The following is a 218,076-nucleotide window of genomic DNA, read 5'->3' as shown; positions in this document are numbered from 1 at the left end:
TCACAATAAAACTTTCTGGAGGCACTTACGGTACAATGTCATGTCCGGGAAGAGACTTTAAGAAAGTTTATACCATTAAAGTTGAGGAATAGTATCAGGATTGGAATAAATTATATGAAAAAAATACGATATCACTTAATGTTAATCATTGGATTTTTTGTGACTTCTGTTCTTACTGGTTGTTTTTGTGATAGAGTAGAAGTTCGACCAAAAACATTACCCAATGCCACATTTGGTACCCCCTATTTTGCTAAAATTCAAGTTTTTGGTGGCCACGCTAATCGTCATGACTTTTACTATGATATCCAACCAGAAAAATCAGGCCTTGAATTATCTCCTAGAGGTTTAGGAACAGAACACGTTTCCTACAATAATATTGAAGTAAAAGGAACCCCTAAAATTGCAGGAACAATCACAATAGAACTTTTTGGAGGCACTTACGGAACAAATACATGTCTGTGAAAACCCTATAATAAAGTTTATACCATTAAAGTTGAGGAATAGTATCAGGATTGGTCTAGATTTTATGAAAAAAATACGATATCACTTAATGTTAATCATTGGACTTTTTTTAACTACTGTTCTTACCGGTTGTTTGTGTTATAAACCAGAAGTTCGACCAAAAACATTACCCAATGCCACATTGGGTAATCCCTATTACGCTAAAATTGAAATTTTTGGTGGCGTGGCTATAGATCGTCACTTTTCCTATCATATTAAACCAGAAAAATCAGGTCTTGAATTATCTCCTACTGATTTTGGAACAGAATATGTTTCCTATAATGATCTTGAAGTAAAAGGAACCCCTAAAGTTGCAGGAACAATCACAATAGAACTTTTTGGAGGCACTTACGGAACAAATACATGTCCGGGAAAACGCTATGATAGAGTTTATACCATTAAAGTTGAAGAATAGTTTAAGAATTGGTCTAGATTTTATGAAAAAATTACAACATCACTTAATGTTAATCATTGGACTTCTTTTAACTACTGTTCTTACCGGTTGTTTTTGTACACAAAAAGTTGAAGTCCTACCGAAGTCATTACCCAATGCCAAATTGGGTGCCCCCTATTATGCTGAAATTGATATTAACATTCGTGTTATTAAACGCCATTTTTACTATCAAATTGAACCAGAAAACTCTGGACTGGAATTATCTCCGACTGATTTTGGAACACATGTTTCCTTTAATGATCTTAAAGTAAAGGGAACCCCTAAAGTTGCAGGAGCAATCACAATAAAACTCTCAGGAGCTACTTACGGTACAATGTCGTGTCCGGGAAGAGACTTTAAGAAAGTTTATACCATTAAAGTTGAAGAATAGTATCAGGATTGGAATAAATTTTATGAAAAAATTACAACATCACTTAATGTTAATCATTGGATTTTTTCTGACTACTGTTCTTACTGGTTGTTTGTGTTATAAACCAGAAGTTCGACCGAAGTCGTTACCCAATGCCACATTGGGTAATCCCTATTTTGCTAAAATTAAAGTTTTTGGTGGCGTGGCTAATAGCGATCACTTTGCCTATGTTATCCAACCAGAAAAATCAGGCCTTGAATTATCTCCTAGAGGTTTAGGAACAGAATATGTTTCCTATAATAATTTTGAAGTAAAAGGAACCCCTAAAGTTGCAGGAACAATCACAATAGAACTTTCTGGAACTACTTACGGAACAAATACATGTCCAGGAAAACACTATGATAGAGTTTATACCATTAAAGTTGAAGAATAGTATTAGGATTGGTCTAGATTTTATGAAAAAATTACGACATCACTTAATGTTAATCATTGGACTTTTTTTAACTACTGTTCTTACCGGTTGTTTTTGTATGGAAAAAATGGAAGTTCGACCGGAATCTTTACCCAATGCCACATTGGGTACGCCCTATTATGCCGAAATTAAAATTTTAGGTGGCGTCGTTATAGATGAATTTTTTACCTATCATATCAAACCAGAGAACTCTGGACTTGAATTAACATATTCTCATGTTGAGCCATATGGTTCTTATAATAATATAAAAGTAATGGGAACACCTAGAATTAAAGAAACAATTACCATAGAACTCTTTGGAGACACTTACGGTACAATGTGTCCGGGAGTTGAATTTGATAAAACTTATACCATTAAAGTTGAAGAATAGTATCAGGATTGGTCTAGATTTTATGAAAAAATTACGATATCACTTAATGTTAATCATTGGACTTTTTTTAACTACTGTTCTTACCGGTTGTTTTTGTACACAAAAAGTTGAAGTCCTACCGAAGTCGTCGTTACCCAATGCCATATTAGGTACTCCCTATTATGCTGAAATTGAAGTTTATAATGGTCGTGTTATTAATGACTCTTTTCACTATCTTATTACACCTGAAAACTCAGGACTAGAAATATCTCCGACTGATTTTGGTACACATGTTTCCTTTAATGATCTTAAAGTAAAGGGAACACCTAAAGTTGCAGGAAAAATAACAATAAAATTTGCTGGATTAACTTACGGTACGATGTGTCCGGGAAGTAAATTTATTAAAACTTATACCATTAAAGTTGAAGAATAGTATCAGGATTGGTCTAGATTATATGAAAAAATTGCGATTCGCTTATTGATAAGCAAAACAAGCAATGGCGAGTTTATCAATTAGTAAAGAATTAAGCTAAAAATATTAACTCACTAACTTTTAGAATAAAGATATAAGCTTAATCTTAAGGATGAAAATTAAATGACAATATACAACATATCAACATATATTAAGACTAAAACTGATCCTAAATATATTGTTTATGAAATGGAATTATATAAAATTGATGATAAAGATAATAAAGTTTATGCTTTAGAATCAACAGGAAAACAAAATTTACAAGCTGATAAGAGGACATTGGTTCACTCCTCATTAGATATTTCTGACCCTGAAAATACATCTTATATCTTAGAACTCAATCTTTTTCATAAAATAGGTAACGATGAATATGAAGTGTTACCAGAACCTATGACAGCAATTATACCTCTAAAAGGATTTTTAACACCTGATAAAAAATGGGGGCCATCAAGGGAATTTGAATACAATGAAACAACTGAAAAAACCCAAAATGGCCATGTATTCATATACAGTGTAAAGGTGAGCTTTAAATCAAGAGCTTTTGAAGTTAAAGAACACCCTGCTGGCGATCCACATGATCCTTTTACGAAAGAAAAAATTGAAGAGGGTTTGGCATTTCGATTAGCAAAATTGGATTATCCAAATCAAGATCGATCTATGCTATGTGGTCCGGCTGCGTTTTTTTATTGTTTATTGATCGATAGACCAGATCTGTATAAACAGATGGTGAAAGAACTTTGGGAATCAGGTAAAACTAAAATTGGCACATTAAAACTAGAACCTAGTTATGATTGTCGTCATCCGACAAACTTTTTTAAAAATGAACCACCAGGATATTTACCAAAAGTTCCAGCTATTGATTGGATAACTCTAGCAAGTTTAAGAGATACAGAAAATAGTTTTTTTGATTATGATTCTCCTAATGATAACATTCCGGGTATTACGACAGCCGGGGATCTTAAAACGTGGTTTAAAAAAGCTGGCGCCGAAATTATTTACGAAATCAATACAAAGATAATAAATCATATAACAGGTCCTAAATTAACGTTAAAAGATTTATGCCGCTTAAATTCTTATGTTCGTGAAGATACGCACGTAGTCATGTTGATAACATCACGAATGTTTAATGACTTGATAAATATTCCAACTAAAAACCATTGGATTGTTTTGGCAGATAAATTAAAGTTAATAAATGGTTATGAGGTAACTGAACAAACTTTACTCACTGAGCTAGTAGAGCTTACATGTTTTTCATGGGGTAAAGTAAAGAATCATTTACTAGATAATACAACTTTAGCTGATGTTATGAGATACTCTTATGCAGCTTTTGTGATAAGTAAAATACCATAAAACGGAAAATTAAATGGCATTGAAACAAATAGGGAAGTGTTAAAAAAAACACTTATTAACAACCAATTCAATTAAACTAAATAAATTATATGAAAAAAATACGATATCACTTAATGTTAATCATTGGATTTTCTTTGACTACTGTTCTTAGCGGTTGTTTTTGTATGGAAAAAATGGAAGTTCGACCGAAGTCGTTACCCAATGCCATATTAGGTACTCCCTATTATGCTAAAATTGAAGTGTTCGGTGGCTACACTGATCAGGATAACTTTTACTATGATATCCAACCAGAAAAATCAGGACTTGAATTATCTCCTAGAGGTTTAGGAACAAAATATGTTACCTATAATCATCTTGAAGTAAAAGGAACACCTAAAGTTACAGGGACAATCACAATAAAACTTTATGGAGGTACTTACGGTACAATGTCGTGTCCGGGAAGAGACTTTAAGAAAGTTTATACCATTAAAGTTGAAGAATAGTATCAGAATTGGTTTAGATTTTATGAAAAAATTACGACATCACTTAATGTTAATCATTGGATTTTTTCTGACTACGTTCCTTACTGGTTGTTTTTGTACACAAAAAGTTGAAGTCCTACCGAAGTCATTACCCAATGCTACATTGGGTACGCCCTATTATGCCGAAATTAAAATTTTAGATGGCATCGTTATGGATGATTTCTTTTCTTATCATATCAAACCAGCAAGATCAGGACTTGAATTATCATCTTCTTATTTTACACCTAATAGTTCTTATAATTACCTAAAAGTAGAAGGAATACCTAAAGTTACAGGAACAATCACCATAAAATTCTCTGGATTAACTTACGGTACAATGTGTCCGGGAGTTGAATTTGATAAAACTTATACCATTAAAGTTGAAGAATAGTATTAGAATTGGTTTAGATTTTATGAAAAAACTACGATATCACTTAATGTTAATCATTGGATTTTTTTTGACTTCTGTTCTTACCGGTTGTTTTTGTGATAGAGTAGAAGTTCGACCAAAAACATTACCCAACGCCTCATTGGGAAATCCCTATTTTGCTAAAATTCAAGTTTTTGGTGGCGTGGCTATAGATCGTCACTTTTTCTTTCATATTAAACCAGAAAAATCAGGCCTTGAATTATCTCCTAGAGGTTTAGGAACAGAACACGTTTCCTACAATAATATTGAAGTAAAAGGAACCCCTAAAGTTGCAGGAACAATCACAATAGAACTTTCTGGAGTTACTTACGGTGACTTGTTATGTCCAGGAACAGACTATAAGAAAGTTTATACCATTAAAGTTGAAGAATAGTATCAGGATTGGTCTAGATTTTATGAAAAATCTACAACATCATTTAATGTTAATCATTGGGCTTTGTTGACTACTGTTCTTACCGTTTTTGTATTGAAAAAATGGACGTTCGACCAGAGTCGTTACCCAATGCCCTTTTAAAAATTAAACAAGTCCAAAATCTCAGTTATCGTTATTTATCAGGTTTGTAAAATTGTGAGATATATTTTTAAAGAAATTACTTTAGAATTTAAAATATACCGATATATCTAAAATAATAAATACAATACGTTCATTACACATTGAAATATATGGACATTATCAGATTGATAGTATTAAACATTCGATCGTTCAAAATCCTATTCACCATCGAAAAGTAAAGTTGAAATATCATAACGATTCGTAGTTTTTGAAGTATAATGAATTTAAAAATCTCTACGGTTAAATTTTCTTGTATTGATAATTAGCGTAATATCCTATTGAGATATAAAAACGCCATTCAAATAAAAAATAATTTTTATAAAATATCCATTTTCTGTAAAAATTAGTCTGATTTAAAATACAAAACAAACTATAAAAAGAACGTAATAGTAATAACGATAAACATCTATCCGTTATAAACTGGAGTTAGTTTTTTTAAACAATTTAAAAGATAAGTGATATACCCACTTAGTATTATTTTGATACAGATAATTACACAGATAAAAGTAGATTAATCAATGCATTATTTGATATTAAATTAACTTAATCTAGTATCCTACCCTTTTATCCTTTAAAATAATTTAAGCAAAACTGATGAGGTATTCCCTATGCGTTGGAGAGACCAAAGAGAGAGTGATAATATTGAAGATCGCCGCTCACAATATGGAAGCGATTCAGGAATAAGGATCCCAATAAGTGGTAAAGGTCGAGTTGTTTTATTTATCGTAGTTTTGGTTGCGGGTTATTATGGTGTTGATTTGACCGGCTTGCTTAATCCTAACCTAATTGACTCCAATAGCTCATCACTAAGCTCAAATCAATATTCCATTAATGATGAAGATGCTGCTAAGTTTACATCGGTTATTTTAGCGAGTACTGAAGATTACTGGCAACAAGAGTTTAATCTTTTAGGTAGAACCTATACTCCTCCCAAATTAGTCTTATATACGGGTTCAACAAGAACATCGTGTGGTGTTGGCCAGACTTTTATGGGGCCATTTTATTGCAGTGTTGATAAAACTGTCTATTTGGATATTTCATTCTATCAAGAGATGAAACAACAACTTGGTGGTGGTGGTGACTTTGCCCAAGGTTATGTCATAGCACATGAAATTGGTCATCATGTACAAAATTTGCTGGGTGTGTTCAATAAAATAGAACAATTAAAGCAAGGCCAATCTGAAGTGTTCGCCAATCAATTATCGGTTAAATTAGAGCTACAAGCCGACTGCTTTGCCGGTATGTGGGGGCATGCAATGCAACAAAAAAATATTTTAGACGTTGGCGATATTGAGCAAGCGTTAAAGACCGCTGAAGCGATTGGTGATGATCGCTTACAACGTCAAAGTAATGGTTACGTTGTGCCAGATAGTTTTACACATGGTAGTTCTAAGCAACGTTATACTTGGTTTAAACGAGGATTTGATAGCGGTGATATCAATCAATGTAATACTTTTGCTGAATAAGGAAATAGAATGATGTTTAATAAATTAGTAAATCGCGTTTTGTTAGTCAATGATGATGGTATTGATGCATCTGGCATTAAAATTTTAAAGGATGTAGCACACAAAATTGCTCATGAAGTTTGGGTAGTAGCGCCAGCAATCGACCAAAGTGGTGTATCATGTTCGGTCAGCTTAAAAGCGCCTTTTCGAGTTGCAAAACGTGATGAACGAGAATACGCGGTTTATGGAACTCCCGCAGATTGCTCATTATTTGCTATAAAGCATCTAATGGCAGATAAGTTGCCTGATCTCGTGCTATCGGGCATTAATAATGGCTCAAATGTTGGATTTGAAACGGTTTTATCTGGTACAGTTGGCGCAGCTATGATGGCAACAGCTTTAGGAATACCATCAATTGCCTTAAGCCAATGCTCTACCGAAGATAACCAACCAACAATATGGGATTGTTCAGCTTATCATGCAGAATCAGTGATCAGAAAACTACTATCATTATCTACTCCTAAAAATATCTGTTTTAATGTTAATTTTCCTGCTTGTGATGCTCATCAGATTAAAGGATTAAAAATCACTAAACAAGGTGATTGTGATGTCAGTCGTTTTGTAGTAGCCCCAACTAAAGATCCTGAAGGTCATGATTACTTTTGGTTTAGAGCCCAGCGTAATCAGCAGGTGTTTGATGAAAATAAAGAGTTGGATGCGGCTAATGGTAATTTCATTGCCATTACACCTATTGGTTATGAAAGAACAAATTATGCTTTTTATGAAACGTTATTAAAAGAATTTGATTGTTAATCACTGATTATGACTTCGTCTTCCAATTCGTTGGAAGACGAACAAATAAAAGATAATGGATGGCTTACTTAATGTGACCGTTTCTTTCCATCTTTAACCAGTGCACAAAACAGCAATGAAACAGCAACCATCACAAGCGCAATCCAGTAGATAGCTTCATGCCCATATTCATCAGAAACAAACCCTTGCAAAATACCTGCCAGAATAACGCTAAAAATAATCCCGTTATTAAATAGTGTCGAAGCTACGCCCATTCTAGTTGGTAACAAATCCTGAAAGTAGATAATACCAATATTAGCCACAATTCCGATAAATAATGCATTAAATATCTGAAGTGCTAACAAAGCAAATTTACTGGTAAAGAAAATCATGCCAATATAAAAAAATAAGCCACAAATAATGGCAATAAAAAATAGATTTCGCTTGCCCAAATAAGGCACTAAAAATCCAGCAATGAGCATCACAGGGATTTCAATACCCGCTGCTAACCCCATTAAAATGCCGGGTAAAGAGTCGGGAAGATGTAAAACTAAGTCAACATAAAGGGGCATGTCAATAATGTACATCATGTTAGCTGTCCACATAAATACTGTAGATAATAATAAACAAACGACATTTCTGTTTTTCCAAAGTGGTATATTAGCCGCTTGTAATTCAGCTGCACTGCTGAGTTGTGAAGTAGGATTTTTTTCGACTGATGGTAAGAATATTGCAACAAATAACATTGCAATTATAAACATGGACATTGCGGTTAGATACATTACAGTAAAGCCAAAGCTTAAAGCTAAACCGAATGAAATTGGCGGACCAAATACCCATGCCAACGATAACTGAGCACGAATTAATGAGTTAAAAGCAACCACATTACGTCCTGATTTGACCGCATATTCACGCGCTAAAGCAAAAACTTGCGGCATGCCGGCCGATGATAATGCGGCAAATAAAACCCCCAGCGTAATCAGTATAAAATAGTTGCGCGTAAACGCAAACGTAACACTATTGGCAACCCCCATTAAACAGCAAAATATTACGATATAACGTCTATCCCCTTTTTTGTCCGAATATTTTGCTAATAGAAAACTGCCCACAATGCTGGCTAAAGCATTTATCGAAAAGAAAAGACCGACTAAATGGGAATTTACATTAACTTCAAAGGTTAAGAAACGGCTTAAGGTAGGTGACTGTAACGCCCCGGCAATACCGATAATAAAGGTCGTAATAAGAAAAGCTAAAAAGACAATGCTCTGTTTTTGGCGAAAAGATGAAGCTTTGGACATAAACTTTCTCTATCATTTTATTTTGTACAATTATAAACATAAAAAAGCGAGGGATACAGTAGAAGAAAGAAATAAAAAATGGTTATTTTTAGATTTGTTTCGTCACTTGTCATGTACTCAAAATTTTTGATCTAACGATCAAATAAATTAAAAAAAGATATCTTTTTATTTTTTTGAGCGTACAATCAAAATCATCCACGAAGCGAGGTAACGTTATGTTATATAATAACAAATCCACACAATCCCACCATGAAAATCACGCTCATTGTCATAGCGATTGTCAAAATATTGCTCATAATCATACACATGACACCCATCATTCCCATGATGCAAATCACAATCATTCTGGGGACCATTGCTGTGAGGGGCATGATCATGGATCAACGCAAAAAAATGAGATAGAAGATCCTCCCGAAGATCCCGAGCGGAAAAGCCAAGACATCAAATTGACTTGGAAAATTAAGGGAATGGACTGCGCTCATTGCGCAAGTAAAATCGAAAATGGTGTTAAAACACTGCCAAACATTAATCAAACCAAAATTATTTTCTCTACAGAAAAGTTGATCGTTTTTGTTCCTAAGCATGACGATGCAGTAATAAAAATGATTGAAGACAAAGTTGTAGAATTAGGGTATACCCCAATTTTTGAAAGCACCCCTAATCACGCACATCATCACGAGCATTCACATAGTTTTGATAAAAAAGCATTCATACCGTTAGCGGTGTTAGGTTCATTAATTTTGATAAGTTACCTTATTTTATTAGTGAATCATACAGCAGGTGAATATGCCTTTATCTTTACTGCAATTGTCGGATTGATTCCGATTTTGAAAGAGGCTTTAGTATTAACGCGAAGTGGTACACCATTTGCCATTGAATCATTGATGAGTATTTCAGCTATAGGTGCCCTATTCATCGGAGCGGCCGAAGAAGCTACTATGGTACTCTTTTTATTTATGATTGGTGAGATGTTAGAAGGCGTTGCGACCACTAAAGCCAAAAAAGGAATTTCATCCCTTGTACAACTAATGCCTGAAGAAACGGTGGTTATTATTGACGGCAAAAGGAAAACGGTTGCCAGTCATACTTTAAAACCTGACGATATAATCGAAATTTCATCTGGTGGGCGATTACCTGCTGATGTTATTTTGGTAAGTGAACAAGCTAACATTGATGAAAGCGCCTTAACTGGGGAATCAATTCCGGTCAATTATCTATCTGGCGATAAAATTTTAGCCGGATCGCTGGTTGTGGATAATACCATTCAACTAAAAGTTATCTCGCAATCAGGACAAAATGCCGTAGATCGCATTTTACAATTAATTGAAAATGCTGAAGATCGTAAAGCACCCATTGAGCGATTTATTGATAAATTTAGCCGTTACTACACTCCAGCGATCGCCCTGTTTGCGCTATTGGTCATTGTTATTCCTCCGTTATTATTTAATGAGGATTGGTACACTTGGGTTTATCGTGGATTAACTCTATTATTAATTGGTTGCCCTTGTGCGTTGGTAATATCAACACCGGCCGTTATCACATCGGCCCTATCCAATGCCGCTAAGCAAGGCGTATTAATAAAAGGGGGGGCAGCTTTAGAGCATATTGGTTCGATTAAAATGGTGGCATTTGATAAGACCGGCACCTTAACCGAAGGCAAGCCACAAGTCACCGATGTCATCGCACAATCTGTTACCCAACAACAGCTACTGACTCTTGCAGCAGCCATTGAAAGCGGTTCACATCACCCTTTAGCGAAAGCAATTGTTGATTATGCAACTAAGCAACAGATTGAAGTCAACGAAGCAAGTAATCGTAAAGCTAATGCGGGCGTGGGTATTCAAGGCGATATCAATAATGAAACCTATTATATTGTTGCGCCAAGTAAAGTTACTACGGTATCGATACCCTTAAATGATGAAAATGCACAAAAAATCCATCAACTGGAAAGCGCCGGTAAAACCGTCGTGGTACTAGTGACACAACAAAAATTAGTCGGAATGATTGCCTTGCAAGATGTATTACGTTCTGATTCTATTACGGCAATAAAAGCGCTTAATAAGTTGGGTCTTAAAACCTTAATGCTTACGGGTGATAATCAACGTGCAGCAAAAGCCATTGCAAGTCAATTAGGAATTGATTATCGTGCTGAGTTATTACCAGCAGATAAACTAGTCGAAATTGAAAAAATTCGTAACACAACTTCAATTGCCATGGTTGGGGATGGTATTAACGATTCACCGGCAATGAAAGCGGCGACAGTTGGTATTGCTATGGGCAGTGGTACCGATGTAGCGCTAGAGGCAGCCGATGCCGCATTAACCAAAAATAGCTTGCTAAGTTTACCTACTTTAATTCGTTTAACTCGTTTTGCTAACCGTAATATTAAGCAAAATATCACCATTGCATTAGGGATCAAATTGGTGTTTTTGTTAACAAGTTTATTCGGTTATACCGGATTATGGTTAGCGGTATTAGCGGATTCAGGAACAACAGCTATCGTAACAGCCAATGCGTTAAGAGTGCTTGGTTTTAAAAGTAAAAAAGACAAAATTTAATTACTGATTTAAAAACTATTCCATTAAATAGATGGAATAGTTTTTTATGGGTTACTCATCACCACGCAATGAGATTTCACCACCAATATGTGCATTGAGTTTGCCATCTTGCTCTAGCATTAAAGCGCCTTGCTCATTGATGCCTTTAGCAATCCCTCGGATAATATTATCACCAATAAACAGTTTTACTGGACGATTAGCGAAGTTATCTAATCGATTCCAATCACTAATAAAAGGCGCTAAGCCCTGTTTTTCAAATTCAGATAATTTAATGTTTAAATTTTTGACAATACGCGCGACTAACAAATTACGATCGACCTTACCTAAATTTGCCCATTTTTGGTTAACAATATTAGGATCTGGATTAGTCATCATTAAGTTGACACCAATACCAATAATGGCATGCGCACAATCACCCGTTTTACCCGCTAACTCAATCAATATTCCCGCTAATTTTTGATCATTAAGATAAAGATCATTAGGCCATTTTACTTTAATATCTTGACCCGATAACTCCCTTAAAGTATCTGCTATTACAATTCCGACAACTAAGCTCATTCCCATAGCGGCAGCCACGCCCTGCTCTAATTGCCAATACATAGAAAAATAGAGATTAGAGCCAAACGGTGAAAACCATTTTCGTCCACGACGACCGCGCGCTTTTGATTGAAATTCTGCTACACAACAATCACCCGAGTGGAGTTGGCCAATTTTATCGAGTAAATATTGGTTAGTTGAATCAATAATGGGTAAAATTTCACAACGACTATCCGCTTGATAATAGTGATCAATTTTACTCTTATTTAATAAATCAATCGGGGCAGTTAAACAATAACCTTTACCTTGAACCGATGTAAAATCCAGCCCCCATTCGCGCAGTACTTTCATGTATTTATTGATTCCAGCACGAGTTATTCCAAAACTCGCTGCAAGTTCTTCACCTGAATGAAACTCACCGTCCGCTAAGATTTCAATTAATTTGAGTGGATTTTGGTGGCTGCGCATCGATTCCTCTTTTTTTAACTAATAAGGCAATAAAATAAAGTGAGATTATAGCAAAACTTACAAATAAATAAGTATTATTCGTTTTATCCATAACAAAAGCAATCACTGCCGGAGCAACAAGACTACCTAACGTATTAGTTAATAGCATGGCTTGATTCATCGCCACAATATCTTGCTTTCTAACGCATGAACATGCCCATGCCATAGAGATTGGATAAATGGTATAAATTGTTGCGCCTAATAAGATAATTGCTAATGTATCAAACCAATTAAATATCAACATTACACAAGCCAATAACATAAGTGTTGATTCAAACAATAATACAATTTGTCGACCAAATTTATCGGCACACCAATTAGCGGGCATTTGTGCTATTACACCAGATAAAATAAGCAAAATCATCCAATTGGCAACTTGAATGTCGTTATAACCTAAATGAGAATAATAAGCAGGTAATAACGAATACAGCGATCCGATTAACATGCCAGCAATCACACAACCAATTAAACCAATGCGTGACGGTTTATTGACAATCATGGGAATGATATTGAAACTGCTTTTTTTACGTTTAGGCAATTTATAATGAGTTAACAATATAAATAATATCGCAAGTCCCATTAGTAAAGCGGTCACTAGACCAAAATACAATACATTTTGCGGAAAATACTGTAATAACGCTTGTCCTAACACCGTGCCTAAATAATAAGTAGTTAGATACACCGCCAGCATTTTTCCACGAGTACGCACTGTACCTGTTACTAAAATACAACTTTCAATAACAACCCAAGTCACTGCGCAAGCAATACCAATAAAGAACCGCCATATTACCCAGCTATAAAAATCCATTGAAAAACTCAACCCAATGGTAGCAATAGCAAAAATAATACAACTGTAAGTATAAGTATAACGAGCATTAAATTTACTGATGAACCAATTCGCAAAAATGGTACCAATCAAGTTACCAGTAAAGTAACTTGAGCCAACTAAACCAATTTGCCCTAGTGAAAATTCATTACGCACCAACCATAGCGGTACTTGGGTATTAAGTGCCGATAATGCAATTGTCACAAATAATAAGCTTGTTAATAAAATAGGAAATGAGTATGAATGTTTCATCGTCTTTTACAATATCATTGTTTAATTATAAATTGTTGGTTGCAACCTAAATGACTGACAACCTAAATTTATAACCGTTGTTATTTAAAGAAAGTTGTCTACATCAATTTCAGCTATTTTGCCAATAAAACGGATTTCAGGTGAAAGATTAACTGAAAATTTTCGTAATACGGCATTTCGAACATAACGAGCTAATTCAACCACATCTTGCGCGGTTGCGTTATTTTTATTGACTAATACAAGTGCTTGATTTTGATGAACTGCAGCGCCACCCAATTGATAGCCTTTTAGACCACATTGATCGATAAGCCAACCTGCAGCAAGTTTGACTTGATTATTTACTTGTGGATATATTGGCATAGTTGGGTAAATTTCAAGTAGCTTATCGGCAACTTTTTTATCAACAACTGGATTTTTAAAAAAACTACCGCCGTTACCCAGCACCTTTGGGTCAGGCAACTTACTAAGCCGAATTTCACAAACTTTATCGAAGATCATCTTAGGGGTAATACTTTTTGGATCAAAGTTACGCAATTCACCATAGGTTAATACAGGTTGCCACTGTTTAGGTAATTTGATACCGACATAAATGACCGCATAACCATCAGCATATTGCTTTTTAAAAATACTTTCCCGATAGCCATACTGACCATCTGTCACCTTAATGATGTTTCCTGTAGCAAGTTCCAATAATTCCACATAATCCGCCACTTTTTGAAACTCGACTCCATAAGCGCCAATATTTTGGATTGGTGCAGAACCCACACAACCTGGAATTAATGCTAAATTTTCAAGTCCTGCGATATTGTGTTCAATAGTGCGTGATACAAGTTGATGCCAAATTTCGCCTGCCCCTACTTTTAAATGCCATGCTTGTTCCGTTTCGGTGATGGTAATGCCTTTAATTCGATTCACAATCACAATGCCTTCAAAGTCACAAGTAAAAAGCGTATTACTGCCTTCACCAAGAATCATAATGGGCAGATTCTGGTGATTATCTTGCCAAACCTGCATTAATTGTTCGACCGTTGTTACGGTCACAACTTTTTGAGCATAAACTTCAAGATTAAAAGTATTTGGGATTCTTTGTTTCATCAACTACAACCTTATCTGGGTGGAAATAGACCGCCAATATTAAATTACTTTCAGTGTTTTATTTGATTTTATTGAGATGTCTATCACATATGGCAACATATATTATCACATTGGTTAATCTTATATTATTAATTATTTACTCACTCATTATTACAAGATTCTTGGAACTCAAAATATGTACATTTATTAACATTTTAATTACAAAAATGTGATAATGATCGAATTTGGAGGATCAATTAATCAAATAAACCGTTAAAGTAATGCTTAAATCTTTTTTGTTTTTTTAGATCATGTATTATAGATATATGAGCGATGTTTTTTTAAAATTACAGTTAAACAGATTACTGTTAACAGATACATTTAGTGCAAATAATAGACGTTATCATCAAGATATCATATCAAAGGTGTAATTACTTAAATGAGTATTATAAAATAGACAGCTAAGTATGAAAGTAAGTATGAAAGATTGTTCAAGTGGCTGTTCTTCCTTAACCCGTACCCATATAAGCGAAAAGTAAAATGCGAGTACGAAGATAACTTGTAGCAAGATCCGTTTTTGATAAGTTCGAGGAAATTATGAAAAGAGTTTTTATTATAATCCTAGATTCATTCGGGATTGGTAGTGCCAAAGATGCAGCAAAGTTTGGGGATGAAGGTTCCGACACATTAGGTCATATTGCTGAACAATGCGCATTAGGCAATGCAGAACAAGGACGCAGTGGTACACTTAAATTACCTAATTTGGGTAAATTGGGATTAATTGAAGCAGCATACGAATCAACAGGCCATTACCCTAAAGGTATGCAAACCGAAGGCGAAATTATTGGTGCTTACGGTTATGCTAGCGAAATTTCATCTGGTAAAGATACGCCATCTGGCCATTGGGAAATTGCTGGAGTTCCAGTACTGTTTGACTGGGGTTACTTCACCAATACAACCAATAGCTTTCCTCAAGATCTATTAGATAAAATCGTTACCCGCGCAAAACTTCCTGGTTATCTTGGTAATTGCCACTCATCAGGTACCGTTATTCTTGATGAACTTGGCGCTGAACATATGGCGACAGGAAAACCTATTTTCTATACATCCGCTGATTCAGTTTTCCAAATTGCTTGTCATGAAGAAACTTTTGGTTTAGACAAACTTTACGAAGTGTGCGAAATCGCACGCGATGAACTTAATAAAGGTGATTACAACATTGGGCGTGTTATTGCCAGACCTTTTGTTGGTAAAAAAGCAGGTGAATTTGTGCGAACAGGTAATCGTCATGATCTAGCGGTTGAACCACCTGCACCAACTGTGATTAAAAAACTGGTTGACGAAAAACAAGGTAATGTTGTTTCGATTGGTAAAATCGCCGATATTTACGCCCACGTTGGTATCACCAAAAAGATTAAAGCAACCGGCATTGAAGCATTATTTAATGCATCGTTAGAAGAAATTAAACAAGCTAAAGATAACACCATTGTATTTACCAATTTTGTTGATTTTGATTCCTCTTATGGACACAGACGTGATGTAGCTGGTTATGCTGCTGCATTAGAATATTTTGATAGTCGCTTACCTGAAATGTTAGCGCTCATTGAACCAGGCGATCTGTTAATTATCAGTGCAGATCATGGTTGCGATCCAACTTGGACCGGTACTGATCATACGCGCGAACATATTCCTGTTTTGGTGTATGGTGATAGTGTACCAGTAGGCTCATTAGGTCATCGTGAAACCTTTGCCGATATTGGACAAAGTGTCGCTGATTATTTTGATTTATCACCAATGGAATATGGTAAATCTTTTATTAGTAAGTAAGCAAATGAAGTTAATGTAATACTTTTTTGAATTGAAGATCAGGAGAATTAGATGTCTACCCCACATATTAACGCTGTTGATAATGCTTTTGCAGAAACAGTTTTGATGCCAGGCGATCCGCTACGCGCAAAATTTATTGCTGAAACATTTTTAGAAGATGCACAAGAAGTAACAAATGTAAGAGCCATGTTAGGATTTACTGGTTATTACAAAGGGAAAAAAGTTTCAATCATGGGGCATGGCATGGGTATTCCATCTTGTTCTATCTATGCAACCGAACTGGTTAAGTTCTACGGTGTTAAAAATATCATTCGCATTGGTTCTTGTGGTGCCATTAGCCCTAATGTAAACCTTGGTGATGTGATAGTAGGCATGGGTGCTTGCACCGATTCAAAAGTCAATCGTTTACGTTTTAAAGATAGTGATTTCGCTGCAATTGCCGATTTTGATTTAACCTGTAATGCTGTTAATGCTGCTAAAAATTTAGGTGTAAACGTTAAAGTAGGTAACCTATTTTCAGCTGATCTTTTCTATAGTGTCGATCCTGAAATGTTCGATATTATGGAAAAATACAACATTCTAGGCGTAGAGATGGAAGCTGCAGGTATTTATGGTGTAGCGGCAGAATATGGTGCTAAAGCATTAGCAATCTGTACGGTTTCTGATCATATCCGTAAAGGTGATGCTATGTCACCAGAACAACGTCAGATTGGTTTTAAAGAGATGATAACTGTTGCGTTAGAATCTGTACTATTAAATCAATAATTGAAAATGGCAGATCAACTGCCATTTTTTTTAACTAAATATTGATAGCTTGAGCACTATAAAATTGATAATAGTGCTTGTTTATATATAAATTTATTCATTAGTAATTGTTAGGCGGAAGATTATCAAATATGTCATTTAATAAGGAATCAAAATGAATATTAAGTTTAAACTTAAAATTATATTTTTCTTACAGTTTTTCATCTGGGGGAGTTGGCTGATCACCTTAGGTTCTTACATGATGGAGACATTACATTTTAATGGTGTAACCGTAGGTTCAGTTTATGGCACGATGGGGATAGCTTCTTTATTTATGCCTGGCTTACTTGGAGTTGTCGCAGATAGATGGATTCCAGCTAATCGTTTATTTATGCTTTGTCATTTAATTGGTGCCATCACGTTATTTATTGCAGCATCAATCACATCACCTTTTTTAATGGTAGTGATAATTTTGATTCATTGCCTTGCGTTTATGCCAACCATCGCAATTTCTAACTCAATTTCCTATTCTTGTTTAGAAGCACAAAATCTTGATGTTATTTCGCAATTTCCGAAAATAAGAATTTTTGGAACTATCGGCTTTATTGTAGCTATGTGGTTAGTGAGTTTCTTAGAATATGGATTAAGTAATATGCAACTTTATATTGCGGCGGCTGGTTCAGTTTTACTTAGCTTATATTCATTAACACTACCATTAATTAACATCACTAAAGACAGCTCAAATAGAAAGTCTTTAGCAAGCTCTTTAGGTTTAGATGCATTCGTATTATTTAAAGATCCAAGAATTGCGATCTTTTTTATCTTTGCCGTATTCCTTGGCGGTATTTTACAAATTACCAATACTTTTGGTAATCCATTCTTACTTTCGTTTAAAAGCATTCCAGAATATACCGAAAGCTTAGTAGTAAAATATCCTTCGGTGTTATTGTCTATTTCGCAAATGTCTGAAGTGGTATTTATTCTGTTTGTTCCATTTTTTATGAAACGACTTGGCATCAAATATGTCATGTTAATCAGTATGCTTGCTTGGGTAGCTCGTTTTGGTTTATTTGCTTATGGTGATCCATCTCCAACTGGCTTTATATTACTGCTTTTATCAATGATAGTTTATGGGTGTGCATTTGATTTTTATAACATTTCTGGCTCAATGTATGTTGAAAAATCAGTCTCACCAAGCATCCGTAATAGTGCGCAAGGTCTATTTATGATCATGACTAATGGTATCGGGGCATATTTAGGTTCGACAATCAGTGGCTTTGTTGTTGATTATTACACAACGGATGGTCTTACTGAGTGGCGTACAGTTTGGCTAATTTTTGCTGGTTACTCTTTATTGTTGGCTATTGTGTTTATGATTATTTTTAAAAACGATGACTTAAATAAAACAACTACAGCCAATAATAATTAATCATTTATGGTGTTTTAAATAAAACTTTCCATAATCAAAATACTGGCAACAACCTTGGTTGTTGCCTTCTTCAAAAATATTTAATGAGTTAAAATAACTTTGATTGCATATTACTGCATAAAAACTAATTAAGTCACACAAAATGTATGGTAATAAGATGTCTGTTCAAGGTAAAATAGCAAAGATTATGATGAGCAAAGCTAAGGTTACTATACTAAGCTTTCCAATAAGTGTTTTTCATATCATTATTATTTGTACTCAATTGGCAAAATAAACTAGATTAAATATTAAATGAATACACATACCGTACCAAAAGTCATTTTACATGAGCATATTGAAGGTAGTATTACGCCTTTTATGGCTCAACAGTTAGCCAATAAAAATAATATCGTTTTCCCTGAATCATTATGTTATAAAGCGGGTCAATACGATGCAAACGAGTATAAAAATGGTCGTTATTGCTATGATGAAACTGACTTTGTTCAATTCATTCAAACTTATGACACTGTTTCCAATTTTGTAAAAACACCCGAAGATTATTATCTAATTACTTACGATTTTCTCATTAGAAACGCCAAGCAAGGATTAATCTATTGCGAGCTTTTCTTATCCCCTTTTCATATCTGTACTACCGAAATTGATGGCGAAATTACTTGGAACAAAGAAAGATTCCAACAAACACTTAACCAAATGGACAACGCCATTATTGCTGTACAAAAAGATTATAAGATTACGGTAAGGTATCATGTAATCGGTGTTAGGCATCTAGGCGCTAAAATTGTTTATGATACATTACGTTTTATTAAAGAAAATCCTCACCAATTTATCACTGGATTTAATATTGCTGGAAACGAACGTTTTGGTCATTTTGATGATTTTAAAGATGCACATGAGTTAGCAACTCAGCTTAAACTAAAAAAATCCTATCATGCTGGTGAAATTGAGTCTGCTGAAAGTATTATTCAAGCGCTTAAACACGGCGCACAAAGAATTGGTCATGGTATCCGTGCTATTGAGAATCATAACCTAATTCAGGAGTTGATTAATAAAAAAGTTACTTTAGAAATCGCATTGACCAGTAATCGGATACTCGTTAATGAACTTCATGGGGATATTCGAAATCACCCTGTACGTCAGCTTTATGATTATGGTGTACGCATCACATTAAATACCGATGATGCTGGAATTTTTGGTACAGATATTGAAAAAGAGTACCACCTTGCCTCATCCATTTTTGGTTTTTCAAGATTAGAATTATTGGATATTACATTATGTGGTATTGATGCCGCCTTTGTTGAAGATTCAGTAAAAGAACAATTAACAAATTATGTTTTGTCATTGTTTACCTTAGATGACAAACAAACACTACAAAAAGCAGTCAATGATGCAAGATATCATCCTGCAATTATAGAACGATTTATTAAATACCAAAAGTCACTACCAATAACAAGTTAGTGGATAACAAAGTCAGAAAAATAGGAGATTTATATGAAAAAAAACAAATTAACTTTATCCCTTTTAACCCTATTGATTTCTGGCTCCCTTCAAGCCGCAACCGTTGATTTAAGAATAATTGAAACCACTGACTTACATGGCAACATGATGAACTTTGATTACTTCAAAGATCAGCCTGTTGATACTTTTGGATTAGTCAAAACGGCAAATCTAATTCATCAAACAAGAAGCGAAGTAAAAAACAGCGTACTTGTTGACAATGGAGATTTGATTCAAGGTAGCCCTATGGCTGATTATGCCTTGAACAAAGGTTTAAAAGATGGTGATATTCATCCTGTTTATAAAGCGATGAACACACTTAATTATGTTGTTGGCAATATTGGTAATCACGAATTTAATTTTGGTTTAGATTATTTACAAAAGAGTCTTTCAGGGGCTAAATTCCCTTATGTGAATGCCAACGTTTATGATGCCAAAACTGGCAAACCCTACTTTCAACAATATATTATTATTGATACCCCTGTTGTCGATAGAGATGGTAACCAACAAATCATTAAAATTGGCTATATCGGATTTGTGCCGCCACAAATTATGCAATGGGACAAGCTTAATCTAAATGGAAAAGTAGTAGTAAAAGATATTACTGAAACTGCAAAAAAATTAGTCCCTGAAATGAAAAAACAAGGTGCTAATGTTATTATTGCTATTCCACACTCTGGAGTATCTGCTGAACCATATAAAGCGTTAGCGGAAAATTCCGTCTACTATTTAAGTCAAGTTGAGGGTATTAATGCCATTATGTTTGGTCATTCACATGGCGTTTTCCCGAGTGATGATTATAAATCCTTACCTAATACCGATATCAAAACAGGTAACATCAATCATGTCCCTGCCGTTATGCCTGGTCAATGGGGTAGTCACTTAGGTGTAGTTGATTTAGTACTTGAGGGTGATAACTCTACTTGGAAAGTGACATCAGGGAAATCAGAAGCTCGACCTATTTACGATTTAAAAAATAAAAAATCATTAGTACAAGCCGATCAACAGATTGTCGAAATTTTAAAGCAAGATCATCAAGGTACCCGTGAATTTGTAGGTAAACCGATTGGTAAAGTTTCTAGCGATATCAACAGCTATCTAGCGCTCGTTGAAGATACATCCGCACTACAAATTATTAGTGATGCACAAATTGACTATGTAAAACAGTTTATTCAAGGCGATCCAGATTTGGATGGATTACCAATTTTATCAGCGATTGCACCATTTAAAGTGGGTGGAAGAAAGAACGATCCAAGCGCATATGTTGATGTTAAAAAAGGTGACTTATCATTTAGAAATGCTGCCGATATCTACCTTTATCCAAATATTTTAAGTGCAGTTAAAATTACCGGTAAAGATGTTAAACAATGGCTAGAATGTGCAGCCGGTATATATAATCAAATCGATGTTAATTCGACTCAACCACAATATCTAATTAATTGGGATAAGTTTAGAACTTATAATTTTGATACTATTGATGGCGTAAGTTATCAAATTGATGTCACTGCACCGCCACGTTATGATGGCAACTGCAAGTTAATCAATCCAACATCGGAAAGAATAAAAAATCTAACTTATCAACAACAGCCTATTGATCCTAATCAAGTATTTTTAATTGCGACCAATAATTATCGTGCCTACACCGGTACATTCCCTGGTACAGGTGAAAATAATGTTAAATTCAACTCACCAGATGATTTAAGGGTTATTTTGTCTGCTTATATTACCAATACCACAAAAAAAGCGGGTATGGTTAATGTCACGGTAGATAATAATTGGCGAATTGCACCAATTGTTAGCGATAAAAAACTGGATATTCGCTTTGAATCTTCACCAACGGATGAAGCAAAAGCTTATATAGAGAAACATTCACTTTATCCAATTAATTTTATTGAAAAAGATGAATTAGGCTTCGGTGTTTATCGACTTGATTTACAATCATCGGTTAACGCAAAAGCTAAAAATCAAAAATAGTACTATTAAGACCTGAAGGATTATCGATATGAAAATTGAAAAGTTAATCGAACTTGCTAAAACTGCTCGCTCAAGAGCCTATGTGCCTTATTCTAAATTCCAAGTTGGCGCCGTGCTCATTACTGAAGACGATGAAGCAATTTTAGGCTGTAATGTCGAAAATGCTTCTTACGGATTAGCCAACTGCGCTGAACGCACAGCCATTTTTAAGGCAGTGTCAGAAGGCAAACGCAAGTTTAAGAAATTAGTGGTAATTGGTGATACCGATGGCCCTATTTCACCTTGTGGTGCTTGTAGGCAAGTTATCAGCGAATTTTGTGCTAAAGATATGCCCGTAATTTTAACCAATCTTCAAGGGAAAATCCAAGAAACAACCGTAGGTGAATTATTACCTTGGTCTTTTTCGCCGAGTGATCTTGATTAGTTAAAATCAATTGCAAGTAAAATGGATAAAAATAGATAAAAAAAGCACATTACTGTAGTTAAAAATTTTTGACTATATTTTCAAACATAATCGGTACAGACGTTTATGTGAATTTTATATAATCAAATAGATATACCAATTTGATTAATTGTTTTAAGTGAGAGATATAATGAGATTTGTAGATATTATTGAAAAAAAACGTGATGGTAATGCATTAACCACAGAAGAAATTCAATTTTTTATTACTAACTACACCAATGGCACCATTCCTGATTATCAAGTGAGTGCGTTATTAATGGCGATTTACTATCAAGGTATGACATCAAAAGAGTGTGCAGATTTAACCAGTGCTATGATGTATTCAGGTGATACAGTTGATCTATCCTCAATCAATGGCATTAAAGTTGATAAACATTCAACCGGTGGCGTAGGTGATACAACAACTTTAGTACTTGCACCATTAGTTGCCGCATTAGATGTTCCTGTTGCAAAAATGTCTGGACGTGGTCTTGGCCATACTGGTGGCACAAATGACAAATTCGAATCGATCCCTGGATTTAAAATTGAATTAGGCAAGCAAGACTTTATTAATCAGGTAAATGAAAAAGGCGTTGCGGTAATTGGACAATCAGGCAACTTAACACCAGCCGATAAAAAATTGTATTCACTACGAGATGTAACGGCTACCGTTAATTCTATCCCTTTGATTGCAAGCTCAATTATGAGTAAAAAATTAGCTGCAGGTGCAGATGCGATTGTCTTAGACGTTAAAACTGGAGACGGCGCCTTAATGAAAAACATGGCTGATTCAGAAAAATTAGCTCATGAAATGGTGAATATTGGTAATCAAATTGGTCGTAGAACCATGGCGATTATTTCAGACATGTCACAACCACTTGGTTTTGCAATTGGTAATGCCCTTGAAGTTAAAGAAGCCATTGACACTTTAAAAGGTCATGGTCCGGCTGACTTAACTGAATTAGTGTTAACACTTGGCAGTCAAATGGTGGTATTAGCCAATAAAGCCAAAACACTAGATGAAGCTCGTGAAAAACTACAAGAAGTCATCAAAAATGGCAAAGCTATTGAAAAATTCAAAACATTAATTGAAGCTCAAGGTGGAGATAGTTCGGTCGTTGATAATCCAGAAAAATTAGCAAGCGCACCTTACCAAATTGCCTTACCAGCACTTAAATCAGGTTATGTTTCAAGAATTATTGCTGACCAAATTGGTATTGCAGCAATGCAACTTGGCGCAGGTCGTGCAACCAAAGAAGATGTTATCGATCCATCTGTTGGAATTATGTTACACAAAAAAGTAGGTGATAAAGTTGCCGAAGGTGAAGCATTACTAACTATTCATGCTAATACTGATAAAATTGATGCGATTAAACAAAAACTCTACGACAACATTACCATTAGTGATAATGCGATAGAACCGCAATTAATTTATAAAGTGATTACGGAATAACTATTACACCTAAGGATTTAGGAGGCACCATGCATCATCCACAATTATTTAAAAAACTAACGCTTATTGCCGTTTTGGGGTTATTTTCGGTTAATGCTTTAGCTGATGTAACCAAGAAACAATCAACCGATCCAACTTGGCAAAAAGATAAATCTTACCGATTTACAATTTTACATACCAACGATCACCATGGTCGTTTTTGGCAAAATGATATCGGTGAATATGGACTTGCAGCCCAAAAGACGGTTGTTGATGAGATCCGTAAAGAAGTTATCGCAAAAGGCGGTAAATTATTGTTATTATCGGGTGGTGATATAAATACTGGTGTCCCTGAATCTGATGTACTGCAAGCAAAACCCGATTTTATTGGTATGAACGAAGTGGGTTACGATGCTATGGCGGTGGGCAATCATGAATTTGACCATCCGCTAAGGATCATTCGTGAACAACAAAAATGGGCTAAGTTCCCATTTTTATCGGCGAATACTTACTTCAAAAACAGTGATAATCGGGTTTTTGATGCTTATAAAATGTTTAACTTAAATGGTATCAAAGTAGCGGTATTTGGATTGACTACTGATGATACGATCTTTTTGGCTTCACCTAAAAATACCGACGGTATTGAATTTCGTAAGACCTTACCTGAAGCACAAAAAATCATTACTCAAATCAAAAAAACCGAACACCCTGACATGATCATTGCTGTTACTCATATGGGACATTATGAAAATGGTGAGCACGGTTCAATGGCACCTGGCGATGTTGAATTAGCTCGAGGGTTGCCAAACGGTGAATTAGATATGATTGTGGGAGGACACTCACAAAACCCAGTTTGTATGGCTAGCCCAAACAAACGTATTACCGAATATGTACCAGGTACACCTTGTGCGCCAGATCAACAAAATGGCACTTGGATTGTTCAAGCCCATGAATGGGGTAAATACGTTGGTCGTGCCGATTTTGTCTTTTTAAATGGCAAAATTACGCTACAAAATTATCAATTAATTCCAATCAATCTGAAAAAAGAAGTGGATAATGGTAATGGCACTAAGCGTCTTGAATATTATACGAAAGAGATACAACCACACCAAAATTTGTTAGAAACCTTAAGACCTTATCAGGAGCAAGGTAAACAGCAATTACTCGCTAAAACGGGTGAATTAATTGGCCGTTTAGAAGGTGATCGTAGCGTAGTGAGATATCAACAAAGTAATATGGGACAGCTACTACTCAGTGCGTTCATTGAAAAAACGAATGCTGATATTGGTATTATGGCTGGTGGTATGATTCGTGATTCACTTATTGATGGTCATATCACTTATCGCGATATTTTAAAAGTTGAGCCTTTTGGTAATACTGTAGTCTATTTTGATTTAACCGGCCGTGAGTTAATGGAATATCTTAAAGTTGCATTAAGTAAAAAACAGGGTTCAGGCGGTTATACTCATTTAAAAAATATCACGTTAACGAGAACTGGCGATACGATTAGTGACGTTAAAATTAAGAATGAACCCATTGATTTGCAAAAATCTTATCGCATTACGACCCTTGACTTTTTAGCTGCGGGCGGTGATGGCTACCCAATTACCAATACTTTACCAACTTATGTTGATACGGGTTATCGAGATGCCGATGCAGTAAAACAGTATTTTGAAGCGCATTCACCAATCAAGGCGACAGATTTTGAACCGTCGAATTTTATTTTAGAAAAATAATTTTACGGTTTTATACCCGATTTTTAGGAAATAAACAGCACTGATGATATTGATTTTCAGTGCTTATAACTAAGTAATTAGTCATAAAGATTTAATTTTTGCTCTCAGCATATAGGTAATATAGAGGTATTTATGAACATGACCGAATTTCAACAAAACTGTTATAAAATTGTGACCGATCCTAATTTGTCACCAAAACAAAAATCTAATTTACTCGCCTTAGCAGCAGAAAATAATTTACCTTATGTTGATTTGGATAGTGATACTAAGCAAGCTTTAGATGAGCGTGTGATTTGTGACATGTACGAAGGTCATGCACCTTACAAACCTCGTTATGTATTACCTGATTATGCAAAATTTCTTAAACAGGGATCTGAGTATTTAGAACTTGAACCAGCAAAAACATTTGATGATGCATTAAACATGCTTACTATTGCTTATCACCATGTTCCATCGGTAACAAGTATGCCTGTTTATTTAGGCTGTCTAGATCAAATCTTATTGCCTTATGTTGGTAATCTTAGTGAAGAAGATCTTTATCAACGTTTAAGACATTTCTGGATAATACTCGATCGCAATTTACCTGATGCGTTTATGCATGCGAATATTGGTCCGACTGACAATGTTATCTGCCGTATTATTTTACGCGTCGACAGAGAACTTAAACAGGTCGCCCCTAACTTAACGTTTATCTATGATGAGAAAATTACTCCAGAATCATTGCTATCGGTTGCAATAGAAAATATCTGTGAAACAGCTAAGCCACACATCGCTAATAATGAGATGATCAAAAAAGATTTTGATGATAAAGGTTATGGTGTGGTTAGTTGCTACAACTCATTACCAGTTGCAGGTGGTGGCAGTACTTTATCTCGAATTAATTTAAAAGAGGTTGCATTACGCAGTAAAAATATTGACGATTTTCTACAAAATACTCTACCTCACTATTGTCAGCTACAACTCAATTTGATTAAAGCTAGATCTGCATTTCTTTTCGAAAAATCTAACTTTTTCACTCATAGTTTTTTAGTGAAAGAAGGCATTATAGACGCTGATCGATTCGCTCCAATGTTTGGTATCTATGCAATGGCTGAAGCGGTCAATATTTTGCAAGAAAAATCAAACCTTGCTGGACGTTATGGTAAGGATGAAGATGCCAACGACCTTGCCTCAACGATTTCACAACAACTTGCGGCGTTTGTCGATAGCCATGAAATCAAATACGCATGGCGAGGCAAAGCTATGTTACATGCTCAATCAGGTATTAGCACTGATAGAGGAGCAACACCAGGATTACGCATTCCGTATGGCCATGAACCTGATCCCGTTACGCATATTATGGCACTGTTTAAACATCATCATTACTATACATCGGGTATCAGCGATATTTTAACGATTGATGAGACCATTAAAAGTAATCCATCAGCCCTACTGCAAATATGTAAAGCTGCGTTTCAATTTGGTTTCAGAGAATTTACCGCCAACATCAGTGGTAATGATTTGGTGCGTGTAACAGGTTATATGGTTAGACTTTCAGATATTGCCAAATATAAACAAGAAGGCTCTCGTATTAACACGACATTCTTAGGTAGTGAAGCAGCCGAAGATACCGTAAATAATAGCTATCTATGCCGTACTCCGCGAGTCATCAGTCATGAACAAGTCATGGGCAATCGTTAATAAACTATTACCATTTTCTTGTGTTGACGGACCGGGTAACCGATTAGTCATATTTTTACAAGGTTGTAATTTTAAATGCTTAAATTGCCACAATCCTTATACCATATCATTATGTAAGGAGTGTGGTGACTGTGTAACCACCTGCCCACATCAAGCATTATCTTTTATTAATTATAAGGTCATCTGGCAAACTTCGGCTTGCCAGCAATGTGATACTTGTATTAATACTTGTGGTTATCATTCTACCCCTATGACCTATAAATATAGCCTTGAAGATATTTTAAATATGATACGTAAATATCTCCCCTTTTTAAATGGGATAACGGTCAGTGGTGGCGAAGCAACCATGCAGTTACCATTTATCGAAGAATTATTTAAAACCATAAAACAAACGAATGATCTAAAACATCTAACTTGTTTTATCGATAGTAATGGGTATTTAGCACAAACAGGCTGGCAAAAAGTAGCCGATACGATGGACGGGGCAATGATTGACCTTAAAGCTTGGAATAATCAAGTACATAAAAAATTAACAGGTCGAGATAATCTGCGTGTAAAAAACACGATAACCTACCTTGCGAAAATTAAAAAATTATATGAAGTTCGATTCTTAGTTATACCAGAGCATACCGATCTTCAAGATAATGCCAAGCATCTTGCGCAATTTTTAACAGAAATCAGTCCCAATATCAAAGTTAGAATTAATGCTTTTCATAATCATGGTGTTCATGGTATTGCCAAAACTTGGAAATCTGCCACTAAACAGCAAGTGGAAACTTTTGCAGATCAATTAAAACACTATGGTCTGAAAGATATTATGTTACCAAGTGTTTATTTATGACGTTTGAATCTTACTATAATTTAAGCATGACTAAATTTTATATTTTTTATGAACATTGCTTAATTAATTGATGATTATTATCATTTTTCATGAAATTAACCTACTTTTAATATTATTGTTTTCTTTCCAATATATTCATATGATTTACTTTTACTAAAATTTCAGTATTTATGTTAGTTGTCTTTTTCATTTCAGATGATGATGAAGATAATGCTACCCGTTTTTATGATGTTATCTAGGTTGATGCTAAAGTAAAAAATAAAACAGATTGTCTACAAGGTATTGTTGTTATGCCCTGCATGTTGGCAACACAAAACAACGTTTTGGTTGGGGTAAAAAAACATGTAGTTCAATGATCAATTAAGTCATTTTCGCACCTACCTATCAAACCAATGAAACTGTATTTAAATACGCGTTTGTTTTTATGATAATTGGCTTATTAGTAATCGTCACTTTAATCATATTTTACCAACAAAAGGTTAAACTTATTAATATCTCAATACAGAATGCTCGCAGTTTTTTTGGCATTGACAAGATAAACTTACCGAAAGATTGCAATATTTATTGCTCCTTCAGGCAAGTCATCATTTTAATTAATACCTAATATTTAATACACATAGTATAGGCACTGTCTGGTTCTACAATGACATTACCCTCAGCCACTCCGACACTGTAAGCATGGACAAATCCATTAGGATCAACCTTAGGGGACATCTCTTTGGTGAAATAAAAATCATAATTAAATAATTTTTGGTAATCGGTGAGGCCAGCCATCATATCGCGCAAGTCACCATTTATCGGTGCATAATAGAAGATTTTACCCCATTCTCCCATTAAGCTATTGCCAATAATTCGCTTAAAACCATTTCCTGCTAAATACCAATTTTCATTAACATTATTATCATAAGAAAGCGGAGAATTGCTCAGTTCGGCTCGGGTTGGTAAGCGGTCACCACTGTTTTGGCATAAACTTTGCGCACCAGAGAGAGAGACGAAACTAAGATTACCAGTATGCACATAAAACCAATGAAGGATCGAGAATTGATAGAAGAATGTTGCATTTGTTTGAGTGTTGGTGACTTGAATCACAAAATCATCACCACTATTAGGAGCGTTATTAGTAAAAATAAATTCACTTTTTGAGTCTGGAACCGAACTGCGTGGTACATTTTTTAGTGATGAATTTGGATTTTTCAAAAGTTTATAATTATATTGTGATATCGATTTTAAAGGTACAACTCTAAATCGAGCTGATGGAAATGCCGTTGTAGGAAAGTATTTTCCGTTGCTATCAGTTGCAGTCGCGTTAAATCCTTTATGGGGAACAAATTGATTTGTATCATATGGATCAGGTCGATTTATCCAGTCAGCTCCCCAAGAAGCATTTTGACCGCCTTCTGGCCAACCATTTGTCATAATAAGTCCTAATACACCAGGCTGGATGTAACATACACCATCGTTGGTAGTAACTGGAAATGTTTTAGACACTTGTCTTGATTCGGAATCGGTTGGTATTCCGTATTGAGTTCTAGCATAAAATTGAACAGTTACAGTAACCGACGAATCACCTTTATAAGAACTACCTGTACATAAATTATCCCCTAATGGGTTGGTTGAATTCGAAGAGATAACATTATTATTCTGATCTTTCCACTCAGAAGTGATACTTTGAATAATGAAACTATTTGATGATTCTAAATAATCTCCATCAGGATCACTAATATCTGCATTGGTTAATTGCGATAGATCAACATCAAATGAATAATTACTTGGTGAGGTATTAAAAGCAAGCGAAAGTTTTTTATTCGAATCGGGGGCTATAACTATGGGGTCAATATTTTTCAAATTTAACTTCACTTGAATACCATTTAAAATTTTAGTATCCGCTGTATCAAGTATTGATGGTGGAGTACCCTGTATGTAATTGACAGTAGTAACTGTCAAATAGGCAAAACAGGCATGCCCATAACTGAGTAAGACAGCAAACATTAAAATATTTAGCATTAAGTGAGCTAAACTAACTTTTTTATAAAAACCAAGATTTTTATTCATTGCTACTCCGCTTTTCATAAACTACTCCACCTATCCGAATTAGATTATCGTCAATAGAATCAAGTTAGCGAACAAACATGCTTACAAAAGGTATATGACAAAAAGGAGAACATGCTCCTTTATATGTATCATTGATACCTAATATTTTAAAATCGAGAATGTGACAAAATATAAAAATTTATTATATAGAACTGATTACTTTAACTAATTGTAATTTTTGACTATTTATTTAAATTTAATTTTTTATCCTAAGATTTCCATTACAAGAGAATCCTACTGAATAAAACTAAATAAAACTTTAAAAAAATACGTTATGAAATTTTTGGAATTAAATATCTTTTTACTTTAGTTTCTAACAAAGTTCATCACTAAATGTTTATTAAAACAATTAATAAAAAAATATTAGAACCAAAAAAATACTAAGAAGAGAAAATAAGAAAAAATAAAACTAAAATTGTTAGAGTTAATTTTAATCATTTAATTTTATAAAAGCAAATATTTCAGCAATAGATTCATTCAATAAAAAATTACATTAATAATCAATAACTGATTTTACGTCATTTTAAAAGAATCATTCTAATCTAATTTTAAGCTCTTATTTTGAACAAGACAGGCCGATATCAATAAATTTCCCATCATAAATATATGATATTAATGCTGGGAAATTGCTAATTATTTCCCTTTTTTAAAGGCCGCGGCGAAAGCGTTACCCATTGCGCTATTGTTTAATGTCGATCTATTATTATTTTTAGAATGGTTAGCAGGTTTACTATTAATTGATTTATGTCCTTCCTGTTTTGGTGTAGCAGGATCATCAAGTCGCATTGATAAAGCAATACGTTTACGCGCAATATCAACTTCGACGACTTTAACTTTGACAATATCGCCGGCTTTTACAACCGTTCTTGGATCTTCAACAAATTTATCCGACAATGCTGATATATGGACTAACCCATCTTGGTGTACTCCAATATCGACAAAAGCGCCAAAGTTAGTTACATTGGTAACTGCACCTTCCATAATCATGCCGATTTTCAAATCTACCATCGTTTCGATATTATCAGCAAATTGCGCCGTTTTAAATTCAGGTCTTGGATCTCGACCCGGTTTATCCAATTCTTTGATAATGTCTGTCACGGTTGGAACACCAAAGTGATCATCGATATAATCGATAGCTTTAAGTGATTTCAAATAGCTTGAATCACCTAAAATCTCTTTTAATGTTTTGTGATTTTTATCCAAAATTCGCTCAACTACTGGATAGGCTTCAGGGTGAACCGCTGAGGCGTCAAGTGGATTTTTACCATCCATAATACGTAAAAAACCAGCACATTGTTCGAACGCTTTAGGACCTAAACGGCTAACTTTTAATAACTGTTTGCGATCGATAAATTGACCGTTCTCATTACGCCAATCAACAATATTTTGGGCGATCACTTTATTCAGTCCAGCAATGCGCGCAAGTAACATCATTGATGCAGTATTCAAATTAACGCCAACGGCATTTACACCATCCTCGACAACAGCATCAAGCTTTTTAGCTAATTGAGTTTGACTCACATCGTGTTGATATTGTCCCACACCTATTGATTTTGGATCGATTTTTACCAGTTCAGCTAATGGATCTTGTAAACGACGAGCAATGGATACCGCACCACGAATTGAGACATCTAGATCAGGAAACTCTTGGGCAGCAAGTTCTGATGCGGAATAAACCGATGCACCGGCTTCGCTGACAATGACTTTTTGCCCTTTTACTTCTGGATACTTTTTCTGAACATCAAGATAAAAACGTTCAGTTTCACGAGATGCCGTACCATTACCAATGGCAACTAATTCCACTTGATATTTGATGCAAAGTGCAGCCACCACCATTGCTGCTTTATCAGCTTGTCCTGTATGCGGGTAAATCGTTTCAGTTGCAACAAGTTTACCGGTCGCATCCACAACGGCAATTTTTACACCTGTTCGCAAACCGGGATCCATCCCCATAGTGACTTTCATACCCGCAGGTGCAGCCATTAACATATCGTGCAAATTTGCCGCAAATACATTAATTGCTTCTTCTTCTGCGCGTTCGCGCAAAGTAGTCATAAGTTCGGTTTCCATGTGCATTAAAATTTTAATACGCCATGTCCAATTGATCACGGCTTTACGCCATTTATCAGCTGGCTGATCATTAAATCGAACCCCAAGATGTTCAGTAATGATCTGCTCGCAATAACTCTCTTTTGGTGTTTCTTCAAATTGAGGATCAGCATTTAAAGATAGTTGTAAAAAACCTTCATTGCGTCCTCGAAACATCGCTAATGCACGGTGAGAGGGTACTTTGGAAATAAGTTCACTTTGTGCAAAATAATCACGAAATTTTGCCCCCTCTTCTTCTTTACCAGTAACAACTTGCGAAACCAAGTGCGCATTATTCCAAAGATAATGACGCACTTTAGCCAATAAAGTCGCATCTTCTGCAAATCGTTCCATTAAAATATATCGAGCACCATCTAATGCGGATTTAGTATCAGCAATACCTTTATCTACATTAAGATATTGTTCAGCTTCATTCTCAGGGTTTAGCATTGGATTTTGCCATAAATTATCAGCTAATGGTTCTAATCCAGCTTCGATCGCAATTTGACCACGAGTGCGTCGTTTTGGTTTATAAGGCAAATAGAGATCTTCAAGTTCAGTTTTGCTTAAGGTTTGCTTAATACTTTGGCTAAGTTCTGGCGTCAATTTTCCTTGTTCTTCAATTGACTTTAAAATGGTCTGTTTGCGATCTTCAAGCTCGCGTAAATAACTCAAACGATTGTCTAATGTACGTAACTGGGTATCATCAAGCCCACCTGTTACCTCTTTACGATAACGGGCAATGAAAGGAACGGTACTGCCCTCATCCAATAACTGTATGGCAGCTAAAACTTGTTCTGGTTTTACAGTAAGTTCACCAGCTATAATATGGCTAATTTGATTATTTATCATGGTATCTCAGTATATCTTATATCGATTAACGGAATTTAATTTAATCATGCAAAAAGCTAATTATATAACAAGAGAAGGCTATTTGGCACTTGATCGTGAACTGAAATATTTATGGAGGGAAGAAAGACCTCGTGTTACTCAAGCAGTATCAGATGCCGCAGCTCTAGGTGATCGCAGTGAAAATGCAGAATACATTTATGGTAAACGCCGATTGCGAGAAATCGATAGGCGTGTTCGTTTTTTAACAAAAAGGTTAGAGATATTAACCATTGTTGATCCTGACCCAAGACAGGAAGGCAAAGTGTTTTTTGGCGCTTGGGTCAAATTAGAAGATGAAACGGGCGAATCACATATTTACCGTATCGTCGGTGCTGATGAATTTGATCCTAAAAAGAATTGGATCTCAATCAATAGCCCTGTTGCCCGAGCATTAATTGGCCATAAAATTGATGATGAAATATCGGTCGTTACACCAAACGGCAAAACCTTTTTTTATATTTTAGAGATCAGTTATTCTGAATTAACTTAATATTAAATAAATAGGATTATAAAAAAGGAAGAAACTAAAAAATCATTTATTTTTAAAAAGTAACACCTTTAAGTAATATCGATTTAAGGTTAAAAACTCTAGGAAATAATGACTAATGTAAAGATAATTTTTTACAGAAATAATTAAATGATCCTAATCCAATAATCAATAAAATATATACTATAAGATATTGTTAGCTATAAATTATGGCTTATAAAGGTTACAATTAAAATAATTTTTATTATGTAATATTAAAATTATGATTTCTGTCAATCAGTTATATATATATCCAATTAAATCGCTTTCAGGTATATCACTCCAAACAGCCAATACCGTCGATGGTGGTTTTGAGCACGATCGAATCATGATGATTAGTGAACCTGATGGTACATTCATAACCGCCAGACAATTTCCGCAATTGTTAAAGCTTCAGGCATCTATAATGGGTAATGATGTTTCTGTTTCATTACCTTCGTCAGAAATAATTTGTTTTAATTTGGATGAATTTTCAGAAAATAATGAACCAACTGAAGTTTGGGGTAATCATTTCACTTCGCAAATTGCACCAATTAGAGTTAATCAATTTTTTAGTCACTTTATTCAAAAGGATGTGCAGTTACGCTGGGTTGGTCATAATCTAACAAGACGAACCAAACGCTATCCACAAATACCCGTGAGTTTTGCTGACGGTTACCCCTATTTGTTATTAAATAAGTCTTCATTTACTTATTTGCAGCAACAGTGCCCTGCTAAGCTCGATATTCAACAATTCCGAGGTAACATTATTGTTGATGGTGCATTACCTTTTGCCGAAGATGGTTGGAAAACAATTAAAATTGGTGAAGTCATCTTTGATATCGTAAAACCTTGTACTCGTTGTGTATTAACAACGTTCAATGTCAACACAACCGAACCATTACCTAATAATGAACCTTTAAAAACATTGGGTTATTTTAGATCTGATTTGGAGGGAAATATCAATTTTGGCATGAATATGATTGCTCGAAATCATGGAACCGTATCGGTTGGAGATAAAATTGAGATACTTGAACGACAACCTGCCAATAGTTATGTTAAAAACTTTCCTAAAGTAGAAACAAACAACTATCAATCTTGCAGTATCTCTTTTGAAAATACAAAATTTGAAGGTAATAATCAACAAACACTGTTAGAACAACTTGAACAGCATCATATTTCACTTCCCTATTCTTGTCGAGCCGGTGTATGCGGTCGTTGCTCTGTGTTATTAAAGAAAGGGCAAGTAAAACCATTAACGCAATCTGGAATTAAGCGCAATAACACTATTTTAGCGTGTAGTTGTATTCCTATGAGTGATATCATCATTAAACTATTAAAATAATTATCCAAAAATCAAATGTTTAAATAATAAATTCAAAAAATTAATGAATGTAAGTATTAAAATCATCCTATAAAGATAAGGTGACACTGAATGTTTAAAAAGTTTTTTATTTATCGTAAACCTTTTACTATTGATGCATAGGACTAGCAGCTAAAAGAAGTCAGAAAATCAGGGTTCAGCTCATCTTTAATGGATTTATATTACTTTCATATGAATAATAAAATATATTGGCTAACAGAGAAACGGCAAAGCAACAAGTGAATCATCACTGCAAAAACTACCTTTTTAGGGCAACGCTAATCATTAATCAAATTACGATTAAAAAGTATAGGATATAATATTCAATATTAATTAAAATCTGAATTACAACTGTTAATCAAAAGAAGAATGGATTAAATAGGAATGAGTAGAGAATAACTACTCACTTTGAATTAAGTTTGAAAATTAGGAAATTGCCTTTAATTCTAATTCTTTATCATCTAAAACCATTGAATTATCTGGTTGGGTAAATTGTTGCGCTAAAGCCAGTCTATCATTCATTACCTTAATCGCCTCTGAAAAATAGAAAGTTTTATTCATAGAGAAAAAAGTTGGTTGAGCAATAATACACAATGATGCATGTACACCAACTTCAACAACCATCATACAAACTTCAAATCCATCTTCTTGCATATGAACTTTAACGATATCAGCCACTTTTGGTATATATTCAATGGGTTGTTGAGAAAAATACCAACTTTTTGGCATTTGCGGCTTTAAAAAATTAGCGGCAACAATGGCGTTAATTGATAATTGAATCTTTTGTGATTCTGTCAAATTTAATGAATGACAACTATTGTGAAACTGATAATAAGATGCAGCATCACTAACAGAAAAAGCAAATTCACTAAAAACATCAGGAATTAGCATTTTACTTGGATAACAAGATCGGAACAACATATCAGATGAAACTTCCAGCATTAAACTATCGTATTCACGATCAAAATACCAACGCCAACCATCAGTTGGTCGAAAAGCCATCTTCATTGATATATTACCCCTCAATATAAGCAAATGCTGAAAGATAACATAATTTAAATAAGAAATAAATAAGAAATTAAAATAAAAAAATTTTAATTACCTAATTTTTAAAAACTTTATGATCATATTTGATCAATTAAAATGATCTAAATATGATCTTGTCACTATTTTTAGATCTTATTGAATTCAATGCTTTTTTTTACTTACACGTAGGCATGACCTGAAACTTTTTTACAAAATTAAAATATAAAAAAGGTGCCATTTGGCACCTTGTGTTTTAATCAGAATTAAACTGTATCAGTACTTAACTGGCTACATTAATACGTTTCATATCTGTCATGTAGCTACATAATTTGCGATATAATTTTTCGATCAGTTAATCCTAGATCGTTTCTTACAATTCTATAAAGATAAAATATCGATTTTTTCAACTTGATTTTTTTACTGAAACATAGTCATGACCTGAAACTTTTTTACAAAATTAAAATATAAAAAGGTGCCATTTGGCACCTTGTGTTTTAATCAGAATTAAACTGTATCAGTACTTAACTGGCTACATTAATACGTTTCATATCGGTCATGTAACTACGTAATTTGCGACCTACTTTTTCGATCAGTTAATCCTAGATCGTTTATTACAATTCTATGAAAGCGAAATATCGATTGTTTCAATCTGATTTTTTTACTGAAACGTAGGCATGACCTGAAACTTTTTTACAAAATTAAAATATAAAAAGGTGCCATTTGGCACCTTGTGTTTTAATCAGAATTAAACTGTATCAGTACTTAACTGGCTACATTAATACGTTTCATATCTGTCATATAGCTACGTAATTTGCGACCTATTTTTTCAATTGGATGATTACGGATTTCTTCATTTACATCACGTAATTGCGCATTATCAACACTACCTTCAGGAATTGCTTTGCCAAGATCACCTGCTTGTAACATTGGCATAAATTTTTCTCTTAATAGTGGTACAGCTGCATTAGCAAATAGATAATTACCATATTCAGCCGTGTCAGAAATCACCACATTCATTTCATATAAACGTTTACGAGCAATAGTGTTAGCAATAAGTGGTAATTCGTGTAATGATTCATAGTAAGCTGATTCAGGTAAGATTCCTGATTCAAGCATGGTTTCAAAGGCAAGTTCAACACCCGCTTTAACCATCGCTACCATCACCACACCTTGATCAAAGTATGCTTGTTCGTCAATTTTGCCTTGATATTCTGCAGCTTTTTCAAATGCTGTTTCACCTGTTTCTTTACGCCATTTTAATAAGTTAGCATCATCATTTGCCCAGTCTTTCATCATCGTTGAAGAAAATTCACCTGAAATGATGTCATCCATATGTTTACGATAAAGATCAGTCATGATCACTTTTAATTCTTTCGCTAAAGCATTAGCGCGTAATTTAGCTGGGTTTGATAAACGATCCATCATTAAAGTTATACCACCTTGTTTTAATGCTTCGGTGATAGTTTCCCAACCAAATTGTAATAATTTACAGGCATATGCAGGATCTACACCATCAGCAACAAGTTTATCAAAACAAAGTAGTGAACCTGTTTGTAACATACCGCAAAGAATAGTTTGTTCGCCCATTAGATCGGATTTAACTTCGGCAACAAATGATGATTGTAAAACACCCGCACGATGTCCGCCCGTTGCAGCTGCCCATGCTTTAGCAATTGCTAGACCTTCACCTTTTGGATCATTTTCTGGGTGAACAGCAATCAGTGTCGGAACACCAAAACCACGTTTATATTCTTCACGCACTTCGGTACCCGGACATTTTGGTGCGACCATCACAACAGTAATATCAGAACGGATCTTTTCGCCCACTTCAACAATGTTAAACCCATGAGAATAACCCAATGCCGCACCTTGTTTCATTAGTGGTTGTACAGCTTTAACAACCGCTGAGTGTTGTTTGTCTGGGGTTAAGTTAATGACAAGATCCGCAGTAGGGATAAGCTCTTCATATGTACCAACTTTAAAACCATTTTCAGTTGCTTTTTTCCATGATGCACGTTTTTCAGCAATAGCCTCTTTACGGAGTGCGTAAGAGATATCCAATCCTGAATCACGCATATTAAGACCTTGATTAAGACCTTGCGCACCACAACCTACAATCACAATTTTTTTACCTTTTAAAAAATTCGCTTCTGAAGCAAATTCATCACGAGCCATAAAACGGCATTGACCTAATTGTTCTAATTTTTCACGTAAATTTAAGGTATTAAAATAATTTGACATCATTCTCTCCATGAGTTCAATTGTTTATTTTCGAATCATGAAACATGATATAGTAGTTTTTTTGTTGCGAAAATTGATATATTTACAATATTATATTGCATAAATTGCAACATGCTTGCTAAGTTAAACACTTTCTTTTACTCTAAGCCACTTTCAATTCATCTATGAATCATTATGGATCCACGTTACCAGCAAGCAAATAAAGAAGCTAAACTATCACTGTTGTTGACCATTATCTACCTAATTGGGTGGATTATTTGTGCTTATTTTGTCGGGGATAACATTGGCTTTTTAGGGTTTCCTTTGTGGTTTGAGCTATCTTGCATAATGGTCCCATTAGGTTTTATTTTACTGTGTTGGATCATTGTAAAATTTCAATTCAAAAACATCTCATTAGAGCAAACTAAGTGATTAAAAAATGCATTTAGATATTATTTTACCTCTGGTTATTTATCTTATTTTTGTGTTTGCATTATCAATTTATGCTTATGCAAAACGTAAAAAAGTTAATCAATTTACCGATTATTTTATTGGTAATCGAACCATGGGCGGTTTTTTACTCGCTATGACCTTAGCGGCCACTTATATTAGTGCAAGTTCGTTTATCGGTGGCCCGGGTGCGGCTTATAAATATGGACTGGGTTGGGTATTGTTGTCGATGATTCAAGTGCCTACCGTGTTACTTTCTTTAGGGATTTTGGGTAAAAAATTTGCTATTTTGGCACGTAAATATAATGCGATAACGTTAAGTGATATGCTTTATGCTCACTATAAAAGCAAAATTATCGTTTGGTTTGCCAGTATTGCATTAGTGATTGCTTTTGTTGGCGCTATGACAGTTCAGTTTGTTGGTGGCGCTCGTTTGTTGGAATCGTCAGTTGGCATTCCATATGACATTGGATTACTGATTTTTGGCGTTGGCACCGTTATCTATACCGCATTTGGAGGCTTTCGAGCAAGCATTTTAAACGATGCTTTTCAAGGTTTAGTAATGATTATTGGTGCAATTTTGCTATTAACTGCTATTATTTATGCAGGTGGCGGAATATCAGCGATTATTCATCGTTTAAATGAAATTAATCCAGCACTTTTAACACCACAAGGTCCAGATAATTTTATGGACTTTCCTTTTATGACTTCTTTTTGGATATTAGTCTGTTTTGGGGTGGTTGGGTTACCACATACTGCTGTGCGTTGTATGGCATATAAAGATAGTAAAGCCGTGCATCAAGGCATCATTATTGGTACGATTGTCGTTACCATTATTATGTTAACTATGCACCTATCTGGCGCACTTGGACGAGCTATTATTGATGATTTAACGATACCAGATCAAATCGTTCCAACACTCATTATTAATGTTATGCCGCCATTAGCTGCTGGTATCTTTTTAGCTGCACCATTGGCTGCAATTATGTCTACAATTAATGCTCAATTATTACAGGTTTCATCTGTATTAATAAAAGATCTGTTTTTAAGTATAAAACCCGATACCAATTATAGTGATAAGATATTAACCCGCGCGTCGATCATCATTACCATTATTTTTGGTGGTTTGCTTATTTTAGCGGCTTGGAATCCTCCTGATATGATTATCTGGTTAAATTTACTTGCTTTTGGTGGACTTGAAGCTGTATTTTTATGGCCATTGGTATTAGGTCTATATTGGAAAAATGCCAATGCAACGGGAGCATTATGCTCAATGTTTGCTGGGGCTATTAGCTATACTCTATTAGCTGCTTATAATATTAAAATTTACTCTTTCCATCCAATTGTTCCTTCACTGATTATTGGATTATTTGTTTTTATAATTGCCAACATGTTTGGCAACTCGGGAAAAAATTATGCCTTGGATTCAACTCAGAATTAATACAACTAGCGAATTTGCAGAAGAAATTAGCGAACAATTAGAACAATCTGGTGCGGTATCAGTTACATTTCAAGATACCTATGATACCCCTGTTTTTGAGCCCTTACCTGGCGAAACAAAGCTTTGGGGCAATACGGATGTTGTGGGCCTTTATGATGCTCAAACCAATACAGATGAGTTAAAAGCAATATTAAATCTTGAGCAATATTCTTATAAAATTGAACAATTGGAAGATAAAGATTGGGAACGAGAATGGATGGATAACTTTCATCCTATGCAGTTTGGTCAGCGACTTTGGATTTGCCCAAGTTGGCGTGATGTTCCTGATCCCAATGCGGTTAATGTCATGTTAGATCCAGGTTTAGCATTCGGTACTGGCACGCATCCGACTACTGCCTTATGCTTAACTTGGCTCGAAAGCTTAGATCTGAAAAATAAATTAGTTATTGATTATGGTTGTGGTTCTGGCATATTGGCTATTGCAGCATTAAAATTAGGCGCAAAACGCGTTATTGGTATTGATATCGATCCTCAAGCAATTCAAGCTAGTAATGACAATGCACAACGTAATGGTGTCAATGACAAGTTAGAACTTTATTTAGCTAAAGATATTCCTGATAATTTACAAGCAGATGTAGTTATTGCAAATATCCTAGCTGGTCCTTTAAAAGAGCTTGAGCCACAAATAAATAAACTTGTGAAATCCCACGGTGAACTGGGCTTATCTGGTATTTTGGCTACCCAATCATCAAGTGTTTGTAGTGCTTATCAAACACATTTTGATTTAGATCCTGTCGTTGAACAAGACGAATGGTGCCGTATCACTGGTAAAAAAAAGTAAAAAATTAACATTACCCCCTTTTAAGTTTGAGAAAAAATGCGTAATATAGCCGCCCTTAATTTGCTAAAAATTGGTGAAATTAAATTAAAAAATAATTTAATTGCTGCACCAATGGCTGGAATCAGCGATAAACCATTTCGTAAATTATGTTATCGATATGGTGCAGGAATGACAGTCTCAGAAATGTTTTTAGCAAATTCAGATGTTTGGCATACTGATAAATCTGCATTGAGAATGATCTCAAATGATGATGTTGGTATTCGGGCTGTGCAAATTGTTGGGTCTGATCCTGATGAGATGGCAAAAGCTGCGGAATTTAATGTCAAACATGGCGCTCAATTGATTGATATCAATATGGGTTGTCCAGCTAAAAAAGTTAATAAAAAGTTAGCTGGCTCTGCATTAATGCAGTATCCAGAACTAATAAAAAAAATTTTGCAAAGAGTTGTCGGTGCAGTTGATGTACCGGTAACATTGAAAACGCGGACTGGATGGAATAAAGATAATAGAAATTGCATAGAGATAGCACAAATAGCTCAAGATTGTGGCATAAAGGCTATTACTATTCATGGACGTACCCGTGCTTGCTTATTCAATGGTGTAGCGGAATATGAGTCAATAAAGGCAGTAAAGGAAAAGGTTACGATTCCGGTTATTGCTAATGGTGATATTCGTACACCTGAACAAGCAAAAGAAGTTTTTCAATATACGCAAGCTGATGCTATAATGATCGGCCGAGCGGCACAGGGTCGGCCTTGGATATTTGAAGAAATTGCATTCTATCTATCACATGGACAGTTAAAAAAAAGTAAAAGTATTGATGAAGTAGAGCAAGTGGTTTTATCGCACCTTGATGAACTTTATCGGCTTTACGGAGAATATAAAGGATTGAGGATTGCCAGAAAGCATGTAAATTGGTATACCAAGGATTATGCTGATAGCGATCAATTCAGGCGCTTATTTAGTGTACTTAGCAATACAAGTGAGCAAGTTAAAACACTAATAGCATTTTTTAGTCAAATTAGAAACAACCAAAAGAGTTAAGAATACTATGTCAGAACAACGCGTTACAGCTGCAGCACTTAAATTTACAACTGTAAATTCGCAGGACCAAATAACACAAAAGCCATTGCGAGATTCAGTTAAACAAGCTTTAAAAAACTATTTATCTCAATTAAATGGTGAAGATCCGACTGATCTATATGAATTAGTGTTAGCTGAAGTTGAACACCCATTCCTTGATATGGTTATGCAATATACACGCGGTAATCAAACTCGCGCAGCAAACATGCTTGGTATCAACCGTGGTACGCTTCGCAAAAAATTAAAACAATATGGAATGAGTTAATTATTCTATTTGATAAATTTACGACATTTTGAAAGCGCCTATTTATTAGGCGTTTTTTATAACAATAAAATAATTAAAAGTGAGTCACAACGTTTTTTGTTTTACTAAGCGGATAAGCGTTTTATCAATATTGGCGTTAATGACCGTTTATGTAATGGCTCTTTAGGATTATGAAATCGATTTATTAACATCTCAACGGCTAATTGACCCAGTTCTTTTTTGGGTTGATGAATAGTAGTTAAAGGTGGTGTCATATATTGTGCGATTTCAATATTATCATAACCAACAATTGCAATATCTTTTCCTGCTTCAAGTCCATTTTGGTAAAGTGCTTGATAAACACCTATAGCCATAGCATCATTAGAACAAAATACAGCTTGTGGAGGTTTAGCCAAACTTAATAAATATTGCATCGCAACAATACCTGATGCAAATCGAAAATCACCTTGCACTTCATAACCATTATGAATGATTAAATTAGCTTCATGCATTGCTTTACGATAGCCTTGCAGGCGCGATTGTGCTTGAGTATTATTTAAAGGGCCTGTAATACAAGCAATATCCTTGTAATTTTTCTCAATTAAATATTGAGTCGCTATAGTTGCACCATAAAAAGAATTATCCTGAATAATATCACACATACCCATTAATGGTGTCCAATCCATCATGACGATGGGCAGTTTGGGATAACGTGTAAAGATCTGTTGTGGGCTTGAATGGCTTTCAGTGCACATGATTAATAAGCCATCAACACGTTTTTGTAATAAATGCTCAATGTTATCAAGCATCCGTTTATGATCACCCTCTGTACTACATAAAATCAAGTTATAACCCAACTCATAACAACTTCGTTCAACGCCTTGAACCACTTCTGAAAAAAAAGGATTATTACTCGTTGTAACTAACATACCTATAGTATAGGTTTTATTACTCTTTAAACTACGGGCTATTGCACAAGGTGTATAATTTAGCTGTTTAATCGCTAATTCAACTTTTTCGCGTACAGCAGGGCTAACATAACGATCGTTATTAATCACATGAGAAACAGTAGATGTAGAAACTTGCGCAAGATTTGCAACATCTTTCATCGTAGCCAATGGTTAGATCTCTTTTTACTGATTATATAATTGAATAAAATTGTCAACCTCTATACGCGTTGGTACTGATGTTTGTGCTCCAGCTTTAGTTACTGACAGAGCCCCTGCAGCATGTGCATATTTGATAGCTTGGCTAAGCGATTTACCTTCTAATAATGCTGTGACTAACATGCCATTAAAAGTATCTCCAGCTCCAATAGTATCAATGGCTTTTACTTTAAAACCATCGATAAGTTCCCCTTTGCCTGAATCACTTACCCACGCACCTTTACTACCTAACGTAATTATGACAATTTTTATTCCTTTATTATGCAAAATAGCCGATGCAGTTTGGGCATCTTGTTCAGTGACAATTTTTATACCGGTTAAATGTTCAGCTTCGGTTTCATTTGGGGTAATAATATCAATATGATTAAGCAAATCATCGGATAACTTCTGCGCAGGTGCAGGATTTAAAATCACTTGAGTATTATGTCGTTTGGCTAATTTAGCTGCTTGTTCTATGGTTGCTAAAGGTGTTTCAAGCTGCATTAAAATCGCATCTGCCTGTATAATATCATTTTCAAATTCACGTAAATAATCAGGTGTAACTGCAGCATTGGCACCTGCATAAATGGCAATTTGATTCTCGCCTTGAGCATTAACTAAAATGAGTGCAACACCTGTATTTTCGTTTTTGATTGTTGCAACTGAACGGGTATCAATACGATCATTTTTTAATTGCTGATCTATTTTTTTCCCTAATTCATCATCACCAACTGCAGCAATGAATTGTATATTGGCACCTAAACGACCTGCAGCTACAGCTTGGTTGGCACCTTTACCTCCAAATGAAATTTGGTAATCTCTGCCTGCTAATGTTTCACCTGGTTTTGGAAATTCATTAACATTTAAAATATGATCGACATTAACACTACCCAGTACAATTAGTTTTTTACCACTCATGTAATTCGCTCCAAATTTTACCGCGATAGGACGCAATAATGCGTCCTTAACTCTTTATTTAGTAATTAATTTTAATTCTACAGGAACTTTTTGTTCAACTTTCTCACCTTTTATCACTTTATCAGCGATCTCAATACCCATTGAACCTATTTTTTCTGGTTGTTGTGCAACTGTTGCTGCCATTTTACCTCGTTCTACGGATTTAACTCCATCTTGTGTGCCATCAAATCCAACCACTAAAATATCATTACGCCCAGCAATTTGAATTGCACGTACCGCACCTAATGCCATTTCATCATTTTCGGCAAATACAGCTTGTAAGGTTGGGTAAGCAGTAAGTAAATTTTGCATGACATTCATACCTTTGGCACGATCAAAGTCAGCAGGTTGCGCAGTTAAAATAATTAATTTATTCACTTGTGCGGATTGAACAAATCCCTCACCACGTTCACGTGATGCGGATGTACCAACAATGCCTTGTAGTTGAATTATTTTTGCATCAGCACCTAGTTTTTCAAAAATAAAATCTCCTGCCATTTTACCTCCAGCAACATTATCGGATGCAATATGGCTAATAACCTCACCTTTTCCGGCTGCTCTATCAAGAGTGATTACTGGGATTCCTGCTTTATTGGCAGCCAAAACGGCATTGCCGACCGCATCTGAATCAGTTGGATTAATTAAAATGACTTTAGCGCCTTTTACGATAGTATCTTCAACATTCGCTAACTCTTTTGCTGGATTATTTTGCGAATCGAGTACCACTAAGTCATAACCTAATTCATTAGCCTTTTGTACCGCTCCTTCTTTTAGTGTTACAAAAAAAGGATTATTCAGTGTTGAAACAACTAAGGCAAGATTGTCTTTCGCTGAAGCTTGAAAACTAACGGTTAGACTTAAAGTTACAATTGTAACTGCAGTAATAATTTTTTTAAATTTCATAACCCTCTCCCAAAATAAGAAACTATTTATTGGTTTTTTTATCAACTAACACAGCTAATAAAATCACCACACCTTTTACGATCATTTGATAATAAGCATCCACACCTAACATATTGAGACCATTATTTAAAAAACCTAATATTAATGCACCAATTAATGTACCTATAATTTTACCTTTACCACCAGACATGCTCGTGCCACCAAGAACAACTGCAGCAATCGCATCCATTTCATAACCAGTACCAGCAGTAGGCTGTGCCGATGATAGTCTTGCAACTTCAATGGTACTAGCTAATGCGCAAAGTAACCCACTAAGTGCATAAACCGTAATTTTGACTCGATCAACATTAATCCCTGAGAGTTTTGTGGCAGCTTCATTACCACCTAAAGCATAAATATAACGACCTAAACGGGTATATTTTAATAAGTACCATGCAACAATAAATACCATCGCCATAATGATAATTGGCACAGGAATCGCAAAAACCCGACCAAAAGCAAACCACTCGAAAAGTTCTGAATTATCATTCATACCCGTCGATATTGGGCTACCTTTTGTATAAACCTGTGTTACTCCACGTAAAATGAGCATCATAACCAGCGTAGCAATAAATGCTTGTATTTTACCTTTTGCAATGATCAGACCTGAAAAAGCACCTAATAACGATCCTAATGCTAAGGATAAGGCTATCGCAATAAAGGGGGAGATATCTGAACCAACTAAAGAAGCCGTGATAGCACCAGCTAAAGCAAAGGTAGAACCTACTGTAAGATCAATACCGGAGGTTAAAATTACTAAAGTCATACCTACCGCAATGATCGCGTTAATGGATGTTTGCTGTAAAATATTGAAAAAGTTATTTAAAGTAAAAAAGTTATCACTTAAGCATGAAACAATTGCAATTAAAATAAGTAATGTTACTAATGATTTTTGCTCAATTAAAAAATTCTTGAACGTTTTATTTTGCAACATCGACTCTCTCCTGTAATTTTCCAACGGCAGCAGCCATAAGTTTTTCCTGTGTCACGTCACCAATTGAAAATTCGCCAGTCACAGTTCCGTCATAAATAACTAAAATTCTATCGCTCATACCTAATATCTCAGGCATATCAGATGAAACTAAGATAACGCTCAAACCCTGCTGTTTAAATTGATTAATCAGATGGTATATCTCTTTTTTAGCACCTACATCGACTCCTCGCGTTGGTTCATCTAAAATTAAGATACTTGGTCGAGTCATTAATCCTTTAGCAATAGCGACTTTTTGTTGATTACCACCTGATAAGAGCCCAATAATTTGGTTAATTGAGGGTGTTTTGATGTTAAATAAGCTAACAAAATCCTCAACGGCTTGTTGCTCATTTTTAAGTTGTAATTTACCAAAGTGATTAGCAAAATAATTTAAGGCATTGAGTGACATATTGTCCTTAACGGACATACCTAAAATCAGTCCATCTCTTTTCCTGTCTTCAGAAATATAGACAATGCCGTATTTTAAACCATCTAACGGCGAATTCACTTTTATTGTTTTTCCTTTAAGTATAATAGAGCCAGACTTCGCTGGATTGGCACCATAAATCATTTTCATTAATTCAGTTCGCCCTGCCCCCATTAAGCCTGAAATCCCAAGTATTTCGCCTTCGTGAAGTTTGAAGCTGATATTGTTCACTCCTGCACCAGTTAAATTTTTAACTTGCAGTGTTACCTCTCCATGTTCTTTATTGATACGAGGATATTGTTCTTCAAGTTTTCGTCCAACCATCATTTCAATAAGGGAATTTTCATCAAGTTGCTCAACTTTCTTTTCGCCAATAAATTGTCCATCTCGCAAAACAGTAACGTCATCACAGATTTCAAAAATTTCTTTTAATCGATGAGAAATATAAACAATTCCACAATTTTGCTGTTTTAGTTTGTGAATAACTTCAAATAATGATGCCGTTTCTGTTTCGGTAAGCGCATCGGTAGGTTCATCCATTATGATAACTTTGGAATTGAAGCTAAGTACTTTAGCGATTTCAACCATCTGCTGTTCACCTATCGATAACTCACTAATAAGCTTACGACTATCATAAGTTAAATGTAGTTCAGATAATAATTTGTCAGCTTGGTCATATGTTTTTTTCCAATCTATACAGCCAAATTTATTAGTAAACTCTCGACCTAAAAATATATTTTCGGCAATAGTAAGTTGTGGTATTAAATTTAACTCTTGATGAATGATGCCAATACCTGCTTCTTGTGATGATTTTGGTCCTTTAAAATTTACTTTATTACCTAAGTAAATAATTTCACCCTCATCTTTTGAGTAAATTCCAGTTAACACTTTCATTAGGGTAGATTTTCCGGCGCCATTTTCACCAATCAATGCCATTACTTGACCAGCTCGAACATTTAAATTTGCGCCTGTTAAGGCTTTTACACCGGGAAAAGATTTATGAATATTAATAAGCTGTAATAAATTATTGTGCATAAATTCCTCATCGCTTAATTAAAACAAACCTTTTTGAAACAACATTTAAAAAATGACACCTGATTGCAAAATAATATTTGCAAATGGTGTGCACTCACCCGTTCTGATAACGGCTTTGCAATGATGCGTTTGTTTTTTTAGCATTTCGTGAGGAAAATAAATAATTTCTATTTTATTGTTCTGAATTTGTTCAATCTGGCTGATTCTTTCTATAATTTCTGCCAAAATTTGAGGATTTTTTTCTTGGATTTCTGTAGCAAGTATTACTTTTTCTATTTGCATCTCTTGTGAAATTAATTCGAAAACTTGCATAAATGATGGGATACCATAAGTAAGTGCCAAATCAATTCGTAAGGTCGTATTAGGTATAGGTAAGCCCGCATCCCCGATTGCAATTTGATCAGTGTGCCCCATTTTAGATAGTACTTGGTAAATATCAGAATTAAATAGTTGGCCTTTGCGCATAACAAATCCCTTTTAAAGATAGTTAACAAGAAATATCGAAACGTTTCGATACATAATCTTGTAACGAATAAGAGTTTCTTGCAATGTTTAAAATTCAAACTTGTGATCTCGATCAATATTCATACACGGCATGAAATTCATTTAATGAATCAAACCTGCAATAATTTAAGTTAATGGTTTGATTTTTCTGTTAAATAAAATCATTCTAAATGATGTGTTCAATGAAACAATGCGTTGTAACATTTTCAAAATTTTGACTTAACTATTGGTATAACTTATACACATATTGATAATGAATTTTTAGTTAAAGTTTGCTAAAATACACCGATTTTAAATTATTTATCTGGAGAATTTTATGGCAGGTCATAGTAAATGGGCCAATACCAAACACCGCAAAGCAGCACAAGATGCAAAACGCGGTAAAATCTTTACCAAAATTATTCGCGAACTTGTAACTGCAGCTAAACTTGGTGGTGGCGATCCAGCGTCTAATCCTCGTCTACGTGCTGCTATGGACAAAGCATTATCGAACAACATGACTCGAGATACCATGAATAGAGCTATTGCTCGTGGTGTGGGCGGTGAAGATGATACAAATATGGAAACAATCATCTATGAAGGTTATGGACCAGCAGGTACTGCGGTAATGGTTGAATGCTTAAGTGATAACCGTAACCGTACTGTTTCTGAAGTTCGTCATGCTTTTACAAAAACTGGCGGTAATTTAGGTACTGATGGTTCAGTCTCATATTTATTCACGAAAAAAGGCGTTATTTCATACCCAGCAGGTACTGATGAAGATCAAGTAATGGACGCGGCGCTTGAAGCTGGAGCTGATGATGTCGTAACCTATGACGATGGTGCAATTGATGTGTTTACGACACCTGAATCATTTGGTGAAGTTAAAGATGCTCTTGATGCAGCAGGTTTAGTATCAGAAGCAGCAGAAGTATCTATGATCCCAGCAACTAAAGTTGATCTTGATATTGAATCTGCACCTAAATTACTTCGTCTTATTGATATGCTTGAAGATTGTGATGATGTTCAAGAAGTTTATCATAATGGTGAAGTTTCTGACGAGGTTGCAGCAACGCTCTAATGGCCATTATTCTTGGCATCGATCCAGGCTCTCGTTTGACAGGTTACGGAGTAATTCGTCAAACGGGACGACAACTTACTTACCTTGGCAGCGGATGTATTCGTACTGCAGTTGATGATCTTCCTACCCGTTTAAAACGCATATATGCAGGTGTGAGTGAAATTATTTTACAATTCCAACCTGATATGTTTGCTATTGAACAAGTATTTATGGCACGAAATGCCGATTCTGCATTAAAATTAGGTCAAGCAAGAGGTTCAGCAATTGTGGCAGCGGTAAACAATGACCTACCTGTTTTTGAATATGCGGCGCGTTTAGTCAAACAAAGTGTAGTTGGGACTGGTGCTGCCGACAAAAAACAAGTGCAGCATATGGTTAAATTATTACTTAAGTTACCTGCAAGTCCTCAAGCCGATGCTGCAGACGCATTAGCTATAGCCATTACCCATGCTCATATGAGTCAACTATTAATCAAATCGCATAAATAAATCAGTTCTTATATCCTTTCAACGCAAATCACTTTTGGCATAGCAAATAAATAACCATTCTCAAGCTTAATCATTCCTTAAAGGATATTAAACTGAATCATTAATTAAATAATCAATGATAACTTGCATAAAAAAAGCACCAATACTATTGGTGCTTTTAACTTATCTTATATTAATAATTCGTTAACTTTGATTAACTATTTTTGGTATTACTATCATAGTTAGATGGTAAAACGACTTTGTTCTTATGTTTAGTAAACAGTTTGGTTACAAACAAGAAGAATAATGGAACATAGAATATCGCTAAAAATGTTGCCGTTATCATTCCACCGATTACCCCTGTACCTACTGCATTTTGGCTAGCAGATCCAGCACCAGTATTTAGTGCTAATGGTAATACACCTAAAATAAACGCAAATGATGTCATTAGAATTGGACGTAAACGTAAACGACAAGCCTCTAACGTTGCATCAATCAATGACTTACCTTCTCTTTCGAGTGCATCTTTAGCAAATTCCACTATCAAAATAGCATTCTTAGCAGATAATCCCATCGTAGTTAATAGACCTACGATAAAATAAATATCATTATCAAGGCCCCTAAACATGGTCGCATATACGGTACCAATAATACCTAATGGGATAACAAATAGGATTGAAATCGGTACTGTCCAGCTTTCATATAAAGCAGCTAATGATAAGAATACAACAATAAGTGAAATAATATAGAGTGTTGTAGTTTGAGAACCTGTTTGACGTTCTTGATATGAAATATCAGTCCAGTCAAACGAGAAACCTTTCGGTAACTGGTTAGATAATTCTTCCATTACTGCCATAGCTTGACCAGAACTCAAGCCAGGCGCTGCCGCACCACTAATTCCCATTGCAGCTACACCATCGTACCGAACAAGCGATGGAGAACCATAACTTTTTGTTGTGGTTGCAAAAGCATCATAAGGTACCATTTCACCTTTTTGGTTTTTTACATGCCAAAAACTGAAATCATCAGGTAGCATTCGATAAGCCGCATCAGATTGTAAATAAACCTTTTTAACGCGGTTATTGTAAACAAAATCATCAATATAAGCAGAACCTAATGCAGTTGAAAGTACTGTATTAACACTACTCACAGCCACGCCAAGAGCTTGAGCAGTTTCAAAATCCACATTAATTTTATATTGTGGAACATCTAACATACTACCTGGGCGAACTTGCTGTAATTGAGGCTCACGTGCAGCTAGGCTCAATAGTTGGAAAAATGCGCCCATCAAAGCATCATGACCAAGACCAGCCGAATCTTTTAACATATAAGAGAAACCATTGGCCATACCTAGTGATGGTACTGCTGGAACATTGGTGATAATGACACGGCCATCAGTAATCGTTGAAGCAAATCCCCAACCACTGCCAACTAAGGCATCAACTGTTTGATCTGGGCGTTTTCGCTCATCCCAATCTTTTAATCGAATAAAGCCAAGCCCCATGTTCTGTCCACGCCCAACCAGACTAAAACCAGCAACGGTGAAAATTTCTCTCACTGAATCGGCTTTTTGCGTCATATAGAAGTCAGAAGTTTTATTAAGCACGCCCATTGTTTGTTCTAATGTAGACCCTGGTGGTAATTCAACCAGAACAATCAATACTCCTTGATCTTCATTTGGTAAGAAACCAGTTGGTAAACGGTTAAATCCAAATACTAAACCTACAACAATTAAGACATAGCAAATAAATGAAATAACTGGATAACGAATAAATTTAATTACACCTTTCTCATAAACATGCAAACTTTTATTATATATATTATTAAATTTATCAAAAAACCATTTAGTTCCAGCTGAACACCAACTAAATGGCGCTATGGTTACGAGTTTTTCACCAAAAGTTGTTTTCTTAACTTTAGATTTCGATGGTGCTTTTAAAATTTGCGCGCAAAGTGCAGGCGTTAATACAATTGCCATCACAACTGATAGAGACATAGAAGTTACAATTGTAATAGAGAATTGGCGATAAATTCCCCCTGCTGCACCACCATAAAATGCCATTGGTACAAATACAGCTGAAAGTACTACGGCTATGCCAACTAATGCAGAAGTAATTTGTTCCATTGATTTAACGGTTGCATCATAAGGGGATAGACCTTCATCATGCATAATACGTTCAACGTTTTCGATAACTACGATGGCATCATCGACCAGAAGACCGATGGCAAGAACCATAGCAAACATGGATAACGTATTGATAGTAAATCCACAAATATATAAAACTGCAAAAGTACCTAACAATACGACAGGTACAGTAATAGTTGGAATAAGTGTAGAACGAAGATTTTGTAAGAATACGTACATTACGATAACAACCAAAATAATTGCTTCGATTAATGTATGAATTACGTTATTAATAGATAATCTAACAAAAGGAGTTGTATCATAAGGATACGCAAATTTAATGTCTTCCGGAAAAATTTGAGACAATTCCTGGATCTTTTCATCAACTTGTGCTGAAGTATCTAATTGATTAGCGCCTGTCGCCAAATAAATACCTAATCCAGCGGAAGGTTTACCATCATAACGAGAAAGAAAGTTATAGTCAGCAGCACCAATCTCAACCTTTGCCACATCTTTTAATAAAACATTTGACCCATCAGTATTAACACGGACTAAAATATTTTGAAATTGCTCAGGTGTTTTTAAACGTGATTGAGCAGTAATTGTCGCATTAAGTTCTTGCCCTTCCGTTGCTGGTAAAGCACCAAGTTGTCCAGCAGTAACCTGCGCATTTTGCGCTTGAATAGCAGCGGTAATTTCTTCAATAGATAAATTAAAATAGTTCAGTTTGTTTGGATCTAACCAAACACGCATTGCATATTCAGAACCAAATAACTGAGTATCCCCTACCCCTTGCACACGGCGAATAGGATCTTGTACTGTAGAATAAATAAAGTCAGCAATATCTGCTTGAGTTTTTTGAGGGTCAGTGGAGTAGAAACCAATAACTTTTAAGAAGTTAGTATTATTTTTAGCAACTGACACGCCATTTTTTTGAACGCTTTCTGGTAAACGTGATTTAATACTTTCTACTTTATTTAAAACTTGTACCTGTGCAAAATCAGGACTTGTTCCAGGAGCAAAAGTCAAAGTAGTTTGAACCACACCTTGAGCACTACTGGTTGATTTCATATAAATTAAATTATCCAAACCAGTTAAGTTTTGTTCAATTAATTGCGTAACAGTGTTTTCAATAGTTTGCGCATCAGCACCTGGATAAACTGCAGAAACAGTAACAGCAGGTGGGGCAATATCAGGATACTGTTCAACAGCTAGTAGCTTAATACATAAAGCACCGCCCAGCATCATCATGATAGCAATTACCCATGCAAAAACAGGTCTATCAATAAAAAACTTAGCCATAATTAAATCTACCCCTGTTTTATTTTATATTGTTATTGATGATGTTATCTAACTGTTCTTGAGAAAGAGTAGTAGGCTCACCAACAACTTCTGCTTGCATAGTCACACCTGATTCAACGGCAGTCAAATTAAGTAGACCTGTGGTGATAACTTGTTCACCAATATCGATACCGCTAGTCACTACCCAATAACCACTGATTCCTGTATAAACTTTAATATCTTGACGATATTCAACCGTATTATCTGGTTTTAAAATTTTAGCGGTATATTGACCTTTTTGGTTACTTGTAACACCTTGTTGAGGTACTAACACTGCATTTTTTATAGTTCCTAATGTCAATTGAGGTTTAACAAACATACCTGGTAAAATTTTGCTTTCACTGTTAGCAAATTGAGATCGTAGTGTTACGGTTCCGGTTGTTTCATTAACAGTCATATCTGAAAATTTAACATTACCTGGAAGTGCATATTTTGAACCATCATTAAAATAGAGTTCCACATTATTCCCTTTGGCTGGCTCATAAATAATGTTTTCATCTTGTAGATATTTATTATAACGTGTCGCTGCTTCTGTCATATCAACATAAATAGGATCAAGTTGTTGCACTAATGCAAGTGGTGTTGGTTGTCCAGCTGACACTAAAGCCCCTTCAGTCACACTTGATTTACCAATGTAGCCATCAATTGGTGAGTATACTTTAGTATAATCTAAATTAACTTTAGCAGCATGTTCTGCCGCTTGAGCAACCAATACGCTTGCATCAGCTTGTTTAGCATCCGCAGCCGCTTTATCATATTCTTGTTGGCTTATAGATTTTGTATTTAATAGGCCCGCATAACGTTTTAAAGTAAGTTGTGCAATATTAGCATTAGCTTTTGCACTTGCTACACTAGCAACAGCACTATCATAATTAGCTTGATAAATGGCAGGATCGATTTGATAGAGTGATTGCCCTGCTTTAACATCTGAACTTTCTTCAAATTCTCGATTCAAAACAATTCCACTAACTTGTGGTCTTATTTCTGCTATTTGTGATGCAACAACTCGCCCTGGTAGATTTATTTTCAGTGTGTAATTTAAAGGCTCCACTTTAAACACGGTTACCTTAGGCAATTGGCCATTACCATTTTGTGACTGATTATTATCACAACTTGTTAATAACAATAGACTAGTTAATGCCATTGGCAGAGTAAGTAACAGCTTATTAAATCTCATATAAGATAACCTCGGTAACTTAATAATTATTTAGATAACAATGAATTAATTATATTCAAAAGTAACGAGCGATTTTACAAAAAAAATACACAAAATGTAAGTATCTTTACAGGTTAATAGCACAGAGTTCTAAAAACAACAAAACTGGAATATGATCAGAAAAAAATTATATTATTAAATATGATTCTTTTTTTAAAAAAGTATTATAGGCTAATTGATTTTTTGTGCTATAAAAAAGCTAAAATAAAATGCTATACTAATATTATTATGTATAGGAAGTATCGTTCAAGTGGTTTCAATTTACATTTGTTGTACTCCGTCATCATTTTATTCAATTTTTCAATGTTGAATGATTTGACTCTATATTCAATTTAATTCTGAGATGGTTATTATGGATAATTTACGTATTGTTCTAATTGTTGTTGCATCCTTAGTCATTATAGCTCTATTGATTCATGGTTTTTGGATCAATAAAAGGGAACTTTATTCTTTTGGTTCAGAAAAACGGAAAAAAAATCAGACAAATGCCCAACAACTTGAAAATAACTTCATTGATGTAATTGAAGATGATGTAATTTTGATCACTAAAAATAAAAAAAATATTGAAAACCAAGATAATACACCTAAAGAGCCAGTTGAGGAAGTTCCTCCTCAGCAAGAAGAGCTATTTGTAAATAATGATGAAGAACAAATTAATGATGAAACTATCGGTGAATCGAAACCAATTATTAAAATAAAGAACGATTCTTTCGACGATAAAAAATTACAAACAAAAAAACAACCACAGCAAACTACTCAAAATAACGAAGAGAAAACCGATAATAATCCGCAGGCACCAGCAAAAGATAGTAAAACTCAGAAAAGTAGTTTAAATAAATTCGACGAAGACAAAACAGAAATTATTATATTAAATATAAAAGGAATTAATGGTAATTTATTACAAGGAGATGTACTTTTAGCAAGTATTATGCAATCAGGTTTCCAGTTTGGTGATATGAGAATATTTCATCGCCATGTTGATCCCGCAGGTAATGGGCCTGTGCTGTTCAGTTTAGCCAATATGGTCACTCCTGGATACTTAGATCCTGAAACAATGCATGAATTTACCACTCCTGGTGTCTCTATTTTCATGGTTGCGCCTACCGAAGGCAACAACCAACAAAATTTCAAATTAATGCTACAAACAGCACAACGTATAGCCGATGATGTTAATGGTGTGGTTTTAGATGATGAACATCGTATGCTAACACCACAAAAAATTGATAGTTATAAAAATCGTATTAAAAAAGCCTGTAACGAAATTTAATCGCAAAAAATTTCAACAATTCTTTAATAAAATGCCACCAATCCTATTTGGTGGCTAGAAACAAAAATTTATATAATGCAGCTATGAATTGATTTAATAACTGTATACTTCATTAATTAAGCAATTTTGATGATTTTCCTATAAGCTACGTTTTAATTTAAGAGCCCATTATCATGCCACTATCAACTAAAACAGAACATTCAGCTATTCAATCAGATTCGATTGAAGATATCATAGAACAATTGACTTCACTGCGAAATTTAATCAGACATCATGAGTATTGCTATTACGTACTTGATGCTCCAGAGATCCCTGACTCTGAATATGATAAATTAATAAAACAACTGCAAAAGATAGAGCAACAGTTTCCAAATCTAATTACAACTGACTCTCCAACCCAACGAGTTGGCGGTGCGCCTTTAGCCCAATTTGCTTCAATCAAACATGAATTACCTATGCTTTCACTTGATAATGTTTTTGATGAGTCGAGTTTTATTGCCTTTAATAAGAGAATTAAAGATCGTCTTCATCTTAATGAAAACGATGAAGTTGAATATTGCTGTGAACTAAAACTTGATGGTTTGGCTGTGAGTATATTGTATGAAAACGGGAAGTTCTCAAAAGCGGCTACACGTGGCGACGGCACAACTGGAGAAGACATCACTGCAAATGTAAGGACAATTAAAACCATTCCTTTAGTATTAATTGGTGAAAATATCCCTGCCCGTTTAGAAGTACGGGGCGAAGTATTTATGACTCATAAAGGTTTTGCCAAACTTAATGCTGATGCAGAAAAACGAAACGAAAAAATATTTGCCAACCCCCGTAATGCCGCTGCTGGTTCATTAAGACAATTAGATCCTAAAATTACTGCTAAAAGACCGTTATCATTTTACTGCTATGGCGTTGGTATTATTGAAGGTAGTTTTCTACCTGATACTCACTATGATCGTTTAATGCAATTTAAAGCATGGGGATTACCTGTTAGTGATAAAGTAGAAAAACGACAAGGAGCCCAAGCTGCTTTAGACTATTTTAAACAAATCGGTGAACAGCGTATGTCATTAGATTTTGATATTGATGGTGTTGTCATTAAAGTTAATAGTATTGCACTACAAAATGAACTTGGCTTTGTTGCACGTGCTCCGCGCTGGGCAACAGCATTTAAATTTCCGGCTCAAGAAGAAGTAACACAATTAAATAAAGTGGATTTTCAAGTTGGGCGCACTGGAGCAATTACACCCGTAGCAAGACTTAAGCCTGTTTCTGTTGCTGGAGTTATTGTCAGTAACGCTACACTACATAATAGTGACGAAATAGCCCGATTAGGTATACGGGAAGGTGATTATGTAACTGTACGTCGAGCGGGTGATGTCATCCCTAAAATTGTTGCAGTCTTATTAGATCGAAGACCTACTGATACAAAAGAAATTGTTTTTCCCTCTCATTGCCCTATTTGCGGTTCATTAATTGTTCGAGATGAAGGACAAGCGATTTCACGCTGTGCAGGAGGATTAATTTGCCCAGCACAGCGCAAAGAGGCCTTAAAACATTTTGTTTCTCGACGGGCAATGAATGTAGATGGGATGGGTGATAAAATTATTGAACAATTAGTCGATAAAGATTATGTTAAAACTCCAGCAGATCTCTATAAACTTAATCTGCCTACCCTGTGTTCATTAGATAAAATTGGCGAAAAATCTGCCAATAACTTATTAAATGCGTTAAATGCTTCTAAAAATACCACATTAAGCCGATTTATATTTGCGCTTGGTATCCCTAATGTTGGTGAAGTCACTGCGGAAAACTTAGTTAACCAACTTGGGAGTTTATCGGCAATCGAAAACGCCTCTCTTGAACAACTACAAACAGTAAATGATATTGGTGTGGTTATTGCTGAAAGTATCATTGATTTCTTTCAAGAACCTCATAACCGAAATGTGATTGAGCAATTAACCAATGAAGAAATAAATATTCATTGGCAAGATATTACGCCTCAAGCTCAGACAACGATTGTTGATTCCCCATTTTCAGGTAAAACAATCGTATTAACGGGTACGCTATCGGTTTTAACAAGAGACGAAGCAAAGAATAAATTAAAACAACTTGGGGCTAAAGTGACAGGCAGTGTATCTAAAAATACCGATCTTGTCATAGCCGGAGAAGCAGCCGGCTCTAAGTTAGATAAGGCCCAAGAACTCGGAATTAAAGTCATTGATGAGCAAGAAATGTTAAATTTACTTGCCGAGTAAACATAAAAAATATTGGTTATCGAGGTTGAATTGATTAAAATAACGAATACCAAATAAGGAGAAAGTTATGCCATTACTAGATAGTTTTAAAGTTGATCACACCAAAATGAAAGCTCCCTTTGTTCGAGTTGCCAAAACTATGGCAACGCCAAAAGGCGATAACATAACAGTGTTTGATTTGCGTTTTACCATTCCCAATAAAGAACTATTACCTGAAAGAGGGATCCATACCTTAGAGCATTTATTTGCTGGATTTATGCGTGATCACCTCAATAGTAAACAAGTCGAAATTATTGATATTTCGCCAATGGGATGCCGTACTGGCTTTTACATGAGTCTTATAGGTAAACCAGATGAATCGTTAGTTGTTGATGCGTGGTTAAAATCCATGCAAGATGTTTTAGGAGTTAAATCGCAGAATCAAATTCCTGAACTTAATGAGTACCAATGTGGTACCTATAAAATGCATTCATTAGATGAAGCTAAAGCCATTGCAGAAAAAGTTATACAATCAGGTATCGGTATCTGCCGTAATGAAGAAATCGCTTTAACCGACGAACAGCTTGCTAACATTAATCACTAGGAGATTTTTATGCCAAATGTTGTTATTGACTTTTTAGAAGGTCGTACAGTAGAACAAAAAAGGGAAATGGCAAAACGTGTAACAGCAGCAATCGCTGAAACGCTTAATTGTAAACCAGAAGCTGTACAAATCATTATGCACGAAATATCAAAAGATCAGATCGCCAATGGTGGTGTACTTCGCTGTGATAACGAATAATCATAAAGGTAAAAATAGATCTTTATTTCTAAAATATAAAAAAACCTCGAAAAAAATATTTTTTGAGGTTTAGTTAAATTAAATCGATTCTTTTCAGTGTTATTGGCTAATGATTACAATTGCAATTACCATGATGTAAATGCAATAAATGTCCCATTTTATTCACTTTTGTTTCTAAATAATGTTCATTATTTGGATTTTCTCCAACTTCTAATGGCACTCTTTGTAAAATTTTAATGCCTGACTGTTCAAGGACTTTTATTTTTTCAGGATTATTCGTCAATAAACGAATTTGTGATACATCAAGTAAAGTTAATATATCAGCACACAAAGTAAAATCACGTTCATCAGCCGCGAAACCCAATTGTTCATTGGCTTCAACAGTATCAAAGCCTTTATCTTGTAGCGCATAAGCTCTGATTTTATTTAGTAAGCCAATATTACGGCCCTCTTGACGATGATAAATTAAAATTCCGCGACCTTCTTTAGCTATTTGTTTTAAAGCTGCTTCTAACTGAAAGCCACAGTCACAACGCAAACTGAACAAAGCATCCCCAGTTAAACACTCTGAATGAATTCTAGTCAGAACTGGAGCATCGCCAGATATATCGCCAAATACTAAAGCTGCATGATCTTTCCCTGTTGCAATTTCTTCAAATCCAACAATAGTAAAACATCCCCATGGTGTTGGTAATTTTGCTTGTGCAACATGTTTTAATTGCATTATCATCTCCGTTTAAATAAAACATAAATAGACTTTTAAAAAAAGCTATCTTCCATGCTAAACTATTTAGCAATTAGTGTTAAATTGAGTCTATAAATGGGGTTTGTAATAAAAAAAACAATGGCACCTTTAGCCATTATGTTAGTAGTACCATTAGTTATTATAGCCATAAATTGGCATTGGCAACCAGAATCATTAAATAATACATCAAAATATTTTTTCTTTATAACAGAAACTGCAAGTTTTCCTTGGGCGATTATTACATCAACCATTTTTTTTATGGTATTTTGTTATTTATTACCCAACAAAACCAAAACAAAGATTATTGCATTATGGTTTTGTCTAGTTTGTGCAATATTAGGTGGGCAAATAGTCAAAACCATTATAAAATCTCAAACAGCAGAATCAAGACCTTATGTACTTTGGATGGCAAAAGAATTTCATCTTAGCGACAAACAATTTTATTTATTACCTAAATCAGAAAAACAAAAAATTATTTCTGAAAAGTTAAGTAATTCAACTACCATTCCGAAATGGTTAGGTAAGCATTGGCAAAGTGAAACAGGCTATTCGCTACCCTCTGGACATACTTTATTTTCGGCGACATGGGCATTTCTTGCAATAACATTATTAGGATTTAGACGTCACTATATTATTGTTAACGCAATTATTGTATGGGCATTATTAATTGAAATTAGTCGATTAGCATTAGGTATGCATAGCCCGATTGATTTATTATTGGGTATTACACTTGCTTGGATCATTTCATTAATATGCTATTTTTATTCACGAAAATGGCATATAGTAGATAGATAATTTTTCAACTGATATTTTGTAAAAATGTTTAAGGTTATATAGACGTTTAAGTAAAATTAAAAAAATATAAAGGTCATTATTATGAAATTTGTTATATCAATTATATTGATAACTGCTATTTTCACTATATCTATAGCATTAGGTGCATTTAACGGTGAAGTTGTGTCTTTCAATTATTTGTTTGCTAAAACAGAACTCCGATTATCAGTTCTTTTAGCTATATTTTTTGGTTCTGGCTTTATTGTAGGTACAATATTAACAGGGATTCTTGTCATAATTTCTAAGCTACAACATTCATCCACTAAACGAAAATTGAATAAATTACAAAAAAAGTATGATGATAACCTAACAGATCATCAAAAATTAAGTTTAACTAAAATCAATCAAGAATAAATATTATGTTTGAACTGTTATTTCTGTTGTTACCTATTGCTGCCGCTTACGGCTGGTATATGGGCGACAGAAATGCAAAACAAAAATATATCAATCAATCTAATCGATTGTCACGTGAATATGTAGATGGTCTTAATTTTCTCTTGTCTAACCAAAAAGATAAAGCGGTTGATCTTTTCTTAGATATGCTTAAAGAAGACGAAGGTACGCTTGAAGCTCATCTAACATTAGGTAACTTATTTCGCTCTCGAGGTGAAATCGATAGAGCCATACGAATTCATCAAGCATTAATGGAAAGTTCCTCGTTGACATTTGAACAACGTCTTTTAGCCATCCAGCAATTAGGTCGTGATTATATGGGGGCTGGACTCTATGACCGTGCAGAAGAGATGTTTTTGCAACTCATTGATGAAGAAGATTTTCAACAAAATGCCCTACAACAACTTATCATTATTTATCAATCCACCAGTGAATGGATTAACGCAATTAATGCTGCAACTAAACTGGTCAAACTTGGCAACGAAAAATACAAAATATACATTGCTCAATTTTATTGTGAGTTAGCATCCCTCGCAATTGCCAATGATGATCTCGATAAAGCATATAGCTTATTACAAAAATCAGCAGCAGCGGATCCAAATTGCGCCCGCACATCATTAATGTTAGGTCGAATATTGATAGTGCAAAACAGAACAGAAGAAGCCATTGAATCACTTAAACAGATATTACAGCAAGATAAAGCATTCATTGGTGAAGCATTACCTTTATTAAATGAATGCTATAACAAATTGAATAAGCAAGAAGAATTTAAACAGTTTTTACAATTGTGTGTCGATAAAGACACAGGTAATGTGGCTGAACTAATGTTAGCTGACATTATTGAAAAACAAAATGGGCTTGATTCAGCCCAATACTATATGTACCGAGAATTATTAAAGCATCCTAATTTAAAAGGATTTTACCGATTAATGGATTATCACGTAGCCGATGCCGAGCAAGGGAAAGCCAAAAAAAGCCTTTTATTATTACGTAATATGGTTGGTGAACAAATAAAAGCTGTCCCGAATTATCGATGCCAAAAATGTGGTTTTACTGTTAATACTATCTATTGGCTTTGCCCTGCTTGTCGTTCCTGGTCAACCATAAAACCCGTCCGTGATTTTGAACAACATTCCTAAAAATAAAAAGAGATTATTATGTTTTTAATTGATTCTCACTGTCATTTAGATAGTTTAGATTTAAAAAGTAAAACTATCGAAGATATTTTACAACAAGCTATAAATAATGATGTTAAACATTGCTTAAGCGTGGCAACAACATTGTCAGGCTATGAAGCGATGAAGCATCTACTTATGCCTTTTAAAAAACAATGTTCCTTTTCATGTGGAATTCATCCTCTTAATTTAGATGATGAAAAATATGATGCAGATCGCTTTCAACACTTAGCTCAAGAGGATAATGTTGTCGCTTTAGGTGAAACAGGTCTTGATTACTATTATCAACAAGATAATTTAGAACAACAACAAGAAAATTTTAAAGAACATATTCGGTTAGGACGAAAACTAAGTAAACCTGTAATTGTTCATACTCGTAATGCAAAAGAAGATACTTTAAGAATATTAAAAGATGAACATGTCCATTCTGGTGTATTACACTGTTTCACAGAAGATATTGCTACAGCTAAACAGCTATTGGATATCGGTTTCTACATCTCTTTTTCAGGTATCATTACCTTTAAAAATGCCGAAGCGTTACGGGAAGTAGCAAAATATGTACCGCTCGATCGTATTTTAGTCGAAACGGATTCGCCTTATCTTGCTCCTGTCCCATATCGAGGAAAAGAAAACCAACCCGCATACGTGCGAAAAGTTGCCACTTATCTATCGGCATTAAAAGGTGTTACTTTAGAAGTGATAGCGAAACATACAACCGACAATTTTTGTCAATTATTCAACTTACAAGGGGTGTTAAATGAATAATAAATTAAATATAGATTGGGATGACTTCTTAACAAATTATTGGCAAAAAAAGCCAGTGATATTACGCAAAGCTTTTAGTCATTTTATTGATCCAATCACCCCTGATGAACTTGCCGGGTTGGCAATGGAAGAAGAGATTGAAAGCCGAATTGTTACCAATAAAAATGGCAATTGGGATGCTAAATTTGGTCCTTTTGATGATTTTAGTAACTTAGGCGAGGAGCACTGGAGTTTATTAGTTCAAGCGGTTGATCACTGGCACGAACAAGCTGCAACTTTAGTCGAACCATTTAAATGTATCCCACAATGGCAATTTGAAGATCTAATGATTTCTTATGCTACACAAGGTGCAGGTGTAGGTCCACATATCGATAATTACGATGTTTTTATTATTCAAGGTATGGGGCGTCGACGTTGGCAAGTTGGTGATCGTAATCCTAATTATAAACAATTCAGTGCCCATAAAGCGTTACTACATGTTGAAGATTATCAACCGATTATTGATGAAGAGATTACTTCTGGTGATATTTTATATATTCCAATTGGTTTTCCGCATAATGGTGTATCAATCGGTGAATCACTAAGTTATTCTGTTGGTTTTAGAACGCAAACATCACAAGAAATGCTTAGTGGCTTTGCAGATTATGTTATTGATAATTTACCAAATGGGATTTTTTACCAAGATCCAAATTTAAAATTACCTAAAGATCCCTACCGTATACAACCTTATGAATTAACCAAATTACAAGATCAAATCATTGATTTGATAAAAACACCCGATCTTTTTAACGATTGGTTTGGTAAACATATCACTTTACCGATGCACGAGCTTAATATTGTCCCTGTTGAACCTCCTTATGAATATGAAGAATTTAAAACAATCCTACAAACAGGAGCAGAATTATTCCGTGTACCAAGTATCCGAATTCTTAAAGTTGGCAATTTTGGTTATATTCATGGTGAAAAAATAGATTTACCTATGTCTGTTATCGATATACTTTGTCAAAACGAAATACTCAGTTATGAACATTTACAAAATGAAGAAACACAACAAGTATTACTTAATTTTGTTAATAAAGGCTATTGGTATTTTATTGATGAACAATAATATTATTTATCCGCCGATAATGAAATCGGTGGATAAAATAACCTTTTTAAGCTTTAGACTTGGCTTTTTTTAAGTTTTAAGTATATACTTTGCCCCGCTTTAGATTACCCCCCGTTTAATGGCAAATTAAACATCACAAAATGCTAACTTTTAGCAAAAAATCTATTTTCAATTACTAGAGGTATACATGAAAACTGAATCAAACTCAGTCAAGCAGGTTGAAAGTGAAAAAGCAACACCATACCAAAAGAAAACGCTTTTTGCATCGACTGTCGGTTATGCATTAGATGGCATGGATATGATGATTTTAGGTGTCTGTTTTAGCCTAATTTCGGTTTCTTTTAATTTATCCAAAACCGATCTAGGGACATTAACTTCTGTAACCTTACTTGGTGCTGTATTGGGAGGCATTTTATTTGGTGTTTTAGCGGATAAATATGGTCGAGTACGCGTGTTTTCATGGACTATATTAATCTTTTCTTTATTCACCGGTTTATGTGCAATATCCCCCAATTATGAAAGTTTTTTAATTTTCCGTTTTTTAAGTGGTTTAGGTCTTGGGGGTGAGTTTGGCATTGGTATGACACTCGTATCAGAAAGTTGGCCAAAGCACAAGCGCTCACGAGCAACATCGATTGTTGCGTTAGGTTTTCAAGCTGGTATTATCCTTTCTACTTTAACAGTCAATTTCGTTGGACAAGCTTATGGTTGGCGATGGGCTTTTGCCGTCGGGGTATTACCTGCACTATTTGTTGCTTGGACTCGAAAAGGTCTAGAAGAGCCAGAAATTTGGCAAAATTTAAAAGATCAGAATAAAAATGAAATTGCGGTTGGTAAATTGTTTAAAACACCAAAAACCACTGCAACTACTATTGGTTTAACAATTGCATGTGCGGTGCAAAATTTTGGGTTTTATGGTTTGATGGTTTGGATGCCAAGTATGATTGCTTCTGAACTAAAATTACCATTTAAAGATACTCTGTATTGGACTATCTCAACCACAATTGGTATGTCATTAGGTATTTTAATTTTTGGTTGGCTTTGCGATAAATTTGGTCGCCGCCCTTCATATATTATATTCCTTTTAATTTCAGCAATATCTATTTGGTTCTATTTCCAACAAACTGATATGATAATATTAATCATATTTGGTTCAGCAATTGGCTTTTTTGTTAATGGTATGATGGGTGGATACGGTGCCCTACTTGCCGAACATTATCCTACCGATGCCCGTTCAAGCGCTGAAAATATTATTTTTAATGTAGGACGAGGAATTGCGGGTATATCACAAGTTCTAATTGCTTATTTCGCAACGGTGTATTCAATTAGCTACGCATTAGCTCTATTATCCGCTACGTATCTATTATCAGCCGCAGCTTTTGTATTTCTCATACCAGAAACCAAAGGTAAAGCTTTAGAATAAAAGAGTAAAACTAAACAGGGCTATTGCCCTGTTAATATAATAGAATATTGATAACTATTTAAATTAATAAATAGCAACTTTAGTTAGTATTACATGAAGCAGGTGTCAATTTTACGCTAAATAATTTTTCATCATCAATATAATAATTGTGAACAGCGCCATTTGGAAAAGCATCCCGAAACTCTTTAACTTGCTGATTGTCGGTACAATAAACTTTCTTCAAATTTTCAGACGTCATTTTTTCTGTTTCAGAAATTTGTAATTGGTCTTTAGATGCCTTAATAACATATCGATAATTAATAGAATTATCATCTTTAAAAATATCGACTAAACTGGTTACGGAATCAACTTGATAAGGAAGAGATTTTTTCGCATCACTAATAATTATTTCTTGTGTTTTAGTTAGCTTTTCTACTTCATCTTTTTTTGCTTGCTCACTGTTATCACAACCAAACAATCCTAGACTTATTAAAACTAATGTTGTTATTTTTATAACTTTCATATTTATTCCTCAATTATTCATATTTTCAATATTATCAGATACTTTCTTAAGTATGTTTATGTATATAAAATATTGCTCTCTGTTAATCTCATTTAAAATTACAATCTAATAACAACATATTTATAATTTATAAAACAGGTTAACTTTTATAAATAAACCTAAGCAGCCAAAAATTGTTTTACATTAAAAACATCACAATTAAAAAGCATCCTAACTTTTAAAAAAGTGTGGCTTATTGTACAAAATAGCGGCTAAAACTCAATAATTATTAGCTATATGCTTAAAATAAAAATTAAATTTCTTGTCTACCTTTTTTAAATGCAAATTTAAACAAACTCAGGCGTATAACACATTGACAAAACACAAAATTATTTACGTAATTATTCATTCCTTTTTAAACAAAATGATGCAATTTTTGTTTACAATTGAAATAAAAGGGCTCTAATGGCCCTTTTATTAACAATAATTGATAAGTACAAAATTATTTAGCATCACAATCACTAGGTTTTAAATCAAGTGTTAAAACTTTTTCTCCATTTAGATAATAATTATGGCTTGCACCATTTGGAAAAACTAATTTTATGGCATTGATAGTCGCATCTTTACTGCAATAAAGGGTATGCAAACCATTTGAAATATTTTTTTGATTGCTTTCAGCTTGAAATGCGTCTTTAGTTATATTTTTTACATCATATTTATAACTAATAATATCGTTTCCTTTTGTTACATCGACTAATGTTGAATTTTGATCAACATCCAAAGGTAATTTTAAACTTAAACCTTTGATTATTGCATCTTGAGCAAGACTATAATTACCATCTTTTAAATTATTGAGGGCATCTTGAGTTGCAGATTTGGTTTGTTCATATAGTTCTGCTACTTTATCGCTAACCTTTGAACTCGTTTGCGCAACTTGTTCTTTGATATTATTAACTGTTGGTTTTGAATTATCACAATTTACTAAAAAAAGCCCCATCATTGCCAAAGTAATTACTTTAAATGTTCTCATTGTTCTGCCCTTATTGGTTATAAGTTCCGTATAGTTACTATTATGGTTTTGTATAATAGTGGTTAATTTAAAAGGAAATTAATTACTTAAACATGCAGTAAAAAGGCTCTTACAAGCCCTTTTACTGTAAAAAATATTAATTAATATGCATACCACCCGTTACACCATATGTTTCAGCTGTGGTATAACTTGACTCTTCAGAAGCTAAATGTACATATACACCGGCAAGTTCAACAGGTTGTCCTGCACGTTGTAATGGTGTTTGTTTACCAAATTCAGGGATAACGTCACTCGGTTGACCGCCACAGATTTGTAATGGCGTCCAAACTGGTCCTGGCGCTACACAGTTAACACGAATACCTTTGCTGCTTAACTGATTAGCTAAGCCACGGGTAAAGGCAATAATTGCTGTTTTAGTTGCCGCATAATCTAATAAATTGCCGCTTGGTTGATAAGCTTGAACAGAGGAAGTAGTAATAATCGTTGACCCTGGTTTTAAAAACCCTAAAGCCGCTTTAGTAACCCAGAAAAGTGAAAATACATTTATTTCGAATGTTTTTTTAATTTGTTCTGTGGTCAGTTCCATTATATCTTCCACAGCCGTTTGCTTACCAGCAACTAGGGTTAAATTATCTAATCCCCCCAACTTTTGATGTGCTTGTTCAACTAATTGTTTACAAAATGCCTCATCACTTAAATCACCAGGAATTAATACCGCTTTACGACCAACAGCTTCTATAACCTTAGCCACATCTTCAGCATCTTTTTGTTCATAAGGAAGATAATTTATTGCCACATCAGCGCCTTCTTTTGCATAAGCAATAGCCGCAGCTCGTCCAATACCTGAATCACCACCTGTTACTAACATTTTGCGACCTTCTAAACGACCATGACCTTGATAGGTTTTTTCACCACAATCAGGAATCGGATCCATTTCACACTGTAGAGCAGGTGCTGCTTGTTTTTGTTTTGGAAATTTATCATGATGGTATTTTGTAAGAGGATTACAAATTTGTTTACTCATTATATTCTCCTAAGTTAACTATGTATTTGTACACAAATTCAATATAACTTAAATAAAATCAATTAGTAATCACAAAATCCTATTGTTAAGCCTATTTTAAATCTTTAAAATAACCAATTAATTCAATAAATTATATTTAATAACTATAAAATTTGAATATTTGTTCCTTAAAGCTAAATCATGTTGCTTAATGTTATCCTCTGTCTATTTAAGTTAATGAATAAAAAGAGGCAGAATATTATTAAAGGTGGCATTCCTTGATTGGCTTGGCGGGGTCACTGAAAGTAGTATTACCAAAGCCATGAGTGTTGCATAATCTTGCACCTCTCTCAGTTTAGCAAATTAATTTTAACTAAGCTAGTTATTACAAATTTTGCATTTGTAATTCGATTTATTGATAAATTTATATAAAGAAGATTAAATTTAATTATAGTAATTAAAACAGCTTTAACAATGATTAGCCAAACCATCATTAATATCTATTTTTTTTATTTAAACATAATTAGATGTTTGTTTTCCAAAACTATAATTAAACAATGATAAAATATCATTTATCATTCAATGTGTCGTATTAACCTACCAAAATCACATTTTTATATTGAAACGTTTTATACTGAAATGTATAGTTAACCTGAAACTTTTTTACAATCTATTTCTAACACGTTATAAAAGCGAAAAAAATAGTTGCACTTTTTTTTAAAACGAGTATTTTGTTTAAAATAATTTTTAAAATGACGAAAAAGTTTATTAACACATATTATGAAATTTTCACTTAAAAACGTCCTTATCAACATTATTGTCAGCGTGGTCATTATTCCAACGCGGGGGCGTTTTTGAATAAAAATATGTTTATACATAAAATCAAAAACCCCGCTCCAAACAGCGGGGTTTTTTTATGAACAACGATTGGGCAAAAAAGAACAAGTGAGGAATAAATGTTAGGAACACAGTGGATAGTAAAAACCTTAAAAGAAAAAGGCGTTACCACCGTTTTTGGATATCCGGGTGGACAAATTATGCCTCTTTACGATGCTTTGTATGATGGAGGTATTGAACATGTATTATGTCGTCATGAACAAGGCGCAGCCATGGCAGCAATTGGTTATGCTCGTTCAACTGGCAAAACGGGGGTTTGTATTGCGACATCAGGCCCTGGTGCGACTAATATCATTACTGGACTTGCTGATGCATTAATTGATTCTGTACCTATTGTTGCCATAACGGGGCAAGTTCCAACTAATCTAATTGGTACGGATGCTTTTCAAGAAGTAGATGTTCTAGGATTATCCTTAGCTTGCACCAAACATAGTTATTTAATAAATGATGCTAAACAATTGCCCAATACATTAGAAGAGGCATTTAATTTAGCCAACTCAGGCAGGCCGGGACCAATTTTAATTGATGTTCCGAAAGATATACAGCTTGCCAATTTAGATTATCAACAATATTTAGCACCATCTTTAATAGAAAACAGTCCTGATAAAACACAATTATATACCATTCCTCCAGAAACAATAAAACTCGCTAAACAAATGATCGCTCAAGCCCGAAAACCGATGCTTTATATTGGGGGTGGTGTTGGACTTTCAGGCGCTATATCAGAATTGAAAGATTTTATGACATTGACTCAAATCCCAACTGTTTCAACATTAAAAGGATTGGGAGTTGCTGATATTAATAATCCTTATTATTTAGGTTTAATTGGTATGCATGGCGCTAAAGCAGCCAATTTAGCCGTACAAGAGTGCGATTTACTTATCGCCTTAGGTGTACGGTTTGATGACAGAGTTACAGGTAATCTTAATGAATTTGCCCGTCATGCAAAAGTGATCCATGTCGATATTGATCAAGCCGAAATCAACAAATTACGGCAAACACACTTAGGATTACAAGGTGATATTAAGCAGGTTTTACCATTGCTTAATCAAACTGTATCAATCGAAGCATGGCATAAAAAAGTGGATGAATTGAAAGCACAGCATCCTACACGTTATGATCATCCTGGTGAAGCCATTTATGCACCAGCATTATTAAAAACCATTTCCGAACGTAAGTCAGCCAATACGATAATCACTACAGATGTTGGTCAACATCAAATGTGGACCGCCCAACATATGCGTTTTAATCATCCACAAAATTTCATTACCTCAAGTGGATTGGGCACGATGGGATTTGGTTTACCAGCAGCGATTGGCGCACAAATGGCTCGCCTTAATGATTGTGTAATATGTGTATCGGGTGATGGATCATTTATGATGAACGTCCAAGAACTAACCACTATAAAACGAAAAAAATTACCGATAAAAATAGTATTAATTGATAACCAACGTTTAGGCATGGTTCGTCAATGGCAAGAGCTCTTTTTTAACGAAAGATATAGTGAAACTAATTTATCAGATAATCCTGATTTTTTAATGTTAGCAAAAGCATTTGAGATTCCGGGTGAAATAATTACAAAAAAATCTGAAATTAATTCTGCACTTGACAATATGTTTAATTCATCTGGTGCATATTTATTGCATGTGCGCATTGATGAATTAGAAAATGTATGGCCACTAGTACCACCAGGCGCAGCTAACGAAAACATGCTCGATAAAAGTTGCAAGGAGTAAATGATGAATCAACAAATACAACATCAATTGACCATAAAGGCTAACGACACGTTAGGTTCATTGGAGCGTATTTTACGTGTTGTTCGTCATCGCGGTGGACATATTGAATCTATGCAAATGCAAACCATTGAAAATAATTTACTGATTTTGACACTCAGATTAACTATTGAAAGAGATCTTTCAATGTTACAAAACCAAGTAGCTAAATTAGAAGATGTTATTTCAATAGAATAAAAAACTTTACAGATAATTTATCGGTAAAACAAAAAGTTAAATTAAAATATGTCAATATTTTAGATATTAAACAAACAAGAAAGTATTGTATAATGTTTGATGTTTAATTGATAAAAGCATAAAGCAAGATACATGCTAAACAAAAGTAAAATTTAAGAGGAAAACAAAAAATGAGTACTACAGCAAAATCTGATTATATTTGGTTTAATGGCGAATTGGTTCCATGGGCAGATGCTAAAGTGCACGTAATGTCACATGCACTACATTATGGTACATCGGTATTTGAAGGTGTTCGTTGCTATAATACACATAAAGGACCTGCTATATTTCGTCATAAAGAACATGCTCAAAGATTATTAAACTCAGCCAAAATTTATCGTTTTCCTGTTCCATATTCGCTTGAAGAAATTATGGAAGCAACACGCCAAACTATCAAAAAGAATAATTTAGAAAGTGCTTATATTCGTCCATTAGTATTTATCGGCGATGTTGGTATGGGTGTTATTCCTCCAGCAGGTTATAAAACGGATGTCATGATTGCAGCATTCCCATGGGGAGCTTACCTTGGTGAAGATGCCTTAGAACAAGGTATTGATGCAATGGTATCTTCATGGCATCGTTTTGCACCAAATACTATTCCAGCAGCAGCAAAAGCCGGTGGTAACTACTTATCATCATTACTCATCGGATCAGAAGCTCGCGCTAATGGCTTCCAAGAAGGGATTGCATTAGACGTAAATGGTCAGCTTTCTGAAGGTTCAGGTGAAAATCTATTTATTGTTAAAGATGGTATATTATTTACACCGTTATTATCTTCATCAGCACTACCGGGGATCACTCGTGATGCTATCATCACCCTTGCACGCGATTTAGGTATTGAAGTACGTGAACAAACACTATCCCGTGAATCACTCTATTTAGCTGATGAAGTCTTTATGACAGGTACTGCCGCTGAAATTACTCCTGTTCGTAGTGTTGATCGTATCGAAATCGGTATTGGTCGCTGTGGTCCAATTACTAAAAAGCTCCAGCAAACATTCTTTGGTCTATTTAATGGTCAAACTGAAGATAAATATGGCTGGTTAGATCTAGTTAAATAAGGGATATCAGTTAGAGATCCTCCAGTTAACACGGCGGATTTTTTTTCGAGAATGTGATTCACTTTATAGCATCATGTAAAGCAAGATATCGTTTTAAATGGTAACTTGAATAATAAAAAGTTGGGAGCAAGAAATGCCTAAATATCGTTCAGCAACATCCGTAGAAGGTCGGAATATGGCTGGAGCCCGTGCATTATGGCGTGCAACGGGCGTTAAAAATGAAGATTTTGGAAAACCTATAATTGCAGTCGTAAACTCATTTACGCAATTTGTACCGGGACATGTACACCTTAAAGATATTGGGCAGCTTGTCGCCAAACAAATTGAGGCATCGGGTGGTATCGCTAAAGAATTCAATACTATTGCAGTAGATGATGGTATCGCCATGGGGCATGGTGGTATGCTTTACTCACTTCCATCACGAGAATTGATTGCTGATTCTGTTGAATATATGGTAAATGCACATTGCGCTGATGCCATGATCTGCATCTCAAATTGCGATAAAATAACCCCAGGTATGTTAATGGCGTCACTTCGCCTCAATATTCCAACAGTATTTGTATCGGGCGGTCCAATGGAAGCAGGTAAAACAAAATTATCTGACCAAATTATCAAACTCGATCTTGTTGATGCTATGATCCAAAGTGCTAACCCAAATGTTAGTGATGCCGACAGTGAAGCCATTGAGCAATCTGCCTGCCCAACGTGTGGATCTTGCTCAGGTATGTTTACTGCGAACTCCATGAACTGTTTAACAGAGGCCTTAGGTTTATCACTACCAGGGAATGGATCACTTGTTGCCACGCACAAACAGCGAGAACAATTATTTCTTAAAGCAGCTAAACGTATTGTAGAAATTACTAAACGTTATTATGAACAAGATGATGCGTCTTATCTACCGCGATCTATTGCAACCAAAGCCGCTTATGAAAATGCTATGTCATTAGATATTGCCATGGGTGGATCAACTAATACAGTATTGCATTTACTCGCCACTGCTCAAGAAGGTGAAATTGACTTCACCATGTCAGATATTGATAGACTCTCACGCAAAGTACCACATTTATGTAAAGTAGCTCCAAGTACTGCCAAATATCATATGGAAGATGTCCATCGGGCTGGTGGTGTGGTATCAATTATGTCTGAACTTGATAAGGCTGGATTGCTTAGACGCGATGTTCACAATGTACTTGGACTGACTCTGGAAGAAACGTTTGCACAATATGATATTACCCAAACTAATGATGAAACTGTGAAAAAAATGTATCGCAGCGGGCCAGCAGGGATCCGTACAACTAAAGCTTTTTCACAGGATTGTTATTGGGATACGCTTGATGACGATCGTGAAAATGGTTGTATTCGTGACAAAGCCCACGCTTATAGTCAAGATGGTGGGTTAGCTACGCTTTATGGTAATGTTGCTCAAGATGGTGCAATTGTCAAAACCGCCAGTGTTGCTGCTGAAAACTTAGTTTTTCGAGGACCGGCCAAAGTATTTGAAAGTCAAGAAGATGCTGTCGATGCAATCTTAGGTGGTAAAGTGATTGCTGGTGATGTTGTAGTGATTATTTATGAAGGTCCTAAAGGAGGACCGGGTATGCAAGAAATGCTTTATCCAACCAGCTATTTAAAATCAATGGGTCTTGGCAAAGCTTGTGCACTTATTACAGATGGTCGATTTTCAGGTGGATCATCTGGTTTATCGATCGGACATATCTCACCAGAAGCGGCTAATGGTGGTTTGATAGGATTAGTACGTGATGGTGATATTATTGATATTGATATTCCTAACCGTAAATTAGTTTTAGATGTACCTGATGATGAACTTGAAAGACGACGTGTAGCAGAAATTGCTCGTGGTGATAAAGCTTATACACCACATAATCGCAACCGCTATGTGTCATACGCACTGAAAGCTTACGCGAGTTTAGCAACTAGCGCAGATAAAGGTGCTGTTCGTGATAAAAGCAAACTAGGTGGCTAACTGTGAAACAAGAAGATAAAAAACTTACTGGCGCTGATTATTTAAAAGCAACACTTTGCAGCGCTGTTTACGATGTGGCAGATGTCACACCACTTGAAAAGATGGAAAAAATCTCATCAAGAATAGGAAACCAAATCTTTGTTAAACGTGAAGATCGGCAATTAGTCCATAGTTTTAAAATCCGTGGAGCTCAAGCAATGATTGCCAGTCTTAACGAAGATGAACGTAAATGCGGCGTGATTGCCGCATCGGCTGGAAATCATGCACAAGGCGTTGCTTTTTCGGCAACAAAATTAGGCATAAATTCGCTTATTGTCATGCCGTTAACTACAGCAGACATCAAAGTTGAGGCAGTCAAAGAATTTGGTGGTGAAGTACTTTTATATGGTGCTAATTTCGATGAAGCCAAAGCAAAAGCAATGGAATTAGCCAAAGAACAAAATCGAATTTTTATTCCTCCGTTTGATCACCCATTGGTCATCGCTGGCCAAGGCAGCATTGCCATGGAATTACTTCAACAAAATGCCAAACTCGACCGTATTTTTGTGCCTGTCGGGGGGGGAGGACTTGCTGCAGGCATTGCAGTATTAATTAAACAAATTATGCCGACAATCAAAGTTATTGCGGTCGAACCTTCTGATGCAGCCTGTTTGAAAGCTGCACTTGATGCAGGTAAACCCGTTGATTTAAGTCGAGTTGGGCTATTTGCTGAAGGTGTTGCCGTTAAACGTATTGGAGATGAGACATTTAGACTCTGCCAACAATACATTGATGATATTGTTACCGTTGATAGCGATGAAATTTGTGCTGCAGTAAAAGATTTATTTGATGACGTCCGCGCCATTGCTGAACCATCAGGTGCGGTTGCACTGGCAGGATTAAAAAAATATGTTAATCAACATAATATTCGTGGTGAAAATCTAGCACATATTTTGTCTGGTGCAAATTTAAACTTTCACAATCTGCGTTACATTTCAGAACGTTGTGAACTTGGTGAAAAACGCGAAGTGTTATTGTCGGTGACTATTCCTGAAAAGAAAGGTAGCTTTTTAAATTTCTGTAAATTATTAGGTGGACGCTCAGTAACGGAATTTAACTATCGTTATCATGACGATAAATCAGCCTGCATTTTTGTCAGCGTCAGAATCTCGAAAAGTAATGAAAAAGAAGACATACTACAAGAATTAACGGCTGCGGGATATCCTGTTGTAGATTTATCTGAAGACGAAATGGCAAAACTTCATGTTCGCTATATGATTGGTGGTAAACCGTGTAAAACGATTCAAGAACAAGTTTATAGCTTTGAATTTCCTGAATCACAAGGTGCATTACTTAAGTTTCTACAAACATTAGGAACAAATTGGAATATTTCCATGTTCCATTACCGTAGCCATGGCACAGATTACGGAAGAGTACTTTGTGCTTTTGAAATTGATGAAACAGATAGCAATAAATTTGCTCAACATTTAACTGAGCTTGGTTATGGTTTCCATAATGAAACACAAAATTCATCAATTAAACTTTTTCTTACCAACTCGCTTTAAAATAATGATGACCACCCTTTTTACTCTGGGTGGTCTAATGGGGATCAATTTTTAGTTCTGTTATATACGTTTCGCTTAAATGTAAAAGATGTTACTATTTATGCTATCTAACCTATTAATAATATAACAAAAAAATAGACTAAAACGTTATGTTAACCTCAAACTTTTTTACAAAAAAGTGATTAACATAGCAAATAAATTTATAAAGGCATGCATATGATTAGACTAGCAACAATAGGTAGCAACTGGATCACAGAAAAATTCATTGATGCCGCATTACAAACTCAACAGTATCAACTTGCAGCTATTTATTCACGAGATATAGATAAAGCTCGCCAGTTTGCACAAAAATATAATATTGATGTTATTTATGATGATTTAATACAATTAGCTAACGATACTAACATTGACGTAGTCTATATTGCTAGCCCGAACTCACTACACTTTGCACAAGCAAAGTTAATGTTAGAAAACAATAAAGATGTTATTTGCGAGAAACCTTTAACTTCAAACTTAGTGCAAACTCAAAGATTATTAGATATTGCGAAACAGAATCAACAAATCATTTTCGAAGCACTAAAAACCTATTACTTACCTAATTTTGAATTAATTCGAAACTATCTACCTAAATTAGGAAAAATACACAAAGCTTTATTAAATTATTGTCAATATTCATCACGGTACCCTAGTTATTTAGACGGTGAAAATCCTAACACGTTTAATCCTCAATTCTCAAACGGCTCAATCATGGATATTGGTGTTTACCCCCTTAATTTTGCAATAGGCTTATGGGAAAGACCGAGTTCAATATATGCCAGTGGCACACAACTTGATTCCGGAGTTGATGCTCATGGTACGGTTTTATTAAATTATGATGACTTTGATATTATTATTTGGCACTCTAAAGTCACTAATTCATCTATTCATAGCGAAATACAAGGTGAAGATGGCACTTTAATCATTAAGCACTTATCTGTTTGTGAACAAGTATTCTATCAACCAAGACAAGGAGAATTACAAGAAATAACCCTTACACAAAATAATAACGAAATGTATTATGAAGCGCTAGAGTTTGCTAATCTCTATCAACAAAGACAAATAAATCATAAAGGGCTAAAATATTCTTTGATTTCATCACAATTATTGACTGAAATAAGAAAGCAAATCCATGTAAAATTTCCAGCTGATAATGAATAAAATTTAAAGACAGCTTATAACATTAAATAGGTTTGGTTTACCGTTCATGCTTTGCTTCTATCAGGTCGTTTAAATGTAATTGATATTTACAACTATGCTAACTGAACACACTGAGTATAGACGAATATTCTTGGACTGTTTAAATTTTCTTAGCAAAAATTATCTATTTTAAATTATCATTTAATTAGTTTTCTTAATATTTATGATTAAACAGATCGCTAGGAAATTTTCAATGAAATGGTGAATATGGCTCATATTGCAGCACCAATTTTTATCAGAAAATATAAACCTTTGTAAGCAAATAATCTAATATATTACTCAATATGTACATCAATTCCTTATTTTTGCTGAATGTTAACAAATCGAAATAATTCAATATTATTGAAAAGATGTTCAGTTATATTTTCAAGTACCTATTTTAATATCAATAAAAATGATTATTTGTGGCATATTTTAAAAAATAATGCCACAAATAAATAATATTAAGCCTATACTCTAATTGAGTAATGGTAAAAAAATATTAGTTTAAATTAATATGCTCAATATAACCTTTAACAATTTCAACACTGTTTGCAAATAACTGTTTTTCCTTTTCAATAAAATTGAGTTCAATAATTTTCTTGATACCATGTTGGTCAAGTATGGCTGGTACACCAATAGCAACATTTTTGTAGCCATATTCACCGTCTAAAATACAACTAAGTGCTAAAGCTCGGTGACTATTGGTAAATATATGTTGGCAAATTTCGGTGATAGTACTAGCAATCCCATATTCAGTGCAATGTTTTCGTTCCATGATTTCAAAACCCATTTTTCGGGCTTGAGTACCGATTTGAGTAAAATCAATTTTATTTTTTTCTAATTGATTTAAATTGATACCATAAATCGAGGAATGTGACCAAACAGGGAATTGAGAGTCACCATGTTCACCAACAATAAAAGCATCAATACTTTGTGGACCAATATCCATTTTTTCACCCAATAATCGACGTAATCTTACCGTGTCAAGCCACACACCTGTACCAATCACACGGTGACGAGGTAATCCAGATAATTTCCAAACTTGATAAGTGATGGCATCACAAGGATTTGTCGCGACTAAAAAAATACCTTTAAATCCATTCTTCATCATATTAGGTATAATACTGGCGATAATTTTGGATGTTCCGTCTAACTCTTCTTTTCGGCTTTTTTGGGCTAGTCCTGATGTAACGGTGATAATAACAATGTCGATATCTGCACAATCAGTTGATTCGCGCAAGCTAACTTTAATCATATTTTGTCGATAGGCTGCTGCATCTAATAAATCTTGCGCATGTCCATATGCTAATTCTTTATTAAGATCAACGAGTGCGATTTCTTCACAAATACCTCGATTAACAAATGTATAAGCGGTTGTTGAACCAACATTACCAACGCCGATAATCATCACTTTTCGTAATTTCATGCTGCCCCCAATTAATTTCGGTGTATTCAAACATAAAGTTAATTAACTTTGTTCAATATTTATTCATCGTATACCTACTGTATGACAATTTCCAGCTATTAATGATTTATGATTTTTATAAAATCAATGTACATAAAATGATTAAATGGTAAATTTTTTGCTAGCTGCCTATATAGCGTAAGTTAATTGATTTAAAAAATTTCCAGAGAAATCTTAATTATGCTGATTTAAGTAATTAAGTGAATTTAACCTAAAATATCATGATTACCAATTTAATATTAATAAGCGTTTATCATGTTTTTTTATTTGTTAAAATTGGAATTTTAATGGTTTGCAATAGTTTACCGTCATCATTTACGGTAAACATTAATATTAGTAATTTTAATGTATTCTTTTTAGATAATAATACTTTAAAAAAAGGTTGGGATTGTATCTATTTGTGAAAAAAAGATATTCTTAATATTCAATATTATTAATTAATTATTCTAGTATATTCACGTTTTTTATTAATAAATATAGGAATATTAATATTCCTATATTTCAAAACAGCTATATAATCTTTCAGCTTTCAGTTAGATGACTGATAAAATTATTGGCCTTATTAATCATATTGTTTCTTTTTTTCATTGCTTTTATCGTTATTCAGTATGATTTTTTTATTTCTTCAAGCAATTTAAAATCAGTTTTTAGGTGTTTTACGACTATATCTTAACCGGGCTTTACCATCTGACATAAAATAAGTACCATATCGAACCAATCCGCCCTCTTTAAAATAGCAAGTCATTTCATATGCTAATACCATGTTATCATTATTTTTTTCATCAATATTGATGTTAATGGCCTGTAGCCTTGGTTCATAGGTTAATAACGTTTGCTCAATTGCCCGCATTAAAACATAAGCAGAGGAAGGCAATGCTTGAAAAACTGTCGACATATCTGGTAATCCATAATCAGGCATATGCATAATTGCACCTGCCCGACTATTTAAAATACGCTCAATGTTATCCATTACACTAATAACGGTTTGTTCATTTTCAGACACATCTTCAATGGCTATGCCTGATTCAAAATAACCATATAATATGTCGTATAAAGATGCACTCATTAATCTTAATCCACTAGTTTAATGATGTATTTACTTGCTTCTATTTTACGTGCTTTAGTTATGTGTAAATCAGAGCGTTTTAATACTAATCGCCAATTGTCCGCTTTTAAATCAGGATCATTATAAAGAGCAACTACCGCTACAAAATTTGCTCTATTGTCAAAAGGTACTTCGATTGAAACAGAAGTATCAGGTTTTAACACAATTTCTTTAGTATCAAGTAAAGTTTCTTTCAACTCATCACTATCTTGATCAACCAGATTTTGATAAGACGCAGATTTAAAAGCAGTATCTTTAGTTAATTGATAAATTCTAATAACAACAGGAGATGATTTCCCTTCGTCATCAAGATTTAATTCAGCTCTAGCTGTTATATCTAAGTGTAATGTTTTAATATCCCACGAAAAAATACTGTTTCCAATACTAGTTGCACCTTTCGTTACGCTTTGCGCTATACCACATCCACTTAAACAGATAGTTAATAGACAAATAATAAATAAATTAATTCGTTTCATATTTATTCCTTTTTTATGCTGTATAATCAATTCCACAATAATGACCTAAATTTACAGCTACCTTATCTTGAATATAATCGCCATTTTCTGTCACTTTGGTTAATGATGCAGTTTGTCCTAATCGACAATTTTTTGATATTAGTTGGCTACGCGGCAAAAAATTTCGCTTAATATAAAGTGTAATTTTGGCATCAACTTGATAACCTAAATATGCACGCATCAGTGCCATAAGATCCTTATATAACTGCCCATCAGGGAGTAAATCCATAATCTGATCTTCATGTTGAGGAGTTATGGCTATATGTATTGTTTGATTACATTCTCTTAAGCGAGATCCTAAGACTGCACTACCATTTAAACCTATTTTGTTTGTTTTTCCACCCACTTGAGCTGGACTTTCAATAGCGTGCCAAGTAGGATAGAATTCTGTTATTTCAACTTTAGCGTCACTAACTATTACTCTTGTTAAACCAGCAATACCCTCAGCTGTTCGTGTTTTTTGTGTAACTAGACCTAACAGTGCCAAAAATCGTGAAGCTGGAGAACCGATTTGTTCGCTAGTTCCTTTTATTATAAGACCTGTTAGTCCAAGCAAGCACTGAGATATAGAATCTTTACCACCACTTATAAAACAAGCAGGGTAATGATATTTCAACCAAATTCGGTAAAATTGTGTTATAAATCGATGGTTGAATATATCTAAAAAATCGGTCATCGCATGATAGTTTTCTTCACGGCGGATAATATTGTGCAATAACCCAAAAGGTAATACTGCATCAACACCATACAAACCGAAAAAGCGAGTTCTTACCGTTGTTGGTCGATTTAAATACGGTGATCTTTCAATATACTGTAACTCACTAGCAGGAAACGACATATCAATTGATGGTGCAAAACGTAAAGGATCACCAGTTGGCGTTTCTGCTCTTCCTAGTATAGGTTCCTCTTTAGCATAGAGTTGCTCAAGTAACTGACAAAAACGATAAAAATTTATTTTTGGTAGTACTTTTTCAAGCTCCTGCATTAAAGGGCTACTTTCGATATTTTGCTCTGATTCCATACTATTTTATTTCCAACAGGTAGAAGGTTAATGACTAATTGAGTAAATAAATTAACGTCAGCATATAGAGCAAAAAATTGATGTAATAACTCACCAAAAAGCATCACATCACCTTCGCCAGTAAACTGGAAACTATTTATAGTTACTTCGATCTCTATCCCCCTTTGTAACATTCCTTTTTCAATCCGTTTTATCATTCTATGAGATACATCGACGATGCCTTCTAAGCGTCGACGATTAAGCTCATTTTCAGTCCAATCATATAAAGCAAGCGTTCCCCTTAATACTTCTGCATTAATTAATGACAAATAATTTGGTGCTAAATGCGATAATACTCGCCAATGAAAGCGATCCTCGGTTGGCGGATAACAAGGCAACGTTGGTGAGCATAAATTTCTAACACTTAAAATACTATTTTGTGAACTACTCAGTGATTGTATCCGTGCATTACTTAACGTTTTCCGAGGCAACATACCATTGGTACCAGTAACGCGTAATGATAACGTTTCGGTTTCAAGAGATTGACCTTTATCCCAAATTTTACCGCCTAAAACTAACCAAGTTTCATGTAATCCAGAAGCACCTTTTCGAACATGAGTATGATAATACCTTTCAGGTGCATCATGACGTAACATACCCCCCCTATGCTTAAAGCTAGTAAAAGGAACATAACTATAACGACCATTACGAGTTATAGCTTCAACACTCTCAACTGAGTAAACTTCGATGTGTCCATCTTGACGTAATAATGGCCTAAGCAGATATTCACTTTCTAGTTGATTAACTACAATAGGATCTGCTTCCATATCAAATAAATTTATAACTGGCACACAATGTAATCGAATGTTGTCCTTATTAAAAGGCATATCACTTGGCCAAGTTTGATTTAGGATAATTTCAATATCGATATATTCACAACCTTCAGGAACATTACGAATATTAAGTCCATGGAGATCAACAAACATAAATTTTTCACGAAACGCAAAGTATTCTAATAATAACTGATAGCCTGCAAAAGCATTATCTGGTTTTAACCATAAGCGATCTTCTTCACTAAAGCCAACCGGTGTTATTTTTCCTTGAAAACCGACTATTTCATTAGGTTGATTAGAATAGCGTAACTGTATTGCTGAAACTTGATGAGTTAACGCATGATGCAAAGTTGAAGCAATTGGTGCATCTGCATTTAAATAGAATCTTAATTTAGATAAATCAACTTGTTCAAAATCAATTAGTTCACCAAAACCTAAACGAATGTTAATAATACTTCGTCCATCTTGATGTACTCCTAATTTTACTTGATTGATTTTAACAGGTTGCAAAATTACCGGTTGAGTTGTTCGAAAAGGACACCTTGTTCCTTTTGGTCCAAGCGGTTCTGTTTGAACTTGTAAACCTTTGGGGATAACTTCCAAACGTGACAATGTGGAGTAATTGGGTGTAAGCTCAATAATCGATAATGAAGGTATTAATCGTAAATAATGAGGCCATAACAAACTCACAAGACTCTCAGTTAATTCTGGTAAATCATCATCAATTTTTTGACGTAGTCTTCCTGTCAAAAAAGCAAAACCCTCAAATAATCTTTCAACATATGGATCACGATCTCCTACACGATCTAAATTTAGTTGACCTGCTCTATCAGGATGAATTTTGGCAAATTCTTTCCCTGCTTCCCGCAAGTAACGCATTTCTGACTCATAATAGCGTAAAATCAAATCATCCATTTTTTATCTCTTTAGTTTTATATTTTTTCAACGTCACTCTTTTATTAAAAGTTTAAATCACACTTAGTGCCCTAGCTGGATTGAGCTGCATAAGTTCATGCTGCAAATTCTCTATTTGTTCCCCAAAATTTTTATTATTATCTTTCTGTAGATTTTTTTGTTTAATTAATTTGAGTAAAAATCTTTTAATATCAAATAATAGTTCAGGTTCCCATTGTAACAAAGTAATTGATTGCTGTTGATTGTTTAATCCAGTTAGTAATGTTAATGCAATATCTTGTTTTCCTAATTGTTCCGCAACTCTTGCTTGGGTATATTGTAATAAATATTGTTGTTTAGGTGAACGCAATGATGGCAAACTTTGTATCCATTGAAATGCATGTTCTAGGCTTTCTGCATGAGCTAATTCTAAAGCTTGTTTTTCAATCTCACCCCAATCATTTTCACCCGATACAGCAATAGGTTGAATACTATCACCTTCACCTAAATTATGTATACGAGCATCACTGGCGATCCAGCTTAATGTTTCATCATCAGCAAAAGGCATACCATTGTCAAAATAGAGGTTTTCAATTCCATTTAAGCGCTCTAACATTAAACCTATATCTGTTAAATAAATATCAGCCCAAGACTGATAAGGCTCTCCCATGTTTTTCAAGGCTAAAACGGAAGCACGTTGCAGATCTAACCAAAAATGATTTGCATTTTCCATGAAAGCACTTTCAACACGTTCGAAAAGTGTTGACCATTGTTTTTGGAGAATCAAACGATTAATATTTTGTTTAAGTTCCGCCCTTGGTGCTGGTAATCTTGTTTTACCCTTAGAATCAACAGGTGGTAAATCTACAATCATATCCCAGCGGATTACTCGCAAAAAACGCCCTGCAGCAAGATAACCTTCAGGTTTTTCTCGTAAAAATGCTGCCATCTTTCGTGCTTGGTCAAGTAAATCTCGTTGAGAACTAATTTTTATTTCAACGTTACTTTGTTGTACTTCTGAAGCAGGTACAGGATTAGCCGTCGCTTGAGGCGGTTGTTCTTCGTTTGTGGTTTTAACTGGTTGTTTTGCTATATTACCAAAAAAATGAACCAACGCCGATAAATCAGGCGCTGTTGTTGACTGATTAGGCGTTTCAGAATTAAATAATTTTTGACAACTACTATCTATCTGACTTAACGCAGCGATAATACGACTTAAAGATTCATCACTTATAGGTTGTAGTTGTGTCAATTGATCTATAAAACGCGCATTAGTAAGCCATTCTATAGCATTTTTGCGTATATTAGGTCTTGACGGATAAATCAATGGTCCAAATGTATCAAGCAATCCAGCCAATATTTCAAGACCATCAGCAAATCCTTCTACACCATCTTGATATAATCGTGCTAAACAATAATATGTAGCCACACGAATATCTTTACTACTTCGTTTTAGTAAGCTTTCACTCTCAACAATAACAAATGAATAATCTATTCCAGATATTTTTGCAATTTGCTCTTTAATATCTTGAAAAGTATCATGATAAGTCAAATCTTCCCCAGTTGGTTTATCTGGATTGATTGGCTGTAACCAATCAATCCAAGTTTGATTTAACTTTTGTATCAGTTTGCTCTGATCATCTGTACCTGTAAAACGGTTTAATAATTGACTAAACATAACATTAATCCAGTATCCGATATTAATTTAACATTATTCAAATACGTTTTGTGGTAAAGTAAAATTGCGTAATTTCAATAACGTTAGTGGTCCACCACCTAGTTGTGTCCTTAAAACATATCTAAGTTTATTACCATCTTTAGCTTCCCAAACTAATTCATATCGACTGGAATCCAGCGGTTTAATTGATGCTGATTCAAGTAATCTGATCCATGCCCAATCACCATTATGGTACTCATATAGCCTTAAACCTGAATTATTACTACTCCAACTGAGCTGTGAATATGGTGCATATCCATCTCCTGGCCAATTAAAACGTTGCCAAGTAGGTACTTGATTGAAATATTCAAGTTTCTGCTTATTAATTATTAACTCTGTTTTAGCGGTACTTGCTCCTGTACGAGGCATTAGATCGAATGATAAGGATACATCGCCTGTTTCAAGTACTTCTGCAGAAAGTTGATTAAATAAGTTTAGTGCTTCAAGAAATTTAGGTGAAAAATTAAGTCCTTGGGCATTAACATTATTTACAACCCACATACCACCTTTTTTATCTAATACTCCATTTAATTCACTAGTGATAAATTTATCTATAATGCCAGTATCAGCTCGAATAAAACGAGCTAATTCAGGTAAAGAAGCTTCATTTTCACTGTTTTTAAATGGATAGCGGCCAGCAAAGGATTTTTTCCACTGACTGACAACATAGTTTTGCCAAATATCATTAAAACTTTCTGCTGCTGGTGTTAATACTACTTGCCATGATTGTTCTAATGGTTTTTTGAATAAACTATAACTAAATCCTGACCACTCTTTTCCTAAATTCGCAGCAATTAAATTACCATAATCTCGGGTTTCAGTTAAATCAACCGAAGTACCTTTAAATACACTTTTAGCTAATTCTTGCATCATAGTTTGTGGTTCGGCACTATTAGTTATATTTTGCAATTTCAATCGCACTTGAGTAATACGCGACAAATAAGTCTCTAAAGATAGTCCATTGGTATTATCATTTCTTAACAAACTAACAATAGGTGCGAATGTTTCTGTTAAAGGACCCGTTGTTTCATTGTTCCTTTTAGTCATTCCTGTTGGTGATTTATTGCTATTAATAAGCTCTTTAGCTGAACGTAAAATATTACTGGATAAACCATCTTCATTATAAGCTACCTCTGATTGGTACTTAATTGTATTTACTAATGCGACTAAAGGAGATTGTCTAGTATCAGCAAGTATTGTTAGCTGTTCAATAACATCTGTTACATTGTCAGATTGACGCCATTCTATACCATTTAAAAAGTTCAACCATGCAGCACCATATTCACTAAAATATAGTTCAGTAAGTTGTTTTCTTAATGATTCCGACGAAATCGATTTAGGTAATGAATTACCTCCATCATTTAAAACCCAATCAATTTGTTCTTGGCGGAGTTTAGAGACTTCATTTATTTCCTGCTTAATGGTGTTTTCCCAAGCTTTTCGTGTATAAATACCAGATAGATCATCCTTACTAAAAAATAGTAAATGATTATCAAACCCATCAAGCAATTGATTCAAACTTTGATCTGCATAATTCTGGCTAGCTCGTTGGATCATCTCTTTATAAATTGAGTTAACTGCATTTTGTGCACCAATTTTATTAATTAATATTTGGCGGGCATTTTTTACTAATGATGCATCTTCTTTTTGTGCCCACTCAGGATGAATATTTAATGATTGTCCCCAAAAACGAACCAGATCAGGCATTAATCTTTGCCAATTACCATCGCTAACGTCTTTTGGTGCACTCCATCTTTTAGTTGCAAATTGACTTAGATAATCCCCATCACTTTTATTAGGACGACTCATCATCAAGTATACTTTCAATACATCATATGCCGATTGTACTAATTCGTCTCGGTGAGGATCATCTGGCGGTAATTGCGTTAATAACTCTAAATAATCCGTCATTATATCTTTAAATGGCACAACAATATTACGTAAGTTTGTTGTGTAATAGCTAGACCACAATTTTTTTAATAATTTATCATCATGATTTAAACCAAAACGATAAGATAACGGTGCTCCATTTTGTTGACGAAACAATAATTGTTCTAATCTTTGTTGTAACTGATATTGAATTTGTAATCTTGAAGTATAATCTTTAGTAGCAGAATCATCTGCATTTTTGGCAAGTTTAATACTATCTTCAATTAATGATTCATTTCGGAAATAAGATGTGAGCATAGCACATCCTGTCATGACCATAGATATAAATAAAACATAACAAGAAATTTCTCCCCAGTTTAATCCAAGTCTTCGCCCTACGTTTGATTTCGCATCATCAATGATTGACTGCCAAGTTGGTGTCATAAAAAAATGATTTAAATCGTAAAATTCTTGTTCTTCCGTTGGCTTCGAAGACTGATGAGGCATAAAAAATAGTCCTCGAAGATTTGGAGCATAACGGAGTGAGATCAATGAGCTCAAATATCGCTTAATTTTATCAATATCGTTTTTGACCAGATTTTGGCTTAACTGAAGCAAATAGGAGTAATGAGAGTTTTCTTTTACCTGTTGTATACCTCGTTGACAACATCCTGTTGCCAATTGTTTTAGCGATAATTCCGCAGAGTCAATGATGTTATTTTTAGCGGAAGAAAAGGTTATCCCAACGCTTTGTTCAATTCTTCCTTCTTGTGACCATTCACTTGTTTGTCCTGATACTAAATAAAGCGGAGCAGACCATCTTAAAATTTTATCGCGGGATCTTAGTTGTAATATAGTTTTTTCAACTAAAACTTGTTGTTGTCGAGTATTATCAAGATAATTTTTTGATACAGCCCAAATGATTGCATCTAACGGTTTATGATAAAACGGTAAATAACGTGAGAAATGTTTCTTTAATGTTTTCATCCAAGGAATATTTACTTCACTTGAAACATCTCCGCCATAAATCATTAATGTTTGACCACTTAACTGCCATTTTGCTTGTTGTAAATTAGGGAATAATGTTTCTACATCAGTTGATGTCCCAATAACCAAACATTTTCGAACTTTATAACGCCAAAACAGACCGTAACGGGATTTGCACTGATTGTTTATTTCTGAAAATTCAGGAAATGTAATAACTTTTTTTACGGGTTTCTTTTCAATAGGATTCAAAGATTCACGCTTAGCTTTATCTTTAGCCCATATTTTACGATTATTAGTAATAATAACAGGCGTTAACAATAAGCCTAGCAATAAAAGCATTGCTTGTAACCATATTGAAAATTTCTGTCCTGTTGTTACATAACCTAAACCCGCTCCCCAGAAAAAAAGTCCAGCAGCTAGAATTAGTGCTCCTAATAATATAATGAAAATTAATCCAATCAGTTTCCATTTATTTTTCATTTACGACTCCCGACGTACTACCCGTCAAAATTGAAAGTAACCACTTATTATGACTATATGCAGTCATAAGATTATTTTGGTTAGTGAGCATAACCATTTCATATCCCATAGCCAACGATAGCCAAAAACTTAACACAGTATGATTACCAATAAGACTGTCTAATTTAACTAGATTGGTTAGAGAAATTTCTTGATCTGCTAATAGTGTTGTAATTTCTGTCTGTTGTTTATGATCAACATTAGCAAACCAAAGTTGCTTTACTTGTTTTATTGCATGTTGCATATCTATCATTTGGTTAATAGCATTATCAAGTTCAGTCGCTATCATGGGTCTCAAGATTTCAACTTTCTTACTATTTATTCCCAAATCTTGATAATGTTGTTTGCTTGTTCCTAAAAAAGCACACAAAAACGCCGAGTCTGATGAAATGGTATTATTGATAATCACAAGTTGAAGACTTGCTTGTGAGTCATCTATCATTTCTTGTAGTATTTCAGCATTAACGTTATCTGATATATGCTGTGTTAAATTATATTTCCATGGCAGTTGTGCTGTTTGATAAGCATTATTAATATCTTCTTCTAAAAGAACATTTGATTCAAATGATGTGTAAATATTGATATTAATTATTTCTTTTTCTGGTAACTCATGTAGCAATTTACGTAGAGATAAAAAAACTTCCTCAAGATATATTTTAATATTAAACTCATCATCAAATTCTAACGATTTATTGACTTCCGTTGGTAAGTTTTCAATATTACTCAAGATGTCTTGTACAGTTAAGTGATTAGGTAAAATATAATAACTATCAAGAATCACTAAAGATTTCATAGCCCAATTTTGCCAATTTTCTTCAATGTTTTTCTGTTCTAACTGCCAAATTTCATATTCTTCTTGAGCTAAACCATATAAATATAATCGTATACTGACAGCAATCCCAGTAATTATTGTTGGAATAATTGTCGCAAACAACCAAAATATCCACTGTGAACCATAGTTTTCATTCGGCCAGATTAAAATAAGCAAAATAGTTGTGATAAAACTCAGAACTATAAAAAATAGATACCATCTACTGCGATGTAATTTTAACGGTGGTTTTAATGGATTAACTACCCTAGGTTTAGGCCAAGACATAATATTAGTCAATCTCCGATGTACTTAGTGTTGAAATCACTTTACAACCGCATTCACATATACATTGATCTACGACAACTGGTTTACCATCAGAAAAACAAGTCTTTGAAGCTTCAATAATTTTATTTACGCCATGCCCTTTCTTAGGACAGCTAACCAGATCACCTAATAGAGCTGCAGGTTTTCCTTCTACAATCATTGTTGAAGAAACAGAAATAACCGCCCCACCATGAGTTGTAGGATCACCCAATCGAACCACGTTTTTTCCCATTATTTATCCCTTACTTAAATTCTCAAATAAGAATGCTCGTTATACGATGTTTTTAAATTCACAATTTTTTCAGTATTAAAATTAATCGTATTGCATACGATTTTTGGTATTGACAGTAATTTAAGATCTGTCATCAATACTTGTACTGTAATTACTATGATTAATAAGAAATATTATTTTTGTCTATTTTAATTTTGCTTAAAACTGACCAATAAGTTTTAGACAAATTGGCCAGTTTATATCATTTAAAAAACATCATGTTATTAATCAATTTTATCTGATTTTTTTTGTTGTTTTTCCTTAGTTTTAATAGGTTTTGTTTTATTTTTTACAGATTTACTCTTTGTACTTTCTGAATTTTGTTTTATTGATCCATCAATTAATTCAAGAACAATGCCTTCCGTTTCGCTAAAATCTAATAATAATGTTGAAGCTTTCCCATTACTATTGTTCTTTCTTTGTAATAATAAATTTGAGATTGCAGGCAAAATTTGTTGATTCAAAATACTATCAATATTACGAGCCCCTGTATCAGGTAACAAACAAGCAGAAGCAAGTTGATCGTATAATTGATCACTAACTTTAAAGCCAATTTTGTAATGTTTTTGTATTCGTGAAGCAACTTTATCCAATTTCATTTTGACTATCTGGTTCAATGCTTTATCCGATAACGGTGTATAAATAACCGTTTGGAAACGAGCCAGTAGTGCTGGTTGGAAATGTTCTCGAATAATTGGTCGTAATAACTCATGTTGAGTAGCCGTATCAGCATCTGGCATCTGTTCAAATAGAGCCATTAATTCATCATTACCTAAATTAGATGTCATGAGTATTAAGGTATTACGAAAATCGATTTCACGACCCTCTCCGTCTCGCATAAATCCACGATCAAAAACTTGATAGAATAAATTAAGTACATCACGATGGGCTTTTTCAATCTCATCTAATAACACTACACTGTAAGGTCGTTTTCTAACTGCTTCGGTTAACACACCACCTTGGCCATATCCAACATAGCCTGGAGGAGAACCTTTGAGTTGAGATACTGTATGAGGTTCTTGATATTCAGACATATTAATAGTTACAAGTGATTGTTCACCACCAAATAATGTGTCTGCAAGTGCTAATGCCGTTTCCGTTTTACCCACGCCAGACGGACCAACTAATAAAAATACCCCCATAGGTGCATCTTCTGAAGTCAGTCCTGTTTTAGTGGCTCGAATACGTTTTGCTAATTCAAATAAAGCGTTATCCTGACCAACAATTCGTTTTCGTAAATCATCTTCAAGAGCCATGAGATGACTTTGTTCATCTTTTAATAAGCTTTCTAAAGGAACGCCTGTCCAATCAGCAATAACAGAAGAAACGACTCTACTATCAACATCAAGCGATAATAACGGTCTGTTTCCTTGCAGTTTATTTAACTTTTCTTGTGTTTCGGTTAATTGTTTTGATAATTTTGGTTCTGGCGTAGTCGTTAATTGTTTTCTCAGTTCAATAAGTTCTGAGATGATTTTCTTTTCTTCTTCAAACTGAGTTTGCTCGATGATTAATTGTTTTTGTAAATCATCTAATATCTTATTAATTTCAGTTATGCGTTCGGATGAATTGTTTTCACTTAATAATAAATCGTCTTCAATCGCTACTTTTTCGATTGTTAATGATGCGATTTTTGCTTCAAGTTCAATGATCGATTCAGGTATAGTATCAAGGCTCATTCTCACTCTAGCGGAAGCAGTATCTAAAAGATCAACAGCTTTATCAGGGAGTTGACGACCACTAATATAACGGCGAGATAATGTTACAGCTGTTTTTACTGCTTCATCTAAAATGTGAACACCATGATGAATCGCATATCGTGATTTTAATCCACGCAACATAAGACAGGCTTTTTCATCATCAGGTTCATCCGCTTTAACCATTTGAAAACGACGCTCAAGTGCAGCATCTTTTTCAAAATACTGCTTGTATTCTGACCATGTTGTTGCCGCAATGGTTCTTAATTCCCCTCGAGCTAATGCTGGTTTTAATAAATTTGCCGCATCTGCACCGCCTGCTGAATTTCCAGCACCAATAATGGTATGAGCTTCGTCAATAAACAGGAGAATTGGAGTTTGTGATTGCTGTACAGCATCGATAACATTTTTAAGTCTCTGTTCAAATTCACCTTTTACACCGGCGCCCGCTTGCAATAAGCCTAAATCAAGGGCTAATATGCTCACATCTTTAAGATTATTTGGTATATTGCCTTCTGCTATTCGTAAGGCTAATCCTTCAACTAAAGCAGTTTTACCTACACCTGGCTCCCCCACTAAAATTGGATTATTTTTTCGGCGACGGGATAAAATATCGACCATCTGCCTAATTTCTTTATCACGACCTAATACAGGATCGATTTTACCTGCTTTGGCTTTTTCTGTAACATCTTCAGTAAAGCGACTTAATACAGCTTGATGATGTTTTTGCTGAAGAGCTTTATTATCTTCTTTTTCACTTTCAGCTTGCGTTATTTGAGAATGATCACCTAAATTTTGCAGGTCGTTTTGTAAACCATCATTTGAATCATTAAAAGGACTTTCATCAGATAGTTCATCTAATTTTGGACGGAGTTTCTTTAAAGAAACAGGCGTTAAGCTAAGAAGTTGCCATGCATCTTGAGCCTTTAAGCATTGTGGCATTTCTTGTAAAACCTGTAGTATATGAAGAGATCGAATTGTTTCTTCATGATCTTCTAATGAAGCTTTTAACCATGCTGCTTGCAATACAGCAATAAGTGATGATGATAAACTAGGTTTATTATTAATGGTATGCGGTAATGCATCAAGGAAACTTAGTAGTCCTTGCCAAATTTTATCCATATCAAGTTGATAATGCCTTGCTATGATTGTAATATCACCAGATCCTTGCTCTAATAGTTTTAACAACCAATGTTCAAGTGTGATTTCAGTATGAGCGCGGGTTTGACATAACTCTGCGGCTGATTCAAGTGATTTTGCACAGTAAGGGTTCAGTCGTCTTAATAAAACAGATGGATCGGCAATCATTACTATTCCTTTTTATTATATATTGATCTCTAATCTTTATTTCCAAAGATGCTGACCCTTAAGTCAGGAAAGGGTCAGCAAATATTAAATTACGCTCGACTTTCTACCCAGCTATCTGAGTGAATGATGTTGCCATCTTTATAAGTCCAAGTAATTTTTTCATAACGAAGTTCAACACGCTCTAAATGATTGTATTGTTCTTTTGTTGGGTCTTTGATATTGTGCATTTCTGGTTTAACAGATACAACTTTTACACCATCCATTAACGTATTAAAATACTCAATTTCTTGACCAGCATCGTTAATTTTGTACCATTTGATCTCAACTGATTTTAAGTTTTGACCTGTGGTAACTGCTTTGTAAAGATAAGGTGATGAAGCATCGACTTCTTTAACAAACTCAAGTGCTTTATGAACACGTGTGCCAGTTAATTTACCAGTATTACCATCTGTTGGGATGTACACTTTGTGATCAAACTCAACAACTTCTACACTACCTTCACGGCCAAACACGGTTACAGATCCCTTAATTTCCGCGCCGCCGTCATCTTTTAAGAACATATATGCTGGAACAGCCATTGTTTTACTCCTTTTTTGTTTTAGTTAAATCCCTTAGTTTTCTTGTGTCAAAAAACAATTTGACATTTGAGGAACTAAGCTTATTTCCACACGTCGATTTTTGGCACGATTCTCTGCAGTATCGTTATCAACCAACGGTTTTTTTGAGCCATACCCTTGTATGGCAAAACAGGTTTCAGGCATATCACTTGTTTTCATGAACCAATTTCTAACTGAAATAGCACGATCTAAAGACAATTGTATATTTTTGTCCTCACTACCTGTGGAATCAGTATGTCCGCCAATTAAGATGAGCCATCCTGTTTCCTGATTACTTTTTATTTGTTTTTGCATTTCAACTAAAGCATTGATCAGTATTTTGGTCGAATCTGGTTTCAAATTTGATTGACCTGTTTCAAATAATGATAAGCTATCTAAACGTATTACCACTGGTATTACCACTTGAGGTGGTTCTATCACTTCTGGTGGTTTCGCAACGTATTTACTAATGGCAATATTTAACGGTTCTATGAGTTGTTGCCCATGGTATAACCCTACACCTAAGCGTACAGGTTCACCTTGTGAAAAATACTTATTCAACATTATTCTATCGTTTTTCAAAATTTCTAATGCTTTAAGTTTCTCATCATAATTATCCATAGCAATGGAATGATAAAAATCAATATCGCTTTCAACTTGCTTAGCAAGTTTTATATTATTTTTAAATGATGCTCCTAAACATCCCATAGTAAATAAGGACGTTATAACAAGTAATCCACAGATCATTGAGCTAATAGGTGAAAACGGATATGCAATAGGCATAAACTTTACTAAATCATCTGGAGGACTAACGTTTTCTTGTATTTTTCGAGTATTAGGGAGTCTCATAGTTGTAAGACTTTCCCACTTATTTTGTATTATATTATTAGTAGTAGCCTCTTGATTAACAGGATAAATAGCTGCAGCAGCTGGCATACATTTTGCTATAGGTTGTTTAGGATCCACTAATGTTGATAAAACAACCTGTTCAATCCAATCTTTAGTTTCATTTAAAAAAGCTTGAAGACTTAAACGACGTTCTCTTTCTTTAGGTGAAATTTTAATATCATTCACCCAATTATTTAATGGAGATAAATAACGATCAAGCAAGTTTAATTTTTGATTTTTAAGTTGAAACCATTGAACAGGAATAGATTCAAATTCATCATAAATTAAATCATTAAATCCAATATGTACCGATATGTAAACAGGTAACGAATATTTAGCAATTTTGCTTGTATCAACCCAAGATTGACGAAAAGCTTGCAATTTTGCAATAAAAATCCCTTGTTTATCTTCGATTTCTGGTGTCAAAGCTAAAAAAATACCTACCCTGCCAATCATATCAGGCCATTTAGCTATTAACGAATCATAGACTATTGGCAAGTGTGAATATTCATCAACATAGATCCAAACGGCTTCAGAAGAAACTAAAATATTCGATTGGGCTAAAGATAAATCATCAGGGAAAAAATCTTTTGCACCACTGCCTGTCACTAATAAAATAGGTAGACGATAACGCTGTTTTGCAGGTAGCAAATCAAGTTTCTCAGTTAAAAAAGCAATATTAGTCGTCGATGAAGCAAGTACTTTTCGATAGTGCTTCATACGCCATAATATGCCTGTGGTTATCACTACCACTAAAACTGATCCTATAATTTGCCATCCCATTGTTATTGGCAAAAAGACAAATAACAATAATAGGCTTAAGGTAGCTGCATAAATAATCTGAATACGCTTAGGATAATCGCTCATAAGACCTCTTTTTAACCAATAAGCGAGTCAATTAAATTATCAAGTTGATTATTCAAGATAAAGTATAGTGCAATCACGCAAATAAAAGACAATGCTGTTAAAGATAAAAGTAGAGTCTTTCGTCCCCAAAAACGATGATCCTGAGCTTGTTCAATAATAGGATGATTTTGTTCTGGTTCTGATTCACGCAATGCTTCTCGAAGTGCTAATATAAGATGCTCCCTTTCCATTTGAGCTTTTCCTAAATAACATCCTTGAAAACCTAGCCCTAATACTCTATCAAAACAACTTAGAACAATTTCTTCTTTTTTATCATCTTTTAAACGACTGCGAATTTTTTCAAATAAGTCATAACCTGCATTATTGGTATTAAAATAGATGACTTGGAGCGGTTCACCAAGCCATTCATCATAGCCTTGATCGCTAGGATTATCTTTTTGATAAAGCAAAACTGTTTCATCTAATAAGGCACATAATGCATAACTAATATCATCTATAACATCTTGTTTATATTGTGCATTGTATAAAGCATCACGAACATTCTTGATCTGTTCTTTACAATGTTCATATAGTTTATGTCCTGAAGGAATTTTTGCTTTTGCCTTTAGTTCTACAACTACTAATATTGAGTCACGCAATAATTCATCGATAATAATTTTTTTTGGTTCTGTATTCATTACCTTAACCCTATGATCGCAGTACTGCGAAAAGTTCTAATGAAATATCTGGCATTGCCCTTGGAACATAAAATTCACAGCATCTGGCAAGCAACATATTTTTTGCTGCACTATGAGACAAATCCAGAGCAAAATATTGATTCTCTAAACGTAATGGTATTGCTGCTGGTACATGATTTAATGCTTTGATCGGTATACCTGAAAGTGCTGAATGTATAATTTGTCTAACATCATCTGGCGCCCCTGCTTTACACAGTATTGGAAATTGTGAAAGTAATTGATGGCCAGGCATACTAGAACGAACTGAAAGATAAAAATCTGCATCCTCAACAAGCCGTGAATCATTCAAACGACCTGTCCATAAAGTATCTTGATCATGAACTAAATCAATTTTAATAACGCGTGAAGGTAAGCTTTCTTCTAATAAATTACGCACTAACTCAAAAAGCGGAGGGAAAACCTCATTAAGTTTATCATGCTGATAAGCAGGAATATCATTAACACTATTTACTAATGAAAAAGTCAACAAAGAACCTGTAAACGCAGTTAAAGTTTGATAAAGACGTTCAGGATGAATTGTTGGATTATCACGTAAAAATTTAAGCTGAGGTTCAAATGAACTCAATGCATTAAGGAGCCAAAATAGAGAAACATCCGCAGTTGCAAATTCAGCAATTTGTTGATTACGCTCATGGCGCATACCAAGTAAATGCTGGCGTTTTGCTTGTATCTGGATACATAAAAGATCTAGCTCTTTCAGTAATGATCCGCTTTGTGTCAAAAGATTCAATATTGGCGGAATGTATTGAAGATCTAAAATAAATCGACCATTAAGATCACGTTTTAGACGAGCAACTGGACAGGTTATATAATCACTATTATCTTCAAAATCAAATAAAAAGGTCAACGCATATCGTTCAACAGCAATTGTTTCAGAGTTTTGACCAAAAAGATCAGGTACTTCAACCCACTCTTTTCGATAACGAAGTGGTCTTTCTAGACGTTGATTATCTTGTAGACAATTTCCACCATTAGCATTTAATAATGGAATTCCGATTAAAACAGTGACTTCATTGAGTTCAACTGGAATATCATTGTTCAACATTCTTGCTTCTGGTAAATTATCAGCAATATCAGTATCAACAACTACACCATCATTAAACCGAATGCTGATCGATTCTGCTTTAAGGCGATCTATTGAAAGCGATTGTGTATCAATATTTATTTTTTCAACTCCCCACGGATTAGCTACTAACATAGCCATTAAGTTTTGTGATGAGTATTGCCGCCATAATTCTTGTTGTTGGAATTGCTGAGGCGTCAAAAAGACGCCCTCATTCCATAAAGGACGAAAAATTTTCATTTACCCTGAGACTCCAGTTTTTTCCTATAAAATCGATATTAATTTTTAGCTTTTGGCATTTGTGAAACCATTGATAAATTAATATCCATCCCTTCTATCTGGAAGTGAGGAACTAAGAATGTCTTAACACGGAAAAAGCCAGGATTATCTTCAATGTCTTCAACAATTACTTTTGCTTCACGTAATGGGTGTGATGCTTGAACTTCATCACTTGGATCGGTCATTTCTGTAACAAGATTACTAATCCATCTGTTGAGTTCAAGTTCAAGTACTCGGCGATCTTTAGTTGCACCAATATTTTCACGTTGAATAACTTTAAGATAATGAGCTATACGTGATAATAAGAAAATATACGGTAAACGAGAATTAATTCGACTATTTGCAGTTGCTTCTTTAGTATCGTAAAGGGTTGGTTTCTGTGTTGAATTAGCAGAAAAGAAACATGCATAATCTCTATTTTTATAGAAAGATAATGGTATAAAACCTAAATTAGCAAATTCAAACTCACGAGTTTCTGGAATAAGAACTTCAGTTGGAATTTTAACTTGATTACCAGTTCCTAAATCATAAAGATGAATTGGTAGATCTTCAACTAAGCCACCAGCTTGTGGACCGCGAATTTGAACACACCAGCCATTACGGACAAAGCTTTGTGCCATATTTGCAGCAAAAGCATAAGATGCATTAGCCCAAAGGTAACGATCATGATCAAGACCTTTAACATCTTCAACATAGTTAAAACTACGAACAGGAACAGTATCAGGTCCATATGGTAAACGTGCTAATACACGAGGTAAAGTTAACCCAACATAACGTGAGTCATCCGTTTCACGGAAACTATTCCATTTTGTATATTCTGCACGATCAAAGTAGTTTCCAATATCTTTGATTGCCGCAACTTCTTCCATTGTCTCTTTACCGAAAAATTTTGGTCCAGCAGAGCCAACAAATGGCATATGCGCTGAGGCAGCAACCTTAGAAATATTACGTAATAAAGCGATATCTTGTGAACTACGATCAAATTCATAATTTGAAATGGTCACACCAATTGGTTCACCACCTGGTGTATCATATTCCTGAATATAAGTGTGTCTGTAAAAACCTGATTGGGAAATTTCCGGTGCATCTTCAAAATCTTGACGAAGATCTTCTTTAGATATATCTAGCAATTCAATTTTTACATTTTGACGGAAATCGGTACGATCAACTAAAAATTTTAGACCTCGCCACGTTGATTCAATTTCTTGAAAGGTTTTATCATGCATCACAACATCAAGTTGGCGACTTATTTTTTGGTCTATTTGGCTGATATGATAATCAAGTAAATGCTTATCTAACTTTTCGATTTTTTGAGAGGAACCTTGTATTAACTGAAGCAGTATATTAACAGCCATTGTAACACGTTCATCTTGAGAAGTTTCAAACAAAACCTCATTGTCTTCATATTTATCAATATCACTTACTTTTTTAATTGTATTTAAATTTATTTTATCAAATAAAGATTGGTAAACACTTCCTGTTTCTTGTGTAACTGTCTCTACAGTAGCTTTATTCTCTTGCTTTTGTTCCATTGTTGTTCTCTCGTAATACTTATCTTTAAGACACTAAATTGTCATTAATTTTTTGAACTAATTCTTATAAAAAACTATTTCGTACTTTCAGATACAATTGCTTCTAATTCAGCTCGTAGCTCATCAGACAATTGTTCATCCTTAACGATTTTTTCAAGTTCATAACGAAATGTTGCGTTATCGAGCAGATTAGATTTTAAATCTCTTAGTAAATTGCGCATTGCAAGCAAAGAGCGTAACTGAGGGATTTTCTTAGCGACTTGTTCTGGAGAGAAATCATTCATTGATTCAAAAGAGAGATCGACATTGACATCACTACCATCATCAGCAAGCGTATTAGGAACGGTAATTGTTGCTTCAGGTTTAAAGTCTTTTAATACTGCATCAAAATTATTCTTGTTGATAGAAACTTTTTCTTTTTCTGAAAGAGTACGTTTATCTTTACCACGACCATAATCACCAACAGATAAAATTTTTAACGGTAATTCAACTTTCTTTTTAGCCCCACCGGTATGAAGATCTAGTTGAATATTAACACGCGCAGCAGGTACTTCATTTTGATAACTATTAGACATTTTAATTCCTTAATTTCCCTATTTTTTATAAATCTTAGAGGCGAGATCAATTATTGATTCGTTTCTGCCTGGAATTTACACTAATTAAAATCAATTTACAAGCTTCATTAATAATTTTATTTAATTTTTTTTTTTAAAAAAAGTTCTTATATCCATTAAATAAAATTAGAAATTAAGGAACTTACTGTAAATATTAAGTTTTTTTTTAATAAATTCTAAGAAAATTTATTTATAAATAAATAATTTTCACATGAAAAAAATTCAATCAAACATTCAATCAATAATGGCACATCTTAAAAAATGACCATTTTATGTAATAACCTAATAATTTGTATACATTTTTTGATAAATATAAATTTTGCGACAATAAGTATAAAAATTAGAAAAGTTTATTAGTAATATTGCTTTCAATTTTCAAATTTATTTATTTGGACTAATGAGAACATTTTTCAATTTAACTACTACTTTTAACAAAAGTAATTTTATTTTTTCTGAATGGTTAATATTTATCCAATAATTTGTTAAGGTTGGCGATACTGTACTTTTAACTATCTTATATATTATAAATAATAAATGCAGTCATTATTTTCTTAATAAATGAGGTTACATGTATTGTCATATAATTAAGTAGTTATTAAATATAAATGTTTTTATATTGGTTAATAGTTAATATTTTCACGTATGCTTTTCTATAATATCTATCATTCATATAGATGGAACAATCTACTTTTAATTCAAATTTTATATACAATAAGTTATCTTTAAAAATTAAATCGTTCAATTTTACAAATTTTAGAAAAAAAGTTTGACTTTTATCTATTAGGTGATAATAATTCTCATTAGCATTTAAATTAATGAAATTTTAATAACAAATTAAACGTCCAAAGAATTATCAGTAAAACGGATTTTACTTTTTTAAATCATCAAAACTCTCACTGATTTTCTATAATTTGCTTCAATTTGATTATATATTAAACAAAAGGAGTCGCTAATGAAGTTTAATTATTTTAAACGGCGCAAAACCCTACTATCAGTAATACTATCATCTTTGCTCGTTCTTACAGGTATGTCCGAGTCATCAGCAGCAGAAAAAAAATTTAAAGTTGTTACCACATTTACCGTTATTCAAGATATTGCCCAAAACGTTGCGGGAGATGCTGCAACTGTTGAATCAATTACTAAAGTAGGCGCCGAAATACACGAATATGATCCGACCCCTCAAGATATTACTAAAGCGCTTTCAGCCGATCTAGTTTTATGGAATGGACTTAATTTGGAACTTTGGTTTAAACGTTTTTTTGAAGATATTAAAGATGTTCCATCAGTTATAGTGACAGAAGGCATCGAACCGATGCCAATCCAAGAAGGTAGTTATAAAGGGAATCCAAATCCTCATGCATGGATGTCACCGACACTTGCTTTAACTTATATTGAGAACATTCGTGCAGCCTTTGTTAAGTATGATCCTAAAAATGCCACTATCTATAATAAAAATGCGCAGGATTATGTTGCTAAAATCAAAGCTCTTGATGCCCCACTGCGTGAGCGTTTGGCTAAAATTCCAGAAGCACAACGTTGGTTAGTGACAAGTGAGGGTGCATTCAGCTATCTAGCTCGCGATTATAATTTAAAAGAAGCCTACTTATGGCCAATCAATGCTGAACAACAAGGTACACCAAAGCAGGTTAAAAATCTTATTGATTTAGTCAGAGCGAATAAAATTCCTGTTGTTTTTAGTGAAAGTACAATTTCTGATAAACCTGCAAAGCAAGTTAGCAAAGAAACGGGCGCTAAATACGGTGGTGTGCTTTATGTTGATTCGCTTTCAACAAAAGACGGTCCTGTTCCAACCTATATCGATCTTTTAAAAATCACGGTTGAAACCATAGCTAAAGGATTTGAGAAATAATGACACAAATATGCTTAAATGTTAATGATATCACGGTAACATACAATAATGGTCATACTGCAATTCATGATGCTAGTTTTCGCCTTAATGGCGGTACGATTTGTGCACTTGTTGGAGTGAATGGTAGTGGAAAATCCACTTTGTTTAAAAGTATTATGGGCATGATTCGTCCAACCCGTGGGCAAGTAACATTTAATGATATTTCAGTTGCTCAAGCATTAAAGCAAAACATCATAGCTTATGTTCCACAAACGGAAGAGGTTGATTGGGATTTTCCTGTTTTAGTATCAGACGTCGTTATGATGGGACGTTATGGTCATATGTCGTTTTTTCGTATCCCAAGTAAAGAAGATAAAAAACAAGTTGATATTGCACTTGAACGCGTAAATATGCTGGATTTTAAGCACCGCCAAATAGGTGAGTTATCGGGAGGGCAAAAAAAGCGTGTTTTTTTAGCTAGAGCTTTAGCGCAGCAAGGTAAAGTATTGTTACTAGATGAACCCTTTACAGGAGTTGATGTAAAAACTGAAAATGCCATTATTGATTTATTAAAAGCTCTGCGAAAAGAAAATCATCTTATTTTAGTTTCTACCCATAATTTAGGTAGTGTGCCAGAATTTTGTGACCAAGTCGTATTAATTAATCAAACAGTTTTAGCTTTTGGGCCTACCAAAACTACCTTTACCCCTCAAAATTTGATGACGACTTTTGGTGGTGCATTGCGCTATCTGAGTTTGTCTGGCGAAAAATTACATCAAGACGAAGATCCCCGTAAAGTATCGATCTTAACTGACGATGAACGTGCGGCGATTTTTTATGGTGAAGGTAAAGATGATTCCCCACACCAAGATTTGTTGGTTGATGCCCAGTCAGATCAACCAAAAGGATGACAATAATGGAATTCTTACTTGAGCCATTTACCTATGATTTTATGCTGAAAGCTATTTGGGTGAGTAGCATTGTTGGCGCTGCTTGTGCTTTTTTATCAGCCTTTCTAATGTTGAAAGGTTGGTCATTAATGGGGGATGCATTGTCACATTCGGTTGTCCCAGGCGTAGCGGGGGCTTATGCGCTTGGTTTACCTTATTCGGTCGGAGCTTTTTTTACGGGATTACTTGCAGCGTTATCTATAACTATCATTCGTGCCATTACACGCTTAAAAGAAGATGCCATTATCGGTTTTATTTTCTCAACTTTTTTTGCAATTGGATTATTAATTATTTCGCTAAATCCCACCTCTGTTAATGCGCAAACTATTATTTTTGGGAATATTTTAGGCATTGATGATAGTGATATGTGGCAGGTACAAATCATTATTTTGATTTCTTTGGTTTTGTTACTCCTTTTTTGGAAAGATCTGTTAGTTGTATTTTTTGATGAAATCCACGCACGATCAATTGGTCTAAAGCCTTTGCATTTAAAAATTCTTTTTTTCACTATTTTGAGTGCTTGTACTGTCGCCGCCCTACAAACAGTTGGTGCTATTTTGGTTATTGCTATGGTCGTCACTCCCGGAGCAACCGCTTATTTGCTAACGAATCGATTTTCAAGGCTGTTAATTATTTCCGTGGTAATTGGCGCATCAACCAGTGCGATTGGTGCTTGGTTTAGTTACTTTTTGAATGGTGAAACTGGTGGCGTTATTGTTTCGCTGCAAACATTGATTTTTATTGTGGTCTTTTTGTTTGCACCAAAACAAGGTTTAATCTCAAACCGTTTACGAATAAGACAAAGCCGATTAAATAACGGGGCAAATATATGACAGATTTATTGGAATATCTTTATTATCCTTTTACTCTGCCTCTTATGCAACGTGCCATTATTGCGGCACTAGCCACGGGTATTGTTTGTGCTCTCCTATCATGCTTTTTAGTGTTAAAAGGCTGGTCATTAATGGGAGATGCCATATCACATGCAGTATTACCGGGCATTGTACTTGCGTATTTAGCAGGGATTCCGATTATCATAGGTGCATTTGCCTCAGGATTATTGTGCTCGGTTGCCACGGGTTATATTAAAGAAAATAGCCGAATAAAAGAAGATACAGTAATGGGAATTGTGTTTTCGGGAATGTTTGCGTTTGGTTTAGTACTGTTTTCAAAAGTAGATACATCACAACATTTAAATCATATCCTATTTGGTAGCGTGCTAGGCACGAGTTATGCTGAGTTAGAACAGATTATGTTAATTGCAGGGATAGTATCAGCAATAGTAATCGTCAAGCGTCGTGATTTACTGTTATATTGTTTCGATCCGGTTCAAGCCAAAGTGGTAGGTTTACCGGTAAAATTATTACATTATGGATTACTTTGTGTTTTAGCTTTAACTATCGTCAGCTCTTTAAAAACAGCTGGCGTGATTTTGGTTATTGCAATGCTGATAGCACCGGGCATTATTGCATTTTCGTTAACTAAACGTTTTGAAAGGATGCTATTGATAGCAGTAATTGTTTCGATATTTTCAACTGTTATTGGAACACTAATTAGCTTCTATTTAGATGCATCGACCAGTGCATGTATTGTAATTTTGCAAGCCATTATCTTTTTAGGCGTGCAGATTTACCAATTTATAGTAAGGCAAAGTGTTAGGAATTAATGAGAAATGTTAGGTATAAGCGTGAGTATAAATTTACCCACGCTTATTGTGGTGATTGGCTATAATTATTCATCATCCATATATTTGCTGGAATCGGCATAATTATCAAATCGAGAAAAGTGACCTTGGAACTTTAACCGAACTTTACCGATTGGACCGTTTCTTTGTTTACCTAATATAATTTCAGCAATCCCTTTATGTTCAGATGCCTCATTATAAACTTCATCACGATAAATAAACATAATGACGTCAGCATCTTGTTCAATAGAGCCCGATTCACGTAAATCTGAATTCACTGGACGTTTATCCGCTCGTTGTTCTAAACTACGGTTTAGCTGTGATAGAGCTACTACCGGAATTTGTAACTCTTTTGCTAACGCTTTTAATGAACGTGAAATTTCGGCAATTTCGAGAGTTCGGTTTTCAGAAATATTTGGCACACGCATCAACTGTAAGTAATCAACCATGATCATACTTAAACCTTTATGTTCACGATAAATACGTCTAGCCCGTGATCGCAGTTCCATTGGCGTTAAACCTGCAGAATCATCAATATAAATATTTTTCTTTTCAAGTAATAATCCCATCGTACTGGAAATTCTTGCCCAATCATCGTCTTGCAATTGTCCTGTTCGAATGCGTGTTTGATCAACACGCGATAACGAGGCAAGCATACGCATCATAATTTGCTCTGATGGCATCTCTAAACTAAATATTAGTACGGGTTTTTCTTGCGTCATTGCTGCGTTTTCACATAAATTCATTGCAAATGTGGTTTTACCCATTGATGGTCTTGCAGCAATAATAATTAAATCTGAACGTTGTAAACCAGCCGTTTTTTTATCTAAATCAATATAACCCGTTGAAACGCCCGTCACCCCGTCATGTGGACGTTGGAACAGTTCTTCAATTTTAGCAACCGTTGCTTCAAGCACTTCAGTGATACTTTTTGGACCTTCGCCCTGTTTGGTTCGACTTTCAGCAATTTGAAAGATTTTACTTTCTGCTAAATCTAATATTTCGTTACTATCTCGACCTTCTGTGGCATAACAGTTATCAGCGATTTCATTTGAAGCGCTAATTAATTCACGCAAAATTGCCTGCTGTCGAATAATCTCACTATAAGCAACCACATTAATCGCACTTGGCGTGTTTTTAGAAAGCTCAGCTAAGTATGCAAATCCCCCCACATCCGTTAATAGATCTTTGCTCTCTAAACTTTCCGATAAAGTGATTAAATCAATCGGTGTACCTTTGCTAATCAGCGAATGCATTTCTGAAAAAATCAGCTGATGATGGCGCGAATAAAAATCACGATCCAAAATCATTTCAGCAACCGTATCCCAACGTTGATTATCAAGCATCAAACTACCAAGTACAGCTTGTTCTGCCTCAATTGAATGCGGAGGCATCTTGATATTATGTAGATTTGATTTTTTCGACTCTTGATTTCTAGAATCTCTGCTTAAGCTTGTTTCATCTGTATTCATTACGTTCATCTTTTTTTAAACTAATTTATCGTTAAGCTTATTCACTTACGCTAAAAATAATGGCCCTAATGCAAGATTAGGTATTTGATACTCATCTGGATAATCCACTTGAACTAAATATAATCCTTCAGGTTTAGCGGTTGCTGCCGCTTGAGTCCTGTCTTTTATTTGTAGAAGTTCATTAATCCATATTGGCGGTTTATTGCCTACGCCAACTTCAAGTAAACTACCTACTATATTGCGAACCATATGGTGAACAAATGCATTAGCTTTAATATCAACAATGATATATTCGCCCTGCCTTGTTACTTCAATATGATGAATATTACGCCAAGGTGTTCGTGATTGACATTGTGCCGCTCTAAATGATGAAAAATCATTTTCACCTAATAGATACTGTGCGGCTTGATGCATCAATGCCTCATTCAAAGGCAAATAATAGTGTGAAACACCTTTGGCCAAAATTGCTGGACGATAACGGTTATTATAAATGACATAACGGTAACGCCGAGCTGTTGCACTAAACCGAGCATGAAAGCTATCATCGACCACTTGCGACCAACGCACGGCAATATTTATCGGTAAATGTGCATTGACCCCCATTGTCCAAGCAGTTTCAGATCGTATAGCTTGGGTTTCAAAATGCACAACTTGTCCTGTTGCGTGCACGCCCGCATCGGTTCGACCTGCACAAAATAGGTTTATTGGCTCATTAGCGACAGTCGATAATGCTGATTCTAATCTTGCTTGGATAGAATCAACTGATTGCTGACGTTGCCAACCAAAATAGCCACTACCATCATATTCAATACCTAAAGCGATTTTAGAGGTAGTCATTAATTAGGATCTCAAGCGTCTCTATCAACATTAATGCACCTAAATAGCGAACATTGTCAGCTACTGACCAAAATTGAATTTGTTCATAATGCCCATAACTATGCCGTAAATTAGACAATTTTATTGTCAATTGAGATTCTGATTCGGCACTGACTTCCGTAACGGGTGTTGGTAAGTTACCTTCTTGTACCTCAACACCATATTCACCAAATCGCGCCATATCTAATTCAATCGGTAAGCTACTCGATACATTTATTGCTTGTGCAAGCCCATAAAATACTGGCACCACAACAGATTCAATCGAAACTGGTAAATCATAATTATTAAGAACTTTGCGAATTTGATTAATCTGTGATTTCTCACCTAAAGTCGCATCATCACGTTCATGTGATATTGGTAATAAATTAAAAGCCAATTGTTTATCAAACAGTTCATTATCAACTGGCATACCATTAAGTAGACGTGCACTTTGTCCTGCTAGTTCATCAACACCTGGCTTACCGTAGAGCGATGCAGGAATGAAACTGGTTGCATGTAAATTGGTTAATAATTCAGTATCTGTTAACGATGCCACACAACGCAATAACTGACATACCGTCGCACTTGCCACTGCAACAATATTATCATTACGGTATTCAGTTAACACATTGTTGTTAACTTTAGGTACAATTAATGGAATATGATCTTGAGTAGCAAAATAACCACTAGCATCAATAACAACGCAACCAGAATCGGTCGCTACTTGCGCATATTTTTCACTCGTTTTTGCACCAGCAACAAAAAAGGCAAAATGGCACTGACTCCAGTCCATTTGTGCACTATCAATAACCGTTAAGTTTTTACCCGCAAAGCGCACAATTTCGCCAGCACTATTATCACTTCCAACTAAATAAAGATTTTCAATCTGAAAATTATGTTTTTGCGCACTATCAGTTTGTGCTTCGTCTGTTTGAACACAATGTTCTTGTAACAATTCAACTAGCGCAGAACCTACTTGTCCTGTCGCACCAACAATCGCAATATTCCATGCAGACATATTTAATAACCCAAATAAAAAAGTTTAGTAGTAATTATATCACTATATCTTAAATATAGCGGAAAAAGATACTTCGCAATGATATTGGCATTTGTTCTTTTTACCATTATTCATATAAAAGGAGTTGATTAGACTAGGTTTTAAAAAAAACTTAATGTCAGTTTTTAATAATTTTTTTATAACTCTAACAAATTTTTTGGAACATTGATCGACAAAAATAATCTTTCTCAGTTACTAATTGAATAAACATCGTAAAATTAAAACGATTATAAAACGAATTTAGAAACATCTACCATGGCAAAAAAAACATTATCAACCATTGCTAAACAAGCCAATTTATCCATTGCTTCCGTGTCGAGAGTTTTAAAAAAACCACATTTAACCTCACCCATGACACAATCTAAAGTTTATCAAGCTATTGAGGAGCTCAACATTGATATTCATAATAATTTTAAACCACATAATGATCATAATAGCAGTAATAAAATATTAGTGTTGGACAATCAATTTATCACAAGAACATTAATCAACTACGGTTTAGAGCAAACGTTAACTCAAACTGGTTTTGCAATTTTTTACTTTCGCTTTCCCTATCAAACAAAAAAAGACATCCATTATTTAATCAAATACATTAGTCAAAATTCCTTTGCTGGTATTTTAGTTATTAATGATGCGCCTTATTTGCAGGAACTTGAGCATTTTAAGAAAGCTTTACCGCCTATTGTGTTAGTTAATCACTTTTCTTTAAACTTTATATGTGTTCATTTTGATCATTTAGTGATTGGACATCAAATAACCCAATATTTGCTCAATAATTCTCACTCAAAAATTGCAGTGCTATTTAATGATAACAATAAAATCAGTTCAACACTTTTTTTACAAGGCTACAAACAAGCTTTATTAAGAGCAAATATTACCATTAACAAAGACTATCTTATCGAAGATTGCTTTACCTATGAACATGGCAGAGCGGCGATTAAACAATTAATAAATAGTAACCATCCCCCTACCGCTATTATCTGTTGTGATAATGTTAATCTAAATTATTTAGATGAAAGATTTCAAAACCATCCATCTTTTTCAACAAATTATAGTGTTATCTTAGGCGCATTACATCAAGCAAAAGAGAGTGAAATTCAGCTACCTCAACCGATTACAATAACTTATCTTAGCCACTCAACAGATAGGCAATACAATGAATTAGATAAGCTAAGTCGTGTTAATAAACCCATGTATAAAATGGGTCAAGAAGCCGCAACCTTGCTTTGCCAATATATAAGAAATGAATTAGCTACAACTAAACGCTACCATATTATTGAAACAGAGACATTTTTTTATTAAAAATAGTAAATTATACTGTGTTAATTTAACTCAATTTAGCCAATTCATTCACTTAAACATGATTAAATATTATGAAGTTGATATTAATCGTTTTGGTGATAATTTATTAAACAGTTGTATTCCTGCTCCAATAAATTGTTCATCTTGATAGATTCTTACCAATGTTTCAACTGCTTTACTAGTATCAAGTTCAATCGTTCGACCCAATAAAATATCATCACCTTGAGCATGTGTCAGTATTACTTTAGGACAATCTTGTAATGGACTATCGACGGGCATTAAGAGTTGATCTTTATCGTTCATCTCTTCTAATGTTTCTAACGTGACCATATTTTCAATAGGATAGTTGGATACTTGCAAACGTCTTAAATAAATAACGTGTGCGCCACAACCAAGTCGTTCACCCAGATCATCAACAATTGTGCGGATATAAGTTCCTTTAGAACAATGTATCTCTAACGTCAATTCGTTTTTTTCAACATCAAATTGAATAAATTCATTTTTATAAACAGTGATAGGTCTAGCTTCGCGATCAATTATAATACCTTGACGAGCATACTCATAAAGTGGCTTACCTTGATATTTTAACGCTGAAAACATTGTTGGTACTTGTAAAATATCACCACGAAAATGTGTTAAAGCTTCATTGATTTGCGATTCAGTTATATCAACTGGTTTGGTGCTAACTATTTGACCATCAGCATCAGAAGTATCAGTTCGTTCACCAAGTTTAGCAATGACACGATAGCACTTATCAGAATCTAACAAATATTGAGAAAATTTGGTCGCTTCACCAAAGCAAATTGGTAACATACCCGTTGCTAATGGATCAAGCGCTCCGGTATGCCCTGCTTTTTTCGCATTAAACAATCGTTTTACTTTTTGCAGCGCGTCGTTTGACGTCAAGCCTTGTGGTTTATCTAGCAATAAAACGCCGTGAAGATCACGGCGCGTTTTTTTTATATTCATCATCTTTTTATACTGAAACGTATAGTTAACCTGAAACTTTTTTACAAAAAATTAGAAGTTATTTGTAAAATTAATCTTTATGACGCTCGTTATCTTGCTTAATAACATTCGTTACTAAATTAGACATATGCATACCTTTTACCAGAGATTCATCATAAAAGAATTTAATCTCAGGAATAATACGTAAGCTCATGGCTTTACCAATTAAAGTACGAATGTAGCCTTTCGCATCGTTAAGCACTTTTAAACCTTGCTCGATAACTTGCGGGTCTTCATCATTTAAAAAAGTTACAAAAACTTTAGCATATGAAAGATCACGTGAAATATCTACGCCAGAAACCGTTACCATACCTAAACGAGGATCTTTGATTTCTCGTTGCAAGATGATTGCAATTTCTTTTTGTAATTCATGTCCGACTCGAGATGAACGATTAAATGCTTTTGCCATATCTATTTTCCTTTAAATATAAATAAGCAAGGCTTAAACCTTGCTTATAAAAGACAGCGTAATGACTAAATCGTACGTTTGATTTCGATAGTTTCAAACACTTCAATAGTATCGCCAACGCGAACATCATTATAGTTACGTACGCCAATACCACATTCCATACCATTACGAACTTCGTTGACATCATCTTTAAAGCGACGTAATGATTCAAGTTCGCCTTCATAGATAACCACGTTATCACGTAATACACGGATTGGATTATGACGTTTCACTACACCTTCCGTTACCATACAGCCAGCAATCGCACCAAATTTTGGTGATTTAAAGACATCACGTACTTCGGCAAGACCAATGATCTCTTGTTTGTACTCAGGTGCAAGCATACCGCTCATTGCTTGTTTAACTTCATCAATAAGATCATAAATTACTGAATAGTAGCGTAGATCTAAGTTTTCGGTTTCAACAACTTTACGCGCAGAGGCATCAGCACGTACGTTAAAGCCTAAAATAATTGCATTAGATGCTGCCGCAAGAGAAGCGTCAGTTTCAGTAATACCACCTACACCTGAACCAATAATTTTAACTTTAACTTCATCGGTTGATAGTTTAAGTAATGAATCGGAAATTGCTTCAACGGAACCTTGAACATCTGCTTTTAACACGATATTGAGTTCAGACACATCACCTTCGGTCATGTTGGTGAACATGTTTTCAAGTTTCGCTTTTTGTTGACGAGCTAATTTCACATCTCGGAACTTACCTTGTCGATAAAGCGCAACTTCACGAGCTTTCTTCTCATCACGTACAACAGTTGCTTCATCACCCGCTGATGGCACACCAGATAGACCAAGAATCTCAACTGGGATAGATGGACCCGCTTCTGTAACTTCTTTACCTAATTCATTGCGCATTGCACGAATTCGACCATACTCAAATCCACAAAGTACAATATCGCCTTTACGTAGAGTACCTGATTGAACGAGTACGGTAGCAACAGAACCACGACCTTTATCAAGGAATGATTCAATAACAACACCACTTGCCATTCCAGTTTCGTAAGCAGTTAATTCAAGTACTTCAGCTTGTAATAAGATCGCTTCAAGTAGTTGGTCGATACCCGTACCTGCTTTAGCTGAAACATGAACAAACTGAGTATCACCGCCCCAATCTTCTGACATAACGCCATATTGAGCCAATTCGCCTTTTACACGCTCAGGATCGGCTTCTGGTTTATCAATTTTATTTACAGCAACAACAATTGGCACATTCGCAGCTTTAGCATGCTGAATAGCTTCAATTGTTTGTGGCATTACACCATCATCAGCAGCAACAACAAGTACCACGATATCGGTCGCTTTCGCACCACGAGCACGCATTGAAGTAAATGCCGCATGGCCCGGAGTATCTAAGAAAGTTATCTCACCATTTGCAGTTTTAACATGATAAGCACCGATATGCTGAGTGATACCACCCGCTTCACCTGATGCTACTTTCGCTTTACGAATATAATCAAGTAACGATGTTTTACCATGGTCAACGTGTCCCATAATGGTTACAACAGGTGCACGTGCAACTTTTTCTGCACCAGTATCACGATCGCTCATAAGTGATTCTTCAAGCTCGTTTTCACGACGAAGTACCACTTTATGTCCCATTTCTTCAGCAACAAGCTGTGCTGTTTCTTGATCGATTACTTGGTTGATGGTTGCCATTGCGCCCATTTTCATCATGGTTTTAATGACTTCTGAGCCTTTAACAGCCATTTTATTGGCTAATTCAGCAACAGTAATTGTTTCACCAATCACAACATCACGGTTAACCGCTTGTACTGGTTTATTAAAGCTTTGTTGCAATGCGCTTTTACCTTTCTTTTTATGACCACTTCGGGTAACAGCTCGCGCTTCTTCACGTTCAGCTTTACCTTCAGAAAGTTTGCTACCTTTTTTCTGCTTAGTTTGTTTACCGTTGCGGCCACGCCCACGAGCGCTTTCTACTTCACGATCGGTATCGTCCTCAGCCGCTCTTGCATATTTAGAAGTGGTAACATGATAATCATCATCATCTGAATTGTCAGTCTCATCCGTATCACTGTATTGTTCTGCTAATTTACGTGCTTCTTCAGCCATACGTTTAGCGTCTTCTTCAAGTTTACGACGATTTTCTTCTTCTGCTTTTCGTTTAATTTCGTTAGCTTCGGCTTCTAAACGAGCCTTCTCTTCTTGTGCTTTTTTCACTTTAGGATCCACAGGGTGCGCTTGTTCTGTTTTAGCTACTTGCTTAGCTTTTTCTTCTTCAGCCTGAGCTTGTGCTTGAGCCTGAATTTCAGCTTGTTTTTTTGCTTCTTCTTCACGTTTCTTAGCTTCTTCTGCAGCTGCTAATCTCTCTTTTTCTTCCGCTTCTTGGCGGGCTTTCAATTCAGCTTCTTGCTTAATTTTTTCGGCTTCAAGACGAGCTTTCTCTTGTTCTGCTAGAAGTTCAGCCGGATCGCGCTTGACAAAAGTTCGTTTTTTACGAACTTCTACTTTAATTTCTTTGCTTTTACCGCCAGCACTTGACACATTTAAAGTTGAATGTGTTTTACGTTGCAACGTTAATTTGGTCGGACCTTGCTGAGGATTTAAATGCGCAAGCAAAGCTTCTTTTTCCTTTTGTGTAACAGTATCAGATGCTGTTTTTTTAATACCTGCATCGGCAAACTGTTGCAAAAGTGTTTGCACTGGAGTATTTATTTCCTGAGCCAGTGTTTCGATTGATACTTTGGTCATGTATAACTTTCCCTCAATTATTCATTTGCAAACCAACAAATATTACGTGCAGCCATAATAAAATCGCCAGCTTGTTTGCTTGTTAAACCTTCAATGTCGGCTAGATCGTCAGTACCTTGTTCAGCTAAATCTTCCAAAGTAGTTACGTCATGTTGTGCTAATTGATAGGCCAATTCTTGTGTCATACCTGCCAAATCTAATAAATCTTGAGCAGGTCTTTTGTCACCACTCGTCGCTAATGCCATTGTGGTTAATGCATCCTTTGCTCGACTTCTTAATGCTTCAACAAGTTCTTCATTGAGTTCTTCAATTTCAAGTAATTCATCAACAGGTACATAAGCAAGTTCTTCCAATGAAGTAAAGCCTTCTTCAACTAATAGTTGTGCAAGATCTTCTTCAATATCTAAATGCTTCATGAAATTACTAATTGAAGCAAAAGATTCTGCATGATGTTTTTCTTGTAAATCTTCGGTACTCATAACATTTAATGTCCAGCCCGTAAGCTGTGATGCTAAACGAATATTTTGCCCATTTCGACCAATTGCCTGTGGCAACGTATCGGCATTAACGGCGACATCCATAGTATGTTTATCTTCATCAACAACGATTGACACCACATCTGCAGGCGCCATAGCGTTAATTACGTATTGTGCTGGGTTATCATCCCATAAAACAATATCGATTCGCTCACCACCAAATTCATTTGATACCGCTTGAACACGTGCACCACGCATACCAACACAAGCACCAACTGGATCAATACGACGGTCATTGCTGCTAACTGCAATTTTGGCACGCGATCCTGGATCACGAGCAACACCTTTAATATCAATCATCTCTTCACCAATTTCTGGCACTTCGATACGGAATAATTCTTCCATCATCTCAGGGTTAGAACGACTGATACAAAGTTGTGCTGGTTTGTTATCTTGTTCAACAAGGTATAAAATACCACGAACACGGTCACCAATACGAAAGTTTTCACGTGGTAACATGTCATGACGTAACATCATTGCATCGGCATTATTACCTAAATCAAGAATTACACTATCACGGTTAGTTTTCTTGACAATACCCGTTACGATTTCACCAATGCGATTTCTGAACATGTCAATTACCATGGCTCGCTCAGCTTCACGTACTTTTTGTACAATAACTTGTTTCGCTGTTTGGGTAGTAATACGGTCAAATGCTACTGATTCAATCTGTTCTTGAACATAATCACCGAGTTGTACTGATGGATCTTCGTATTGTGCTGCTTCTAATGTTATTTCTTTCGTTGGTTGAGAGACATCGCTCACAACATGCCAACGACGGAATGTGTCATAATCGCCTGTTTTATGGTCGATTTTTACAATAACGTCAATATCCACATTCTGTTTCTTTTTAGTGGCTGTTGCTAATGCTGTTTCTAGCGCTTCAAAAATTTTGTCGCGCGTTAGTGCTTTTTCATTTGATACTGCTTCAACAACAGCTAAAATTTCTTTATTCATCCTTTACACCCGTACTCTATTTAAGGTTAAAATTAGGTACTATGTTTGCTTTCTGTATATTACTAAAAGCAAACACTTCATCATTATCTTCCACCGTTAATGTAATCATGTCATTATCAATGGATTTTATCCTACCTTTCCACTTGCGACGATTTGCAACAGGAATGCGTAAACTAATAGTGACTTCTTCACCAATAAAGCGTTGATAATGTTCAAGCGTAAACAGAGGTCTATCCATACCTGGAGATGAAACTTCAAGGTTATAGGCGTCTTTGATAGGGTCTTCAACATCAAGTACTGCGCTAATTTGTCGGCTAACATCAGCACAATCATCAACAGTTATACCATTTTCATTATCAATATAGACTCGAAGTACAGGATAACGACCACGAATGTATTCAACGCCAACTAACTCAAAACCAAGTGCATTTACTGGTTCTTGAATGATATCAGTTAATTGCTGTTCTATATTAGCCAAACAAACCTCCACTGCAGAAAATAAAAAAGGGCATAAAGCCCAACATTCTTTTTAAACTTACGCTTAAAATCACAACACGAAAAAAAACCTCGACATGCGAGGCTACATTTAAAAAACCAATTATAATGAAGCCACTTGAGTTGAACTTTCATGCAATAAAAAGGATTGATTGATTTATGAATGAAAATTTAAGTGGTTGCGGGGGCTGGATTTGAACCAACGACCTTCGGGTTATGAGCCCGACGAGCTACCAAGCTGCTCCACCCCGCGATAGATGACTGAGAATTATACTTCTTTTTGGATAAAATGCAACTTAAAATCACGCTAGTTTTATCAATTATGCTTAAAGTTTTTAAAAATAACACACTAGAACTTTGCTTGTGCATTCAGATAAATTAAGCATAATTGGTTACCTAATATTGGTATAAAAATCCATATTTCAAGTTTATTATACCAATGATAGTTCTTTAAATAAGATTACTTGCTTGTCGCCTGTTTCATCGTTTTAACAAAGCTCGCTAATTCACTCAGCATTTTATCTGTGTTATCCAGATTATGCTCAATAATTTTAACTGTAGCCGAACCCGCAATAGCCCCAGCAGCACCCGATTTAATGGCTTCACTGACTTGGAACGGTTCAGAAATACCAAATCCTTGAATCGCTGGCGGAGCACCATATTTATGCAATTTATCAAGTAAATGGGTTAAAGGCTTATTAGCACGATTTTCAGTACCTGTTACACCTGCACGCGAGACCAAATAAGTATAGCCTTTACCTTGTTTAGCAATATTCTTTATCACTTCATCATCTGCATTAGGCGGACAAATAAATATTGGGTCAATTCCATGTTTTTCAGCAGAATCGGTAAATTCTGGTGCATATTCCACAGGTAAATCAGCAATTAATACTGAATCGACGCCCGCTTTGGCACATTTAGCATAGAAGTTATCAATACCATTTTTGAACACCAAATTAGCATAAATTAGCAAACCTATTGGGATATCAGCATTTTGCTTTCTTATTTTACTTAAAATTTCAAATGATTTTTCAACACTAATACCACCTTTAAAAGCACGAATATTAGCATTTTGAATGGTTGGACCATCGGCCATTGGATCTGAAAATGGGATACCTAATTCTAAGGCGTCAGCACCTGCATCAATCAAGGTTTGGATAATTTCTAGCGAAAGATCAGGTGTTGGATCGCCAACCGGTACAAAAGGAACAAATGCACCACGTTTTTCCGCTGCTAAAGTTGCAAACAGTTTTTGATAACGGCTCATTGTATTTCTCCTTTTGCTTTTAAAACATCATAAACAGTAAATATATCTTTATCACCACGACCAGATAAGTTAACAATTAATAGTTGTTCTTTGTCTGGGTTTTCTTTAATCATTTTCATCGCGTAGGCTAATGCATGTGATGATTCAAGTGCGGGGATAATTCCTTCATGACGGGATAACTCTTTAAACGCATCAAGTGCTTCATCATCAGTAATAGAAACGTATTGCGCTCGACCAATGCTATCTAAATAAGCATGTTGTGGACCCACTGCTGGAAAATCAAGCCCTGCCGAAATTGAATAAGACTCTTCAATTTGCCCTTCGTCAGTCTGCATCATTGGGGTTTTCATTCCAAAATAGATGCCTAGTTTACCATGTTTTAATGAAGCCCCATGCTCGCCACTTTCAATACCATGTCCGCCGGGCTCAACACCAATTAATTTAACGGATTTATCATCAATAAAATTAGCAAACATACCAATTGCGTTAGATCCTCCACCAACACAAGCAATGACAGCATCAGGCAGACGGCCTTCACGCTCTAAAATTTGCTGTTTAGCTTCACGGCTGATCATTTGTTGAAATTCACGCACAATAGTTGGGAAAGGATGGGGACCCGCTGCTGTACCAAGCATATAGTGAGCGTGTTCATAGCTACCAGACCAATCGCGTAGCGCTTCATTACAAGCATCTTTCAACGTTGCTGAACCTGTTTCAACCGGGATCACTGTTGCGCCCATGAGCCGCATTCTAAAGACATTAGGTGCTTGACGTTGAACATCTTTAGCGCCCATATAAATTCGGCATTTTAAGCCTAATAGAGCACACGCTAAAGCGGAAGCAACACCATGCTGCCCCGCTCCAGTTTCAGCAATAATTTCGGTTTTACCCATGCGTTTAGCCAGTAAAGCTTGACCTAATACTTGATTGGTCTTGTGTGCTCCACCATGCACTAAATCTTCTCGTTTTAAATAAAGCTTAGTTTTAGTTCCCGCCGTTAGATTTTTACATAATGTCAGCGCGGTTGGTCGACCAGCATAATTAACTAATAGATCATTAAACTCTTTTTGGAAATCTGGATCATGTATCGCTGATAAAAAAGCTTGCTCAAGTTGTTCTAGTACAGGCATTAATATTTGGGGGACATATTGCCCACCAAATTCACCAAAATAAGGATTTAATTTAGACATAACCATTCCTTTTTATAATTAAAAATTAAATTTGTTCAAATACTGCGTTGATTTTCTGTTTATCTTTGATACCAGGTGCCTGTTCAACCCCTGAATTGAGATCAACCCCGAGTACACTGGTTGCAATAGCTAACTTAATATTTTCTGGATTGATGCCTCCAGCTAAAATCACATTACTTAACTCATGATTATCAAGTAATGACCAATCAAAACTTTTACCCGTTCCCCCCGCACCATTATCAAAGACATAACGTGAAACTAATGGATTGTGATGCTCAGGTATTGTGTCATCAATACTTAATGCTTTCCAAATTTGGCAGGTTAAAGGTAACTTTTCGCGTAAAGCTTGTATGTAGTTAGCATCTTCTTTACCATGCAATTGCACTGCATAAAGAGATAACTGCTCAGCAATTTGACATACTTCATCAATGTCTTGGTTTTTAAAAACGCCCACCCAATTAAGAGGTGCCGCCGACATCACACTACGGGCTTTATTGGGTTGAATATACCGCGGTGAACTGCTGACAAAAATCAACCCGCCATATACTGCTCCAGCTTGGTAAACATTGACCGCATCTTCGGCACGAGTTAACCCACAGACTTTATTTTCGCCCAACACGACTTTGCGAATGGCTAAATCTAAATTAGGCTCTGACATCAACGCGCTGCCAATTAAAAAGCCTTTAGCATACTGGCGCAGATCCTTTACTTGATTATGGGTATAAATTCCTGACTCGCTAATCACAATACGATCATCAGGGATCGTTTTCGATAAATCTTTAACTCGGTTTAAATCAACGGTTAGATCGCGCAAATTACGATTATTAATACCTATGACTTTCGCCCCTAATTTAATTGCCCGTTCTACTTCACTTTCAGTACTCGCTTCGGTTAAAACGCCCATATTAAGTCGATGAGCAACCTCACTTAACTGTTGATACTCATCATCTGTCACGACTGATAGCATTAATAAAATGGCATCAGCTTGGTAATAACGAGCCAAATAGATCTGATATTCATCAATAATAAAATCTTTACAAAGTACCGGTTGTGTCACTTCATTACGTACAATTGTCAAAAATTCAAAGCGACCTTGAAAATATTTTTCATCGGTCAAAACCGAAATAGCCGATGCATAATTTTTATAAATTTTAGCAATATTGGCGGGATCAAAATCCTCACGAATTAATCCTTTAGATGGCGAAGCCTTTTTACACTCTAAAATAAATGCAGTTTTAGCTTGATTTAAAGCTTGATAAAAATCACGATCACTGGGTTTCACCTCCGATTTAAAAATTGCAAGGGGCGTAGCTGCTTGCTGCTGAGATAACCAAATCTGCTTATCATGAATGATCTTTTTTAATACTGTTGCCATTTCAACATTTTTGGTTAATGCTGCAATTACCATATTCTTCTCCATCTATTATCTTGCTGCTAACTTTTGCAATAACTCGTAAGATTTACCGCTATGCATCATATCGATCGCGCGTTTAGCATTCTGTTTAAGGTCAGCTTGACCAAACAAACTCATCAACATCGCCACATTGACAGCAATTGCTGCTTCATGAGCAGGTTTACCATGACCTTGTAAAATCGCAATTAACATATCACGATTCATCTCTGGTGTACCGCCCTCAATATCTTTTAGCGTATAGGTTGGTAAACCAAAATCTTCTGGCGTTAAAGTAAAATAACGAATTTCGCCGTTTTTAACTTCCCCTACTTGAGTAGCGCCATGAATCGCTACCTCGTCCATACCCGCCCCATGTACCACATAAGCATGAGTATAGTTAAGCATTTTTAATGTTTCTGCAATAGGTTGGATTAAATCAGGATGATAAACCCCTAATAAAATACGTTTAGGACGAGATGGATTAATCAATGGCCCTAATACATTAAAAATAGTACGGGTTTTTAACTGTTGTCGTACTGGTGCTGCATGACGGAACCCAGAATGATACTGCTGGGCAAACAAGAAGCAAACACCTAGTTCATCTAAAGCTTTACGTGATGCTTCGGCTGGCATATTTAATTTAATGCCTAAAGCAGATAACACATCAGAAGATCCCGATTTGCTCGACACACCGCGATTACCATGTTTTGCCACTTTATAACCCAATGCAGCGGCTACAAAGGCACTGGCGGTTGAAATATTAATACTGTTCGTACCATCCCCACCCGTACCGACTATATCGGTAAAATCATAATCAGGTATATCAAAACTATCGGCATTTTCAAGCAAAGCCTGCGCTGCACCCGCAATTTCATCTGGTTTTTCGCCACGCACTTTCATACTGATGATAGCCGTTGCTAATACCGTTGGTTCAATTTTACCTTGAATGATGAGGTTGAAAAGTATTTTGCTCTCTGCCTGCGTAATTGTTTGGCCTAAATACAATTTATTTAATATTGGTTGAATATTGTATTCTTGTTTATCAACAATTGCTTTTTGCTGATTAGGTTCAGCTATTTTTTGTGGTGGATTAAGTGCCCAAGCTATGGTTTGCTCTAACAGTTTTACACCTTGAATGGTTAAAATGGATTCCGGATGAAACTGAAAACCACAAACTCGATCTTCATCATTGCGTACAGCCATTACAATATTGTTGCAAAGTGCATTGATCGTGAGCGTTTTGGGAATATTCTCACCTTTTAAAGAGTGATAACGCGCAACGGGCAATGGATTAGGCAACCCTGCAAACATCGCTTGCTCATCATGCTCAATAAGCGATGCCTTACCATGTAAAATATCACCCGCTGGCACAATACTGCCACCATAGGATTCAACAATAGCTTGATGCCCAAGGCAAATACCAATGATCGGTAATTTACCTTTTAACCGTTTTAACAGTTCAGGCATAGAGCCCGCTTCGCTTGGTGTGCCAGGACCAGGAGATAACATCAAAATAGGATTTTGCATTTGTGATAATTTTTCAATAATCACATCGGCAGGAATCGTATTACGATAGACAGTCACACAATGTTTGCTATTACGTAATTGATCAACCAAGTTATAAGTAAATGAATCAATATTATCAATAAATAAGATATTAGCCATTAGAATACACCCTCTACATTATGTGCTGCCATAATTGCCCTAACTACTGCGCGAGCTTTATTACGTGACTCATCTGATTCGGACTGAGGATCCGAATCCAACACCACACCCCCACCCGCTTGCACCGTGGCTATGCCATCTTCAACATAAGCACTGCGAATCACAATACAGGTATCAAGATCACCATTTGCGGTAAAATAACCTACTGCTCCGCCATAACTACCCCGTTTCACTTTTTCGGATTCGGCAATTAATTGCATTGCACGCACTTTTGGTGCGCCAGTTAGTGTACCCATATTCATCGTGGCTTTATAAGCATGTAATGCATCTAAATCTTGACGTAACTGCCCCACAACCCGCGAAACCAGATGCATCACAAACGAGTAACGATCGACTTTCAACAACTCTTTGGTATAACGTGTACCCGGCTCACAAATACGGGCTAAATCATTGCGGGCTAAATCAACCAGCATTAGGTGCTCGGCCAACTCTTTCTTATCGGTTCGCATCTCAAGTTCTAAACGACTGTCTAAATCATAGTCAATATCGCCATTCGCGGTCAGACCTCGTGGGCGCGTTCCCGCAATAGGGTAAATTTCAACTTGATTGGTAGCCTTAGTATATTTAAGTGCACTTTCAGGAGAAGCACCAAATAACACAAAATCTTTATCTTGCATATAAAACATATAAGGACTTGGATTATTGGTTTTTAGTACTTGATAAGCTGATAACGGTTTTGGACAAGGCAATGTAAAACGTCTTGATGGTACTGCTTGAAAAATCTCGCCTTGCTGAATGGCATCTTGCATTTTTTTTACGATGGTATTGAAATCATCATCGCTCTTATTGCAACTTACATCAATTTTGGCAAGCGATTGGCTATCAATTGGTTTCATCGGTTTGCTTAACGTTGTTTGTAGTTCATCTAATCTTTGTGTTAATCGTTCAATTTCTTTAGTGTCAGACGTAAATGCTGACGCTTTTAAAATGGATAGATGATCTTTATGATTTATTTCTAATAGTGTTTCAGCTAAATAAAAACAGAAGTCTTGGCAACGCTGTTCAGAAGATAAAATTGGTAGATTTTCAAATCCCGCGACCAAATCATAACAAAATAATCCGCCAACAAAAACAGCATCTGGACTGGAATTTTCTGGTACATTAACGACTGTTAATAAGGTTCTTAATGCATCAAATACCGACAAAGATTTCAAACGTGAATCCTCATCTTGCAGATGATCAATATCAGGAAAAACTAATGTTAATATTTGCGCATTAGCGAACGTTTTAACCACTTTATCGTCAACGGCTTGTTGCAACAAAGGTAATAGTTTTTCACCATTGGTTGTTAACGCTTCAATAGTGACTTTGGTATTCAGCGCTGAAATGCGCAAAGCACTATCAACAATCATCACACTTTTAATGCCTTGCTTATTATCAATTTCAGCCGATTCAAGCAGCAATGTCGCAGGTCGGCTGTCACACAATTGATAAAACACCTGAGTCGGATCTTGATAATAACCGATGGTTTTGGTTATTTGAGTTAATGTTGGCTTATTCATTGTTGACTCTCTATGTTTAAATTTTTATTCAGACGAATTCTTTTAATATCCTGAAACTAAAAAACCCGCACTAAGCGGGTTTTGCGAAAAAGACCATCCATCATCACATTACCCGCAAAATGAACCACACCACCAACCAAAGTAAGTGAATGCACGAGTAATAAGATGTAACGATTGTATTTTCATGATGTTATCGGTATAAAATAAATATTGTACTATTAAACTAGTTCAATGATGCAATGTCAAGTGAATATTTTATGTTCGATGAATAAAAATTAATTTTTATAAGATAAAAAAGCGCGTTGATTAATCCGCGCTTTTTATTGTTAACGTAATGGCATTTCCGATTGAACTACTTTAATCGGCTTGCTTCTGGTTCTAGATTGAGAGGTTCTTACATGGTTTGTGATCCACAATTTATGGTGAGGTTGACATTGAGGACCTAAATAGATCTTTTCAAGATAATCTTCTATTTTGCCATAATTAACAAATAGACTATTTGCATAAGCATAATCTTTCGGTGCTTGTATTAACTCATCAGCAATATTGGTAATATAAAACATCCGACATTCATCTTCATCCTCAAAGGCGGCATGCTTGACTAAGCATGAGATAGGCATCAATGCTAAAGCAATCAATTGATCCAAATTAGTTATTTTTTCGATTATCTCTTTTTGCTTAGGTTCTTCAGGATTTTTCAAAGAATGAATAATTTCTTCAATTTGTTGTAATTTTTCTCTAACTGTATTTATTTTTGCTTCTTCATTTAGCGAGTCTAAATAATTATTCCACTTAGCATCAATATTTTCAGCAGAATCACTTTGATGTTCTAAATAAAAGGAGTACTTGTTACGTTTAGCAATACTAATGTAACCATTTTTTGGATCAAAGTAGAGACAACGGAATAAAGGCAAAGAACCAACAGAAGATGTAATATTTTTTTCCGCAACAGTTTCAGAATTTTTTTGGTCTAAATTTTCTTTTAAATCATTCCTCTTGTTATCGCTCTTTTGATTCAAATTTTCATTTGAATTATTTAATCCCATAGTTGTAACTACGCTTTTAACTGAATCATTTATTGCTAAACCAAAGTCTGCATTATTGAAAAAATAATTAATACTCGCAGGATTAATACTTCTATTAATATCATCACCAAAAAACTTTTTATCGAAAACCAAACTGACACTTGAACCGACAATATTGTTTTCATTACCATAAAGCCTGAACTGATTTAATGAATTATGATTAAATGAAAAACTTGCTAAAAAAGTTTTGATTTCATTATCTTTTTCAGTCTTAACATCTAACCAATCAGTTAAAACTTGGTTTTCTGTCGGATCATTCATAAAATCAACCACATTTAAACGAAAATCACTTGTTTTATTTTTTTGTTTATCTTTTAAAAGATTAAATAACACTTCTGGTTTGGTATAATGAGCCACTTGTCGTTCAAATGTTAGTCCATTAATATTTTTAGATTCATTTAAATTAAACGTTACAAGTAATTCCTCTTGTATCTCAATCGTTAATTTTCTAATATCACAAATTTTGACAACCAAATTATTTCGTTGTTCCTCTTCAAATATTGATGAATTTTTATTGCTAATCACGGATAACATCACTTGAGCAATAATATAACTTTGAAATGAATTATCAGAATAAGCCACATTTTGATAATATTCTTCTGATGATTTTAATTTATTTTGCATTTTGTTAAAAAAAACATTATCACCTAATTTACATTGTGCTAAAGCATATGCCTTTGGACTATCTTCCTTTTCAACTTTTAAATAATAGCGTTCAGACTTTTTAATATCGTTTTTTTCTTCTCGGTAAATATTACCTAACTTCAATTGTGCAAAAGCATATAAGTTTGAACTATCTTCCTTTTTAACTTTTAAATAATAGCGCTCAGACTTTTCAATATCGTTTTTTTCTTCTCGGTATATATCACCTAAAATCAATTGTGCAACAGCATATAATTCTGGATTATCTTGCTTTTCAATATTTAAATAATAGTGTTCAGCCTTCTTAATATTGTATTTTTTGTAGATATTACCTAAACTAAATTGTGCAACAGCATATAATTCAGGATTATCTTGCTTTTCAATATTTAAATAATAGTGTTCAGACTTTTCAATACCGTTTTTTTCTTTTCGGTAAATATCACCTAAAATCAATCGTGCAACAGCATATAATTCTGGATTATCTTGCTTTTCAATATTTAAATAATAGTGTTCAGCATTCTTAATATTGTATTTTTTGTAGATATTACCTAAACTAAATTGTGCAATAGCATATGCCTTTGGATTATCTTGCTTTTCAACATTCAAAAAACACCGTTCTGCCTGTTCAATATCATGTTTTTCATTTGTGTAAATTACACCTAAATTCAATTGTGCTTGAGCATATACCTTTGGATTATCTTGCTTTTCAACATTTAAATAACAGTGTTCCGCCTTTTCTTTATTGTTTTTATCATATTGATAGATATAGCCTAAGCAAAATTGTGCCTTAGCGTATATCTCTGGATTATCTTGCTTTTTAATATTTAAAAAATGTTTTATTGCTTGTTGCCAATCTTTTTTATATTTGTAATAAATTTCACCCAATACTAACTGAGCCTGTGCATATTTTTTCTTACTATCTTGCCGAGTAATTTTTTTGAGTTGCTCAATTCGTTGTTGGATTTTTAATTCTGTTTTTTGTTGTTTCATTCCAATTCCTTTTTTATTATTTTTATATTCAATTAATAGTATTTTAGGTATTACACTGTTAATAATATTAGGTATACTTTTTAGTCATTTGATTTTATCAACAATTAAATAAAATACGAAAATATTTTGTTAATGGATTTTATTTTAAACAATGTTGTTATAAATATGTTTATGTTTATAAGAAGAATCAATGCAAGAAGCTATTTTAATTTCATATAGTTATGTAAATTAATAATTTGTCAAAGTACCTTATAGCGATTAAAATGATTTACACTTTTAAATTATCCCCAAAAACTAGAGAATTTAACTTATGCCTATATTTTATCTTCTTATTGCAGTGATTGTTTTACTTGCTGTAGTAACTGTTTTTAAAGCCATTACCATTGTGCCGCAAGGATACCAATATACTATTGAGCGTTTTGGTAAATATACTCACACTCTTGAACCGGGTTTAAATATTATTATTCCTTTTATGGATGGTGTAGGTCGTAAAATCAATATGATGGAACAAGTGCTTGATATTCCATCTCAAGAAGTCATTTCTAAAGATAATGCTAATGTGCAAATTGATGCAGTTTGCTTTATTCAAGTACAAGATGCTGCAAGAGCCGCTTATCAAGTCAATCAACTTGAACGTGCTGTGATTAATCTTATGATGACTAACATTCGTACCGTACTTGGTAGTATGGAGCTTGATGAGATGTTATCACAACGTGATCACATTAACTCAAAATTACTGAGTATTGTTGATGATGCAACCAGTCCTTGGGGCATTAAAATTACCCGTATTGAAATCCGCGATGTGCGCCCACCGGCAGAATTGATTGCAGCCATGAATGCACAAATGAAAGCTGAGCGTAATAAGCGTGCTGAAATCCTAGAAGCAGAAGGGATACGCCAAGCCGCTATTTTACGTTCCGAGGGTGAAAAACAGTCTGAAATTTTAAAAGCCGAGGGTGAAAAACAGGCCGCATTTTTACAAGCTGAGGCTCGTGAACGTGCCGCAGAAGCGGAAGCAAAAGCAACACAAATGGTTTCGGATGCGATTGCCGCTGGTAATATTAATGCAATTAACTATTTTGTTGCCCAAAAATATACTGAGGCATTACAACAGATCGGCGCTTCAGATAACAGTAAAGTGGTAATGATGCCGCTTGACGCTTCATCTCTTATGGGAAGCATTGGCGGTATTGCCGAATTAATTAAAAATTCTAAATAATCGGTATTAAATTAAGTTTAAGTAACACAAATTTCCTAGCTGATAACCAATTAGCTAAGAGATAATTGAAAAATATATTTCAATCAATAAATGAAAGGTAAAACCAATGTCTGATTTTTTAATGGTTATTTATGATTCTCCTCACTGGGTATTTATTGCTTTAGGCGGTCTGTTGCTGATTGCTGAACTATTAGGAACGGGCGGATATGCACTCTGGAGTGGAATTGCCGCCATTGCTGTTGGTTTAATCGCTTGGATTTTACCTTTATCTTGGCCTGTTTTATGGATCCTTTTTTCTATTTTCACTCTTACTTCAGCTTATATTTGGTGGGTTGTATTAAAAAAACGAGATCACAATCAATCACGAAAAAATCAGATCAATCAACCTCAACAGGAGTTAATTGGCATTAAAACGGTTGTTACCGATGCGATTATTAATGGTTCAGGGCGAGTTAAAATTAAAGATGGGACTTGGTCAGCAAGATGTGATAAAGATCTCGATGTTGGTCAATCAGTTGAGGTTATTTCAATTAATGGTTTAACTTTGCATGTAAAACCATTAAATCATGAGTGATACTGTATTGGTTGAATTAATCAGAAACAATTTAATTACAAGACGCGTCATTGACGCGTTTTTTTATGGTCATAATCGCAAAATACTCAATAATTAAAACGAGTATTTGTTCGGTAAAATTCTCTTAATTCATACATTCGAAACTAAATATTATTATGTTATTTTGATAATTAAATCCCGATGCCCTAGACAAGAATATCCTCATTAATTGCCTAAGATGAAGCCTAGTGTTTTAAATTATTAGACTAAAAATGATATTTTTTATAACGAATAATTTAAAACTGATATATAAATTTATCTTTGGGTTTGGGTCACTAAAAAATTGGTATTGGTATTGGTATTTTAAGTAGTCGATTCCGTTAAAAGTTGTTCTAATATTTCATAAACAAGTAATACCCGTTTAGGGGTAATTGTTTGATTTGGCCTGTAAAGATAAAATGACCATATTTCATTTTCGTAATTATCGAACACAACGACCAGCTCTCCTGAGTCAAGATAATGCTGGCAATCTTGGCGAGCTATCGGCGCAAAAATTCGACCTGCTAATGTAGCTTGCAGTAAGCTCTTTAAATCGGTAGTAACGACACAAGGATTGACCAGAGGTATTGGCAAATCACCTATAATCCAATCCCATGCTTTACCAGTACTTGAATTAAAAATATTCCCTACAGGAAATTTTTGTGCCAATTCAAATATATCTTTTGGCAAACCTGTTTGGGTGATAAGTTTAGGTGATACAACAATCGGCTCTTGCATAACATAGATTTTTTTAGCAATCCAATGTTCGTTGGGCGTTTTACTAATGCGAATACCGATATCGATTTGGTCGTCTACAGCTTTAAGAATTTCAAAATCCGTCCGCCATTCGATATTAATCTGTGGATATGGAGCCAGTGCGGTCAATAATTGGTATAGAATTCGGTCGAAATATGGATACGGTGGTAAAGTGATTCGAACTGTACCACGCAATTCATCTTTTGCATTTTTGGGCAAACCAAATAACTGCTCTTCTTCCTGCAAAAAATGCACCGCTTTAGGTATAAACGTCTCGCCAAAATCAGTCAACGTAATGCTTCGGGTATTTCGCTTAAATAGTGGTTCGCCCAAATCATTTTCTAATTCGGCAATCATTCGGGTGATCACCTGTGGTGAAACAGAAAATTGCGCAGCGGTTTTTTTAAAACTCAATACTTCTGCCGCTACTACAAAATATTTCAACGCATCTAAACGATTCAATTCATGATCTCATTTTTTGGAATTGTGTTTTCTTATTTTAGTCATTTTAAGAGATCATTCAGTAGATTACAATGTAATCGATAGCTTTATAAAAAAGGTGAATTGCTAATAAAACAACCTCATTTTAAATAATGGATAAGGATTCAATTATGAACACATTAATTTCTCGACGTAATTTTTTAAAATTGTCTGCCACTGTCGGAGTAGGTATGGTGTCTGCTCATACTGCCTCAATTATCCCAACCGCCCAAATGAAATATCATTACACAGGCGGTAATGTAAAAACAAAAGCCTACGCCGCTTTTGATGAATCGGGAGAACTGCGTCCATGGGAGTTTGAACGTCGCCCTGTAGGAGATAATGATATATTAATTGAAATCAAATACGCCAGCATTTGTCATTCAGATATTCATCAAGAAAAAGGCGACTGGGGCAAAATGACCTATCCGCAAGTACCGGGTCATGAGATCGTGGGCATTGTTGTTGCCGTAGGGAAAAATGTGACCAAATTTAAAATAGGTGATCGTGCAGGTGTGGGCTGCATGGTTGATTCTTGTTTAGAATGTGAAAGCTGTAAAAATGGTTTAGAACAACATTGTGACAATGATCAAACGCTATTCACCTATGGCAATCCAGACAACCGTGAGCCAACCTCAATTACTCAAGGCGGTTATTCCAGTCACATTGTAGTACGCGATCATTTTGCGGTACATATTCCTGAAAACATTAAACTACAAGAAGCCGCACCATTATTGTGTGCTGGCATAACAACATATTCGCCATTGATGAAATACAAAATTAATAAGGGTGATAAAGTCGGCGTTGTCGGCATTGGAGGTTTAGGACATTTAGCCGTGAAAATTGCTATTGCCAAAGGGGCCAAAGTCTATGCCTTTACTACTACGGCTGAAAAAGAACAAGATATCCGTAAGCTTGGTGTAGAAGAAGTGATTTTAGTCGATGATCTTAGTAAATTACAACCTTATAAAGGCAAATTAGATTACATGATTGCCACCGTGCCAGAACAGTTTGATGCAGCACAATACGCGGCAACTGTGAAACCATTTGGTTATTTTACCGTGGTCGGAATGGGGAAAAATTTTATGCTTGATATCAGCAATATTGTAATGTCACAGTCGCGAGTGAATTTTAATGCTTCATTGATTGGTGGTATTGCTGAAACTCAAGATCTTTTGGAGTTCTGTTCTCAAACAGGAGTGCGCCCACAAATTCAAATGATCAGCGCTAATCAAATTAATCAAGCATGGAAAGATGTGGTAGCGAAAAAAGCACGCTTCCGTTATGTAATTGATGCCGCCACCATTTAGATTAAATTAGCAAATTAAAGGTAATACGTATCATCAAACATCATTAAACCCAAAAGTCGTATTAAATTAACGGTTTTTGGTTTTAGGATACAAAGAGATGGCTTTCCGATAGTATAAAGCTTCACGAAAAAAGCAGGAAAAGTTCACATCATTGGCAAGATTTTTGATGTTGCTTTTATCCGGATGAGTTAATAATCACTAAACCAAAAATTGAAGAAATCTTTCTAAAAAATAGAGCATTATCCATTACATGCAAGATAGGATTAGGCAACGAGCAAAAGCGTCAACATGGAAATCTTTCCAAGAAAATCATATTAGGGAAAAGTAAATAGCAATCTATTTTTGAATCGGTAAATTTATTTATAAAAAATGCTCATCAATCGATATTGATTGATGAGCATAAAATGAAAATTGATTATTTATCACTGTCATCAGGATGCCTGATTAATAGAACATCCTAATGATGATTAACTAATGTGACATAGACGTTTTTACACCACCTTCAGGAATAGGGACATAAGCGGTTTCTTTATCGGTTCTATGTTTGTTATTACGAACTTTTAAAGCTGTCTTAATACCAAAGAAGATAATGCTATAAACAACAACCAAGAATAGAATGCTTAAGCCTGCATTAGTATAATTGTTGATTACAATATGGTGCATGTTATCAATTTGCTGTTGCGTTAATGAACCGCCCTCAGCGATACGACGTTTATACTCGCTTGCTAAATAGAAGAATCCTTCTAATTGCGGATCATTACTGAATAATTTCAATGCTAATGCCCATGTTGTACAAATTAATAACCATATTGCTGGAATAACTGTTACCCAGACATATTTGGCTCGTTTCATCTTAATTAATACAACGGTTGCAAGCACAAGCGCCACTGCTGCTAACATTTGGTTAGAGATACCAAATAATGGCCATAGGCTCTTAACACCACCTAATGGATCGACAACGCCTTGATAGAGTAAATAACCCCATAGACCAACACAACCTAATGTGCCGATAAAGCCTGCTACAAGTGAATCTGTTTTTTTCAAGAATGGTACAAAATTACCTAATAAGTCTTGTAACATAAAGCGACCAGATCGCGTACCAGCATCTAATGCAGTAAGGATAAACAGTGCTTCAAATAAGATCCCAAAATGATACCAAAAGCCCATATTGGCACCCGGAAGAATTTGATGGAACACATGAGCAATCCCCACGGCTAACGTTGGTGCACCACCAGCACGATTTAATACAGATGGTTCACCAATATCTTTTGCAGTTTGTAGGATTTCTTCAGGTGAAATAACAAATCCCCAAGAACTTATCGTTGCAGCAGCATGTGTTGTGACATCCTTTAATTGTGCCAAAATCACTGGTGCTTCATCAGTCCCAAGTTTATGCAAATCTGGCATGGTGATACCTAACGCCGCAGGCGGAGTATTCATCGCAAAATAGAGACCCGGCTCAATAATTGAGGCTGCTACTAAAGCCATCATCGCCACGAAAGATTCCATTAACATTGCACCATAACCAATAAAACGTGCGTCGTTTTCATTAGCCAATAATTTCGGTGTAGTACCTGATGAAATCAGTGCATGGAATCCCGAAACCGCACCACAAGCTATGGTAATAAATAAGAATGGAAACAACGAACCTTTCCAAACAGGACCCATGCCATCGACATATTGAGTAACATCTGGCATTTTTAAATTAGGATTTAAAATAACAATACCTATTGCTAGACCAACAATTACTCCAATTTTTAAGAAAGTCGCTAAATAATCGCGCGGTGCTAAAATTAACCATACAGGTAACATGGCAGAAACTAAAGCATAACCCACAAGAACAAAGGTGATAGTGGTCGCCTTGAAGGTTAATGCCGGTCCCCAATAAGGATCACTAGCAATAACGCCACCAAACCATATTGATAAGATTAATAACACAATACCAATAACTGAAACTTCTAGAACTCGTCCCGGCCTTAGGAATCGCATATAAATACCCATAAATAAGGCAATTGGTACAGTTGAACAGACGGTAAACACCCCCCAAGGACTTTCAGCTAATGCATTAACAACAATTAATGCTAATACGGCTAGTATAATTAACATAATTAAAAAACAACCAAACAAAGCAATGGTTCCCGGAAAAGGCCCCATCTCTTCTTTAATCATTTCACCCAATGATGAACCATTACGGCGTGAAGATAAGAATAGAACCATAAAGTCTTGCACCGCACCAGCAAAAACGACCCCAGCAAGTAGCCAAAGTGTTCCCGGTAAATAACCTACTTGTGCAGCAAGAACAGGACCGACGAGAGGACCGGCACCTGCAATAGCAGCGAAATGGTGACCAAACAAGACATATTTATTCGTTGGCACAAAGTTTAAACCATCATTATTAATAACTGCCGGAGTTGCGCGAGTCGGATCGAGTTGCATGACTTTTGAGGCGATATACAAACTGTAATAACGATATGCAACAAGGTAAATTGATACCGAAGCGGCAACAATCCAAAGTGCACTAACATGTTCACCACGCCTTAAGGCAACAACAGCAAGGCAACATGCTCCAATAAGGGCCAAGATTAGCCATGGAATATGCTTAAAGACTTTATTATTCATAATAATTCTCTTTATAAGTTTAAAATTAATTAGTTTGATACTTTAGTCCATCAAAACAGATGCTATTTAACGATTGTTACGAATGATTAATAAAAAATTTTTAACATTACTCAAAGATTAAATCCACATAATTTCAATGGATTAATATATCAACTAACGGTCCATTTACGTTCGAGAATATAGTAATTTTTAACTTGTAAAAATAGTAATAATATTTAAGTTTCAGGTTAGATTAAGACTATGAGTGGTCAAAATTAGACACTAAGCGGTAAAACATTTTTGGCAAAACATCTACCCGTGAAGTATGCTTATATCCAATTGTTATAGACCTAACTTTTCTTTAAGGCATTTTAAATAACGGCGACTGACAGGAACAGATATATCATTGATAAAAATGACATCCACACCGCCTGCATCATTAAAACGGATTTCTTTCAGTTTTTTTAAATTAACTAGGTATTGCCGATGACAACGTATTAAAGGTGTTTTGTCTTCAAGTGTTTTTAAGGTTAACTCAGTAAAATATTCATTATTGGATTGATTAAAAACATAAATTCCGCTGATTTTCGATGAAACATAAAAGACATCTTCTAAATTTAACAAGTAAATTCGATTATGACCAACACATGGAATGTATTTTAAATCCTGATTCACTTCTTTTAATTGATTAGTATTTCCGGATAAACATTGGTGATGTAAACGATATAAAGTTTTATTTAATCTTTCTTGTTCAACCGGTTTAAGTAAATAATCAAAAGCTTGTTCCTCAAATGCCTTGATAGCAAATTCGCCATAAGCCGTTAAAAATACAATCCTAGGCATTGTTTGTGGATCAAGCATAGATAACATTTCAAAACCGTTTATTTTGGGCATTTGAATATCCAAAAAAACAACATCTGGTTGCAGCCGATGAATTTCACGGATTGCTTCCATCGCATTATTACATTCAGCAATAATAGATATTTGAGGATCATTTTCTAATAAGCAACGTAAATTTTCACGTGCAGGTAATTCATCATCGACAATAATAACTTTTAGCATTGAACATTCGTATCCTTTTGCAAAGGCAAGGTTAACATTACTTTAGTATATTCATCTGGTTCACATTCTATCTTGATACCATATTTTTCACCATAACGAATCTTAATTCGTTTATCGACAAGATTAAGTCCTAATCCTTTGTTATCTTTTTTATTTTCACAGTAATTACCAGCATTATCAATCACTTCTAATATTATCGATTGCCTATTGGCATGAGCGCGAATAATTACTTTTCCTTCACCTATCAATTGTGAAGTACCATGTTTTATTGCATTTTCAACAATGGGTTGTAATGAAAACGCGGGCAATTGAACAAATTCGAATTCGGTTGGAATATCGAATTCGATAGTCAACTGATCCATAAATCGCATTTTTTCAATTTGCAAGTAAGCATTAATATGCTCAAGTTCATCTTTTAAAGAGACTATCTCTTCTGTTCTTTTTAAATTTTTTCGAAAAAAAGTAGACAGATTTTGAACTAATTGCGAGGCCTGAGTTTTGTCACGACGTATGACGGCAAGTAAAGTATTTAACGCATTAAATAAAAAGTGAGGATTGACTTGCGCATGCAGTAATTTAATTTCTGTTTTATAAAGCAGTTGTTTGTAGTGTTCATTCTGACCTGCTAAAATTTGTGCAGACAGTAGACTAGCTATACCTTCGCCAAGAGTTCGATTTATTGAACTAAATAAGGTATTTTTTGCTTCATACAATTTAATTGTACCAACAACGGTATTGTTTTCACCTCGAAGCGGTATAACCAAAGTTGAACCTAAACGACAATTTTTACTTATTGAACATTGATAAGGTTGATGAGCCCCATCAAGATATTGTACTTCATTTCTTTCGATCGCCTCTAAAGTGCTATTGGATGTTATTAATGTGCCAGGTTTATGATGATCATCTCCAATACCAATAAAAGCTAATATTTTTTCTCGATCGGTGATCGACACCGCGCCTATATCAAGTTGTTGATAAATAATTTCAGCAACTTTGGTACTATTATGTTGATTAAAACCATCACGCAATAAACCTTCGGTGCTGACAGCAATTTTTAATGCTTTAGCCGAAAAAGCCGAAGTATATCTTTCAAATATTGCCCGTCTATCTAATAAAATCCGCATAAACATCGCAGCGCCAATACTGTTGGCAACAATCATGGGAGCCGCAATACTTCTGATAGCGTGCGAAACAACATCAAAAGGTCGAGAGATGACAAGCACTAACACCATTTCAAGTGATTCTACCAATAATCCTAAAATACCGACTAAAAAAGGATTATAAATAAGATCCACCCGCCCTTTTTTCATTAATACATAGTGGAGCAGACCACTTAATAGACCCGTTAAAATTGTTGATAACATACAACTTTCGGCAGTAATGCCACCCATCAAATAGCGATGAAATCCACCTGTAATACCTACAAGAAACCCAACTATAGGCCCACCTAGAAGTCCACCTAAAATAGCACCTATAGCACGGGTATTAGCAATCGTATCTTCAATATGTAAGCCGAAATAGCTTCCCATAATACAAAATAAAGAAAAGATAAAATAGCAAACTAATTTGTGAGGTAAATGCACAGTAACTTGCATAAGAGGAATAACAATGGGTGTTTTACTTAGTAAATAAGCAATCACTAAGTAAACACACATTTGTTGTAGTAGCTGTAATACAAGATCAAATTCAAACATAATATTGCTACCAAATCGAAACCATCAAAAATTTCGATAAAAAATTACTGACTTATTTGTCTAATAAAGTAAACGTCTTTTTATTATGAGTTGTCGAGTCAGAGCCAACGAACACATTAAATTTACCAGGTTCGGCAACATATTGCATTTTATCATTCCAAAATTTTAACATGTCATATTTAATTACAAATTTTATTTGTCCTTTTTCATGCGGTTTTAGAGTAATATTTTCAAAACCAACAAGTTGCTTGACTGGACGGCTCACCGACGCGGTTATGTCTTGTAGATACAGTTGTACGGTTTGGGTTCCTAGTTTATCACCAATGTTTTCAATATTAGCGGTTACAACTATTTCACTGTCCTTTGTCATTTCAGTGCTGGATAGAACAAAATCAATATTGAAATCGGTGTAACTCAAACCAAAACCAAATGGAAATAATGGTTCGTTAGAGCTGTCAAAGTAGGAAGTTGTATATTTACCCATGTTTTTAGTCCCCCTTGGTCGCCCAGTGTTTGAATGGCTGTAATAAACGGGGATCTGTTCAATATTATAAGGAAAAGACATAGGTAATTGACCTGAAGGATTATAATCACCAAACAATACATCCGTGATAGCATTACCGCCTTCTGCGCTTAAATATCAAGTATCAAGCATAGCATAAGCTTGGTATATTCGTTGAAGAAAATCTTATTCTATACCGAGTTGATTTTCATATTTAAGGCGCTTTAACTATAATTATTTTAATTTTTCATACTAAAACGTAGTGTTAACCTCAAACTTTTTGACAATAATAAATTGAATAGTTTAAAGGTTAACTTTGCCGACTAATGTCGACAAAAATAGATGTTAATTTTGATTAATCCCTAAAATTAGTAAACTGGAATGGTTGCCCAAATTCTCCATTTCGAACTAAAGCCATAGTGGCTTGTAAATCATCTCGAGATTTACCTGTAACACGAACTTGCTCACCTTGTACTTGAGCCTGCACTTTTATTTTACTATCTTTGATAGCCTTTACAATTTTCTTAGCTAACTCTTTATCAATCCCTTGTTTAAGCTTGACAGTAATGCTGTATAATTTTCCACTGTGTTCCATCTCCTCTGGGATTTCTAAAGCACCACCATCAATACCACGCTTGGCTAACTTATCACGTAAAATATCCAGCAACTGTTGCACTTGGAAGTCAGATTGACTCGTTGCCTTGATCGTTTCATTTTTTTCATTTAATTCAAACGATGCTTCAACGTTTTTGAAATCCCAACGGGTTGCCAACTCTCGCGTAGCATTTTCGACACCGTTTTTAACCTCAGGCATTTGAATTTCAGAGACAATATCAAAAGAAGGCATAGACTCTCCTCTTAGAGTGATTATAAATATGATTAAATTTAAGAATGAATAAAATATTTGCCGCCTTTCTAATGAGGCGGCATATAAAGACGATGGCAGCTAAATTAATCGATGGTACGTAGTAGCTCGTTAATACCTACTTTACCTAAAGTTTTTGCATCAACTTTTTTAACAATTACTGCACAATATAGGCTATATTTGCCATCTTTGGTTGGTAAGTTACCGGATACCACCACTGAACCAGCTGGTACGCGACCGTAATGGACTTCGCCTGTTGCACGATCATAGATTTTAGTGCTTTGACCAATAAATACGCCCATTGAAATTACGCTACCTTCTTCAACAATTACACCTTCAACAATTTCACTACGAGCACCGATAAAACAGTTATCTTCAATAATTGTTGGGTTAGCTTGTAATGGTTCTAATACACCACCGATACCTACACCACCAGATAAATGAACATTTTTACCAATTTGCGCACAAGATCCAACGGTTACCCAAGTATCAACCATTGTACCTTCATCAACGTATGCACCAATGTTGACATAAGATGGCATTAACACAGTATTGCGTGCCACATAAGCACCTTTACGCGCAATAGCCGATGGTACAACACGAAAACCTTCCTGTTGGAATCGCGCTTCATCATAATCAGCAAATTTTAATGGTACTTTATCGTAATATTTGGTTGCACCACCATCAATAAGTTGATTTTCATTAATACGGAAAGAGAGCAACACCGCTTTTTTTAACCATTGATGAGTCACCCAATCACCATTAATCTTTTCTGCAACACGCATTTTACCGCTGTCTAATAAAGCGATACATTGATTAATTGCGTCACGTGTTACTGTATCAACATTTGAAGGAGTGATTTCCGCGCGGCGTTCAAAGGCTGCGTCGATAATAGTTTGTAATTGTTGCATCTCGAGTTTCCTTTACTTATAAGTCCGTTAGTAAATATAAAATGGATAAACAGTATAATATAATCTGTCTTGCTTTTTAAGTGGTTTGTCAACAGGAGTAAGTACAGCAAGAAAAAAATAAAATTTATTTGGAATAAATCACACAAAATTTTCCTAACTAAAAAACATTTGATGAGTAAATTGTAGAATCATTTATATCCATTTTAAGCACAAAACTATTATGCATACTCAAGGATTTTCATTACTCGAACTTTTGATAATTATAGGTATTAGCTCTATTGTTGCAACGGTAGGCATTCATCATTGGAAAGCAATTGCACTTCGTAATGAATTAGTTTCAACAACACAACAATTAGCTTACTTTTTAAATGAAGTTCAAGTTAAAGCTTATACTGAAAATCAAAATTATAAACTTTTTGTTTTTTCATCCCCATGGTGTTTAACCATTACCTCAGAAGAACGCCTTGCATCATGTAAACAAGGTGAATTACATTTTATCAAACCGAATAATTCTGTAGAAATTACTGGATTAACTGAGAAAAAACTTATTTACTTTTGGGGAAGACGCAATATGGCACAATCATTTTCCTTAGAACTCTCTAATGAGATTGGTAAAAGTAAGGTTTTTGTATCCTATCGTGGACGCATTCGATTTTGCCAGTTGAACAGTTATTTACCTAGTTTACCACCATGTTAAAAGAGTTAGGATTTTCATTACTTGAAATGCTAATCAGCATTACGTTAACAAGCATGATTATTATTAGTGCAACCTCTTTTTATTATCAATTACAACAAAATACATTGCATTATTATCAAATAACGCGTTTACAACAAGCTGTTGATCAAGCATTAATTGGTTTATCAAAAGACATCAAACGAGCGGGGTTTATCGCCGATGATCCGCATAAAATGAAAAACAACGCCCTAGAGATTGTGAACGCTCAAAATTGTATGATTATCCGATATGACAGTGAAATCCGCCATGATTGGGTCTACGATCCATGGAACTTGAACAATTCTGATATTTTTACCTATCGCTTTAAAAATAATAATGTTGAATACAAAACAGGTGCAGTGAATTGCAAAGAGACTAAGTGGGAAAAATTATTTGACCCTGCTGAAATTAAAGTAACGAAATTCGATATTAAACAAAAAAATAACACTATTGAATTATCGATAGGAGCAGAACTAAAAAAACAGAAACACGTTAAATATCAGGTGACTAAAATAATTAAAAATGAAAACCTATCAAATACTGAATCAAAATAATGAAAACGGATTTAGCGCGATTATAATGGTCGTTATCTTAATGGTCGTTGGATTACTATTATTAACTGGTTTTAATCAACTATTGATTTCCTGGCATAAAACCATTGCTATGGAAACTCGCTATTATAAACGATTCAATCAAGCCAGTTCGGCATTAAATTGGGCGTTAACGCAAGATTGGCAAACACCAACCGATCAGTGGCAATGCTTAAAAGACACAAAATACCAATTAAAAGCTTGTGTAAAAAAATCACAATTAAAAGTGGATAATTATCAACTTTTACGAGGCGAGGCTGACGGTTTCTTTTTATATTCTCTTGCACATTTCAAGGGGACAAAACTGGTTGTAGAAAAAGGTCATTGGTTAGATTACTGTCCTGAAAAAAGGAGTAGTGATTGTGAATAATAAAAATAGTATGGGTTTTAGTTTAATTGAATTAATGATAGCAAGTTTACTATTTTCAATAATTATTCTTGGTTTTACAGGCTTCCAAAAAACACTTATTCATCAGCATCATTATCTTTCTAATCGGTTACAAGCAGAACAAATAGCATTTGAACTCCTTGAAAGTTATCCGGATATTGCTAACCATATCATTCCAAATGGTTGGCAATATACTTTACAAAGTGATCCATACAATAGTAGATGCAAAATGGTTTTAGTTACTGTTACACCGAACAATCTTAAATCAGTAAAACAAAAACGGCTATTTTGTAATTAATTATCGATATTAAATACTGAAAATATTGAAATTATACATCATCAGATGAGCAATTTAACCAATCATGTAGCAGTTGTAAAACTTGTTGTGTTTTTTCAGCATGTACATTATGACCAGCACCTTCTATCGTAACAATTTTAGCATTAGGAAATTGAGCATAGATAGTATCTTGATATTTGTCGGCTAAATAAACCGAATTCCCTCCACGAATAAATAAAATTGGTTTTAAACATGGCGAACTTGATGGTATGGTTTGCCAGTCGCAAATGTTAGCATATTGATCATTGATAGTTTGTAAATTAAATAACCAATGTTGGTTTTTGTAAGATTTTAATAAAAATAAACAAGTCGCTTCGCTAAGACCGGCTTCTTGCATAACTGCCATAATTTGCTTTCTATCGGTGATTTGGTTATTAAGGCAATACATTAAAGTTCTTAATATAATGGCATTGGGCGAACTGCTATATTTTACTGGTGCAATATCAATTACAACGATTTTTTGGATGAGCTGCGGTATGACTTGTGATAATTGCATCGCTACTTTGCCCCCCATAGAGTGACCAATTAAAATGATATCTTTTAATTGAAGTTCATGACAAAGATCAGCTACATCTTGCGCCATAGCGGGATAATTTATTTGATCAGACCAAGGAGATTGCCCATGATTGCGCAAATCAACTTGAATGGTTTGATAATCAGATACCAGATCTTTAGCTAACATATTTAAATTATCTAAACTACCAAATACACCATGCAGAAAAACAATTGGCTGCCCTATACCTTGCAATTTATAATTTAATTTCATATTCCAACTTAGTCTTTTATAGTTAAATATTAATATTATATAGTTATTGCTAAAGTCACCAACTATTAATTCAATAACAATAATCTCTATAACTATGATAAAATCTTGAAACAATTTTTTAAAAGTGTTAAATCGTATGTTTCAAAATAATCCGCTACTTGCACAACTAAAGCAAGAACTTCATCAACAAACACCTCGTATTGAAGGTACCGTCCGAGCCCATGAAAAAGGATTTGGTTTTTTAGATGTTGATAATAAAACCAGTTATTTCATTACTGCAAATAAAATGAAAACCGTATGCAATGGCGATAAAGTATCTGGAACAGTAATTGAAAATGGTGATAAAAAGGTTTTTGAACCAGAATCATTAATTGAAAGCCCCCTACAAAGATTTATAGGAAAAATAGGTTTTCAAGAGCGAACAATGGTTATTTATCCTGAAAACATGCCTGCAAATTTAGCCATCCGCTGTAAAATTAACAAACAAATTCAAGAAAAACTTAAAGAAGATGATTGGGTCGTTGCCAAATTGATTTCTCATCCTCTTGAAGAAGGTAAAAATAATTTTGTAGCGGAAATTACGCATTTTATTGCTGAAAATAGTTCAATCTATCTACCTTGGTTAAAAACTCTGGCCAGATATAATTTAGAAGATAATTCACCACAGCCGGACACATTAACAATTGATGAAAATGAACTGACTAATCGTCAAGATTTAACCGATATAGACTTTTTTACCATAGATAGTGAATATACAGAAGATATGGATGATGCTATTGCCGTTTCAAAGGACGAACAAGGTAATTACCAACTGAAAGTCGCTATTGCAGATCCAACTGCGTATATTTTACAAGACAGTCAACTTGATAAAATTGCTAAACAAAGAAATTTCACAACTTATTTACCCGATTTTAATATTCCAATGCTACCTAAAGAGTTAGCAAATGATCTTTGTTCTTTAAAAGAAAACCAAAAACGACCAGCGTTAGTATGCAATATTAATATCGATACAAATGGTATAATAGATGAAAATAGTATCACTTTTATGCCCTCATTTATCGAATCAAAAGCGAAACTTTCTTATAATAATGTTTCAGATTTTTTAGAAAATAACGATGAATTGCTATCTAATAACGCAACCTTACCCGAACAACTTAATTTATTGTCATCTTTAGCAAAAACCAGAACCATTTGGCGACAAAACAATGCGTTAGTGTTTAAAGATAGCAATGATTATCGTTTTGTGCTTGATGAAAACCGTCATGTAAAATCCATCAATAAAGAATCTCGTCGAATTGCACGTCAAATTGTTGAAGAGGTCATGATCATAGCTAATCAAGCCTTAACTTTGCTATTAAATAATAAAGTTGGATTTGGTATATTCAATATTCATTCAGGTTTTGACATTAAATTCATTGATCAAATTTTGAAAGTTTTAACCAATCATGGTATTGAAGGATTTGATAAAGAATCTTTATTATCTTTTGATGGGTATATCAAATTACGACGAATTATCGATAATGATGCATTTTTAACGGCTCGGCTCCGTAAATGTCAAAGTCCTGCTGATTTTTCTATTCAACCACAACCTCATTTTGGCTTAGGATTAACTGCTTACGCAACTTGGACATCACCAATACGCAAATATGGAGATATGATTAATCATCGTTTAATCAAAAATTATTTACGTTCACAAACCTTGAATGAACCCGATAAAGAGCAGTTGAAAATCATGAATGAAAGGCGCAAATTGTTACGTTATGCTGAACGTGATATCGCTGAAAATCTTTATGTTCAATATTTATCGGATAAAATTGGTAATAATTTTGTTGCTGAAATTGTCGATATCAACCGCGGCGGTGCTCGTCTACGTTTAACTGATATTGGTGCATTTGTATTTTTACCACTTTCAATGATTCACTCTAATCGAGAGGAAATAGTTTCAAGTCCTGAAGAGGGTGTCATTAAAATTAATAATAATATTTGCTATAAACTTTCAGATACTCTTACTGTGAAAATGCATCAAGTTAAGAAAGAGAATCAATCAATAATAGTAAAATTAGTTACAGATGAATAATTGAATTCAGAATTATCTTATTTTTTCAACAACCCCTAGTATTACATAGGGGTTTCCTAACTAATAATTAATGATATTTTAACGCTTAAACACTTTTTTTTCTTAACAATATCTGATATCTTTCTTCATCCATTAAAATATTTGTATCAACTAAAAAATAAGATTCAGAGGGTGCTATGTTATCAATTCATGGACATGAAGTCTTACAAATGATGGCTGGTAATAACTATACAGAATCATCTCTACTTGAAGCCATTGAAAAAAGGTTTGGCAAAAATGCTAAATTTCACACTTGCTCTGAAGCTAATATGAATGCTGAACAACTCATCTGCTTTTTAAAGTTAAAAGGTAAATTCAAACCTGATAATAATTCTGGATTTACAGTCAACGAAACAAAAATCTGTCGTCATTAACTCTATAAGATATTAGTGAATGTTCAGTATGCTTTTTTACACTTTTAAACTAATCGTATAGTGTATTTAATAGAATATGAGTATATAATTTCGCGCAGATCTAGCCTGCCCAAAAATTACAACTCGAAAAATATATTCATGGAATTTATATATGAAATTAAGTAATATTTTTATATGCACAATGGTTCCTATTTTTATTGCCAGTTGTGCGCATAAATCGGCTACACCAATTAAAATTGAAGAGCCACCACAGATTGAAATGGATCCATTATCTGTGCTAATGCAACAAACAGAATCGAATAACCCTTATGTGGTTAATGCAAAAGATCAATTACAAAAACTACTCCAATCACAAAATTTTAATGAATACATTTCTAATGAAGGTATTCTAAAGTGTGTCAACGACCCAAACCAATCAGCTTGTGTTTTAAATTTTTACCTTAATGAATACTATAATTTAAAATATAATATTCAAATTAAAAAAGTCATTGAAGATAAACAAATTGAACACAAAATTGAATTAAGTAAAATCAATGCTACCCAAGCGAATATTGAAAAATATTGCGATCTTTCAGCAGATTTTACAGCAGCCATCTATACCAACAATAATAGTAAAATTTCTACTTTTCAAACTTTATTCAAAATGAATAAAGGAGACTTATCAATCTTGCATACTAAAATTCTTAAGGATAACTATTCTCACTTTTTGATTGACGAAAATCCAAGTATTCTTCAAGAGATGAAGACAGAATTTATGGAAAAGTGTGTGAATGATCCTAAAAATAACATTATCAATTATTTAAATATTTTCCGATAATCTTAATGCGAGTTTTTATGTATAATTTATTACCCATCAGTCAGTTCAGTAAAACAGCAACGTGCAAAATGCTTTGCATAGTTTCAGCTCTTTGTATTAGTTTTTCTTCATACGCTTTTTCATTTAATGATGTTGTGACTAAAGCAGAAAAGCTAGCAAAGAAAAGTTATGTACAACCCTCTAAAAATATCCCCAATGAATTAGCCTCGCTACAATTTGCTGATTATCAGAAAATTCAATTTAATCATGAAAAAGCTTATTGGAATGACAAAAAAACTCGTTTTAAATTAGAGTTCTATCATGAAGGGATGTATTTTGATACACCTGTCCAAATCAATGAAATTGTCAATAATCAGGTTAATGAAATTAAATTTGATCCGAGTTATTTTGATTTAAGTAAAGTCGGATTAGATCATCTAAACACGAAAAAACTTGGATTTGCCGGATTTAAAGTTCATTATCCAATAAACAACCCAACTAAAACCGATGATGAAATTTTTACAGCTCTTGGTGGTAGCTATTTCCGAGCAGTTGGAAAAGATCAACGATATGGTTTGTCCGCTCGAGGGTTAGCGATTGATACTGGTGAGATGACGGGTGAAGAGTTCCCTCGTTTTAAAGAATTTTGGATAGAAAGACCATCTCCTAAACAAAAACATTTAGTAATTTATGCTCTACTTGATTCACCTCGCGTAACGGGTGCTTATAAACTTATTTTAGTACCAAGTGTGGATACAACAATAACTGTACAAGCTAAAATATTTTTCCGCGATTCGGTGAAAAAACTTGGTATTGCACCGTTAACTAGCATGTATTTATTTGGCCCAAATCAGCCATCACCTTTATTAAATTATCGACCAGCAATGCATGACTCTAATGGGTTATCCATTTTATCAAACAGTGGTGAATGGATATGGCGACCATTAAACAATCCAAAACGGTTATCTTTTTCTTCATATAGTTTTGAAGATCCTAAAGGTTTTGGATTGATTCAACGAGATAACGGATTTGAAGATTACCAAGATCTTGATGATCATTATGAATTGCGTCCTAGCGTTTGGACAGAAATCTTAGGCAATTGGCAAAAAGGTCGGGTTGAACTGGTTGAAATCCCTACAGCAGATGAAACAAACGATAATATCGTTTCATTCTGGGTACCTACAAAACAATATAAAGCTGGTGACAGTCTTGATGTTAGGTACCGATTACACTATTCATTAAATGAAAAGCAACGTTATCCCGATAATGTAGCTAGAGCAATTAGCACTCGATTATCATTAGGTGATATAAAGCAAGCAAATTTAATTCGTAAACTTGATGGTTCGAACGCTTATGTTATTGACTTTGCTGGTTCTAATTTATCAGAACAAGAGCCTGTTAAAGCAATATCAAGCATCAATAACGGATCGATTGTGAGCTGTGAAGTACAATATAATTCTGTAACAAAAGGTTGGCGAGTTCTTATTCGATTTAATGTTCAAGACAATAAAAAACCAACGGATATTCGCGTTCAATTAGCTTCAGAAAAAACGAATCAGATTTTATCTGAAACTTGGAGCGGTCAATATCCAGGGCAATAACGATAATAAGATAACATAATGAAAAAAGATTACTTTGCTACTCTTTCTGGCGCAGATAATTGGCGCCAGAAATCAAAAAACAATGGAATTGAGCCAAATAATACTGAATTTCTGAAATATCGCCTAAATCAAATTGGCGATACATCAAACTACATTGATGAAAGAAATCAGCAACCCAGTTATCCAAAAGTTGAACGCGTTTCGATTCAACCACAAAAATGGAACAAACGCTATAAAGCCAATTTCAAAGCTAAAGTTAATCTCATCGCGGTTATTCGTCGCTTAATAATGTTTGCACTAATTGTAATACAAACATATTTCGGGACTACCTATCTATCGACACTGTTACCTTATCAAAGCTGGGAAAAAATTAATTTCATGGCTAATTGGGCTAATAACCCTGAATTAGCCATATACAGTATTATTCCTTATATTATACAAGGTTTTATTATTTTCCTATTTGCTATTTTGTTTGCTTGGATTTCAATTGGTTTTTGGACAAGCGTTATGGGACTAATTTTAGCTGTAATAAGAAAAGACCGCTATACTATTGAAATCCCTAAAGATGCAGCAAAACACATTGATGTTAATCATCGTACCGCATTAGTTATGCCAATTTGTAATGAAGATGTAGCACGCGTTTTTGCTGGATTACAAGCGACCTATCAATCTTTGGTTGAAACTGGTCACGCGGATTGCTGTGATTTTTATATTTTAAGCGATACGAATGATCCCGATCTTTATGTAAATGAATTAAAAGCATGGGCAGATTTTAATGCTCAGAAAGATGATAATGGATGCAATATTTTTTACCGACATCGTAAACGTCGAGTAAAACGTAAAAGTGGTAACATTGATGATTTTTGTCGACGCTGGGGACATTTATATGAATATATGTTAATACTTGACGCCGACAGCATTATGACTGGTGATTGTATATTAAATATGATTGCCATGATGGAAATGACACCTAAAGCGGGCATATTACAGTCACCGCCAAAATCAGTTAGAATGAAAACGCTTTATGGTCGAATCCAACAATTTGCCAATCAGATTTACAGTGATATTTTTTGTGCAGGCACCCATTTTTGGCAACTTAGCGAAGCACAGTATTGGGGACACAATGCTATGATTCGCTTAAAACCTTTTATTGAACACTGTATTTTATCCCCATTACAAAAACGTAAAGGGCCGATTCATATTTTGTCACACGATCTTGTTGAAGCGACCTTAATGAGACGTGCAGGATATGGAGTTTGGATCGCCTATAATATGAATGGCAGTTACGAAGAACTTCCAGGCAATATGATTGAAGATCTAAAACGAGATAATCGTTGGTGTATGGGGAACCTAATTAATTTAAGATTGATTTTTAAAAGTGGTATAACTTTAACACATAGAGTTATGTTTTTAACGAGTGGAATGGCTTATATTTCATCTTTATTATGGTTAACATTTTTATTTTTCTCAACGCTGCTTTTATTAGTTTTTAATTTATCTGATCAACAATATTTTTTCCAACCTAACCAATTTTATCCGACATGGCCAAGATGGGATGAAAATTTGGCATTACAATTGTTATCTACGACGATGGTATTATTGTTTGCGCCTAAATTCTTTAGTTATGGCATTATCATTGCTAAAACAGGTGCCAAAGATGTGGGGGGAATTTTCAAGCTGACTCTATCAATATTCATCGAAATGTTCTGGTCGATGATATTAGCCCCAATACGCATGATATTTCATAGTAAGTTTGTGATAAAAGCATGGCTAGGCAGTAAAATTCAATGGAAATCCCCGTCAAGAAATGACGATGCTTTAACATGGGGTGAATCTTTCTATTTTTGTTGGCCTCTCTCTTTATTAGGCATTATTTGGCTTGGCGTGATTATTTGGTTAAATCCTCAGTTTACTTACTGGTATATTGCTATTCTAATTCCACTGACTATTTCGCCATTAGTGATTAGAATTTCAGGATTATCAAGCATTGGCATGAGAGCGAAAAAACTAGGTCTATTTTTAACACCAGAGGAAACTCATCCAGCTAAAGCTGTGACCATGACGGGAGAATATCTAGTTAAAACGGAAGCTAATATCGTTGAACATGGTTTTATCATGGCATTGGTTGATCCTATTTACAATGCATTAACTTGCGCATTGTCCACTTCTCGCCATTTACCTAATATAAAAATTGAGCAAAGGCGTCTTGAGCTCATTGAGCAATTTAAACAAGCTGATTTAGAAAAAATCAATAAAGAACAACAGTTAGCAATTTTAGAAGATCCAATCATTCTTTCTGAGCTACATCAGCATGTTTGGCAGTTGCAAGAAAAATACGACAATTTATTCACTTTATGGCAAAATGAACGTCAATAATAAAAAATAGGGCTTAAGCCCTATTTTTCTTCTTTTAGTAATTGATCAAAATCCATGGATATTTTTTATGACTTGGCAACCTTCCGCATCTATCAATAACCTACTTAAGCGCGCGAAAATTATTTCACAAGTACGACAATTTTTTACTGATCGCTGTATATTAGAAGTCGAAACGCCGACCTTGAGCCAATATGCCGTTACTGATGTGCATTTGAGTTCTTTCTCTACTACCTTTTTTAGACCGGGGGAATTCGACGAACAGCTTGGGCGAAAGATGTCATTAATTACCAGTCCAGAATACCACATGAAGCGTTTATTAGCAGCGGGAAGTGGTCCAATCTATCAGATCTGTAAATGTTTTCGCAATCATGAGGAAATCAGCGATTTTCATAATCCTGAATTTACTATGCTTGAATGGTATCGTATTCAATTTGATATGATGCAAATGATTAATGAAGTTGATGATCTATTACAAACAATTTTAGATTGTGAACCAGCGGAACGTGTTTCTTACCAAAAAGCGTTTCAACGTCACCTTAATATTGATCCATTAGAAGCAGATCAAGCAACGTTAGTTAACGCAGTAAATCAGCTCAATATCGGGATCAAAACAGAAGAGTTTGATAAAGATGGTTTATTGCAATGTTTATTTACTTTTGGCGTTGAACCCTATATTGGTCATGATAAACCGATTGCCGTATATAACTTCCCTGCTTCACAAGCAGCATTAGCTGCAATTAGCAGTGAAGATCATCGCGTTGCTGGGCGCTTTGAATTCTATTACAAAGGTGTTGAACTTGCTAATGGTTTTAAAGAATTAACAAACCCACAAGAACAAAGACTACGTTTTGAACAAAACAATCAAGATAGACTCAATTTGAATCTTCCTCAACAAGAAATCGATATTGAGCTATTAGCAGCAATGGAAAATGGTCTACCTGACTGCGCTGGAGTTGCAGTAGGTTTAGATCGCTTAATCATGTTAGCGCTTGATTCAAAGAAACTAGATGATGTCATTTCATTTACCTTTGAAAGGGCTTAGTGATGATAAGTAATTTTGGTCTTACTGAGTGGGTCGCGATTATTCTTGGAATAGTGTCATTGATTTTATTAATTTTATTAGTTAAATCACAGCTAGTTATTAATAATTCAAACCAATTATTTAATTTACAACTTTCTCAGATAAGACAAGAGAATCAAACATTAACTAATGAATTAAATCAGCTTGAAAGTGAGTTAAACCAGTATCGACAACAAAATATCGCGCAATTTGCGACTATTAGTGAACTAAAAACGCGTTTAGAAGAAACGCGTAATGCAGCCCATGAACGCCAGACAATACTTGAGCAAAGTGAACAACGACTTACAACTCAGTTTGAAAACTTAGCCAATCGTATATTTGAGCACAGTGGTAAAAAAATTGAACAACAAAACAAGCAAAGCCTTAATTTTTTATTATCACCATTAAAAGAACAATTGGAGAGCTTTAAAAAGCAAGTGCAAGATAGTTTTGGCGAGGAAGCAAAAGAACGCCATACGCTTACTTATGAGATTCGCAATTTACAGCAACTGAATCAACAAATGACTAAAGAGGCAACCAATCTCACTAATGCTTTAAAAGGTAACAATAAAATTCAAGGAAATTGGGGAGAGTTTATACTTAGCCAAATACTTGATAATTCGGGTTTAAGATTAGGTTATGAATATGATACACAGGTCAACTTAACCAATGAAAATAACCAACGTTTACAACCTGACGTCATTGTACATCTACCTCAAGGAGGTGATGTGGTTATTGATTCAAAAGTGACACTAGTAGCATATGAACGTTATTTCAATAATGATGAAGAAATTGTAAAAACCAAAGCATTATCCGATCATTTAACTTCAGTACGTAACCATTTAAAGCAGCTTAGTCAAAAAGATTATCATAAGTTAATTGGCATTAATTCATTAGATTATATATTAATGTTTATCCCTGTAGAGCCAGCATTTTTATGTGCTATTGATAGTGATCCATCTTTGATTAATGATGCGCTCAAAAATAACATTATGATTGTCAGCCCAACCACTCTTTTGGTTGCCTTACGTACGATTCATAATTTATGGCGTTATGAACACCAAAATCGTAATGCAGAGCTAATTGCAGATAAAGCAAGTAAATTGTATGATAAAGTCCGCGGTTTTGTTGAAGACATGGAAGCTCTTGGTAGCACGCTTGATAAAGCTCAACAAACTTATCAAAATTCTCTTAATAAGCTGTCCAAAGGTCGCGGTAATATTATTGGTCAAATTGAGCGATTTCGTGAATTAGGCGTAGAAGTTAAAAAACCAATTAATCCAGACATTGCATTATTATCTGTAGATGAACTTAACCGAAATAAAGATTAAATATCTTACTGTGATGGCTAATCAATTAAATTAACGTTGTTGAATTTACGTTTTTTAAAGTACATTGTCGAAATTACATTATTAAATTTTGTCAAAAAGTTTCAGGTAATGCATACGTTTGAGTATAAAACATCTTAATTCACCATTACTGAAAATACGTGTATACTCATTTTGTACAACAAGGAATACAATATGGCTAAAAAACAAGTAACTGAACCTAGTTTTGAAGAAACACTTAAACAACTTGAAACCATTGTTTCACAATTAGAAAATGGTGATTTACCATTAGACGAAGCATTGAATGAGTTTGAAAAAGGTGTCAAATTAGCTAAATCAGGTCAAAAGCAATTACAACAAGCGGAACAACGCATTCAGATATTATTATCTGAAAATAGTGATGCAGAACTATCTGAATTTTTAACCGATAATAATGAATAATTTAAAACCATTACAAGAGCGAATCAATACGTTCTTAACGACATATATTGCTCAGTTCCCTTCTTCTAAATTGCAACAAGCTATGAACTATAGCTTGCTAGCTGGCGGTAAGCGAATCCGTCCAATACTGGTCTATTTAACTGGGCAAATGTTTGATTGTCCGTTATCAAAACTTGATGAAGCAGCGGCTGCAATTGAAATGATTCATACTTATTCATTAATTCATGATGATTTACCGGCTATGGATAATGATAACTTACGACGTGGAAAACCGACATGTCATATCCAATATGGACACGCTGAAGCGATACTTGCTGGTGATGCATTACAATCATTAGCGTTTAGTATATTATCTGAAAGCCAACATCTGGATAATCAAGTTAAAATTAATATGATTGCAGAACTTGCCAATGCTAGCGGATTAGCGGGTATGTGCTTAGGACAGTCACTTGATTTGCAAGCAGAGCACCAATCTATCACCCTTGAACATTTACAAAAAATCCACAACTATAAGACTGGAACATTAATTAACGCGGCGGTCCGATTAGGTGCATTTGCCAGTGGCGATATAAGTAAGCCTTACTATTCCTTGCTCGATAACTATGCTCAAGCAATTGGACTCGCTTTTCAAATTCAGGATGACATTTTAGATGTCATTGGTGAACAAGCTATTATGGGCAAACCTAAAGGCTCCGATATTATACATGAGAAATCTACCTATCCTGCTTTATTAGGCTTACAAACAGCTATAGACATGACAAAACAGTTATATGATCAAGCTATCGATAGTCTCAACCAAATACCTTATAATAGCCAACCATTGCAAGATCTCGCTGGTTTTATTATAAATCGAAATAGTTAACACGATGACTTAATGATAAAAATGAATTTGGATAATTATCCCTTATTAAAAAAAATTAACTTCCCAGAGGATCTACGATGTTATCCTCAATCTCAGCTGCCTGAAATTTGTCGTGAGTTAAGACAATTTTTGTTAAATTGTGTAAGTCAATCTAGTGGACATTTAGCATCAGGGCTGGGGGTGGTTGAATTAACAGTAGCACTGCATTATGTTTATCACACCCCTTTTGATAAAATTATTTGGGATGTTGGTCATCAAGCTTATCCACATAAAATTTTAACTGGCCGACGTGATCAAATGCTCACAATCCGGCAAAAAGGTGGACTTCATCCATTTCCACATCGCAGTGAAAGTGAATATGATGTCTTAACTACAGGCCATTCTTCAACTTCTATCAGCGCCGCTTTAGGTATTGCTATTAGTGAGCAAAAAAAACAATCCGGACAAAAGGTAGCGGCAATCATTGGGGATGGAGCCCTCACCGCTGGTATGGCATTTGAAGCAATGAATCATGCTGGGCATATTAAACCCGACATGTTAGTGATTGTTAACGACAATGACATGTCAATTTCGGAAAATACGGGTGCACTTAACCAACATTTAGCCCAAATTCTTTCAAGTAAAACGTACACTTCTTTTCGTGAAAGTGGCAAACGAGTGCTTGCTAATATTCCACCTTTAAAAGAATTATTAAAAAAAACCGAAGAACATTTAAAAGGTTTAGTGACACCAGCAATCTTATTTGAAGAACTTGGTTTTAATTATATTGGTCCTATTGATGGGCATGATGTTGAAAGTTTAGTAACCACTTTACAAAAAGTTCGGCAACTAAAAGGTCCTCAATTGCTTCATGTTATTACGCAGAAAGGCAAAGGTTACGCACCAGCAGAACAAAATCCAACTTTATGGCATGGTGTACCAAAATTTAATCCCAAAGATGGAATATTGCCAGAGACAAACAAAGTTATACCAACCTATTCTCAAGTTTTTGGTGATTGGTTGTGTGAAATGGCGCAAAATGATAAACAACTAATAGCTATCACTCCTGCAATGAGTGAAGGATCGGGTATGACCAAGTTTGCCAATCTTTATCCAGATCAATTTTTTGATGTCGCCATCGCTGAACAACATGCAGTTACCCTTGCTGCGGGTTTTGCTATTAGTGGTTTAAAACCAATCGTAGCAATTTATTCAACTTTTTTACAACGTGCTTATGACCAAGTTATTCATGATGTTGCCATTCAAAACTTACCTGTTTTATTTGCTATAGATAGAGCAGGTATTGTTGGTGCCGATGGTGAAACGCATCAGGGGTCATTTGATTTAAGTTTTATGCGTTGCATACCTAATTTTGTCATAATGACACCTAGTGATGAAAATGAGTGTCGACAAATGCTCTATACAGGTTATTTGCATAATGGTCCTGTAGCAGTGCGATATCCACGTGGTGAAGGTATTGGAGTGCAATTAGAGCCATTAGCACCCATACCAATAGGTAAATCAAAATTATGCATTGAGGGAGAAAATATAGCTTTACTCAATTTTGGCACATTACTACCTGAAGTTTTACAGGCGGGTAAAAAAATTAATGCTACAGTCATAGATATGCGTTTTGTTAAGCCATTAGATGAAAAAGTCCTTTTGCACATTAGCCAAACTCATAATATACTTGTCACTGTAGAAGAAAATAGTATTAAAGGCGGTGCTGGTAGTGGCGTCTGTGAATTTTTATTATCTAAAAAAATAAAATGTGATATTTTAAATATTGGATTACCAGATAAGTTTATTCCTCAAGGATCTCAAAATGAGATGAGAGATGAGATGGGATTAAACTGTGAACATATTATAGAAAAAATTAATGAATTTATAAATCAATAGGTTAAATATGGAAACTCAAGCTGTCACTATTCAAATTTTTGGACGTACATTAAAATTCAATTGTCCGGTTGATGAAGTTGACGCACTAACCAATGCCGCAAAAGATTTGGATGAGCGCTTATCTAATTTGCGTGAAAAATCTCCACAAATAGGTAGTGAGCAACTTATCATGACCGCAGCACTCAATATTTCTTACGAGTTAACTAAGGAAAAAGAAAAAAGTAACGAATTTAGCCATAGGCTAAAAATGCTACAACAATTGCTTGATTCTGCTTTGAATACCAACAATTAACGTTTTTATTTGTAAATTTGATAAAAACTTCCTTGTATCATTTGTTAAATTCTGTAATATTATATGCATCTCTGGGATGTTCGCGATGTGGGTTAGTCCCCTGAGCCGATACTCTTTATATTAGAATGATATGACTTTTGATTGGTGTGTAAGCCTTACTTGTAAGGAAACCTAAAAATCGAAACATGTTGTTCACCTTGAACCTTGGGTTCAAGGGTTACGACCCTAAACGACATCTTGGAGTGCTTTTATCTTGTTTTATTTCTACAGTGATAACTGATGAATATTAGACAGAATATACGTCAAAAAAGGCGTCAACTCTCCTTAACCGAACGCATTAATGCGCAAAATTCTATTTATCAACAAATCACTCAACATCAAAATATAAAATTAGCAAAAAATATAGCAATATTTCTATCATTTGATGGTGAAGTGGAAACGAAACCGATTATAGAATATCTATGGCAACAAAATAAGTCTGTCTATTTGCCTGTTATACACCCATTTGCTTCTTCGCATTTACTCTTTTTAAAATACACCCCACAAACATCTTTAATTAAAAACAAATTTAATATACTGCAACCAGCTTTAAATGTACTAAATGTATTACCATTCCAAAAATTAGATATTATTTTTACTCCACTGGTTGCTTTTGATGAAAGAGGTTATCGTATGGGTATGGGTGGAGGATATTATGATCGTATGTTAGCTAATTACCAAAGCCAGAAAATTCTGCCTATCGGTCTGGCGTTTGCCTGCCAAAAAGTACCTCATATTGATAATCAACCATGGGATGTCAAACTACCAGAAATCATCTACGCTTAATATTATCAATAATGGCAATAACCCAGTATGGTTAAGCATTATTGTGCAAACTTTTTTTAATTCTTATCATTGATTTGCTGTTGAAATGATAAAAAGTAAGTAAGCAAACAAAATAACTATGCCGACAAAACTGAGTCGGCAAAGCTAAGTTGAAAAAGATAAGTTGAAAAAGCTAAGTCGGCATTTTTTACCTAAAAAGAGTTGTTATTTAACAATTTGTTTGAGTTCATCTAATAAACTTGAATAATTGACCTTCGCATATTGGGTTACATCTACTTCAATCACTTGACCTAAAGCAAACTGATCATACTTTCTGGTTTGACAGATTTGATAAAATTGTTCTTTCGTCACTAAATCGTCGGCTAAATTGCGATCTTCAAGTTTATCACCATAGTGATAATGTTGCATAATATGACTCAAATGACGTTCTGGCGAGCGGTCGCGCAGGTAGCGACGTTGCCATAATATATCAAAGTCAGCAACTAAGCGAATTGTAATCACTTGATAATAATAGTGATCAGCAAATTTACTGAGTTGCTTTTTTTGCTTATCACTGAAAGGATATTCAGAAATAATAATCTTTTTACCTGCATCCATATACAGTTGCAACACACCATAATAAAAATGCCAGACTTTGTGTTCTAATGCCTCTTTTTCAGCTTTAGAATTAAAACCGATCGATTCGGCATACAAAACTTTAGCTTCATCGGGTGTTAATACAAAGCTGTCTTTAAATTGCTGTTGCAATTGTTTAACTAGATACGTTTTGCCTGTACATGGACAACCTGCCAGTAAAATTAAATATTTCTGCATATCAATGCACCTCAGTTAACACGACCATTCACATTAAGAAATAAACTCATTTTATGCTTCACAATTTCCTTTACTGCCTGATTAGCAGGAATAACATTGTGGCGTAATGATTTATTGACTTCAGTTTGTGCGAACTTATCTTTGGCCACTTGTGTCCAGTTAACTAATAACTCGGTACCTACATTAAATTTGCGAATACCATTATTAATCAATTCAGGGTAATCTTCTTCTTTAACACCGGTCCCACCATGAATAACCAACGGAATATTGACAAGAGAATAAATTTCTTTCAATAACGGAATATTCACTTCTGTTTTTGATTTAAATTGTCCATGATTAGTGCCAATCGCAACGGCTAGAGCATCAATACCCGTTGCTTTAACAAATTCTAACGCATCTTTAGGGTTAGTATAGACTTTGTCATTATCATCAACCTTAATCCCCTCTTCTGTGCCACCTATGGTGCCCAGCTCCCCTTCAACTGATACTCCACGCGCATGGGCATATTCAACAACCGCGCGCGTTTTTAATATGTTTTCTTTAAAAGGCAGTGAAGAACCATCAAACATGACTGAGGTAAAACCGCTGTCGATAGCTTGTTTAATATCATCAAAATTTTTGGCATGATCTAAGTGCAATACAGCATCGACTATCTCTTCATCTGCGATGGCTTTTACTGCATTTACCAAAACTTTATAGCCAATATAACGTGCCGTATCGACACTTGTTTGGATAATAATGGGGGCACCTACTTCTTTGGCTGCTCGAAGCATATCGGGTAACATTTCTAAATTATGTGTATTAAATGCACCTACGGTAAAATTAAGCTTTTGCGCTAATGAAGTGACAGCTTTTAAATTGGTATACATAATAATTTTCCTTTAATCTCGTAGAATCGTAACTTGTTTGGCGATATTACGCATGGAATCCATTTTATTCAGCCAAAAATCGATATCAGCCATTGACCCATGTGTTGCAGCCTCGGCGCGTTTTAGGTTATATAAACTCATTAAAATTTTATAACCCTCTCCAATTGATTTTTTATGTTGTAAACTGATTTCTAAATACTCAATCGCTAAATCAATACGTTCTAATTGGTAATACAACATTCCTGTTTTTTCGTATAAAACAGCCAAAAGTTTTGCATCGTCACTGTTCGCAATTTGTTGTTGCAATTGCTGAATCGATTGCTCAATTTGAACGATTTGTTCTGATGTTAAACTGGCTTTTATTTCGGTCTTGGGTTCTTCGACTTTTGGTTTGTTTTTTCTGAAGAAGCTAAACATAGCAATTATCCTTGTTAAAAGTGTTTCAAAATTGGACCTAACACCCACGCATAAAGTAATGCGACTGTAACGGTATCCACATCCGTTGCTGTAGCATTAACAAAGCCCATTTGCGTAAAAATAGTAACCAGCAGTGCAGGCAATAAGGTAATAAAAAAGCCATGTGCTATCCCGCCAATTAAAGCACCACGACGCCCACCAATCGCATTACCAAATATGCCTGCGGTTCCCCCTGCAAAAAAGTTAGTTAACATGCCAGGTAAGATCATCGCTAAACCAAAGAACGGCAGTGTTAACATCGCAATAACTGTACCAATTGAAGTAGTAATAAAACCTAAAATTACTGCATTTGGGCTATATGGAAAGAACACCGGACAATCAAGCGCTGGAATGGCATTTGGTACCACTTTCATGGCAATTCCCCTAAACGCTGGCACGATTTCACCCAGCAATAAGCGCACGCCTGCTAACAATACATAGATCCCTACCACAAAAATAATTGATTGTGTAAAGGCATAAATCACATAGTTTTGTGAGCCTGATAAAGTTGAGGCATATTGTTCACCCGCAAACAGTACAGTAATGACATAAAGTGGTACCATAACCACCATTACAGATAGATAAGTATCTTGTAAAAATTCGAATGACTTGGGCAATTTCATATCTTCAATTGAGCGTTTGTTCTCACCTTTTTCACCCACTACATAAGCAACACCCGCTTCAAATAGATAACCGATTGTACAAAAATGACCAAGAGCAATATCATTTGAACCAGTAACTTTATAAATAATTGGCTGCGCAATGGCTGGCATCATTACTGCAAAAATAGCACCAATCAAACCTCCCACTAAAATTAAAGCTATTCCAGAAAGACCTGCTACACTACCAAATACGGTCGTCATGGTCGCCATCCACAAAATCGCCTGTCCAGTTAAAAAGATATATTTCCAACGAGTTAAACGAGCAATAAGAATATTGAAAATAAAGATCATCAAAAAGGTCAGTGCAATATCGCGCCCTAAACCTAGTTGATTCATGGCTTGTCCATTTATGGCTTCAATGGATGGAATGATACCTTGCATATCAAAGCCGGCGGTAAAGATTTGACCAAAATAAGTCAAACTACCAACAATAATGCTTGAACCTGCATTTAACACCTGAAAGCCTAATAAGGTTTTTAGTGTTCCTGAAATAATTTGTCCGACTGATTTTTTTTGTAAAATAAGCCCAAGCATGGCGATTAAACTAATGGTTATTGAAGCCTGCGTTAAAATATTGTCGATAATAAAGTTAATCACATTCATAATATTCTCCTGTTATCGCGACTAAATCAGTCCTTTTTGCTGTAAAACGGGGCAAAGCTTTTCCTCAATTTCAACTTTGGAAACAATATTTCTAAGAAACACGATGGTGGTTTTATCGTTGATATTGAATTTGGCAAACTGTGGGCGAAAGTTTTCAGCCGTGATAATGATATCGGCATTCATCGCCGCAGCGGATGAAATATCAGTATGATCTAAATTAGCTTCAATACCTTTAGCTTTTAGCACGTCTTCGGTAGCCATTTGTGCAGCAAAACTACTGCCTAATCCTGCGCCACAAACAAATAAAATAGTTAAATTACTCATTTTCAATCCTCCTACGACTGAGTTGTTTAAGCCGATTTTGTTTCATTAAATAAAATTGTTTTAAATTCCTGTACCGATTGGCACGTGGTGAGTTGCGTAAGTTTTTGTTCATCATTAATCAACTCAATTAAGCTACGCATAATATTGAGATGAGAAAAAGAATCGATGGCTGCCAAACAAAATATAATTTTTACTGGCCCCATATCTGAGTTACCAAAATCCACAGGTTCACGCATCGTTACCACACTCACCCCTAATTGATTCACGCCATCTTCTGGTCGAGCATGTGCTAATGCTAAATCCTTTCCTATCACAATATACGGACCATATTGTTCAACAGAGCTAATCATGGCTTGGATATAGGATGGTAAGATGAAACTTTTTTTTAGTAGTGGTTCAGCAGCAGTAGTGATAGCTTGTCGCCAATCACGGCAATCTTGCTGTAATATGATGTCATCATCAGTCAAAATATCTTTCAACATAGGCTGAATTTTCCTTTTATTGATTTTAAGATTATTAATCGCTAAACACTTCTCAAGCCGGTTATAGATTGGTGCAGACACAACGCCACCACTTTCTTGAATTAAATTGACAAGAGAGTAAAAAAGATCAGTGGCATCATCTAAATGGTTGACAATGCGTTGGTTAGATCGGTGTTTAGCTAGAAAATCGGTGATAATGGGGTGATTTTTTTCTTTCAAAATGGGTTCTAACACTAATACGGGATGAGCCGAATGCTGTAACGGAAATGTAGAAAAAATTAAGTCATAATCAAGCTGATCTAATAAATCAAAATTATTTCGACCTAGAATGGCCAAAATATCAATATTAAAAAACTCTTTGAGTGTTTCAGCTAATAAATTAGAAGTCGCAATGCCATGATCACAAACAACCACTGCTTTAAAAAAATAGCTACGATCTTGGTTAATTGCACTAGCAAAAGTGGAAAAATGAATTGTTAAAAAGGCGATTTCATCATCAGAAACTTTATGACTTAAATTTGCTTCAGGGCTTTGTATAAAGCGTTTAATTACGGTGTAAATTTCATCGTAATTTTGTTTAATATTATCAAGTAATGGATTAATAATGTGGATATTATTACTTACTCTGGCAATCAATCCTGCTAAGTGTTTACAAAGGTTTTCATAAAGTTGTTCTTGTTTGGTTGAAAATGGAATTTGTGTTTTTTCTTCAACATAATTCACCAATTTAATTGCCAATAACTGTGCATTTAACCACTCGACATAGTTATTAATATCCTTTGTGTTGAAAGCTTCAAGCATATAGATAATATATTGTTGTTCTTGTCGATTGGTTTGCAACTTTTCATGTTGGCAAACTAAATGAATAAATTTTGTAATTTGCCCCGATTCATGGTGTTTAAAATCGGCTCTAACCATAGTTAAATGATGTTGATGTTGATTGCGAATTACCCAAATGGCAGTAAAGATTACAATTTGTTGAACATAGATTTCATCATGAATTTGACTGATGGTTTTATGGGCAAGTTTTAATAGGTTTATAATCAGATTTTGAGGTACATACTTAAAGAGCAATTGCTGTATTAAACTCAGTTCATGTAATGGTTTATTCAATTCTAGATTACCATAGAATTGGTTAATTGCTTCATACATCATTAAACGAATAGAGCGCTCTAATCCTATGAGCTGCATTCCTTGCTTAGGCAAGCTGGTTAATTCAATATCGTATTTTTTTAATCGTGTTTTAAGTTTACGGATATCTTCATCTAATACACTTTTCGAAACAAAATAGATATTTTCTTTATGACATAAAATAGTTGGGCAGCTAGAGAAAGCAATGGATAACAACAAATCAAATTGGCGTTCATCCTTACTTAAAATGGGTGAAATAGATACCCCTAATAACGCATTATGGACTTGCTGTTTTTGTTCTTGTGTGGCATCGATGATAAAGCCTTTATTACGTATCGTTGAAATTTCGGGTAAACATCTTTTTTGTAAAAAAGCATTAATTTCATTAATTTCATTGCGTAGCGTTCGTGCACTAATTTGGAAATCTTCCGATAGCATTTCGACAGTTAAAGGATAGTCGATGGAAATAAATTTCTTAAATAATTCAATGGTTCTTGTTCGCATAAACTTATTCACCTATTTACTTCTTAAATGCAGTATAAGTGAGATAAATTTGCTTACCTAGTTGGTATTTTTGCAAATATAAATTGCAAAATTTATAGATTGGAAATAATCAAAGAAAGGAAATTAAAGAAAGATAAAAAATGAATCCTGTTTTAAGGATTCATTTAATTATTTTTTAGAAAAAAACATTAACCATGTTTTTTTCGTTTTTCAATTGCGGTTATCAATGGGCGATGACATTTATAGATCATATCTGACGGAATCATGATCAGTTCAGCAATAGGTACTGTCCAATCAGGAATTTCAGTGTTATCTGGATTTTTTTCATCAATGGGTACATCCACTGCAAAACGTTCAGTATTAGCAAATAATTGCTGTTTCTTCGCAATATCTTTATCGTCTGCATCACTAAGCATACGACAATTATCCAACACGGTTTGGGCAAAAACTTCTGGCCAGTTTTCAGGTACATTTTTTAACGTAACGAGTTCAGAAAGGTACCGAAGCATGTCACGAAATAATAACAAATAGACCATTTGTAAATTGCGACCTGATAAATTAGCCAGTTGTTCATCGTTCAATTTATCATTTATAACACTCGGTCCCCATTTAAAAAATAGAGTATCCTTATATTGGTTGATGATCGGTTTGATGGCTTTGTATTGCGTTTTTACCACATTATCAATTTCACGTGAAATTTGCATAGTCGGATAACCAACATTATTACGACCATGAAGATCTCGCCCTGAAAGCGCTGGCATTTCTTTTTTGGTTGGTAATAGTTTTTTAAGCAATCCTAGCATATTACCCGCTCTTACTATTTACTCTTTTGGCGTACAATTTCAAATAAACAAACACCTGTTGCAACTGATACATTAAGCGAAGAGACAATGCCTGACATTGGAATACTGACTAATTCGTCACAATGTTCTTTCGTTAAACGACGCATGCCCTCACCTTCTGCACCCATCACCAAAGCGAGTGACGTCGGGGTCGATGATTTATAAAATTCAGTTTGATAAAGCGTTCTATCGGCTTCACCAGCAGTACCGACAATCCAAACTTGGTATTCATCTTGTAGCATTCGCATGGTACGGGCTAAATTAGTTACTCGCACAACAGGAACACTTTCTGCCGCACCACACGCTACTTTTTGTGCGGTAGAATTAAGTGGTGCTGAGCGATCTTTTGGCACGATAATAAAACTTACACCAGCTGCATCAGCTGTACGAATACATGCCCCTAAATTATGTGGATCAGTCACACCATCTAAAATTAAGATGACAGGATTGGGTTGCTGTTCCATCAGTAGTGGAATATCGTTTTCATGATAACCACGGCTTGGTTTAACCATAGCTAGAATACCTTGATGAACACCATTTTTGGTTTTTTCATCCAACCACTGACGATTAGCTACTTTAACAGGCAATCCCAGTTGTTCCAATTGATGAATAAGGGCAATTAGACGTTTATCTTCACGCCCTTTAATAATAAATACCTCAATAATTCTTTCTGGTGAACGCGCTAATAATGCTTCAATAGCATGCATACCATAAACTGTTTCACTCATCTATTTGCTACTCTTTGTTTTAACTCGTTGTTTTTTAGTTGTCGATTTCGATTTACTGTTTTTCTTTGTATTATTTTTTGATTTAGTTTTAGTTTTTACAATCGCTTTCGCTTTTGTTTTGGTCTTAGTTTTACTTTGGGTTTTGCTTTGGGTTTTATTTTCAGCTTTAGTGCTAGCATTAGTACTTCTTTTCTTGCTGGATGATTTTTTCGCTTTTCGTCTAATTGGTAAATCAGCACTTAAATCGATTTTATCCTGTTTGGATCTATCTTTGGCTGTTTTACCTTGACGTTTCGGCTTATTATTACTTCCCACTAATGAAAAATCAATTTTACGTTCTTCTGGATTCACATTATCGACTTTAACTTGTACTTTATCGCCCAAACGATATACGAAACGAGTATTTTCGCCGATAAGACGGTTGCGTGAGCCATCAAAATTATAATAATCATTTTCAAGTGAAGAGACATGAACTAAACCGTCAATAAACAAATCATCTAAACGAACAAAGAATCCAAAATTAACGACACTTGAAATAGTTCCATTAAAGACTTCACCAACATGATCTTGCATGTAATCACATTTAAGCCAATCCACAACATCGCGAACAGCTTCATCAGCTCGACGTTCTGTCATTGAGCAGTGTTCACCAAAGTAAAGCATTTCACTGGTACTATAACGATAACCACCCGTTTTGCTTGTTTTGTGATTTTGATCAGCTAAAATCCATTTAATGGCTCGATGTAAGAGTAAATCTGGATAACGACGAATAGGCGAAGTAAAGTGTGCGTACTCTTCAAGTGCTAAGCCAAAATGTCCACGATTTTCTGGATCATAAATGGCTTGTTTCATTGACCGTAAAATAACAGTTTGTAGCATATCATGATCTGGTCGCTCTTCAACCGCAACCATTAACTCAGCAATATCTTTTGGTTTAGGATTCGAACCACCTCCAAGAGATAACCCAAGTTCACTTAAGATACTGCGCAGATTATTCATACGCTCTTCATCAGGTTTATCATGTACACGGAATAAAGATGGTACATCAGCTTTAATCACGAATTTTGCAGCAGCTACATTCGCTAAGATCATACATTCTTCAATGATTTTATGAGCAACATTACGCTGAGTCAATTCGATACTTTCAATACGTTTATCGGCATTAAAAATAAATTTTGGTTCTTCGGACTCAAAACCTATCGCACCACGCGCAATACGAGCTTTATCAAGTACATTATAAAGACCTTGCAAGTTTTCAAGATGTGGGATTAAATCACGATAATGCTCACGCAATTCTTTATCACCATCTAAAATCTTAGCAACTTTGGTATAAGTCAATCTTGCATGGGAATTCATCACGGCTTCGTAGAATTCATAACCTGTTAGACGACCTTTATTTGATACAGTCATTTCACACACTAAACATAAGCGATCAACTTGCGGGTTTAACGAACAAAGCCCGTTAGATAACACTTCTGGTAACATAGGGATCACGCGAGATGGGAAATAGACTGATGTACCGCGTAAGCAAGCTTCTTTATCTAATGCTTTACCTGGACGGACGTAATAACTTACATCTGCAATTGCGACCCATAAGCGATAACCTCCTCCACGATTTTTTTGGCAATAGACAGCATCATCAAAATCACGAGCATCTTCGCCATCAATTGTAACCAAAGGTAATTCACGCAAATCCTTGCGTCCTTTTTTGGCATTTTCTGGAACTTGTTCGGTAAATTTGCTGGTCTCTTTTATAACCGCTTTCGGTAATTCATAAGGGATCTCGTGGTTACGAAGCGCAATATCAATGGCAAGATTAGTTCCCATAATTTCGCCAAGCACTTCTTTAATTATCCCTACCGCTTTTTGACGACGCTCTGGTCGTTGCTGTAATTCAACTACCACAACAGAGCCCATACGTACTGTACGATCAGGTTTGCCCACAATCAAAATATCAAAATTTAAACGACTGTCATCTGGCACTACAAAGCCGACACCTTGTTCGATAAAATATCGTCCGACAATAAAATTACTACGAGGCTCTAAAATTCGCACGACCCGTGCTTCGACTTTACCACGATATTGGGTTCCCAATGGTTGAGCTAAAATCACATCGCCTTGTAACACTTTTTTCATCTGTTCAGGTGATAAAAAATAATCCTCTGGATTACCTTCTACTCGCAAAAAACCAAAGCCATCACGGTGTGCAATTACACTTCCTTTAACCATATCAAATTTTTCAGGTAAGGCATAACATTTGCGGCGAGTAAACACGACTTGTCCATCACGTTCCATCGCACGCAAACGACGATGCAAAGCTACTTTTTGCTCTTCACTTTTAATCGCAACAGCTTGGGCAATTTTCTCTAAATTGGCTGGTTTTGCTTCTTTTTTAAGGTAATCTAAAATAAGTTCACGACTGGCAATTGGGGAATCATACTTTTCTGATTCTCTATCAAAGAAAGGATCTTTTATCATAAGTAACATCCTGTGATCTAATATTAATGCTAGCATAACACAGAGTGATATAACTTAAAATGAACATTCAATTTATCAAGAACAATCAGAGGATTCTTAATTCATTTTTAATTTTTATTAATAAATTATTAATATTGATAAACACAAAAGACAGATATCAAGCTTTATTAAATTATACATCAACAGCAATTTATTATTCAGACGATAATTTAGATCATAAAAAATTAGACGGTAAAAATGATTGGGCTAAAAAATTATCGAATGTATCTTCATAAAATAAAGCATTAGTTAGTTTCAATTAAATGTTATTTTCACTAAACTATTTTTATGTTAGCTATAATAATAACGATCCACATATTATATATAAATAGTCATTTTATTTACTAAAATAATATAAGCTATTTCAGTCTAGTGATAACTCTATTAACTCTTATAAAATCATTATTACCTATTTGCTTACTCTTTATTTTATTGCATCCAATTAATACCCAATTAATTGATATGTTTTCTTTTAGAATTTGAATTACATTAATTTCTGAATTTAAAAAATTTATTAACGAAATAGTTTTTGTTTTTTTAACCTTTCCAACACATACAGTTATATTAATTAAACAATTTTTTATATTCAATTTTCATGTGTATTATTGTGTTATCTTATTGATTTACAACATACTATGCATCAATATGATATTGATATAAAATTTAGTTATAACTTAGATAATAATTTCGAACATAAGGAAATACTGAAAAACATGAAAAAAACGATTGTTTTTATTTTAGAAAAAATTCTTTGGGCTTGTATAATATTACCAGGTTTGTTCGTTGCAGGCCTTGTAGACTATTCAGTAGAAAGTTGGCATGGCATATTTACTTCTAAGAACGTAAAATTGGCATCTTCTTCCTTTATGTTATCAATTATTACTGTATTTATAATATTTATTTGGGATAAACAATGTGAAAATTGGTTAAAATACTTATTTATCGCTATCTTTGTATGTATTATAGCGTCGTATTTACCTATTTTTTCACCTTCCTTCGCCTATTTTATTCGAGCCTATGGTATTTATAATATCGTTGTTATAGGAACGGTTTTAGCCCTTTTTGTGTTTTTTAGTCCTTGAGAAGTTTCCCATTACTTTAAAAGTTTAGAGTTTTGATTAACGTTTTTGTTAATGAAAAGGCGTCCTAGGACGCCTTGAGTTATTAAATTTAGCTAATATTACTGTTTATAACTATGTTTTTCACGCTCAATGGCTCGATAACCTATATCATGGCGATAAAAACAGCCATGCCAACGAATATTATTAACTTGCTGATAAGCACGTTGTTGAGCCTCTAGGACTGTGTTACCTAAAGCTGTGACACAAAGAACGCGCCCACCTTTGGTAAACACTTGCCCTTTTTCAAAGCTAGTACCTGCATGGAATACTTTGCAATCTGAAGATGATTCGGTTGGTAATCCAATGATTTCATCTTGCGTATTATATTCGCCAGGATAACCTCCTGCAGCCATTACAACACCTAATGCTGGTCTAGGATCCCATTTTGATTTTACGGTATCTAAGTTACCATCGACTGCCGCTAAACATAATTTGACTAAATCTGACTGCAAACGCATCATGATAGGTTGAGTTTCAGGATCACCAAAGCGACAGTTAAATTCAATAACTTTGGGATTTCCCTCTTTATCAATCATTAAACCTGCATATAAAAAGCCAACATATACATTGCCCTCTTGCGCCATGCCATTGACTGTTGGGTAGATCACTTGATCCATGATTTTAGCAAAAACTTCATCGGTCACAACTGGTGCTGGCGAATACGCTCCCATTCCCCCCGTATTAAGACCAGTATCACCATCACCAACGCGTTTATGATCTTGACTGGTTGCCATTGGTTCAACATTTCTGCCATCCACCATAACAATAAAGCTGGCTTCTTCACCCTCTAAGAACTCTTCAATAACCACACGGTGTCCAGCATCACCAAAAGTATTGCCTGCCAACATATCGTTTACAGCAGCTTCGGCTTCTTCAAGTGTCATGGCAACAATAACACCTTTGCCTGCAGCTAAACCATCAGCTTTAATCACAATTGGTGCGCCTTTCTCACGAATATAAGCTAGCGCTGGTTCAAGTTCAGTAAAATTCTGATATTCGGCGGTTGGGATGTTATGCCGTGCTAAAAAATCTTTGGTAAAGGCTTTCGAACCTTCAAGTTGTGATGCTGATTTTGTTGGACCAAAGATTTTTAATCCAGCCTTTTGAAAGCTATCAACAACACCAATGACTAATGGAGCTTCAGGACCAACAATAGTAAGATCAATTTGCTCTTGCTGAGCAAAATTCAATAATCCGCTAACATCCGTCGCTTTAATGTTAATATTTTCCAGACCTGATTCAAGTGCAGTCCCTGCATTTCCTGGAGCGACAAAGACTTTTGATACTAATGGTGACTGTGCTATTTTCCAAGCCAACGCATGTTCGCGTCCACCATTCCCAATCACTAATACTTTCATAAAAGATCCTTTATATGCTTCTTCCTTAAGAAGATAACCAATGTAATTTTAATAAATATAAAACAAACTAGAAAAACGCATTAATGCCTAAAATGGCGCATGTTGGTAAAAATCATCGCAATATTATGTTCATTTGCAGCTTGGATGACTTCTTCATCACGAATCGATCCACCTGGTTGGATTACACAAGTTACCCCAGCTACCGCTGCCGCATCAACACCATCACGAAATGGGAAAAATGCATCAGAAGCAACAACAGAACCGGCAACTTCTAGATTTTCGTCTTGTGCTTTAATACCAGCAATTTTAGCTGAGTACACACGACTCATTTGGCCAGCCCCAATACCGATGGTCATTTTATTTTTTGCATAAACAATCGCGTTCGATTTTACAAATTTAGCCACTTTCCAACAAAATAGAGCATCTGAAAGCTCTTGCTCAGTTGGTTGGCGCTTGGTGACGACAGTTAACTGCTCGGGTGTAATCATACCCAAATCACGCTCTTGCACTAATAAACCACCATTAACTCGCTTAAAGTCTAAACTCGCTAACGATGACGTTGACCACTCACCACATTCAAGCACTCGTACATTCTTTTTAGTTTGTGTGATAGCTAATGCATCAGCACTAATTGACGGTGCAATAATCACTTCGACAAATTGTTTATCAATGATTGTTTGGGCTGTTTTAGCATCTAACTGTCGGTTAAAAGCAATAATTCCACCAAACGCGGAAGTTGGATCGGTTTTAAAAGCATTAAGATAGGCATTTAAAATGTTATCACTTACAGCAACACCACATGGGTTAGCATGTTTAACAATTACGCAAGCAGGTTCATCAAAGGATTTCACACATTCTAGCGCTGCATCTGTATCGGCAATATTATTATAGGATAATTCTTTACCTTGTAGCTGTTTAGCGGTAGCAATCGAAGCTTGCTCAAGATTTTCTTCAATATAAAAAGCCGCCTGTTGATGAGCATTCTCACCATATCGCATATCTTGTTTTTTAATGAATTGAAGATTTAAAGTTCGCGGGAACTCTCCCGCTGGTTTTTCCGTTTCACCATAATATGGCGGAACAAGTTTGCCAAAATAGTTAGCAATCATACCGTCATATTTAGCGGTATGTTCAAATGCTTTTATGGCTAAACTAAATCGATATTTGAAAGATAGGCAATTTTGCTGTTTATCCAGCATATCAATGATTGCGCTATAGTCTTGACAATCAACTACGATGGCAACATCTTTATTATTTTTTGCAGCGGATCGCACCATGGTTGGTCCACCGATATCAATGTTTTCTATCGCATCTTCTAAAGTACAATTGGCATTAGCAACCGTTTTAGCAAAAGGATATAAATTAACAACCACCATATCTATAGGATCGATCTGATGTTGCTGCATGACTTCGTCATCTATACCTCGACGTCCTAAAATGCCACCGTGTATTTTAGGATGTAGGGTTTTGACTCGTCCATCCATCATTTCAGGAAACCCCGTATAATTGGATACTTCGGTGACTGGAATATGGTTATCGATTAATAATTTGGCGGTACCACCAGTAGAAAGGAGTTCAATATTTCTTTCTGATAAGGCTTTGGCGAATTCAATAATTCCTGTTTTATCAGAAACACTAAGTAAAGCACGACGAATAGGACGAAACTGCTGCATGAAAAACTCCGAAATTTATATTCTAAATCCAAGTCTGTAAGTGGCTATTATATATAAAACGAGGAACGATGTTTAGTATTGACTTCTTAAAAAAAATCAAAACATTTGAATTATTTTATTTTGCAAGCGAATAATTAAATACACAACCTTTGTTAATTCCTGATAATTAGAGGTATCTTGATTTAAGATTTTTTACAACTATTGGGGTTGATATCATTTTTTTCATCCAAACACTACTTATGAATACTCAACTAAAATTAATCTACTTCCTTGATATTTTAATAGCTACAAAAAGTGACTTTCGATTATCTTAATATAGTTAAGTTTAGTAATTTTGATAACTATTAGAATTTAATTGCTTTTATGTTAGCTAAATTCAGCCTTATAAAAAATCTATAAGGACATTTACTTTAATACAATACGAAAAAAGACAACGTTCCGCTCTCTGGTTACCGCATAAATAATTTTTGGTTTATTAAAATTTAAAGCCTTATAGAAATGTCGCTACTTAGCTAAAATTTTTTAGCAATTCAGCTATTTTATTTATCATATAGATAAAGCGAATTGACACGTTGGATTTTTCGTTCATTTTGCTCTTGAGTACTATGACGATATTTTTGAGGGCTTAGTCCAATTCTTTTTTTGAAAATTCTCGAAAAATAGAGCTGATCATCAAATCCAATTGTTCGACTAATATCGGCAATATTCAGGTTAGTGGTTTGCAATAATAGTTTAGCACGATTTACGCGCTGCTCTTGTCGCCATTCACCAATTGACATACCAATCTGATCTTTAAAAATATGAGCAATTCGAGATGTCGACAAACAAACTTTTTGGGCAACAATATCAAGCTTAAAGTTGTTTTCATCCAGTGTATCAATTAAATAGTTGCAAACTTGCAGTACTCGTGTATCAATTTTAGGATGGTTAGTGCTTGATGTTTCTTGTGCACGACGTATTAAAAATTGCTCTAACATGCTCATTGCTAAATTTTCAGAATAAATTGTACTTGATTGCCCTACCTCGACGATTTTAATGAATAATTTTTCGAACTCATCTTTGACTTGAGTATTAGGGCGATAAAAGCCAGTCTTTTTTATTCGATTCTCCCAAGTTAATAAATACTTCCAGGTTGATTTTGGTCTGAAATAGATCCAAAAATGAAACCAATTGTTTTCATCTTCTTTTCGCCCATATAAATGAGGTTCTTTTGGTGGAAAAAGGACAAAATCTCCCGGATAACAGTTAAATGATTCATCGTTACGATAAATCGTTCCTTGCCCTGCATAAGTAAGATTAATAATGTAGCCACTTAGTCCATTTGGGCGGTCAATAAAGAAATCAAATTTTCCTTCTTTTTCAATCGGTGTTAGTCCAGAAACCAGATGGACATTAAATGAATAACCCGGTAATAAAGGGTCATTTTGTTGTTGATTTGTCATATGTCATCTCCTACTTTTCGAGATTTTTTTATTTTCACATAAAAAATTTTTTTGAGTAGTGACAATTGTGAGATCTTCATCACAAAACAAATTAGGTGTGCAAAATCGTCTATATTTATAGCAATAACACACCTACTTGTTCTATCCGAAATTAATTATTCTCCTAAAAACTCCATTTGATTTTTCTTAGAGGTGTTAGCGGATGAATAAAAAAATAACCATTGGATTAGATTTTGGTAGCGATTCTGTCAGAGCATTAGCTGTCGATTGTCAGAATGGAAAAGAATTAGCTACAGAAGTCGTTTATTACCCACGTTGGGCTAAAGGTCAGTTTTGTGATCCTAAAAAAAATCAATTTAGACATCATCCCCTTGATTATATTGAGTCAATGACTCAATCAATACAATCGGTTGTAAAACAACTTAAATCAGATGCACAAAATGTGGTTGCAATTGGTGTTGATTCAACTGGCTCTACGCCTGCCCCAATTGATGAAAATGGGGATGTTTTAGCTTTAAAACCAGAGTTTATAGATAATCCTAACGCGATGTTTATTTTATGGAAAGACCATACTTCAGTAAATGAAGCGGAAGAGATTAATAACGTTTGCAAAAATGAACCTTATGCTAAATATTTAGAATATTGCGGTGGAGTATATTCTTCGGAATGGTTCTGGGCAAAAATTTTGCATATTTTTCGCCAAGATAGTGGTGTAAAAAATGCTTCCGCATCTTGGATTGAACTTTGTGATTGGGTACCTGCTTTATTATCAGGAACGACCGCACCGAATGAGATAAAGCGTGGTAGGTGTGCTGCTGGTCATAAGTGTTTTTGGAGCGAAGAATGGAATGGCCTTCCTCCTTATGAATTTTTTGAAAAAATCGATCCACTTTTAGTCACTGCTTTACCTTATCCTTTATTTGAAAAAACTTATACTGCTGACAATAAAGTTGGAATTCTTACCCAAGAATGGGCTGAAAAATTAGGATTACCACCAACAGTCGTTATTGCAGGTGGTGCATTTGATTGTCATATGGGTGCCGTTGGTGCGGGTGCAAAACCTTATACGTTAGTGAAAGTAATTGGTACTTCGACCTGCGATATTTTATTAGCTGAGCAAACTGTTATTGCTAATCGTTCAATTAAGGGTATTTGTGGCCAAGTTGATGGTAGTGTAATGCCCAATTTTATTGGTCTTGAAGCTGGTCAATCCGCTTTTGGCGATATATATGCATGGTTTCAAAAACTCGTGTGTTGGCCATTAGAAAAATTAATTTCAACTTCCCCAGAATTACAATCGACTGTACAAACTTTAAAACATAATCTTCTAAGCGATATTGCACAAGCTTGGGACGAAAATCCAAATTTAGATACTATCCCAATCACTCTTGATTGGTTCAATGGTCGAAGAACCCCTTACGCTAATCAACGAATTAAAGGTGTTATTACTAATTTAACTATTTCAACTGATGCAGCCACCTTATTTGGTAGTTTGATTTTATCAACTGCTTTCGGTGCAAGAGCCATTATGGAATGTTTTATTAATCAACATGTGCCAGTTAATGACATTGTAGCATTAGGGGGAATAGCTAAAAAGTCACCCATCATTATGCAAACTTGTGCTGATGTAATGAATAGACCACTAACTGTGGTGAGTTCAGAACAATGTTGTGCATTAGGCGCTGCAATATTTGCCGCCGTATCAGCCAATGTTTATACAGATATCCCAAGTGCTCAAAATAGGATGTCCAGTCAGCTCGAAACCACATTTACCCCTAATGAGAATAGGGTAGAAAAATATCAGGAATTATATGAAAAGTATTTAGTTTGGTCTGCATCGAGTGAACCTAACTATAACGCTTAGTTTTACCAACAATGTGAATAAATTCTAAAGGAGTCCATTATGTTTGTTTATGAAGAAGCTGAAATTTGGTTTGTTGCTGGTAGTCAACACCTTTATGGACCAGAAGCACTTGAACAAATAAAAAAGAATATCCAAGAGGTAACGGATTATTTTAATAAAGAAGCAAATTTACCAGTAAAGATTATTCTTAAACCACTTGCGACAAAACCTGACGATATATACAACCTTTGTCAGGACGTAAACTATTCTTCAAAATGTGTTGGATTAATAACGTGGTTACATACGTTTTCACCCGCTAAAATGTGGATTAATGGATTAAATCATTTACAAAAACCTCTTTTACAGCTTCATACTCAATTTAATGAAGTCGTTCCTTGGGATTCAATGGATATGGATTTTATGAATCTCAATCAAACTGCGCACGGTGGACGCGAATTTGGTTTTATTGGTTCTCGCATGCGCCAACCTCATTCTCTGGTAACGGGTTATTGGAAAGATAAAGATGTGCATGATCAAATTGCACGATGGATGAGAGTTTGCGTTGCAATTAATGCAGAAAAAACCATGAAAATTGTTAGATTTGGCGACAATATGCGGGAAGTTGCGGTAACAGAAGGTAATAAAGTTTCTGCACAAATTAAATTTGGTTATTCGGTCAATACCCATGCAGTTGGCGATTTAGTGTCAGTCATTAATTCAATTAATGACAGCCAAATCAATCAATTAATTGATGAATACGAAACACTTTATCAACTTACTCCTGTTGCACAAATTAATGGTGAAAAAAGACAAAATCTAATTGATGCAGCGAGAATTGAATTAGGAATTGAGCAATTCTTAAAACAAGGCAACTATTCTGGATTTACTACAACGTTTGAAGACTTATATGGTATGAAGCAATTACCCGGACTTGCCGTTCAGCGATTAATGGCTAAAGGTTATGGCTTTGCTGGTGAAGGGGATTGGAAAACCGCAGCCTTACTTAGCACTATGAAATTAATGGCTAAAGGTCTTACTGGTGGTACTGCATTTATGGAAGATTATACCTATGATTTTACTAAAGGTAATGAATTAGTTGTCGGTTCACATATGTTAGAAGTTTGCCCATCAATTATAGATGATGGTGTAAAACCTTTGTTAGATATCCAACATTTAGGTATTGGCAATAAAGCTGATCCTGCACGGCTTATTTTTCCATCAAAGCCAGGTTTAGCCATAAATGCAAGTTTGATCGATATCGGTAATCGTTTCAGATTAGTCGCCAATGAGATCGAAACAATTAAACAGCCTTATACACTACCCAATTTACCTGTAGCTTGTGCAGTTTGGAAACCAAAACCATCACTTAATGTATCTGCTGAAGCATGGATTTTAGCGGGTGCTGCACATCATTCAGTTTATACCCAAGCACTTTCAATGGACTACTTTAGACTTTATGCACAACTGCACAATATTGAATTATTAGTTATTGATGGTGACACGCGAATTAATGATTTTAGAAATGAATTACGTTGGAATGAGATTGCGTATTGTAATCCTTATGCTTGATAACTTCATTTTAATTTAATAATTGGAAATATTTTTTTCCAATTATTTCCAAAATTACAGAATAAAAGGGTAAAAAACATGAGTATAAATACGCTTCAAGCGACAAGTGAAATAGCAAAAGATTCTGCCAAAAAGATGACTTTCTTAATTGGCTTTTCTGCTGCAATGGCGGGATTATTGTTTGGTTTGGATATTGGTGTTATTGCAGGAGCTTTACCATTCATCACAATTCAATTTGAATTAACGACTCAACTACAAGAATGGGTAGTAAGTTCTATGATGTTGGGTGCCGCTTTAGGAGCATTGTCTAATGGGTGGTTATCTTTTTATTTAGGAAGAAAGTATAGTTTATTAGCGGGAGCCTTGTTTTTTATTGTAAGTTGCTTTGGATCTGCTTTAGCGCCTAATGTAGAAGTCCTGCTAGTTTGGCGAGTTATTTTAGGTTTTGCCGTTGGCATCGCATCATACACCGCACCACTTTATCTTTCTGAAATGGCTCCAGAAAATATTCGAGGAAAAATGATTGCCGCTTATCAGCTTCTGGTTACAGTTGGTATTTTGGTAGCTTTTTTATCTGATACTTATTTTAGTTACACGGGTAATTGGCGAATGATGCTGGGTATTATTTCTGTACCAGCAATTATTTTATTTATTGTTGTTATTTTTCTGCCTAATAGTCCTAGATGGTTGGCATCAAAAGGACGATTAAATGAAACTGAGCAGGTTTTAAAGTCAATCCGTAGCGACCCTGAAAAAATTAAGCAAGAGTTTAATGATATTAAAGACAGTTTAAAAGAAAAACAGGAAGGATGGACACTGTTTAAGGTAAACAAAAATGTTCGCCGAACAGTTTATCTTGGTATGGCTTTACAAGCGATGCAACAGTTTACCGGAATGAATATCATTATGTATTACGCTCCTAAAATTTTTAGCCTTGCAGGCTTTGAAAGCACACAACAACAAATGATTGCAACAATAATTGTCGGGTTGACCTTTGTATTAGCAACATTTATTGCGATTTTTACGGTTGATAAACTGGGCCGAAAACCAATTCTAAAAGTTGGATTTGGTATTATGGCTTTAGGTACTTTGATATTAGGTATTTGTTTGCAACTTATTGAAAATGGTAATGCATCATCACTCACATCCTATGCAGCAGTGGGTATGGCGATTATGTGTATTGGTGGTTATGCAATGAGTGCGGCACCTGTTGTGTGGATTTTATGTTCTGAAATACAACCCCTTAAAAGTCGTGATTTTGGTGTAACTTGTTCTACAGCCACAAACTGGATCTCAAATATGATTATTGGCGCAACGTTCCTTACATTATTAAATAATATTGGTGTCGCACAAACATTTTGGTTATATACCGGCATGAATGTTTTATTCATTTTCATTGTTATTTTCTTCGTGCCTGAGACAAAAAATATTTCCCTTGAGCGTATCGAAAAAAATCTGATGTTAGGTAAGAAATTGTGTCATATCGGTGATGAACAATAATTAATCCATTAAGGACAATGCTGATTGGTATTGTCCTATATGAACAATCGTTTTTTCTATTCATTATTAAACAGGATGCTTGGTATGTTTACTCAATTAAAAGAACGCGTTTTAGCCGCAAATTTATTATTACCTTATTATCAACTTGTAACCTTTACATGGGGAAATGTATCAGAAATTGATAGAAATAATGGTGTCATTGCCATTAAGCCATCTGGCGTTCCTTATGATGAACTGACAACCGAAGATATTGTGATAATTGATCTTGATGGAAATAAAATTGAAGGTAAACTAAATCCTTCAAGCGATACCCAAACGCATATTGAACTTTATAAAACATTTGAACAAATTGGCGGAGTTATTCACACTCATTCCCGTAATGCAACAATTTGGTCACAAGCTGGTTTAGATATTCCTGCTTTAGGAACTACTCATGCAGATTATTTTTATGGTGATATTCCTTGTACTCGCTTATTAACACCAACTGAAATAACTAATAATTATGAACTCAATACGGGGAAAGTCATAATTGAGGAGTTTAATAAACGCAATATTGATGTTATGGCAATACCTAGTGTGCTTGTGTCTGGGCATGGTCCTTTTGGATGGGGAAAAAATGCTGATGACGCCGTACATAATGCGGTTGTTTTAGAAGAAATTGCTGCTATGGCATTAGCAACTCGCAATCTGAATATCGGTATTAAAATCCAACAAGAATTATTGGATAAACACTATTATCGTAAGCATGGTAAAAATGCCTATTATGGGCAATCATAAAACTATTAAAAATTAGGTTTAGTAAAAGTTATACTATTTAAAAATATCAGCCATCCGCCAAACATCTTTGTTTGGCATTCTTACCTCAAACAGTCGTTAAGATTAAGTGTTAAAATATCCAGTATAATTTTATCAATATAGTCCCCATTAAATTCCGTTTCATTTGGATCATCACTTATAATTACAATGAACTCATCAAATAACGTAATCAAACTTACCTTATTGTTTATGTTAGCAAACTAAAAACATTATACTTTCACGTGGTATTAAATTTTTAGATTAGTCTATAATCCATTTAATTTATAACTTTTTGGAGCCTTTATAAAAGTAAAACTTATTTATTTGAGAATATCCTTAAATTACTTAAGACATTAGGATTAACTAACTAAATAATATTAGAGTTAATTTAAAAGAGATAAATTCACTGACAATTTTGAAAATACAATATCATAAAATAACGATTACTAAATTTAGTTAGTAATATATTGAAATATTCCTTTTTATTTTAGGTTCAATCGTTAGCGTTAATTGAATTTATAAATAATTTATTCTCTAAACTAATTATTTACCCATATTAAATATTAAACCCAAATAATTATTTAAATATTTGGGTTTAAGAATTTGATATCAATTATTAAAGTATATAAATATTAGATTTCCTCACTTCTAAATTTACCATTAGATAAATCCCGTTCAACTTCACTATAGATTGATTCAAGTTTATAAAAACACAAAATAGCGATATTAATTAACGCGAGAATAAAAGGAAAGTATATAAATAAAAACTCAATCACAGATAGAACTTCATTTGTTTGCTGTACATCACCGCCACTGATGAATCCGAAAGCGCCGAGTATCCAACCAATACTAGCGGTACCCATCCCCATACCTAATGTCTGACCTAATGTTCCTGCACTGAATAAAATCCCTTGGATTCTTAATTTAGTGATCCATTCACCATAATCGATAGTATCTGCTAAAAAGGCAAACATAGTGGCACCAACTCCACAAAAACCAATACTTCGAACAACTGTAGATATAATAATATATAACGCATTTTGTTTATCAATTAATGGAATTAAACAAGCAATGCAACAAACAATAAGCCCAAATAATGCAAGGTTTCTTTTACCAAAATGACGAAGAAGATATGGAATGATAAGTAAAGTCAATAAACTAGGAATATATTGAGCCATACTTATGTAAGACATATAGTAAACATCTTCTAAAATATATTTTGAATAGTAAACACTTACAGTTGAAAGTGCAGTTAAACTGGTAAAAGTTATAAACAAATAGAAAAATATCATAATCCAATATTTGTTTTTTAGCATAGCTTTTAACACTTGATCCAATTTTATATTGCTATCATTATCTTCTTTGATTGGCTTAATTCTTTCTCTAACATTTAATCCAGTAATAATTAAACAAACTGCAGTAAAGAACCCAAAGATAGCAAATAAAATTATCCAAGACACTTTAGTATTGCCAAAATATCCAACAATTGGGAGAGTAAAAACCCCAACAGTTAGAGATCCTAACGTAGAAAGTCCATTTCTAAATACACTTAACACACCTCTTTCATAAATACTTCTTGTAATAAGAGCAAGTAATGAGCCATAAGCAATATTGTTTGCAGTAAATAAAATATTAGCTAATAAATAAGTTATGCATACATACCATATTTTTACATTATCACTCGCTTCTGGAATTGTTGACATTAAAAATGCAGATAATCCAAAAGGAATAGCTGTAAATAGAACCCATGGCCTTGCCTTGCCATATTTAGTATTTGTTTTATCAATTTTTATACCAACAAAAACACATAAAATACCATCTATAACACGAGCAAAAAACATCAAAGAGCCGACTAGAATGGCAGAAACACCGACAACCTCAGTATAAAAATATGCCAAAAAGGTTACCATTAAAGTATAAGTTAAATTTGTACCATAATCGCCTAGACCAAAAGAAAATCTTTCCTTGAATTTAATTTTTTCTGAATCGATATCAGAATTATTTATAAAACTATTCATGATTAGTTCCCAACAAAATAATAGCTAAATCCCAATCTTTTAATACAAATTTGTCGTTATATTTTAAAATTGAACCGGTTAATAAATTAAGTCCGCTTTTTTTAGTAAAACAAACATTTATAGGGTTAGAAGAATAATTAAAGTAAAATCTAATTTTTTCTTTTTTATAATTGATACCATTTTTAATAATTAGTGGAAAGCTATCCTGGCATTTAAGATCTGCCAATTTTTCCTCATTAAAAATATATTCATAAATTTTTTGTAATACGGAAGTACTTATATTACAACCTATATAAGTGGCAGAACCGCGCCCATACCGATTACTGGTAACTGCTGCATATTTTCCCCAATATGGATGTTGATACTTGGCTAAAATTTTTGTATTAACATCTGGCTCAATCAGCTCCATCCAATCATTTATCTTGCAATCACAATTGGCCAGATCGATCTCGTCAGATATCAAACTTACATTATTAGGTTCAACGAATAGTTGATATGAAATCCCGCAAGCTTCAGAAATAATGCCAGGTTGAACAACAGTTCGCACCTTCATATTTTCATTTGCAAAACCAGATTTAAATGAATAAATTACATTTCCGCCATTTAGAACATAATTATTTAATTGCTCTAATTTAAGGTCACTAACACTATAAAGAAGTGGGATTATTAGAAGATCGTAATTAAATATAGAGTCATCATCAATTGAAAGAATATCTACCTCTATATTCATTTTATATAAGGTATCGTAATAAGCACGAAAAATATCGTTATATTGATGTAATGAATCCCTATTAAATTGATGACCATGCCAAGGATGCCAATCAATAGCTGTTAAACACTCATTACTTACAATAATTGCTACTCGGTTATATTTTTTTATTTCATGTAAATGCTTTGATAAAATCTTTAACTCATTACCTACAATAGAAGCTTCTTCATAGATTGGATTTGGCTGTAAATCATGACTTAAAATTCCTTTCCAATATGTTTCAAATGAGTTATGAATTGAATGCCAGTGCCAATAACCAATTAAGCTTGCACCACTAGCAATATGGCTATACGCTTGTAAACGTAACTGACCGGGATAAGGAGTCCAGTTTTTGAATGCTTGAGCTTGTGTTTCTAATACAAGGTAATTTTTTTTCTTGGTGCTACGAGCTACATCTCCTGAAAATGCAATTTCAATACCAGTTAACTGATCTTGACTTGGATGGTAAACATCAACACCAGTTATATCTAAAATTTCAGATGCATCAAAATGATTTACTTCAGATTGAATTCCATATGACCATGTTCTCCATTCAAAATCAAAATTATGAGTCAAAAATTGTTTTTCTGATTTATATTCATTAATAATATTAGCTTGCCATTGCAAAAAATTTTTTACTAATTTACGCTGAAATTTCTGAAACTCAGCACCTAAACTAGCATTTATTGTTCCAACTGTTGATGGAAAATCTTCCCATGCATCGATTCTATTGCTCCAATAATCTAAACCAAACTCATGATTTAATTTTAATAAATCACCTGCAAATTTTTCTTTCAAATACTTAACAAAATCTATTTGTATGTTATCTCCACAAACATCATAATATTTAGTTTCATTATCAATCTGGAATCCAATAACGGCAGGATGATTAGCTACGGCTTGCATTAGTTTTCTTATAAGACGTTCGGCATAAAATAGATAAGCTGGATGCGTAATATCCATTTTTTGACGATGACCATATTTATTACGACCATTTGGCGTTATAGCCATAACTTCTGGATATTTCTTTTCAAGCCAAGCTGGAATAGCATAAGTAGGAGTTCCAATAATTACATCAATGTTATTTTGATACATCTTATCAAGTACTATAAGAATAGAACTAAAATCAAAAACTCCTTCTTGTTTTTCAAAAGTACTCCAAGTACTTTCTGCGATACGCACATAGTTTATTCCTGCATCTAACATTAATTTAATGTCTTTATCTAATCTTTCTTCTGGTAAATATTCTCGATAATAAGCAACCCCATAATAAATTTTATCCATAGTTTATATCTCTCTTTTTTGTTAAATTAGCTATTATTTTTTATGATAATTAAGCATTCTATTTAAACATATGAATAATCATGCTATTAATATGGAATTATTTGCTTGCTAATATAAAATGAGGGATACATCACACTATTAAATCATAACCATTCCTTTTCATTTGTTTATTGCAATATTCAAAACAACTTATATTTAGGATTGATTATTTGCTATAAATTTGGATGTATTATTGATGCTTCATGAAGTTAGTTTATTAGTTGATTAATAAATTTTGATAATTTGGAGATTATTATATTTTTTAGGTTTTTTGAAGTTATTTATCCGTTATATGGATTTGAATGGATTGAATTTTTTAATATTTAAAGATATTTCAATTCAGTTTTAAATAGATGAATTTATCAAAAATCAGGTATCTTATGATACCTGACTTTCAAATTTTAAGATTAAATGCAGTAATTAATCATCACTATAACCTAAGCTACGCAATGCGCGCTCATCATCGGCCCAACCCGCTTTAACTTTAACCCAAAGCTCTAAATGTACTTTGTTGTCAAAAAATGATTGCATATCTTTGCGGGCTTCTATACCAATTTTTTTGATTTTTTCACCTTTGTTGCCAATGACCATTTTCTTTTGACCATCTCTTTCAACTAATATTAAGCCGTTGATACGATACATTCCATTACGTTCATCAACTTTGAATTGCTCAATTTCGACAGTGACTGAATATGGCAACTCATCACCTAAAAAACGCATTAACTTTTCACGAATAATTTCGGAAGCCATAAATCGTTGAGATCGATCGGTGATATAATCTTCAGGAAAATGATGTTCGCCTTCAGGCAAATGTTTTTTGACAATTTTCCTTATAATATCAACGCCATCACCTTTTTCAGCGCTAATTGGCACTACATCAAGAAAATTAACTTTTTGGCTAATTTCTTGAATATGCGGTAATAGTTGAGTTTTGTCGATAACGTTGTCAATTTTATTAATTACCAACAATACTGGGCATTTGCAATCTTTAAGCTTGTTGGCAACCATTTCATCGTCATCATTCCAATGTGTACCTTCAACAACAAAGATTACTAATTCGACATCACCAATTGAGCTACTTGCAGCGCGATTCATTAAACGATTAATCGCTCTTTTTTCTTCGATGTGTAAGCCCGGAGTATCAATATAAATAACCTGATCATTATCTTGAGTATCAATACCAACAATACGATGACGTGTTGTTTGCGCTTTACGCGATGTTATAGAAACTTTTTGGCCTAGTAGTTGATTTAATAATGTTGATTTACCTACATTTGGTCGACCTACTATGGCGACAAATCCACAATGTTGTGTTGTTTTTGTCATTTTATACCTAATTGATTAAGTGCTTCTTGAGCAGCTGCTTGCTCGGCTTTGCGACGGCTTAGACCTCGCCCTAAATATTCACGGCTATCATTCTCAAGTTTGCATTGAATTAAGAATTCTTGCTCATGATTATCACCTGTTACTTCAAGAATTAAATAACATGGGCGCTCACAATGAATGCCTTGCAGATATTCTTGTAAGCGTGTTTTGGCATCTTTCTGTTTAATACCAGGTTGAATTTTATTCAATCTAGTTTGATACCACGTCAAAATTAAACGTCGTACCGTTTCGATATTGCTATCTAAATAAATAGCACCAATAATAGCTTCGACGGCATCAGAAATAATCGAGTCACGACGAAATCCGCCACTTTTTAACTCGCCTTGACCAAGAATAAGATAATCACCTAATTTAAATTCTTTACCCATTTCAGCCAGTGTTTGCCCACAAACAAGTGTTGCACGCATTTGACTCAAATCACCCTCATCTTGTTTGACAAAACGTTCATACAGTTCATTAGCAATCACAAAGCTTAAAATTGAATCACCTAAAAACTCTAAACGTTCATTATGCAATTTGTTAGCACTTCGATGAGTCAGTGCCAATTCTAATAAAGATAAATTATTAAATTGGTAACCAATTGATTGTTGTATTTGATTAAACTTTTTCATTATCATTGCAATTAATGTATACCACCAATACGGCTAAATCGGATGCCTGTAGGCCATTCATCTGGTTGTTTCTCAAAACTGATCCAAATGGCTGTTGCGCGACCAACAAAATTCTGTTCAGGTACAAAGCCAAAATAACGACTGTCACCACTATTATCTCGATTATCACCCATCATAAAATAGTGATCTTTAGGTACTATCCATGTAGCAATTGGTTGTCCATTTTGGCGATAAAAATAATTAGGATCCTCATGTGCACCTTGAGTGGTTAAAATTTCATGAGGTCTATCGCCTAACGTCTCTTGTTGTATATTCATATCAAGTAAGAAAACAGATTGAGAATTGACAATACCTTTATCTACACATTGCTCTAATGTATAAAAATTAGGACTTGTTTTAAACTCTTGATGCACTTCTTTCCAATTGCTTGGTTGAGGTTGCGTATAATGTAAGTCTAATGGTTCAGATTTCTGCCCACCCACACAATTTGCATCATTAGTTTGACAAGCAGGATAAATCAGTACTTTCTTCTCTTTAACGAGATATACTATTTTATCGCCTGGCATTCCAACCACCCGTTTAATCAAATCCATTTGAGGATTATTTGGATGTTTAAATACAGCGACATCACCTCGTTTAGGGTGGCCTGTAGAAATTAAGACTGTATTAGTAATAGGATCTCTTAATCCATAAGAATACTTTTGAACTGCAATAAAGTCACCAATAAGTAAAGTTTGCATCATTGAACCTGATGGTATTTGAAACGGTTCAAATAAAAATGAACGAATCACAAATACAACAAATAAAACAGGGAAGAACGATGATATACTTTCAACCCAAGCTTTTGGTTTACCTACTTCTGCAAGTATTTTTCCATCTATTTCGCCATTATGTTGTTTGCGAATCTCTTCTACTTTTCGTTGTCTTGCTGGTTTCCACCTAAATTTTTCTAAAAACCAGAAGATTGCAGTAATCAATGTCGCTACTGTTAATATGATGGCAAATGTTCCAGCCATTTTTTACCTCTTTAACTGATTAATCTTTTCCCACATGTAAAATGGCTAAAAACGCTTCTTGTGGTAACTCAACATTACCAACTTGTTTCATGCGTTTTTTACCTTCTTTTTGCTTCTGTAAAAGTTTCTTTTTACGGCTAACATCACCGCCATAGCATTTGGCTAAGACGTTTTTACGTAATTGTTTAACCGTTGAACGAGCAATAATATGATTACCAATAGCGGCTTGAATAGCGATATCAAATTGTTGACGAGGAATGAGATCTTTCATTTTTTCCACTAATTCTCGTCCACGATAAGGTGCATTATCTCGGTGAGTAATTAAGGCTAATGCATCAACACGTTCACCATTAATTAATACATCTAATCGCACCATATCAGCAATTTGGAATCGTTTAAAACTATAATCCAATGAAGCGTAACCACGAGAGGTAGATTTTAATTTATCAAAAAAGTCTAAAACTACTTCTGTCATTGGAATTTCGTAAGTCAATGCAACTTGATTACCGTGATAAACCATATTAGTTTGCACGCCACGTTTCTCAACACATAACGTGATTACATTACCTAAATAGTTTTGTGGAACCAATATATTACATTCGGCGATTGGTTCTCGTAGTTCTTGAATATTATTTACCGCTGGAAGTTTAGAAGGACTATCAACGTAAATAATTTCATTTGAAGTCGTTAAAACTTCATAAACTACTGTTGGCGCTGTGGTAATAAGATCAAGATTATATTCGCGCTCCAAACGCTCTTGTATGATCTCCATATGTAATAACCCAAGGAAACCACATCGAAAACCAAATCCTAAAGCGCCAGAATTTTCTGGTTCATAAAATAGTGATGCGTCATTTAAACTTAATTTGCCCAATGCATCACGGAAAGCTTCATAATCATCAGAACTTGTTGGAAATAAACCAGCATAAACTTGCGGTTTAACCTTTTTAAAACCAGGTAATGGTTTATCTGCTGGACTTTTAGCTAAAGTTAAAGTATCCCCTACTGGCGCACCTAAAATATCTTTAATGGCACAAACCACCCAGCCAACTTCACCACAATTTAAAGTATCTTTATCAACTTGTTTAGGCGTAAAAATACCAAGACGGTCAACATTATAAGTCATACCGGTACTCATAACTTTAATTTTATCGCCTTTGTGTAATTCGCCATTTTTGATACGAATTAAAGATACGACCCCTAAATAGTTATCAAACCATGAGTCAATAATAAGTGCTTGTAGTGGTGCATTTGAATCCCCCTCTGGTGGTGGAATATCTTTTACTAATTGCTCCAATACATCCGCCACGCCTACCCCTGTTTTGGCAGAACAACGAACCGCATTACTTGCATCAATACCGACAATATCTTCAATTTCTTCAGCTACACGCTCAGGTTCTGCCGCAGGTAAATCAATTTTATTAAGTACGGGAACAACTTCTAAATTCATATCTAAAGCCGTATAGCAATTTGCAAGGGTTTGAGCTTCAACGCCTTGTCCTGCATCAACAACTAATAGTGCGCCTTCACATGCTGCAAGTGAGCGAGAAACTTCATAAGAAAAGTCTACATGTCCAGGTGTATCGATAAAATTAAGCTGATATGTTTGACCATCATTTGCATGGTAATCTAATGTAACACTTTGCGCTTTAATTGTAATACCACGTTCACGTTCAAGATCCATTGAATCAAGAACTTGCGCTTCCATTTCACGATCAGAAAGTCCTCCACAAATTTGGATAATACGATCTGAAAGCGTTGATTTACCATGGTCAATATGAGCAATGATTGAAAAATTGCGGATATTTTTATTCATATCAATAAATTATATTTTATGTTTTAGTTATATACTGTTAATTACCCGGAATGTTATTACCAAAAATAACAGGTTAGATAATCACGAAAAATAGAAAAGGCACATTTTACACATTAATAACCGCGAAGCATAGTGTTATCGAAAGTTTTGCGATTATTTCTCAACAATATTTTGGGCAATACGCTCAATAGTAACTTTAGGTAGATTACCAATAATAACAATATTTTTATTATTAATATTTGTCGAAAAAATAGTCCTATCACCTTGCGTAATAAGCTGATTTAGCTGGCTTGATTGTTCCGAAGATACATTAACGGTAAATGAAAAAACACCATCAGAAAACAATTTAGTGGCAATATCAGAATTATAAAAATTAACATTATAGGCCGCAATTTCTCTAAATCCTCTAGGTAACCATGCTAAGCGCCAAACTTCTAATATGTCATTTTGTTTTTCAATTGATAATAAGATAGGATAATTGCGACTGTCTATATATTCTTTAATCTCTTTTGGATCGAATTTTTCGTCTAAATTAACCACTTTTTGTTGACTTATGATTTCACCATTTTGATCAAGCAAGTCAATTCGAAGAGGCAAAAAATTTTCATCATCAATCCAAATAATATAACTATAACGATCTTTGTCTTTAGCAATCATTTTTACTAATTGCGCACTACGATTAGCTGTTCTGGTTTTACCTAATAAAATAAAATCATAAACATCAACCAATTGGTTGAAATCATTATAAATCACATCGGGAAAAGCTTCAGTAATACGTGGACTAGTAATAGAAAAAGAGGCACTATCTGGTTGAAAATAACTCGTTACACCATTGTTCAAAATAATTTCTTTTGCGGGGCCTTCAAGATAAAGCAATTGAGCTTTGATATCATTTTGCTTTTCTGATCCTAAATGAGAATATTCATAAGTGGTAACGTATTGATCTTTATCTTGAGAAAGCAAATGAATTTGGTAAGTATTCGTTTTAACAGCTTTGTGCATACTATTCATCAATAGTAGCGCTTTATCGTTGTTTTCCGGATAGGCAGATAAAGTAAATAGCATCAAAAACAGAGTAACGATAAATTTTATACTCTGTTTGAGTTTAGATGTATTTAAATAAAATAAACAATTCATAAAAAATTAATGAGCATTTAGTCTTTTTTGTAACTCATAATCCTGTACAAGCAATCTAATTTTATCATATTGTCTTTTTTCGAGTAATTGTTGGTCGTTATGTTGTTGGATACCACCAACAGGGGCAACATTGACTCCAACCGGTAAAGTATTCAGTGTTGGAGCGCCATTTATATTATTTGATTGCCCTTGCTGATATTGAACACCAGCAATAATTGCTAACGTAACACAAGCCGCCAATCCAACTTGACTGACTTTTGCCACTGCATCTTTTACTCGATCCCAAAATAGATTTTCAGCTTTTGGTATAGTGACTTCATGTGGGGTTGGCTGATCTGCCATTTCAAAATATAAGTTTTCATCAGCAATAGCCTGAGCAACTTGTTTTGAAATATCTAAAGTTAACGTACTACTGTGCAGCTCACCACGCATAGCGGATCTTACAACATGGTAGCGATGCCAACATGACTGTAAATCTTCATCTTTTGATACAGCATCAATGAAATAATCATCTTTAAGCTCACCATCCATAAGGGATGAAAGTTGCTGTTTCTGTTCTGTTTGCATAGTAGATACCTTAATTTTATAGCTACTTTAAATTAAATGATTTAATCAGTTATTAATGGTTTAATCTTTTCATCAATAATATCACGAGCTCTAAAAATACGTGATCTTACTGTACCAACAGGTGTACTCATAATTTCGGCAATTTCTTCATAACTTAAACCATCAATTTCGCGCAATGTAATGGCAGTTTTTAAATCATCGGGTAATGCTTCAATTGCTTCAAATACCACTTTTCCAACTTCTTTTGAAAGTGCTAAACTTTCTGGATTATCAATATCTCTTAAAGATTCTGCACCGTCATAACTTTCAGCTTCACTTGCATCAATGTCTGATGATGGAGGCCGACGTCCCTGAGAAATTAGATAATTTTTTGCTGTATTAACCGCTATTCTGTACAACCATGTATAAAATATACTTTCACCTTTAAATAGGCTTAAAGATCGGTAAGCCTTAATAAAAGTCTCTTGCACAACATCTGGAACTTCAGAAGCTGAAACGTAGCGAGAAACCAAATGAGCGAGTTTATTTTGATAACGAACAACAAGCAAATTGAACGCATTTTTATCCCCATTTAATACGCGATCAACTAATACTTGGTCTGTTATTTGCTCCCCCATTAAAGGCCAACCCTCACTATGTTAATAACTGCTTGTGGCCCAAAAATGTGCTTACTAACAGTTAGATTGTTAAATTCGTAAAAAGTTCCCATTTATTTTAATAGAAATATAAGTTTTTTTCATATCAAAATACCTTTAAAACATTTTTTACAACAAAGAATATTAATTTTATTGAACTTTTTATAAAATGACTTAACTTTACAGATCAGTTTTAATTCAATAAGTAGATCTCTCGTTCACCAGCATTATTATAAGTAATTTGATAAAATTGCGGTAGATTGAAATTGACAGAACTACTCGTAGTAAAAGTAAATCTATCATCAGATAAAACATAAAAATCATTAATTGCTTTGACCATATTTTCTCTATTGCCGTTACAATTTCGATATATTTCTATTTGATTATGTTCATTTAAAATATAGAGATCAAACCCAATGTCAGTATCTTCGAAAAAGAACTGAATTACACCTTGGTAGGCTACACTGTCTATTTCTTTAGGCAGTTCATTTGTTTCATCTAATATATTTAATGGTCTTCCTTGAGCCTTATTATTAGACACTGCACCGTAAAAATCAATGGTATTTTCAAATTGATGAAGTGAGACACCAAGTCGTTCAAAAAATAGATACCAAGATGCGCCATCAATTCTTAAAGGTTTAACTTGCGTTAAATTATTTATCGTAGAACTTAATCGCAGTTCAATGCAATCATCCATCAACTTTTTTATTTGTTGTCTAATTTGGCTATTTAAACATTGACTGTAACAAAATATTTCCATTGAATTTGGTAAATCAGCATCTTTATGCATTCGGTTAAGTAACGCTTTAATAGCTTCAAGAACACATAATTTACCATTAAAATGTAAAACACGAATTTCATTCCAAGAATTACGGTATAGTAAGTCTATTGATCCAACTAAGCTTAATTCATTTTCACCATAATTTAATACATTCGAATTAAATTCATCTTCTAAATTTAAATTAGACGTAGGATCGTTTTCGAGATTTAAAATGATGGCTAAGTGACGTATCTCACAGGGTCCATAAAGTTGTTCTTCCGTTGCGGTTGGAACATTAATAGGAAAATATGCTTTTAGATCTTGAATGAATTTGGTTATTTTAGTCTTATCCCGATCTTCACCATTATGATAATAAAACTCTGTTGAGTCATAAATCATATTATTAAAATAACACCAACTAACTAATTTAACCAAATATTTACTATATTCTATATATTGGTGACCAATAATGTCATTTAAAACTGGCTTTTGTTTATACACATACCAACCCGAGCGATTTATTCTATCTTCTTTAACATAAATAAAAGTAAGTGTATCTTCTTGTAAATTATTAGAAATATTGAGTTTTAATGTGGTGATTTTACCAGGCAATACTTCAAAAGAAGCATAAAGTTTACGTGTTAATATCGCTAAGTCTTGTGGGCTAATGAGTGAATCTAAATTATTACGACGACCAAAATTTAGTAAATTGCGATAACCTGTCATCATAGTCTGTAATAATATTTCGTGTATTTCACGAACTTGTTCTATCTTCCAAGTATTACTGGCATCTAATTTAGCAATGAACTCTTTACTCCATCCCCATTGTTTCACTAAATCATCAAGAACTTTTCGACGCCACGATGGCAAGCTAGTTGGAACAGATAATTGTTCATTAACTTTTAGATAAAAACACGTTCTAATCAGTTCTAATCGTGCAAAATCTTCAATTTCAACTAAGTAATGAGTTAACCTTTGCAAAAGCATATAGTACGAATCTAAATAGCAACCTTGATAAATTTCTGCCTTTTGAATGTAACTTCGCATCTCATAAGCAATTGGTTTATTTTCAGGGTAAATCCATGAATAAGCTTCGAGTAATAAAGTTTTCAATACGGCTTTAAATGGCGAATCAATACTTTTATAAAGTTGCCATAAGCTAGCACCAAAATATTCTTCTGCAGATAATCCAGTTAATGAACCAAAATCGATCCATTCATCACGTATGATAATATTCTGTTCAATTAATGCTTGAACACACTTTTCATAAGTCGGATATTTGGTGTTATTGATAATTAAATCGCTAGGCACTGCAAACCACAATAATAATTTACCGGCCAATAAGTTAGCCGAACGATAAAACTCCTCTAACAATAATATATGTTGTGCCGAACCACAATTTTCACCGATTAAACATTCATGATGTTTATTGATAAAGCGATCTACATCTACAACAAATAAGGTTAATTTAATCCCTAATTCTTTTGCCCATTGCTCAATTAAACGACATTTTTTTTGTAAAGATGACTTTCGATCTGCTGATAAATTATTTTCAATACAAATCCAAATATCCAAATCTGATGCAACTGATTGTCCAATTGAACATGTACTTCCCATTGAATACAGGGCGGAAATGTCAGATTTGACAGTTGTTAATGGAGCAATGAAATTAAAATCATTTTGTAATTGAGTAGAAACAGTTTCAGAAATTTCATAACAAGCAATGCCCATAGGCGTATCTTCATTTAGATAGCCTGGAAGTTTAGGATCATGAAAGTGAAAAAGAGCCGGCAGAAACGAAAAAACACGTTGAAATTCTTCTGACATAGCATTCAGAGCACGTTCATGTTTCAATAAAGCAAGATCTTTAAGTTGTTTTTTTATGTTGTTAATATAATATTGCATGGCATTATTCAAGTAAAACACGTGTACTACTAACAAACAATTTCAATCTAACATTTTCTTATTATAACGTAAATAGAACGTTAAATTAAAAACAAAATAAATATTATGATCACATTAGAAAAAATAACGGATATTTTAAAAACAACTAAGCATCCAAAACAAATCAATAACAAAGCCGCAGTGTTAATTCCAATTGTAAAAGTAGATAATCAATTACACTTGTTATTCCAAATTAGATCCCATAAACTCAAATGGCAACCTGGTGATATCTGTTTTCCTGGTGGTAAAGTTGAAATTGAAGATATAAATCCAGAACAAACCGCGAAAAGAGAAACATGTGAAGAACTAGGACTTTCAATTAATGAAATTACTATTTTAGGTCAGTTGCCAAAATTTATTGCCACATTAGGGATGATAATTTATCCATTTGTAGGTAAAATTGATTCTATCGATGATTTAAAGCTAAACTTTGACGAAGTTGAAAGTATTTTTACTGTTCCGCTTGAATGGTTTAAAAACAATCAGCCTTTACATGCTACAATGCAAGTTGGGCATAAACCAGATAATGATTTTCCTTATAACTTATTACCCAATCGTTCAAAAGATTGGCAAAAAAGATCTGAACATTTAGTTTACTTTTATCACTATAATAATTATATTATCTGGGGTCTAACCGCTCAAATAATAAAACAATTCATTAATATTATTCAATATAAGTAATATAATATTAAAAAATTAGCTAACGAATTTAAAAAGTATTTTTACTTAAATCAACGTTCTTCAGTAAGCGTTTATTTTTAACGCAATGTTTCTATAAGTTTCATTTATTACTATATATTTCTTTAATGAGTATCATTAAATCCAAATAGTTTAAAACAAACAGTTCTTTTATTTCTTAGATAAAAATTTATGGCCAAACGTAATTAATAATAGGTAGATATAGACATAAAAATCTTAAAGTTTGATGGTGTATAAATATCTTTAAATTATGTTTTATATTTGCAAATTAAAAAAAGCGTTAAATATTAACTTTAGTTTTAATAATTTAAAAATGAAGGAAATGATCATGAAACGTTTAAACAAATTATCTATTACTCTTGCTCTTTTATTATCATTACCTGTTGCTAGTGTTTATGCAGCAGATGCTTTAACCTCTCAAGAAGCAAAAAACTTAATTCCACTTAAAGAAATTTCTGTAACGGGTAGATATTTACAAGCTGAAAATGCAGCAGATGATATTTCTCGAGCAGCTGATGAAGCTGGCGCTAAGTATTATCATATTAAAGCAATTGAGAATGCAATGACTAATAACTCAGCCGATAGCGCTGTTGTTTACGCTGATATTTATCAATCTAACCAACCTGTTGCAGTGGAAAAAAAAGAAGTGACACAAAATGGTGTTGTTCTTTATCCACGAGCTAAAGCGCTTTATTATCTTCCATTTGAAGTTATCAAATTTAAAGGTAATTACAATAATACTGCCGAAATAACGAATGATGCGAGTAAATTAGCCGCAGAAAAGAATGCATATGCTTTTTATGTTTTCTCTATTGCGCCTTCTGATATCAAAAATCAGGCACAAGAAGTCGATGTTGCATTATATAAAAAAGATGCAGTAGTAAGAGATTTCATTGTTTCTAAAGCAATAGAAGGTGAGGATGCTTACGAAATCACGAGTGATGCGTTTAAAACAATGACACCTTATGAAACGATTAGTTTTCATGGTTCATTCAACAATACAGCCGAAATCAGCGCTGAGGCTCAAAAATATGCAATTGCTAATGATGCACACTTTTATTATGTGAAAGAAATAACAACAAATCCAGCCAGTACAATACAAACCGTTTATGTAAATTTATATAGATAATAAGTTGATTTTTATATAACTTTCTACGTGAAATATCCGTTTAACCACGTGGAAAGTTATATTATTCACTCCTCATTAAAAGTATATTAATAGAATTAAAATTTATATCTTATGCTAGATATTTTATAGTCGATTGGTTATATACTATTTTATTTATCATGTGCATTTTAGATGCTAAAAATTTCTTTCTCATACATCTTTTCTTTCATTTCACCTATCTCAAAGTATTAACTATATACAATTCAAAACTTCTGCTTGATATGTAAAGTTTATGACTTAGTAAAGTTATTTGAATGAGTGGCTATTTGATTTGGGGTAATCAATAATAATACCATGTGGAGGGTCATTAATAAGTTTTCCATGCGATTAAGTTTATAGGTAAAGTTATTCAACAAAAGATGGAATATTAAAATGAATAAATCGCTATTTGAATATGTCTAATTAAACTTTAACAGTTATATTTTATGTTTATATTAAAAAGCGTCTTTATGAATTTCTATTTTAAATCAATGGTAAATTGTTAAAATTAAGTTGATGATATATAATTTTTTGCGTTACCTAATAAATTTATTACAAATATTTTAAAGGATTAAAAAATGTCTAATCAAGTTGTTCCTTATGTCGATAGAGCAGTACAGGTATTAAATAAAATCGGCATTATACTTAAACCTCAAACCGATGCCCCAATTTTAAAATTACTGGATAATGTTACTGAGATTGATAAAAACCGAGTTATGTCGATAGCTCGTACGTTGCAACAACAAGGTGCATTTAATGAAGTAGTCCGTGATCAAATTGATGGTGTTGAAGTATCACAGCGCTATACCAAAATAGTTAATCATTTTGATAGTATTCGTACTGATATGGAAAAAATGATAGGTTGGCTTGATGATGGTCGATTAGACTTTTTGGAAAGAATCAAAATTGGTTGGATGAAACTTAAACGCGGATCAATTCCAGATCGTTTCAATCTCATCAAATCTACTTACTTAGAAGTATCAAAAGAAACAGGTAATCAGGTCGAACGTGAACGTATTATTTTAAATGCTTATCAGGATTTTAGATTTGGATTAAAACAAGCACAAATTACCGCCGAAGAATTAGTCAATATGGCAACAGCCCGCCTTGAAGATTGTAAAAATAAATTATCATTAGCCATTGCCGATGTAGATAATTTCAATTCTGATGATCATGTTGCTCGAGCACGTTTAGAACTCATTAGAGATGAAGCATTACGTAATGTTCAACAAGAAGATAGTCGTTATCAAATTATTTTGGATTTAGCTAATAATTTAACCGTATCTTATAATTCAGCCGAAGCAGTATTTGCCCGTTTACAACAAACAACTTCAGTAAAAGAACGAGTATATCAACAAAGTGTTAACTTTTTTTCAACGAATGAAATTGTGTTTACTGCTTTAAGTGCTTCAATAACTTCTTTAACTGGTTTAAGTGAAAGTACTAAAACCTTAGAAGCCTTAAAAGATGGTATGAATAAAGGCATAGAAAGTATAGCATCTGTTGGTAATAAACAATTAGATGAAGCTTTACGAGCTGGATATGGTTCTACTATTAAAGCCGATTCGTTACGTTCTTTAGTTGAAGCGATCGTTAATTATCAAGAATCAAGCCAACAGCTAATTAGCGAATTACGAAATGAATCAATTGAAAATGCAAAAGAAATAGATCGTATTGTTGAAGATGGAAAACAACGCTTTAACAATATTATTCTAAAGGTTAATAGTTAATGTCGGAAATTAAGCTTAGTGAACAATTAGGAGCGATGGCAATAATTGATGAGCTTTATCAAAAACAGCAATTATTACTTGAGCATCTTGATCGCAATGTTTTGCGGGATAAATTGAAAGAAAACATAAAAAATTACTATCAAACCAAAGGACAATTTATTGATGATAGTCTTATAGAAAAAGGAATTAATCTTTGGTTTGATAAACGTTTGCGGTTTAATGTACCTAAACGTAATTGGTTTATGCATTTTCTTGCTTTATGTTATATTAAAAGAAACATTGTATTTTCTATTATATATATTATTTTATTCGTTTTAACGTTAATTAACTTTGCAGAAGTAACGATTACAAAAAAAATAAAAAGTAATATTGATAGTACTTATAACCATATTTTATCCGCAAAAAGTAGTTTAAATGATTTAAATAGAAAATTTCTTGAAATTGATAAGCATTCTGTCAATTTTGCCCAAGTTCCAATAAAAAAATTAAAAAACTCAATTATTGATCTGCTTAACCAAGATAATATTTCTTCTATAGTAAAATCTGGGGCAGATCTATCTTCAATAGCGCAAAAAGATAAAGATATACTTAAATATTTAAAAGAGACTGACTACTCAATCAAAACTAAATTATCCGAAGTCACTTCGCAAATAACACAATTGCAAGAATTAATTGAAACGGATAAGAAATTAACTAAATTAATCCACAATCAAGAATTTACTGATGCTAGTAAAAAATACCCTATATTACAAAATATTGTCGATTCTATTATTGATAGCCTTAATCAAGGTCAAACAAATATCGATACTAATCGGATTGAAACACTTTATTCTTCAATTGAACGTGCAGAATTTCTTGAAAAGAAAATTGAGTCTGATACGAAACAGTTACTAGAATTAAACGTACCTAAATCAGATATGGATCCCATTATTGCGCTTCAAACTTCATTACTTGCTGATTTAAAAGATTTAAATTTTGAAAATGTTGAAAATTATCAAACAATGATGGCTTACTACCTTAAACTAGCACAAACTAATTTAACGTTGACCATCGTTGACCATCCAGATCATAAATCTGGGGTTGAACGCACACATGAGAATACTAATGGTAAATCTTGGTATTTAATTGTTCAAGCATTAACATCAACCGGTAAGCCAACTTCAATATGGGTAAAAAGCATCGAAACCGGTGAAACCAAATTAGTAGAGATGTTTGGTCAACAAGTTACCTTAAAAGCATTTAATGCCGTTAAAGAGGATAAAATAAATGATGGGCATATTGATAATAATAAACTTTGTGCTAAACCAAAAGGACGTTTAACGTTTAACTGTCCAAATTCAGTTAAATCAGGCAGGATTTTAGAGTGGTAAACCATGCAGACAAGAACAATTGAAAGCACCATTAATCAAAAAGCTCGTACAACTAAGGCTTCTTTGGACTCAGCCAATCAAGAATTACATGATACACATGAAAAATTACTTGATTTAAAGACTCAACAAGCAAATATTTATAATAAAATTGCGACTATCTATTTATTAGAATCACCTGAAAATAACGATATTAAAATACAAAAAATTATTGACCAGTTACAAAATGTTTTAAAGCAATTAAAAAGCAAATCTTACAGTTTAGACAAAAAAATTGATAAGCAGCAGATAAAATTAACAGAAATTTTGATAAGATTAGATGAACTTACAACCGAAAAAACGCTACAACTTGAGAAAGATCCCGATTATCTATCGCTATTTGATCGCTTTACTATCGAAAAAGAACGCTTTGATAAAGAAACTGAAAACTTTGAAGCTTCTCAAAGCGAGTTTTCAGAAAAACTTGTTCAATATAACGAAAATAGGTATTTTAATTATTTAATTAAGCGAAACTATGGTGAAAATAATTACAAAGCTTTTTGGATCTTAAAAAACCTAGATGCATGGTTAGCAAGATTTGTTAATTTTTCTCAAAATTACAAAAATTACAAATTAATCAATTCATTACTAAATGAATCAAAATCACGTTACGAAAATCAAACAAGATCTTATGAATTAGCATTAAAACAAAAAGAACAGAAAGAACATAGTGTTGAAACTGTTTTGAAAATACCAGCGATAAGAGTTGAATTAGCAGAAATTGAGCAGGATTTAGCGAATCTAGAGCGAGAAAAGCAAGAAAATTATAATGTTTTAAATGAAACACAAACAGGAAAAAGCCTCGAGTTTAAAAGACTCTCTTTGCAACTTGCTGAGTTTTTAAAACATAAGTCTTTTGATAGACTTCAGCAGCTAACCTTACAAACAAAAACTAAAGGAGATGATATATTACTTAAAAAGCTCTATGAAATAGAAAAACAGATAAAGCAATCTGAGAATCATATTGTTCATCTTCGTAATACAACTTCAGATTTAATGAAAACCTATGAGCGTTTTAATGAAACACTTAATCTTTTTAAGGAATACAATATTTCCAGTTTTTTATATGAATATAGGATATCTTCGTATAATCTGAATGAACTATTAAATAAATTATTAAACAATGATGTTTTTCCAATTACCATTGTTGAGACACTACTTAGCTATAGAGTACGAATAAAAATCGAAAGAAGAACTTCGGTACATCAAAGCAGTATCGGATCATTATTGAGCTATTCATCAAAATCATCTTCTTGGGGGTCTTCATACCGTAGTAGTTCTTCATCCAGTAATAGTTCATCATCAAGTCGCGGTAGTTACTCATCAAGTTCATCGTCAGGTGGTGGAGGATATAAAACGACAGACAGTTTTTAAATCTAGGTATGAGCTTTTTTATAATATATTCATTATTCACGTTCTATCGTGGATAATGATTAATTTTAAAAATCTCTGTTTTATTGGCAATTTATATACTATCTACATATAAATTACTTATTAGAAACACATAAATCAATATGAAAATAATGCTGATTACTTAATACTTATCTATATTCGATTTGTGTCATATTATTTGATTACTTATACTATATTTTGGTTTTATACGCTCCTAACATTTTTCCACTAGGTTACTAATTTATTCTGACTTGATAATTAATATAGTACTTCTGTTAAATAATTATAGAAAAATTGCGATATAAAAGTTCTATAATAACGACAAATAGATTTTATCTAATCAATTATAAATTCTATAGGAATTTGAGCTAATTTTTTACTTGTGTCGGAACAAAGACTTTTAATTATTCTTTTCTAACGCTTAGATTTCACACTAATTGAACCTAAATTTATTTTGAGATTACCATTTTTCGATCTTTAATTTTTTCATTATTGAGTATCTGATAGCATTCTACATCCTATTGATATTTTATTTCACCATAAATGAAAGACATCACTTTATGGTCTAAAAATTCAACATTACCAAGAAAATTATGTTTTATCGACTATTGGAATTAAACTAACAATGTTCAAGGTGTTTTTAATTTCAAAGTAGATAAACATAGACTTTATACAACTATTTTTAGTTTAGTTATCTTAACCCAACACTGTAACGATTAAGTTAATACAAGCTTTTTGACTAAATGGAATTAGGTAATCATAATTTATATTATTAACCATACATTAGTAATAAATGTTCATAAATATAAATTGCATTTAAAAGGAGAAGAACAAGGATAATCAATATCAAATCAATGTATCTGTTAGAGCAACTAAATAGTTACAAAAAAATATGAATTAATGCTATTTATGGACTCAAATAATATTGTGAAAAAGTTGACCAAATATAAGAAAGGAATGCATATTTATGGCTGGGGTACAAGGATTCGAACCTTGGAATGGCGGAATCAGAATCCGCTGCCTTACCGCTTGGCTATACCCCATTATAAAAAAATATATGGTACGGGTAGTGAGATTTGAACTCGCACACCTTTCGGAACTAGAATCTGAATCTAGCGCGTCTACCAATTCCGCCATACCCGTATTGAACTATTGATAAAATAGTATATATCAGATTTAAAAATTTTAATATATTATACAGGATAAAATGGCTGGGGTACCAGGATTCGAACCTGGGCATGGCGGGATCAAAACCCGCTGCCTTACCGCTTGGCTATACCCCAATAAAAGATAATTATTAAGATTAGATGGTACGGATGAAGAGACTTGAACTCACAACCTTGCGGCGCCAGAACTTAAATCTGGGCATCTACCAATTTCGCCACACCCGTATAAATAATCAATAAAGAGGTATAAACCTAAAAATTAAACGGACTAAAGCATCTTAAAAAATTACGCAGAATGGAATGGCTGGGGTACCAGGATTCGAACCTGGGCATGGCGGGATCAAAACCCGCTGCCTTACCGCTTGGCTATACCCCAATAAAGGATTAATATTAAGATTAAATGGTGCGGGTGGAGAGACTTGAACTCACACACCTTGCGGCGCCAGAACCTAAATCTGGTGCGTCTACCAATTTCGCCACACCCGCACTGAATACTTCCGGTAAAAGTACTACCTAATCTTAATGGTGGCTACGACGGGATTCGAACCTGTGACCCCATCATTATGAGTGATGTGCTCTAACCAGCTGAGCTACGTAGCCATCTCATTCGCAACGTCATAACCAACACTGCGAGGCGCATTATGCTTAAGTTCCGGCAAATCGTCAACACTTTTTTTTAGATATTTTGAAAAAAAGTTACGATCGATTAAGATGCAATCAAATCCGGTTTAATAACAATTCAATTCGCCTTTTTTGTAGTTCAATTTGAATTTCTTTTCCAGTAAACCCATCAGAAATAATTTTTTGCACATTAACACTATTAGCTAGTTTATAAGCATTTTCTAAATATTGTGCTTGTGGAAAGGATGCTGTTTTAGCTAAAGCCTCGCTTGCCATAATCAATTGAGAAAGATGTTGAGGATTACGCCATACATCAATTTTATTTAGTAAACAGATAATTTGTTCAGCTGTGAGTGTTTGCACCGACTGGACATCTTTATAGTATTGCTTAACCATTATGGCAAGCTTAGTATAATTATTGGGTGATTTGACTTTACTACATAAATCTTCAACTACATGCCTAGTTGATAATTGCGAACAAAGAACACTAAAACGGATGGTTAAATCGTTAGTTAATGAAACAGAGTGTTTTAAAGCATCAATAACCGTATCGGATAAGACTAATGATGGAAACAATATAGCAAGAGCCCCACATTGTTCCAAAACTTGAAAATAGATTTGAGGATCTAAAGTAGATAAGGCTTTTTCAGTCTCTTTCCAAACACGTTCTGGGGTTAGATAACTAATTTCTCCGGCTAAAACCATATCTTTCATAAGATTCATTGTTTCTGTTGCAACAACAAAACCTAATTGATGATAACGTGCAGCAAAACGTGCGACTCGCAAAACTCGTAAAGGGTCTTCACGGAAAGCTGGCGAGACATGGCGTAACAGCTTACGTTTGATATCTTCAACGCCATGGTAAGGATCAATAATATTATTTTCTTCATCCATAGCAATAGCATTGATGGTAAGATCTCGTCGGATAAGATCTTGTTCTAAAGTAATGTCTTTACTGAAATCACAAATAAATCCAGTATAGCCATTACCTGCTTTGCGTTCTGTCCTCGCTAATGCATATTCTTCTTTTGTAACTGGATGTAAAAATACAGGGAAATCTTTACCAACCTGTTGATAACCTAAAGACAATAATTCCTCAGGCGTTGCTCCAACAACAACCCAATCACGGTCCGCGCTCAGTAATCCTAACAATCTATCCCGAACACACCCTCCAACTAGATAGATTTGAGACATTAACGCATCCAACGATCTTTTTTACGACGAGGCATTATCATTGGTAAAATTAGACCTAATACTAGACCTCCACCAGCAACAAGACCGCCATAAGTAAACCATGTAAGAATAAGATCGAGTCGTTTATCATCAACTTGATTTAACATCGAATCTATTTGAGTTCTCTGCTGTTTGACTTGTTTATCAAGATCGGCATTTTTATTTTGAAGAGTTTCAATTAATTCTTCTGCAGATTGCAATTTTTGCTCATATTCATTTACGATTTTTCGTTGATTTTCATCAACATTATTCACTTTATCTTGATATTCGGCTAATTTTGCTTCTAACTCGGGAAGGCGTTCTCGATAACTTGGCTCATCATTAAGTTTATTGGTCTCAATCCACCCTATCTTACCATTACTAATTTGGATTCTTGTGTATTTACCATCGTCACTTTTTTCAAGAGAAGTCACTTTTTGACCAGTTTTAACCGCGCCAGAGAAACCATAATTAGCACTAGGACCACGACGTAAGTAGATATCTATATCATCTGTCACATATTTATCTGCAGCATTAGCATTAAACACAAAACCAAGAAAAGAAATTATAATAATATTATGTTTTTTCATCATATTTAACTCAATCCATCCATTTTTTAACCATAATAACATAAAAAAATAACTTTTCGCACATTCATTTCACAATATATGTTTCTACAAAATAACTAGCAACACAAAAAATGAAATCGATTACATTTTTTGTGAGATCTTAATCACAAATTAAAAAAATAATCATTTTATTTTAATAGAAATGTAATTATTTTAGATAGATAAAGAACCACAATCTTGGAGTCATTATGAACTATCGTCTTAACAATAACAACATAGATGTCCTATTTCGTACAACACCTTATGCTGAACTTAGCTATTTTGGTAAACGCTTACAAAACATTCAACTCGAAAATCTGGAAATGTTAACCCCCGCTGTTCCAAACGCTCGTATTGATGTTGACGTACCGTTTACTTTATGCCCTGAAGAAGGTTTGGGTAATTTTAGTACACCAGGACTTGAAGGTCATCGCAATGGTAAAGATTGGTCTCCTGTTTTTATCACCAAAGAAGTTATTCAAACAGAAAATGAAATCACCATTATTAGTGAAGATAATATTGCTAACCTACGTTTCACCAGCCATTTTATATTAGATAACAGCGGTGTATTACAATGCCAAAATAGTTTAATTAATTTAGGCAATGAACCTTATCTGGTCAATCGCTTATCAATCACTCTTCCCATTCCAGAAAGAGCACAAGAATTAATGGCCTTTAGTGGACGTTGGATTAAGGAGTTCTTTCCTCATCGTACCAAAATCGAACATTGTGGTTATTTGCAAGAAAACCGTCGTGGACGTACTTCACATGAGTATTTTCCGGGTATGGTAGTTGGTACCGATGGCTTTAAAGAACAATCCGGTGAAGTATGGGGTGTTCATTTAGGTTGGAGTGGAAATCATCGAATTCAGGTAGCGGTAAAAAGTAATGGTAAACGTTTTATTCAGGCCGAAGCCTTATATATGGCAGGTGAAATTACATTAGGTAAAGACGAGTCAATTTCAACTCCTTGGTTATATGCAACTTATAGTGAGCAAGGCTTGAATGAGATGAGTCAGCACTTCCATGATTTTTTACGTGGTAACATTATTAAATTTAGTCAAAATAAACCACGCCCAGTCCATCTCAATACTTGGGAAGGTATCTTTTTTGATCATAATCCGGACTATATTATACAAATGGCAACTAAGGCTGCACATATGGGGGTTGAACGATTTATTATTGATGATGGCTGGTTTGGTAAACGTGACGATGATTATCAAGGGTTGGGAGATTGGTATTTGGATAAACGAAAATATCCAAACGGCTTAGAACCCGTGATCAAGCATATTAAAGATTTGGGCATGGAATTTGGTATTTGGGTCGAGCCAGAGATGATTAATAAAAATTCCGATCTTTATCGCGCTCACCCAGATTGGTTACTAGAACTGCATGGTTATAATCAACCTGAAGGTCGCCATCAATATTTACTCGATTTACAAAATCCAGCGGTTTTTGAGTATTTGCTTGAAAGATTAACATGGTTGCTTGGAAGCTATGACATTGACTATATCAAATGGGATATGAATCGTGAAATTGTGCAAGCTGGCCACAATGGTAATCCAGCCATTGTTGGACAAACTGAAGCTTTATATCGTTTAATTGATATTTTACAAGAAAAATTCCCTCATGTTGAAATTGAATCTTGCTCTTCCGGTGGAGGACGTATTGATTATGAAATATTAAAACGTACTCAACGTTTCTGGACTTCAGACTCTAACGATGCATTAGAACGGCAGATCATTCAGCGTGGTATGAGTTACTTCTTCCCTCCTGAGGTAATGGGTGCTCACATTGGTGGTGCCTTATGTCATACTACATTCCGCGAATTACATATGAATTTACGTGGTTTGACTGCACTGTTTGGTCATATGGGTGTTGAACTTGATCCTGTTAAAGAATCTGAAAAAGAACAAAAAGCCTTTTCTCATTATATTAATTTACACAAACAATTGCGTTCACTATTACATAGTGGTAATAGTGTTCGTTTGGATGTCGATGATCCTCGCACGATGCAAAGTTATGGGGTTGTAAGCAAAGATCAAAAAGAAGCTGCGTTTATTATTGCCCAATTAGCATTACCAACTTATGCGTTGAGCGGTAATTTACGTTTAACAGGATTGTTAACGGATAAGCAATATCAAATAGAAATTCTTGATATGCCGGACAATATTGATCCTAAAATCAGTGGTCATGCAATGAAAATATTACCACTATGGATGAAAACTCAAACAACACTTTCTGGCGATTGGTTAATGAATATAGGATTACCATTACCTGTGCTTGATCCTGCAACAGCCATGCTTATCAAGATCACATCCAAATAAATCAAAAAAACACAAAAATCATAAAATTTTTTAACAATAAGGGGAATGAAAGCATTCATTCTCCTTTATAACATATTGAATTTGAAACGATTCAGCTAATAATACAATGATTGGCAAATAAAAATTTTTCCATTATTATAAGGTGTTATCTCATATATTCAGGGTCTAACCGACTGAATTAGCTAAAAGATATAAACAAAAATATTTCAAGTATAGGTTCCCTTCCCTCTTTGCGAACCATTTTTGCTTTAATCGTTGGTAAACTACAATATTTTAAATGGATAAACTTTAAGTAATATAGATATAAATTATTAGTAATAATATCAAATTAAAAAGGAGTTTTATGGCGACAATAAAAGATGTTGCACAATTAGCCAATGTTTCAGTTGCAACAGTATCTCGTGTTATCAATAATGCAAACAATGTTAGCAACAATAAGCGTGAGATTGTAAAAAATGCTATGGAAAAATTAAATTATTATCCAGATGCAAACGCTCGTGCTTTATCTCAGCAAAATTCAAAAACCATTGGTATTGTTGTCGCAGACGTTTCAGATCCTTTTTTTGGTGCAATGGTCAGTGCAGTTGAAAAAGTAGCTTACCGAACCGGACATTTTTTATTGATTGGTAATGGTTATCACGATGAAAATAAAGAATATAATGCTATAACTCAATTAATTGAGCATCGTTGCTCTTCGTTGGTTGTCCATGCCAAAATGCTTTCCGACAGTACTTTAATAAGATTGATGGAGCAAGTTCCTGGAATGGTATTAATTAATCGTGTAATAAAAGGTTTTGAGAAACGCTGCATTGCACTTGATGACCGTTATGGTTCTTACTTAGCTGTTAAACATTTAATACAACATGGCCATACCAACATTGGTTATTTGTGTTCAAACCATGATATATCAGATTCATCCGACCGCTTACAAGGGTATAAAGATGCGCTATTAGAACATGATATTGACATAAACGATAATTTGATTGCTATTTCTTCACCAAATGAAATAGGTGGTGAACAAGCTATGATGTCTCTTTTAGAGCGTAATCAACAAATTACGGCTATTGCTTGCTACAATGACTCTATGGCAGCGGGCGCTATTTCTGTATTATATGATAATGATATAAAAATTCCGTCAGATATTTCGATTATTGGTTTTGATGATTTATTACTTGCTCGGTATTTACATCCTAAACTGACAACCATCCGCTATCCATTGCAAACTATGGCAGAGCAAGCGGCGGAACTCGCATTGCGATTAGCAAAAGAAGAAGTTTTACCTGCCAATTTAATTAATGTTTTTACTCCAACTTTAACTAAGCGATATTCTGTTACCCAAATTAAATGATCGGTATTGGTTTAAAAACTAAATTAAAAAAATGTCGAAAACCCTAAAAATTATGTGTTTCCGACATTTAGCTATTTTTTCAGATAAAATTATTTAAAACCAAACTTCAGTTTGCACGCCAAAGCTAATTTGATTATCCTTACCATTAAAGTCAAATTTACTGATCTCATTTTGCAAAGATTCTATATATGAGACATAGAAACGTATATCAGGTCTTGATGTCAAAATGCTTTCACCAACTTTAAATGAGTGGAAAATAGTTGTTTTAAAACCTTCTTCATTATAGCTTTTGCCTTTAACTTTATTTTTTTGTCTAAAGTAACCTAATTCGATGCCACTTTGATTGTAGTTGTCCCATATATAAGCAGGTCTTATGGCTGATTTGAAACTCGAAAAATCAGTATGAGCCAAATTGAGGTCATAGGAATAAACATCTGTTCCTGTTGTAAGCGCGAGTGCATGGGCGATAATCACTTTATCGGCTAAATAAGCCTCACCTTCAGATACCAATCGGTAAGCTTTTCCTCCTGTATGTGTACCGATGTAATCATTATCAGAATTGGCTGCAAATTCAGGGTTATTAGTATTAATATTAGCTAATTGTGACGCAACAGAATTGGTCGCAGTTTGTAAAGTCCATTGATTAAATCCACCAAAAAAATTATTTTGTCTTAAAACAAAACTTCCTAACCAAGCATTTTTTACACTAACACTGTCCTGAATTTTGGATTTATTGGGGGCAGAATAACGACCATTAATTGCAAGAGTGGCATCTTGCCATAAAGGAATATCTCGATAGCGAAACTCGATTTCATTTAAGTCGACTTCTTCCCGTTTAGTTACGGTTTGTATCTCAGTATTACCATTATTTGTAACTTCAATTTTTTTAACTTGTTTGACATTAACATCCGCTCGTACCAAAGCTAAATCAAGTTTACCCACGCCAATTCCAAGATCTTCAATACCAATACCACCACCTGCAGGTGTTTTTTGAGTTTTCCAGTCTAACATTTGGATTTCATTATAAGGAAGTGAATGTTTACCTACCCATAAATTTGCATCAGGAAATCCTGGCACAAATCCTTTGGTTGATAAGTAAATATCAGAAAACTGCATAATATTGTCATCTTGAGTATTGAATAAACCCGCTGCTTTATTGGTAGCTACATTACCATCAATCATAACAATGGCATCCACTCTATGACCATCTTCATCATACACTTTTTGCTTAAAGACAAGATCGTACCAACCACCATACTCATTACCAAACCGGCCTAATGCCCCTTCAGCATAATTTTTAGGTTTGCCATTTTGGGAGGTAGACCAACCACCACGAAAATACCCATTAAATGAAAAACCGATTTCATCTTTGATGTAATCTTTAAACTCCGACAGAGTAAAGGAGTTTTTAAGTGATTTGGTTTGCGATGTTGGGGCTACATTATCACTTTGCTTAGTATCGTTAACTATAACAATTTGATTGTCGACTGTCGGTTTTTGTTGAATAACAGACTTGGAATTAATATTGGTTTGAGTGTGATTTTGGGTTTGTTTAGATGCTGGTGTTTGGGTTGAAGTTTTAGCTAAAGCAACACTCTGATTTTTCAGCACCTTTTGTTGATTATTTATTACAATCTGTTGTTGTTGAATATTCTTATTTAATTCTGCTAGCTGTTTATTAGACTCGATCACTTGCTTTTTTAAATCTATAGATTCTTCAGAAAGTGCCAATAATTTTTGTTCTAACATCGATATTCTTGCCTCTAACTCTTCTTGAGTAGCAGCAAAAGAGTTTTGTATAGAACACAAGCCAAGTAAAGTAATTAAAACAATTCGTTTAGGTTTGACGTTTAATGCTGCCTTAGTTAAATATTTCATTTTTTCTACTCATTATTTTATATATATTTAAGAATCTCAAAAATTTGAGACAAAAAAAAACCTAAAAAATAGTGATAACTATTCTTTAGGTTTTGCCCATAATCTTACGGTAGCAATCCAATGCTTAATAAATAAGCTTATTTAATATAACTAATAAAATTGATCGTTAACAATATAAATATACATATATGTGACATGTATCACATTAATATTTAATTAATATTAAATTTCCCATTTTTGAAGAAAAACACAAAAATACAAGTGTAATCGATTACATAAAGTGTTAAATTGATCACTTAAATAAAAAAATAAATTATTTATAATAAATTAAAAAATGCTACTTCAAACTAAATAAAAGGAGAAAATAATGAATCCTTGTTTCAGTGAAATCATCAACCGGTCGGATTGGAATAACTTATCTATATTAAGCATTAATCGACTTAATACACATCCCAAATTTAATAGCTGGCGAGATAAACAACAAGCAAAAAATAATGGTGATTCAGACGCAATTTTATCGCTCAATGGTGATTGGTTTTTTAGTTATTTTAATAACCCAAAACAAGTACCAGAATCGTGGTTGGATAAAGAACTCGATAATACCACTATTCCTGTTCCATCAAATTGGCAATTTCATGGCTACGATGCGCCGGTTTATACAAATATTCGTTACCCTTTTCCTTATAATCCTCCTTTTGTTCCTGAAGATAACCCAACGGGTTGTTATTCGAGGTACTTTAATATTGATAAAAAATGGTTAAATAAAGGTGATACTAGAATTATATTTGATGGGGTCAGTGCCGCATTTCATCTTTGGTGCAATGGTAAATGGGTTGGCTATTCACAAGATAGCCGTATTGCAGCTGAATTTGACTTAACTCCTTTTTTAAAGAAAGGTGAAAACCGAATAGCAGTGCTAGTTTTAAAATGGTGCGATGGCAGTTATCTTGAAGATCAAGATATGTGGCGATTAAGCGGCATTTTCCGTGGTGTCTCACTACTTAATAAACCTAAATCACATTTACAAGATATTCAAGTTAAAACAATGCTTGATGCTTGCTATCAAAATGCTACCTTATCCTTGCAAATTGATGTTAAGCATCAAGACGATATTGAGATGCTCAATGTAGACATTGAATTATGGCAAAAAGATAAACTAGTTCTTGAACAATCGCAATCAATTGGAACTTCTGATATTGATGAAAAAGGTGGTTACAATGACCGAGTAGTTTGCCATATTCCAGTGACCAAACCACAATTATGGAGTGCTGAAACGCCAAATCTTTATCGGCTTGTTATCAGCTTGAATCATACTAATACAGGCTTAGTTGAATCTGAAGCTTATAACATTGGTTTCCGAACTGTAGAAATCAAACATGGGCAACTTTGTTTGAATAATAAACCACTAATCATTAAGGGAACGAATCGTCATGAATTTTATCCTGATATGGGATACGCGGTTACCGAACAAGCTATGCTTCATGATATAAAATTAATCAAACAACACAATTTTAATGCTGTGCGTTGTAGCCATTATCCTAATGATCCACGTTGGTATGAGCTTTGTGATGAATATGGCCTTTATGTAGTAGATGAGGCAAATATTGAGTCACATGGGATGTTCCCAATGTCACGTTTGTCTGATGACCCTAACTGGTTGGCTTCATATAGTGAACGAGTAACTCGTATGGTTCAACGCGATCGCAATCACCCATCTATAATCATTTGGTCACTTGGTAATGAATCAGGACATGGTGCAAATCACGATGCGCTTTATAGTTGGATCAAAAGTAATGATCCAACCCGCCCAGTCCAATATGAAGGAGGAGGCGCCAATACAGCTGCAACTGATATTATTTGTCCTATGTATGCACGAGTAGATCAAGATCAACCCCATCCAAATGTTCCTAAATGGTCTATAAAAAAATGGATTTCTATGCCCGATGAAAAACGCCCGCTTATTTTATGTGAATATGCCCACGCTATGGGTAACAGTTTAGGTACTTTTTATAAATATTGGCAGGCTTTTCGGCAATATCCTAGATTACAAGGTGGTTTTATTTGGGAATGGGCAGATCATGGTATTCGTTGCCATAATCAATCAGGTGAAAGTTATTGGGCTTATGGCGGTGATTTTGGTGAAGCCTATCACGATAGACAATTTTGTTTAGATGGTTTAGTTTTTCCTGACCGCAAACCACATCCAAGTATAATTGAAGCCAAAAAAGTGCAACAGCCATTTCAATTCAAACTTGTCAGCCAAAAACCGATTATTATTGAAGTAACTAGTGAGTATTTATTCCGTACTACAGACAATGAAATACTATATTGGGAACTGCTGCTTGATGGTAAAAATCAACAAAATGGTAAACTTAAACTTAATATTAAGCCTAACGATACAATTGAACTAAAAATTACTGACGACATAGGTAATAATATTAATGGAGAAAACTTACACCTATCGCTTAAAGTCATTCAAAACAGAGCCACCACATGGTCTCCAGCAAAGCATATTGTGGCTTGGGAACAATTCAAATTAATTAATAGTTTTATTCCGCAATTGGCATTAAGCAAAAATAAAAAATTACTAAAATTAACTGAAAATGACAATGAATTTATTGTCAATTGGAAAAATCAAAGTTGGCAAATTAATAAAAAATCAGGACAGCTGAGCCAATGGGTTAAAAATAAGAAACCATTGTTAGCCAGCGCACTGACTGATCAGTTTATTCGAGCACCAATTGATAACGATATTGGTATCAGTAGTGGTTTTGATTGCAATCCTTTTGCATGGGTTGAACGGTGGAAAGCTGCTGGCTATTTCGATTTGAGCCATCAGTGTTTAGGAATTAAAGCATCACAAACAGATGATTATATAATTATTGAAGCGCTTCATGCTTATAGTGTGAAAAAACGCAAAGTCATTCAAAGTAAATGGTTACATCAATTTGATCAGGATGGAAACTTGACGATAACAGTAGAAGTCGATATTGCGAATGATATGCCTGCACCGGCCCGTATTGGTTTGACGTATCAATTGAAAGAGATACCAAAACAGATAAACTGGCTTGGATTAGGACCACATGAAAACTATCCTGATCGAAAAACCTCTGCAATTTTTGGTGATTGGTCATTACCATTTGCCGAACTTTATACGCCTTATATTTATCCTTGTGAAAATGGCTTACGTTGTGATGTCAAACAATTAATTCTTAATGATATGATAATTACAGGTCATCAATTTAAATTTAATATTAATCAATATGGTACTAAACAGTTGATGGAAAAAACACATCGTCATTTATTAGTGCCTCAAACATGCGCCTACGTCAGTATAGATGCTTATCATATGGGCATTGGTGGTGATGATTCTTGGACACCAAATGTACATCCAGAATTTTTATTAACGGATAAACATTATCACTATCAATTGATTTTTAAATGCTAACAAACAGAAATTATTTGACTAAAATAAGGCACGATTTAATCGTGCCTGAATGTTAGTTAATTAAAGAGTTAATGCCTAATGGCCTTCAAATAATTGATCGAGTTTTTCTATAAATTCTTGCTGAGGTCGATGATAAAAAATACCCTGTTCAGGCATACCCCGTAAAAAGAGATAATATACCCCACCAAAATGGGTCTGATATTGATAATTGGATATCCTGCTTCTCAAAAATCGATGTAATGCCAAACTATAAAGTTGATATTGTAGATCATAACGATGTTCTATCATCACTTTTTTCAGTGCATTTTGCCCATAATGATCAATATTATCACCTAACCAATTTGACTTATAATCGACCACATAATATTTACCTTCAAATTCAAAGACTAAATCAATAAATCCTTTCAACATACCTTGCACAGAATCAAAGGATAATTCAGAACGTGATTGAGATAAATCATCATATTTCTTGCACAAAGAATCTAATTGCTGACAAGTTACAGATTGGCGTATAGGTAAATAAAATTGTAACTCGTTAATACATCTACCCATTAATATGTTTGATAATATTAATCCTGACTGACCCAATTCAGTCGCCAATACTTGTCTCATCCAATTGGCAACAATACTATTCCAATTAGAATCAAGATTGAGTTTTTTCACCATCTCAGTACATAATTCATCAATGTTATCGGATGAAATATGTTCCATAATACTGTGCATTAAAGTACCAACATATGCCCCTTTAGGGAAATGGTGAATGTCATATTGCAATTCAACAAGTTCTTCACTAGTGGATTTAAATTGCGGCTCATCCCAATCATTAATGATATCAAGATTATAGTTCAATAAGGCATTTTGATGTTGCTGTAATTCAGTATAACTGGTTACTCGCCAACAGTTTGAGAGCTTGCGTGTAAAAACATTAGCTGATAGTGTTGGAACCGATAACATAGGAGTAACATAGCGTTCACCATAAATTGGCAATTCGACATCAATTAAGTTTGCCATATTACCAATAGCCCTTAAGTCATTTTTCAAAAGATGATTAATAGCTGACTGACTTTTTTTCAAAGAAGCAAGACCGATGCTACAATGATATACCGAGCGCGTCATAGCGACATACAATAAACGTAAATCCTCAGCAAGACGTTCATCTTCTATTTGTTGCTTAATTTCATCCGTCAATAACCATGCATAAGTTAACTTATAGTCATTATCTTTATCATGATAAAATTGACTGTCAGATGATCGATATAATGAGATAAAAGGCAACCAAACAATAGGAAACTCTAGCCCTTTTGATTTATGAATTGTAATAATTTTAACTAAGTTTTCATCACTCTCAAGACGTTGCTCGTGATTTTCTAAATTAAGATCTGGACTGACTATTTGTTTAGTCAACCAACGAACTAAAGCATGAGGACTGTCTAATTCATCTGCAGCTTCTTGAAGCAATTCTCCTAAATGCATTATATTCGTTAAAGTTCGTTCACCATCTTGACGTGCTAAGATATTTTCAGCTAAATGACGTCGTTTCATCATTCGGCGTAACATGACTAAAACGCCATAATGTAGCCAAATAGCTTGGTATTGCTTAAATTCTTCAACCAAACTTTCCCACTTATCTTGGTCATCTGTAATTTGCTCAAGTTCAGTCATTGTTTGACCGAACAGTGATGTCATTAAGGCTAAGCGCAGTGTTGATTCGTTTTCGGGCATTAACACTGCTTGCAATAGGTTAAGTACATCTTTTGCGTCCGTTGATGAAAAAACACTACTATGATTTGATAAGTAAACACTTTTAACGCCCAACGATGCTAATTTTTGTCTGATGATTTCAGCTTCACGTCCTGTACGTACTAAAACAGCAATATCTGCCGTCATTACCGGACGTTGTTTTTCCTCATTATCCACTAGTATTGAAGAACTCGACAATAAAGTCACAATCTGCTTCGCACAACAACTTGCCATATATTCTTGATAATCAGCATTTGTTGAAATTTCCTGTGGTAATAGATAAGCCGTTAATGCGGAGACTTCTTCATTATTTAATAACAATGCTTTTTTTTGATTTCTTTCTGCCACCTGCATTGGTAAAAAAGGAATCTCATCAAACACAAATGGGGTATCATGATTAGCAAATAGCTGATTAACCGCATTCACCATTGTTGCAGAAGAACGATGATTTACATCCATCGTATAATGATTTTCATCCGTCGATCGTTTAGCTTCCAAATAAGTAAAGATATCAGCACCACGAAAACTATATATAGCTTGCTTTGGGTCACCAATAAATAACAATCCACGATCGGACTGCTGGCTATCATAAATTCGATTAAATATTTGATATTGTAATGGATCGGTATCTTGGAATTCATCAATTAAGGCAACACAATATTGTGACGCAATACTTTTCGCCAGTCGTTTGCCATTTTTTACAAACAGAGCTCGATTAAGTTGCCAAATAAGATCATCAAAACTTATAGCGCCATTTTTTAGTTTTTCCTTATAGATCCCTTTTTGAATGATACCAACAATATCCATTAAGATTTGACTACGTAAATTAAGGGGTTGTTGATAAAGTGACTCGATTTTTTCGAAAATAGAGTGACAAGGAGCACTTTTTACATCTTTGGTTTTTTCGTTTAATACTGATTGACGAAACTTTTCAAGTTCATTAGGTAATTCAAACGTTTGTGTTGCTTTGTTTGCCCATGTCGATACTTTATTTAACCAATTGGGTAAATTCCGGCTACTATAAGATTGTTTACTCACACCAGATTGAGTAATAATTTCGCTCAAATCAGCAACAGCAATCAACCAATCTTGTTTAATCTCTTCTATTTTTTTATGATTTTTTTCATAAAAAGCTTCAATCGTTGCTCTGATATCTGGATTTGATTTATCATCATCCTCGACACCTAATCCCAAATAAGGGTTAATATCTCTCAATAATGTGGCAGGATCTTTCCAAGTATCAATAATAAGATAAGCAAGCGATTTATCTAATGGCGTGAAATAATGACGCCAAAAGTCTTGTACTACACGTAATTGCAATTGATATTCATCGGCTACTAACTTTTGTTCGAATAATACTCCAGATTCAAATGCATGGCTGGTTAATATTCGTTGGCAAAAACTATGAATAGTATAGATCGCCGCTTCATCCATTGCCTGTTGGGCATCAGTAAGCTTTTGCACTGCTGACTGGCGATCATCAATTAAATCAATTAATTTTTGATAAATAGGATCTTGATGATGCCCTTGGATTAAACCAAGTCTTAATTCTTGTATATTTTGACGAATACGTGAGCGTAATTCTTGCGTCGCGGCTTTAGTAAAAGTTACAACAAGAATTTGGCTAACCTCAAGAGGCTTTGGATAACTATTTTGCCCAATACCAAGTAATAGCCTTAAATAGATAAAGGCGAGTGAATAAGTTTTACCCGTTCCTGCCGATGCTTCAATTAAACTTCGACCGGTTAAAGGTAAATCAAAAAGGTTAAGTTTTTTTACTACGCTTGATGAAACCATTCAAGCTTTCCAGAAGCATCTAATGATAGCTCCACACAAGCAATTGCAGCAGTTGGAAACATAGGTGGCGAAACATGCGGACAAAGTTCATTAACAAGATATCCCACTAATGGTAGATGTGAGACAACAATTACATTATTAACACCATTGGTTACTAGCATCGTTAATGTATCAGCTATATAAGATGCACTACCGCCTGGAACTAAGAATTTATCGGTTGTCACTTTTGCAACACTGACCTGTGATGATAATTCTGTTAACGTCTGTTGTGCTCGTAAATAGGGGCTGACTAAACCTAAATCAAAATGGAAATTTTGCTCTTTAAGCCAAATTCCAGCTTGTTTTGCTTGTTCAATACCATAATCAGTCAAGGTTCGACTTGCATCGGATGAAGCAGAAAATCCTGCTTCACCATGTCTCATAATACAAACTTTCATCAATCTTTTATTAGCGTAATTTTAATTGGAAGATCATGCATTCTGCACCGCAGCAAAAAGTAAATGTTGCAGATAATTTAAAACCATCATTAACTTTTTCTATATTACTATTAATTTCACAAGGTTCCGTTTCAACTGTTTTGGCAGCTTGTGTCAATGATGCTAATTTAGCTTGGGCTTCTGATTCTGTTGCAAAGACATGCTCATACTCAGCGCTGCAATCTTCATTGTCAATAATAGTACCAACATCTACACAACAACACGCTGGGGTTTCATTCGCTTTACATTTGTTTAAAGAATCTGTCATGCTATACCTCTATTTACCGATTAATTTTCCATATAGTATACTCTTAATCATAACTAAGGGCAAAATGTAAAAAGCTTTATCATAACTCAAACTTTTGGGGTATATTAGAACCTTATTTCTATTTTTCTCAATCAATTAAATAATATAATGCAGCAAAATAATCACGTCCGAAAAATGGCGATTTTAGTTGCCGCAACGTTCTTCATGGAAAATCTGGACGCGACGGTAATCACCACTGCAATACCTGCAATGGCAAAATCATTTTTAACTAATCCACAAGATTTATCTATTGGTATTAGCGCTTATATGTTAGCGCTTACAATTGGTTTACCTGCAAGTGGCTGGATAGCAAATCGTTTTACAGCGTATTGGACTTTCTCCATTTCGATTGTATTATTCATGTTAGCGTCAATATTGTGTGCTTTATCGACCAGTCTGACCATGTTTACCATCGCAAGGTTAATTCAAGGATTAGGTGGATCTTTAATGGTACCAGTAGGCAGAACTGTTGTATTAAGTCGAACCGAAAAACAGCATCTGGTTAGCACAATTTCGATTCTAGTTTGGCCCGGCTTAATTGCGCCATTGATGGGACCAATTATTGGTGGATTCTTTGCTCAATATCTCACTTGGCATTGGATATTTATTCTTAATATTCCCTTAGGTTTTATCGCTCTGTTTTTCGCTCATCGACTGTTACCCAAAGAGCAACCTGAAAAGCGTACATTTGATAGTGTGGGCTTTATCGCTTGTGGTTTAGGCTTATTACTGTTTGTTTATGGGCTAGAAATGGTTTCTCATTCAAATCATAGCCTCTGGCTGGGTCTTGCCATTTCTTTTGTCGGTAGTTTAGTATTAATCTTTGCCTATTATCATCTTACGCATACGCAGTGCCCATTAATCAGCCTGTACGCGTTTTCAAAACGCACATTTAGAATGACCTTTTTTGGCGGTTCATTAATACGAATTGGTTTAAACAGTGCACCATTTATCTTACCTCTTATGTTTCAAGTCGGCTTTGGATGGTCGCCATTAACCGCTGGTTCGTTACTACTTTCACTATTTGCAGGCAATATTATCCTTAAAACCGTTAATACTCCATTAATACACAAGTTTGGATTCCGTAAAATTCTTATCGTTAATGGTTTGTTACTGTCATTTAGTTTTGTATTATGTGCTCTTTTCACACCAGAAACACCAATCATATGGATTATATTGGTTCTATTCTTTTCAGGTGGTGCGCGTTCTATCCAATTTACCACAATCACAACACTTAGTTTTTCAGAAATTGATAAAAACGAAATACAAAGCGCCAACATCTTATCAACCATTTTTCAACAATTAAATAACGTACTGGGTATTGTTTTAAGTGCGTTATTTCTATTTATTGCTTCCAGCTATAATGGGCATAGCCAAACGGGTTTAATGGTTGAAGATTTTCAATTAGCGCTGTTTATGGTGGCAGGAATGACTTTACTGGCGATGATTGACTTCATTACTTTACCTAAAAATGCAGGCAACAATCTAAAAGAAAAACAATAAAAAAAACCTCTACCATAAAGATAGAGGTTTGCAACAATCAAAACTAAAAAGTATTAACACTAAAATGTATTAAAACTTAGGCGCTGCTGGACGACCACGTTTTTTAGGTGAACTTTTGTTATCACCAGCATCAGATTTAGTACTTTTACGACCACGCTTAGTTTCCGAAGTATTACCACTAACTAAGCTCATTTTCATCGGTTGGTTAAGTACTCTTACCTTTTCAAAATGTTTTAAGATATCTTTTGGCATACCTTTTGGTAACTCAACAGTTGAGTAAGTTTCATAGAGCTTAATATTACCAATGTAGCGACTACTGATATCTGCTTCATTTGCAATTGCACCAACAATATGACGTACTTCAACACCGTTTTCTTTACCCACTTCAATACGGTACATATCCATTTCACCAACATCACGGCGTTCTCGACGTTTTGGCGTTTCACGATTATCACCACGTAAACGGCGCTCTCCTCCACGATTATCGCGATCGCGCATTTCACGAGACGGCTTAAATACCGGGTCTGGTGGTAAAATTAATGGACGTTCACCTTGAGCTAATTTTAATAACGCTGTAGCAATCGTTTCAAGATCAGCACCACTATCAGCTTGTATTTGCGCTAACAAGGTTTGATATTGTGGTAAATCACTACTTTCAAGTTGTTTTTGAACTTGTTCAGTAAACTTCGCTAAGCGACGCGCTTCAAGCAGATCTTTTGATGGTAAGCCCACTTCTGGAATAGTTTTCTTAATTGTTTGCTCAATATTTTTAAGTAAACGACGTTCGCGGCTATCAACAAATAAAATTGCACGACCGGCACGACCTGCTCGCCCTGTTCGTCCGATACGGTGAACATAAGATTCTGAATCTAAGGTGATATCATAGTTGATAACTAAGCTGATACGCTCAACATCTAAACCACGAGCTGCAACGTCGGTTGCAATTAAAATATCTAAACGACCATTACGTAATCGATCTAATGTTTGTTCACGTAATTGTTGTGTCATATCACCGTTTAAAGCAGCACAGCTGTAACCATGTTTTTCGAGCACTTCTGCAACATCTAAAGTCGCTGATTTTGTACGAACAAAAATAATTGCCGCATCAAAATCTTCAGCTTCTAAAAAGCGAACAATCGCTTCATTTTTTCGCATACCACGAACAAGCCAATAGCTCTGTTCAATATCTGGTGCAGTTTGGTTAGTGCCTTTGATTTGTACTTCTTTAGGATTATGCATAAATCGTTTAGTAATACGACGAATTGGCGCAGGCATTGTCGCTGAAAATAGTGCTGTTTGATGATCTTCAGGAATTGTCGCCATGATGCTTTCAACATCATCAATAAAGCCCATTCTTAGCATTTCATCAGCTTCATCTAGCACTAATCCTTTAAGATTAGAAAGATCTAACGTTTTACGATTTAAATGATCAAGTAAACGTCCTGGTGTACCGACCACAATTTGAGGTCCTTGCTTTAATGCTCTCAATTGAACGTCATAACGTTGACCACCATATAATGCTAATACTTTTATTCCTTTCATATATTTTGAATATTCTGTGCAAGCATCAGCAACTTGAATCGCAAGTTCACGCGTTGGCGCTAAAACTAAAAGTTGTGGTGCTTTTAGGTTTGCATCAATATTCATTAAAAAAGGAATTGAAAATGCAGCGGTTTTACCACTACCTGTTTGTGCCATACCCAATACATCGTTACCTGCTAATAATAGAGGAATACATTCAGATTGGATTGGTGATGGTTTGCTAAAACCAAGATCATTTAATGCGTTAAGGATATCCTCAGATAAACCAAGGTCAATAAAAGAAATTTCTTTTGTCATGTAAACTCGCTTAAAAATTTTGAATATACAAACTTACTTTTGGTTAACCAAATTAAGCATTTTGATCAACGAATGACAGTAATCGTTAAATTATTACTGTTTCAAACAAAGAAAGTTTATATAAATTTATGCCAGCTCACTAAATTGAAAATTTACAACTCACCCCAATAACTAACTGCCGATATTGACTCAACTACAATCCAATGTATATAAAATAAATAAATTTAAAGTTAAATGATATTTATTTAAAAGATGATAAAACTAACTGTATTATCAAATGTTGAGAATATATTTTTTGGCAAATCAGAACTACGCTATAACAATATTTTCACTTTTAAACTGGCATGACCCATGTTACTTTTCATTTTCTTCAAGTAACTTCATTTCATAGAGCGCCTGTTGATGTTCAACAAAGTTATAAATATTATTAGCTAAAGCATATTTAAATAACATTTTAGCACGCTCGTTATTACCTTTACTTTGATAATATTTACCTAAATAAAAGTAGGCTTCGCAAAGACGTTCGGCTAACTGCCGGTTACTTTCAACGCCTTGTTGAAGATTTTGCATTAACTTAGATTCATTAATCTTACCTAAATAAAATGCAATAATATCGCTACTATAAATCGTTTTATCATTTATTAGATCATAACGTTTTTGTAGCTTATTTTGTGCAGCTTCATTATCTATCTCTCTGTCAATCAAATAAAGCCATAAAATTCTGATCGGTTCATTCACATCAAATTGATAGAATTGATATGCATCGCGTTCTGCTGATTGATAATGGCCAGTACGGTATAAAGTAATGGCACGATTTAAATAAGCATAAACATATGTTGGATCAAGTTCAATTGTCGTATTAAAGGACATTAAGGCATTGTCAAAATCCCCTTCACGTAAAGCATAAGTTCCCATAAAATTATAAATGTCTGGAATTTCAGGATTGAATTCCATCAAATAACTAAAATCACTTTGTGCAAATGCTTTAAAGCCTAGTGAATCGTAGACAACGCCACGTTGAAATATAAGCTGTATCCGCGTTACTGCATCAATATCTTTTTGAGATAACTGTTGACTAATCTGTGCAATTTTCAATTCATCATCATACGAAACTTGCTCAGGAACAGCAAGTAAAGGCTGAGAATTAGAACAACCTGACATAAGAATAATCGCTAATGAAAAGCTTAGAATTCTCATCAGGTTGAACTGTCTCATCTTAACTCCTAGTGAATAATTTTTTATTCGGAAGTTTGAGCTGTTTCTGTCGTTGGTTCAACAGCATCTTTCATGCTCAAACGAATTCGACCTTGTCGATCAATTTCTAAAACTTTAACATTCACTTCTTGTCCGACTTTTAGATAATCAGAAACTTTTTCAACGCGATGGTCGGCGATTTGTGACACATGGACAAGACCTTCTTTACCACCAATAATTGAAACGAAAGCACCAAAATCAACAATTCGTGTTACTTTACCTGTATAAATTTTGCCAAGTTCAACCTCAGCAACTAAATTGTTAATGCGCTCCATTGCATCTTTCGCTTTATTACTGTCTGAAGCAGCAATTTTAACAGTACCATCATCAGCGATTTCAATAGTAGTTCCGGTCTCTTCGGTCAAGGCTCTAATGGTTGCGCCACCTTTACCAATGATATCGCGAATTTTATCCGGATTGACGTTCATAGTATAAATACGCGGTGCAAATTCTGAAATCTCTTGACGAGGTTTATTAATCGCTTGTTCCATCACACCTAAAATGTGTAAACGAGCGCCTTTTGCTTGATTAAGCGCAATTTGCATAATTTCTTTAGTGATACCTTCAATCTTGATATCCATTTGCAATGCACTCACACCTTCACGAGTACCCGCTACTTTAAAGTCCATATCACCAAGATGATCTTCATCACCTAAAATATCAGATAAAACAACAAATTTATCACCTTCTTTCACTAGACCCATTGCGATTCCAGCTACAGATGATTTAATTGGTACACCCGCATCCATAAGAGCTAATGACGCACCACATACAGAAGCCATTGAAGATGAACCATTTGATTCTGTAATTTCAGAAACGACACGAACAGTGTAAGGGAACTCTTCAATGCTTGGCATTACTGCTGCAACACCACGTTTAGCTAAACGACCATGACCAATTTCACGACGTTTTGGCGAACCAACCATACCCGTTTCACCAACTGAATATGGAGGGAAGTTATAATGCAATAAGAAGCGTTCAGTGTATTCACCAGTTAACTCATCAATAATTTGAGCATCACGTTCAGTACCTAAAGTGGCTGTTACTAATGCTTGAGTTTCACCGCGAGTAAATAGTGCACTACCGTGAGTTCTTGGTAATACATTTGTACGAATATCAAGCGCACGAATCATATCTTTTTCACGACCATCGATACGTGGTTCACCAGCAATAACGCGTTGACGAACGATTTGACTTTCTAAATCAACAATAATATTGATGACTTTGTTTTCATCAAGTTCTTCGTCTTGTGCTTTAAGGGCCGCAAGAACATCTTCTTTAATTGTATCGATTTGAGCATAGCGCGCTTGTTTTTCAGTAATTCGATAAGCTTCACCTAAGCGGTCTTTTGCTAATTCAGAAACGGCATTATAAAGCGCTTCATCTTTAACTGGTGCAACCCAATCCCATTTTTCGCAATTAGCTTTGGCGACAAACTCATTAATATTATCAATGACAACTTGTTGTTGGTCATGACCAAATACGACCGCTGCTAACATTTGATCTTCAGTTAATAAATCAGCTTCAGATTCAACCATTAATACCGCACTTTTAGTACCAGCAACCACTAAGTCTAAACGGCTTGTTGCTAGCTCTTTTACTGATGGATTTAAAACAAATTCATCATTAATAAAGCCCACACGTGCAGCACCAATTGGTCCATGGAAAGGCACACCAGATAAGCATAGTGCAGCAGAAGCACCAATCATCGCAACCAAATCAGGGCTAACATCTGGGTTAACTGATACGACTGTTGCAATGATTTGAATCTCATTAACAAAACCTTCTGGAAATAAAGGACGAAGTGGACGGTCGATTAAACGAGCAATTAAAGTTTCACCTTCACTTGGGCGACCTTCACGTTTAAAAAATCCACCTGGAATACGTCCAGCAGCATAAGTACGTTCTTGATAGTTAACTGTTAAAGGGAAAAAGTCTTGACCTTCTTTAACTTTTTTATCAGCAACAACAGTTACAAATACAGCCGTGTCATCCATATTAACCATTACAGCAGCAGTTGCTTGACGAGCCATAATGCCTGTTTCTAAAGTAACGGTATGACGACCATATTGAAATTTTTGATATGTCGGATTAAACAAAATAATGTCCTCTTGTAGTAATTTTGTTGAAGTTTAATATTTTGATAGAGAGCAGCACAACTTAAGTTATGATACTGACTTCAACAATGTGGGGATAATCAACAAAAGATTATTTCACTGTCACGACTAATGACAAATCTATAAATTATAGAGCTCTCATTAGTCGCGCGAAACATGAGATATAATCTTTTACTTTTGAGCTCAGCATTATATCAGAGCCCTAATTTTTCACAACGAAAAAGAGGCCTAAGCCTCTTTTCAAGTAGATTATAAATTAGCGACGTAAACCTAATTTTTGAATCAATTGGCTATAACGATCGAAATCTTTACGACGTAAATAATCTAATAATTTACGACGGCTAGATACCATGCGTAACAAACCACGACGGCTATGGTGATCTTTCT

175 protein-coding genes, 8 tRNA genes, 1 other RNA gene and 2 pseudogenes (1 of these 186 running past the window's edge) are annotated in these 218,076 nt (G+C 34.5%); 87 read left to right on the top strand and 99 right to left on the bottom strand.

What is annotated here, in order from left to right:
• The first annotated feature begins 114 nt into the window (after positions 1-114).
• From H3S73_RS02550 to surE, 12 genes are all read left to right on the top strand, one after another.
• On the top strand, positions 115-462 hold the full coding sequence (locus H3S73_RS02550) for a hypothetical protein (RefSeq protein ID WP_198235829.1): 348 nt from the start codon (positions 115-117) through the stop codon (positions 460-462).
• A gap of 64 nt (positions 463-526) precedes the next feature.
• On the top strand, positions 527-916 hold the full coding sequence (locus H3S73_RS02545; protein ID WP_198235828.1) for a hypothetical protein: 390 nt from the start codon (positions 527-529) through the stop codon (positions 914-916).
• A 22-nt stretch (positions 917-938) separates the two neighbouring features.
• Entirely contained in the window at positions 939-1,325 is a 387-nt protein-coding gene (locus H3S73_RS02540) for a hypothetical protein (protein ID WP_198235827.1), read from the top strand.
• A gap of 22 nt (positions 1,326-1,347) precedes the next feature.
• Positions 1,348-1,737: a hypothetical protein gene (locus tag H3S73_RS02535; protein ID WP_198235826.1), complete on the top strand. Its 390-nt coding sequence runs from the start codon at positions 1,348-1,350 to the stop codon at positions 1,735-1,737.
• Between the two features lie 22 nt (positions 1,738-1,759).
• A complete protein-coding gene (locus H3S73_RS02530; RefSeq protein ID WP_198235825.1) occupies positions 1,760-2,146 on the top strand; it encodes a hypothetical protein in 387 nt (128 codons plus the stop codon).
• A 22-nt stretch (positions 2,147-2,168) separates the two neighbouring features.
• Positions 2,169-2,558, top strand: coding sequence for a hypothetical protein (locus H3S73_RS02525; protein ID WP_198235824.1), 390 nt, complete (start codon positions 2,169-2,171; stop codon positions 2,556-2,558).
• Positions 2,559-2,720: 162 nt separating this feature from the next.
• Positions 2,721-3,947, top strand: a complete 1,227-nt coding sequence (locus tag H3S73_RS02520; RefSeq protein WP_198235823.1) for a hypothetical protein — start codon at positions 2,721-2,723, stop codon at positions 3,945-3,947.
• Positions 3,948-4,036: 89 nt separating this feature from the next.
• Positions 4,037-4,429, top strand: a complete 393-nt coding sequence (locus H3S73_RS02515; RefSeq protein ID WP_198235822.1) for a hypothetical protein — start codon at positions 4,037-4,039, stop codon at positions 4,427-4,429.
• Positions 4,430-4,451: 22 nt separating this feature from the next.
• Positions 4,452-4,838 carry a hypothetical protein gene (locus tag H3S73_RS02510; RefSeq protein ID WP_198235821.1) on the top strand — a complete coding sequence of 129 codons (387 nt, stop codon included), beginning with the start codon at positions 4,452-4,454 and terminating at the stop codon, positions 4,836-4,838.
• Positions 4,839-4,860: 22 nt separating this feature from the next.
• Positions 4,861-5,250, top strand: coding sequence for a hypothetical protein (locus H3S73_RS02505; RefSeq protein WP_198235820.1), 390 nt, complete (start codon positions 4,861-4,863; stop codon positions 5,248-5,250).
• Positions 5,251-6,038: 788 nt separating this feature from the next.
• On the top strand, positions 6,039-6,896 hold the full coding sequence (locus H3S73_RS02500; protein ID WP_198235819.1) for a neutral zinc metallopeptidase: 858 nt from the start codon (positions 6,039-6,041) through the stop codon (positions 6,894-6,896).
• A gap of 9 nt (positions 6,897-6,905) precedes the next feature.
• Complete coding sequence (gene surE / locus H3S73_RS02495) at positions 6,906-7,688, top strand: 5'/3'-nucleotidase SurE (RefSeq protein ID WP_198235818.1); 783 nt, start codon at positions 6,906-6,908, stop codon at positions 7,686-7,688.
• A 68-nt stretch (positions 7,689-7,756) separates the two neighbouring features.
• Here the strand turns inward: surE and H3S73_RS02490 are convergent, their stop codons facing one another.
• Positions 7,757-8,965: an MFS transporter gene (locus tag H3S73_RS02490; RefSeq protein ID WP_198235817.1), complete on the bottom strand. Its 1,209-nt coding sequence runs from the start codon at positions 8,963-8,965 to the stop codon at positions 7,757-7,759.
• A gap of 215 nt (positions 8,966-9,180) precedes the next feature.
• Here H3S73_RS02490 and H3S73_RS02485 point away from each other — a divergent pair, with 215 nt between their 5' ends.
• Positions 9,181-11,523: a zinc/cadmium/mercury/lead-transporting ATPase gene (locus H3S73_RS02485; protein WP_198235816.1), complete on the top strand. Its 2,343-nt coding sequence runs from the start codon at positions 9,181-9,183 to the stop codon at positions 11,521-11,523.
• 51 nt (positions 11,524-11,574) lie between these two features.
• Here H3S73_RS02485 and birA read toward each other — a convergent pair whose 3' ends face one another.
• The 3 genes from birA to murB form a co-directional block, all read right to left on the bottom strand.
• Positions 11,575-12,528, bottom strand: a complete 954-nt coding sequence (birA, locus tag H3S73_RS02480) for a bifunctional biotin--[acetyl-CoA-carboxylase] ligase/biotin operon repressor BirA (RefSeq protein ID WP_198235815.1) — start codon at positions 12,526-12,528, stop codon at positions 11,575-11,577.
• Complete coding sequence (locus tag H3S73_RS02475) at positions 12,494-13,645, bottom strand: MFS transporter (protein WP_198235814.1); 1,152 nt, start codon at positions 13,643-13,645, stop codon at positions 12,494-12,496. The genes birA and H3S73_RS02475 overlap by 35 nt, the downstream gene beginning before the upstream one ends.
• An 84-nt stretch (positions 13,646-13,729) precedes the next feature.
• Positions 13,730-14,740 carry a UDP-N-acetylmuramate dehydrogenase gene (murB, locus tag H3S73_RS02470; RefSeq protein WP_198235813.1) on the bottom strand — a complete coding sequence of 337 codons (1,011 nt, stop codon included), beginning with the start codon at positions 14,738-14,740 and terminating at the stop codon, positions 13,730-13,732.
• Positions 14,741-15,316: 576 nt separating this feature from the next.
• On the opposite strand from murB, the gene H3S73_RS02465 reads away from it, so the two are divergent.
• The 10 genes from H3S73_RS02465 to H3S73_RS02420 all read left to right on the top strand — a co-directional run bounded on the left by H3S73_RS02465 (position 15,317) and on the right by H3S73_RS02420 (position 28,318).
• Positions 15,317-16,546 (top strand): phosphopentomutase, encoded by a 1,230-nt coding sequence (locus H3S73_RS02465; RefSeq protein ID WP_198235812.1) that lies wholly within the window; start codon positions 15,317-15,319, stop codon positions 16,544-16,546.
• A gap of 51 nt (positions 16,547-16,597) precedes the next feature.
• Positions 16,598-17,311: a purine-nucleoside phosphorylase gene (gene deoD / locus H3S73_RS02460; protein ID WP_025315976.1), complete on the top strand. Its 714-nt coding sequence runs from the start codon at positions 16,598-16,600 to the stop codon at positions 17,309-17,311.
• Positions 17,312-17,465: 154 nt separating this feature from the next.
• Entirely contained in the window at positions 17,466-18,719 is a 1,254-nt protein-coding gene (locus H3S73_RS02455) for a nucleoside permease (RefSeq protein ID WP_198235811.1), read from the top strand.
• 291 nt (positions 18,720-19,010) lie between these two features.
• A complete protein-coding gene (gene add, locus H3S73_RS02450; RefSeq protein ID WP_198235810.1) occupies positions 19,011-20,174 on the top strand; it encodes an adenosine deaminase in 1,164 nt (387 codons plus the stop codon).
• Positions 20,175-20,207: 33 nt separating this feature from the next.
• On the top strand, positions 20,208-22,187 hold the full coding sequence (locus H3S73_RS02445) for a bifunctional 2',3'-cyclic-nucleotide 2'-phosphodiesterase/3'-nucleotidase (protein ID WP_198235809.1): 1,980 nt from the start codon (positions 20,208-20,210) through the stop codon (positions 22,185-22,187).
• A gap of 28 nt (positions 22,188-22,215) precedes the next feature.
• Complete coding sequence (locus tag H3S73_RS02440; protein WP_025315980.1) at positions 22,216-22,611, top strand: cytidine deaminase; 396 nt, start codon at positions 22,216-22,218, stop codon at positions 22,609-22,611.
• A 169-nt stretch (positions 22,612-22,780) separates the two neighbouring features.
• On the top strand, positions 22,781-24,082 hold the full coding sequence (locus H3S73_RS02435; RefSeq protein ID WP_198235808.1) for a pyrimidine-nucleoside phosphorylase: 1,302 nt from the start codon (positions 22,781-22,783) through the stop codon (positions 24,080-24,082).
• Between the two features lie 29 nt (positions 24,083-24,111).
• A complete protein-coding gene (gene ushA, locus H3S73_RS02430; protein WP_198235807.1) occupies positions 24,112-25,797 on the top strand; it encodes a bifunctional UDP-sugar hydrolase/5'-nucleotidase UshA in 1,686 nt (561 codons plus the stop codon).
• Positions 25,798-25,929: 132 nt separating this feature from the next.
• Positions 25,930-27,477, top strand: coding sequence for a YjjI family glycine radical enzyme (locus tag H3S73_RS02425; protein ID WP_198235806.1), 1,548 nt, complete (start codon positions 25,930-25,932; stop codon positions 27,475-27,477).
• Positions 27,452-28,318 (top strand): YjjW family glycine radical enzyme activase, encoded by an 867-nt coding sequence (locus H3S73_RS02420; RefSeq protein WP_198235805.1) that lies wholly within the window; start codon positions 27,452-27,454, stop codon positions 28,316-28,318. The genes H3S73_RS02425 and H3S73_RS02420 overlap by 26 nt, the downstream gene beginning before the upstream one ends.
• A gap of 600 nt (positions 28,319-28,918) precedes the next feature.
• Here the strand turns inward: H3S73_RS02420 and H3S73_RS02415 are convergent.
• Both H3S73_RS02415 and H3S73_RS02410 read right to left on the bottom strand, forming a co-directional pair.
• The gene (locus tag H3S73_RS02415; RefSeq protein ID WP_198235804.1) at positions 28,919-30,388 is read right to left on the bottom strand and encodes a hypothetical protein; all 1,470 of its coding nucleotides are present in this window, start codon (positions 30,386-30,388) and stop codon (positions 28,919-28,921) included.
• Positions 30,389-31,177: 789 nt separating this feature from the next.
• Positions 31,178-33,349: pseudogene (locus H3S73_RS02410) on the bottom strand (Tex family protein); the annotation flags it as partial.
• 46 nt (positions 33,350-33,395) lie between these two features.
• On the opposite strand from H3S73_RS02410, the gene greB reads away from it, so the two are divergent.
• A complete protein-coding gene (greB, locus tag H3S73_RS02405) occupies positions 33,396-33,878 on the top strand; it encodes a transcription elongation factor GreB (protein ID WP_065602028.1) in 483 nt (160 codons plus the stop codon).
• 259 nt (positions 33,879-34,137) lie between these two features.
• Entirely contained in the window at positions 34,138-35,238 is a 1,101-nt protein-coding gene (locus H3S73_RS02400; RefSeq protein WP_198235802.1) for a YcbX family protein, read from the top strand.
• A 444-nt stretch (positions 35,239-35,682) separates the two neighbouring features.
• Here H3S73_RS02400 and H3S73_RS02395 read toward each other — a convergent pair whose 3' ends face one another.
• Complete coding sequence (locus tag H3S73_RS02395) at positions 35,683-36,264, bottom strand: cell division protein ZapC domain-containing protein (protein ID WP_086318763.1); 582 nt, start codon at positions 36,262-36,264, stop codon at positions 35,683-35,685.
• Positions 36,265-37,044: 780 nt separating this feature from the next.
• Positions 37,045-38,523 (bottom strand): ketol-acid reductoisomerase, encoded by a 1,479-nt coding sequence (gene ilvC, locus H3S73_RS02390; RefSeq protein ID WP_065738831.1) that lies wholly within the window; start codon positions 38,521-38,523, stop codon positions 37,045-37,047.
• A 174-nt stretch (positions 38,524-38,697) separates the two neighbouring features.
• Here ilvC and H3S73_RS02385 point away from each other — a divergent pair, with 174 nt between their 5' ends.
• Genes H3S73_RS02385 through fis form a run of 5 tightly spaced genes read left to right on the top strand, consistent with a single transcriptional unit; the run spans position 38,698 to position 42,582 of the window.
• Positions 38,698-38,934, top strand: a complete 237-nt coding sequence (locus tag H3S73_RS02385) for a YhdT family protein (protein WP_086318565.1) — start codon at positions 38,698-38,700, stop codon at positions 38,932-38,934.
• Positions 38,935-38,941: 7 nt separating this feature from the next.
• Positions 38,942-40,393, top strand: a complete 1,452-nt coding sequence (panF, locus tag H3S73_RS02380; RefSeq protein WP_086318564.1) for a sodium/pantothenate symporter — start codon at positions 38,942-38,944, stop codon at positions 40,391-40,393.
• Positions 40,368-41,234, top strand: coding sequence for a 50S ribosomal protein L11 methyltransferase (prmA, locus tag H3S73_RS02375; protein ID WP_086318563.1), 867 nt, complete (start codon positions 40,368-40,370; stop codon positions 41,232-41,234). The genes panF and prmA overlap by 26 nt, the downstream gene beginning before the upstream one ends.
• A gap of 36 nt (positions 41,235-41,270) precedes the next feature.
• Complete coding sequence (dusB, locus tag H3S73_RS02370) at positions 41,271-42,278, top strand: tRNA dihydrouridine synthase DusB (protein WP_198228518.1); 1,008 nt, start codon at positions 41,271-41,273, stop codon at positions 42,276-42,278.
• Positions 42,279-42,285: 7 nt separating this feature from the next.
• Complete coding sequence (gene fis, locus H3S73_RS02365) at positions 42,286-42,582, top strand: DNA-binding transcriptional regulator Fis (protein ID WP_034883623.1); 297 nt, start codon at positions 42,286-42,288, stop codon at positions 42,580-42,582.
• Between the two features lie 104 nt (positions 42,583-42,686).
• Here the strand turns inward: fis and rbsR are convergent, their stop codons facing one another.
• Genes rbsR through rbsD form a run of 6 tightly spaced genes read right to left on the bottom strand, consistent with a single transcriptional unit; the run spans position 42,687 to position 48,505 of the window.
• Complete coding sequence (gene rbsR, locus H3S73_RS02360) at positions 42,687-43,670, bottom strand: ribose operon transcriptional repressor RbsR (RefSeq protein ID WP_232352913.1); 984 nt, start codon at positions 43,668-43,670, stop codon at positions 42,687-42,689.
• 24 nt (positions 43,671-43,694) lie between these two features.
• A complete protein-coding gene (rbsK, locus tag H3S73_RS02355) occupies positions 43,695-44,624 on the bottom strand; it encodes a ribokinase (RefSeq protein ID WP_198235800.1) in 930 nt (309 codons plus the stop codon).
• 54 nt (positions 44,625-44,678) lie between these two features.
• The gene (rbsB, locus tag H3S73_RS02350) at positions 44,679-45,566 is read right to left on the bottom strand and encodes a ribose ABC transporter substrate-binding protein RbsB (RefSeq protein ID WP_198235799.1); all 888 of its coding nucleotides are present in this window, start codon (positions 45,564-45,566) and stop codon (positions 44,679-44,681) included.
• Positions 45,567-45,588: 22 nt separating this feature from the next.
• Positions 45,589-46,539, bottom strand: coding sequence for a ribose ABC transporter permease (rbsC, locus tag H3S73_RS02345; protein ID WP_198235798.1), 951 nt, complete (start codon positions 46,537-46,539; stop codon positions 45,589-45,591).
• Complete coding sequence (rbsA, locus tag H3S73_RS02340; protein WP_198235797.1) at positions 46,526-48,040, bottom strand: ribose ABC transporter ATP-binding protein RbsA; 1,515 nt, start codon at positions 48,038-48,040, stop codon at positions 46,526-46,528. The genes rbsC and rbsA overlap by 14 nt, the downstream gene beginning before the upstream one ends.
• A 45-nt stretch (positions 48,041-48,085) precedes the next feature.
• Positions 48,086-48,505 (bottom strand): D-ribose pyranase, encoded by a 420-nt coding sequence (rbsD, locus tag H3S73_RS02335; RefSeq protein ID WP_198235796.1) that lies wholly within the window; start codon positions 48,503-48,505, stop codon positions 48,086-48,088.
• 355 nt (positions 48,506-48,860) lie between these two features.
• On the opposite strand from rbsD, the gene H3S73_RS02330 reads away from it, so the two are divergent.
• On the top strand, positions 48,861-49,604 hold the full coding sequence (locus H3S73_RS02330) for a YebC/PmpR family DNA-binding transcriptional regulator (RefSeq protein WP_025316003.1): 744 nt from the start codon (positions 48,861-48,863) through the stop codon (positions 49,602-49,604).
• On the top strand, positions 49,604-50,092 hold the full coding sequence (gene ruvC / locus H3S73_RS02325) for a crossover junction endodeoxyribonuclease RuvC (protein WP_065738819.1): 489 nt from the start codon (positions 49,604-49,606) through the stop codon (positions 50,090-50,092). The genes H3S73_RS02330 and ruvC overlap by 1 nt, the downstream gene beginning before the upstream one ends.
• A 193-nt stretch (positions 50,093-50,285) precedes the next feature.
• On the opposite strand, the gene H3S73_RS02320 is transcribed toward ruvC, so the two are convergent.
• Entirely contained in the window at positions 50,286-53,498 is a 3,213-nt protein-coding gene (locus H3S73_RS02320; RefSeq protein ID WP_198228527.1) for an efflux RND transporter permease subunit, read from the bottom strand.
• A gap of 19 nt (positions 53,499-53,517) precedes the next feature.
• A complete protein-coding gene (locus H3S73_RS02315; RefSeq protein ID WP_198228529.1) occupies positions 53,518-54,714 on the bottom strand; it encodes an efflux RND transporter periplasmic adaptor subunit in 1,197 nt (398 codons plus the stop codon).
• A 391-nt stretch (positions 54,715-55,105) separates the two neighbouring features.
• Between H3S73_RS02315 and zipA the strand changes: the two genes are divergently transcribed.
• The 4 genes from zipA (at position 55,106) to H3S73_RS02295 (ending at position 59,053) form a co-directional block, all read left to right on the top strand.
• Positions 55,106-56,020: a cell division protein ZipA gene (gene zipA / locus H3S73_RS02310; protein ID WP_198228531.1), complete on the top strand. Its 915-nt coding sequence runs from the start codon at positions 55,106-55,108 to the stop codon at positions 56,018-56,020.
• Between the two features lie 221 nt (positions 56,021-56,241).
• Positions 56,242-58,272, top strand: coding sequence for an NAD-dependent DNA ligase LigA (gene ligA / locus H3S73_RS02305; RefSeq protein WP_198235833.1), 2,031 nt, complete (start codon positions 56,242-56,244; stop codon positions 58,270-58,272).
• Positions 58,273-58,339: 67 nt separating this feature from the next.
• Positions 58,340-58,855 (top strand): S-ribosylhomocysteine lyase, encoded by a 516-nt coding sequence (gene luxS, locus H3S73_RS02300; protein ID WP_198228533.1) that lies wholly within the window; start codon positions 58,340-58,342, stop codon positions 58,853-58,855.
• A 9-nt stretch (positions 58,856-58,864) separates the two neighbouring features.
• A complete protein-coding gene (locus H3S73_RS02295) occupies positions 58,865-59,053 on the top strand; it encodes a 2-hydroxymuconate tautomerase (protein WP_198235795.1) in 189 nt (62 codons plus the stop codon).
• 106 nt (positions 59,054-59,159) lie between these two features.
• Here H3S73_RS02295 and ribA read toward each other — a convergent pair whose 3' ends face one another.
• Positions 59,160-59,777 carry a GTP cyclohydrolase II gene (ribA, locus tag H3S73_RS02290; protein WP_198228536.1) on the bottom strand — a complete coding sequence of 206 codons (618 nt, stop codon included), beginning with the start codon at positions 59,775-59,777 and terminating at the stop codon, positions 59,160-59,162.
• Positions 59,778-59,873: 96 nt separating this feature from the next.
• Here ribA and H3S73_RS02285 point away from each other — a divergent pair, with 96 nt between their 5' ends.
• From H3S73_RS02285 to H3S73_RS02260, 6 genes are all read left to right on the top strand, one after another.
• Entirely contained in the window at positions 59,874-60,593 is a 720-nt protein-coding gene (locus H3S73_RS02285) for a phosphatase PAP2 family protein (protein WP_198228538.1), read from the top strand.
• An 81-nt stretch (positions 60,594-60,674) separates the two neighbouring features.
• Positions 60,675-60,986 (top strand): LapA family protein, encoded by a 312-nt coding sequence (locus H3S73_RS02280; RefSeq protein ID WP_198228540.1) that lies wholly within the window; start codon positions 60,675-60,677, stop codon positions 60,984-60,986.
• A gap of 5 nt (positions 60,987-60,991) precedes the next feature.
• Complete coding sequence (gene lapB, locus H3S73_RS02275) at positions 60,992-62,164, top strand: lipopolysaccharide assembly protein LapB (protein WP_198235794.1); 1,173 nt, start codon at positions 60,992-60,994, stop codon at positions 62,162-62,164.
• An 18-nt stretch (positions 62,165-62,182) separates the two neighbouring features.
• The gene (locus H3S73_RS02270; RefSeq protein WP_198235793.1) at positions 62,183-62,965 is read left to right on the top strand and encodes a YchF/TatD family DNA exonuclease; all 783 of its coding nucleotides are present in this window, start codon (positions 62,183-62,185) and stop codon (positions 62,963-62,965) included.
• Positions 62,958-64,073 carry a cupin domain-containing protein gene (locus H3S73_RS02265; RefSeq protein ID WP_198235792.1) on the top strand — a complete coding sequence of 372 codons (1,116 nt, stop codon included), beginning with the start codon at positions 62,958-62,960 and terminating at the stop codon, positions 64,071-64,073. The genes H3S73_RS02270 and H3S73_RS02265 overlap by 8 nt, the downstream gene beginning before the upstream one ends.
• A 187-nt stretch (positions 64,074-64,260) precedes the next feature.
• Positions 64,261-65,496 carry an MFS transporter gene (locus H3S73_RS02260; RefSeq protein WP_065738808.1) on the top strand — a complete coding sequence of 412 codons (1,236 nt, stop codon included), beginning with the start codon at positions 64,261-64,263 and terminating at the stop codon, positions 65,494-65,496.
• Between the two features lie 79 nt (positions 65,497-65,575).
• On the opposite strand, the gene H3S73_RS02255 is transcribed toward H3S73_RS02260, so the two are convergent.
• From H3S73_RS02255 to H3S73_RS02245, 3 genes are all read right to left on the bottom strand, one after another.
• On the bottom strand, positions 65,576-65,998 hold the full coding sequence (locus tag H3S73_RS02255) for a hypothetical protein (protein ID WP_198235791.1): 423 nt from the start codon (positions 65,996-65,998) through the stop codon (positions 65,576-65,578).
• Between the two features lie 481 nt (positions 65,999-66,479).
• A complete protein-coding gene (locus H3S73_RS02250; RefSeq protein ID WP_086327314.1) occupies positions 66,480-67,007 on the bottom strand; it encodes a hypothetical protein in 528 nt (175 codons plus the stop codon).
• Positions 67,008-67,143: 136 nt separating this feature from the next.
• Positions 67,144-68,031 carry an SDR family oxidoreductase gene (locus H3S73_RS02245; protein WP_198228547.1) on the bottom strand — a complete coding sequence of 296 codons (888 nt, stop codon included), beginning with the start codon at positions 68,029-68,031 and terminating at the stop codon, positions 67,144-67,146.
• A gap of 935 nt (positions 68,032-68,966) precedes the next feature.
• On the opposite strand from H3S73_RS02245, the gene ilvG reads away from it, so the two are divergent.
• The 6 genes from ilvG (at position 68,967) to H3S73_RS02215 (ending at position 76,702) form a co-directional block, all read left to right on the top strand.
• Entirely contained in the window at positions 68,967-70,643 is a 1,677-nt protein-coding gene (ilvG, locus tag H3S73_RS02240; protein ID WP_198235790.1) for an acetolactate synthase 2 catalytic subunit, read from the top strand.
• 3 nt (positions 70,644-70,646) lie between these two features.
• Entirely contained in the window at positions 70,647-70,877 is a 231-nt protein-coding gene (gene ilvM / locus H3S73_RS02235; RefSeq protein ID WP_086309008.1) for an acetolactate synthase 2 small subunit, read from the top strand.
• 170 nt (positions 70,878-71,047) lie between these two features.
• Positions 71,048-71,977, top strand: coding sequence for a branched-chain amino acid transaminase (locus tag H3S73_RS02230; protein WP_065602053.1), 930 nt, complete (start codon positions 71,048-71,050; stop codon positions 71,975-71,977).
• Between the two features lie 133 nt (positions 71,978-72,110).
• Positions 72,111-73,961 (top strand): dihydroxy-acid dehydratase, encoded by a 1,851-nt coding sequence (gene ilvD, locus H3S73_RS02225; protein WP_198235789.1) that lies wholly within the window; start codon positions 72,111-72,113, stop codon positions 73,959-73,961.
• A gap of 2 nt (positions 73,962-73,963) precedes the next feature.
• Positions 73,964-75,505 (top strand): threonine ammonia-lyase, biosynthetic, encoded by a 1,542-nt coding sequence (gene ilvA, locus H3S73_RS02220; RefSeq protein WP_039128576.1) that lies wholly within the window; start codon positions 73,964-73,966, stop codon positions 75,503-75,505.
• Positions 75,506-75,721: 216 nt separating this feature from the next.
• Entirely contained in the window at positions 75,722-76,702 is a 981-nt protein-coding gene (locus tag H3S73_RS02215) for a Gfo/Idh/MocA family protein (RefSeq protein ID WP_198235788.1), read from the top strand.
• A gap of 520 nt (positions 76,703-77,222) precedes the next feature.
• On the opposite strand, the gene H3S73_RS02210 is transcribed toward H3S73_RS02215, so the two are convergent.
• From H3S73_RS02210 to tssB, 16 genes are all read right to left on the bottom strand, one after another.
• Positions 77,223-78,149 (bottom strand): L-lactate dehydrogenase, encoded by a 927-nt coding sequence (locus H3S73_RS02210; RefSeq protein ID WP_144092368.1) that lies wholly within the window; start codon positions 78,147-78,149, stop codon positions 77,223-77,225.
• Between the two features lie 679 nt (positions 78,150-78,828).
• The gene (gene tssE / locus H3S73_RS02205) at positions 78,829-79,254 is read right to left on the bottom strand and encodes a type VI secretion system baseplate subunit TssE (RefSeq protein ID WP_039128585.1); all 426 of its coding nucleotides are present in this window, start codon (positions 79,252-79,254) and stop codon (positions 78,829-78,831) included.
• Between the two features lie 5 nt (positions 79,255-79,259).
• The gene (gene tssJ / locus H3S73_RS02200) at positions 79,260-79,769 is read right to left on the bottom strand and encodes a type VI secretion system lipoprotein TssJ (protein ID WP_198228559.1); all 510 of its coding nucleotides are present in this window, start codon (positions 79,767-79,769) and stop codon (positions 79,260-79,262) included.
• A gap of 13 nt (positions 79,770-79,782) precedes the next feature.
• On the bottom strand, positions 79,783-80,829 hold the full coding sequence (gene tssG / locus H3S73_RS02195) for a type VI secretion system baseplate subunit TssG (RefSeq protein ID WP_198235787.1): 1,047 nt from the start codon (positions 80,827-80,829) through the stop codon (positions 79,783-79,785).
• Complete coding sequence (tssF, locus tag H3S73_RS02190; protein ID WP_198228563.1) at positions 80,793-82,556, bottom strand: type VI secretion system baseplate subunit TssF; 1,764 nt, start codon at positions 82,554-82,556, stop codon at positions 80,793-80,795. Before tssF ends, tssG begins: the two co-directional genes overlap by 37 nt.
• 52 nt (positions 82,557-82,608) lie before the next feature.
• The gene (gene tssA / locus H3S73_RS02185; protein ID WP_198228565.1) at positions 82,609-84,213 is read right to left on the bottom strand and encodes a type VI secretion system protein TssA; all 1,605 of its coding nucleotides are present in this window, start codon (positions 84,211-84,213) and stop codon (positions 82,609-82,611) included.
• A gap of 33 nt (positions 84,214-84,246) precedes the next feature.
• Complete coding sequence (locus H3S73_RS02180; protein WP_198235786.1) at positions 84,247-87,588, bottom strand: ImcF-related family protein; 3,342 nt, start codon at positions 87,586-87,588, stop codon at positions 84,247-84,249.
• Positions 87,578-88,723 carry a hypothetical protein gene (locus H3S73_RS02175; RefSeq protein WP_198228567.1) on the bottom strand — a complete coding sequence of 382 codons (1,146 nt, stop codon included), beginning with the start codon at positions 88,721-88,723 and terminating at the stop codon, positions 87,578-87,580. The genes H3S73_RS02180 and H3S73_RS02175 overlap by 11 nt, the downstream gene beginning before the upstream one ends.
• 4 nt (positions 88,724-88,727) lie before the next feature.
• Complete coding sequence (locus tag H3S73_RS02170) at positions 88,728-88,994, bottom strand: PAAR domain-containing protein (RefSeq protein ID WP_198235785.1); 267 nt, start codon at positions 88,992-88,994, stop codon at positions 88,728-88,730.
• 263 nt (positions 88,995-89,257) lie between these two features.
• A complete protein-coding gene (gene tssH / locus H3S73_RS02165; protein ID WP_198235784.1) occupies positions 89,258-92,038 on the bottom strand; it encodes a type VI secretion system ATPase TssH in 2,781 nt (926 codons plus the stop codon).
• 89 nt (positions 92,039-92,127) lie between these two features.
• Positions 92,128-92,616, bottom strand: a complete 489-nt coding sequence (locus H3S73_RS02160; RefSeq protein WP_065738788.1) for an Hcp family type VI secretion system effector — start codon at positions 92,614-92,616, stop codon at positions 92,128-92,130.
• A gap of 33 nt (positions 92,617-92,649) precedes the next feature.
• A complete protein-coding gene (locus H3S73_RS02155) occupies positions 92,650-94,389 on the bottom strand; it encodes an OmpA family protein (protein ID WP_198235783.1) in 1,740 nt (579 codons plus the stop codon).
• An 11-nt stretch (positions 94,390-94,400) separates the two neighbouring features.
• Positions 94,401-95,066 carry a type VI secretion system protein TssL, short form gene (tssL, locus tag H3S73_RS02150; RefSeq protein WP_198235782.1) on the bottom strand — a complete coding sequence of 222 codons (666 nt, stop codon included), beginning with the start codon at positions 95,064-95,066 and terminating at the stop codon, positions 94,401-94,403.
• Between the two features lie 10 nt (positions 95,067-95,076).
• Positions 95,077-96,429 (bottom strand): type VI secretion system baseplate subunit TssK, encoded by a 1,353-nt coding sequence (gene tssK / locus H3S73_RS02145; RefSeq protein ID WP_198228573.1) that lies wholly within the window; start codon positions 96,427-96,429, stop codon positions 95,077-95,079.
• Positions 96,430-96,467: 38 nt separating this feature from the next.
• Entirely contained in the window at positions 96,468-98,000 is a 1,533-nt protein-coding gene (tssC, locus tag H3S73_RS02140) for a type VI secretion system contractile sheath large subunit (protein ID WP_198228575.1), read from the bottom strand.
• Positions 98,001-98,074: 74 nt separating this feature from the next.
• Complete coding sequence (gene tssB / locus H3S73_RS02135; protein WP_198228577.1) at positions 98,075-98,575, bottom strand: type VI secretion system contractile sheath small subunit; 501 nt, start codon at positions 98,573-98,575, stop codon at positions 98,075-98,077.
• A gap of 1,066 nt (positions 98,576-99,641) precedes the next feature.
• On the opposite strand from tssB, the gene H3S73_RS02130 reads away from it, so the two are divergent.
• Genes H3S73_RS02130 through H3S73_RS02115 form a run of 4 tightly spaced genes read left to right on the top strand, consistent with a single transcriptional unit; the run spans position 99,642 to position 103,079 of the window.
• Entirely contained in the window at positions 99,642-100,484 is an 843-nt protein-coding gene (locus tag H3S73_RS02130) for a metal ABC transporter substrate-binding protein (protein ID WP_232352912.1), read from the top strand.
• Positions 100,484-101,374, top strand: coding sequence for a manganese/iron ABC transporter ATP-binding protein (locus tag H3S73_RS02125; protein WP_198235780.1), 891 nt, complete (start codon positions 100,484-100,486; stop codon positions 101,372-101,374). Before H3S73_RS02130 ends, H3S73_RS02125 begins: the two co-directional genes overlap by 1 nt.
• A 2-nt stretch (positions 101,375-101,376) precedes the next feature.
• Entirely contained in the window at positions 101,377-102,246 is an 870-nt protein-coding gene (locus H3S73_RS02120) for a metal ABC transporter permease (RefSeq protein ID WP_370528780.1), read from the top strand.
• Positions 102,243-103,079, top strand: a complete 837-nt coding sequence (locus H3S73_RS02115) for a metal ABC transporter permease (protein WP_198235778.1) — start codon at positions 102,243-102,245, stop codon at positions 103,077-103,079. The genes H3S73_RS02120 and H3S73_RS02115 overlap by 4 nt, the downstream gene beginning before the upstream one ends.
• A gap of 65 nt (positions 103,080-103,144) precedes the next feature.
• On the opposite strand, the gene dnaB is transcribed toward H3S73_RS02115, so the two are convergent.
• Genes dnaB through H3S73_RS02100 form a run of 3 tightly spaced genes read right to left on the bottom strand, consistent with a single transcriptional unit; the run spans position 103,145 to position 106,442 of the window.
• Positions 103,145-104,569 carry a replicative DNA helicase gene (gene dnaB, locus H3S73_RS02110; protein WP_198235777.1) on the bottom strand — a complete coding sequence of 475 codons (1,425 nt, stop codon included), beginning with the start codon at positions 104,567-104,569 and terminating at the stop codon, positions 103,145-103,147.
• A gap of 45 nt (positions 104,570-104,614) precedes the next feature.
• Positions 104,615-105,406, bottom strand: coding sequence for a tRNA pseudouridine(38-40) synthase TruA (truA, locus tag H3S73_RS02105; protein WP_086308836.1), 792 nt, complete (start codon positions 105,404-105,406; stop codon positions 104,615-104,617).
• Positions 105,393-106,442 (bottom strand): aspartate-semialdehyde dehydrogenase, encoded by a 1,050-nt coding sequence (locus tag H3S73_RS02100; protein ID WP_198235776.1) that lies wholly within the window; start codon positions 106,440-106,442, stop codon positions 105,393-105,395. The genes truA and H3S73_RS02100 overlap by 14 nt, the downstream gene beginning before the upstream one ends.
• A 294-nt stretch (positions 106,443-106,736) precedes the next feature.
• Between H3S73_RS02100 and H3S73_RS02095 the strand changes: the two genes are divergently transcribed.
• Positions 106,737-107,783, top strand: a complete 1,047-nt coding sequence (locus H3S73_RS02095) for a LacI family DNA-binding transcriptional regulator (RefSeq protein WP_198228589.1) — start codon at positions 106,737-106,739, stop codon at positions 107,781-107,783.
• Between the two features lie 69 nt (positions 107,784-107,852).
• Here the strand turns inward: H3S73_RS02095 and truB are convergent, their stop codons facing one another.
• The 12 genes from truB to H3S73_RS02035 form a co-directional block, all read right to left on the bottom strand.
• Positions 107,853-108,755 (bottom strand): tRNA pseudouridine(55) synthase TruB, encoded by a 903-nt coding sequence (gene truB / locus H3S73_RS02090; protein WP_198235775.1) that lies wholly within the window; start codon positions 108,753-108,755, stop codon positions 107,853-107,855.
• A 67-nt stretch (positions 108,756-108,822) separates the two neighbouring features.
• On the bottom strand, positions 108,823-109,200 hold the full coding sequence (rbfA, locus tag H3S73_RS02085; protein WP_039127604.1) for a 30S ribosome-binding factor RbfA: 378 nt from the start codon (positions 109,198-109,200) through the stop codon (positions 108,823-108,825).
• Between the two features lie 65 nt (positions 109,201-109,265).
• Positions 109,266-111,965 carry a translation initiation factor IF-2 gene (gene infB / locus H3S73_RS02080; protein ID WP_198235774.1) on the bottom strand — a complete coding sequence of 900 codons (2,700 nt, stop codon included), beginning with the start codon at positions 111,963-111,965 and terminating at the stop codon, positions 109,266-109,268.
• Positions 111,966-111,982: 17 nt separating this feature from the next.
• Positions 111,983-113,458 carry a transcription termination factor NusA gene (gene nusA, locus H3S73_RS02075; protein ID WP_039127608.1) on the bottom strand — a complete coding sequence of 492 codons (1,476 nt, stop codon included), beginning with the start codon at positions 113,456-113,458 and terminating at the stop codon, positions 111,983-111,985.
• A gap of 16 nt (positions 113,459-113,474) precedes the next feature.
• Positions 113,475-113,936 (bottom strand): ribosome maturation factor RimP, encoded by a 462-nt coding sequence (rimP, locus tag H3S73_RS02070; RefSeq protein WP_025316054.1) that lies wholly within the window; start codon positions 113,934-113,936, stop codon positions 113,475-113,477.
• A gap of 193 nt (positions 113,937-114,129) precedes the next feature.
• Positions 114,130-114,206, bottom strand: a tRNA-Met gene (locus H3S73_RS02065).
• 207 nt (positions 114,207-114,413) lie between these two features.
• Positions 114,414-115,220, bottom strand: coding sequence for a tryptophan synthase subunit alpha (gene trpA, locus H3S73_RS02060; protein ID WP_198235773.1), 807 nt, complete (start codon positions 115,218-115,220; stop codon positions 114,414-114,416).
• On the bottom strand, positions 115,217-116,410 hold the full coding sequence (trpB, locus tag H3S73_RS02055; protein WP_039127618.1) for a tryptophan synthase subunit beta: 1,194 nt from the start codon (positions 116,408-116,410) through the stop codon (positions 115,217-115,219). Before trpB ends, trpA begins: the two co-directional genes overlap by 4 nt.
• Before the next feature lie 25 nt (positions 116,411-116,435).
• Entirely contained in the window at positions 116,436-117,818 is a 1,383-nt protein-coding gene (trpCF, locus tag H3S73_RS02050) for a bifunctional indole-3-glycerol-phosphate synthase TrpC/phosphoribosylanthranilate isomerase TrpF (RefSeq protein ID WP_232352903.1), read from the bottom strand.
• Between the two features lie 15 nt (positions 117,819-117,833).
• Positions 117,834-119,468: a bifunctional anthranilate synthase glutamate amidotransferase component TrpG/anthranilate phosphoribosyltransferase TrpD gene (trpD, locus tag H3S73_RS02045; protein ID WP_198235771.1), complete on the bottom strand. Its 1,635-nt coding sequence runs from the start codon at positions 119,466-119,468 to the stop codon at positions 117,834-117,836.
• Complete coding sequence (locus tag H3S73_RS02040) at positions 119,468-121,030, bottom strand: anthranilate synthase component 1 (RefSeq protein ID WP_198235770.1); 1,563 nt, start codon at positions 121,028-121,030, stop codon at positions 119,468-119,470. The genes trpD and H3S73_RS02040 overlap by 1 nt, the downstream gene beginning before the upstream one ends.
• A 326-nt stretch (positions 121,031-121,356) precedes the next feature.
• On the bottom strand, positions 121,357-123,747 hold the full coding sequence (locus tag H3S73_RS02035; RefSeq protein WP_198235769.1) for a lipopolysaccharide assembly protein LapB: 2,391 nt from the start codon (positions 123,745-123,747) through the stop codon (positions 121,357-121,359).
• 310 nt (positions 123,748-124,057) lie between these two features.
• On the opposite strand from H3S73_RS02035, the gene H3S73_RS02030 reads away from it, so the two are divergent.
• Both H3S73_RS02030 and H3S73_RS02025 read left to right on the top strand, forming a co-directional pair.
• A complete protein-coding gene (locus H3S73_RS02030; RefSeq protein ID WP_039127625.1) occupies positions 124,058-124,966 on the top strand; it encodes an SPFH domain-containing protein in 909 nt (302 codons plus the stop codon).
• A gap of 106 nt (positions 124,967-125,072) precedes the next feature.
• A complete protein-coding gene (locus H3S73_RS02025) occupies positions 125,073-125,540 on the top strand; it encodes an NfeD family protein (protein ID WP_039127627.1) in 468 nt (155 codons plus the stop codon).
• Between the two features lie 342 nt (positions 125,541-125,882).
• On the opposite strand, the gene H3S73_RS02020 is transcribed toward H3S73_RS02025, so the two are convergent.
• The gene (locus H3S73_RS02020; protein ID WP_198235768.1) at positions 125,883-126,776 is read right to left on the bottom strand and encodes a LysR family transcriptional regulator; all 894 of its coding nucleotides are present in this window, start codon (positions 126,774-126,776) and stop codon (positions 125,883-125,885) included.
• Between the two features lie 149 nt (positions 126,777-126,925).
• Here H3S73_RS02020 and H3S73_RS02015 point away from each other — a divergent pair, with 149 nt between their 5' ends.
• Complete coding sequence (locus tag H3S73_RS02015; RefSeq protein ID WP_198235767.1) at positions 126,926-128,104, top strand: NAD(P)-dependent alcohol dehydrogenase; 1,179 nt, start codon at positions 126,926-126,928, stop codon at positions 128,102-128,104.
• A gap of 471 nt (positions 128,105-128,575) precedes the next feature.
• Here H3S73_RS02015 and H3S73_RS02010 read toward each other — a convergent pair whose 3' ends face one another.
• From H3S73_RS02010 to dapD, 7 genes and pseudogenes are all read right to left on the bottom strand, one after another.
• Complete coding sequence (locus tag H3S73_RS02010; protein ID WP_232352902.1) at positions 128,576-130,723, bottom strand: carbon starvation CstA family protein; 2,148 nt, start codon at positions 130,721-130,723, stop codon at positions 128,576-128,578.
• Between the two features lie 321 nt (positions 130,724-131,044).
• Entirely contained in the window at positions 131,045-131,764 is a 720-nt protein-coding gene (gene btsR / locus H3S73_RS02005) for a two-component system response regulator BtsR (RefSeq protein WP_198235766.1), read from the bottom strand.
• Positions 131,758-133,458, bottom strand: a complete 1,701-nt coding sequence (locus tag H3S73_RS02000; protein WP_198235765.1) for a sensor histidine kinase — start codon at positions 133,456-133,458, stop codon at positions 131,758-131,760. The genes btsR and H3S73_RS02000 overlap by 7 nt, the downstream gene beginning before the upstream one ends.
• A 52-nt stretch (positions 133,459-133,510) precedes the next feature.
• Positions 133,511-133,828, bottom strand: coding sequence for a fibronectin type III-like domain-contianing protein (locus H3S73_RS13835; RefSeq protein WP_255519600.1), 318 nt, complete (start codon positions 133,826-133,828; stop codon positions 133,511-133,513).
• Between the two features lie 51 nt (positions 133,829-133,879).
• A pseudogene (locus tag H3S73_RS13830) lies at positions 133,880-134,080 on the bottom strand (glycoside hydrolase family 3 C-terminal domain-containing protein); the annotation flags it as partial.
• 235 nt (positions 134,081-134,315) lie between these two features.
• On the bottom strand, positions 134,316-134,807 hold the full coding sequence (locus tag H3S73_RS01990; protein ID WP_025316067.1) for a YajQ family cyclic di-GMP-binding protein: 492 nt from the start codon (positions 134,805-134,807) through the stop codon (positions 134,316-134,318).
• 104 nt (positions 134,808-134,911) lie between these two features.
• A complete protein-coding gene (dapD, locus tag H3S73_RS01985; protein WP_198235763.1) occupies positions 134,912-135,736 on the bottom strand; it encodes a 2,3,4,5-tetrahydropyridine-2,6-dicarboxylate N-succinyltransferase in 825 nt (274 codons plus the stop codon).
• A 220-nt stretch (positions 135,737-135,956) separates the two neighbouring features.
• On the opposite strand from dapD, the gene H3S73_RS01980 reads away from it, so the two are divergent.
• From H3S73_RS01980 to H3S73_RS01965, 4 genes are read left to right on the top strand one after another with little or no spacing between them, the layout of a single operon-like run.
• Entirely contained in the window at positions 135,957-136,433 is a 477-nt protein-coding gene (locus H3S73_RS01980) for a prepilin-type N-terminal cleavage/methylation domain-containing protein (protein WP_086326310.1), read from the top strand.
• Positions 136,427-137,005 carry a prepilin peptidase-dependent protein gene (locus tag H3S73_RS01975; RefSeq protein WP_086326309.1) on the top strand — a complete coding sequence of 193 codons (579 nt, stop codon included), beginning with the start codon at positions 136,427-136,429 and terminating at the stop codon, positions 137,003-137,005. The genes H3S73_RS01980 and H3S73_RS01975 overlap by 7 nt, the downstream gene beginning before the upstream one ends.
• The gene (locus H3S73_RS01970; protein WP_144091584.1) at positions 136,974-137,411 is read left to right on the top strand and encodes a DUF2509 family protein; all 438 of its coding nucleotides are present in this window, start codon (positions 136,974-136,976) and stop codon (positions 137,409-137,411) included. Before H3S73_RS01975 ends, H3S73_RS01970 begins: the two co-directional genes overlap by 32 nt.
• Positions 137,404-137,727, top strand: coding sequence for a prepilin-type N-terminal cleavage/methylation domain-containing protein (locus tag H3S73_RS01965; protein WP_086326307.1), 324 nt, complete (start codon positions 137,404-137,406; stop codon positions 137,725-137,727). The genes H3S73_RS01970 and H3S73_RS01965 overlap by 8 nt, the downstream gene beginning before the upstream one ends.
• 31 nt (positions 137,728-137,758) lie before the next feature.
• Here H3S73_RS01965 and H3S73_RS01960 read toward each other — a convergent pair whose 3' ends face one another.
• Positions 137,759-138,532 (bottom strand): alpha/beta fold hydrolase, encoded by a 774-nt coding sequence (locus tag H3S73_RS01960; protein WP_198227099.1) that lies wholly within the window; start codon positions 138,530-138,532, stop codon positions 137,759-137,761.
• Between the two features lie 136 nt (positions 138,533-138,668).
• Between H3S73_RS01960 and H3S73_RS01955 the strand changes: the two genes are divergently transcribed.
• The 13 genes from H3S73_RS01955 to H3S73_RS01895 all read left to right on the top strand — a co-directional run bounded on the left by H3S73_RS01955 (position 138,669) and on the right by H3S73_RS01895 (position 152,481).
• Positions 138,669-140,609 carry an exoribonuclease II gene (locus H3S73_RS01955; protein ID WP_198235762.1) on the top strand — a complete coding sequence of 647 codons (1,941 nt, stop codon included), beginning with the start codon at positions 138,669-138,671 and terminating at the stop codon, positions 140,607-140,609.
• A 176-nt stretch (positions 140,610-140,785) separates the two neighbouring features.
• The gene (locus H3S73_RS01950; RefSeq protein ID WP_086327761.1) at positions 140,786-141,022 is read left to right on the top strand and encodes a YecH family metal-binding protein; all 237 of its coding nucleotides are present in this window, start codon (positions 140,786-140,788) and stop codon (positions 141,020-141,022) included.
• A gap of 151 nt (positions 141,023-141,173) precedes the next feature.
• On the top strand, positions 141,174-141,839 hold the full coding sequence (locus tag H3S73_RS01945; RefSeq protein ID WP_198235761.1) for a hypothetical protein: 666 nt from the start codon (positions 141,174-141,176) through the stop codon (positions 141,837-141,839).
• 17 nt (positions 141,840-141,856) lie between these two features.
• Positions 141,857-143,419 (top strand): glucan biosynthesis protein G, encoded by a 1,563-nt coding sequence (locus H3S73_RS01940; RefSeq protein WP_198235760.1) that lies wholly within the window; start codon positions 141,857-141,859, stop codon positions 143,417-143,419.
• 18 nt (positions 143,420-143,437) lie between these two features.
• Positions 143,438-145,795, top strand: coding sequence for a glucans biosynthesis glucosyltransferase MdoH (gene mdoH, locus H3S73_RS01935; RefSeq protein ID WP_198235759.1), 2,358 nt, complete (start codon positions 143,438-143,440; stop codon positions 145,793-145,795).
• A 67-nt stretch (positions 145,796-145,862) separates the two neighbouring features.
• Complete coding sequence (gene epmA / locus H3S73_RS01930; protein ID WP_086326055.1) at positions 145,863-146,837, top strand: elongation factor P--(R)-beta-lysine ligase; 975 nt, start codon at positions 145,863-145,865, stop codon at positions 146,835-146,837.
• Positions 146,838-146,839: 2 nt separating this feature from the next.
• On the top strand, positions 146,840-148,186 hold the full coding sequence (rmuC, locus tag H3S73_RS01925) for a DNA recombination protein RmuC (RefSeq protein WP_198235758.1): 1,347 nt from the start codon (positions 146,840-146,842) through the stop codon (positions 148,184-148,186).
• Positions 148,187-148,378: 192 nt separating this feature from the next.
• Positions 148,379-148,624, top strand: a complete 246-nt coding sequence (gene xseB / locus H3S73_RS01920; RefSeq protein ID WP_065738748.1) for an exodeoxyribonuclease VII small subunit — start codon at positions 148,379-148,381, stop codon at positions 148,622-148,624.
• Positions 148,617-149,486, top strand: a complete 870-nt coding sequence (ispA, locus tag H3S73_RS01915) for a (2E,6E)-farnesyl diphosphate synthase (protein ID WP_198235757.1) — start codon at positions 148,617-148,619, stop codon at positions 149,484-149,486. The genes xseB and ispA overlap by 8 nt, the downstream gene beginning before the upstream one ends.
• Positions 149,487-149,501: 15 nt before the next feature.
• Positions 149,502-151,364 (top strand): 1-deoxy-D-xylulose-5-phosphate synthase, encoded by a 1,863-nt coding sequence (dxs, locus tag H3S73_RS01910; protein WP_198235830.1) that lies wholly within the window; start codon positions 149,502-149,504, stop codon positions 151,362-151,364.
• Positions 151,365-151,371: 7 nt separating this feature from the next.
• Entirely contained in the window at positions 151,372-151,656 is a 285-nt protein-coding gene (gene zapA, locus H3S73_RS01905) for a cell division protein ZapA (RefSeq protein WP_065738746.1), read from the top strand.
• Positions 151,657-151,721: 65 nt separating this feature from the next.
• A non-coding RNA gene (gene ssrS / locus H3S73_RS01900) (6S RNA) lies at positions 151,722-151,903 on the top strand.
• Positions 151,904-151,935: 32 nt separating this feature from the next.
• Entirely contained in the window at positions 151,936-152,481 is a 546-nt protein-coding gene (locus H3S73_RS01895; protein WP_198235756.1) for a 5-formyltetrahydrofolate cyclo-ligase, read from the top strand.
• 204 nt (positions 152,482-152,685) lie between these two features.
• On the opposite strand, the gene H3S73_RS01890 is transcribed toward H3S73_RS01895, so the two are convergent.
• The 9 genes from H3S73_RS01890 to rnr all read right to left on the bottom strand — a co-directional run bounded on the left by H3S73_RS01890 (position 152,686) and on the right by rnr (position 162,373).
• Positions 152,686-153,294, bottom strand: a complete 609-nt coding sequence (locus tag H3S73_RS01890; protein ID WP_198235755.1) for an AAA family ATPase — start codon at positions 153,292-153,294, stop codon at positions 152,686-152,688.
• 11 nt (positions 153,295-153,305) lie between these two features.
• Positions 153,306-154,163 carry a class II fructose-bisphosphate aldolase gene (locus H3S73_RS01885; RefSeq protein WP_144091573.1) on the bottom strand — a complete coding sequence of 286 codons (858 nt, stop codon included), beginning with the start codon at positions 154,161-154,163 and terminating at the stop codon, positions 153,306-153,308.
• A 12-nt stretch (positions 154,164-154,175) separates the two neighbouring features.
• Positions 154,176-154,580, bottom strand: coding sequence for a tetratricopeptide repeat protein (locus tag H3S73_RS01880; RefSeq protein ID WP_144091572.1), 405 nt, complete (start codon positions 154,578-154,580; stop codon positions 154,176-154,178).
• A 14-nt stretch (positions 154,581-154,594) separates the two neighbouring features.
• Complete coding sequence (locus H3S73_RS01875; RefSeq protein WP_065738741.1) at positions 154,595-155,884, bottom strand: PTS sugar transporter subunit IIC; 1,290 nt, start codon at positions 155,882-155,884, stop codon at positions 154,595-154,597.
• Between the two features lie 21 nt (positions 155,885-155,905).
• Positions 155,906-156,208 carry a PTS sugar transporter subunit IIB gene (locus tag H3S73_RS01870; protein ID WP_065738740.1) on the bottom strand — a complete coding sequence of 101 codons (303 nt, stop codon included), beginning with the start codon at positions 156,206-156,208 and terminating at the stop codon, positions 155,906-155,908.
• A 26-nt stretch (positions 156,209-156,234) separates the two neighbouring features.
• Positions 156,235-158,325 (bottom strand): transcription antiterminator, encoded by a 2,091-nt coding sequence (locus tag H3S73_RS01865; RefSeq protein ID WP_198235754.1) that lies wholly within the window; start codon positions 158,323-158,325, stop codon positions 156,235-156,237.
• A gap of 188 nt (positions 158,326-158,513) precedes the next feature.
• Complete coding sequence (locus H3S73_RS01860) at positions 158,514-159,128, bottom strand: hypothetical protein (protein WP_198235753.1); 615 nt, start codon at positions 159,126-159,128, stop codon at positions 158,514-158,516.
• A gap of 14 nt (positions 159,129-159,142) precedes the next feature.
• Positions 159,143-159,895 (bottom strand): 23S rRNA (guanosine(2251)-2'-O)-methyltransferase RlmB, encoded by a 753-nt coding sequence (gene rlmB / locus H3S73_RS01855; RefSeq protein WP_086308866.1) that lies wholly within the window; start codon positions 159,893-159,895, stop codon positions 159,143-159,145.
• A complete protein-coding gene (rnr, locus tag H3S73_RS01850) occupies positions 159,896-162,373 on the bottom strand; it encodes a ribonuclease R (protein ID WP_198235752.1) in 2,478 nt (825 codons plus the stop codon). It lies immediately after the preceding gene.
• A gap of 752 nt (positions 162,374-163,125) precedes the next feature.
• Here rnr and H3S73_RS01845 point away from each other — a divergent pair.
• Complete coding sequence (locus tag H3S73_RS01845) at positions 163,126-163,494, top strand: hypothetical protein (RefSeq protein ID WP_198235751.1); 369 nt, start codon at positions 163,126-163,128, stop codon at positions 163,492-163,494.
• A 98-nt stretch (positions 163,495-163,592) separates the two neighbouring features.
• On the opposite strand, the gene purD is transcribed toward H3S73_RS01845, so the two are convergent.
• The 3 genes from purD to araC all read right to left on the bottom strand — a co-directional run bounded on the left by purD (position 163,593) and on the right by araC (position 168,006).
• Positions 163,593-164,891 carry a phosphoribosylamine--glycine ligase gene (gene purD, locus H3S73_RS01840; RefSeq protein ID WP_198235750.1) on the bottom strand — a complete coding sequence of 433 codons (1,299 nt, stop codon included), beginning with the start codon at positions 164,889-164,891 and terminating at the stop codon, positions 163,593-163,595.
• A gap of 80 nt (positions 164,892-164,971) precedes the next feature.
• Positions 164,972-166,564, bottom strand: a complete 1,593-nt coding sequence (gene purH / locus H3S73_RS01835; protein ID WP_198235749.1) for a bifunctional phosphoribosylaminoimidazolecarboxamide formyltransferase/IMP cyclohydrolase — start codon at positions 166,562-166,564, stop codon at positions 164,972-164,974.
• Positions 166,565-167,103: 539 nt separating this feature from the next.
• On the bottom strand, positions 167,104-168,006 hold the full coding sequence (gene araC / locus H3S73_RS01830) for an arabinose operon transcriptional regulator AraC (RefSeq protein ID WP_086326222.1): 903 nt from the start codon (positions 168,004-168,006) through the stop codon (positions 167,104-167,106).
• Positions 168,007-168,208: 202 nt separating this feature from the next.
• On the opposite strand from araC, the gene H3S73_RS01825 reads away from it, so the two are divergent.
• The 4 genes from H3S73_RS01825 to H3S73_RS01810 all read left to right on the top strand — a co-directional run bounded on the left by H3S73_RS01825 (position 168,209) and on the right by H3S73_RS01810 (position 173,695).
• Complete coding sequence (locus H3S73_RS01825; protein ID WP_198235748.1) at positions 168,209-169,870, top strand: ribulokinase; 1,662 nt, start codon at positions 168,209-168,211, stop codon at positions 169,868-169,870.
• A gap of 39 nt (positions 169,871-169,909) precedes the next feature.
• Entirely contained in the window at positions 169,910-171,418 is a 1,509-nt protein-coding gene (gene araA / locus H3S73_RS01820) for an L-arabinose isomerase (RefSeq protein ID WP_198235747.1), read from the top strand.
• 78 nt (positions 171,419-171,496) lie between these two features.
• Entirely contained in the window at positions 171,497-172,918 is a 1,422-nt protein-coding gene (locus H3S73_RS01815; RefSeq protein WP_198235746.1) for a sugar porter family MFS transporter, read from the top strand.
• A gap of 84 nt (positions 172,919-173,002) precedes the next feature.
• The gene (locus tag H3S73_RS01810; RefSeq protein ID WP_198227076.1) at positions 173,003-173,695 is read left to right on the top strand and encodes an L-ribulose-5-phosphate 4-epimerase; all 693 of its coding nucleotides are present in this window, start codon (positions 173,003-173,005) and stop codon (positions 173,693-173,695) included.
• 650 nt (positions 173,696-174,345) lie between these two features.
• Here the strand turns inward: H3S73_RS01810 and H3S73_RS01805 are convergent.
• From H3S73_RS01805 to H3S73_RS01760, 10 genes are all read right to left on the bottom strand, one after another.
• Entirely contained in the window at positions 174,346-175,731 is a 1,386-nt protein-coding gene (locus H3S73_RS01805) for an MFS transporter (RefSeq protein ID WP_198235745.1), read from the bottom strand.
• The gene (locus H3S73_RS01800; RefSeq protein ID WP_198235744.1) at positions 175,724-177,763 is read right to left on the bottom strand and encodes a beta-galactosidase; all 2,040 of its coding nucleotides are present in this window, start codon (positions 177,761-177,763) and stop codon (positions 175,724-175,726) included. Before H3S73_RS01800 ends, H3S73_RS01805 begins: the two co-directional genes overlap by 8 nt.
• Before the next feature lie 459 nt (positions 177,764-178,222).
• Positions 178,223-179,128 carry a GTPase Era gene (gene era / locus H3S73_RS01795; protein ID WP_065738727.1) on the bottom strand — a complete coding sequence of 302 codons (906 nt, stop codon included), beginning with the start codon at positions 179,126-179,128 and terminating at the stop codon, positions 178,223-178,225.
• Positions 179,125-179,802, bottom strand: a complete 678-nt coding sequence (gene rnc / locus H3S73_RS01790) for a ribonuclease III (protein WP_370528779.1) — start codon at positions 179,800-179,802, stop codon at positions 179,125-179,127. The genes era and rnc overlap by 4 nt, the downstream gene beginning before the upstream one ends.
• 8 nt (positions 179,803-179,810) lie before the next feature.
• The gene (lepB, locus tag H3S73_RS01785; protein WP_198235743.1) at positions 179,811-180,815 is read right to left on the bottom strand and encodes a signal peptidase I; all 1,005 of its coding nucleotides are present in this window, start codon (positions 180,813-180,815) and stop codon (positions 179,811-179,813) included.
• Positions 180,816-180,834: 19 nt separating this feature from the next.
• Positions 180,835-182,631: a translation elongation factor 4 gene (lepA, locus tag H3S73_RS01780; RefSeq protein WP_065738724.1), complete on the bottom strand. Its 1,797-nt coding sequence runs from the start codon at positions 182,629-182,631 to the stop codon at positions 180,835-180,837.
• Positions 182,632-182,784: 153 nt separating this feature from the next.
• Positions 182,785-183,642: a MucB/RseB C-terminal domain-containing protein gene (locus H3S73_RS01775; protein WP_198248890.1), complete on the bottom strand. Its 858-nt coding sequence runs from the start codon at positions 183,640-183,642 to the stop codon at positions 182,785-182,787.
• Positions 183,643-183,774: 132 nt separating this feature from the next.
• Positions 183,775-184,335, bottom strand: a complete 561-nt coding sequence (locus tag H3S73_RS01770; protein WP_086326228.1) for an RseA family anti-sigma factor — start codon at positions 184,333-184,335, stop codon at positions 183,775-183,777.
• Positions 184,336-184,376: 41 nt separating this feature from the next.
• Positions 184,377-184,952, bottom strand: a complete 576-nt coding sequence (gene rpoE / locus H3S73_RS01765) for an RNA polymerase sigma factor RpoE (protein ID WP_086309220.1) — start codon at positions 184,950-184,952, stop codon at positions 184,377-184,379.
• A 211-nt stretch (positions 184,953-185,163) separates the two neighbouring features.
• Positions 185,164-187,656, bottom strand: coding sequence for a class I adenylate cyclase (locus H3S73_RS01760; protein WP_198248889.1), 2,493 nt, complete (start codon positions 187,654-187,656; stop codon positions 185,164-185,166).
• Between the two features lie 84 nt (positions 187,657-187,740).
• Between H3S73_RS01760 and H3S73_RS01755 the strand changes: the two genes are divergently transcribed.
• The 5 genes from H3S73_RS01755 (at position 187,741) to H3S73_RS01735 (ending at position 194,030) form a co-directional block, all read left to right on the top strand.
• Positions 187,741-188,355, top strand: coding sequence for a CoA pyrophosphatase (locus H3S73_RS01755; RefSeq protein WP_198235740.1), 615 nt, complete (start codon positions 187,741-187,743; stop codon positions 188,353-188,355).
• A gap of 346 nt (positions 188,356-188,701) precedes the next feature.
• The gene (locus H3S73_RS01750; RefSeq protein WP_172398387.1) at positions 188,702-189,502 is read left to right on the top strand and encodes a YdgH/BhsA/McbA-like domain containing protein; all 801 of its coding nucleotides are present in this window, start codon (positions 188,702-188,704) and stop codon (positions 189,500-189,502) included.
• Positions 189,503-190,098: 596 nt separating this feature from the next.
• Positions 190,099-191,250: a hypothetical protein gene (locus H3S73_RS01745; RefSeq protein WP_198235739.1), complete on the top strand. Its 1,152-nt coding sequence runs from the start codon at positions 190,099-190,101 to the stop codon at positions 191,248-191,250.
• Entirely contained in the window at positions 191,250-192,620 is a 1,371-nt protein-coding gene (locus H3S73_RS01740; RefSeq protein WP_198235738.1) for a DUF6384 family protein, read from the top strand. The genes H3S73_RS01745 and H3S73_RS01740 overlap by 1 nt, the downstream gene beginning before the upstream one ends.
• A gap of 3 nt (positions 192,621-192,623) precedes the next feature.
• Entirely contained in the window at positions 192,624-194,030 is a 1,407-nt protein-coding gene (locus tag H3S73_RS01735) for a hypothetical protein (RefSeq protein ID WP_198235737.1), read from the top strand.
• Positions 194,031-195,016: 986 nt separating this feature from the next.
• Here H3S73_RS01735 and H3S73_RS01730 read toward each other — a convergent pair.
• From H3S73_RS01730 to H3S73_RS01690, 9 genes are all read right to left on the bottom strand, one after another.
• Positions 195,017-195,091, bottom strand: a tRNA-Gln gene (locus H3S73_RS01730).
• A gap of 15 nt (positions 195,092-195,106) precedes the next feature.
• A tRNA-Leu gene (locus H3S73_RS01725) sits at positions 195,107-195,191 on the bottom strand.
• Positions 195,192-195,256: 65 nt separating this feature from the next.
• Positions 195,257-195,331, bottom strand: a tRNA-Gln gene (locus H3S73_RS01720).
• A 25-nt stretch (positions 195,332-195,356) separates the two neighbouring features.
• Positions 195,357-195,439 (bottom strand) — tRNA-Leu (locus tag H3S73_RS01715).
• A 76-nt stretch (positions 195,440-195,515) separates the two neighbouring features.
• Positions 195,516-195,590 (bottom strand) — tRNA-Gln (locus H3S73_RS01710).
• Between the two features lie 25 nt (positions 195,591-195,615).
• A tRNA-Leu gene (locus tag H3S73_RS01705) sits at positions 195,616-195,700 on the bottom strand.
• Positions 195,701-195,737: 37 nt separating this feature from the next.
• Positions 195,738-195,814 (bottom strand) — tRNA-Met (locus tag H3S73_RS01700).
• A gap of 117 nt (positions 195,815-195,931) precedes the next feature.
• Entirely contained in the window at positions 195,932-197,029 is a 1,098-nt protein-coding gene (locus H3S73_RS01695) for a multifunctional CCA tRNA nucleotidyl transferase/2'3'-cyclic phosphodiesterase/2'nucleotidase/phosphatase (protein ID WP_198235736.1), read from the bottom strand.
• Positions 197,029-197,640: a TIGR04211 family SH3 domain-containing protein gene (locus H3S73_RS01690; protein ID WP_086318750.1), complete on the bottom strand. Its 612-nt coding sequence runs from the start codon at positions 197,638-197,640 to the stop codon at positions 197,029-197,031. Before H3S73_RS01690 ends, H3S73_RS01695 begins: the two co-directional genes overlap by 1 nt.
• Positions 197,641-197,864: 224 nt before the next feature.
• Here H3S73_RS01690 and H3S73_RS01685 point away from each other — a divergent pair, with 224 nt between their 5' ends.
• Together H3S73_RS01685 and H3S73_RS01680 are read left to right on the top strand one after the other, a co-directional pair.
• On the top strand, positions 197,865-199,982 hold the full coding sequence (locus H3S73_RS01685; RefSeq protein ID WP_198235735.1) for an alpha-galactosidase: 2,118 nt from the start codon (positions 197,865-197,867) through the stop codon (positions 199,980-199,982).
• 343 nt (positions 199,983-200,325) lie between these two features.
• On the top strand, positions 200,326-201,330 hold the full coding sequence (locus H3S73_RS01680; protein ID WP_198235734.1) for a substrate-binding domain-containing protein: 1,005 nt from the start codon (positions 200,326-200,328) through the stop codon (positions 201,328-201,330).
• 93 nt (positions 201,331-201,423) lie between these two features.
• On the opposite strand, the gene H3S73_RS01675 is transcribed toward H3S73_RS01680, so the two are convergent.
• Positions 201,424-203,208, bottom strand: a complete 1,785-nt coding sequence (locus tag H3S73_RS01675) for a carbohydrate porin (protein WP_198235733.1) — start codon at positions 203,206-203,208, stop codon at positions 201,424-201,426.
• A 367-nt stretch (positions 203,209-203,575) separates the two neighbouring features.
• Here H3S73_RS01675 and H3S73_RS01670 point away from each other — a divergent pair, with 367 nt between their 5' ends.
• Positions 203,576-206,656 (top strand): beta-galactosidase, encoded by a 3,081-nt coding sequence (locus tag H3S73_RS01670; protein WP_198235732.1) that lies wholly within the window; start codon positions 203,576-203,578, stop codon positions 206,654-206,656.
• Between the two features lie 75 nt (positions 206,657-206,731).
• Here the strand turns inward: H3S73_RS01670 and recB are convergent, their stop codons facing one another.
• Genes recB through H3S73_RS01655 form a run of 3 tightly spaced genes read right to left on the bottom strand, consistent with a single transcriptional unit; the run spans position 206,732 to position 210,937 of the window.
• Entirely contained in the window at positions 206,732-210,193 is a 3,462-nt protein-coding gene (recB, locus tag H3S73_RS01665) for an exodeoxyribonuclease V subunit beta (RefSeq protein WP_198235731.1), read from the bottom strand.
• Entirely contained in the window at positions 210,175-210,615 is a 441-nt protein-coding gene (sixA, locus tag H3S73_RS01660; protein ID WP_198227058.1) for a phosphohistidine phosphatase SixA, read from the bottom strand. The genes recB and sixA overlap by 19 nt, the downstream gene beginning before the upstream one ends.
• A gap of 25 nt (positions 210,616-210,640) precedes the next feature.
• On the bottom strand, positions 210,641-210,937 hold the full coding sequence (locus H3S73_RS01655) for a YfcZ/YiiS family protein (RefSeq protein ID WP_086326658.1): 297 nt from the start codon (positions 210,935-210,937) through the stop codon (positions 210,641-210,643).
• Positions 210,938-211,084: 147 nt separating this feature from the next.
• Here H3S73_RS01655 and H3S73_RS01650 point away from each other — a divergent pair, with 147 nt between their 5' ends.
• Entirely contained in the window at positions 211,085-212,479 is a 1,395-nt protein-coding gene (locus H3S73_RS01650) for an MFS transporter (protein WP_198235730.1), read from the top strand.
• A 69-nt stretch (positions 212,480-212,548) separates the two neighbouring features.
• Here H3S73_RS01650 and H3S73_RS01645 read toward each other — a convergent pair whose 3' ends face one another.
• From H3S73_RS01645 to rpsO, 4 genes are all read right to left on the bottom strand, one after another.
• The gene (locus H3S73_RS01645) at positions 212,549-214,318 is read right to left on the bottom strand and encodes a DEAD/DEAH family ATP-dependent RNA helicase (protein WP_144091547.1); all 1,770 of its coding nucleotides are present in this window, start codon (positions 214,316-214,318) and stop codon (positions 212,549-212,551) included.
• Between the two features lie 354 nt (positions 214,319-214,672).
• Positions 214,673-215,533 (bottom strand): lipoprotein NlpI, encoded by an 861-nt coding sequence (gene nlpI / locus H3S73_RS01640; RefSeq protein WP_086327164.1) that lies wholly within the window; start codon positions 215,531-215,533, stop codon positions 214,673-214,675.
• A gap of 23 nt (positions 215,534-215,556) precedes the next feature.
• Positions 215,557-217,671, bottom strand: coding sequence for a polyribonucleotide nucleotidyltransferase (gene pnp / locus H3S73_RS01635; RefSeq protein WP_086327163.1), 2,115 nt, complete (start codon positions 217,669-217,671; stop codon positions 215,557-215,559).
• 274 nt (positions 217,672-217,945) lie between these two features.
• Positions 217,946-218,076: the 3' end of a 30S ribosomal protein S15 gene (gene rpsO, locus H3S73_RS01630; protein ID WP_025316125.1), read on the bottom strand. Its footprint extends 139 nt past the window's final position; the window shows 131 of its 270 coding nt (coding positions 140-270); its start codon lies beyond the right edge, outside the window; it ends in the stop codon at positions 217,946-217,948.

Origin of the sequence: Gilliamella sp. B14384G12, assembly GCF_016101825.1 — a bacterium.
In the GTDB taxonomy this organism is placed as follows: domain Bacteria; phylum Pseudomonadota; class Gammaproteobacteria; order Enterobacterales; family Orbaceae; genus Gilliamella; species Gilliamella apicola_N.
This window is presented reverse-complemented; position numbering and strand designations above follow the sequence as displayed.

Coding starts and splice junctions, on each gene's coding strand:
- era (WP_065738727.1), bottom strand. CDS start 179,128: ATGACAAAAACAACACAACATTGTGGATTTGTCGCCATAGTAGGTCGA.
- H3S73_RS01755 (WP_198235740.1), top strand. CDS start 187,741: ATGATCACATTAGAAAAAATAACGGATATTTTAAAAACAACTAAGCAT.
- H3S73_RS01880 (WP_144091572.1), bottom strand. CDS start 154,580: ATGTTTAGCTTCTTCAGAAAAAACAAACCAAAAGTCGAAGAACCCAAG.
- add (WP_198235810.1), top strand. CDS start 19,011: ATGAATACACATACCGTACCAAAAGTCATTTTACATGAGCATATTGAA.
- H3S73_RS02295 (WP_198235795.1), top strand. CDS start 58,865: ATGCCAAATGTTGTTATTGACTTTTTAGAAGGTCGTACAGTAGAACAA.
- surE (WP_198235818.1), top strand. CDS start 6,906: ATGATGTTTAATAAATTAGTAAATCGCGTTTTGTTAGTCAATGATGAT.
- zapA (WP_065738746.1), top strand. CDS start 151,372: ATGGAAACTCAAGCTGTCACTATTCAAATTTTTGGACGTACATTAAAA.
- nlpI (WP_086327164.1), bottom strand. CDS start 215,533: ATGAGACAGTTCAACCTGATGAGAATTCTAAGCTTTTCATTAGCGATT.
- rlmB (WP_086308866.1), bottom strand. CDS start 159,895: ATGAGTGAAACAGTTTATGGTATGCATGCTATTGAAGCATTATTAGCG.
- H3S73_RS01745 (WP_198235739.1), top strand. CDS start 190,099: ATGTCTAATCAAGTTGTTCCTTATGTCGATAGAGCAGTACAGGTATTA.
- H3S73_RS02130 (WP_232352912.1), top strand. CDS start 99,642: ATGTCCGAGTCATCAGCAGCAGAAAAAAAATTTAAAGTTGTTACCACA.
- recB (WP_198235731.1), bottom strand. CDS start 210,193: ATGGTTTCATCAAGCGTAGTAAAAAAACTTAACCTTTTTGATTTACCT.
- H3S73_RS02265 (WP_198235792.1), top strand. CDS start 62,958: ATGAATAATAAATTAAATATAGATTGGGATGACTTCTTAACAAATTAT.
- H3S73_RS02280 (WP_198228540.1), top strand. CDS start 60,675: ATGAAATTTGTTATATCAATTATATTGATAACTGCTATTTTCACTATA.
- H3S73_RS02550 (WP_198235829.1), top strand. CDS start 115: ATGAAAAAAATACGATATCACTTAATGTTAATCATTGGATTTTTTGTG.
- H3S73_RS01845 (WP_198235751.1), top strand. CDS start 163,126: ATGAAAAAAACGATTGTTTTTATTTTAGAAAAAATTCTTTGGGCTTGT.
- H3S73_RS02440 (WP_025315980.1), top strand. CDS start 22,216: ATGAAAATTGAAAAGTTAATCGAACTTGCTAAAACTGCTCGCTCAAGA.
- H3S73_RS02490 (WP_198235817.1), bottom strand. CDS start 8,965: ATGTCCAAAGCTTCATCTTTTCGCCAAAAACAGAGCATTGTCTTTTTA.
- tssB (WP_198228577.1), bottom strand. CDS start 98,575: ATGTCTAATAGTTATCAAAATGAAGTACCTGCTGCGCGTGTTAATATT.
- H3S73_RS01950 (WP_086327761.1), top strand. CDS start 140,786: ATGTTATCAATTCATGGACATGAAGTCTTACAAATGATGGCTGGTAAT.
- rpoE (WP_086309220.1), bottom strand. CDS start 184,952: ATGGGGGAGCAAATAACAGACCAAGTATTAGTTGATCGCGTATTAAAT.
- tssK (WP_198228573.1), bottom strand. CDS start 96,429: ATGAAAATTTTTCGTCCTTTATGGAATGAGGGCGTCTTTTTGACGCCT.
- H3S73_RS02435 (WP_198235808.1), top strand. CDS start 22,781: ATGAGATTTGTAGATATTATTGAAAAAAAACGTGATGGTAATGCATTA.
- tssL (WP_198235782.1), bottom strand. CDS start 95,066: ATGAATACAGAACCAAAAAAAATTATTATCGATGAATTATTGCGTGAC.
- H3S73_RS01955 (WP_198235762.1), top strand. CDS start 138,669: ATGTTTCAAAATAATCCGCTACTTGCACAACTAAAGCAAGAACTTCAT.
- H3S73_RS02030 (WP_039127625.1), top strand. CDS start 124,058: ATGCCTATATTTTATCTTCTTATTGCAGTGATTGTTTTACTTGCTGTA.
- H3S73_RS01695 (WP_198235736.1), bottom strand. CDS start 197,029: ATGTCTCAAATCTATCTAGTTGGAGGGTGTGTTCGGGATAGATTGTTA.
- H3S73_RS02095 (WP_198228589.1), top strand. CDS start 106,737: ATGGCAAAAAAAACATTATCAACCATTGCTAAACAAGCCAATTTATCC.
- H3S73_RS02000 (WP_198235765.1), bottom strand. CDS start 133,458: ATGTTTGAATTTGATCTTGTATTACAGCTACTACAACAAATGTGTGTT.
- prmA (WP_086318563.1), top strand. CDS start 40,368: ATGCCTTGGATTCAACTCAGAATTAATACAACTAGCGAATTTGCAGAA.
- trpD (WP_198235771.1), bottom strand. CDS start 119,468: ATGGCTAATATCTTATTTATTGATAATATTGATTCATTTACTTATAAC.
- H3S73_RS01990 (WP_025316067.1), bottom strand. CDS start 134,807: ATGCCTTCTTTTGATATTGTCTCTGAAATTCAAATGCCTGAGGTTAAA.
- H3S73_RS01895 (WP_198235756.1), top strand. CDS start 151,936: ATGAATATTAGACAGAATATACGTCAAAAAAGGCGTCAACTCTCCTTA.
- H3S73_RS02515 (WP_198235822.1), top strand. CDS start 4,037: ATGAAAAAAATACGATATCACTTAATGTTAATCATTGGATTTTCTTTG.
- H3S73_RS01775 (WP_198248890.1), bottom strand. CDS start 183,642: ATGAATAGTATGCACAAAGCTGTTAAAACGAATACTTACCAAATTCAT.
- H3S73_RS02025 (WP_039127627.1), top strand. CDS start 125,073: ATGTCTGATTTTTTAATGGTTATTTATGATTCTCCTCACTGGGTATTT.
- rbsA (WP_198235797.1), bottom strand. CDS start 48,040: ATGCACAATAATTTATTACAGCTTATTAATATTCATAAATCTTTTCCC.
- H3S73_RS02520 (WP_198235823.1), top strand. CDS start 2,721: ATGACAATATACAACATATCAACATATATTAAGACTAAAACTGATCCT.
- tssC (WP_198228575.1), bottom strand. CDS start 98,000: ATGGAACAAAAGCAAGAGAATAAAGCTACTGTAGAGACAGTTACACAA.
- H3S73_RS01680 (WP_198235734.1), top strand. CDS start 200,326: ATGGCGACAATAAAAGATGTTGCACAATTAGCCAATGTTTCAGTTGCA.
- H3S73_RS01690 (WP_086318750.1), bottom strand. CDS start 197,640: ATGATGAAAAAACATAATATTATTATAATTTCTTTTCTTGGTTTTGTG.
- H3S73_RS01675 (WP_198235733.1), bottom strand. CDS start 203,208: ATGAAATATTTAACTAAGGCAGCATTAAACGTCAAACCTAAACGAATT.
- H3S73_RS02420 (WP_198235805.1), top strand. CDS start 27,452: ATGAACAAGTCATGGGCAATCGTTAATAAACTATTACCATTTTCTTGT.
- rbfA (WP_039127604.1), bottom strand. CDS start 109,200: ATGGCAAAAGCATTTAATCGTTCATCTCGAGTCGGACATGAATTACAA.
- trpB (WP_039127618.1), bottom strand. CDS start 116,410: ATGTCTAAATTAAATCCTTATTTTGGTGAATTTGGTGGGCAATATGTC.
- H3S73_RS01805 (WP_198235745.1), bottom strand. CDS start 175,731: ATGAATAGTTTTATAAATAATTCTGATATCGATTCAGAAAAAATTAAA.
- H3S73_RS01740 (WP_198235738.1), top strand. CDS start 191,250: ATGTCGGAAATTAAGCTTAGTGAACAATTAGGAGCGATGGCAATAATT.
- H3S73_RS02100 (WP_198235776.1), bottom strand. CDS start 106,442: ATGTCTGCATGGAATATTGCGATTGTTGGTGCGACAGGACAAGTAGGT.
- H3S73_RS02330 (WP_025316003.1), top strand. CDS start 48,861: ATGGCAGGTCATAGTAAATGGGCCAATACCAAACACCGCAAAGCAGCA.
- birA (WP_198235815.1), bottom strand. CDS start 12,528: ATGCGCAGCCACCAAAATCCACTCAAATTAATTGAAATCTTAGCGGAC.
- H3S73_RS02540 (WP_198235827.1), top strand. CDS start 939: ATGAAAAAATTACAACATCACTTAATGTTAATCATTGGACTTCTTTTA.
- H3S73_RS02040 (WP_198235770.1), bottom strand. CDS start 121,030: ATGAATAAGCCAACATTAACTCAAATAACCAAAACCATCGGTTATTAT.
- dusB (WP_198228518.1), top strand. CDS start 41,271: ATGCGTAATATAGCCGCCCTTAATTTGCTAAAAATTGGTGAAATTAAA.
- H3S73_RS02445 (WP_198235809.1), top strand. CDS start 20,208: ATGAAAAAAAACAAATTAACTTTATCCCTTTTAACCCTATTGATTTCT.
- ruvC (WP_065738819.1), top strand. CDS start 49,604: ATGGCCATTATTCTTGGCATCGATCCAGGCTCTCGTTTGACAGGTTAC.
- mdoH (WP_198235759.1), top strand. CDS start 143,438: ATGAAAAAAGATTACTTTGCTACTCTTTCTGGCGCAGATAATTGGCGC.
- H3S73_RS02175 (WP_198228567.1), bottom strand. CDS start 88,723: ATGTCTTGGCCTAAACCTAGGGTAGTTAATCCATTAAAACCACCGTTA.
- H3S73_RS01865 (WP_198235754.1), bottom strand. CDS start 158,325: ATGCGAACAAGAACCATTGAATTATTTAAGAAATTTATTTCCATCGAC.
- tssA (WP_198228565.1), bottom strand. CDS start 84,213: ATGTTTAGTCAATTATTAAACCGTTTTACAGGTACAGATGATCAGAGC.
- purD (WP_198235750.1), bottom strand. CDS start 164,891: ATGAAAGTATTAGTGATTGGGAATGGTGGACGCGAACATGCGTTGGCT.
- H3S73_RS01860 (WP_198235753.1), bottom strand. CDS start 159,128: ATGCTAGGATTGCTTAAAAAACTATTACCAACCAAAAAAGAAATGCCA.
- infB (WP_198235774.1), bottom strand. CDS start 111,965: ATGACCAAAGTATCAATCGAAACACTGGCTCAGGAAATAAATACTCCA.
- epmA (WP_086326055.1), top strand. CDS start 145,863: ATGACTTGGCAACCTTCCGCATCTATCAATAACCTACTTAAGCGCGCG.
- sixA (WP_198227058.1), bottom strand. CDS start 210,615: ATGAGACATGGTGAAGCAGGATTTTCTGCTTCATCCGATGCAAGTCGA.
- H3S73_RS02260 (WP_065738808.1), top strand. CDS start 64,261: ATGAAAACTGAATCAAACTCAGTCAAGCAGGTTGAAAGTGAAAAAGCA.
- H3S73_RS01750 (WP_172398387.1), top strand. CDS start 188,702: ATGAAACGTTTAAACAAATTATCTATTACTCTTGCTCTTTTATTATCA.
- H3S73_RS02385 (WP_086318565.1), top strand. CDS start 38,698: ATGGATCCACGTTACCAGCAAGCAAATAAAGAAGCTAAACTATCACTG.
- murB (WP_198235813.1), bottom strand. CDS start 14,740: ATGAAACAAAGAATCCCAAATACTTTTAATCTTGAAGTTTATGCTCAA.
- H3S73_RS02320 (WP_198228527.1), bottom strand. CDS start 53,498: ATGGCTAAGTTTTTTATTGATAGACCTGTTTTTGCATGGGTAATTGCT.
- luxS (WP_198228533.1), top strand. CDS start 58,340: ATGCCATTACTAGATAGTTTTAAAGTTGATCACACCAAAATGAAAGCT.
- rbsR (WP_232352913.1), bottom strand. CDS start 43,670: ATGAAAGATGTTGCAAATCTTGCGCAAGTTTCTACATCTACTGTTTCT.
- H3S73_RS01670 (WP_198235732.1), top strand. CDS start 203,576: ATGAATCCTTGTTTCAGTGAAATCATCAACCGGTCGGATTGGAATAAC.
- H3S73_RS02425 (WP_198235806.1), top strand. CDS start 25,930: ATGAACATGACCGAATTTCAACAAAACTGTTATAAAATTGTGACCGAT.
- deoD (WP_025315976.1), top strand. CDS start 16,598: ATGTCTACCCCACATATTAACGCTGTTGATAATGCTTTTGCAGAAACA.
- btsR (WP_198235766.1), bottom strand. CDS start 131,764: ATGCTAAAAGTTATTATTGTCGATGATGAATTACCTGCACGTGAAAAT.
- araA (WP_198235747.1), top strand. CDS start 169,910: ATGTTTGTTTATGAAGAAGCTGAAATTTGGTTTGTTGCTGGTAGTCAA.
- xseB (WP_065738748.1), top strand. CDS start 148,379: ATGGCTAAAAAACAAGTAACTGAACCTAGTTTTGAAGAAACACTTAAA.
- H3S73_RS02400 (WP_198235802.1), top strand. CDS start 34,138: ATGATTTCTGTCAATCAGTTATATATATATCCAATTAAATCGCTTTCA.
- fis (WP_034883623.1), top strand. CDS start 42,286: ATGTCAGAACAACGCGTTACAGCTGCAGCACTTAAATTTACAACTGTA.
- ilvC (WP_065738831.1), bottom strand. CDS start 38,523: ATGTCAAATTATTTTAATACCTTAAATTTACGTGAAAAATTAGAACAA.
- purH (WP_198235749.1), bottom strand. CDS start 166,564: ATGCAGCAGTTTCGTCCTATTCGTCGTGCTTTACTTAGTGTTTCTGAT.
- H3S73_RS01800 (WP_198235744.1), bottom strand. CDS start 177,763: ATGGATAAAATTTATTATGGGGTTGCTTATTATCGAGAATATTTACCA.
- H3S73_RS02010 (WP_232352902.1), bottom strand. CDS start 130,723: ATGAATAATAAAGTCTTTAAGCATATTCCATGGCTAATCTTGGCCCTT.
- ilvM (WP_086309008.1), top strand. CDS start 70,647: ATGAATCAACAAATACAACATCAATTGACCATAAAGGCTAACGACACG.
- H3S73_RS02455 (WP_198235811.1), top strand. CDS start 17,466: ATGAATATTAAGTTTAAACTTAAAATTATATTTTTCTTACAGTTTTTC.
- dapD (WP_198235763.1), bottom strand. CDS start 135,736: ATGCAACAATTACAAACTATTATCGACGCAGCCTTTGAACGCCGCGCG.
- H3S73_RS01735 (WP_198235737.1), top strand. CDS start 192,624: ATGCAGACAAGAACAATTGAAAGCACCATTAATCAAAAAGCTCGTACA.
- H3S73_RS02505 (WP_198235820.1), top strand. CDS start 4,861: ATGAAAAAACTACGATATCACTTAATGTTAATCATTGGATTTTTTTTG.
- ispA (WP_198235757.1), top strand. CDS start 148,617: ATGAATAATTTAAAACCATTACAAGAGCGAATCAATACGTTCTTAACG.
- rbsC (WP_198235798.1), bottom strand. CDS start 46,539: ATGTTGCAAAATAAAACGTTCAAGAATTTTTTAATTGAGCAAAAATCA.
- H3S73_RS02545 (WP_198235828.1), top strand. CDS start 527: ATGAAAAAAATACGATATCACTTAATGTTAATCATTGGACTTTTTTTA.
- H3S73_RS02155 (WP_198235783.1), bottom strand. CDS start 94,389: ATGAGCGATTATCCTAAGCGTATTCAGATTATTTATGCAGCTACCTTA.
- H3S73_RS01980 (WP_086326310.1), top strand. CDS start 135,957: ATGCATACTCAAGGATTTTCATTACTCGAACTTTTGATAATTATAGGT.
- zipA (WP_198228531.1), top strand. CDS start 55,106: ATGGATAATTTACGTATTGTTCTAATTGTTGTTGCATCCTTAGTCATT.
- H3S73_RS01815 (WP_198235746.1), top strand. CDS start 171,497: ATGAGTATAAATACGCTTCAAGCGACAAGTGAAATAGCAAAAGATTCT.
- H3S73_RS01870 (WP_065738740.1), bottom strand. CDS start 156,208: ATGAGTAATTTAACTATTTTATTTGTTTGTGGCGCAGGATTAGGCAGT.
- H3S73_RS01655 (WP_086326658.1), bottom strand. CDS start 210,937: ATGACAGATTCTTTAAACAAATGTAAAGCGAATGAAACCCCAGCGTGT.
- H3S73_RS02245 (WP_198228547.1), bottom strand. CDS start 68,031: ATGAGTAAACAAATTTGTAATCCTCTTACAAAATACCATCATGATAAA.
- truA (WP_086308836.1), bottom strand. CDS start 105,406: ATGACTACCTCTAAAATCGCTTTAGGTATTGAATATGATGGTAGTGGC.
- rmuC (WP_198235758.1), top strand. CDS start 146,840: ATGATAAGTAATTTTGGTCTTACTGAGTGGGTCGCGATTATTCTTGGA.
- H3S73_RS02485 (WP_198235816.1), top strand. CDS start 9,181: ATGTTATATAATAACAAATCCACACAATCCCACCATGAAAATCACGCT.
- H3S73_RS02465 (WP_198235812.1), top strand. CDS start 15,317: ATGAAAAGAGTTTTTATTATAATCCTAGATTCATTCGGGATTGGTAGT.
- tssF (WP_198228563.1), bottom strand. CDS start 82,556: ATGGATGATTTGATTTTACGCTATTATGAGTCAGAAATGCGTTACTTG.
- H3S73_RS02035 (WP_198235769.1), bottom strand. CDS start 123,747: ATGAAACAACAAAAAACAGAATTAAAAATCCAACAACGAATTGAGCAA.
- H3S73_RS02160 (WP_065738788.1), bottom strand. CDS start 92,616: ATGGCTGTTCCAGCATATATGTTCTTAAAAGATGACGGCGGCGCGGAA.
- trpCF (WP_232352903.1), bottom strand. CDS start 117,818: ATGGTAATTGCAGCATTAACCAAAAATGTTGAAATGGCAACAGTATTA.
- H3S73_RS01770 (WP_086326228.1), bottom strand. CDS start 184,335: ATGCAAACAGAACAGAAACAGCAACTTTCATCCCTTATGGATGGTGAG.
- H3S73_RS01940 (WP_198235760.1), top strand. CDS start 141,857: ATGTATAATTTATTACCCATCAGTCAGTTCAGTAAAACAGCAACGTGC.
- H3S73_RS01975 (WP_086326309.1), top strand. CDS start 136,427: ATGTTAAAAGAGTTAGGATTTTCATTACTTGAAATGCTAATCAGCATT.
- rbsD (WP_198235796.1), bottom strand. CDS start 48,505: ATGCGCAAAGGCCAACTATTTAATTCTGATATTTACCAAGTACTATCT.
- H3S73_RS02525 (WP_198235824.1), top strand. CDS start 2,169: ATGAAAAAATTACGATATCACTTAATGTTAATCATTGGACTTTTTTTA.
- H3S73_RS02255 (WP_198235791.1), bottom strand. CDS start 65,998: ATGAAAGTTATAAAAATAACAACATTAGTTTTAATAAGTCTAGGATTG.
- H3S73_RS01960 (WP_198227099.1), bottom strand. CDS start 138,532: ATGAAATTAAATTATAAATTGCAAGGTATAGGGCAGCCAATTGTTTTT.
- rbsB (WP_198235799.1), bottom strand. CDS start 45,566: ATGAAATTTAAAAAAATTATTACTGCAGTTACAATTGTAACTTTAAGT.
- truB (WP_198235775.1), bottom strand. CDS start 108,755: ATGATGAATATAAAAAAAACGCGCCGTGATCTTCACGGCGTTTTATTG.
- H3S73_RS02170 (WP_198235785.1), bottom strand. CDS start 88,994: ATGGGAAAAAACGTGGTTCGATTGGGTGATCCTACAACTCATGGTGGG.
- dnaB (WP_198235777.1), bottom strand. CDS start 104,569: ATGAATACAGATGAAACAAGCTTAAGCAGAGATTCTAGAAATCAAGAG.
- H3S73_RS01970 (WP_144091584.1), top strand. CDS start 136,974: ATGAAAACCTATCAAATACTGAATCAAAATAATGAAAACGGATTTAGC.
- panF (WP_086318564.1), top strand. CDS start 38,942: ATGCATTTAGATATTATTTTACCTCTGGTTATTTATCTTATTTTTGTG.
- ribA (WP_198228536.1), bottom strand. CDS start 59,777: ATGCAATTAAAACATGTTGCACAAGCAAAATTACCAACACCATGGGGA.
- tssG (WP_198235787.1), bottom strand. CDS start 80,829: ATGGAATCAGAGCAAAATATCGAAAGTAGCCCTTTAATGCAGGAGCTT.
- H3S73_RS02015 (WP_198235767.1), top strand. CDS start 126,926: ATGAACACATTAATTTCTCGACGTAATTTTTTAAAATTGTCTGCCACT.
- H3S73_RS01650 (WP_198235730.1), top strand. CDS start 211,085: ATGCAGCAAAATAATCACGTCCGAAAAATGGCGATTTTAGTTGCCGCA.
- ilvG (WP_198235790.1), top strand. CDS start 68,967: ATGTTAGGAACACAGTGGATAGTAAAAACCTTAAAAGAAAAAGGCGTT.
- H3S73_RS02475 (WP_198235814.1), bottom strand. CDS start 13,645: ATGAAACATTCATACTCATTTCCTATTTTATTAACAAGCTTATTATTT.
- H3S73_RS02500 (WP_198235819.1), top strand. CDS start 6,039: ATGCGTTGGAGAGACCAAAGAGAGAGTGATAATATTGAAGATCGCCGC.
- ushA (WP_198235807.1), top strand. CDS start 24,112: ATGCATCATCCACAATTATTTAAAAAACTAACGCTTATTGCCGTTTTG.
- H3S73_RS02115 (WP_198235778.1), top strand. CDS start 102,243: ATGACAGATTTATTGGAATATCTTTATTATCCTTTTACTCTGCCTCTT.
- H3S73_RS01685 (WP_198235735.1), top strand. CDS start 197,865: ATGAACTATCGTCTTAACAATAACAACATAGATGTCCTATTTCGTACA.
- H3S73_RS02210 (WP_144092368.1), bottom strand. CDS start 78,149: ATGAAATTACGAAAAGTGATGATTATCGGCGTTGGTAATGTTGGTTCA.
- H3S73_RS01825 (WP_198235748.1), top strand. CDS start 168,209: ATGAATAAAAAAATAACCATTGGATTAGATTTTGGTAGCGATTCTGTC.
- H3S73_RS02270 (WP_198235793.1), top strand. CDS start 62,183: ATGTTTTTAATTGATTCTCACTGTCATTTAGATAGTTTAGATTTAAAA.
- lepB (WP_198235743.1), bottom strand. CDS start 180,815: ATGGCTGGAACATTTGCCATCATATTAACAGTAGCGACATTGATTACT.
- nusA (WP_039127608.1), bottom strand. CDS start 113,458: ATGAATAAAGAAATTTTAGCTGTTGTTGAAGCAGTATCAAATGAAAAA.
- H3S73_RS01885 (WP_144091573.1), bottom strand. CDS start 154,163: ATGTATACCAATTTAAAAGCTGTCACTTCATTAGCGCAAAAGCTTAAT.
- H3S73_RS02535 (WP_198235826.1), top strand. CDS start 1,348: ATGAAAAAATTACAACATCACTTAATGTTAATCATTGGATTTTTTCTG.
- H3S73_RS01645 (WP_144091547.1), bottom strand. CDS start 214,318: ATGACAAAAGAAATTTCTTTTATTGACCTTGGTTTATCTGAGGATATC.
- araC (WP_086326222.1), bottom strand. CDS start 168,006: ATGACAAATCAACAACAAAATGACCCTTTATTACCGGGTTATTCATTT.
- H3S73_RS02285 (WP_198228538.1), top strand. CDS start 59,874: ATGGGGTTTGTAATAAAAAAAACAATGGCACCTTTAGCCATTATGTTA.
- H3S73_RS02510 (WP_198235821.1), top strand. CDS start 4,452: ATGAAAAAATTACGACATCACTTAATGTTAATCATTGGATTTTTTCTG.
- tssE (WP_039128585.1), bottom strand. CDS start 79,254: ATGAGTGCATCTTTATACGACATATTATATGGTTATTTTGAATCAGGC.
- greB (WP_065602028.1), top strand. CDS start 33,396: ATGCAAAAAGCTAATTATATAACAAGAGAAGGCTATTTGGCACTTGAT.
- H3S73_RS02530 (WP_198235825.1), top strand. CDS start 1,760: ATGAAAAAATTACGACATCACTTAATGTTAATCATTGGACTTTTTTTA.
- rbsK (WP_198235800.1), bottom strand. CDS start 44,624: ATGAGTGGTAAAAAACTAATTGTACTGGGTAGTGTTAATGTCGATCAT.
- H3S73_RS02315 (WP_198228529.1), bottom strand. CDS start 54,714: ATGAGATTTAATAAGCTGTTACTTACTCTGCCAATGGCATTAACTAGT.
- H3S73_RS01890 (WP_198235755.1), bottom strand. CDS start 153,294: ATGCAGAAATATTTAATTTTACTGGCAGGTTGTCCATGTACAGGCAAA.
- H3S73_RS02250 (WP_086327314.1), bottom strand. CDS start 67,007: ATGAGAACATTTAAAGTAATTACTTTGGCAATGATGGGGCTTTTTTTA.
- tssJ (WP_198228559.1), bottom strand. CDS start 79,769: ATGAAACGAATTAATTTATTTATTATTTGTCTATTAACTATCTGTTTA.
- trpA (WP_198235773.1), bottom strand. CDS start 115,220: ATGAGCCGTTATCAAAAACTGTTTGCAACTTTAGCAGCGGAAAAACGT.
- H3S73_RS02215 (WP_198235788.1), top strand. CDS start 75,722: ATGATTAGACTAGCAACAATAGGTAGCAACTGGATCACAGAAAAATTC.
- H3S73_RS02180 (WP_198235786.1), bottom strand. CDS start 87,588: ATGAAAAATAAATGGAAACTGATTGGATTAATTTTCATTATATTATTA.
- lepA (WP_065738724.1), bottom strand. CDS start 182,631: ATGAATAAAAATATCCGCAATTTTTCAATCATTGCTCATATTGACCAT.
- ilvD (WP_198235789.1), top strand. CDS start 72,111: ATGCCTAAATATCGTTCAGCAACATCCGTAGAAGGTCGGAATATGGCT.
- tssH (WP_198235784.1), bottom strand. CDS start 92,038: ATGATTGCCGATCCATCTGTTTTATTAAGACGACTGAACCCTTACTGT.
- H3S73_RS02415 (WP_198235804.1), bottom strand. CDS start 30,388: ATGAAAAGCGGAGTAGCAATGAATAAAAATCTTGGTTTTTATAAAAAA.
- H3S73_RS02125 (WP_198235780.1), top strand. CDS start 100,484: ATGACACAAATATGCTTAAATGTTAATGATATCACGGTAACATACAAT.
- lapB (WP_198235794.1), top strand. CDS start 60,992: ATGTTTGAACTGTTATTTCTGTTGTTACCTATTGCTGCCGCTTACGGC.
- H3S73_RS02395 (WP_086318763.1), bottom strand. CDS start 36,264: ATGAAGATGGCTTTTCGACCAACTGATGGTTGGCGTTGGTATTTTGAT.
- H3S73_RS01810 (WP_198227076.1), top strand. CDS start 173,003: ATGTTTACTCAATTAAAAGAACGCGTTTTAGCCGCAAATTTATTATTA.
- H3S73_RS13835 (WP_255519600.1), bottom strand. CDS start 133,828: ATGACAAAGGACAGTGAAATAGTTGTAACCGCTAATATTGAAAACATT.
- H3S73_RS01875 (WP_065738741.1), bottom strand. CDS start 155,884: ATGAATGTGATTAACTTTATTATCGACAATATTTTAACGCAGGCTTCA.
- H3S73_RS02230 (WP_065602053.1), top strand. CDS start 71,048: ATGAGTACTACAGCAAAATCTGATTATATTTGGTTTAATGGCGAATTG.
- H3S73_RS01945 (WP_198235761.1), top strand. CDS start 141,174: ATGAAATTAAGTAATATTTTTATATGCACAATGGTTCCTATTTTTATT.
- rnr (WP_198235752.1), bottom strand. CDS start 162,373: ATGATAAAAGATCCTTTCTTTGATAGAGAATCAGAAAAGTATGATTCC.